Source organism: Bacteroides sp. AM44-19 (genome assembly GCF_003603395.1).
Lineage (GTDB): Bacteria > Bacteroidota > Bacteroidia > Bacteroidales > Bacteroidaceae > Bacteroides > Bacteroides uniformis.
The window spans coordinates 57,672-288,357 of record NZ_QTNB01000004.1; the positions used below are offsets into that span (position 1 = coordinate 57,672).

Genomic DNA, 230,686 nt, shown 5'->3' on the forward strand with positions numbered 1-230,686 from the left:
GCTTATTCCCCGTCACATCTGTTTCAATCATCGCCAGGTCTTCGGCTTGAGGCGTATATTCGTGGTAGAGCCTATTATTGTCGGTGTGCATCAGCGTACCGGTCACGCTCATCGTAAGCATCTGATTCTTCGGTAATGTACGCTGGTAATAAAGGTCGAGCGAAGGAGTGTAGCTGGACTGCTTGTTCTTCAGTCTGGAGAAGATATAGTTATCGGCATCCGCAGCATCATACAACTTGTTCGACTGGTTCAGGCAAGGGGCATCATAGACACTGTTGCGGAACACGACGTTGAATACGTACTTATCCTGCTCCGTCAGATTGTAAGAGAGGTCGATATTGTGGGTAAAGTGCTTGTTTTGGTCGTGAAGCCCCTCCTGCACACGATGTATCGTCTTATTTTCCAACACATATGTCTCGTCTATATCCGTATATGTTTTTTTGAAGTTACGGGCAGACAAGTTATAGAACAATCCCCATTGTGACTTGTTATGATTGAACTTTGCCACCACATTGTCCTCGCTAAACAACATGTGGGGAGCATTAGTGGCTTGTATATTGACCAGTCCACCCGTTTCGCGGCGGCGGACAATGATGTCCACCACAGCGCCCAGGCTGCTGTCGCCATAGCGCTCTCCCGGATTTTCGATGAATTCTATTCTTACAATCTCCTTGGGCAGGAGGGCTGCCACTTCGGTGGAGGTAGCCACAATACCGTTGATACGTGTCTGTACGCTGCCGCCATTGGCTTCCAGGCCTTTACCAAGAGCATCCACCTTCAAGTGCGGAATGGCAAGGTTCAGCATCAGGTCGTAGGGATTATAGGAATTCTTCATGGCAGTAGCGGTGGGTACTACAACCATGCGGTCTACCTTCTGCGTGATATTGCTGCCCGATATTACCACCTCGTCCAGTGCTACCGACTGTTCTTTCAAGATAATGTCTCCCATCTGCACAGTGCCTTGGGGAGTCCTGATGACAATCTGTTCGCCGACGTAACCGATATAAGAGAGTCTTAACAGGAAATCCGAACCGGCAGTGGCTCTCAAAGCAAATTTACCTTTGCCATCAGTGGTGCTTTCCGTAACGAATGAAGAGTCGGGCAAGGAAATCAGGGCTACATTGACAAATTCCACCGGACGGTTCTGTTCATCTACAATTGTACCGTTTACTTTCACTGTTTGTGCCGCTGCGGCAAAGCTACCCAACAGGCATACGATAGCTATAACAAGAATCTTTTTCATAAATGCCGGTGTTTAGAGTTTGTCTTTTAAAGCTGACTCGATGATTGCCTTTATCTCTTCTGACGAAAGAGTTTCTTTATTGGTCCACTCCTTGTCTCTCTCCTCCGAGATATCCAATACGGAATCGCAATGTTCCGACATCAGCAGAAAGAGCATTTTCTCTGAAGTTTCGCCCGACGCGCTTATTACCTCATAGTGCACTTCGGCATACTTGCAAAATTTGCCGTCTACGTTACGACCACATTTACGCTCCAGGTATCCGTAACGGAATTTCTCACCTTCGCCTAACTGCGACTTAACATATTCCTTAGTTGCCGACTTTATTTTATACTGGTCGCTTCCGGGGAAGTAACATGAAGTAAGAGATACAAGTGCGAAACACGCTGCGATTGCCATTGTTCTGAATGTACTTTTCATAAGACTTTCTGTTTTTTGATTTGATGCAAAGTTAAGGCAAGAAGTCTCTTAACTCCTACTAAATCGCACTATTAAAAGTCTTAATACTTAGCACATAAAGCACTGATTATCAACAATGACATATTATAAAAGTCTTAATCCGGCCTCTTCCGGTCTAAATGCCTCTTATGCACTCCACAATATCCTGTTTTTCGCCTGCATTTATCTTCTTTCGGATGGAAGTCTTACGCACGTAGATGGTTGCACTTGTCTGTTGGGTGACCACACCGATTTCTTTCGTGGAGAAACCGGCACAGAGCAGACAGCATATCTGCACTTCCTTATCAGACAATACCTGTCCGAACTTTTCCATCATGCGGGAATAAAAGCCATCGTATAGTTTATCAATTACCGGATAAAGGTCTGCCCAGGCAAGAAGTCCTTCCACCGGAATCTCCTTATTGCCGATGCCCGAAATAAGTTTCAGCAACGCCTGGTTCTGTGAGGTAGGCGTATTGGCAACAAGCCGTATGATACCCAGCTGCTGAAGAAGCAGCTTCTTGAAGAAAGCACCGCTATTCTCTTCCTGATTGTCCGATACCTTCTGGGCATCTTCCAGCAGGCGGGTCAGTGCATCAATACGTTCCTCGGCTTCGGCAAGGCGCTTCCGTCTGTTACGGATATAAAAGGTAAGGGAAACAAGTACCCCGACAAACACAACAACAACCAGCATCGAATACATCCGTGTCTTCTGCCGTTTGATTATCAACTCATAGTTCAACTGTTGAAGCTTGTTCCTGGTCACCAGCTGTTGCTCTATCACGCTATTCTGGTCCCTCATCTCATTCCTGACAGAATCAGCAAACCTACCGAAAGTGACAATGTCCAAAGGTGCCCCGGAAGTATAGTCCAGAATTGTTTTCAACTGTGCCAGCGCACTGCGTACAGAAAAGCCCTCGGCTCTCTTTTCTTCCTGCTTCAATTCATTGTTCCACGCCTGCTCCCAATAGTAACGGGCAGAATCCAACTGATGAAGGTTCAGGAAGTTTTCAGCAAAGATTACCTGCAGAATGGGATAGTTGTCGGTCATAGGCATCAGCCGTCTAACCCGGTGAAGCAGTTCATTGGACTTGGTATATTCATGGCTGTTGGCAAGAAAAGCGGCATAATTCCTCAGATAGTGACAGGCCGAAGCTGTATCGGCTGCCGCCAATGCCATGTCAATACTCTGTTCCAGGTAATCCGAAGAAGAAGGGTGGTTGGCAAGCGCCATATTGAGTCCCAGGTCATAGAGTATGGAGCAATGTTCCCGGACAGATAGCTTATCAGCATATTGCAATATCTTTTCCATCAACTCTATCGCCTGGGAGTGGTCATTTCTCAGATAAGCTATCTCTGCCTTTCCCCGATAAAAAAGAAGAAGCCAGAAGGTGTCTTTCCGGGCTATGGCATAGTCCAAGCCATTCTCAATCGCTTCATCCATGCGTTCCTCCTGCTTCATCCATTTATAATAGGAGGCTTCAAGCAGGTAGCCATCAAGCATACGGGAAGAGTCTTTCCGCTCACGATAGTAGTGTATCGCTTCAGGAAGCAGCGAATCTTCCGCCAATGACATACCCATACGGTAGCGGGCCTGCGCACAGTTCCAAACGAACTGCATCCACTCCGCTTCTGAAAACCCGACATCCTTTTCTATGGAATTAAGCAACTTCAGCGCACTGTCCGGACGGCTCTGCAACAAAGAGTCGGTCTGCGCCAAAAGTTTTTTGTTGCCATGACAGTCATTACAGCCTACAAAGCACATAATGCCTAAAAGCATAATACAGATGTATAGTATGTTTCTCATCTTCTCCATTGTATATATTTGCAGTGAGTAAAGTTGAGAAAAAAAACGGCAGACTCCAAACTATATATACTGTAAATAATAACTCCCTTAAATAAAAAGCCTTGTAACCCACAGGCAAGAACAACAAAGGGACGCTGCATCACGCGGCGTCCCTTCTATTTTAGTTAGTTTTTATAAGATTTTGAGAGAATTGAAACTTCACAGCCTCAAGTTGTTTTAATAAAGCACACTAACTATTATTATGTTTAAAGCAAATGAAAATGTTATTTTAAAAGCAAATGAAAATATCTATTCCTTGATTTCCAGCTCCTTGTTCACCCGGCGCAGGCTGTCCATCACCTGCTTCTCATGAGACACGGGCACATCTCCCGAAAGAGCTACCGACGGTGCGGAAATCTGTTTACCGATAGTATCGGTTGCGGCTACTTCCTCTACATCCGAAAAGAATGAATGCTGCATCACATTTCCCAGCGAAAGAACCACTGCCACTACTGCGGCGGCTTTGAACAGCGGCATGAAGCGTGCGGCCAGTGTCAGGCGCTTTGCCTTGACCACCGGAACTTCCACTTCGGCAAGCACCCGGGCATCAAAATCCTCACCCAGATGCACTTCCTGCTGAAGCTGCTGATATACGAACAAATCCTTGTAGCGAAGCAAGTGCTTGGGCACATCGCTTCCGCTAAAGAAAGCACGCAATTCAGCCTCATCTTCCAAAGAAGTTTCGCACTGCCAGTAGCGCTCCAAGAGTTGTTCTATATATTTAGAGTCCATAACCTTCTATATCAATAAACGTTTGTTTCACTTTTTGCCGCGCCCTGAAGAGGTTCACTTTTACCTGCTCCTCGGTCAAGTTCAGGACTGCTGCTATTTCTTTATAGCTTTTACCTTCCACATCCCTAAGCTGCATAATCAGCCGCTGCTTTTCGGGAAGTCTGTTCATCAGCCGGTGTATCAACGCCATCCGTTCCTTGTTCACCAGCTTTTCGTAAGGGCTCGATGCATCGGAGACCTGCTCCATTTCGGGGAGCAGCTCCACGGTACGGGAGTCTTTTCGCTCGCTACGGTCTATCGCCAGATTTCTTGCCACAGTCAAGCAATAGGCCTCAATAGAACCGAATTGCGACCACTCGTCACGCTTGTTCCAAACCCTTATCAGCGTTTCCTGCACAACATCCTCTGCCTCTGCCCTATCGAACGTAATTCTCAGGGCTAACCGAAAGAGCTTATCCTTCAGCGGGAGAATGTCATTACGAAAGCTGAGTTCTTGCATCTCTAATAAATTGACGGTTAAGTATTCAGAAAGTTACAGCCTATTGCCGTTTTTTTTTGAATTATTTTCGGATACGGGTTCCACTGTTCCCGTTGATGGCTGATGCTAAAGTGATTACGACTTCGGACACACCCGCATTCAACGCCTCGAAAGAGTTCTCCAATTTTGGAATCATGCCACCTTGAATCACTCCATCGGCTACATATTGCTTAAATTCCTCCGGCGTTATCTGTGGAATCACGCTGTCATCATCGTCTTCGCTGCGCAGCACACCCTTCTTTTCAAAGCAGAACACCAAAGTTACATCGAACAAACCTGCCAAAGCCTTGGCGGTCTCTCCGGCAATAGTGTCGGCATTCGTATTCAGCATGTGCCCGTCTCCATCGTGTGTCAACGGAGCCATCACGGGAACCACACCCTTATGAATGAGGTCTGCCAAGAAAGCATCATTCACCTGCTTCACATCGCCCACAAACCCATAATCCACCTCCTTCACGGGACGCTTTACCGAACGGATTACATCCATATCGGCTCCCGTCAAGCCCAGTGCATTGACACCACGCGCCTGCAAGCCGGCAACGATATTCTTATTCACCAGTCCGCCATACACCATGGTCACCACCTTCAGCGTTTCGGCATCAGTGATGCGGCGGCCATTCACCATTTTACTTTCAATACCCAGTTGGGCAGCGAGCTTCGTGGCCGAGCGTCCGCCTCCGTGTACCAAGACCTTGTAGCCTTCGATGGCTGCAAAGTCATCCAATAACTTATAGAGGGTGGCTTCCTCTTCTACAATCTTGCCACCCACCTTTATTACAGTCAGTTTCTCCATTTTATTCCAAATAAGTATATCCGTACAGTCCGGAACGGTAATTAGACAAGAATTCCTTCCCTTCTTCCACAGAGATACGCCCTTCCTTGACGGACTGCGTCACCCAAGTTTCCAGCGTACGTACCAGTTTTTTAGGATTATATTGCACGTAGTCCAACACCTCAGCCACCGTCTCGCCGTCAATCAGTTGGTCGATGGTGTAGCCTTTGGAATTGACAGACACATGCACGGCATTCGTATCACCAAACAGATTGTGCATATCTCCCAGAATCTCTTGATAAGCTCCGACCAGAAAAACCGCCAGATAGTAGTGTTCCTTGTCGCGCAACGAGTGCAGCGGCAGGGTGGTCGTATCGGCACGCGAGCTGACGAAATTGGCAATTTTGCCGTCCGAGTCGCAAGTCATATCCTGCAAGGTAGCCTCGCGGTCGGGTCTTTCATCCAGCCGTTGTATGGGCATGATGGGGAACATCTGGTCGATGGCCCAGGAATCGGGCAATGACTGGAACAGCGAGAAGTTACAGAAATACTTGTCGGCAAGCAGCTTGCTCAACTTGCGGAATTCCTCGGGGCAGTGCTTCATGCCGCTGGCAATGGAGTTGATTTCGCGGCAGATACTCCAGTAGAGTTTCTCTATTTGTGCACGCGTATTCAGGTCGACGATGCCATGGCTGAAAAGGTCGAGTGCCTCTTCGCGTATCTGCTGCGCATCGTGCCAAGGTTCCAGCATACTGCGCTGGCTCAGATTATCCCAGATGTCATACAGTTCCTTCACCAGTTCGTGAGCATCCTCTCCCGGTTCCCAGTCGTCCTCCATTTCGGGCAGGGAAGCCGTTTCCAGCACTTCGAAGATAAGCACGGAGTGATGGGCAGTCAGGCTGCGTCCCGTTTCGGTAATGATATTGGGATGAGGGAACCCGTGTTTGTCGGCAACATCGACGAAAGTCGACACCACATCGTTGACATATTCCTGGATGGAATAGTTGACGGAGCTTTCGCTACTTGAAGAGCGTGTACCGTCATAATCCACTCCCATACCGCCACCGGTATCCACGAATTCGATGTTGAAGCCCATCTTGTTCAGCTGCACAAAGAATTGCGAAGCTTCACGCAAAGCATTCTTGATGCGGCGTATCTTGGTTATCTGACTGCCGATATGGAAATGTATCAGCTTCAGACAGTCCTTCATATCTTTTTTCTCCAAGAAGTCCAGCGCTTCGAGCAGTTCACTGGATGTCAGTCCGAACTTGCTGGCATCTCCTCCGCTTTCTTCCCATTTGCCACTTCCACTGGAAGCCAATTTAATGCGAATGCCGATATTAGGTTTCACCTTCAATTGCTTCGCCATCTTGGCAATAAGATTCAACTCATTAAGTTTCTCTACAACAAGAAAAATGCGTTTGCCCATTTTCTGTGCCAACAGTGCCAGTTCAATGAAGCTCTCGTCCTTATATCCGTTACAAACCACGAGGGAACCCGGGTCTGTATTGACCCCTATCACAGCATGCAACTCCGGCTTTGAACCCGCTTCCAGCCCCAGATTGAACTTCTTCCCATGGTTAATCATCTCTTCTACCACGGGACGCATCTGATTCACTTTAATGGGATAGATAATAAAGTTCTCTCCTTTATACCCGTACTCGTCGGCTGCCTGTCTGAAGCAGCAGGACACCTTCTCGATGCGGTTGTCCAGAATATCGGGAAAACGCACCAATACCGGAGCCGCTACATCGCGCAACTGCAACTCGTCCACCAACTCTTTTAAATCGACGGCAACCCCATCCTTACGCGGTGTCACCACAACATGACCTTTGTCATTGATACCAAAGTACGAAGTGCCCCAACCAGTTACGTTGTACAGCTCTTCTGAATCTTCAATACGCCATTTTCTCATCAGTACATTTACTATTAGACTATTTACAATTTACTATTTTCCCACTATAGTGTGTCTTATAAAGGGGGCGACAAAAATACACATAAATCTAATATATCCAGCTCCTCGGACTGAAAAATACACATTTACAAGGGATTAAAGTCCTAAAAGTTGGCGTAACCGTTGCACGGATTCGCTAATCTGGCTGCGGCTTTCCAGATAACCGGCATCAAAGCGATAACGGGCCTGCGAGTAGAAAGGCTCACGCTTATCCAGCGCCTCCACAATGAAGGTGCGCAAATCTTCGTCCGTCTTGCCTTGCAGGATGGGGCGTTGCTGCTTCGCCACCCGGAGCCGGCGGAACAGAATATCGGGGTGTACATCCAGAAACACCGTCTGCCCGCAACCGTTCATATACTCCATATTGTCAAAAAAACAAGGAGTACCGCCACCGGTAGAGACCACGACATCCTCAAATTCCCCTACTTCATGCAGCATGTTTCGCTCCAATTCACGAAAAGAGGCTTCTCCCCGCTCGGTGAACAATTCACGGATTGATTTGTGAAAACGTTCTTCGATGTACCAGTCCAAATCAATGAACGGCACATTCATTTCGCGGGCAAAAGCCTTTCCTAAAGTAGTTTTACCGGCTCCCATGTAGCCGGTCAAGAAAATACGTATCATATCTGCTACGAGTTACAGGTTTCCTGCAAAGGTAGCAATTCCAAGCTGAAAACGCCTCTGTATCAGAGAAAAATTTTGATACGCTTGCTTAAATCTTCGAATTCCTTTTCTCCCGGTTCACCGGTGGGTGTACCGAAGGGCATCTGTGCAATCATCATCCAGTCGTCGGGCAGGTTCCAGGTGCGACGTACCTCGTCGTCAATCAAGGGGTTATAATGTTGCAGGGAGGCTCCCAACCCCATATCTTCCAGCATAGTCCAGATGGCAAACTGGTGCATAGCGGAGGTGTGCTGTGACCAAGTGGGGAAATTATCCTTATAGGAAGGGAATGCTTCCTGCAGCTTCTTGACTACAGAAGTATCTTCAAAATAGAGCACAGTACCGTGTCCGCTGGCAAAACAGCCGTCAATCTTGGCTTCCGTCTTGGCAAAAGCCTCGGCAGAGATGCGTGCTTTCAGGGTTTCCTTCACGATGTTCCACAATTTTTTATGTTCGTCGCCCAGCAACAATACAATTCTTGTAGACTGTGAATTGAAAGCTGACGGCACATTCTTTACGGCTTCACGAATAATGTGTACTATTTCTTCATCCAGTACTGGCGAATCGCTGCCGATAGAGTAATAACTACGGCGATGCGCCATGGCTTCTGCAAATGTTCTCTTCATTTTTTGTCCTTTCTTTTTTTATTGAGTCTTCTCTTCTTTATTTTATATCCGCCATACAAAGAAACAAATGAAAGAGTTAAGTTGTTCGGATTTTCTTTTTTACCTTTGTCCGCAGTTATGAAGAAAGAAAAATATTACGTCGTATGGGCGGGAGTCAGCCCGGGTATCTACACTTCCTGGACAGACTGCCAACTACAGACCAAAGGTTACGAAGGAGCGAAATACAAGTCGTTCGAATCACGCGAGGAAGCGGAAAAAGCCTTTGCCTCTTCGCCGTACGCGTACATCAAACGGTCGGCTCCCTCTCCTGCCAAGACTACTCCCGGCACCGACGCTCCCCTCCCCACCGCCGTCGCGGAAAACAGCCTTGCCGTAGACGCGGCTTGCAGCGGAAACCCCGGTGCCATGGAGTACCGGGGAGTACACGTCGCCAGCCGTCAGGAAATCTTCCACTTCGGGCCGATGTACGGAACCAACAATATCGGCGAGTTCCTTGCCATTGTCCACGGACTTGCCTTGTTGAAACAGAAAGGTTTCGACATGCCCATCTACAGTGACAGCGTGAACGCCATCAACTGGATAAAACAGAAAAAATGCAAGACCAAACTGCCGCGCGACGCCAAGACCGAAGAGCTTTTCCGCCTGATAGAACGTGCGGAGAAGTGGTTGCGCGAAAACACCTACACCACCCGCATCCTAAAATGGGAGACAAAGCAATGGGGGGAAATTCCGGCCGACTTCGGAAGGAAGTAAAAAAACGCGGGCACCCCGGATTCTTCATCCGGTTGTGCCCGCGTCAAGAAAATGATGCGGCCGAGCTTATGAATGAATAGCCGCCATCATGTTTTATTTGCTATACGATGCCTTCACGAAAGGAGCATCAAGCAAGTAGTCAAGACTCTGCTTCACACTCTCTTCTACGGGGCAGCTGTATTTCTCAATCTCAGCTACGATGTGGCGCACGCCAGCAGTATCCGTATTCTTGAAGATAGCATCATAACCTACCATACCACTCTGCCCAATCTCGCGGTGATCCTTGATATGGAGCATGGTGAAGCGTCCGGGATACTTGTTGAAGTAATCCACCGGGCTGTTCTGGCCGCGCACTACCCAGTAAACGTCCATCTGGAAGAATACATATTCGGGATTGGTGTGTTGCAGCATGTAGTCCAGCATCAGCTCCTTGTCTTCCACTTTCTGGAATTCATGGGCATGATTGTGGTAACCGTATTTCAAACCGGCAGCCTGGCAGCGCTTGCCCACTTCATTGTAATAGTCGCAGTAGGTCTGCAAGTCTTTCAATGTCTTGGGAACGGAGAGATACGGAGTCACGATATACTCCATACCGGCCTCCTTATGGGCAGCAATGCACTGATCCCACCATTTCAAGGCTTCCGTAAAGTCGCCCGAAGCCAGTTCCTCGTCCGACAACCCGTGGGTAGTGTGCGAAGAAAGCACGGTCATACCGCTCTTTTCCACCATCTGTTTGAACTCCTGGGGAGTCTTGCCGTAGAACTTACCGTCATTGTAGTTGGCGGCCTCCACACTGGTATAGCCCATATCAGCCAAATCCTTCAGAATCTGGTCGAGGTTACTGCCGTCCTTCACCAAGTCTCTTACAGAATAGAGCTGGATGGCTACTTCCTTTTTCGTCGTTTCCGGCGCCGTTTCCGTGCTGTGGCTGCTGCAGCTTGTGGCCATCATGGATAAGCACAGTGCCGACAAAATCATCATATGTTTGATTCTCATAGTACTATCTTTTTAGAAGGAATTAGTCGAGAACCTTTACACGGATGTTGCGGTACCAAACATCGTCGCCATGATCCTGCACACCGATAAAGCCTTCGTGGTTTTCGCCGCCACAGTTGTTCAACAGTTCGAAAGCCAAGGGCCACTTCTCTTCGCTGAACTTGCTTGCCTGCAACATTTCAGTCCATTGCTTAGTCCACAAGTGATATTCCAGTACGTTTTCATCGTTCTGTCCGTGAACTACAGTACCTTTGTATACCATAATCTTTGCCTTGTTCCATTCGCCGAAAGGTTTGGCGTTCTGCGGAACAGCCGGTATCATGTCGTACAAGGAAGCAGCCTGACGGTTGTTGTCCTTACCCAGTTTGGCATCCGGATGATTGGCGTTATCCAGCACCTGGAACTCGGGAGCAGAGATATAGATGGGTTCCAACACTTCGTTGCCGTCCTTGTCCTTTGAAGTAACTTCCTGAGCCAGATAGAAGATACCGGAGTTACCACCTTTGGAAATCTTCCATTCCAGTTCCAGCTCAAAGTTCTTGAACTTATGGGCGAAAATCAAGTCACCGCCCTCACCGGTCTGTCCTTCGCCGGTACCGGTTCCACAGAATTTGAGGCAACCATCCTCAATAATCCATCTGGAAGGCACTTTGTCCTTACCGTATCCACGCCATCCGTCCAGGCTCTTTCCATCAAAGATAGTGATATAACCGTCCGCATCAATCGGCAGGTTCAAGCTGTCCGTTTCAGGCGCTTTCAGAGACTTGGAATAAGACACCGCAGTAGTAGTAGGAGCTGCAGCTTCCTCCGTAGCGTTCGATTTCTTTGCACCGCCACCGCAAGAGGCGAGCATACCTCCGATAAGGCAACAAGCCAAAGAATAATATATTTTCTTCATAATCTGAAAAATTAAATGATTAGTATTCGTTTATGAGCATCGGAACCTGGTTCCGATACTCTTTTTAATGTTTATCTGGGCATATCGGGCAACTTCCAGCCTTCACGGTAGTTATGCTTGATGAGCTCTTCTGCAAAAGCTTTGGCATTTACCGGATCTGTCCATGTCTTGTCGAAGCTTGGATGGCCGTTGTGTATCTTGAAGCCGTCCTTGATGACTGTACGCAATGTCTCGTCGTCGCCAATATTGGTAAAGCGCATGTTGGCTCCGTCCCATTCCAGTGTCTTGTTCAGGCCCTGCAGACGGATAGCCAATACACCCATTGCCACCATTTCGTTCATCGGTCCTGCTTCGGAGAAGTCAGACTTAGGCATTACGCGGCTGGAAGGACTTTCCTTACAAGCACGTACCCAGTCCATCTCATGACCGCCATTCATAGCCTTCGGCACACGGCGGCAAACCTTCGGTGCATTGGGCACACGACCAGAAAGTAACCACGGGTTCTGTCCGTAGCAACCGCAAATCAGCGTATCCTTCGTTCCGTGGAAGATAGTCAGACCGCCACCGCTCTGCATCAGTTGCTTTCCTTCGGGGAAGCCTTTCGGACGGTCGGGCATCATGCCGCCATCATACCAGTGAACTTCCACTTCGGGCATAGCCACCTTCGGCATATTTTCACGTGCGGGGAAAGTCAGCTTCACGTGCTGTGCTTGCGGAGCGCAGGCATTGAGCAACAATGTAGACGAACCTTCTACCTTGGTAGGATACAACAACTTCAAAGCTCTGAACGGCTGGTGCAGGATGTGACAAGCCATATCGCCCAAAGCACCCGTACCATAATCCCACCATCCGCGCCAGTTCCAGGGATGATAGATTTCGTTATACGGATTCATCTTGGCAGGACCGGTGAACAAATCCCAGTTCAGAGTTTTGGGAATGCGGTCTTCCTTCTCGGGAACATTCAATCCTTGCGGCCAGATGGGACGGTCGGTAGCACATTCCACCTTTGTCACGTCACCGATTTCGCCGTTCCATATCCACTCGCACACCAAGTCGGTACCTTCGTCCGAAGAACCCTGGTTACCCATCTGAGTAACTACTCCCGTAGAAGCGGCCAGGCGAGTAAGCAGACGGGACTCGTATACGGAGTGCGTCAACGGTTTCTGGCAATATACATGTTTGCCCATCGTCATGGCATCAGCAGTGATGATGGCATGTGTATGGTCGGCCGTAGCGATGATAACGGCATCGATGTCCTTGCCCATCTCATCGTACATCTTACGATAATCCCAATACTTCTTCGCATTGGGAAGCTCATCGAACACACCTTTCGCGTAGCGCCAGTCTACGTCACACAGCGCCACGATATTTTCCGTAGCCTTCACATGATTAATGTTAGTGTGTCCCATACCACCGATACCTACGGCAGCAATGTTCAAACGGTCACTGGGAGGTACGTGTCCGTGACTCTTACCCAAAATGCTGCTTGGAGCAATGGTAAGACCCGCCAAAGCTAAACCTCCGGTCTTAAGAAACTCTCTTCTTGTAAATTTCGACATGGTTCTTTAGATTTTAAAATCGGTTAATATAATTAAGTTTTAAAACACTTCTTATTACAATAGGCATCAGACTACCGTCTTCTTCGGACGGAGCAGTCCGTAACCTTCCTTCATATGCCTCCGGCGCTCCCTGATTTCCGCCAGCGTCTGCAAGTCGCCTATGCCGGGCAGGTCGTGACGGCGCGCATCCTCCAGGAAGGTCCATCCGTATTGGGAAGCAATGGCCGAGTCTCGCATCTGCGGCAATCTCGGATCACGTTTCCCGCTCTCGATGGAGTCGGCCATAATATTGCATAGCTTATCCAGGTTCTTCCCGCCAAAGGGCTTCTCCAGGCGAAGCGTACGGTTCACGCCGTGAAGCTCCACCACGGCAGTCCGGAAATCATGCGTCATGCGCACGATACCTTTTGTACCGATAATGTCCGTATATGCATTATGAGTCTGGTTTCTGGAGAGTTGTCCGTAGACGAATCCTTGTGTGACATCGAAGGCGATGCCGTTCTCGAACGTACCGTGGCACTGTACCCACCAAGGGTCCTTATAGTCCCACATCCGCATGCCTTGCGCATGCCAGGTCTTGTATTCACTGTCGGCATACCAGCGGGCAATGTCTATGTAGTGCATGCCGCAGTCGTGGTAGGCGGGACCCTCATATTCGTGTCCCTCGCCCGGCGCCAATCCCGGAGTCATGTGGCAGATGCGCAAGATGGCCAGTTCGCCAATTTCGCCTTCATCGATAAACTGCTTCATAGCCTGGTGATACCAGGAGTTGCGCAGATAAAGGTTGACAGCAGCAATGCGGTCATACTTTTCAATCAGGTCCACAATTTCCCATTCCTTGTCAATGGTATCGGCAATGGGTTTCTCCGTCAGGATGTGCTTATGGCTTCGGACAGCTTTCTCTATTTGTTCTTTTCTGGAATTTGCCAATGCAAAAAGACCAACAGCTTCTACACTCTGGTCGTCAAAGATTTCTTGTTCATCAGATATGATTCTGGATGAAGGGGAAAGGTTTCTTGCCAATTCTCGGGAGTCCGGATCGGTATCGCAGATATATGCGATGTCCCATCGACCGCTTTTTTGCATTTCCTCCCAATACATTTGCCCCATTCTACCGAACCCTATCAAACCAACTTTTATTTTCATGGTAGGCGAATATTAAATATTTACAGTTATAGTATTATCGGGGTCAATTGAATTACATGATTAAGAGTACTTGGACTGATAGTCATAGTAGCTGTCGTCGTAGACGTTGGATATAATTTTTTCATGATATTTGCAATGTTTATGTATGTGTTCTTTGCAAAAATAGGATAATTAGTGATAGAATGGAAGCAAGCAGATATTAAAAAAGCGTAAAAGGTAAAAGAACACTCTTTATTCATCATCGCCTAACAGCCGTGAAACACTCTGCCGGCAGCCGTCAACACCCACCTGCATCATAGATTCTGCGTAAGAAATATAGAAGAGAAAGAAGAATTAATAGGCTGTTTGCAGGAAATTAACTTCCTATTTAGTCATAACAGCCTAGCACAAGCGGGTGGAAGCAAAGTACGCAGAATTTTATTGCTATGAGAGAGACTGCATATCATTCAGTCTCTTATAATAGCCGTTCTTCTCGAGAAGTTCCTCGTGCTTACCACGTTCCACGATTTCACCTTCATAGAGTACACAAATCTCATCCGCATTCTTGATGGTGGAAAGGCGGTGGGCGATGGCAATCGTGGTACGGGTCTTCATTAGCCGTTCCAGAGCCTCCTGCACCAGTCGTTCGCTTTCGGTATCGAGTGCTGAAGTGGCCTCATCGAGTATCAGGATAGGCGGATTCTTCAAGATGGCACGGGCAATACTGATACGCTGGCGCTGTCCGCCGGAAAGCTTGCCGCCACGGTCGCCAATGTTGGTCTGATAACCGAGTTCGGTCTCCATGATGAAGTCGTGGGCATTGGCAATCTTTGCCGCTTCGACCACCTGCTCCATAGTTGCATTTTCCACACCGAAGGCAATGTTGTTGAAGAAGGTGTCATTGAACAGAATGGCCTCTTGGTTCACGTTTCCTATCAACGCACGCAGGTCGTGGATGCGAAAATTCTTAATATTCACACCGTCAATTGTAATCTCACCCAACTGCACATCGTGATAGCGCGGCAGCAAATCCACCAATGTAGACTTGCCGGAGCCGGACTGACCGACAAGTGCAATGGTTTGTCCTTTGGGCACCATCAGATTGACGTGCTTCAACACTTCGCGCTTGCCGTCGTAACTGAAGGAGAGGTCCTTAAATTCAATCCGGTCATTCATCCCGTGCAGCGGCAACGGGTTTACCGGTTCCTTAATGGGATTCTCGGCTTTCAGTATTTTGTCCACACGTTCCATGGATGCCAGACCCTTTGGAATGTTGTATCCTGCCTTTGCAAAGTCTTTCAACGGATTGATGATACTGTACAGAATCACCATATAGAAGATGAACGTTGATGCTTCCATGGAAGTGCCGTCGCCCAGAATAAGCAGACCACCGAACCACAGTACCAATACAATGAGCAGCGTACCGAGGAATTCACTCATCGGATGTGCCAACGACTGACGGATGGCTACCTTGTTGGTTGCATCACGCAGCTCGTCGCTGCATTGCTTAAAACGGTCCACCATCTTGTCTTCTGCTATAAAAGCCTTGATTATACGCAGTCCGCCAAGCGTCTCTTCCAATTGCGACATGGTATCACTCCATTTTCCTTGGGCTTCCAACGACTTACGCTTCAGTTTCTTGCCGACTTTTCCCATCAGCCAGCCCATACCCGGCAATACCAGGACAGTAAACAGAGTCAGCTGCCAGCTGGTTACAATCAGAGTGGAAAAATAAAGCAGAATCAAGATCGGATTCTTGAGCAGCATATCCAGTGAACTGGTAATGGAGTTCTCAATTTCGCCTACGTCACCGCTCATACGTGCAATGATGTCCCCTTTCCTTTCTTCAGAGAAAAAGCCGAGCGGCAAGTGCATCACTTTGGAATAGACCATCACGCGGATATCGCGTACCACTCCCGTACGAAGGGGAATCATAATGGCAGAAGAGCCGAAATAGCAGGAGGTCTTCAGCATGGTCATGAAAGCAAGGAAGAGCCCCATGAACAGCAATGTCATCTGTGGCCCGTGTGTCTCAATCATCTGAGTGACGTAATAATAGAAATTGTTCACCGCCACTTCCTTCAAGCTACCGCTTCCCCACTCCATGAAGTGATACACTTGGGTGTTCTCCCCTGTCTTGAAAAGGATATTGAGAATAGGAATGAGCAGTGTGAATGAAAAGACATTGAATATAGCGGACAGCACATTGAGCACGATTGCCCAACCGATATATCTCTTGTAAGGCGACACAAAGCGCCGCATCAGTTGTAGGAATTCCTTCATTGCTTGTAGTTAAGTGAATTATGAGGTCGCAAAGATACAAGAAAACGAGGGAATGGAAAAGGGTTTCAGGTTATTTCTGCCTAAATGCCCACATTCTCTACTTTCTTTTGTGTCCTTGCATACTTCTCCAGCACCATGTACACTCATACATTGTCATCTTAATAATAGCCGGCTCATTTATTTTCCATCTTTACTCCTAACTTCCACACAATTTTCTTCAAACTTCAATATGCCCAAGCAATTATATGAGTAAATAATGAAAAAGATGTACCTTTGCACCCGACTTAACTGAGAACTTTGTTCACCACATGAGAAAAGCTATTATCACAACCCTATCTGTCCTAATCGTACTTCTGTCCATTGCTTGCAATACCCGAGTGAACTATAATAAGTACCTGATTGCAATTGACTCGCTCATCGTTCAGCAACCGGACACTGCCCTATCTATGCTCGAAGCATTCCCGACAAACAGCCTGCAGACCCAAGCTGACAGTGCTTATTATGGCCTATTAATGACAGAAGCAAGAGATAAGAACTACATTATCCAAACCAATGATTCCCTGATACAATCGGCCCTGACCTACTACAACGGCACAAACGACATAGAAAAGCGGGCAAGGGCCCATTACTATTCCGGCTGCGTCTACCGGGATTCACAGAGAAGAACAGAATCTATGACTCAATACCTCATAGCAGAGCCCTTGGCTGAAAAAGCAGGAGAAAGACGTCTATTAAGTCTTATCTACCTGAATATAGGTTATCTATACTATTCACAAAACCTAAATACACAAGCCGATTCCAGCTATCAATTGGCACAACAAATAGGTATTCAGCTAAAGGACTCTGTTCTTCAAGCAGAAGTTCTGTCACGACGAGGAGTCATCTGTATGGAAAAAGGAGAAGAATTCTATCCCGAAGCCGAAAAAATGATGTTGAAGGCACTCGCTATCGTCCAAAAACAGTCCAACATACAATTAAAAGAAAATGTGTTCTCCTCACTATGCCAACTATACAACTGGATGGAAAACGGAGAGAAAGCTATAGAATTCGCCAAACAGAATCTTGGCGTACAGAAAGACCGCACAACATGCTACAAAGCTTTCGAACTACTTGGAAGCGCATATTACCTAATATTGCAATATGATTCTGCCCGCCACTACCTACAAAAATCCCTTTTCACAACAGACTATGCCACCAAAGCCGGGGCTTACATGTATCTGGCAGACATAGCCAAAGAGCAAGGAGACTTAGCTACTTCCTTAGAGATGGAACGCAACTACTCTGCCTATTTGGACAGCATGCAGAAGTCCAGACAGCCCGATGCCATTGTCTGCGCAGAACAAGGGATGCCAAGCAACAAGCAAAACATAATCAGCAAACACACCCATTATCGTATCATAGGTATATCAATAATCATATTAACCCTCATTGTAGCTGTAATCATCCTATCCTATAAGAAAAGAAAACAAAAGCCCAATAACCAAACCGAAAAAGAAATGCTGCATAAGGCAGGACTTGTTCTATTCGAACAATCTGAGGTATACAACAAGATGACTCTAATCATCCGCTCTCATAAAGAAAAGGCAGAATCAGAAATAATGCATCAAGGTGACTGGCTACAACTAATTGCAGAAACCAACAAATGTTGGAATAATATTGCCCGGGAACTACAATCAAAATATCACCTGACAGAAGACGAAATCTACTTATGTTGTCTGTACCTGACAAACCTCCCGATAAGCCATTTTTGCCATATATTGAGCTGCGAACGGGATACTATTTACAAAAAGGCAGACCGCATATTAGAAAACAAAATGGGATTTGCACACAAAGAGATATCTCTTAAGGAAGCTTTAAAAAAGAATCTCCAATCATCTTGCCAATCATAACAATCATTAGCAAGTACAACAATTATACAATATTATACGCCATTATACACCGAAATTATACAATATTATACACTTATCCTGCCGTATTAAACCGACCTTTGCGGCATCAATAATCAAAAAAGTGTATAATGATGAAGAATCTATTGTCTATCTTAATTGCGACATTCTTTTTAAGCAATATTGTGACATACGCACAAAAAAAGAACAATCCTTTTACAGAAATCGCCCTAATCCAAGCAAAAAGAAAAAATCCGACTAGTAAAGGAGATACCCCTATATCTCGTAGTATCATTCAAACCGCCAACGCCTACCTATATAATAATACGGTATGTGTCGACTTCAACGAGGTATTACCCACCGTCACCATCCTCCTCATCAATGAATCAACCGGTGAAACTGTCTATTCAGAAACATACGATGCTCCAACAAATATCAGCATCAACCTAGATGAAGAATCATGCGGCAACTACTCCATTCAAATAGAGTCCGATGAAGCATTCCTATATGGCAGCTTCACGCTATAGAAACATCCAACTGACAAGGAAGTGATATATATCACCAATTTATAAAACGAACCGATTGAAAGGACTGAATACGCGTTAAACCAGTCCTTTCAAAAGGCAAACTAAATTAATTTCCAGAATTATGAAGAAAAAACATTTTCTTTTTATTCCCATCATTACAATGGGAATATTCGCCATTAGCTGCACCAACACTTTTGACGAGCAGTTTGTTCAAGAAGACCAACAAATGCCAACAACGAAGTCAATGGGAGATGGTCAATATCAAGTATTAGGCTACGGTTATGATATAACCGGAGAATATCTTGCCAGACAATCCATAAAAAACGAAGTATTAGATATTGCAGGTTTCTATGCGAAAAATCCCCAATTATACAAAGTGGAATATGTAGGTGAAATCAAAGACAACTTTTATGCTGGAGAAGACTACATGAACTATGTAAAAGACATCATCAATAAAACGAATTTTAGTGGTTCGGTTGCTGCAAAAATCAATCCTAAAAAAGATGGGGCAACCAGCACAGACACCTCCAATAAGGAAGTACCCTATAGCCTTTCAGCAAATGTCTCTTTTGACAAAGAATCAAGCAATAAGACTTCCATTACGACCAAAGAGACCTACATTCGGGTCGACCAAATCAAGCAATTAGAACGCTACCAACTTTATGCTGACCCCACAGTTTTGGCCGACTACCTCACTCCATACTTTAAGAGCAGACTTTCTACAGCCTCTCCTGATGCCATTATTGAAGAATTCGGAACACATATTCTTATCGACTTCAATGTAGGTGGACGCCTTTCTATATTCTATAAGTCAACTATCACCGACAATCTAAAAGTAGAGTCTAAAACCAAAATTGCCAAAGGAGGCATCACTGGTGCCATTAAAACGGTTAACCTCTCCTTCTCCGGAAGTTCTACTACAACCGAAGTAGAACAATACCAAAGGAGAAATAGTAACTGGTCATGCAACGTCAACATGTATGGCGGCCAGCACGATGGTCATACAATCACAATAACATCCGACGGAGCAACCAACCACACATTCAATCTTAGCGGATGGCAGCAGTCTGTTGACAAAACGCATTGTGTATTGACAGAAATTAATTTCAATAAGACATACCCCATATACGAATTCATCAAAGACCCTATAAAAAAACAGCAAATTAAAGACGCTGCAGAAAAATACATCAAAAGCAAAATTCGTCCGATTATAGAGGTAAAACCAATGTTTCAAATAAAAAGTCCACACACAAAAGACAACTGGTGGGTTTTTTCACAAGATGACGTAAACTATATAAATCAAGTAAGCGGTGATTATTTAACTGACTTTTTAGGATTTGTATTAGTAGAACCTGCACCCAATACAAAACCAATGCATCGCCTGAAAAGCATACATACCAAAGACACGTGGTATGCTTTCAGTTACGCTGATGTTGAATATGCTAAAAAGAAATGGAATGAACAGTATTATGGAATAGATGGATATGTATATGCTGACGAGCAACCCAATACTGTACCACTGCATCATCTCAAGAGCACACACACAAAAGACACTTGGTACACCAACAGCTATGCGACCGTAGAGTATGCCAAAGCTAAATGGGGTGAACAATATTTCGGAATTGACGGATATATAATCAAACCCTAACCATTCTCCAAGACATAACAGAAACACTATATTAACGTGAATTCGATATGAATCAAAAGAGGTTTTGAACGAAGCTGATGGCTGTGATGGCCGATAGTACAGCTATATCGAATTCACGTATAGTTAATAATACTACTTTATTCATACTGTTTTCAAACCAAGCACCAAACAAGGTCCAAGGAAAGAGCAAACCACACCGGAAGAAATCATGCGGTCATGCTCCTTAACCGAGCTTTATGAATTGAGACCAAAAAGGGAGCATCTCAGGATGCGTCCAATTATGGCAGCCGAAAGGGAGCTGGCATCCATTTGCCCTATATGACCATGCCGGAATTTGCTCAATTGCAAATTTCATAGCCAATTTGTAAGAAGGACGTTTCAAATGAACTTCTTTATCATGAGTATTCAAAAGCAAAAAGACATCTTCGGGGAAAAAAGAATTACTGTCTGCCATGCACTTATCAATTATAGCTTTGTAATGCTCTGTAACTGCTATCATCTTACTGATTTTCCTTAAAGAAAAGCCACCATTACCAACATGAAACCAACAATACTTCATTCTGCGCAGATTCTTAGGATAGAAAATACTCCAGAAGCAACGCTGGACAAACCAGACGAAACGAGTAGGAAACCTCCAATATTTTCTTTGGTGCGGCATCCACGGCGCACCAATATAATCATACCCCAGTGAAGCCCAAAAGAACAATTCGTCTTTAAACGCATAAGCATCCAATTGATAAACAAGCATATAAGTATAGCTCGAAAAAGTTTTATAAAAAGCCACGTCAAGCATTAAACGATTATAAGCTTCAATACCTTGGAAACATCTGTCTGGGAAAGATATTACCTTAGGGAGTAAAAATTGAGATTGTATATTGGAAATATCCAGATTTTCAGGCTTAATAATCACTATGGAGTAATCAGACAAAATATCCAAGCACTGTTTCAGCGACACCGCTTCCATCTCTGATAGAGCAGGTAAATAAATAGGCACTACTACTACAATATCTTTTTTATCCATACACTATAACTTTGAAGGGCACAAAAATACACAATATAAAAGATATAAAAATCATTTCAATCACAGAACTTCAAAACTTTCCTTTACCTTTGCATCGTATTACAATATATAGACAAGCATGGAGCAGCCCTTTATAGTATATGATTCACAAATTTTCGACCAGCAGAAATTCGGCGGCATTTCTCGCTATTTCTGTGAAATCATGTCCAATTTACAGTTTAATTATGATATTGCAGTACGCTATACAGAAAATCATTATCTATTGAATAGTAAAATCAAGAGGCACGGTATCTACATCCCCCATTTGTTCTTTAAGTATCATCAACAGAAACTGTATCAAAGCAACGCCAAACTAATCTTAAAGCTGATGCAGAAACACGCTCCATTTGTCTATCATCCGACATATTACAATCCCCTTTTTCTTAAGCAAATAGGCAATAATCCTTTTGTGATAACCGTACACGACATGACCTATGAAAAATATCCAGACTTGTTTCAAGACTCCATATCCATTATTCAACAGAAGAAAGAAATTATCACAAAAGCCAATCACATTATAGCCATTAGCGAACATACCAAGAAAGATATCATAGAAACATTAGGCATATCCCCTCAAAAAATAGACGTTATCTACCACGGTTGTAGTCTACAATCCACTATAAGCAAGCCTAATCTACATCTTCCCCAAAGATACATTTTGTTTGTTGGTGACCGGACATCCTACAAAAATTTCCAACGATTAGCAGAAGCTTTCAGTATAATTCATCAAACAGATGCACATCTACATCTAATATGTGCAGGCAAACCGTTTTCAAAGGCTGAATCAGAATTAATATCACGTATAGGCATCGCTTCGCATACACTGCGAATTTCGGTCAACGACCAGCATCTGAAAGAATTATACAACCGTGCTCTGCTATTTGTATATCCATCTTATTATGAAGGTTTCGGCATCCCTATTTTAGAAGCCTACACTTGCAACTGCCCCGTAGCCTTGAGCCAAGCCTCTTGCTTTCCTGAAATTGCCGAAAATGCAGCGGCATATTTCGACCCATTCTCTGTTTCTTCGATGGCAGAAGCTATCAAAAGTGTGATATACGACGAAGCTGAACGCACCAGACTTATACTTGCCGGCAAAGAAAGGATTAAACTTTACTCTTGGGAAAAGGCAACCCGCCAAACCGAACTTGTCTACCGGAAAGTAGCAAAAGCAGTCTTCTGACCATTCATTTCCGCATAGAGAAAGCGTTGTTCAATTTCAGCAAGAAGGTCAGGACAGGCTTTACCCTCTTCTGGAAACGGTGTGTCTTGCTCATCTCACGGAAAAGTTCAAACAAAGGCTGCTTTTTCAGGCAAGCAGCCAACTGCAAAGAGTCGAGTATCATGGGAGGAAATATTCCCTGCAGGATATATTTCTTTTCCTCCTCACAAAGACTTAAAGAGACAGAACTGATGCCTTGCATATTAAAGATACTTATCACCCTCTCGACATGTCTATAAGAACAGCTTTCAAGCACTATCTTCTTCACAAAGAATTCCCAATCAGAAACAATCTTAAGCGTCTCCGTATAAAGGCACCCCTCAAATAATGCTCTCTTTATAAAAGCAGCAGGATGTCCCAAAGAGCGTTCCAAAAAATATTCAAAGCTCAAGACATCCGGGTATACAAACAAATCCTCCTTTCCATCGCCGTGTACAAAAAGCAAATCCCCGTAAACAATGTCTTCGCCCGACAAAAAAGGATGAATGTCCTCCAATACAGCAAAGTCATGAAGAAAATCACCCGAATTCACAAAAAGTAAATACTCTCCAGATGCCTCCCGGATGCCTTTATTCATGGCATTATATATGCCCGAATCTTTTTCAGAGCACCAATAAGCAATTTTATCCTGATTGTTCACAATCAAGTCCTTACTGCCATCAGTGCTGCCACCATCTATGACAATATATTCAAAGTCAGAAAAGCGCTGTCTGAAAACACTGTCCATTGTCTTGGCCAGTCCTTCAGCATTGTTATAGTTGATAGTTATGACAGATAGTTTCATTTGTGAAAAAGTCCTTTTATATATTGACGGAAAAATCTTCTATACCATTTATTTCTATGCGCCTCGCGCTTCTTGCGCAGATAAAGCAGTTCGCGAATGATGTGCAATGCACTGCCTCCAAAAAAGGAAGCATAAAGGGTTCTGTGTTTTGAATAGATATAAAACTCCGTTTCATTAAATACATCGGCCTGCTTTGCCGCAGTTATCATAGATTGCTCCTTGACACGGTAATAAAAGAGTGGAGAGGGTATCTGATACACAAGACTATTTTCATCTAACAACCTGATAAAGAACTCCCAATCCTCGTGTCCTTTCCGCATATTCTCATCATAGCCGCCAATGGCCATGCAATCACTGCGCCTAAAAAAAGCAGAACAAAAAATATGATTTCTCTGAAGCAACTCCTCATACCCTTCATAACGCAAATTCCAAACCTTATTTTTTACTCCGAAAAAAACTCCTCGACAAAATACCAGTTTCAGGAATGGATTGTCCTCGAATGCCTCCATCGCCTTTTCCATATACTCCGGATGTATAATGTCATCTGCATCCAACGGCAATATAAATTCTCCCTGAGCCAATTCTATACCTTTATTTCTCGCAGAAGACAATCCTCCGTTTTCCTTGAATACATATTTAATTCTTGAGTCTTTCCGCGTATACTCCAATGCCACTTTTTCTGTTTCATCAGGCGAACCGTCATTCACAACTATCGCTTCCCAGCACTGATAAGTCTGAGCCAATAAAGAGTTCAAGGCTTCGGGCAAATAAATGGCTTGATTATAACAAGGTACAATAACAGACACCATACCCTTTTCATTTAATGCGTCCATACAATATGTTTATATTTTATCTAAATTATTTAGCAGATGACAATAATCAATTTACAAAGTTAAGAATCTTTCCCTACTAAATATCTATATACTCCCGAAATACAATGCAACAAATGTTCTAAAGAAAAAGGATAAGACAAAAAAGCCATCAAAACTTCTTTCTTCTCAGGGAAATCAACTTTAAAAGATTTTTGCAAGAAACGATTAAAGCTCTTTTCTCTATATCTTTCCATCTCCCTTTTAGTAAGACAAAGGTCATCTATCTTTATCGGCAAAATAACATTCCATTTCCGATTATACATCCTGACCGTATCTTGGCACCAGTTGCGATTATAATTACCTTCCGAGAGATGTTCCACTTGAACTTCCGGTGAGCAACAAACATAATTCCTATATCGTTTGCTTACAGCTATCTGTAAAGAGAAATCAACATCATAGCAATGAAATCCAGTCAGCATCTTTTCATCGAAAGGATATGCCTTCCATACCTCTTTTCGGACAAACATTCCGAAACCGTCCACTGCTACAACTTCCGCAAACCACTCTCCTTGTACCACATTGAACCCAGTGAATGCCGTCACATTTCCTTTTTTTTGTAAATAAGAAGTACAAGCAAAACGACGATGCTGCATCCATCCCGAATAGCAGTCGAACATTATTTTAGTTCCTGCAAAACCTATTACTCCACAACTCGGTTCCGCCAACTTCTCAGCAACAACCGTCCCCCAATCCTGCGAATGGAATTTCACATCTTCATGGACGAAAAACAAATAAGGATAGCGAGCCTGCCGAGCACCTTCATTATAAGCGCGAGCTATAGACCAGCACTTCTCCCGATTATCTATAGCGATAATCTCATGTTCCACTCCAATAGTAGCATGTATATTTTGGCTGATTTCTTGCAATCGTTCCGGTGAAATAGAGCAAATGATAATTGACAGCATTCTTATATCCTCTTTTATATAATGTACCTTTATTTGAATTTATCTTTTCTATGAGTAGGAAGAAAAGGAATCACAAATGCTAATATCCTATTTATACGTTCCAGATAGTAATGTACTGGCAGAACCCCCATTTTCCCTCTTGCCTCAACATACAGACGGGCACGGATGTCCGGTGAAACCGGTAGTTTCGCTATAAGTCTATAACACTCTCCCCTCACCAAGCATTTTCTATACCAGCCAACGTCTGTACAAGAAAACATATACGACATCACATCTATCGTATTGAACATTCCTTCCCCTGTATATTTAGACCTGCTGGTTACTTTATTGGTATGTTGCCGGAAGTAATTCAATTTCCGGCGTACCTCTACAACTTTCCCCTCCTGTGCCACTTCTACCCAGAACTGCCAATCACCCGCACAGCGAAGTTGCTGAAAGGACTTATCTAGTTTATCGTAAACCTCCCTCTTGAAAAGCACCATACTGGCATTATACACATAATTCCTATATAACAGATTATGTTTTACATATTCTTTGCCATCGAATGTTTTCACTTCTCCGGTTTCTTTCCAACGGTCACGGCTCTTACGTTTCATCCTTTGTCCCTGTCCATCTATCAGAATGGAACCAGTAAGGCACATTATTGCACTTGGATTCAACTCCAATGCGGCAACTGTTGCCTCCAAAAAATGAATATCGGCAGTGTCATCACTTTCTGCAATCCAAACATACTTTCCTTTAGCAAGGCGAATGCCCCTATCCCATTGAAGAAAAGTATTGCCTGTATTCTTTTCATTCAACACTAATGCCGAAACTTTTGGATGTTCTTTATAGGCATTCAAAATATCACAACTATTGTCCGCAGAACAATCATCCAGCAGAATCAATTCAAAGTTCTGATAGGTTTGATTGAGGATGCTTTCAATCCTCTCTTTCAAATAAACAACATGATTATAATTGGGAAGTATTACACTCACCATAGGAGAATTATCCATAAAATTTATGCAGATTTCATACTTTATAAAACAAAAAAATAGGCCGACAGATTATCTATCGCCTACCATAACCGCAAAGTGGCCATCAACGGATAGCCCACCCGCCATCGCAATTTAAACTTACGCACCAGATTCCAGGGCTTGGTTCTGGTCTTACCTTGAAAATACCAGATGTAGTTGTTTACGGCATCCAGTACCCGTGAAGAGGACTCACCGTCCAGATGGGCTTCATGCTTGTGCACATAAGCACGCATCCGCTCCATCAGTTCTGCCGGACGGGAAATGGCCTTTTCAATAGCTCCTTCTACAGCATCCGTCTCAGTGACATTCAGCAAATGAGCTCCTGGCATGGTGTTGCAATAAGTCACCACCGGTTTGTCCAACATCATCGCCTCAACAATCACAGACGAAGCATCGGACAACAGTACATCTGCACTGTTTAGCAGCTTGGCATCAACAAGTCCACTCTCGTGGAAAGTAATATTGGGGCAGGAAGCAGCCAGTTCCTTGTATTTCTTGAGGACTTCCATATCCGAGAATTTCGGATGGAACGAAATAATCCAATCCCAGTTCTTCTCGCGCACCAGTCTCTTGATGGTATCAAACAGATGAGGAGCAGAAGTTATATTTTTTGTAAACGTAGAAGAGTACAAAACTACCGGACGTGCATTATGAGGAGTATGTACACGTTCCTTCACGAAAGTATCCGCCTTGCACCAGCCAGTTTCGTATACCTTAAAGAAACCGTATTTCCTCTCAAGCTCCTTAAAAGGAAGAGTGCTCGTTTCTCCTTGTGTGCAATAGACATCGAACCATCCACGAACAGAAAAATGGTCATCCTTTTCATCGCCACGCTTATTGATGGGGTAGCCATGGAAAAGGGAAACTTTCACTCCCGGGAAGAAATCATAAATATAATTACCCGGTGCAAAAACAGCAATAGGCTGATAATCCATCACTTCCTGAACAGATTGAAGCCACCTTTCATCTTGATTCAACAGAACCGGACAGTCTGGCTCGATAAACCATGCAACATCGTCTCCTCTACGCCTGATTTCGTCCTGAAGCGGGCGAAGTATAGGATAGGAATAGGCTACCGAAACGAAAAATAAATAATGCTTCTTCATACACTCAAAATATCACGGCAACGACACAATCGTCACCTCAAATTACCAATAGAACAATAAAATCCAGCCCTTAGTTTGTAACAGTTTTGCTTTCTTTGCTTTAAACGTCTGCAAAGTAAATACAAGAATTCTTTATATACTGCATCAATCCGGAAAAAAAAATGACTTTTATCAATTTTCCTCCAAAAGTTGCTGTTTATGAAGCTTTTTCTTCTCTAAAATATCTATCTTTGCACCCCAATATTTTAAAAATACTATTTTATGAGAAGAAACCTTTTTCATTGCTCCGACAGTCAACAAGGGGCAACAGATAAAGTGACTCTTTTGTTCGGAATCACCATTTTTTTCAAATTCCTGCTATTCGATTTCATCTGGAGCATCCCCACCACATTCGCTTCATTCTCTACCATCGAGTTCTATGCAACCAAGATAATAGCCACCCTCGTACTTCTCGCCCCCTATAAGTTCTTCCGGCTCTGGAAAACAGAAATAGTCATCATGCTTTTACTGGATATACTGCTGATTGTCAACCTGATGTATTTCCGCACCTACTATACTGCCATCCCACTTAACAGCTATGGACTTTCTGGAAACCTCGCCGATTTCACCGGAAGCGTTTACGACTCTTTCCGCTGGTACGACATCTTCTTCCCTCTATCTACCATTGCCAGTATCCCCCTTTATTGGCATTACAAAAGAAATACCGCCGGAAGAACATCATACAAGTATTACGGAGGAGCTTTGGGAATCGGTATCCTGCTGTTTGCCATCACCACCCTGGCCAAAGGAGGATTCAAGGAAGCATACAACACCGTCCGCCAGAAAGCCTATCTGTGTGCAAGCACCACTTCCATGTATACTGTCTTCGGAAGCCTATACTATGACCTCATCAACCAGAAGCAGGAGGCCACCCCACAGATACAGCAAGAGATAAAGGAGTGGCTGAGCCAGAAACCCGGACATCACCCTTTGACCGGACGTATCGGAATCCGCAACAACTGCATCGTCATCCTGGCAGAATCTTTGGAAAGCTGGGTACTCGAAAGGGAAGTGGAAGGGCAAGAGATTACTCCATATCTCAACAAACTGCTGCAAGACTCCACCTCCTTATACGCTCCCCACGTACTGACGCAAGTGAAAGGAGGACGTTCCATTGATGCACAGCTGTTGCTTTGCGCCGGTATGCTGCCTATCAACAGCGGCACATACAGCAGCCAATATCCTGACCACACCTACGGAACCCTGCAAAAAGCCATGCATCAGCAGAAGAACTCGCGCAACTACCTCCTGACCATTGATAAAGTATCGACCTGGAACCAAGGCGTCATAGCCTACAGTTTCGGGACCGACACCATCATTGCTTATCATGACTTTGAACTGACAGAAGCCTTTGGCACGCACAAACGTACCGGAGACGGCTCCTTCCTGGCGCAATGCAGCCAAAAAATAGAGAAGGGGGAAATCTGGAAGAAGGGGGAGAATGTTTACATGCAGCTGGTGACCTACTCCGGCCATGCTCCCTTCAAATTGCCTGAAGAATTGAAAGAGATTCATTTCTCTCCGGCCATTCCACAGAAAATGAATGACTATATGACCACTGCACGCTATACGGACAAGGCGATAGGAAAATTCGTGGAGTACTTGAAAACACTCCCACAATACGACGAGACCCTTATCGTCATCACCGGTGACCACGAAGGACTGGCTACCTACCGTGAAGAATTGTGTAACGCCCCCGGTGGCAAGGGTATCGTATCCGACAAGACATTCACCCCTTTCATCATAGTAAACTCTCCGGTAGGCATGCGTTATGATAAAGTGATGGGACAAATCGATATGTACCCCACCTTACTGAACCTGCTCCAACTGGATGATTACTACTGGAGCGGATTGGGCCAAAGCATCCTCGACCCATGCAAGAAAGGATTCGCCATCAGCCCCCAAATGGAGGTGGTAGGTGAAGAGCCCACCCCGGCAGAAGCCGAGTTCGCTAAAAAAGCATACGATATTTCCGACCAAATGATACATTTTGATTATCTTTGCTCAAAAGCGAAGATAGGCGGCACCTCAAAATAAAAAATGAACAAGTTCATTTTGTTCTGCTTTCGGTTTGCACTATCTTTGCACCGTTCAAAAGAAGTAAAATGTAAATAAAAGCAATGAAGGTACATATTCATCCGCACTATGCCGCCTACGAGAGTTATATCCGAGCCATCCCATCGGAAGAATATGAACGGGAAGAGGTTTATTGTAACCGAAGGAACACAGTCGAAAGAGTGCGGTTCGGAGACAAGGACTTCGTAATCAAGAAATACAAAAGACCTGCCCTCATAAACTGCCTCATTTACACTTGGTTCCGCAAAAGCAAAGCGCAGCGCGCCTTTGAATATGCAGAACTTTTTCTGCAACGGGGAATAGAGACCGCCCCTCCGGTAGCTTATATAGAAATCAAAAAGAATGGTTTCTTCCACACCGGATACTTTATTTCCGAATACCTCCCCTACCCGCTTGTTACGGATATGTTCGGTACGGAAATGGAGGAAGAAGAGAAAAAACGGCTAAGACATGACCTCGTAGACTTCACTCTCCAATTACATCTGAACAAGGTCTTGCCACTGGACTATAATCCCAAGAATATATTTTACCGGAAGACAAACGGCAAATATCACTTCGCCCTCATTGACATCAACCGCCTGAAGCTCGGTAAAGTACCCGGTATCAGAATGTCCATGAATGCCTTCAGCCAACTGGGTATTCCCGCCGATGACTTCATGAAAATAATACCTCTATATGCCGAGCAAAGAGGATTCGATATTGAAGAATGCATATTCTTCACTCTCTTCAGCAGACTGAAATGGAGAAAGCAAAGACAATTTAAAAATTTCGTCAAAAGCAAGCTTCATTTCTGAAATGTCGTATCTTTGTACCAACGAGATTAGAAAATTATGCAAGATTATATCATCCAGTCCATCCAAGAAGGTATCAGGCTCAAAGAAAATATCCTGAACAACCGGCAAATGCTTACCGACATCGAAACCGTCGGCAATCTGATAGTACAAGCCCTTCGACAAGGGCACAAAGTCTTGCTTTGCGGTAACGGCGGCAGTGCAGCCGATGCCCAGCATATCGCTGCCGAACTCGTCGGACGTTTCGTGACCGAACGGGAAGGCCTGCCCGCCATCGCCATGACAACCGACACTTCCATCCTGACCGCAGTCAGCAATGATTATGGCTTCGACCGCGTCTTCGAACGGCAGACAGCAGCCTTGGGAACGAAAGGTGATATTCTGATAGGCCTTTCTACCAGCGGCAACTCTCCCAACGTAGAGCATGCCTTGCAGAAGGCACAATCTATGGGCATCACCACCATAGGGCTCCTGGGAAGGGATGGAGGAAGGTGCAAGGAACTTTGCAATTACCCGTTGATTATACAGCACGCCGAATCTGCCAGGATTCAAGAAGTGCACATTACCATCGGACATATCTTGTGCGGCATCGTCGACAATAAACTGTTCTCCCATGAATAAAGCGATTTTCCTTGATCGGGACGGTACCATCAATGTTGATTTCGGCTACGTTTACAAGACCCAAGAGCTTGAATTATTGCCCGGTGTAGCCGAAGCACTCCGCATTTTTCAGGAATTGGGTTATCTGCTGATTGTCATCACGAACCAATCCGGTATTGGACGTGGCTACTTTACACTGGAGGACGCCGAACAGTTCAACCAGGCACTCGCCCAAGAGTTGGAAAAACATGGAGTTATACTGAACGATTTCTATACTTGCCCTCACGTTCCGGAAGAACATTGCGAATGCCGTAAGCCTTCTCCTTTCATGGTGACGGAAGCGATGAAGAAATATGAAATCGACCCATCCCAATCCTATATGTTCGGAGATAAGAAATCGGATACGGAATGCGGCGAAAGAAGTGGTGTCAAGTCCTTCCGGGTCACCTCTGAGCATTCACTTCTATATTGGGCCAACCAATTAAAAAACAACCTATTATGAATACAGAATTAAACAGTATAAAGGGAAAGAAGGTACTCGTTATCGGAGACGTGATGCTGGATACTTACCATATAGGGAACGTGAAAAGGATTTCTCCCGAAGCACCCGTACCAGTGGTCCGTGTCACCCGTACCTACAATGTATTGGGAGGAGCGGCCAATGTTGCAAGAAATCTGTTGGGACTGGGTTGCTCGCCGTATGTCGTCAGCCTGCTTGGCAACGACCACAACGGAAACACAATGCAGGAGATGTTCGCTGATTTGGGTATCAGAAACGAACTGTTTCATACAGAACACCCAACCATCACCAAAACCCGCGTAATAGGCAACAGCCAGCAAGTAGTACGGCTGGACTTTGAAACAGAAAATGAATGCCTGAACGAAGAGACTGAGCAGAAATTGCTGGATGCCGTGAAGCGTGCACTCCCCGAAGTGGACATTGTCGTGATTTCGGATTATGGCAAGGGAGTATGCAATGATACAGTATGCCAGCAGGTTATATCCGCCTCTGCCGGGCAAGGGAAGAAGGTCATTATAGACCCCAAAGGGACAAATTGGGAGAAATACCGTTCCGCAACCATCATCACCCCCAATCTGAAAGAACTTTCAGCCGTTTCGGGAATGGATGTGAGAAATGAGGATAAAGAAATACATAACGCGGCAAACCGGATACTGAAGGAGTATAACCTTACTTCTCTATTAGTGACACGTTCCGAAAAAGGTATGTCATATATAGCTCCGGAAGCCTCACAAGACATTCCTACCGAAGCAAGGGAAGTATATGACGTTTCAGGTGCAGGCGATACTGTCGTGGCAACTTTAGCAGCTGCGCTGGCAGCCGGTATCCCTATTGCAGATGCCATTTATCTTGCCAATAAAGCGGCCGGCATTGTAGTCGGGAAAATAGGCACCAGCCCCATTCTGTTCAAAGAGTTGCAGGACGAGCTACAAATCGGGAAACCGGCCAGCAAACTTATTCCTATTCCCCAACTTGCAGATACTATAAAACAACTGCGTGCGCAGGAGCGCAAAATCGTATTCACAAACGGCTGCTTCGACATTCTGCACAAAGGACACGTGTGCTATCTGGAAAAGGCCAAAAGACTGGGGGACGTACTTATCGTAGGATTGAATTCGGACAGCTCAGTAAAACGTCTGAAAGGGGAATCGCGCCCCATCAATGATGAAAACGCCCGCTCCACAGTCCTGGCAGCCTTGGAAGCAGTGGACTACGTAGTGATTTTTACGGAAGACACCCCTCTGAATCTCATCAAGACAGTTGCACCGGACGTGTTGGTAAAAGGTGGCGACTATGCCATAGAAAACATTGTAGGCAGGGAGTACGCCCAAGAAACAGTAACTATCCCTTTCGTAGACGGTTATTCCACTACAAAGACGATAGGCGCCATCAACCAAGAGAAGCAATAATCTTTTCAGCGACTTGTTGGGGGGTAATATCCACCATACACTTCTGATAAACAGCCAGCTTGCATTTACCCCGTCCGTCTTTGGTGCACGGACGGCAAGGCAGGGCTGTTTCGAGTATTTCCACCGTAGGTCCCGTAGGGAAACCGAAGGCTGTAGGCCCCATCAAGGCAAAAGCAGGAACACGGAACAAATCAGCGGCATGCATAAAACCCGTATCAGCGCTGATTACCAGATTGGAACGCAACACTATGTAAGAAGACTCCATCAATGAGGTTTGTCCCGCAAGGTTAACTACCCGTTCCGGTGCAGCACTTCTGATTTCCTCACAGAAAGTATCCTTCGGACCAGCCAGAATAACAAATCTATACTCAGGAAGAAGGGCAACCAATTCTTTCCAATAGGAAACGGGCCAGCGTTTCATTTCCCAGTTGGCAGACGGCACCAGCGTAATCATATCTTTGGTTACAAAGTTCTCATACTTGCTACGTATTTCATCCGGGAAATGCCAGTCGTGATAGTTGTCCGGAAAATGCGTAATTCCCCATTTCTTCAATGGTTTCTGAAAAGACACCATCCCCCTGAAAGGCTTGTCGAAATGGTTGATTCCCAGTTTGAACAACAAAAAGCGTTTGCCTCTCTCTTTGCTCCGCAGAGCAACGTAAGGTTTCACAAAAGGCAATGGAGACACTATCAGCTTCAATATGTTGGAACGGATATTACTATGAGCGTCATAAATGTAGTCGAAATGCTCTTTTCTCAAATCAGCCGCCATTTTCAACAACCCGGCAAGTCCGGTCTCCTTGTCAAACGCCCAGATTTTATCAATCCTGCCATCCATCGACAAGGTCCCCACCATATCTTTCCGGGTAATCCAATGAATTTCCACATCTGCAAACCGTTCACGTATTCCACCGATAATTCCCATACACTGGATAATATCCCCTATCGAACTGAAACGGATAATTAAGAATTTGGTCATAACAAATTTATTAGAATTGCTGATTCGGCACAAAAGTAATAACTTAATTCAAGTTTCGCAAATAGCGATATAGGCTAATCATACAATATAGAACATCAGCCTACACAAAACACAAACATAAAAATTCAATCCAAGTCCAAACTATTGTCTACAAGAAATCTAGAGGTATTATATATCACTCATAAAACAGTATATTTCACACCAATATTGTTTTTGCATATTATAAAATATAAATGTTTTCAAGTAATTATAATCAAAAACTCCATTTATATAAATATCTTTGTACTTATTTTCTCAATTAGCAAAAGATGACAGCTATAAAATCTCAAAACAGATTATTTTCAATCGTTATACCTACATGGAATAACCTTGCTTTCCTAAAACTATGCATACAAAGTATCCAAAGAAACTCTTACTACAATCACCAAATCATTGTACACGTAAACGATGGAAGTGACGGAACCTTAGAGTGGATAAAAAAAGCAGGTATTGATTACACACATTCTGAGCAGAATATCGGAGTATGTTTTGCTATGAATATGATGCGCACTAAAGTCAAAACTGATTATATTCTATTTTTGAATGATGATATGTATGTACTCCCTTTTTGGGACAAGGTTCTCTATGACGAAATAGAAAAACTGTCTGACAATTATTTCTTTCTTTCAGCTACATCAATACAACCACATACACAAAGCGCATCAACCATCTTAGCCAATTATGGAGACAGTATCGAAACTTTTCAAGAAGATAAATTACTGAAAGAATACATGAACTACAAAATAAACGACTGGATGGGAGCTACCATTCCTCCCAATATCGTACACCGGGACATTTGGGATTTAGTAGGCGGTTATAGTATAGAATACTCACCCGGAATGTACAGCGACCCAGATTTCACCGCAAAATTATATATGTGTGGAGTCAGATTCATGAAAGGGCTACAAGCCAGTCGCATCTATCATTTTGAAACAAAATCAACTACCCGCATACGCAAGAATTGTGGTCAAATGCAATTTCTATTAAAATGGGGCATGACTTCATCCACATTCCGCAAAGTTTTCACTTACAAAGGAAAAGATTTCAAATCCCAAAAGATAGGAACTTTCAAAACAGGAAATAGATTCAAAATAAGCCTAATACGCGGCCGCCTAAAAGCCATATTTTATTTATTAACCAAAGATTTCGGTCCCTTATGGAAATTTTGGAAAAAAACATTTGTCTAACATTTCCCTAAAAGAGCAAAATTATAAAATAGAATTGGAACTTTCTTGTGAAGAATAGGGCTTATCCAAATCCAAATAGTGGAAATTATGCTGTCTCTGCCCGCTTTGTTTCGGTATAACCATGTAGTCTCCATATTTTCGGGTCAGATAGGCGTCATAATCTTGTACTCCCCACACTGTTTCGCCCTCAAACGAAACGGGAGTCGGAGCTCCCAGCTCTGCCTTGGGCATAATACCGCGCATACCGTCGTCATAATCACAGACTAAAGAAGACTTGTCAAAGTCATAGGTGGTCATCACATTTCTGATACTCCTCTGTACGCCGGCAGTAGTAAAAAGTCTCCGGCACAGCAGCGGCAACCATGAGCCGGGACCTTTTCCATGTTTATAAGGGTCGCGGTAGATAAAATAGAGCACCCGCTTGTAAAATTCATACCGAGCAAAATGAATCCTCTGTTTCAGGTTGCTTTGCGGTACACCGTCCAATGGAAACACGTCCAAGTAGATACCTCCCAAGTATTTCAAATGCATACGCTCGATAAGAGTCGTATCCGCATCTTGTATCTTGGCAAAAGGTAATGGATAATTCGGATCATTTTCTGCGCAGACAGCCTCATAAGGCTTGGGAAGCCATTCCTTGGAATGAGACATCAACAAATCATAATCAGCCCTCGGCATACCGATATCCAAATCATCGTCCCAAGGGATAAATCCCTTATGACGGACTGCACCAAGCATAGTACCGGCCATTATATAATAGCGCAAACCATGTTCTTTACAAACTTTATCCACAGCAAGCAATATCTTCAAAATACGAAGCTGCAAAGGACGTATATCATAATCTGCCATAAAAATCAGCCCATTAATTAATAAAGTTGTGAAGGAATCAACCGCTGTGCTTGTTCAAAGTCATTCACCGTATCAAGCTCCACAGAAAAATATTCGGTAGTGTCAAGCGCATAGAAAGAGTGTCCTTGTGGTATGAGACGCTCAAAAGCACGTTCATAGAAGATATTATCCAAACCTTCTTTGGTAATCATAACCTCCAATTCCCGGAAAAGCGCTTCTGTATAAGCGGCAGACATCTTCTCGATGCCAATAGACTCGCCAATAGCTCGGGATATGGAGCACGTCTTACTGATTTCCAACACCTTGCCATCATTGTCCGCTATTACCTTGATTTCCTCTTCCCCCAATGTATGATGGTTTAGAGCCAACGCATCCGCTTGACCATATCCAAGCAACTTGGCTACAATCTGCGGGTCAAAAAGGATATCGCTGTCCAGCAACAGAATGTCCTCTTTATCTACATAAGGCCGTGTAAGCCATAAAGAGTAGATATTATTGGTAGAAGCATATTTCTCATTATAGATAAACGTAACCTCCAATGCCGGATAATGAGCTTCCAGAAAGTTCACAATCTGCTGCTGTCTATAACCGGTGACAATGACAAACTCCCGAAAGCCATTCTGCAGCAATGCATCAAAGGCTCTTTGCAGCAAACAACGCTCTCCAACTTTCAACAGACATTTTGGAGTGGTATCAGTCAACGGACGCAAACGCGAAGCTATCCCTGCAGCCAATATAACCGCTTTCATTGTAATGCAATTTTTTTAATGGTGTCAATGACAATACGGTTCTGTTCAGGACGCCCCAAGGTAATACGCAAATGGGTATTGATGTCTGGTTCATTCATGAACTTCACCTTATAATCCTCGTCGGCAAAAGCTTTCTGTAAGCGTTCTTTCAAGACAATCGGATATTTTATAAGGACAAAGTTCGCCACCGACTCATATACCTTGAAACCAGGCAACGTCCCTATCTCCGCTTCAAAGCAGGCGCGACTCTCATTCATCAGCCGTGCTATATTCCGGTAATGCGCATCCGATTTCAGTGCGGCAATAGCAATATCCTCAGAGATACGGTTATAACCCAGATATTTGTTGCTGTATTTGCCAAAGTTGGCCAACTCCTTACTCATAAACCCAAAACCCATGCGCAATCCAGGCAATCCGTAGAACTTGGAAAGCGTGCGTGAAATAATCAGGTTGGGATATTTATCAACCAGCATCTTAATATAGTCCGTATCAGTAGATACGAAAGAGGCATAGGCTTCGTCCACCAAAACGATGGTTGTTACGGGCAACTCAGCCAACAAAGCGTCCAGTTCTACAGGGGTCAGACCGTTACCGGTGGGATTATTGGGCGAAGCGATTAATAAGACCTTGGGATTCTCACGCTGTACCATCTCTTTCATGGCAGCGAAATCATATTTAAAGGTATTGCCATCCTCATACAACGGATATTGCAGCGTACGCCCGTTCACCTCGTCGGCTATGGATTTATAGTACCACCACGAGAATTTAGGAATGAGCATCGTCTTGTTCCCATCCTCTTGGGTCAGGAAATAGTGGACTGCTTGTTTCAATATATCTTCTCCACCATAACCCAACAGTACCTGCGGTTCATCGATTCCGTAAGTCTCGGACAGATAAACGGACAGAATGCTCTTCTTGCCTTCGTCGTAGATACGGGTATAGAAACAGAGTTTGTTTATATCAAAATTCTTTAGAGCCTCCACCACCTCTTGCGAAGGTGCATAGTTAAACTCATTTCGGTCCAAATAATTCATATCTTAGATTTCTTTTGTTAGTACTTTCTGATAACACTCCATCGTCTCACGCGCCATCTGCTCCTGCGTGAAACGCTGTGCCCACTTCAGCCCCTCCTCAATCATGGTGGCACGCAAAGAAGGCTCTTGTGTACGGGCAATCGCCGCTGCCAATCCCTCCACATCGTGGGGACTCACATACAATGAATGCTCCCCCCCCGCTTCTTCAAGACAAGAGCCGGTTGCTGCTACCACCGGAATGCCGGAATGCAAAGCCTCAAGAATAGGGATGCCAAAACCTTCGTAAACGGATGGGTATACAAAAGTCTCGGCCGACTGATAAATGGCAGGTAAATCGTCCGAAGGGATACCATGCAGAAAATGTACTCTGTCTTGCAATCCGGCTTTTGTCATAAACTCTTTCAGCTGATGGATATAGGCTGTGGGTCTCCCTACCAGAACAAAATGCAGTTCATCGGGCAGATACTCCAAAGCCTTCACAATGGCCAGCGCATTTTTACGCTCCTCAATGGTGCCCACCGACAAGATATAGCGTTCGGGCAACCGATAACTCCGCATCACCTCCTTGCGCTTATCCTTACCGACACGGCAGGCATACAGAGAACTACACCCTTGGTAAATAACGGAAATTTTATCCGCAGGAATTCCATAATAATGTATGATGTCACGCTTGGTACACTCACTCACGGCAATGATGTGGTCTGCATACTTGCATGCATAGCGGCATTTGTAGTTATAAATCAAGCGGTCGACCAACGAAAAACAATGTGAAAGTCTCAGGAAAATAAGGTCGTGAACAGTCACCACACTCTTTACTTCCCGTACCCGATGGATGGTCAAGGGAAGTTCGTTACTCAGTCCGTGGAACAGCTGTATGTTGTCCCGTTTCAAAGTCCTGCGTATGCCTCCCACACGCCACAACGAAGTCATTCCTCTCCAGAGCCAATGAGACGGATAATGTACCGATACCGTTCCCCGGCTTTCGGCCACCATCGACGAGAGTTGCTGATTTTCACGGTGTACCGGAGCATACAGCCAATACTCGTTTTCCGGAGCAAAGGCTGACAATGACTGCACCACATACCGGCTGTAATTGCCCAATCCCGTAAAATTCTGCACAGCCCGTTTTCCGTCGTATCCTATTCTCATCTCTAAAAAGTTTCAGCTGCAAATGTACAAGATAATCCTCATATAGCAGTCTATTTCGCTTTCCTTTTTTGACAAAAACACAAATTCACCTATAAAACATAAGATAGAGATGAGCAATCACTTGCTGTCTGTTACAAAAACCAAGTACGGAGTCGGGCACATCCCCATTGCCCAATCCGTACTGGCCCATTGTTTTATCCTTCAAACACCTTATCTCCTTCCCGAAAACTACTTTATTCATCATCGGCCCACTGTTATGAACCAATTCAACCACACTAGTGAGCTGTTTAGTTCACTCAAGTGAACATCACGGCTCACTAACGTGGGCTGCTGAAGAATCCAAAAGTAAAACGAAAGAAGGAAAAGGATGCAACAGAAGAAAGAAGGATGCGGAACGGAAGAAAACACGGGTGAGAGCAAAATTTACCCTCACCCTTTTCGATTGCTCTCACCCACCCCTGCAATGCCGATGAATAGGGAAGTTGAAGAAAAGAGTGAGAGCGGTGAGGGCAGAAATGCAAACTTAAAACGGAAAAAGCCGAATTATTTTCCGGGCATTACTTAGCCACTTTGACGGATTAGTCGTATCTTCGCACGATGGAGAATCGTCGAAAAGAACAGCAGCATTATGAGAGTCATTGTTGACAACAAGATACCTTTTATTAAGGAAGCCATCGAAAAAATAGCCGACAGCGTGATTTATACTCCCGGCAGAGACTTCACTCCGGAGTTGGTAAAAGATGCCGATGCACTGATTATACGTACCCGCACCCGCTGCAACAAGGAATTGCTGGAAGGCAGTAAAGTCCGCTTCATTGCCACCGCCACCATAGGCTTCGACCATATAGATGCGGCGTACTGCCGTGAAGCAGGCATCACCTGGACCAATGCCCCCGGATGCAACTCGGCATCCGTAGCCCAATACGTGCAATCGGCGCTGCTATTATTGCAACAGCTCAAAGGAGTGCAACTGTCCGGATTGACATTAGGCATCATCGGCGTAGGCAATGTGGGCAGCAAGATAGCCCAAGTAGGCAGGGAACTGGGCATGCGCGTCCTGCAGAACGACCTGCCCCGCCAGGACAAGGAAGGAAAGGCGGACTTCAGCTCCCTGCAAACACTCGCAGCAGCATGTGACATCCTCACCTTCCACGTACCTTTATATAAGGAAGGGCCATACAAGACATTCCATCTGGCAGACGGCGGCTTCTTCCGGTCATTGAAGCGCCGCCCCGTCATCATCAACACCTCCCGCGGAGAGGTGATTGAAACCGATGCGCTGCTGAACGCCTTGGAGGACGGACTGGTTTCCGATGCCATCATCGACGTATGGGAGAACGAACCCGACATCAATCTCACCTTATTGAATAAGGTGTTTCTCGGCACTCCCCACATAGCAGGCTATTCGGCCGACGGAAAAGCCAATGCCACCCGCATGTCCCTGGATGCCCTTTGCCGCTTCTTCCACATCGAAGCAGACTACCGCATCGACCCTCCCCAACCGGAGAATCCCGTTATCACCGCCGACAGTCCGGCGGAAGCCTGCCTGCAAATGTATGACCCGAGAAGGGACAGCGAAGCGCTGAAGACACATCCCGAGCTTTTCGAGAAACTGCGCGGAGACTATCCGTTAAGAAGAGAAAAAGAAGCCTACGCCTATACTCCGAAGCAGGCATATACGGAATAGCATATAGCATCTTGTGAAAGCAAAAGACAAAAGAATTATTTTTCGACATAAGAACAAAAGAACATATTCGCAGAGTGATATAGCTTCTATTTTTCTTTTTGTTCTTTTGTTCTTATGTCGAAAAAAAGAATATTCTCTTTATAGTCCATGCCTATACCGCTATAAGCAAAGTCCTATATGCCTTCCACCAACCCCTCAATCACCTTCGGATAGTATTCGTACTCCAGCCGGTGGATGCGCTGCGCCAGCTCCTCCGGCGTATCTTCCGGCAGCACGAGGCACTTCTGCTGGCAGATGATGCCGCCCTCGTCGTAATGCTCGTTCGTGTAATGGATGGTGATGCCGCTCTCCTTTTCGCCGGCGGCAATCACCGCCTCGTGCACACGGTCGCCGTACATCCCCTTTCCGCCGAACTTGGGCAGCAACGAAGGATGTATATTTATCATTTTATCGGGATAAGCATGCAGAATATTGTCCGGCACACGTGCCAGGAATCCTGCCAATACCACAAAATCAATGTCATACTCTCGAAGCATGGACAAGACAGGCTCTCCACTCTCCCAATCGCTCTTGGCAAACCATGCACAAGGCACTCCCAGCCCCTTTGCACGCTCTAAAACGAACGCATTCTGCCGGTTAGTCAAAACCAGAGCCACACGTGCCGAACCTTTTTCCCGGAAATAACGGATGATATTCTCGGCATTCGTACCACTTCCCGACGCTAAAACTGCGATATTTTTTCCCATAATCCCTCCAATTACTGCACAAAACCGTGAAAAATGTGCAAAAAGGTGCATTTAATTCATCAAATATTTGCGAGGAATGATAAATATTCATTCCTTTGCACCGCAAATTTAAAGAAATAAAACTAATTATTAATTAAAAACTTAAAGTTATGTCTGAAATTGCATCAAGAGTGAAAGCGATTATCGTCGATAAATTAGGCGTAGAAGAATCAGAAGTTACTAACGAAGCTAGCTTCACTAACGACCTGGGAGCTGATTCTCTTGACACTGTAGAACTTATCATGGAATTCGAAAAGGAATTCGGTATCTCTATTCCCGATGACCAGGCTGAAAAGATTGGTACTGTAGGTGATGCTGTATCTTACATCGAAGAACACGCTAAGTAATCTTATCCATTCGTTTATAACATGGAATTAAAAAGAGTTGTAGTAACAGGTCTCGGCGCCATTACTCCCATTGGCAACAGTGTTCCCGAATTCTGGGAAAATCTTGTGAATGGGGTTAGTGGAGCAGGACCTATTACTCATTTCGATGCATCGCTTTTCAAGACTCAGTTTGCATGCGAAGTAAAAGGCTTCGATGCTACCAAATATATAGACCGCAAAGAGGCCCGCAAGATGGACTTGTACACACAATATGCCATTGCAGTAGCCAAAGAAGCGGTAGGTGACTCTGGGCTTGACGTCGAAAATGAGGATTTAAACAGAATCGGTGTCATCTTCGGCGCCGGTATCGGTGGCATCCGTACATTCGAAGAAGAGGCGGGCAACTATGCCCTGACCGGTAAGGAAAACGGCCCCAAATTCAATCCGTTCTTCATCCCCAAGATGATTTCGGACATTGCTGCCGGACAAATTTCCATCATGTATGGTTTCCATGGTCCCAACTACGCAACTTGTTCTGCATGTGCCACTTCCACAAATGCTATTGCCGATGCGTTTAACCTCATCCGTTTGGGTAAGGCAAATGTTATCGTGTCCGGTGGTTCGGAAGCTGCCATCGCCGCTTGCGGTGTAGGTGGTTTCAATGCCATGCATGCATTGTCAACCCGCAATGATTCTCCCGAAACTGCATCCCGTCCGTTCAGCGCAAGCCGTGACGGATTCATCATGGGTGAAGGTGGCGGTTGTCTCGTTCTCGAGGAACTGGAACACGCCAAGGCACGCGGTGCCAAAATCTATGCGGAAGTTGCCGGCGTAGGAATGTCTGCCGACGCTCATCACCTGACAGCCTCTCACCCCGAAGGTTTGGGAGCCAAGTTAGTGATGCTGAATGCGTTGGAAGATGCAGAAATGAAACCCGAAGAAGTAGATTATATCAATGTTCACGGTACATCTACTCCTGTAGGTGATATTTCGGAAGCAAAAGCAATCAAAGAGGTATTCGGACAGCATGCGTATGAGTTGAACATCAGTTCGACAAAATCCATGACCGGCCACTTGCTGGGCGCTGCCGGTGCGGTAGAATCCATTGCAAGCATCCTCGCCATCAAGAATGGCATTGTTCCTCCGACCATCAACCACGAAGAGGGTGATAACGACGAAAACATCGACTATGACCTGAACTTCACGTTCAACAAAGCACAAAAGCGCGAAGTGAACGTAGCTTTGTCCAATACTTTTGGATTCGGTGGTCATAATGCGTGTGTCATTTTCAAGAAATACGCAGAATAATAAGGTCGTGTTACGTAACCAAATAGATAAAATAAGGCTCTTGTTCCGCAAGGATAGAGAGTCTTATTTTTGTTTTTACAGAATTCTCGGCTTCTTTCCACGTGACATCAAGGTCTATCAGCAGGCTTTGCTGCATAAATCCATCTCCATGCGCTCCGAAAAAGGACGTCCCATCAACAACGAACGGCTGGAATTCTTGGGCGATGCTATCCTCGACGCCATTGTAGGAGATATTGTCTACCGCCATTTCGAAGGACGCCGCGAAGGTTTCCTTACCAATACCCGTTCCAAAATTGTACAGCGGGAAACACTCAACAAACTGGCCGTGGAAATCGGACTGGACAAACTGGTGAAATACTCCACCCGCTCCTCATCCCACAACAGCTACATGTACGGCAATGCATTCGAAGCCTTCATCGGCGCCATTTATCTGGACCAGGGCTACGACCGCTGCAAGCAGTTCATGGAAGAGAAGATTTTCAAAAACTATATCGACCTCGACAAGATGTCTCGCAAAGAGGTCAACTTCAAGTCAAAACTCATCGAATGGAGCCAGAAGAACAAAATGGAGGTGTCATTCGAGCTTATCGAGCAGTTTCTCGACGAAGAATACAATCCGATGTTCCACACCGAAGTCCGCATCGAAGGGATATCGGCAGGTACCGGCACCGGTTATTCCAAGAAGGAGTCGCAACAAAATGCGGCACAGATGGCATTGAAAGAAATTAAGGATGCCGCTTTCAAGGAGGAAGTCCAGGCAGCCAAGGAGCGAAACCATGCAACAGAAACCTCCACAGAAGAAAATCCCATGGCAGAAGCTGTTGAAGAATCCCCACAAGAAAAATTAGCCGAAACAGATTCCCATCCGACGTCCCTGGACAACTAAGTCATTGTCTTCCGTCACCAGCTTCAACTTGCCCGCAATCTCCTCCAGCGGTGCAGAAGCTATTTCATTCCCCTTCAAGGTAATCATCCGCCCGAACTGCCCGTTGGCAATCAGTTCCGTGGCATGTCCGCCCATACGTGTGGAAAGGTTACGGTCAAAAGGTGTGGGTGAGCCGCCCCGCTGAATATAACCCAACACAGTCTCACGGGTCTCGATACCCGTCTCATACTCTATCTCCTGAGCGATATACTCGGCGGCACGCTTCCGCCCGTCCGTCTGTATACCTTCGGCTACCACCACGATGGAGTAAGGCTTTCCTTTCTTCAGCCGATTCAGAATCGTTTCTCCGATACGGTGGATATTATAGGGAATCTCCGGAATCAGAATCACGTCACCACCGCCTGCCATACCGGAGTATAAGGCTATCCAACCTGCCTTGTGCCCCATCACCTCAATCACCATCACCCGTTTGTGCGAGCTGGCCGTGCTGTGCAACCGGTCGATGGCATCCGTAGCAATGCTGACGGCAGAATCGAATCCGAAGGAGAAATCAGTTCCCCAAATATCGTTGTCTATGGTTTTAGGTACAGACACAATGTTCAGCCCCATAGCAGAGAGTTTGGCGGCTGTCTTCTGCGTACCGTTCCCGCCGATACAGACTACACAATCAAGCCCCATCTCTTCGATATTCCGCGCTATCAGTGCTGGTTTGTCCACGCCGGACATCACGCCGTTCTTCTTAAAGGGCTTCTCGCGCGAAGTACCGAGCATCGTACCTCCCAAGTTCAGCAAACCGGATAAGGATTTTTCGGTAAACGACTCCACATCCTTGGTCAGCAGCCCCTGAAAACCGCTGTGAATGCCAATTACTTCCATTCCATAATGGTTGATAGCTGTTTTACATACACCGCGAATGGTAGCGTTGATGCCGGGACAGTCGCCTCCTGAAGTCAAAATACCTATTCTCATGATATTTTTGTTTGAATTATTGTTCTATAGGTCCGTAAAGATAGAAAAAAAAGAGAAAAAAGATAGAGATGCCGATAAATAAGATTATTTTTGCGGTTTAAAATAAGATTTCACAAAGAACGATGAATATTACAAAGTTTCTGAATAAGGTATATTTTGCTCCCCGTCTGAAAGAAATCGAACAATACACCAGCCATGCCGGTGAATTGCAACAGCTTGTACTGCAGCGCCTCGTCCGGACAGCGGCAAACACGGAATGGGGAAAGAAGCATGACTATGCCTCTATCCGTACTTATGAAGATTTCAAGAAGCGCCTTCCCATACAAACTTACGAAGAAGTAAAACCTTATGTAACCCGCCTGCGTGCCGGTGAGCAAAATCTGCTTTGGCCTTCGGAAATACGTTGGTTTGCCAAATCATCGGGTACCACCAACGACAAGAGTAAGTTCCTGCCCGTCAGCCGGGAGTCCTTGCACGACACGCATTACAAGGGAGGCCGGGATGCCGTTGCCATCTATCTGGGACAGAATCCCGAAAGTCGTTTCTTTTCCGGTAAAGGGCTTATCCTTGGAGGCAGCCACGCTCCCAACCTGAACACCAACCACAGTCTTGTAGGCGACCTCTCCGCCATCCTCATAGAAAATATCAACCCGCTGGTAAACTTTGTCCGCGTACCCAGCAAGCAGACGGCCCTGATGGAGCACTTCGAGCCCAAAATGGAGGCCATCGCCCGCGAAACCATCCATGCAAATGTCAGCAACCTTTCCGGCGTACCGTCCTGGATGCTTGTACTCATCAAACATATATTGGAAAAGACGGGAAAGCAGAGCCTTGAGGAGATATGGCCCAACCTGGAGGTGTTCTTCCACGGCGGCGTTGCCTTCACTCCCTACCGAGAGCAATACAAAGACGTGATCCGCAGCAGCAAGATGCATTATGTAGAGACTTATAACGCCTCCGAAGGCTACTTCGGCACGCAGAACGACCCTGCCGACCCTGCCATGTTGCTGATGATTGACTACGGTATCTTCTACGAGTTCATCCCGCTTGAAGATGTAGGCAAGGAGAATCCGCGTACCTTCTGCCTCGAGGAGGTGGAGCTGAACAAAAACTACGCCATGGTAATCTCCACTTCTGCCGGTTTGTGGCGATATATGATTGGAGATACGGTGAAGTTCACATCGAAGAACCCCTATAAGTTCGTCATCACCGGACGTACCAAGCACTTTATCAACGCGTTCGGCGAAGAACTGATTGTGGATAACGCGGAAAGAGGACTTGCCAGGGCATGTGCCGAGACCGGTGCACAAGTAGTAGATTACTCTGCTGCTCCCGTGTTTATGGACAAGCATGCCAAATGCCGCCACCAGTGGCTGATAGAGTTTGCACAAATGCCGGACAGCCTGGAGAAGTTCGCCAAAGTATTGGACGACACCCTGAAAGAGGTGAACTCCGACTATGAAGCTAAAAGGCAGAATAATCTGGCGCTGCAACCGCTGGAAATCATCGTTGCCCGCCCCAACCTCTTCCACGACTGGCTGGATAGCAAGGGGAAACTCGGCGGACAGCATAAAGTGCCTCGACTCAGTAATACAAGGGAGTATATAGAGGAGATGCTGGAACTGAACCGGTAAATTACTGTATCATATAAAATCAAGCGCGGATTACGCAAATTACGGGGATAAATTAATAAATCCATGTAATCTGCGTAATTCCGCGTTTTACAAATCAGTCCAGTATGTTTTGACTTTACTTTTTCATTTCAACAGTCAGCCTCAAGGATTAGAAATTATATGCCAGCCCAATTCCCAGCACTTCCTTAAACTGCACCTTGGCGCCCTTCTTCACTCCATTGTCATCAAACGTTTTCACATCATTGTCATACTTTAGAGTTGTATTGATGGTAGCCGACAATACTTTATTGATTTTCATGCTGATAAGCACATCCCAATTCACATCTATGTTTCCAAAATCTTTGCTGTAAGGAGTAAAGAAATCAGCCGTAGTAATCAGATTCACATTCTCCATCACGGGCAATTCAGCACGGGCTTTCACAAAAGCGCCACCCTCTATCTTGAAGTGGTCACCCGGGTCTACACCAAAAGCACCCAAATCGGAAAGATAGTCATCAGTCACGAAAGTCATCTTGGTGGAAACGGGTGAAAGCAGTAGAGAATAGTTACTCTTAGGCCTCCATTCCATACCCAGGGCGATATTCGAATAGGCAGGAGCAAAGAAATTGGAAATCTGGTGTTCTTTGTCAGGATAGTCATATCCTTTGGCAAACTGGGTATTCAAATCACCCATCAGTGTATAGAACCAGACGTTGTCTGTAGAATATCCCAACTGAGTGGAAAGCCCTATTTTATCACTACTTTTCCTCATCCCCTGAGATTTGGTTTTCGACAAGCCATAGTCCAGCACCATGTTGGTGACCCAGAGCCAGTTTCCTTTCTTGTGTGTCAGTGATGCATTCAAGTAGGCATTTCCAGCAATGGAATTCTCACCTCCTGCCGACCAGTTGGCCATGGCAGTCTGTGACATATTCAGACCAGTCACTCCTTTCAATACCCAAGCTCCCTCCTGATAACCCTTATCATCCGTCTGAGCATAAGTTATGGTTGCTAAAGCAGCAAACAACATTACAATATATATCCTTTTCATATTACAGTTCGTTTTAAAAGTTTCTCATAAAAAGACGTCTCATAAAATTAACAACATTTACTATCTTTTGTTCAAGAAGCTATAAAACGAATGTAAGGTTCAGAGAATAATTCCACCGCCCAACAAGTATCCGTCCTTATCATAGAAAGCCGCTGCCTGCCCGGGTGCAATGGATTCCAGCGGCTCTATCAGACGGACACGTAACAGACCTTCCACCGTAAGAGTCACCCTGCACCGGTTTGCCTGCTTACGGTAGCGTATCTTCACAATAACCTCGTTTGCACCCTGCACACGACTATTCTCCACCAGGTTCCACTCTCCCAGCCACATTTCCTGCTTGTAGAGGGAAGAGAGCGGAGCTAAAACGACTTCATTGCTTTCCACTCTTGTCTCTTTCACAAAAACAGCCTTGTTCAGATGGATACCCAAGCCCCTACGTTGCCCTACGGTATAAAACGGATAGCCCTCATGCCATCCCAAGAAATCCCCCTTTTCATCGACGAATCTACCTTTACCGGGTAATAGTGTTTCAGGAACCTCACGCTTCAAAAAGGAACGGTAATCCAAAGGGCAAAAGCACACACCTATACTGTCTTTCTTCGCAGCCACCTGCCCGAAACCACGCTCCGCCGCATACGAGCGCGCCTCATTTTTCGTAATATCTCCCATCGGAAGCAACATACGCTGCAGAATGTCCTGCTTCAATCCCCACAGAAAGAAAGTCTGGTCTTTGTCCTTATCTGCGGCAGGAGCTATGTAATACTTTCCTCCGGACAAGACTTTACGCACATAATGTCCGGTAGAAATCCAATAAATCCCCTTTTCATCGGCTATTTTAGCCAACAGCGCCCACTTCAGCTCATTATTGCAGACCGTGCAAGGAACGGGAGTACGCCCCCTTAGATACTCTTCCACAAAATAGCGGATAATACGCGAACGGAAAAGCTCGCGTGCATCATAGGTAATGTGTTTCATCCCCAGCTTCAGGGCCAGAGCCCGTGCATCTTCCAAATACCCGGTCTCATCTCCTGCCTCATAGAAACGGAAAGTCACGCCAGTCACCTCATAACCGGCTTCCTGCAACCTCATGGCGGCCACGGAACTATCCGTGCCGCCACTCATGCCAAGCAATACACGTTTATCTGACTTCATGGATACAAAAGTAATAAACGAAGGTGAAATCCGTTGCATTTACTCTTATAAAACAGAATATCATTATAGATTTTCACAGATTTATTATACCTTTGTACTCCTAAAAGAACTAATAATCAACTGTTATGGAACATCAACTGACCATTTACAACACTTTAAATAGAAAAAAAGAGCTGTTCGTACCGCTGCATGCACCGCATGTAGGCATGTATGTCTGCGGACCGACCGTGTACGGTGACCCGCACTTGGGACATGCACGCCCTGCCATCACTTTCGACCTGCTGTTCCGCTACCTGACGCACATCGGCTACAAGGTGCGCTATGTCCGCAACATTACCGACGTGGGCCATCTGGAGCACGATGCCGACGAAGGTGAAGACAAGATTGCGAAAAAAGCCCGTCTGGAACAACTGGAACCAATGGAAGTGGCACAGTACTACATCAACCGCTATCATAAGGCGATGGATGCATTGAATGTGCTGTCTCCCAGTATCGAGCCACATGCCAGCGGCCACATCATCGAACAGATAGAACTTGTAAAGGAGATATTGAAGAACGGATATGCCTACGAAAGTGAAGGTTCCGTTTATTTCGATGTAGAAAAATACAATAAGGACCATCACTACGGCAAGCTCTCCGGACGCAACCTGGATGATGTTCTCAACACCACCCGCGAACTGGACGGACAGAGCGAGAAGCACAACCCCGCAGACTTTGCCCTCTGGAAATGTGCGCAACCGGAACACATCATGCGTTGGCCTTCCCCGTGGAGCGACGGCTTCCCCGGCTGGCACGCCGAATGTACAGCCATGGGAAAGAAATACTTGGGCGAGCACTTCGACATTCATGGTGGCGGCATGGACCTTATCTTCCCGCATCACGAATGCGAGATTGCACAATCCGTAGCTTCCCAAGGGGAAGATATGGTACATTATTGGATGCACAACAACATGCTGACCGTGAACGGACAGAAAATGGGTAAGTCTTACGGTAACTTCATCACATTGGAAGAGCTCTTCAAAGGCACACACCCCATGCTGGAGCAAGCCTACAGCCCAATGACCATCCGCTTCTTCACCCTGCAAGCCCACTACCGCAGTACGGTAGACTTCAGCAACGAAGCTCTGCAAGCCGCCGAAAAGGGATTGGCAAGACTGATGGATGCTGTACATGGACTGGACAAGATTACCCCTGCTGCAACCTCCACCATAGACGTGAAATCCCTGCGTGCCAAGTGTTACGAAGCCATGAATGATGACTTGAACTCACCGATTGTCATCGCCCACCTCTTCGACGGCGCCAAGATGGTAAACAATATCCTAGCTGGAAACGATTCCATCACAGCCGAAGACCTGAAAGAATTGAAGGAAACCTTCCACCTCTTCTGCTTCGACATCTTAGGATTACAAGAAGACAACGCCTCCAACGAAGAGCGTGAAGCTGCCTTCGGCAAGGTAGTGGACATGCTATTGGAAGAGCGTTCAAAGGCAAAAGCCAACAAAGATTGGGCTACATCCGACAAAATCCGCAATGAACTCACCGCGCTCGGTTTCGAGATTAAGGACGGTAAGGACGGAAGCGAATGGAAGCTGAATAAATAACGAAGGTATCATAACTCACCGCAGAATCATACAGATTGGGGGTAAGTTTTAGGCAGAAGAACAAAAGAACATATTTTTCTCTTGTTCTTCTGTTCTTTTGTCTGAAAAATAAAATCCATGTAATATTTTGATATATCCTCGTTAGAATACGAATCCGAACCCAGCATACCACCCTACTTTCTTCGTCTGGTTGGACCAATTCAACTGTATCTCCACTGGTCCCAGAAAACTCTTGTACATATAGCCGATGCCTACCCCTGCCATATCAGCCGATTCGGAAGAGTCAAGAATCTGATGAAACTTCCCGGAGTTTCGCCCATAACTGCCCATCACTGATATATACTGGTTTTTCAAGATACGCTGTCTGAGGTTCAGCCCTGCAACCAGCAGTGCGGCTTGTGACAGTTCCGCACGGTTGATGCCCGTAAACGGTATCTGCTGTGGCATATAGCGCCCCGGTATGGTTCCCCCCACCATATTAATGATGGCAAAAGGATAATTACCGCTTCCGGACAATACGCGTCCATAAAACGAAGGAGTGACAGTGAACTTACTCGAGGGAGAGAAACATCCCTGCCAACGGGCATCGAAAACAGAAATAGGATTGTTGTCCTTATACTGGAAGAAGTTATCCGTATAGAGATGATAGGATACCGCCCACGACATACCTTTTGTAGGGGCGCTCCTCTCATTCAAGTTGTTGAACACAAGTCCGGCAAAGTAACTGAATAAGGACGAATTTTCAAACAGTGCCGAAGCTAACGGGTCGAGCGACAGCAAATCATGATAGTGGTAGTAATCAAAGTCAATGCCCAGACTGACCTGGATATTGTTCCAGTCCTTCGCCGCCCCCATACGGACCAGTTGATGTGTAAAAGTCAAATCCAGCGCCCGTTTGCCTTCATTGTAAATATTCATATCTTTATAGTCGAACTGATAGGCAAGTCCCGCCTGCCATCCACCGTCCCACTGGTAACTATATCCGAGTCGTGCCAGTGTACGCTTGCCCAGACGGGCAGTAAGGCTGACCAGCGACTCGCGCTGCCGGCCGAAATAGAAGTCCGTATTTGCCTGCAACGCCGCCAGTTCTTCTGTATCAAAGCGAAAACCGACATTCAGCTTGTTCTCCCGCACAGCAGGGGCGGCTATTTGGGAATCAACGGGAATCTCCCTATCAACAGCCACGCCGGGTAAGCGGAAAGGTCCCGGACGGCGAGGCTGATAATCGTCTGCAAGCCCCAGCTTCTGTTTTAGGGCAAGCAGTCCGTCCCAACTGTCCATGGCAGCACGTTCTCCCCGCACCATCAGAGTGTCGATGGCCTCTTTGGTGAAACTTGCAGCCGAATAGCCGGTGACATCCACCTTTATCAATACATCGGTATTACGCAGATTCTCACGGTATTTCTTCTCTCCTTGCAGATTGATGATTTGCCCGAAGATGTCTTTCACCGATTTCAGCTCGGAAGCCTTAAGCAGCGGACTCTGCACATCCACCCCGATAATGTAGTCGGCCCCCATGGCAAGCGCCACATCTACCGGATAGTTATTCACCATTCCACCGTCCACCAACACCATTCCATCCAGGTCTACCGGAGCAAACACACCGGGAATGGACATGCTGGAACGCATGGCAGTGGCCAGTATTCCCTCATGGAACACTACTTCGCTGCCATTCACCAGATTTTCCGACACGCAGGCAAACGGAATAGGAAGACGGCTAAAATCCACAGAATCCTGGTAACCTTCTGTCAATGTGGAGAACAAACGTGCCAGATTCTTCCCTTTTATGATACCCGCATCCGAAACAGCGGCAGATTTCAAAGAAAACGGAATGGAGAGTACATAGCGCTCCGACTTCAACCGGTCATCCAGCAACACATCCTTAGGATTGGGGGCATCCGAGAGCAAGAATTTCCAGTTCTGGGCATTCACCATACTGTCCAATTGCTGTGGGGTATATCCGATAGAATACAAACCGCCCACAATGGCCCCCATACTAGTGCCCACCACATAATCTATAGGGATACCCGCTTCTTCAATTACTTTCAGAGCACCGATATGCGCCGTCCCTTTGGCGCCACCCCCACTGAGTACGACAGCCACTTTCGGACGCCCGGACGCCCAAAGGACCATCGGCAAAAACAACAAACAAGCCCATAGTCTATACTTCATCTCCATCATTTACTTAATACGTATTGGTAATTTATTCCATTCTGAATCAAACAACCCGCTCCGACAAATAGTTCACTATCAGTCGAAGCGGGTCGCAAAAAACGTTCAAGCAATTTATGGAGGATTATCTATAACCCATTTCCAATCAATAAGGTATCATATCCTTCAAGATACCTTCCTTATACCAAGGATCATCAATCTCTTTCAACACTTTGCCCATCTCTGCGCAAAGGTCTTTTACGACTTCTTGGTTTTCTTCCAAAGAAAGGTTATTCATCTGATACGGATCCTTTTCATCGTCAAACAACAAACTTTTGACCAGCTTATGGTTTTCGCGGTCAATGTAGAGCGCCAGCGTGTAGCGCGCCGATTTAAAGCCGCGCGACGAAGGGAAGTAGGAACGGACCATGCCTTCCGCATCCTTCTCACCGTCCAGGTTCTGGATGTAGAGAGCGCCGGTGGGACGTACAATATCCGCCTTTTCATCGAAGAAAAGCGGTGCATAGTTGCGCCCCTGCACCTCGGCCGGAATGGAGTCGGCAAGACCGGCAAGCCCCAACAAAGTAGGCATGATGTCCGGCGAGGAAAGCATCAAGTCGTCCACGCGGGGCTTAATCTTATCGGGAAAACGCACCAGGAAAGGAACGTTCATGGACTCGGAGTATGGGGAATTCTTCGGGTCTTCCGTATGCTGGCTGCACATGGTCTCTCCATGGTCGGAGGCAAACACGACAATGGTATTTTTGTCCAGTCCGAGTTCCTTCAAGGCATCGAGTATCTGACCGAAAGCACGGTCGACACCCGTCACAGAAGCAAAGTAGTAGCGTGCACTCTCTGCCTTGAGCATCTTGGAGTCGGCATTCGGACGGACGAGCAAGCTGTCCAGAGGCTGGTTTTTATAGAGATTGAAATCTTCCTCCATACAGTCGTCCAAAGAACGGTACGGACTATGGGGAGGATTCATACCTACCATAATGAAGAAAGGTTTCTTCGGGTCGCGTACATTCCCCTCGTTCTTCAGATAAGACACCACCTTGCCCGATTCGTGTAACGGTGACCACTCGCGCGGGTCGTGGCGACGGCCTTCCGTATCCCAGTAATGCGGATTCTTGTGTTCGTCGAAGGTACCGTAAGAATACCAGTAATTGAACCCATGACGACGTTCTTTCGGCGTATAGGCATCCCATGCAGGTACACGGTCTTCCACATACTGTCCGGGACGTTCGGGGTCGTTGGGGGTAGGAAAGTCGGCATGCAGTTTGCCAAAGTAGGCACAGTCATATCCGGCATTGCAGAAAACATCACTCACACACACAGCATCCTCACGCAGGGAGCTGATGGGACGGCTCGAATTGCAATTCAATGGAATACCACTCTTATTAGGATACATTCCCGTCAACAGAGAACCACGGTGGGGACTGCTCAACGGGCAGTTGCTCATGGCAGATGTCAATACCACCGACTCCCGGGCAAAATCATTCAAGCGTGGGGTATGCACCGGGTCATTCCGAAAGTTCACTTTCTCGCGAAAACCTTCCTGGCCCCAGAACTCCATCGCCTGGTTACGGTATTGGTCGGGAAAAACGTAAATGACATTCGGCTGGACGGATTGTTCCGCCTGCGGGGCTTTACAGCCCTGCAAGGCGAACAAACCTAAACCACCTAACAAAATATTTAATTGAGTTTTCATTTTTCCAAGTCTCTTTTACGCATCAATCCTTCCAGGAAGTAATAGTCGGCATAATTCAGCGGTACATCAATCTCCGCACCGTGAGGAATACTGCCCACAGAGTGCATCAGGATGAAGTTGCCGTTGGTACCCACCTTGGCACGGTAGGAAGGAGAAGCGAGGCTTTCCATAATCCGGTCGGCGGTTTCCTTGTATCCCTTATCCGGCAGATAAGTACTCAGCTCGTAAAGGGCGGACGCCGTGCAGGCAGCTGCCGAAGCATCGCGAGGTTCATTCGGGATATTGGGAGCATCGAAATCCCAGTAGGGAACCAAGTCTTCCGGAAGATTCTTGTTGTTGAAGATAAAGTTGTAGACCTTTTCAGCCTGTTCCAGGTATTTGGCATCGTGTGTATAGCGATAGCACATGGTATAGCCGTACAAGGCCCACGCTTGTCCACGTGCCCAAGCAGACTCGTCGGCATAGCCTTGTGCAGTCTGTCTCTTACGGACTTCACCGGTTTCGGGGTCATAATCCACCACATGATAGCAGCTGTTGTCCTCACGGAAATGGTTAGCCATAGTCGTATCGGCATGCTTCCGGGCTATGTTGTAGAAAGTGGAGTCACCGGACAGCCTGGAAGCTTCGAACAGCAGTTCGAGGTTCATCATATTATCAATGATAACGGGACATTTCCAGCCACGTTCAGCCTGCCACCCCTTGTCTGCATCCCATGACTGAAGTACGCCTGCTGCAGGGCGGAAACGGGTAGACAATGATTTGGCTGTCTGTATGATGACCGGCTTGTACTCCTCCTTACCCGCAAAACGGTATCCGTTCAAGTAGCTGCTGCCAATCATAAAGCCCACATCATGGTGCCAGGTAAGGTATTGTACCGAATCCAAATCCTCGGTATACTTCTCTGCCAGCGGCAGCCACTTCTGGTCACCGGTCAACTCGTACATATGCCAGATATTACCGGGGAAGAAGCCGGAACACCAATCGTCGATAGGTACATAGACAATGTTCCCATCCTTATCAATGGTACGGGGATTAAGGATTTTACCGGATTTTTCGATAATGTCTGTCTGAATTGTCTCCTGAGCCACAGCATTATCAATGTTTTCTTGGATAAAGTTGCTTTCAGCCTGCTTTTGCCCTGCGCAACCTGCCAATACAAGGAGGGAGATTCCCAATGTAGTGAGGACTGTTTTCATAATAAGGGATTTATTTATTAAGAGTTTATGATTTTTCATGCTGCAAAAGTAGAGCAAGTGTACAGATTTGACCCGCCTAAATAATTCAATTAATGGCTAAAATCGTTACTTTTGCGTCCGGAAGCACATATTTTCCACCCATTAATCATTAATCACTAAACATTAATCATTACTCCCCATGACCGCACAAGAGTTTTTTAAGAACGACCGCTTCGCCACGAATGCAAGTGTAGAACTGATAGAAATAAAGGAAGGATACAGCAAGGCACGCCTGGTTATCACGGCAGAGCATCTCAATGCAGGAGGCCGTACGCAAGGAGGGGCCATCTTCACCCTTGCCGACCTGGCACTGGCAGCAGCAGCCAACTCCCACGGAACATTGGCCTTCTCTCTTTCGTCCAATATCACCTTCCTGCGCAGCAGCGGACCGGGCGATGTACTGTATGCCGAAGCACGCGAACGCTACATCGGCCGCACCACCGGATATTACCAGATCGACGTCACCAACCAGGAGGGAAAACTGATTGCCACTTTCGAATCCAGTGTATTTAGAAAAGGGGATAACATCACTTTTTCCTTACCACAGACGTCATCGGATAGCGGTTGCCCCGGACACTCTTGAAGAATGCCTTGGCCGAACCGAAATTCAAATACATGTCCAAGCGAATGGGAAGGTGGTTCTTATCATCGGATACGAAGAAGGTGATGACCTCCTTCTCCTTACCTTTCTTGTACTCTACGAAAGAGAATACCAAGCAGCGGTAAACGGTGTCGTTATTCGCCTTGACCTCCTCCTTGCCGCGGTAAATCAACGTCTGCTCTTCCACCCTGCGTCCCGTGGCCATGGGAAAGAGTATCTTCTGCCCTACCTTGTAGTCTTTAGGGTCATAAGAGCGCGCCTGCGCCAAAATGCTCAACATATCGAAGATACAGCGACTATCACTGTATTCCATCTCCTGAGCCTCACGCACGGGATTGTGCCAGGTGCGTCTCTGCTTTACATTCGCCAGTCCGTCCGAGTAGGAGAACCAAGCCTCGTCCACCGTATGGCGGCTTCCCTCCTCCGCCGCTTTACGGAAGTAGAGCGGCTCCAACCTATCGCTGACATAACAAGTCAACGTATCACGCATCTTGAAGAAAAAATCGGTCTTTTTACTGCCTACACAAAGCAAGTTAAAGCGAAATGCAGGCTCGGAATGGTAAGTCGTGGCATTGGTAGTGAGGCTTGCCAGACCCACCTTCTTCCAAATGAACTTCCAATTGAAATATAAATCGTACATGACATGCTCGCCCGACTGGAAAGCTTCATTCTTTGCAGTACATTGGGCCTGAACAGACTGGGAGGTTCCCAAACAGACCGCTCCCACCATTAATAGAATGAACAATTGCTTCCGCCTAATAGCTATGGCCTCTACCACTGTTGCGGCTGCTATTGCCACTGCGGTTATTTTTGTTCCTGTTTTGCTTTTTCTTGTCTTCATCTGGTTTTTGTTTTTTTAGTTCGTCCGGCTTCTGCCTATCCAGGGACTTGGCCTTAATATCCCATTCCTGGGTCAAATCAAAGTTCGCTTTAAGCTCCAGAACCATCGGATAATAGTAAACCATTTCAGGCTGGCGCTTCTCGGCATAGTTTCCCGTATCCCAGACGCCATTCCCATTCGTATCATTTATCAGCCGCGCTCCATATTTGCCCGGATTGAGGAAATAGAAATCGGCTTTCCCATCCACCACCGGCACCGTGCGCAGCACTTTGTCCTGACCGTCCAGTAGTTCCACAAAAGCCAGAGAGTCCGCTCCATGCACATTAAAGAATATCTGCCCGTACTCTTCCAGCTTCTTGGCCTTGAAGTCCTTCTTTATCTTGTCGGAGAACAACCCGTACAACCCGCGTATGGCAGCAGAATCCACTTCAAATGTATAGCTTTCGCCGGGTGCCCATTCGGCAAACAGATTATAACGCTTCAAGTCCAAAGAGTCGCGCATAAAGTCGAACGGGATATCCTGCCACAACGAGTCCACTTTCAGTTTCAGATGGAAAGCGGTGGTATCTATGCTTGCCACCGGCTCCGTAAACGACAGAGTAAGATAATCATATACATCGATTGCAGAAGGGGCATACACATCTACAGCCAGGAATTCCGTCGGCTCGGGCTCTTCCACCTCACCTTCCTTCAACTTCTTCTTTTTCTTCTCACGCTCTTTCTGTTCCTTTTCCTTCGCTTCCTGCTTCTGCTTCTGCTGCTTGTCGTATGTCAACTTCGCCAGCACATTCAAAGTATCGGTACGGGGTACCAATCGTTTCAGGCTATCCGTATACAAATAGGTGATACTCATTTTCAGGGAATCCTGCTTATAGAGCAGAGAATCCTTTATCCAATAATGAATCGTATCGTTCCGGCCGGTAGGCTGTTCTATAACAAACGCATCTTCCTCATTAAAGTTCAATCCTTTCAATAAAGGCAACGTGTCTGCCGGAGCAGTGAAATAGAGCGAAAACTTCTCCGGAGTCAACCGTTCGGCCTTCAAAAAACGTTGCGAGAAGGAAAGCTCCTTGAAAGCACGCAGCAGAACATCATCCGGAAGGTAGTGGGTATATTGACGTTCTACAATCGTATCTACTGTCAGCGAGTCTATCCAAGTCGTATCCTGGCGCATGCGCTCTTCCATGGAAGGAATGATGATAGAGTCATTAAAAGCTATCACTTCCGTCGGCTGGGAATAGGCAAAATTCTGGTCGGCATCCTGCAAGGCATAAATGCGATACTTGCCGGGAGCCACTCCACGGATAGAGAAGCGTCCGCGACTGTCCGTACGCCCCACCCGCTCAAAAGGAAGTTTGGTAAAAGCGGAGTCGGCCAGATTGGCATGCAGACCGACCAGCATTCCTTTCACCGGTTCAAGATTGGCCGCATTCAGTACTGTACCGGCCACAGCCATAGAGTCGAGACGGTCGCCCGTAGAGAAAGAATAGAAGAAATTCTCCAAGGGATTCCCCTCATTATTATCCTGGATGGCATCACCAAAATCGAATGTATAAGTAGTATTGGGTTTCAATGTATCCTGCAGAGTGATGACCACCTTCTTCCCATTAGACTTAATTTCGGGCTGCTGCACCTGCGGAGGGGATATTACAATCTTCTCATTCGGCTTGTCAAGCTTGATAAATTCATCGAACTCAATGGAAAGTTTATTTTTATTGTGATGGAGTGCGCCGGGCGTGGGAGTACCGGAAATAAAACGCGGAGGAGTCTCATCATAAGGTCCTCCTTCAATACGGCCCACACTGGCACAAGAATACAGTGCGGCAGCTATGGCAACACCCCCCAACAACCTGCGGAAAAGCGGCTTCATTTTAGTATGGCGTTTACGTTCTAACATGCTGCAAAAATAAAGGTTATCTGCCAATTAGCGGTATGCTTTACAGTATTTTAATCAAAAAATGTCCTTTCGTTCTCATCTATGTATGAAACATAGTTAAAAAAGGAAGTGTTTCACACCTTATATACTAAGAAAAGAATATTTTTGCAGACGAAAACTGAATAGGAGTATTCAGTTTTCTTTTTCCTGCCTTATTTCTAAATCATGAATTACACACAAAAACGCCTTTCAAGAATCGAAAAAAAGAAGAATATAAAATTATACAGAGAACAAAAAAGAGTATGAAGAGTAGATTAGTATTATTGGCATGTTGCCTGGCACTGCTCAGCAGTTGCGGACAAGGCGACAAAGGAACGGGTAAAGCTCCCGAATTTGCAGTGATTGAGGCAAAGACCACCACTGCCAACTTGACAAACAGCTACCCTGCTACTATCAAGGGTAAACAAGATGTAGAAATCCGCCCGATGGTGAGTGGGTTCATCACAAAATTGCACGTGGATGAAGGCGCAACAGTGCGCAAAGGACAAGTGTTGTTCAGCATCGACCCCGTACAGTATCAGGCAGCCGTAAATTCGGCCAAAGCTGCTGTTGAAACAGCCAAAGCTGCCGTAAACACACAAGAACTGACTGTAAACAACAAACGTGAACTGAACAAGAAAAACATCATCAGTGACTACGATTTGCAAATGGCCGAAAACCAGCTGGCACAGACAAAGGCACAACTAGCACAAGCCAATGCCCAATTGGTCAATGCCAAGAACAACTTGTCATACACCAGTGTAACCAGCCCCAGTGACGGTGTAGTAGGTAGCATTCCCTACCGCGTAGGTAGCTTGGTTAGTCCTTCCGTAGCCAGCCCGCTGACTACCGTTGCCGACATCTCCGAAATGTACGCCTACTTCTCCATGACCGAACGCCAACTCTTGTCACAGATTCGTGAAGGCGGTAGCACCAAGGAAATTCTGGAAAAGATGCCGAATGTACAGTTGCAGCTCATCGACGGAACCATGTATGCCGACAGTGGCCGCGTGGAGACAATCAGCGGAGTCATTGACCAGACTACCGGTTCGGTAACCATGCGTGCCCTCTTCCCCAACAAGCACAACGTGTTGCGTAGCGGAAGCACCGGCAATGTGGTATTCCCCAACCCGCTGCATGATGTCATCATGATTCCACAAACCGCCACTACCGAAATCCAGGACAAGCAGTTCGTATTCGTACTGCAACCGGACAATACGCTGAAAAATACCGAAGTCAAAGTGTTCAGCTTAGACGACGGCAAGTATTATTACGTGACGGAAGGTTTGAAAGCAGGCGAAAAAATCGTTATCGAAGGGGTACAGAACCTGAAGGACGGACAGTCCATCACGCCTATCACGCCTGCTGAAAAGGAAGCTGAATACCAGAAGGCCCTGAAAGACCAGAAAGAAGGCAATATTCAGACTGCGTTTCAATGAAAGAATGAAAAATAAAAAAATTCTTCAATTTTTAATTCCTTAATTGTTCATGAAATGAAATTAGATAGATTTATTAACCGTCCGGTACTATCAACGGTAATTTCCATCCTGATAGTAATCTTAGGAGTTATTGGTCTGGCTACCTTGCCTATCACCCAATACCCGGACATTGCACCTCCCACCGTATCGGTAAGTGCGACTTACCAAGGTGCCAATGCCCAAACGGTGCTTAACTCCGTTATCGCTCCGCTGGAGGACCAGATTAACGGTGTGGAAAATATGATGTATATGAGTTCGAGCGCCACCAACAGCGGTTCGGGCGACATCTCCATCTACTTCAAGCAAGGTACCGACCCCGATATGGCAGCGGTGAACGTACAGAACCGCGTTTCCATGGCGCAAGGCTTGCTGCCTGCCGAAGTTACCAAAATCGGTGTAACCACCCGTAAACGCCAGACTTCCATGTTGATGGTATTCTCCATCTATGATGAAAAAGACCAGTACAACATCGAGTTCCTGGAAAACTACGCCAACATCAACCTTATCCCTGAGGTGAAACGTGTCAACGGTGTGGGCGATGCCATGGTATTGGGACAAGACTACTCCATGCGTATCTGGCTGAAACCTGATGTAATGGCCCAATACAAACTTATCCCCAACGATGTGGTTGCCGCCTTGAGCGAACAGAACATCGAAGCGGCTCCCGGCCAGTTGGGTGAGCGCGGTAACCAAACCTACCAGTATACCCTGCGTTACAAAGGACGTCTGCAACAGACTACGGAGTTTGAGAACATTGTCATCAAGGCTTTGGAGAACGGTGAAATACTCCGTTTGAAGGACGTAGCAAGTGTAGAACTGGGTCGTCTGTCATACGGATTCAACAATATGGTAAACGGGCATAAAGCCGTGAGTTGTATCATTTTCCAGATGGCAGGCAGTAATGCCACGCAGACCATCTCGGATATCGAGGCCCTGCTGGACGACTATTCCAGCAAACTGCCCGCCGGCTTGAAGATAAACATTGCACAGAGTGCCAACGACTTCCTCTTCGCTTCCATACATGAGGTAATCAAGACATTGATCGAGGCCTTTATCCTGGTGTTCATCGTAGTGTATATCTTCCTGCAGGATATGCGCTCCACGTTGATTCCCGCCATCGCCATTCCCGTGGCGTTGATTGCCACCTTCTTTGTATTGAAACTGATTGGCTTCAGTATCAACTTGCTGACCCTTTCGGCCATGGTGCTTGCCATTGCGATTGTGGTCGATGATGCCATCGTCGTCGTCGAGGGCGTCCATGCCAAGCTGGACCAGGGCTACAAATCGGCCCGTACAGCTTCCATCGACGCCATGAGTGAACTGGGTGGTGCCATCGTCTCCATTACGTTGGTGATGATGTCCGTATTCGTTCCCGTGAGCTTCATGGGAGGTACGGCAGGTACTTTCTACCGTCAGTTCGGTTTGACCATGGCGATTGCCATCGGTTTCTCGGCTCTGAACGCCCTGACCCTGAGTCCTGCGCTGTGTGCCATCTTCCTGAAACCTCACAACGGCGGACACGAAAGTCTGAAAGAGCGTGTAGGCGTTGCCGCCAAGGAAGCGCGCAAGATTATGATTGCACGTTATGCCGACTCTATAGGCCGGTTGATGCGTCCCGGCATTACACTGCTCTTCGTGACGGTAGCTATCCTGGGCATGATTTTCGGTCTGTTCAGCTTCAGCGAACACCCCATTCTGTGTAGCTTGATGATTATCATCAGTGTGCTGGCGTTAGCAGGTATGACTACCGACAAGTTCAAACAGTCCTTCAATGACTCATACAACGGTATCCTGGGCAAGTATAAGAAACAAGTGCTGTTCTTCATCCAGAAACGCTGGATATCGGCAGGACTGGTTATCGGCTCTATTGTACTGTTGGGCGTATTCATGCAGATAACCCCGACCGGTATGGTGCCCAACGAAGACACCGGTACCATCATGGGCGCTGTGACACTGCCTCCGGGCACTTCACAAGAACGCGCACAAGAGATTTTGAACCGTGTGGACAGCTTGGTTGCTGCAGACCCTGCCGTACAGTCACGTACCGTTATCTCAGGTTATAGCTTCTTGGGCGGTCAAGGCCCCTCCTACGGTTCACTCATCATCAAGCTGAAGAACTGGGAAGAACGTTCCACGATGCAGAACTCCACGATTGTGTACGCCACTTTGTACATGCGCGCCCAAAAGATTATCAAGGAAGCGCAGGTATTGTTCTTCGCGCCGCCTATGATTCCGGGTTACTCGGCTTCAAGCGACATCGAGTTGAACATGCAGGACAAGACGGGTGGTGATTTGAACCACTTCTTCGACGTAGTGAACAACTATAACGCAGCCCTGGAAGCACGCCCTGAAATCAACTCTGCCAAGACATCCTTCAACCCTCACTTCCCGCAATACCAGCTGGACATTGACGCTGCCGCTTGTAAGAAAGCAGGCATCAGCCCCAATGACATCTTGACTACCTTGCAGGGATATTACGGTGGTTTGTATGCTTCCAACTTCAACAGCTTCGGTAAGATGTACCGCGTAATGGTACAAGCCGAACCTGATGCTACCAAGAATATGGAAACACTGCAAAGCATCAAGGTGCGCAACGGCAACGAGATGGCACCTATCACGCAGTTCATCTCCATCAAGAAAGTATATGGTCCTGACGTCATCAGCCGTTTTAACCTCTACACCTCCATGAAGGTGATGGTGGCTCCCGCATCAGGCTACACTTCCGGTCAGGCTCTGCAAGCCATTGCCGAAGTGGCGCAGGAAAACCTGCCTGCCGGTTTCGGTTATGAGTTGGGAGGTATGGCGCGTGAAGAGGCCGAAACGAGTGGCAGCACTACGGGACTCATCTTCATATTGTGCTTCGTATTCGTTTATCTGTTGCTGAGTGCCCAGTACGAAAGCTACATCCTGCCTTTATCCGTATTGCTGTCCGTGCCGTTCGGTCTGCTGGGTAGCTTCCTCTTTGTAGGCGGTATAGGCGCATTGGGCAGCATCCCGGCACTGAAAATGATTCTGGGTACGATGTCCAATGACATCTATATGCAGATTGCCCTCATCATGTTGATGGGTCTGTTGGCCAAGAATGCCATCTTGATTGTAGAGTTTGCCCTCGAACGCCGCAGAATGGGTATGAGTATCACCTGGGCAGCCGTATTGGGTGCCGCAGCCCGTCTGCGTCCTATCTTGATGACGTCGTTGGCAATGATTGTCGGCCTGCTTCCGCTGATGTTTGCTTCCGGTGCGGGTGCCAACGGTAACCGTACGCTGGGTACGTCTGCCATCGGCGGTATGTTAATCGGTATGATTCTGCAAATCTTCATAGTGCCCGCACTGTTCGTGGCATTCCAGTACCTGCAGGAGAAATTCAAGCCGATGGAATGGGAAGATGTGGACAACTCGGATGCAGAACCTGAGATTGAACAATATACAAAATAGTGATTAACGATTAGCGATTATGAAGAAAATAATATGCCTGATGTGCGCAACTGCTTTATTGAGCAGTTGCCACATCTACAAATCATACGACAGACCCGAAGACATAACAACTGCCGGACTGTATCGCGACACGGCGTCCGTGAACGATACATTAGCCGCAGATACAGCCAACTTCGGTAATCTGCCTTGGAGAGAAGTGTTCACAGACCCACAGCTGCAGGCACTTATCGAGCAAGCACTCACCAACAACGGTGACCTACGCAGTGCCGCTTTAAACGTGAAACAAGCACAAGCCGCACTGATGTCTGCCCGTCTTGCCTATGCTCCGACGCTTGCCTTGTCTCCGCAAGGAACCGTCAGCAGCTGGGACAAGGGAAAGGCTACACAAATCTACTCCCTGCCCGTCACCGCAAGCTGGCAAGTCGACCTCTTCGGTCAACTGCTGAACCCGAAGCGACAAGCAAAGGTTAGCTTGAAGCAGACGCAGTTCTACGAACAAGCCGTTCAGACGCAAGTCATCGCCGGCGTAGCCAACATGTACTACACCCTGCTGATGCTGGACCGCCAACTCCAAATCACCGAAGGCACCGTCGAGATTCTGAAAAAGAACCTGGAGACCGTGCAAGCCATGAAAGATGCAGGCATCTACGGAACCACTTCTGCTGCCGTAGAGCAGAGCCGCACTGCCTACGCTCAAGTTATGGCATCACTGCCCGACATACGCCAGAGCATACGCGAAACCGAAAACGCCCTCTGCCTGATGTTGCACCAACCGGCACAGAGCATCGCACGCGGTGTGCTGGAAGAGCAGCAGCTGCCTACGGAATTTTCAGTAGGTATCCCCTTGCAGTTGCTATCCAACCGTCCGGACGTGAAAGCTGCCGAGATGTCACTGGCTGCCAACTACTATAACACCAATAGCGCCCGTGCCGCTTTCTACCCGCAGATTACATTGAGCGGTTCGGGAGGCTGGACCAATAACTCCGGTGCAGGTATCGTCAACCCGGGCAAACTGCTGGCTTCCGCCATCGGTTCGCTGACGCAACCCTTGTTCTATCGCGGTGCCAACATTGCCCGTCTGAAACAAGCCAAGGCACAAGAGGAGCAGGCTAAGATTCAGTTCCAAACCGCCCTGCTGAATGCCGGAAATGAAGTGAGCAACGCCCTGCATCTGTATCAAATGGAGAAGGACAAAGCCGTTTCACGCACTATTCAAGTAAATTCTGCCCGCCAAGCTGCCTCAGATACAAAAGATTTGTTTAACTTAGGCACGTCGACTTATCTGGAAGTCTTGTCTGCCGAGCAGTCTTATCTCAGCGCACAGCTTGCAGAAGTATCCGACACCTTCAGCAGCATGCAGGCGGTTATCAGCCTGTATCAAGCGCTTGGAGGAGGAAGAGAATAAAATGAGCGATAAGTGATTAGTGGTTAGCGATTAATGAAATAGTAAATCCTAATCACTAACCATTTATCACTAATCATTAATCATTAATCGCTAATTACTATGATAAGTCCGTTAGCTTATGTAGATTCTGCCGCAAAAATCGGCAAGAATGTAACCATCCAGCCCTTTGCTTTTATCGAAGGGAACGTGGAAATCGGTGATGACTGTATTATTATGTCGGGGGCAAAAATTCTGCACGGTACCCGCATGGGAAAAGGGAACAAAGTGCATCACAATGCCGTTCTGGGTGCCGAACCGCAAGACTTCCATTATACGGGAGAGAACAGCATGCTGATTATCGGTGATAATAACGACATCCGCGAGAACGTGGTTGTCAGCCGTGCTACCCATGCAGGAAGCGCTACCCGCATCGGCAATGAAAACTACCTGATGGATGGTGTACACCTCTGCCACGACGTGCAGATAGGCAACCATTGTGTACTGGGCATCAAGACTACCGTAGCCGGAGAATGTCAGATAGACGACTGCACCATTCTGAGCAGCAACGTCATTCTGCACCAATACTGCCACATTGGAAGTTGGGTACTGATCCAAGCAGGCTGCCGCATATCAAAGGATGTACCGCCTTATATCATCATGAACGGTAATCCGGCGGAATACCACGGTATCAACGCTGCTGTGCTTCAACACAAACACCAGGTGACCGAACGTGTATTGCGCCATATCGTAAATGCCTACCGTCTGGTATACCAGGGAAACTTCAGCGTGCAGGATGCCTTGCAGAAGATTGAAGACCAAGTACCGATGAGTGACGAGATACACAATATCATCAACTTCATCAAGAATTCCAAAGGAATCGTGAAGTAAAAACCCTTCTTCGGGCACGAATCACGCAGACTATTACGGATGGATAAATTCTTTTCTGTAAGTTTGCGTAGTTCGTGCCTTTTTCTAAAGACCTTTACAGATATTTCTCCCACAAATATCTCAACGGACTAAGCAATCTTTCAGTCACACTTCGTTCGTCTGTCATGACCTCTGCCATACCGGTCAGTTCTCCTTTGAATTCCAGCTGTTTACCATAGGAAGTGCATAAGTCTTGCGGCAGGCTTATGGTGACGGTATAGGCGCTTTCATCGTCTGCCAACAACGAGACGGACATTACCTTCCCCGTCAGGAAACCGAACTCCATGTATGGATAACCGGTCACGCTGATGTTTACCCGCTGTCCGGGCATTACTTTACCCGAACCTCCGGCGGGAAGTTTTATCTTTCCGATGATGCTTCCCGGGGCTTTGGCTACGATGGAGAACACCTTGTCTCCGCTACTGACGTTCTGGTTCTTTTGCCAGATGTGGTTGTAGGAGAGTATGCCGTTTGCCGGGCTGACGAAGAGATAAGCCAGTTCCCAATCATTGATGCTGACTTGCAATTCGTTGTAGGCAGTTTTCAGGGCCACATTCAAGTTGTTGGACTCCCGGCTTTGCTCCATTTGTGTTTCGATGATGCTTTGCTGCAACTGCGCTTCCTGTATTCTGGCGGAAGACAGTGAGGTCATTAGCTGTTCCCGGCTCTGCTGCTTGTTCAAGAATGTTTGTTTGGCTTCCTCGTATTCCGATTGTGCAGTCAGCCCTTCATCAAAAAGTTGCTTCTCGCGGTTGTGTACGGTAGAAGCTATCCGCACTTGTTCCTTGTCCAGTTCTGCTTGTCTGTTCAGGTGGGCGATGTAGTTGCGGTATTCCTGCAACTCCCGGCGGGTGGCCTCCACCTTCTGTTCGTACAGATTCAGTGAGAGGAAGTTGCGGTAGTCCGTCAGGCTTTTCAGGAAAGAGGCGTAGGCGTTCTGTATGCTTCCCAGGGACAGCTTCTCCGGGAACTGCGCGGTGCAGACGCTGCTGTCTGCCGGATTGAAGGATGCCAGCTGCTCCTTCAGGCGCAGCACGTCTTCCGTCACGACAGGATTCTCCAGTACGGCGATGATGTTTCCCGTCCACACGGAATCCCGGTCCTTGTGGTACACCTCCTTTATTTTCCCGCTTCCCCGTGCCACCATCCATATCGGCGGATGCTCCGTAGTGATGGTAATGGAAGCACTTATCACGTCGGGATATTTAAAGAAACACCCGCCTATGAAGAAGAGTGCCAGCACCACGAAGAACACCGTGATGCCCCATCGTACCAGTGCATGCGGCGGACGGGTCAGTATCTCCTGCACCTCCTCACTCCGCAATTCTATGTCCTTCCTCCCGTTTTCCATTTTCAACTTTCCATTCTCAAAGCTCCAGCTGATTCTTCACCAGCTTATAATACCTTCCTTCCCTCGCTATCAGTTCCTCGTGCGTCCCCGTTTCCGCTATCCGTCCCTGCTCTATCACCACTATCCGGTCTGCATTCCGCACGGTACTCAGCCGGTGGGCCACCACTACCGATGTCCTTCCTTCGAAGAAGCGCTGCAGGTTCTCCATGATGATGCGCTCGTTGTTGGCATCCAGTGCGTTGGTGGCTTCGTCGAAGAAGATGAATTCCGGGTTCTTGTACACGGCGCGGGCGATGAGTATGCGCTGTTTCTGTCCCTGGCTCAATCCGTGCCCTTCCTGGCCTATCCGGGTGTTGTATCCCAATGGCAGTCCCTCGATGAATCCGTGTATGTTTGCCACTTCCGCCGCATGCCGCAGGCGTTCCTTGTCGATGTGCTCCACCCCGGGGGCGATGTTGCCGGCAATGCTGTCCGAGAAGATGAACCCGTCCTGCATCACCACGCCGCACCGTTTGCGCCACTCGCGGATGCTGAAGTTCTCCAGCGAGGTGTCGCCCAGCAGTATCTGTCCGCTTGCAGGCGGATAGAATCCTAATAGCAGCTTCACCAGCGTGGTCTTTCCGCTTCCGCTCATTCCTACGATGGCTGTCTGTCTGCCCGATGCGATTTCCAGACTGATGTTGTCTAAGGTGGGCGTTTCGCCGAGCGGGTCGTATTTGAAACTCAGGTTTTCTATCCGCAGGTCTTTCCCTGTGGGTATCTCCCTTATCAGGTCTTTTGTGGGGTCTTCTTCATCGGGGCTGTCCCGCACCTCGCCCAGGCGGTTTGTGCTGAGGCGCGCGTCCTGCATGTCGCGGGCAAAGGTGATGAGTTCGTTTATCGGACTGTTCAGTTGTCCGATGATGTACTGCACGGAGAGCATCATGCCCAGTGTCATTTCCCCTTGTACCACCAGCGAGGCCACCAGTCCCGTGATTACTATGTTCTTGGTCTGGTTTATCAGTACCGCTCCCGAGTCCTGGTACTGCCTCAGCGCAAGGCTCCGGATGTTCACTTTGAACAGCCGTGCCTGTATGCGTTCCCATTCCCACCGCTTCTGCTGCTCGCAGGCACTCAGCTTTATCTCCTGCATGCCGTTCACCAGCTGCACCACCGTGCTCTGGTTGGCGCTCTGCTGGGCAAACCGCTTGTGGTCCAGTTCCGCCCGTTTCTTCATGAAGAGCCAGACGTAGGAGATGTAGAGTGCGCTCCCTCCCATGAAGATAAGGAAAATCATGCCGCTGTACACCAGCAGCACGATGCCGAATATCAGGATGTTGAAGGTGGAGAACGCCACGCTGAGGCTGCTTCCGGTCAGGAAGTTCTGTATGCGCGTGTGGTCGTTGATGCGTTGCAGGATGTCGCCCGTCATCTTGGTGTCGAAGTAGCCCATAGGGAGCTTCATCATCTTGATGAGGAAGTCCGAAATCAGGGCGATGTTGATGCGTGTGCCCAGATGCAGCAATATCCATCCGCGTATGAACTCCACGGCGCTGCTGCTGAAGGACAGCATCAGTTGGGCAATGAGCACCAGGTAGATAAATCCGAGATTTTGGTTGTTGATGCCGAAGTCCACGATGCTCTGCGTGAGGAAGGGGAGCATCAGCTGTATCATGCTGCCCAGCAGCAACCCCAGCAGCAGTTGTCCCACCAGTTGCTTGTAGGGGCGCAAGTAAGAATAGAGGAAGCCGAAGCCTTTATAGTTTGTCTTTTCCCCCTCATCTTCTTGTGCATAGAATTCCGGTGTAGGTTCCAGCAACAGTGCCACTCCCGTATCTTCTCCGTCCGTTTTGGCGCTGAGCCAGCAACGGCAGAATTCTTCCCGGGTGTATTTCAGCTTGCCTGCTCCGGGGTCGGCCACCCATACATGCTTGTCGTTCATCCGGTAGACCACGACGAAATGTTGCTGGTTCCAGTGGACGATACAAGGTAAAGGGGCTTCTTGCAGCATTTCGTAGCTCACTTGCACACAGATGCTCCGAAATCCAATCTTCTCAGCCGCTTCGCTGATACCCAGCATAGAGACACCTTCGCGAGTGATGAATGACTTTTCCCTCAGACCTTCCAAAGAATAGCGCTTGCCATAGAAGGCGGACACCATGCGCAGGCAGGTGGGGCCGCAGTCCATCACGTCGTGCTGGGAGTAGTGAGGAAAGGATTTCATTTGATTAACTATATAAAAAGTCAATATCTTTGATGTTATAATAGCTTGGAAATTTCCTCCCATTAATAAATAGAATGGGTGTAGTGTAAAACTTATGTGTTATACACCATTTTTCTTGTGCATTGATGAAAGGCTCGTATTTAGGGATTTCATCCAAGAACTTAATGTTATGTAGGATTTTATTTTTACTGATAGGATAGTTATCAACATATTTTTTTAGTATCATGGCAAATAATTGGGGATTCTTTTGATAGCCAGAGAGAATATGGGAAGCTATTACTATCGATTCTGGATGTTTCTTTTGGTCTAACAAAAATATTAAATCCAATTTGGTATTGGCTTTTCTTTGAAGGATGGGCATTAGTTTTTGTAGCTCTTTTATGCATGAAACACAAATAGGACTGAAAATAAGAGTAAGGCATATTTCGGCATCTGGATTTCCTATTGATATTTTATTCACTTTGTCAACATCTGTAAGACAAAGTTCTTGTTGAAAAAGATATTGGGAAATGTTTTCGTCATATATTAATTCGTTGTATTTTCTTTTCAAGGTGGTGTGTTCTTTTTGAGTGGCAATTATCGGCTTGATGACTATATAGATAGATGTAACAGTAACGAAGATCGTCGTTATTTCTATTATTGATTTCAAATGTAGCAATTCGTATATATAATTCATCTTTAAAGTACATATACTTAGCATAAACAGAAAAACGAATACCACTTGTACAGAAAGGCAAAGGGTACACCATTTTCTTGCTATGAATTTCTGATAAAAAAGAGAATAGCATACATATCCGATACTGCAAACAGACAGGAAGTTTATAAGTGCCTGTGCTGTACCAAATGGTAGGAATAGTAATACAATTAAAAGAGATAAAAAATACACAAAACCTATATCGCTCCAAGAAACAAGTCCGAGGAAATATGCGTCTTTGAAATCCAAGATAGAAGAACAATCTATATTATTCTTATTTCCGGTGGCTGAACATAATTTTTTAATGTGTACATTGTACTTGTCTATTTGGTCTACAAACAAAAGTATGGATGCAGTCAGTCCTCCTAAAACGCCTGTAAGATATAGATAAAAAAGAATGCCTCCTTCGTGCTTTAAAATAAGTAAATATGCGAATAATATGGCTACACACAATATAAGCATAGGATATTTTATTTGCTTAATGATTGTGCTGAATTTCATTTTTAGTGGAATACTGATTTTACCTGGTCGGTTATCCATAATAAGGATGTTACCGTCCCACATATCTTCAAAATCCTTTCTCGATATACTTTCTATCTTTCCTTTCTCATCAATAGTCTGAATAGATTCGGCAGTAACTTTTGTTATAAACAGGAACAAATCCACATTTGTAATAACATGAGCAATGAAAGGAGAGGGTATATTTGTCAGTTCTTCATAACTGGTATGTATGGCAAAACTATCTTTGCCCATCCTATGTAATATATACTGGAAAGATAGGAAACTGGGAAAATCCGGATGTTCCTTCAATATTACATATAATGCAGCAGAATATTTGCAGCCATAATATTTTGTGATAATCTTCAAAATGGTTCTTGCATTGTCTTTTATTATTTTTTGATGTGCATTCATTCTGTTGCTTTACTGTTTTAAATATTTGTCTATCGTTGTTGCCGCTTGTTGGTCACTTGGTCTTGGAGCATTCACTTCAACAATATTGCCCTGTTTGTCGAAAATGATGTATCGGGGAATTAATTCCAGCTTTAGCTTTTCCAGTATTTTACTGTTCTTTGGGTTTGTGATGAGGAAATTGTCGGGTACTTCCGACAAGCCTTCCTGCTCTACTGCCTTTTTCCAGCTGCTTTCCTGGTCCTTGAAGGCGAGATAGACGAATACCACATCTTTTCCCTTGTACAGCTCTCTTAGCTTTGCCGATGGAGGCATTTCTTCCCGGCAGGGTACACACCAGCTTGCCCAAAAGTCCACATAAATGACCTTTCCCCTGTTTTTTTTCAACAATATGTTCAAGTTGGTAGGCTTTCCGTGGATGTCCTTCAGCAATAACTGGTTGGCATCGGCAGACAAGTTATATTGGTCTCTTATCTTGTTGGGCAGCAGTGTGTCTTGGGTGATATGGATATATTTGTCAAGATAGCTGTTTACGTCTTGTGCCGAAAAGTTTTCGCCGATTTCTTTGATGCAGCGTTCAAGCAGGATTTGTTTTGATTTTGGCTGAAATGTTTTCGGAGATAGCTCATCGAAGGTTTGACGCCAGTCGTTGCTTCCTCCCTGCGATTTGCGTATTGTCGGGATGTGCTGATTCAAAAACCAGAGGTAGTAGTCCAGAAATTCACGGTAGGAGGGATAACGGATATATTTGTCGGCTATTCCGGGCTCCATTTGGCGGTAGAAGGCGGTGTCTTCATTCAGCATTCTCCGGGATTCATAGTCTTTCAGCTTGAGCAGGTATTGATAACGGTCGTGTATCTCGCTTGAGATAAGTTGCTGTTCTTTAAAGGAATTGATAGTATCTGTGTAGTTCTTTTTGTAACTGTCGAACATGGATTGTAATGAATCCAAAGGACAATAATCTATTATTAATGAAGTCCAATTGTTGGCTCGTATCATGTTAATGCTTTGGGCAATCCGTACCCAATCGCTTCCCAAGCATGTTTTTGCTTCTAAGCCGGAGTGTGTCCTCCCTTTACGCAATTCATAGTTCATATTATAGATTCTGTTGCGTTCCGGGTGATGCTTGCTGCTTAAAATGGGGTAGTTCAGGCTATCCATTGAAATAGTAATGGTATCCCCTTGCATTAAAGGGTAGTAGTTGAACTCAAAATCCCCATAGTTGAGCCCCAGCTCCTTGAAATGTTCAGTGGAATAGAGGGTTATGGTATCGAAATCTTTGTCCGGCATGTATTCCATAAGAGTTCCTATACTGTCGGTATAGAGGACTTTAGGCATCGGCACGTGTCTCACTCCTCCCGGTGTCCTGTGGGGCTTAGGATGGTAATGATTGAAACATACTACAATATTCTTTCCACATTTCTCATTGATGGCTTGTTGCCGGCAAGATGAAATGCTTATTACCAGAAAAAAGATGATACATATATACTTCATAAGTATAGGCTTTTAATTTATGATGATATTAAATAATGAATAGGAAAATTATTAGTTTGAATAACAATTTTCCTATTCTGTAACCTGCGGATTATCCGCAGTAGCTACTTGAAGGGCAGCTATCACAGCACCAATTTCCCTTGGCGGTAGCCATGAATTGAGCTTGAACTTTGGTTACACCGCACTCTACTCTACCACTTGGAGATTTGTAGCCACAAGTACCAAAACCACCTTTGATAGCTCTCATTTGTTTTTTATTGAGGGCTTTCGCTTTTAAGTCATTAAAATTCATAGTGTTCAAGATTAATTTAGTTCTACTCTATTAAAGCTTTTCGATTCCGCTTATATTTAGTGCACAAAATATCATAAATTGAAGTAGCCTTCCAAGAATATGTCATCTGTTTCTATTTCAATGGAGTATTCTCCGCTCTTCTCACCGTTAAGGTCTATATTAAGAGTAACAGGATTACTACATGTCTCTGAATAGACCGTTTCACCGGTAGTTTCGTTGGTGATAGTGATAGTGGCAGACTCAATGTTTTCATTGAAGCTGACATTTACCACATTATTATATAGGTAAGCATCTACTATCGGCATATATATGCTACGGACTACAGGACCTCCTTCTTTATTAATAGGTGGTATATAGTCGCCAGGAACTGTTTGTTGGAGAACAATCTTTATACAATCATTCACTTTCTCCGCATGTACTGCTATATTGCCAAGAGAGAAAATTGTTAGCAGGATAAATAATAGTCTTCTCATATTTATACGTTTTATTTGTTTTCGTTGTCACAAATATAGGACTATTTTAGCTTATGGATATGTATAAAACATGTATAAAGTGATGTATAAAGTGATGTATAAAGTGATGTATAAAGTGATGTATAAAGTGATGTATAAAGTGCTGTATAACGGTGCTGTATAACGGTGCTTATATATGTATAAATAGTTAATTTGTCTTAACGCACAGTTCCTTCAACACCTTTTGCAGAGAAGTTGAACCGTGAGGAAAGCCCATCCGCTTCTCAACAATGCGATTCGCTTTTTTGTAGACGGTGTCTCGTTTGCAGCCCAACAGACATCCGAAATAGCTGACCGGCAAATCGGTCAGGTATAGACAGCAGAGGTGAATTTCTTCTTGCAGCAGTTTGCAATCCGCACATAGCCTTAAGGTGATTTGGTTCCAACGTCGGTCTGTTTCGGCAATCAGTTGCAACCAGTCCTCCTTTTCCATGTGCAGCTCCGAGCTGTCATGGTCTTTGTAGTCTTGGATGATTTGCTTCATCTTGGTTTTTACATCCGAATATTTTTGTGTGCTTGTCAAGAGCAGAACTCGTTCGTGGTTCAGGGCTTCCAGCTCATTACGCAATTGCTTTTTCTGCGCTGCATCATAATGCAGTTGTTCCAACTCTCTTTCTAAATATGCGATTCTGTTTTCTTTCTGCCGTTGCTCTTCTTCAAGTTTGGCATTTTGTTGCTGCATTGCGGTTTGTACCTCTTTCAGTCTGTCCTTTTCTTCCTCCAAAAGGAAGGTTCTTCTCCGGTATCTTTTCAGCATGTACAAGGCCAAGAACGCTGCCGCTACAACAGACAGCAGGAGACCGTTATATTTACTGATGACTGAATCGTGTTTCTTCTGTTGATGGGCTATCTGGGCACTCTTTTCGGCATCAATCACGGAATAGGCTTGTCTGTTACGGTTGTTCCGCAAACTATCCGTGTAGATGGAGCCGGTTCGTTCCAAGTCCAATGATGTTTTAAAATCTCCGGAAGCTTTTGCTATATCTGATAATAACTTGTAAACTCCTGCTTTTATGGCATGACTCTTATCAGGAAGGGCTTTGTTTAGATAGAAGGAGGCAGAGTCATATTGCCGGTTCTCGTAATAGGCATTTCCTAATATATAGAAAGCATTGTAGCAGAAAGTTGTATCTTCCTGCAGGGCAAAGTTTTGCTTGGCAAACTCCACTGCTTTCTTTCCATTCTCCATTCTGTAGTACAATGTGCTTAGTGCAGACAGTATGGTTCTGTTCAGAGTTTTGTTGTTTGTCATTTTAGCCATATACAGTGCTTGCAGCATCAGTTTTTCAGCTTTCGGATAGAATGACTTCCCTTTTTCCATCCGAATCATTCCCTGCTGTGACAAAGCTTCTGCCTGAAGCAGCGAATCTTTCAGCAGGACAGCCATTTGCTCCGCTTCCCGATATATGGAATCTGCTTGCTCATTTAAATCTTGTGCATAATACAAGTAACCTATATTATTGCAGATAAGGCTTTGCAAACGAATGTTTTTTGTTTTTTTTGCTAAGATGTTCGCTGTAAGAAAGCTGGTAACGGCTTCCTCTGCTTTCTTCATGTCTCTGTAAACGCATCCCCAATAGTAATATGCCCGTGCTTGCAGTAGGGCATCCTCATGCGTGTCATAGTAGCGCACGGCCACTTGTATCAGCGAATCATCCGTCTGCACCATGTAGTTCTTGTCCCGTGCCTGCGTCAGCAGCAGTGCATGGTAGGCACGGTCTGCTTTTGTGCTCAGGCTGTCGGTTGAGATACTTTCCAGCATGTGCAGTGCGCTGTCCGGATGCAAATTCATCAGCGAGTCTGCCCGTACCAATAGTGTATTGTAGTCCGTCTTTTCGGTGCAGGCTGCCAATAGTGCGGTCAGTATGGCTATGAGGGCTATGGTTCGTTTTCTCATGCAGTTTGCAGCTTGATATACTGCAAAAATAATGTTTTTTGTTTAGCTTATCCTTGTCCGGTCGTGTTTTTTTCAAAGGATGCATTCCCGTTTGAACCGTATTCATCGTGTGCTGTACAGGGTTTCTTTGTGTTCCGCATACGTGTTTCTCCCGAGAAACCTTTTGATTTGCCAATGTTCTACTATAGTGAACAAGTCAGACCACTAAGGTGAACAAATCAGCTCACTTAGGTGAACAAATCAGACCACTTAGGTGAGCCGTTGTCAATACGCTGCGTTTGGCACAAGAAATATATATGCTTTTCTCAATAAAGGACGGGGAGAGACGGACGAAAGCCCGTGCGTCTTGAGGGGAGTGATAGTAAGCAACAGGATAAAGCCGAAAGGGTGAGGGCAAATTTTGCCCTCACCCTTTTTATTTGCTCTCACTCACCACCGCAATGCCGATGAACAGGGCGTTTCAGGAAAGCAGTGAGGGTAGTGAGGGCAGGTTTGCAAACTTTCTCTTTTGAACTTGCTGAAGATCTGATTCCGAATACCGGGTTCACACGGAAAATACCGCCTCCTTACTCGAAATGCAGTGCACCGAAGAACTCCGGACAATGGAAGTTCGGCTTCTCCAGTTCAATCGGATTCCAGGAAAGGAAGTGGGGGGTCTGAAGCTTGTCACCACACTTATAGAAGTTGGCACGAATGGTCTGGCCATCCAATGAAGTGATGCGGTGCAGGAAGAAAGCGGAATAGGGAACGACCAGAGCCACTTCCCAACTGCACTCTCCTACTCTTTCTTCAAACGCCTCACGTCCCAAAGAAGCCCAACGCTGTACTTTATCGAGCACCTCTTGCGGGGCATGCTGGCGGTTTCCACGTCCGGCACCTGCCCCAATAAGCAGAGTTCCGGCACAATTACACTCCATATTGTAGTACACTCCGTCACCGGCAGGCACAGAGAAGAACTCTACACACGCATCTTCCCAAACCGGACCGTTATCGTGGCCTGCAACTGCGCGTACACTCGCTTCCCTTACCTTGAAATGCAGCAGAATGGCATCTTCCGTATGCGCTATGCGGAACGCCACATCGGGAGTATAAGGAAAAGCAGCCCAATTCACAGTGTTTACAGGCTGAAACGCCACCTTCTCTTCATCCATAAGAGCCGGAACCGACTCTACCGGTATATTGGCCACACTTACTTTCTTTACATTCAATTCTTTCATTTTACTATTTTGGGGATTAATTGCAGACAGCGGCAGCATGCAAAGAGCGGCAGCTATCGTCATTAAAAACTTTTTCAGATACATGAGTCAATGAATTTTTTCATCTCCGGTGTATGCTCCTCCACGCTCTGCAACAGTTTGAACTGAGCCTTGGTACGCACAAGATTGTGCTCCGGATACTGGATTTTATAATAAGTATCACCGTTGATATAATCTGCCAGGAAGCGTACGCACTGCATGTATGGGAACAAGGCAGCCGCATAAGGCAGATTCTCAATCTCTATCGGCAACAAGAAGGATTTGCCCGATTCCAGATAACCCTTGGTAAATGCCTGGAATATTTCCATATTGAAGTTCACATTATCCAGATTCTTGTCATCTTCCAACCCCGTGTTGGCACCTGAGCGAAGGAAATCGCCATAATCGGAGAAGATGAAGCTGGGCATCACCGTATCCAGGTCGATGACACAAAGCACCGTACCGTCTTCGTCGAACATCATATTGTTCACTTTCGTATCACAGTGGCATACCCGTTTGGGCAGTTTGCCTTCACGGTACAGACGTTCTGCCTTACACATTTCATCAGCGCGTTTTTCTATCTCATCCAGAAAATACCGCACCTCCTGCACACGTCCCGCAGCATCGGCAGCCACAGCGTCACGGAGTTGCTTCAGGCGGAACTCCATGTTGTGGAAATCGGGAATTGTCTCGCCCAATGTATCTGGAATATCGGCAAGCATAGCCTGGAAGTTACCGAAGGCAGCTCCCGCATAATAGGAATATTCGGGGTTCACCGTCTCGTAAGTCTTGGCACGGGGAATAAAAGTCATGATACGCCAGTAGTTCTCACCGTCATACCAATAGGTTTTCCCTTCGGCCGTGGGGATGAAATGAAGCACTTTACGCTCGACATCGGCTTCTCCTTTCTCTTCCAGTTTCTTACGGATATGCCCGGTCACAGCCTCGATATTAGACTGTAACATCTCTACATTCTGGAAAATGGCATGATTGATACGTTGCAGAACATAGTCCGGCGCATCGGCCTCAACGGTGGTCACTTTGTACGTATCGTTAATCAGGCCTGAGCCTAAAGGCTTGATTTCACGAACCGTACCCTGCATTTGAAAATGAGATACAATAGATAAAAGGTCTTTCATGATAATTAATGAATTAATTTGTTTACAAAGATACGCTGATTGCCTTATACCAAAAGGCAAGTATCGTTCGGCGCGCTTCCAAAATTATACATTTATCCAAACATAACCGCAAAAACTGCCTAATAAATAAGAAGTCTTGTACAAAATATACCTATATTTGTAACTGAAACCTTAAAAACTACCCGAAAAGTGCGAACGTTTATCATCCGGCTGCTTCTTGTTTCAGTAAGCATGATTGCTGCAACCCTGCAGGCGCAGAACATCACCTTCAACCATCTGACAACCGACGACGGTCTGTCACAATTCTCCGTGAACAGCCTTTACATCGATGAAAACGGTGTCTTATGGATTGGAACCCGAGAAGGCTTGAACCGTTATGACGGAGAAGACATACAAACTTACAAGCTGCAGAAGAACGACCCTTACAGCCTTTTCTGCAACACCGTGCTGCGCATGGCCGGCAACCGTAACGGAAAAATCTACCTGCTCTGTACGGAAGGAGTAGCCGAGTTCAATCTCGCCACCCAAAGATTCACCACCCTGCTGCAAGGAAATGTGCACAGCATATATTACAAAGAGGCCCTTTTCATCGGAAAACAGAATGAAATCTACCGCTATAACGAGCAGACCGGGAACTTTGACCTCTATTACCAGCTTCCCGGAAAAAGTCTGGAAATCTGCTGTATGCATCTGGACAAAGGACAAATGTGGATTGGAACGACCACCGACGGAGCATACCGCCTGCAACTGGACAAGAACGAGCTGACCCACCCCATCCTGAAAGGCAACATCACCAGCATATACCAAGACAGCGAAGGCGAGTTATGGATTGGCAGCTGGGAAGAAGGGCTGCACCATGTAAAGACCGACGGAACCATCGAAATCTTTGAATACGACGCAAAGAACCCTTACAGCATCTCTTCCAACTTCGTGCGAGCCTGCTGTGAAGACAATCTGGGAAACATCTGGATTGGGACATTCAACGGATTGAACCGGTATGACAAAAGTACGGGACTCTTCCAGAACCACACTGCCAGTGATGCCCAGAGCGACGGACTGACACACTCTTCCATCTGGTGCATCGTAAAGGACAACCAAGGAACGCTGTGGCTGGGGACCTACTTTGGCGGCGTCAACTACTTCAACCCCGAGTACGAGATATACAGCCGCTATATGTATTCGCCCATCGAAAAGAAGGGGCTGAGCAATCCGGTTGTAGGCCGCACCATCGAAGACAAGGACGGCAATCTGTGGATTGGCACCGAAGGGGGCGGACTGAACTATTACAACCGCCGTACCCGTGAGTTCAAATGGTTCCGCCCGGAAATCGGTCCCAACAGTATTTCCCATAACAACATCAAGGCTCTCTATTATGATGCCTCCAAAGACATCATCTGGATAGGAACCCATCTGGGCGGACTGAACAGACTGGACATACGCTCGGGGCGATTCACACACTACCGCATGGAAGCAGGTAATCCGGAGACCTTGCCTTCCGACATCATCCGCGATATCGCGCCTTACCAAGACCACCTGGTGATAGCCACCCAAAACGGAATCTGCCTCTTCGACCCTGCCAACGGGAAATGCCAACAACTGTTCCAGGACAGCAAAGAAGGCAAAAAAATCAAGATGGTGGCAGATGTCACTTTCGACAGCAACGGTACGCTCTGGATTGCAGCCACGGGCGAAGGTGTGTTCAGCTACCGTTTCGATACCGGCAAACTGACCAACTACCGCCATGATACTGCCGACCCACACAGCATCAGCAACAACAATGTAAACAACATTACCCAAGACAGCAAAGGCAATCTGTGGTTCGCCACTTCGGGCAGCGGACTGGACTTATACCGCCCTGCCAGCAACGACTTCGAGAACTTTGACCAAGCGAAGAACGGCCTTTCCAGCGACTGTATCTATGAGACGGAGGAATCCCCCACCAGCGGCAAACTGCTGCTCATCACCAACGAGGGCTTCTCCATCTTCGACTACCGGCAAAAGGCATTCCTGAACTACAGTGCCGAAAACGGTTTCCCAATGACTGCCGTCAATGAGAATGCCCTTTGCGTGACCCGTGACGGAGAAATATTCCTGGGAGGCACGCAGGGAATGATTTCTTTCCATGAAATGGAGTTGAACTTCACGCCGAAACCCTACAAAATCATCCTCTCCCGCCTCATTGTGAACGGAACGGAAATACAAGTGGGAGATGAGACCGGTATCCTGCAGCAAGCCTTGTACTGCACCCCCGAGATTACGCTCAACGCTGACCAGTCCATGTTCAGCATAGAGTTTGCCACTTCAAACTATGTAGCCGCCAACAAAGACGACATCATCTATAAGCTGGAAGGCTTCTCCAACGACTGGAACAGTGCCCGTGGACTGCACAACATCACCTATACCAACCTGAATGCCGGAACCTATAACTTGATTATAAAGCCCAACGGAAAAGACGAGAGCCTTTGTCCGCAAGTCCACCTGACCATACACGTGTTGCCTCCCTACTACAAGACTCCCCTTGCCTATCTTATCTACCTGATAGTGACGGGAATCCTGCTCTGGTATCTGGTGCGTACCTACAAGTCGAGAATCAAGCTGCGTGAATCGCTGAAATACGAGCAGAAGCACATCCGCGACGTAGAAGCCCTGAACCAGTCCAAATTGCGCTTCTTCACCAACATTTCCCATGAATTCCGTACCCCGCTGACGCTCATCGTGGCACAAGTGGAAACGCTGATGCAACTCCAGAATTTCACGCCTGCCATATATAACAAGGTATTGGGCATTTACAAAAACAGCATCCAGCTACGGGAACTCATCACCGAACTGCTCGACTTCCGCAAGCAAGAACAAGGACACATGAAGATAAAGGTAAGCCCACACAACATCGTGAACTTCCTATACGAAAACTATCTGCTTTTCCTGGAATATGCCAGCGCCAAACAAATCAGCCTCTACTTCGAGAAGGAAACAGACAGCCTCGAAGTGTGGTATGACCAAAAACAGATGCAGAAAGTGATAAACAACCTGCTGTCCAACGCCATCAAGCATACCAAGGCAGAAGACAGCATCACCCTCAGCATCAAGACCGAAGGCAGCAATGCCGTCATCCGCGTGACCGATACCGGCAGCGGCATAGATGCCCGGGAAGTGGACAAAATATTCGACCGCTTCTACCAGATAGACCAGATGGACTCTACGGATGCAAGCAAGACGGGTACGGGCATCGGTCTGGCATTGACCAAAGGTATCGTGGAACTCCACCACGGTAGCATCCGAGTGGAAAGCGAACTGGGCAAAGGCACCAGCTTTATCGTAAACCTGCAATTGGGGAACGCGCTGTTTGACGAAGAGCAAATAAATAAGAATGCAGACAGCGTGCAACAGATAGAGATTCCCAAACCGGAAAACGATGCCTTGCTCAAAGCCGAGCTGGAAGAGAATGCTCCCATCAAACGCCTGCCGGATGCCAAAATCCTGATAGTGGAAGACAACGACTCCATCCGTGACATGCTGGCAGGTATCTTCAAGCCCTTCTACGAAGTGCTGACTGCGGCCGACGGAGCGGAAGGACTTGCACTGGTACGCAGCGAAATGCCCAATATCGTAGTCAGCGATGTAGTAATGCCCAACATGTCGGGAACGGAACTGTGCAAACAGATAAAAAGTGACTTCAACACCTGCCATATCCCCGTGGTGCTGCTCACTGCACGGACTGCCATCGAACAGAACATCGAGGGACTGCGCATCGGTGCGGACGATTACATCACCAAACCGTTCAACACCAATCTGCTGATTTCGCGCTGCAACAATCTGGTAAACTCGCGTATTCTTCTGCAGGAGAAGTTCAGCAAGCAACCACAGGCTTTCGCACAGATGCTTGCCACCAATCCCATAGACAAGGAGATTCTGGACCGCGCCATGACAGTCATTGAGAAACATCTGGACGATACGGAATTCAACGTCAACGTCTTTGCCCGTGAAATGGCAATGGCACGCACCAATCTGTTCACCAAGCTGAAGGCTATCACCGGGCAAACTCCGAACGACTTTATCCTGACTATCCGCCTGAAGAAGGGTGCCCTGATGCTGCGCAACAATCCGGAACTGAATATCACCGAAATTTCGGACCGGATAGGTTTCAGTTCTTCACGCTATTTCTCCAAATGCTTCAAGGACATTTACCACGTCAGCCCGCTGGCCTACCGCAAAGGAGAGAATGGAGGAGAAGAAAGTACGGAAGACAGTGAAGAGACATCTTAATATTGTACATCAAGCCATCGCATGACACGGTTTGTACTTTTTCTCCCTTCCCTTGTACTTCCTTATACACCCGATTCCACAAAACCTCTTACCTTTGACCTCAGAATTACAATCTAAAGTCAAAGAACTATGAAGCATTTTTCCCCCTTGTGGTCTCTGCTTCCCGGTGCAGCCCTGATAGCGGGATGCGGAAGCCAATCAAAAGGCAAGGCTCCGGAGCACTCTCCGCAGAAGCCCAATGTAGTATATCTGATTGCTGATGACCTGGGTATCGGCGACCTGAGCTGTTACGGTGCCACCAAAGTAAGCACTCCCAACATTGACCGCCTTGCCGGACAAGGCATGCAGTTTACCAACGCTTATGCCACTTCTTCCACCAGCACTCCTTCCCGTTTCGGCCTGCTGACGGGCATGTATCCCTGGCGACAGAAGAATACCGGCATCGCTCCGGGCAATTCCGAACTCATCATCGATACCGCCTGCGTCACTATGGCCGATATGTTCAAGGAAGAAGGCTACGCCACTGCAGCAGTGGGCAAGTGGCACCTCGGCCTGGGCCCTAAAGGCGGTACAGACTTCAACCACTCCATCAAACCGAACACCCAAGACATCGGCTTTGACTATGAATACATCATCCCCGCTACCGTCGACCGCGTTCCCTGCGTCTTTGTAGAGAACGGACATGTAGTGGGCCTCGACCCCAACGACCCTATCACTGTGAGCTACGACCACAAGGTCGGTGACTGGCCCACCGGTCTCGAAAACCCCGAACTCGTCAAGATGAAACCCAGCCAGGGGCACAATAACACCATCATCAACGGCATCCCCCGCATCGGCTGGATGACCGGCGGCAAATCCGCCCTTTGGACAGACGAAGACATTGCCGACGTGATTACAGACAAAGCTAAGAACTTCATCACAGCCCATAAAGACGAACCTTTCTTCCTTTATATGGGTACGCAAGATGTACATGTTCCCCGCGTACCGCACCCGCGGTTTGCCGGCAAGAGCGGTCTGGGTGCGCGCGGCGATGTCATCCTCCAGTTGGACTGGACCGTGGGCGAAATCATGCATACCCTGGACAGCCTCGGCATTGCCGACAACACCATTTTCGTATTCTGTAGTGACAACGGTCCCGTCATAGACGACGGTTATCAGGACCGGGCACGCGAACTGCTGAACGGCCATACTCCCATGAAGCACTACCGCGGTGGGAAGTACAGCGCTTTCGATGCCGGTACCCGCATTCCCTTCATTGTACGCTGGCCCAATGGCATCAAGCCCGGCAAACAACAAGCCCCCTTCTCCATGATTGATGTATACGCTTCACTCGCCGCCCTGCTGGACCATCCGCTGGAAGCAAGCATCGCTCCCGACAGCCGCGACCAGCTCAACAACTTCCTGGGAACCGATACTGCCGGATGTGACTATATTGTACAACAGAATCTGGACAATACACTCTCCATTATCCAAGGAGACTGGAAATACATAGAGCCCAGCGACAAGCCGGCACTGGAGTATTGGACAAAAATAGAAATGGGCAACGCCCCGCAGCCTCAACTGTACAATCTTTCCATTGATCCGTCCGAAAAAGACAATGTGGCAGAAGCCCATCCGGACAAGGTAAAAACGCTCTCTGCCCTACTGGAAGAGGTGAAGGAAGCAAAGAACCAAAGTGAAAGGGAATAAAAGTACAAGAGTGATATAGTTCGCAAGTTTTGTACGAATTCGTACTTTTTGCGAACTATTAACTAATGCATTTGTATATTCCATCCCCTACATTTGCGATGTGATTCAACTCTGAAGTGAGTACAAAACAAAGAAACAACCTTTATTAATAACTAATTAAATTAATATTTATGAAACAGAAATCCAGCTTCTTTAAAGCATTAGGTATTATGTTGCTTTCTGTCCTATTTGCCACGCAGGCCAATGCACAGAATCTCACAGTAACAGGTACAGTGACTGACAACTTAGGTCCGGTGATTGGTGCTTCTATCCAGGTGGAAGGAACAAGTAACGGATGTATCACAGACATTGACGGAAACTACACCCTTCCCAATGTTCCGGCAAACGCAACTCTCGTATTCTCCTATATCGGATATCAGACACAAAAGATTGCCGTAGGCGGAAAGACCAAAATCGACGTAAAACTGGCAGAAGACAGCCAATTGCTGCAGGAAGTTGTCGTAGTGGGTTACGGCGTTCAACGTAAGAGTGACCTGACCGGTGCAGTTGCTTCTGTAAAAGCAGCAGATGCATTGAAGAATACCCCGACCGGTAATGTATCCGATGCATTGCAGGGACGTATGGCCGGTGTATCAGTTCTCTCTGGTTCCGGTAATCCTACTGAAGACAATACCATCCGTGTACGTGGTATCAACTCTATCACAGCAGAAACCGGTCCTTTGGTTGTTATCGACGGTTTCATCGGTGGTTCCCTTCAGTCGTTGAATCCTTCCGATATTCAATCTATCGAAGTATTGAAAGACGCATCTGCAACAGCTGTTTACGGTTCTCGCGGTGCAAACGGTGTAATCTTGGTTACTACCAAAAACCCATCCCAAGACAAATTGACTGTATCTTTTAATGCATTTGCCAACATCAAGACTGTAGCCAAGTATGCTGATAATCTTTCTCCGTATGAATATGCCAACCTGGTTAATGACTATGGTAAGGAATACTTCGGTTATGAAGATAATCACTTTTACAACGCAGAACAATTGGCTGCTTTCAAGAATGGTACGGCAGGTTATGATTATTCAAGAGAAATCTTCCGTACTGCTGTTACTCAGAACTATGAACTTTCCATCGCAGGTGGTGGCGAAAAAACTACCTTCCTGGCATCTTTGCGTTATCAAAACGATGAAGGTATCATTAAGGAATCAGACAGTAGCATCTACAGTTGGCGTTTAAAAGTAGATACTAAAATTAAGAAATGGTTGAAAGCCGGTTTGAATATCTACGGACACTACAGAAACAATTCAGCTCCCCGTATCAGCCAATACGACGGTTTAATTCAACAAGCGATGTACTTCCCAAATACCATTTCACCTAAAAACGAAGAAGGCAGTTATAACAACGCATTCTTTGAGGGAAGCCCGTCATACAACCCGATGGGATATATCTGGGAATCTAACAACTCCAACAAGACCGTCAACAACCGCCTGCAAGGTTATGTTCAATTTGATATTATGGATGGTTTGAGCTTCCGTTCACAATTGGGTGTTGTATTTGACAACCGTCTTAATACTTCCATCGAAAATGAAGAAAGCTATAGCTTCTACAAGAACAACAAGACTCAAGGTCAGTCTCGCAGCTATTGGAACACCTCTTGGTTGAATACCAATACATTGAGTTATGTTAAAGAATTCAATGCCAACCACCGTGTCAACGCAACTGCTGTATTCGAGCAATCTTACGATAATAACTACAATCATACAAGCACTGCTTCTAATCTGGATTACATCGACCGCATCGGAGTAGATAACCTTGCATGGTCTGACGCTAACCTTGCAACTATCGCTTCAGACCGCGTCATTAACACATTAATGTCAGGTATGTTGCGCGTCAACTATGTATTCATGAACCGTTATATGGTTACCGCTTCTATACGTGCCGACGGTTCTTCACGTCTGAAAGACAAATGGAGCTACTTCCCCTCTGCAGCCTTGGCTTGGGACCTGAAACAAGAAAACTTCCTGAAGGACAACAGCTTTATCAATCAACTGAAACTTCGTTTAGGTTACGGTTCTGTTGGTAATCAATCAGTAGAGGCTTATCGTATTTTCTCTAAGATGTCTCCTGTAAGAAACAGTGACGGCTCCACCTCTTACAAAGTAGACCGCCCTGCTGCTCCCTACCTGAAATGGGAACGTAATGACCAGTTCAACGTCGGTATTGACTTCGGCATTCTCGATGGTCGTGTCCGTTTAACGGCAGACTGGTACAACAAACTCTCTAAGGATATCTTGCTTGAATTGGCACAGCCCGCCCACATGGGTTACTCAGCATTACTGATGAACTCCGGTGAAATCAAAAATACCGGTGTTGAATTCACCATCAGCGCAGATCCGTTCAATAGCAAAGATTTCAGCTGGCACACAGATCTTACCTTATCACACAATAAGGGTACATTTAATAAGATACCGACTGCCAATCACCGTCAACAACAAGCCGGTAACTACCAGAACCAATTGTTCCAAATGATTGAAGGTGAGAAACTGGGAACTTTCTGGGGATATACTTTCGACGGAATCTGGCAGGAAGCAGATGTTAATGCTCCGTTTATTGATGCCAACGGCAATGCAACTGGCAAAACGAACGGTGAGGTATACAACGTATTACCCGGTAACTCAAAATATGTAGACGTTAACAAAGATGGCGTTATCAATAATGAAGACCAAGGTATAATCGGTTGTGGACAGCCGACCTTCAACTGGGGTTGGAACAATACTTTCAACTATAAGAACTTTGATTTCTCATTCTTCATTGTAGGATTCCATGGATTCGATATTTACAACGCTACTCATCAGATGGGCTTCAACCATATCAAGAGCCAACAAGTGGCTGGTGTAACTCCTATGCGTGACTTCCTTAACCGTTGGACACCGACCAACACCGATACGGATGTACCGGGCTTCATAAATGGCGGTACTGAGAATAAAGACTTCTTCTCTACACGTTTTGTAGAAAACGGAAGCTTCATCAAAATGAAAAGTATCACATTAGGTTACACATTACCGGAATTAGCCTGCAAGGCACTCGGTATCACAAACCTGCGTGTTTATGCTTCTATTCAAAACCCATTCCACATCACCAGTTACTCAGGCTTGGATCCTGAAGCAACTATGGGTAGCCCGTTGGTACAAGGTGTTGACTGGGGTGCATATCCCAACAGCCGTAATTATCTGATTGGTTTGAACTTTGCATTCTAATGATTAATCTTATTAAACAAGAGAACAATATGAAAAAATTAGCATATATAGCAACAATTGCCGGTAGTATGTTTCTAACAACTTCTTGTGTAGACCTGACACAAGAACCGCAATCCTTCATCACAGAAGAGGAATACATTGCCAGTATGGACCTGACCGGTCTTCAACAAGCTGCAACAGCACTATACAATGATTTATGGAACGGAAACTATGGTTTCAACTGCCGCCTACAACGTATCAATGTATGTTCGGATGATATTATCTACCGTGCAGCAAAAGCCAACAACGAATTGGCGAATTATTACAGACTGACTCCTAATATTACAGCCAATAACGCCGACTTCGACACTACTTGGAAGCTATTTTATACAGTAATCAACAACTCGAATAAACTTATCAATAAGGTTGTTCTTCCTGGAGATGCGACCAAAGCCAAACAATTCGAAGAAGTATTGGGAGAAGCTTACTTCCTCCGCGGACTCTCTTATTTCTATTTGGCACGTATGTACGGTGATGTGCCACTAATCCTAAAAGAAGAAGATGCCTCGACTTACATGCCGAGAACTGCCGTTGCCGAAATCTACGACCAGGCAGTTATTCCAAGCCTGACAAGAGCCGTAGAACTGTTGCCTACAAAAAGCCGCACAGGCTTTAGCTCCGCCCCATCAAAATGGGCAGCTAAAGCTTGTCTTGCCGATGCTTATATGACTATGGCAGGCTGGCCTTTAAAGAGAGGACAAGAATATTACTCTCTGGCAGCTGCAGCCGCTAAAGACATTATAGACAACTCAGGCTTATATCTGACTCAAGAATATGCAGAATTGTGGAAAGAGGCCAATAAGGCACAAGCCAACGAAGTAATGTTTGCCATTCATCATAATGCTAAACTGAAAACTGCAAGTAACTATGGCAAGTCTTATTATCCGGTTGACTTTGGTCTGAATGCCGGTTGGGCCGACTATTATGCAAACGAAGCTTTCTTCCTGAACTATCCGGATGATGAGCGTAAGGCATGGAACTACATGACAGAATGGGATACCAAGACAGGTCATGTCACTTATAAAGAAAGTCAAGACAAGCTTCCCGCTATCTCCAAATATTATGACTATAATGAAGGAGCAGCAGGCAAAAGCGCCCAAGCCAATGGTATCACTTGCATTTACCGTTATGCAGATGTTCTGTTGATGTATGCCGAAGCCTCCACTCGTGCAACAAACAGTGTAAATGCACAAGCCTTGGATGCCATTCAGAAAGTACAAAAGCGAGCCGGTTATGCAGATAACCAATTAACAACCACTACTGATCCTACAGCCTTTACAACAGCCGTATTCAACGAACGTGGTTGGGAATTCTTTGCAGAAATGAAACGCTGGTTTGACTTGGTTCGACTGGAAAAAGTCAGTGAAGTTAGAGCTGAGACATGGAATGGTTCTCTTTTCCAAAGAAACAACCATTACTACTTCCCAATACCTTACCAGCAGATTGAATTGGCACAATGGACCAATAATGCCGGTTATTAATAGAAACAGAATAACACAAAACTTCTAACCTTATTTATCAAGAAATCAAATAGACCTTAATCAATTTGATATGTACGAAAGGGAGGGGCCGTGAGGTTCCTCCCTTTTATTTATCAATACAATGATAATACTGCCCCAAAGACATCCAACCAAATAAGGAATGGTCTTGAACGTCAAAAGCAACTATATCACACTATTCCCAATATACCATTAGAGCCTGACATCGCGACAGATATTATTCATTTTGAAACTTTTGTGTAGAAACAAAAGTAGTGAGTAGACCGATATAAGCCCAGAAAGTAATCAATAAAAGAATCTATATCATTGATTTGTCATTCTATCCACACGTATTACCGCCGGTTTTCCACAAAGCATCCCCTGCGGCATAGGTACCTTGATTTCCCTTCCATTGAAAACAATCCGAATCTCTTTCAGAGCCGCATTCATGCAAGCATCGGTGACAGAAACCACAATCTCCCCTGCTTCTTCCCTTATCAGCACCGCACACGGGGCAGAAGCAGAAAGAGACAAACCTTCTGCCTGCAAACCTTTATTGCCGGGATACAAGACAGCTTCCACCACCTTTCCATCCATAGAGCAGACCGCCTGCACCAAGGTATCGTTCTGCAATACCCGGAACGGCAGTTCATCCGATGGTATCTGCCGGCCTGCATAAACCACATAGCCATAGGTATCATCAACCGGACGCTGTCCATGATTTGCCCACAGACGGAGGATTCTGGCTTCTGAGGGCAAGCCTTGTTTCTTTTCATTCACCTTGTTCCGCTTCACCCAATCTGTGGGACGAGTCTCGCAAGTAACAAATGCTTCACGGGTATACTCAGGAAGTATCCGATAGGCAAACTTACCTTTCTGCACCAGCCAGAGGGGAGTACCATCTGCCGACAAAAGCGAGTGAGTACCGGAAGCGACAAGCTCCATTTTTCCCCTTTTCATCGAGAAAACTTCATCCGTCCAAGCCGTCTGGTCGATGGTGGTACGAATCTCCCCATCCAGTTCAGGACGCTTATTGGTTACGCCCGTACCCAAAGCTACCATGTAATCTCCCAGAATGAAATAAGACTTATATGCCTTGAAGCCATAAAGAACCTCGTTCAAGCCCTCACTGTTCCCCTTGTCGTTCACACCCTCTTTCGCAGAAGCGTTCATCTTTTCGAAGATATATCCTGCAACGGCATTACTCCCGCCATCCGTAGCACCGGCAGCAAAATTACTCCTGCTGCAATAACCACGCCAATTCTCTACGGGAACCAGCTTGTCCATGCCTTCGCGTGCAGTCACACCCGGGGAAGCGGTGACATCCCAACCGCCCATAATCCGGAAATACTCATCGCCGCTGCGCTGGAACAACGTCATTCCATCCGTCGGATAGAAATTGTAGGCATCAGCAAAACTGGCGGCACTCTCCAGTCCGTCACAACGGACAGAGGCCATATTAATCGTGATATGATAGTCGGGGGTCTTCTTTATCAAGTCGTCGTTGTTGAAGAACCAACGGGTACCGGAATAGATGCCCGGAGCATACTCCTCCATCATGATGCGATTCTTCTTCACCTCTTGCTGCAATTGCAACAGTTCCCGCTGCTCTTCGGGGGTGAAAGAGTCCATCCAGTTGCCGATAAGGTTATCCAGCATTCCGGCATAAGGGATGGAAAGCTCTGTGGGATTATATACATACGAGCCACGGTCCAGGCAAGGAAGGCGATATCCCTTATAATAATACCAGGCACCACCACGCAGGAAATTAAGAAGTGCCTGCACATTATCCCGGCCCAGATTCTTGGCCCAGGGAGAGCCTTTCAGCATATTCAGCATTTTAAGTGCATTGGAAGTCCCGTCAATGGGATAGCCCCAAATCAGGCATTGCTTTCCATGTCCCCAACCTGCTCCGTCGGCAGTGAATCCCTCAGTCCAGAAAGCATCGGAATACGTAGTTTGGGAGGTCATACTGATACCGCGCTGGCAAACTTCCGCCAGCAAGTCTATCATAGGAATGGAACGGTACATGGCGGCCACGGGCAATAGGGAACGATAGGCCAATGCATTGCCGCCCACCCACCACACATGGTTGCGGAAACGGGAAATGGAAACTACATTCCCATCGGTTTCGTCGTGGCGGAGAGGTTGGGTCCAGGCTTGTAAGGCAATGGTTTTCAACATATCACATGCCTCTTGCAGCAATGTGCCGCCTTTCCCGCCTTCCGCATCATCCATCTGTTTCAGATAGCAGAAATAAGTATTGACCGCTGCCGTAGGTATGGCAAAGCAAGATGCATGGAAACGGGGACCGTCATTGGGGCGTCCTGCCTCGATACCGCCGTAATGCAAGATTGCCTTCAGCACTTTACCGGACAAGGCCTGCTCTTCTGTCAGTTCACCTTTACGATAGGCATCCGCTACTTTCCAGATACGGTTGAAGGCATCCGCCACGAACAAGCCTATTTCGGCCTGCGGGTTGGAGTAAGGCTTCTGAAAGGCATTCTCTTTGCGGAATTGCTCTTCCTGCTCCCTTAAACCAGAAAAGATACCGTCGGCAGTGAGTTGTGCCAGGCACTCCTGCGCACTCAACCGGGTGTCCAGGGAATGATAACGGTAAGGATGCTGCGCAAAGGAAGCGCGGAAAGCCTCGATGGACTTCTCCTTCTCTGCATCTCCCCGCTGCCGGGCTTCGTTGTAGTAACGGTGATAATTATTGAAAGCAAACTGTGTTTCCTTCTCCTGCGGAAAAGCAGGTGCAACCAAGCAAAGGCCGAGAATGGTCAGAATAAGGTTTCTCTGCATATTAGAATCGTATTGGTTATTGTATAATGTCCGATTATATTTTCAGCAAATATAATGAAAGGCAGAGGGAAGAAATGACGGCAATCATACAAAACAGATGCAGTTTTCGTACGGAACTGGCTGAGTGCGGCAGCAGGCATAAAAAGATTGGCTATCTTTGTTTCATCATAATAACCTTATTAACAACATTCCCCATGAAAAGACATCATCTGCTTTTTCTCTTTGCCGCTTTCATAGCTATAACGTCTTCTGCCCAGAAGCTGGACAATCTGGTAGAACTGAAACAGAAGTCGGAAAACCCACTGTTTCATCACTTGGACAAAGCTCCACGTACACCAGCTTTCGAGTGCGAAGGCTATTGGGCCTGGGGAAGTTCGGTAGTGAAAGGAGATGACGGCAAGTACCATATGTTCGTTTCCCGCTTTCCCAAGAGCTTGCCGTTCCATCCGGGATGGATGGTAGCCTCGGAGATTGTACATGCCGTATCCGAGGTACCGCAAGGACCTTACCGGTTCAGCGAAGTGGCCCTCCCTGCCCGTGGCGCGCAATACTGGGACGGACGCTCCACACACAATCCACGCATTTTGAGGCAGAACGGAAAATACGACCTTATCTATATGGGTTCCACCCACCCCTTTGCCGACCCTACTTACGAACAACTCACCCTGGAAAGCCCCTGGTGTACCGTTGCCCGTGCCAACAAACGTGTGGGACTGGCCGTTGCCGACTCGCCCTACGGTCCGTGGAAACGCCTGGACGAGCCCATCTTGAAGACCAAGCCCAATACTTTCTACAGTTTTCTGACCTCAAACCCCTCTCCTATCATTCAAGAAGACGGTTCGGTGATGATGATATTCAAGGGACGACATTACACGAACGGTTACCTGCACTCGGCCATGAGCCTCGGAATGGCTTATGCCCCTACCATAGAAGGTCCTTATCGGGTGCTGAACAATGACTATCCCATCTTTGAAGTAGACGGTCAGGGCGAAGCGGAAGACCCTTTCCTCTGGAAAGATGCAGACGGCTATCATGCCATCTTCAAAGACCATGTAGCCAAGTTTACCGGCGAACGGGGCGGAGGCGTCATGGCACATTCCAAAGACGGCATCCAATGGACTGTAGATAAAGACCCGAAAGCCTACTCGCTCACCGTGGAATGGGAAGACGGCAGCGTGGAGAAGCAAGGGCAACTGGAACGCCCCTTCATCCTCTTCGAGGACGGAAAGCCTGCCTACATCTTCTTTGCCACGATGGACGGGCCCGGAGGGTTCGAAAATGCATCCCGTTCTTGGAATATGGTGATTCCCATCAAAGACCGGAAGTAAAAATGTGTATCTTTGCAGCCATGAACGAGAACATATTACCCATCCACTTCGCCCCGCTGCAAGGCTATACCGATGCCGTCTACCGGCGGGCGCATGCACGCATTTTCGGCGGCATAGAGACCTATTACTCTCCTTTCGTACGCATGGAGCACGGAGAAATCCGGCGGAAAGATGCCCGTGACATTGAGCCGGACCACAACCCGGACCTGCACCTCATCCCCCAGCTCATTGCTCCGGATACGGACAAGCTGGAGCACATAATGTCCCTTTTCATCGAAAAAGGATACCGGGAAACGGACATCAATTTGGGTTGTCCTTTTCCGATGCTGGCCCGGCGCCACAATGGCTCCGGCATGCTGCCCTATCCCGAAGAAGTGAAGGCGCTGCTCTCCGAAGCCATCGACCGGCATCCCGACATCCGTTTCTCCGTGAAGCTGCGTCTGGGTTGGGAGCAGGCGGAGGAGTGTCTTGCCCTGCTACCGCTGTTCAACGAACTCCCCCTCGCACACATCATCCTGCACCCGCGTCTGGGCAAGCAACAATACAAAGGAGAGGTAGACCTGGAGGGATTTGAAGCTTTCTACAAAGAGTGCACCCACCCTCTGTTCTACAACGGAGACCTGCATACCGCGAACGATATCCGTTCTATCACCACACGATTCCCCCGATTGGCAGGTATCGTCATCGGCCGCGGGCTACTCGCCAATCCTGCCCTGGCGCTGGAATACAAGCAAGGAACCCCGATTTCTTCCGATGAAATGGCGAAAAAAGTGGGACAACTACACACCGAGGTCTTCAACGCCTATCAAGAGCTACTGCAAGGCGGTGAGGCACAGCTATTAATGAAAATGAAAAGTTTCTGGGAGTACCTATTGCCGGACGGAGACCGCAAAGCGAGAAAGACCATTCATAAGACCAGCAAACTGGCAAACTATCAGTCAGCAGTAAGCAATCTGCTCGGAACATATTAAACAACCGTTTCCAGTATCTTTCTCTATAGGAGAGAAAGGTTAAGACTCCTATACCGAATACCCACAACACCCGGATGTATTCACCCAAAACATGGGGATGTATTACCCCAAAACATCCCCATGTTTTATAGCACAACACCCGGATGTTATGGGGTAAAACATCCGGGTGTTGTGGGTATTCAGTATCAATGTCTAACCTATACTCTCCCTACCTCTTTAGCTCTATCTCTAAGCTTGCAGCATCCCGGCAAGTAAAGCGCAGCACAGTCTGATTCTTGTCTGCCGACAACACCTTGCAATAGGGCGTCTCGGCAACCTTCCACTGTCCCTTCAAAGTAACGGTTACGGGAATCTCCTGACTCTCATTGTCAGTCCACGGGCGTGAATAGATACTGCGCTCAATACGTTTTCCGTCTTTATCGAAAGCCTCATCACTCGGACCACGATACAAGGCCAGGTCGGGTTGGGAAACAGTCAGCAGAAGCTTGTCCTTATATTCGCGTATCATGACAAGGCACGATGTATCGGCTTTCTGCAACAATCCGTCGTCGGGCAGAGCCTGCGGAGTCTCAAACAAGACGTAAGAAGTAAGACCGTCTGCCGGAGAGCGCACAATGTGGGCGTTACGGTCTTGCTGGAGAATCTTGTAAGTGGGTTTCTTGGCGAATGCCTTCAAAGCGACGGCATCCGTATGGGGCAGCACTGCATATTCGTAGGAAGCGCCTTTCGGAGCTTTGCCATGCTGCAATGTCAAGGACACCCAGTCGCCGGAAGTAGGTTTGGTGCTACGTTCGCCTACGGTCACTTGCGGGAAGTTCTTCTCATATCGGGCAGCAGGACGGGAAGCTTTGGAAATGTAATAACCTACGCCATTGGGGTCTATATAAGTCTGTCCATCACTCTGATAGGACTCCCAGTACCGGCGGGTTTCGGGAGTAATGGCGGCAAGCTGGAACACGGTGGTTTCCGTGGGATATTCGGTATTCAGGTTTTCGATGTCCGTACCGAGGCATACAATGGTGCCGTCGAAGAAGTGGAACGACTTGCGGGCACGGTGAGAACCGTTATACTTATCATGTTCATGCAGCACCATACCGAAGTTACCGTTCAGATGTGCTTGGGACAAACCGCCGGCAAAAGCCTCGTCGGAATAGAGCATCTCCTCCATGCCGGAGAAGGTATCGACATTCAATACCCGGGCACGCAGCCGGTCGAAAGGCAAATGAATGCTCGTGACACCCGGAATACGATTCCAGTCGAAACCGGCTTCCTGCCAGCCACTGGTGGCAAAAGTAACCATTTCATCGGGTTTTCCGGTAAGAATCTGCATGCTGCCATGTGCCAGATAACGGCCATAGAAGTTGGCGGGGAGATAGTGCTCGGCAGCCCAAAGATAACGGGAATGTCCGCGTACTACGGCAGCCCAGTTGTCACGACGCTGTACGGACACGCAGCCGTAACCCAAAGCCAGATTGCCTTGCGGGTCGGGTTCCGGACGGAAGCCCTGGGCTTCGAGCAACTTCTTCATCTCCAATTCGTGGCGGGTGGAAGCCTTCGGCAGATAGTCGGGCGCATTCTTGTCCGGAGCTTCTGTATAGGCAACCAGGCGCAGATAGGCAGCCGCCATTTCGGGGTCATATTTCAGCTTGCCATCCGGCGTACCGGCAATGGCCATCGTGGCATATTGGATAGGTATCAGGCTTCCTCCCCCGTTGGGATGGCGTCCGGACATGGAAAGCGACCATTGCTTCAGATTGCAATAGAAACGCATGGTGAGAAGCACTTTCTTCACCGTCTCGTGTGCCTGCTCGGACAGACGGAACTCGGTACCACTCAGCAAGTAAATCATATTAGTGGCACCGTCCAGACCGCCCACTGCATAGGCAGGATAATTGTTGCAATGATGGAAGCAAGCACCGTCCGGCTTGAAAGAACCGGCCAGTCCCGGCGCAGGAAGGCAGCCTTTGTCCAGCCAACGGGAGAAGGAACGCAGGTATTGCAGTTTCTCCGGGGTATCCTCCATAATCAGAATGCTGGCTATGCGGCCTTGCAACTTGGTGTTGAACGTATCTATATCAATACCGTTGACGGCAGGTTCGGGATATACCTCATTGGTGATGGCATACCAGTTGAGCGTACGTACCGCCTCTTCCAGCTTACCTGCCTCACGCAACACGTCCTTCATCAAGAAATAAGCCACAAACAGACCGCGCATACTATATCCGTAATGGTGGATATTCCCCCAGCAACTGCCATAGGCAATACCCTGGTCGGTGGCGTTATCGTACATGGCGATGAATTTCTGCTTCAACTCGTGTTTCAGCGCCGCATCCTCCGCATTGTTGTAGGCGATGGCGACGCGTTTCATCAGGTTGAAATAGTCGCTTATCTCTATCCCCAGTCTGGAGAACATATCTTTGTCCCAATCGGGTACCATACGTTCGTATGCCTCGGAGTGACGTACGAAATAGATAGGACGTCCTGCTACCTTGCCGTTCTTGTAGGTAATCCGATAAAAATCATACTTCTCACGGATGGACTGCATCTCCTTGTCCGAAAGCGCGGAAGGTGTGTAGAGCATGCCGCGGAAACGCTTCTCCATAATCCGTATATCCTGCTTCTGCGCCTCGGTCACGTCTGTCAGAGGGATGTCCGGTTTCCACAAGGAGTGTTCGTAGATAACCAGCCAGTGGTTGGTGGTTCCCTTATTTACAAACGGTACCTGCAAGTCGGCAGTCTGCTGGCGGGCATCTACCTTGCTGGCAGTAATCAGATGGTCGAAAAAGAGTTTCCCTTTCACGTCGGGGGCTACAATGCGGATTTCGTCCATCCCTTCTTCCGGGGTGCCTTGCATATCGCGTTCATAACATACCCATGCTCCGCGCCAACCGGTGAAGTTGATGCCAAAAGGAAAAGAGGTGCATACCTTGCCATCCTTCAGGAACTCGAACCGAATCTGCTTGTCCTGGGCCTGCTCATTGTACACCCATACGATGAAAGCCGAAAGATAGGTGTCTTTCCCCGTCGGGTCTTTCTTCTCAAACTTCAAGTCTTTTTTGATAGACAGTGCGGCACCCGGCTCGAAAGTCCAGCTCAAACTGTGGTCGCCATCCCTATAATGTTCGTCGCTAATGCCCAACTGCGAACCAGCTGCCGTAGTGACAAACGCCGGAACCTGCTTCTCCTCAAAAGAAAGCAAGCGCTCATTCTTCACGATTTGTGCATGTACACTGCCCGGCAGCAACATGCAAACGAGCGCTACCGCTCCTATTTTCCATTTACTGAATTGCATCATGTCTGTTTATTTAAGGTTATCGATATTTGCTACTTGGAAATCTGCAAAACGTACGTGGTTCTGCCACAACCGTAAGGCGAAATAGCCGTCTCCTTTGCCATCGGCAACCGGTAAGCTGAAAAGCTCTTCACCATCCATGGCATAAGTGGTGGCTCCATTCTCCACACGGATTTTAACTTCATACCAATGGTTGGGCTTCAAAAGGTGGGCGGCATCGGTATACTCTTTCAAGATGGGTTTAATCTTTGCATCGTCCACTCCATAATACTCTCCATGGTATTCACGGAAACGCGTAGTTCCATTATCATTACCGCCGTAGCCCACATAGTAAAGGTCCAGCGTATTGTAATTCTTGAACTCGCCGTTGCGCCATGCACTGCGGGCAAAGAAGTCATCCGGATGCCGGGGGTCATCGGCCCCCCAAAAACAATTCAAGTCGCTGAGACGGTCGTAGCTACCATTCTCAACCACCACTTGTACCCGGTAGGTAATCTCATAGTTTCCCGTCAACCGTTCCTTATACCAAAGGGACAGCCCGTCCGGAGATACAATATCCATCGTATCGCCGATACATGTAATTTCCACTTTTCCGGAAGAATCCTCCACGACCCAGGCGGTAAGCCGGCAGGAAGCGCCCATCTCCATACCGGGGAGGACACATAAGAGAAGTTGCATCAAAAGAAGTTGTAACCGCATATTTCAATGTATTAGTACGGTACAAAGAAACCCCTCTTTTTGGAAAAAGAGGGGCATAAATCGTACAGAAGAAGGATAAAATAATGATTGAGGCGGATTTCTGCCCCCACTTCATCAAGGATGAAGTTCTTCGAAAGCCTTGTTTTCCTCTTGTACCGCCTGAATAGTTTCTTCCAGTTCATTGATAGGGAGATCGAAGTTGTACCAGTCGTTATAGCAGTCGGTGACATACCACTTGCCATCCGTCAGTTCAAAGACCACACGAAGGGAAGGTTCTGATTCATCATAGCCTGCTTCGAACTCTTTATGGGCAGGCTCATTGACAGTGAAGTGAGAAATATAGGTACCTCCCTCCTCTTCGGTAGTACGTCCTTCCTTCAGCGTTTCTTCGTCTAGCAATGCCCACTTCTCGCGGGTGAAGGGAAAAGTCTGTTCCGTCTCACCGTCATCCTTCAAGAGGGCGATGGGAGACTTCAAAGGAAACTTGATTCGGGAATACTGGAATGAAGCACTGGACGTGAATTTCTGGAGAAATGTCTTGAAATCCTCCTCTTCGGCAGCCAGACCATTGAGAGTCGTCAGCATGAGTGCCGCAAACAGACAAAAAACAAAGCGGATAGCCTTCATATACTCGGATTATTTTTCAATGCGCAAAGATAATATAAAAGTAATAAAATGCTAAGGCTATGGGGCGATAATTATTATCATCTATGTTTCAGATACTCGTAACCAAACCGGCAACGCAAGCAGTCTTTCTTGTCACAATATTCCTTTTGAAGTTGAAGCAGAGCCTGCGAATCGGCAGCGGTAGATACCGGCAAACCGGCACCATCCCAAAGTCGGGTTACGTGATTGTTTTCGGCCTTCAAGGATTCAAGGAAACGGGTGGCACGGTCACACAAAACGTCATCGGCCTTGTGCAGGCCATAAGCATAAAGAAACGGGATGACCGTATTGATGGCAATCAGATTCAAGGCACCGTCCCCTACCCGCTTTTCCCTTCGGGGTGAAACCTTTCTGAAATTGAAGTGCTCCTCCCAATACGCGGAAGTCTTGGCAGCCAGTATCTTCTTCACCGCCTCCAGCGTTTCAGCCTCCATAACACGCGAGAAGAGCGACTGCTCCTTGTGATACAGACAGGCAAGCTGGGCGAGGCGTACATGTGGAAAGTTATCGGGACGAAGACGCAGAAACCGCCACTGCTCAACAGACATGGGAGCTGGCAGCTCGAACTTGTGTTGCAGGTAGCGGAACTCTTTCTGAAGTATCAAATAATAATCATCTGCCTCTGCCGAGACCTCCTCCAGCAGGCCTGCCTGCCCCAGGAAGAAAGCCTCCACTTGAAACAGACTGTCCCGATGCTTGTCTACGGCGCGGAATGGAAGGCGGTTTGCCCATGCCTCGAAAGCATCCCCATTCAGCCCGAAGCCGAAGTTACGAGCAAGAGTAATGAAGAAAACATCCTCCCAATGATGATTGCAGCGTTCGAGCCGCTGGGATATAACGCATGCTTTCTGCTCAAAACGCTCTACCTGCAAAGCGGACAGCCAGGAGTGGACGGTCAGCTTTGGGAGGGAGGCAAGGATGGAATAGCAGGGAGGATAAATCTCTGTCTGCCGAAGCTCTTCATAGCGCAAGCGGACAGTGTCGGGGCAAGTGAGCACCATCTGGGGAACCAGCTCACCGTTCGTGCGGTACACATCACAATTCGATTCGCCCACCACGTGCAGGATGACGGTATCATACGCCTTGTCACGGTCGTGCCTATGGAGCAGCCAGTCTGATGCCTGCGTATGCACTTCGACGTTGCCCACCCAGAGCGTACCGTCTATTTTCAGTTTGGCATTAAAAAAATCGGGGCCTGCATTCATGTTCGGCAAACCGGGATCTATCACTTCTACCGGCCGGCCGGAGGTTGTTTGGAGTGCTGACAAAGGAAATATTTTGTGCTTCCAAACATAATGCAGTAGTTGTTCCATGTTAACAAGACGTTAATGTTGAGCACAAATGTAAGAAAAAGATTATCTTTGCGACCTATAGTTTGTTGATAAACTAAATAAAAACAGATAGAAACAATGAAAATCGCATTAATCGGCTACGGAAAAATGGGCAAGGAAATCGAGAAAATAGCCCTTGGCCGCGGACACGAAATTGTAAGCATCATCGATGTCGACAATCAGGAAGACTTTGAATCGGCAGCCTTCAAGAGCGCCGACGTTGCCATAGAGTTCACCAACCCCATAGTTGCATACAATAACTATATGAAGGCATTCCAGGCCGGAGTCAAATTGGTATCCGGCAGTACGGGATGGATGGCGGAACATGGAGACGAAGTGAAGAGACTTTGTACCGAAGGCGGCAAGACACTGTTCTGGTCGTCCAACTTCAGTCTGGGAGTAAGCATATTCTCTGCCGTCAACAAGTACCTCGCAAAGATAATGAACCAATTCCCTGCCTATGATGTGACAATGAGCGAAACGCACCACATCCACAAGATGGACGCTCCGAGCGGAACGGCCATCACGCTTGCCGAAGGTATTCTGGAGAATCTCGACCGTAAGGACAAATGGATAGAAGGAACTTTCCAGGCTCCCGACGGAACCGTTTCGGGCTCTACGGAATGTGCAGCCAATGAGCTGTCCATAAGTTCTATCCGCGAAGGAGAAGTACCGGGCATCCACAGCATCCGCTACGACTCCGAAGCCGACAGCATCACTATCACCCACGATGCCAAGAATCGCAGGGGATTTGCCTTGGGAGCTGTCCTTGCTGCCGAATATACCGCCAAGCACGAAGGTGCTTTGGGAATGAGTGACTTGTTTCCATTTTTAAAAGACTAAAACATCATGAGAAAAGCAACACGCACCCAATGGATTAAATTCAGTATAGTCACCCTGCTCTACCTTGCCTTTCTGATTTGGGTAAAAAGCTGGCTGGGACTGATTGTACTACCCTTCATTTTTGACATCTACATCAGTAAGAAGATACCCTGGGGGTTCTGGAAGAAATCGGAGAATCCTGCCGTACGCAGCATCATGAGTTGGGTGGATGCCATCGTGTTTGCGCTGGTAGCCGTCTACTTCGTAAATATCTACGTGTTCCAGAATTACCAGATACCGTCTTCCTCACTGGAGAAATCCTTGTTGGTAGGCGATTTCCTTTACGTCAGCAAGATGAGCTATGGCCCGCGCGTACCGAATACGCCGCTTTCCATGCCGCTGGCACAACATACACTACCGGTATTCAACACCAAGTCGTACATCGAATGGCCTCAATGGGAATACAAACGTGTGCCGGGCTTCGGCAAAGTGAAACTGAACGATATTGTGGTGTTCAACTTCCCGGCAGGCGACACGGTAGCCACCAACTTCCAGCAGACAGACTTCTATACCCTTGCTTACGAAGAAGGAAAACGCGTGTATCCCAACAAGGTGAATATGGACAGCCTGACACGCAAGCAGCAACGTACCGTCTATGATTTGTACTACAATGCCGGACGTAACCTCATCCGTTCCAATCCGAGAATGTACGGTGACATTGTCATACGCCCCGTTGACCGTCGTGAAAACTATGTAAAACGTTGCGTAGGCCTGCCCGGCGATACGTTGCAAATCAAGAAAGGACAAGTATACATCGACGGCAAAGCCATTGAGAACCCTACAGAAATGCAATTCAACTACTTTGTACAGACAACGGGACCTTATATCACCGATGATATGTTCCGTGAACTGGGCATCAGCAAAGAGGACCAGACACTGATGACCGACGGTCTGGGCTGGGAAGAGAATCTGATTGAAATGGGATTGGACCGCCGGGATGCCCAAGGAAGACTGGCACCGGTCTATCATCTTCCGCTTACCAAAAAGATGTACGAGACCCTTTCGGGCAACAAGAAACTCATCAGTAATATTATCATCGAACCGGGAGAGTTCTCGGGACAGATGTATCCGCTGAACCTTTACACCAAATGGGACCGCAATAACTACGGTCCAATCTGGATTCCCGCCAAAGGTGCCACCATCAAGCTAACCGAGGATAACCTGCCCATCTACGAACGCTGCATCGTTGCCTATGAAGGCAACAAACTGGAAGTCAAGGAAGACGGCATCTACATCAATGGTGAAAAGACCGACTCCTATACCTTCAATATGGACTACTACTGGATGATGGGCGACAACCGCGACAAGTCCGCCGACTCCCGTTACTGGGGCTTTGTGCCGGAAGACCATGTCGTAGGAAAACCGATTGTAGTATGGCTGTCACTGGACAAAGACCGCAACTGGTTTGACGGCAAGATACGCTGGAACCGGATATTCAAGTGGGTGGACGGCATTAAATGAATTAAAGAGTTAAAGAATTAAGAATTAAGAGTTAAAGAATTAAAGAGGGAGGTGGGGAAACGACCTCAAGCCTTTCCTTCTTTCACTCTTTAATTCTTTAATTTCGAACGACAGGATGAAAGGATGGAAGATGGCAATTGCAATGGTTGGAGTAGTGCTCGTCGTAGTACTGCTCCGGGGTTGTGTGACAACTTCCTATCTTATCCCTTCTTCCGGTATGGAGAACTCACTGTACCGGGGTGAATGTATTCTTGTAAACAAGTGGAGCTACGGTCTACGGCTTCCTTTTATGAAGTTATGGGGATATCATCGCTGGGCGGACAGTCCGGTGCAGAAAGAGGATATTCTTGTATTCAACAATCCTGCCAATCTTTCAGAACCCGTGATTGACCGACGGGAAGTCTTTATCAGCCGTTGCATCGGTACTCCCGGAGATACCTTGCTGATAGATTCGCTTTTTTCAGTGATTCCTTCCGAAAAGAATGCACCCGACCAGAAGTTCCTTTATTCTTACCCCAGGCAACGGGAACGACAGTTGGATTCATTGCTTTCCATCCTTTCCATCGCTCCCAACAAACTATTGGGGCAGGACTCAATAAAGAATATACGCAGTTTCAGCCGTTATGAACACTACTTGTTGGAACAAGCCATGAATGGGAATTGCTGGATAGAACCGATTGTCAAGGAAGACTCCATGGAGATGCTGAAACCTCTGATAATCCCCAGCAAAGGCAAAGCCATACGCGTATATCCGTGGAACAAGACTTTGTTGCGAAATACCCTGGTACTTCACGAAAAGAAACAGGCCGAAATCAAGAACGACACCCTTTATGTGGAAGGCAAGCCCGTGCAACACTGCTATTTTACCAAAGACTACTACTGGGTAGGTGCCAACAATGCCATCAATCTTTCGGACTCCCGCCTTTTCGGTTTCGTCCCCGAAGACCACATCATAGGCAAGGCATCTATCATCTGGTTCTCCAAAGAAAAGGGAACAGGATTCTTCAACGGCTACCGTTGGGACAGAATGTGGAAAAAGGTGGAATGACAAACAAGCGAAAAAATAAACGTACAAACAACGAACAGTAATTTCAATCGTAAATCGTCTAATCATAAATACACCGATGAAAACCGTATTTCTTTCTTCTGCCTACCTAGCCCCCGTAGAGTATTACACCAAATTGCTGGCATACGACAAAGTGTTTATCGAACAGCACGACCACTATATGAAGCAGACCTACCGCAACCGCTGTACCATTGCCGCACCGGACGGTGAATTGGCTCTTTCTATCCCCACCGTCAAACCGAATACCCTGAAATGCCCCATGCGGGATATACGTATTTCCGACCACGGTAACTGGCGGCACCTGCATTGGAATGCCATAGAGTCGGCCTATAACCATACTCCTTTCTTTGAGTATTATAAAGACGATTTCCGTCCTTTCTACGAAAAGAAGTATGAATTCCTGGCCGACTTCAATGAAGAACTTTGCCGTCTCATCTGTTCCTTGATAGATATACAGCCCGATATGGAACGTACCTCTGAATACCGGACCGAATTCACTCTGGATGAAACAGACTTCCGCGAAAGCATCCATCCGAAAAAGGACTTCACGCTGGAAGACACAGCGTTCTCACCACAGCCCTATTATCAGGTATTTCAGGAGAGACTTGGTTTTCTGCCCAACCTAAGCATCATAGACCTGCTGTTCAATATGGGGCCGGAAAGTCTGTTGGTGTTACAAAAGTCTATTACTTGCTGAATTTCTGCAGAAATTCCGGCAAGTTCTCCCCCTCTCCAAGACCCAGCTTCTTCCGCAGACGATACCGGCTGATTTCAACCCCACGCAAAGAGATATTCATCAATGGAGCTATCTCTTTAGAAAGCAGATTCATCTTTATATATGCACACAACAGCTTATCTTTGTTATTCAATCCAGGATATGCCTCTTCCAGCTTCCGGAAGAAGTCGTGATGTACCGAGTCAAATGTACTTTGGAATGCCTGCAAATCATCATCATGCTCTATATTCGTTTCAATCTGTCCTAACAGGCGGAGTGTTTTACGACGAAGAGAAACCAAATTCGCTTCATTGATGGAATGGGAAATGCCCAAAACTTCCTTCTTAATTCCCAATAGCATCTCATTTTTACGTACTATGTTCAATGTCGTACGAATCAACTCTTCCGATTTATGATGCAATTCGGAACGCAGATTCTCCTCCTTCAATAAATCAATCTTTCTGTCCTTCAAATCACTCTCCTCCTTGAACTGCTGTTTCTGTCTGTAAAGTTCCAGTTCTTTCTGCATCAACAAGTGCTTACGACTAGCGGCAATGCGATAATACATATAATACAGTAATAGAACGATAGCCATACTATACGCCAGGTAGCTCCACCAAGTGCGATACCATGGAGGTAATACCTCAAAAGCAAAAGATGTCACTATAGGAACCGTGTCCTTATCCGTAAACAACTTTACACTGAATATATACTTGCCTTCATGCAAACCAGTAAACTCTTTCTTGTTATTCTCGCTATACTCACTCCACTCACCTTCCTCACTGCCATTACTTAACCTATAAGAATAAAGGGCTGTCTGCATTTTACTATAGTTATTGGCACTATACTCTATACGGAGAGAATTATGGGTATAGGGAATTATCACCGGACTATCATCATATGAATAACTCCGGCCATAAACAAGCGAATCACGCTGTCCCGTCATATATACTTTCCTGATTTGCAAAGTAAACGGAGAACGATACGGTGACTGACTATCCAGCCTAATGAGTGAAAAACCTTCTTCGGTACCGACCACAATCTGTCCCTGATTACAAAAATAGACATCTTCGAAATTCTCAATTAGTGATTCACGCAGGAACGTTTCATGTTCTACCCGATAATATTTCTTTTCAGCGGCATCATAACGTAAAACCTTCAACCGGCCATCCGCTACGTACCATATATTCTTCAAAGAGTCTGCCTTCAGATAAGTGTAAACTTTTCCATCCAGCAGATTCTCCAGACGTGTAAATCTCTCCAAACAATCACGTGTCTGGTCATAACTCCACAAACCGTGATGAGAAGTTACAACGACATCACCATCCACCTCCGACAAACAAGCATCATAACCAAGCGGGAAAGTTTTGTTGTTATAATCTTTAAACTTCCTTACCTGCCTCAAATCCTCGGATAAAGTGACCCTGGATACTCCGTTTTCCTTATTGGCTATCCACAAAGTATTCGCCGTTAACTTTTCCGGCAACATATCTTTGCATGAACGGGGAAATCCTTGAATCCTGCATTCTACCCTCCAATGTGTACCTTTTTTCACAAGAAGATACAGCCCACTATATGTACCTGCCAACAATACATCTTCATGCCCGGCCAGCTTTACAATATCCCATACTCCCTTAAGACCGTCAAGATGTTCTATCCGTTTATCATCTGCAATGAATATACCGTTGTCCGAACAGCAAAACATCTTGTCGTCATATTCACGAAGTGACCATATCTGCCCACCTGTACCGGGTACAAAGTCCACCGGATATTCCTTATTCAACCGCCTGGGAAAAGTTGTACAATACAGTCCCTGATTGGTTCCCAAATAAAAACGTCCCTGATAATGACACGACGCATAACCTGAACCTATAACAGACCTGCCCCCATACAATGAAGCAACACGTGCATTCAGATGAATACAGTCAATCCCATTGTCCAAACCCAGCCATAGATGTCCGGCCTCATCAAACATCATACTTAGTACAGTCTTGTTTTGCAATCCATTACCTGTAGATATGACTTCCGCTTCATCTGTCTTCAAATTCAGCAAACAAATTCCATTCTGAACACTCCCTAATGCCAACAAGGAGTCTTTCAAAGCAGCACAAAAAAGCTGGTTCCGACTACAAAAGTCATCAGCCGCCGTTGCATACTTCCGCAAAACGGAACCATCATAAACAAACAATCCTTTATCCCTACTTACAACAATCAATTTATCCTGATAGGACAGTAAACCACCTGTTTTCACCGTACTTCCTATGTCAGAAGTGTTATCTACCGGTATAAACTCCGTACCGTTCAATATCATCAATCCTTTGGAAGAAGTCATATAGAATTTATTCCTGACTACCAATGAAGAATAAATATCCGAAAAAACATCTATCTGGCTAATCTTGCCATTTTCCAAACAAAAGAAACGACGATCTGACTGAAAACAAATTCGATTTTTATCCGACAGAATATTCCAGATTATCCCTACAGATACCGTCGACGGCAAACTGTCTGACAAGCATGTGTAATCCAAACCACCTAAAGGACTTGGACAAAAATAGCCAAACTGCCCCATTCCACCGATATAAATCCGATTATCACTTCCAATTTCCAGAGCACGTGTTTTAGCGTTCCTAATGGGATACGTGTTCCAGGCTACACCATCAAACTCCAACAAGCCTTTATTATTGGCTATATATATCCAACCATTGTCATGTTGCCGAATATTCCAATTCTGATTACCAGCTTTATAAGTATGCCTCGTATAATTCATGATAGGCCGTTGCCAATCGGCCCTCAAGGAAATCGAAAACAACAGCAGAAAAATACAAGTCAGAATAAACACTCGATTCATAGCGGTTAATATTTGTTCTTTACAAACACAAAGATAATACCTTTTTGCAGTAAAGACATTTATATATATAAAAATAAGAGCATATAGCAAAATCGCAAGATGTACCATTTTTACATTTTATTCAACTGATTATAAAAATTTTATATCATGGAAGAGAAAGCTTTGATGTAGTCATAACACATGATTGAGAAAGTTTTGATGTAGCCCTTTTGCCTTAGTGAATATAAGAGAAGACTACTTTTGCCCCTGACAAAATACATAACTTACAATTAATTAAATCTACGTATTATGAGAAAAAAGATCTTTTTCCGAAAGCTGGTACAGCTACTTTTCTTCTGTTGTATGCTTCTTACCAGTTTGGGAACTTTTGCCCAAAGTAGTATTACTATTAAAGGACAAGTGGTAGATGAAACTACCAGTGAGCCCCTTATCGGGGTTTCAATCCTTGAAAAAGGGACAAATAATGGAATCATTACCGACATTGACGGTAATTTCAGTCTCCAGGCTTCCCTCAATTCAACTATTGTAATTTCTTACATCGGGTATGTTACTCAAGAAATTCCAGTCAACCATGTAAAAGGAACCATCAGACTGAAAGAGGACACACAAACACTGGATGAGGTGGTTGTTGTAGGATTCGGTACACAAAAGAAAGTAAACCTCACCGGTTCTGTGGCTACTGCTTCAGCCAAAGATCTCGAAGCCCGCCCCGTGAGCAGTGCCGTACAAGCACTGCAAGGTGTTATCCCTGGCTTGAATATCTCAAACAGTGGGCATGGTGGTGAACTGAATGCCAGCAAATCCATCAACATTCGTGGCAATGGTACCGTAGGCAAAGACGCTAATAATAATGACTATGCCAGCGGTTCACCGCTCATCTTGATTGATGGTATGGAAGGAGACCTCAATACCATTAATCCACAAGATATTGAGAGTATCTCCGTATTGAAAGACGCAGCAGCCTCGTCCATCTACGGTTCACGCGCGCCTTTCGGAGTCGTATTGGTAACCACCAAATCCGGTAAATCCGGTCGCCCGGTAATTAACTACAACAACAGTTTCCGTTTCAACACCCCCATCAAGATGCCCAAAATGATGAATGCATGGGAATACGTTAACTATTACGATGAAGCCATGTTCAACAAAAACAGCACACACTACTATACAGAAGAGTACAAGCAGAAAGTGAAAGACTATGTTGACGGTAAACTTGCCCCTAATGACGTCGCCGAAGCACAAGGCAACGGTAAATGGAATTATGACTATACCTGGGGCAATGTAGACTGGCTACAAGAATACTACCGTAACTGGTCTACTGCACAAGAACATAATGCCAGTATCAGTGGAGGTACAGAAAAGTTTACTTACTACATGTCAGCCAATTATTTGGGACAAAGCGGCTTCATGCGCTACGGCACAGACCACAACAAGCGCTATAACTTGACAGGAAAAATTTCTGCCCAAATTACAGATTATGTAAAGGTAGACTATTCCACCCGTTATTCACGCACCGATTATGACCGCCCAAGTATACTATGGAATGATTTCTATAACAATGTACTCCGTCGCTGCCGTCCGGTACGTCCCCTGAAAGACCCCAACGGCTACTACATGTCCGACATCAACTACATCGAGGCCTTGCAAAACGGCGGTCGTCAGAACGAAATCAACGATGGGCTTTCCCAACAAGTACGTATTACCATTACCCCACTGAAAAACTGGAATATCATCGGTGAACTCAACATCAAGACCGACAATAATTGGACACATTATGAACACAAGCGTGTATACTCACACATGGCCAACGATCCAGAGAAAACATATGTAGCTACCATGACCGGGCCAAGTGAAGACAAGGTGTACGAATACGCCTACAAATCGCTCTTCCTGAATCCCAATGTTTATACCAACTACGACATCACCCTGGGGCAGCACACCATTGCAGCCACAGCCGGTATGCAGATTGAACGGCAAAAATATCGTGATGTAAGCGCACAACGCGCTGACATGATTTCTACCGACCTTCCAGTTCTCAACTTGACTACCAGTTCACAATCTTACGGCATTTCAGGTGTTGTGCAAGAGTGGGCCAGTGCAGGTTTTTTTGGCCGCATCAACTATGATTATGCCGGGCGTTATTTGGTAGAAGGTAACCTCCGCTACGACGGTTCCTCCCGCTTCCGCCGTGGTAACCGCTGGATTCTAACTCCTTCCTTCTCACTCGGCTGGAATATTGCCCGCGAAGCATTCTTCGAATCTCTGGCAGAAAAAATTTCTACCTTAAAGTTAAGAGTATCTTACGGCACACTGGCCAATGCCAACATCTATAACTGGTATCCCACTTATCAGACAATGGATGTAAAAGCATCCAATGGTAACTGGCTCATCAACAATGCCAAGCCCAATACTGCCGAAGCTCCGAAACTGGTTTCTTCTTCACTGACTTGGGAAAAGATCAAAAGTACCAATATCGGTCTGGATGTAGCTGCTCTCAACAATCGTCTGACCGGTTCTTTCGACTATTTCATACGCAAAACAGAAGACATGATGGGACCCGGCATTGAATTACCCGCCGCACTTGGTACCAATGTTCCCCCTACCAATAATACCGATATGAAGACCTATGGCTGGGAACTTCAAATCGGGTGGCGTGACCAAATCGGTGACTTCAAATATGGAGCCAAACTAAGTCTTTCCGACTCGCAAAGCAAGATTCTACGCTATGGTAACCCTACCGGTTCCCTTTCCAAATATGTGGAAGGCGAACTCATCGGTAATATTTACGGTTACACAACCATCGGCATTGCCAAGACCGATGAAGAAATGCAGCAGCATCTCGCTTCACTACCCAACGGTGGACAAAGTGCGTTAGGCAGCCAATGGGCGGCCGGAGACATCATGTACGCCGACCTCAACGGGGATGGTAAAATCAATAACGGAAGTTATACCATCAATGATATGGGTGACATGAAAAAAATCGGTAACAGTACCCCCCGTTTCATGACGGGCATCAACCTGGATGCTGCCTACAAAGGATGGGACTTACAAATGTTCTGGCAAGGCGTACTGAAGCGCGACTGGTGGCCGGGCGATAAAAACATGACTTTCTGGGGTGTAACGGACGGTGAATGGTGGTCTACCTCGTTCAAAGAGCATCTCGACTACTTCCGTACATCCGAAAATCCACTGGGAGAGAATCTGAATTCCTATTACCCACGACCGATTTTTAATACAAAAAACAACAAAAGCCAGACCCGCTATCTGCAGAATGCAGCCTACATGCGTCTGAAAAACATACAGGTTGGCTATACTTTCCCCAAAGTATGGATAAACAAACTTATGCTACAGAATCTGCGCATCTTTGTTTCCGGCGAAAACCTATTGACCATTACCAGCCTCAGCGATACCATGGACCCGGAAACATGTGGTGCCGGATACCAAAGCACCGAACAAGCAAACGGTACGGTATATCCACTGGCAAAGACAATATCATTCGGATTAAGTGTTAACTTCTAAAACAAAAACAAGAATATGAAAACATTAAAGTATAAACATATCGTAAAAGGAATCGTTTTGGGATGCATGCTCATGACCGGAACCGGTTGTGATGATTTCTTGGATATCACCCCTCCCTCTGACGTTGCTCCCGAAAACTATCTGGTGGAAGAGAGTCAATTAGCTGCCTATACTATCCGTTATTACACGGATAACTTCCCTTCACTGAACAGCTTATATGGAGATGACGAAATGGCTACGGACAACGCCACCACCCGCAACTCCAGCAACCGTTACCTAATTGGCGAATGGAAAACTCCGGCAAGTGGCGGCGAATGGAACTTCAACAACATTTATACGTTGAATTATTTCATCCAATCTACCGAGAAGAATCTGGAAACCGGAAGTATCAAAGGAAACTCAACCAACATCAAGCACTACATTGGTGAAGGCTATTTCCTACGGGCCTACCAATATTTCTACCGTTTACGCAAATTGGGCGATTTCCCCATCATCAAAGAAGTATTGCCCGATAACAAAGAAGCACTTGTCGAAGCTTCCAAGCGACAGCCACGCAATGAAGTAGCTCGCTTCATTCTGCAAGACCTGGACAAGGCAATCGAATATTTGACCAACAATCCTGACGGAGGCAAAGCGCGCATTACAAAAAATGCCGCACTTGTGCTAAAAGCCCGTGTAGCCTTGTTCGAAGCAACCTGGGAAAAATACCATGCCGGGACTGCACTAGTTCCAAACGGTAAGGGATGGCCAGGAGCTGAAAAAGATTATAATAAAGGATATCAATTCCCCAGTGGAAGCCCCGAAGCGGAAGTGAACTTCTTCCTCGACCAGGCTATCAACGCCTCCCAGACCGTAGCAGATGCCGTGGCACTGACCGCCAACAACGGTAGTATACAGCAATCTGCTGCCGATGCCGCCAACGACTACTATGACATGTTCGCTACCCAGAACCCGAACGGATATCCCGAGGTCCTGATGTACCGTCCCTACAACCGTGACTTGAGCATAGGTACCGACTACAACCATCACATTTACTACGGGTATGCCCGTGGCTATACACACCAGATGGAACATTCCTTTCTCATGAAGAACGGTCTGCCCGTCTATGCAGAAGGTAGCGGTTACAAAGGCGACGACTACATCGGTGATACCAAGATAGACCGCGATGACCGTTGGCGCCTCTTCATGAAGGCTCCGGGTGAAGTAAAAACATTCATCAACACTACTAGTCCCGAATACTTCTCCACTACCCCGATGGTCTATTCCGATGACGTGAAGTACTCTACTGCCACAGGATACCTGCTGGGTAAAGGTTACTCCCACGACTTGAAGGACCAGGATCTGAACAAAGACCAGACTGCCGCCATCATGTTCCGGGCAGCAGAAGCCTACATTACTTACATTGAAGCCTACTACGAAAAGAACCATAAACTGGATGACAAAGCCGACAAATACTGGCGTGCCTTGCGTACTCGTGCCGGTATTGAACCCGATTACAACAAGACCATTGCCGCTACCGACATGGGGCAAGAAAAACTATATGATTGGGGAGCCTATTCCACCGGACAATTAATAGACAAAACACTGTTCAATATCCGCCGCGAACGCCGCAATGAATTTATAGGAGAAGGCTACCGTTACAACGATTTGATCCGTTGGCGTGCCATGGACCAGCTGAATGGTTTCCAGATAGAAGGAATCAAGCTGTGGGGTCCCATGATTAAAGACTATGAAACAGCAGGACTGACCGACAAACTAATTTACGGTAAAAGCGATAAAGAAAACACCATCTCATCACCGGAATTAAGCGAATATGTACGCCCCTACCAAGTAGCGTCTACCGGACTGTACTACAATGGATTGAACTTCTGCCAGGCACACTACCTCAGCCCGATAGCCGAAAGTCATTTCCTGATTACAGCTTCAGACGGTGAAACCACCAGCACCTCCCCCATTTACCAGAATTCGGGATGGCCAATCAAAGCTAACGAATCCGCTGACAGATAATCACATGCATCCGGAATAAAAAGGTTGTTTTCTAAACCGGGAGGCGAAAATATCACATTTATCTTTATTTTCGCCTCCCCTTTCATTATCTTTGTCAGCATCACAGTTCTATAATACTTTATCTTTTATCATGAGAATCTTCAAGCATATACACAAACCGGTCTGTTGGACAATTGCTACAATAATTATTTTTTCTATCCTGGCCCCGTCCAGTCTTTATGCACAACGGGAAATCCAAACCATCAACGACAGTTGGAAGTTCCGAAAAGGCGAATGTACCGCTGCCTTAGACAGCACTTTCAAGGATGACGAATGGGAGGATATTCACCTGCCCCATACTTGGAATACCGACGCATATACCGAGAAGGATTATTATCGGGGTACGGGATGGTACCGTAGACAAATAATCCTGCCACAAGACTGGATAGGGAAACAAGTTTTTCTGAAACTGGATGCTGCCAGCAAAGCAACTTGTATCTATATCAATGGAAAGAAAGTCGGTGAACATACTGGAGGTTACACTGCAAGCACACTCAACATTACTCCATTTCTCTCCTTCAACTCACCCAACATGCTGGTTATCCGCGTGGATAATGCCAGAATGGACATTCCGCCTATTTCGGGTGACTTTACCTTCTTCGGCGGTATTTATAGAGATGCATGGCTCATCGCCGTACCCAGCCAACATTTCAATCTGACAAATCATGGTTCCGACGGTATCTTCATCACCACTCCCCGGGTATCCGAGCAACAAGCCACCTTGTCCATCCATGGCGAAATAAAGAATGATGCCCGGGAAAAAGCAGCACTCGAACTGGTACACTCCATCTACCACCCTGATGGAACCCTCCTCCAAACGCAAAAGCAGTTTATACAGCTCAAAGCCGGAGAGACACGAAACTTTGACAGCAATATATCTCCTATCCTCCAACCACTGCTATGGACTCCGGAAACGCCCTACCTCTACAGAGTAGAAACCACCTTGTTCAACTGCAAAACAAAGTCCATCGTAGACCAAAGCAACCACCATACCGGTTTCCGCTGGTTCCATTTCGAATCCAACAAAGGCTTCTACCTTAACGGAAAGCCCTATAAACTGCGCGGTATCTGCCGCCACCAGGACCAGAAACCTATCGGTGTAGCCCTGACGGACGAAATGCACCGCCGTGACATGAAACTAATGAAAGAGATGGGAGCCAACTTCATCCGAATTTCCCATTATCCACAAGACGACGCTATCATAGAGATGTGTGACAAGCTGGGAATGCTGGCATGGGAAGAAATTCCCGTCATAGACATTGTGCCCGACACACCGGGTTACGGAGACAACTGCGAACGCAGCTTACGGGAAATGATACGCCAACATTACAATCATCCGTCCATCATCATTTGGGGATACATGAATGAAATATTACTTGTCACCCAACGAAAATATAAAACCGAAAACGAGCTGAAACCCGTTATAGAACGTACCCTTGCACTGGCCAACAGACTGGAACAAGTTCTGAAAGAAGAAGACTCCACCCGTATCAGTGCCATGGCATTCCACGGCAGCAACAGCTACAATGAAACCGGCTTAAGCGAAATAACAGACATTATAGGCTGGAATCTATATCAAGGATGGTATGGAGGCGATGTCACCGGATTCGAGAAGTTTCTGGCAGAACAACACCGCAATTACCCCACCCATCCGATGATTGTCAGCGAATATGGTGCCGGTTCGGACAAACGGCTGCACTCCCTGAATCCCCGTGCCTTTGACTTCAGCATCGAATACCAACAAAAGTTCCTTGAGCACTATCTGCCCATACTAGAAAATACGCCCTATGTCTGTGGCGGTACCCACTGGAACTTCATAGACTTCTCTTCCGCACTCAGAGATGAATCCATGCCGCGCATCAACAACAAGGGACTAGCATACTCTGACCGGACTCCCAAAGATGTTTTCTACTACTATAAAGCAGCCTGGCGCAAAGATATTCCGGTGCTGCACATCGCCAGCCGTGACTGGATATACCGTACCGGAATACAACAAGGTGACTCCTCCGTGCTGCTGCCGGTCAAGATATATACCAATCTTCCCGAAGTGGAACTTTCCATCGACGGGAAATCACTGGGTAGACAACAGGTAGACAACTATACTGCCATTTTTAAAGCACCGTTCAGCAGCAAAGAACCACTGTTACTGGTTCAAGGGAACTACCAGGGAACCACTGTTCAAGATGGAATAAAGGTACATTTTACTCCCATCCCGACAAACCTGAACTCTACAGGACTGAAAGACCTGGAACTGGCCGTCAATGTAGGAAGCCAGTGTTTCTATACATCCGATGAAAGTCGATTAACCTGGCTTCCAGACCAGCCCTACACAAAAGGCAGCTGGGGATACATCGGAGGCAAAGAGTTGAGCACACAGACCGAAATCCGGAGAACGGCAGACGGCCCTCTTTTCCAGACCTTGAGAAACGGAATAGAAGGATACCGTTTCGATGTTCCCCGAGGAGTATACGAAGTGGAGCTCCTCTTTACGGATATTTTTCTCCAGAACGAAGGAATAGCCTACCAATTGGGAAGAGAGGGAGAACAAAAAAGCCGTGAGAACACCTTTGGCATTTCCGTAAACGGAAAGATGCTGGAAGAAAAACTTTCTCCCTGCAAAGAAAGCGGATACTGCCAGGCCATGAGAAAGAAATACATAATCACCAACGATACAGACCACATAGACATACGCTTCCATCCGGCAAGCGGAACATGCTTCTTGAACGGTATCAAACTACGAAATATTCACTAACTCTAAAATAAAAAGACATGAAACTGAAAGCAGCAGCCCAATGGATGCTTGCCATCTTGCTTATGGCACCCTGCATGCAAGCGCAATCCGTATGGAACACAACACACCTTGCCAATGTGAAACGCTCCATCCGGGAACCGTTCTACGCCACAGCCTACGAGACACTGAAGAAGGAAGCGGACAGACTATCGGATGCACAGCCTCTTTCCGTCATGATGAAGGAAAAGACACCCGCCAGCGGTGACAAGCACGACTATATGAGCCAGGCCCGCTACTTTTGGCCCGACCCTGCAAAACCTGACGGCCTACCCTACATCAACCGCGACGGCATATCGAATCCCGAACTGAACAAACTGGACCGCAACCGTCTGGGAACAACCGCCAACCGCATCACCACCCTGGCATTGGCCTGGTACTTCAGCGAAGAAGAAAAATATGCCCGGAAAGCTACTGAGCTTATCCGTGTATGGTTTCTGGACAAAGCCACCCGGATGAATCCTAATCTGGAATACGCGCAGATGATACCGGGGCACAATAACGATAAGGGGCGCTGCTACGGACTGATAGACACCTACTCCTTCATAGAGATGCTGGATGCCGTAGCACTACTGGAACAATCAAAAGCATTTACTGCCAAGGACAGCAAACAACTGAAGAAATGGTTTGCCGAACTGACCGACTGGATGCTCACCAGTCCGCAAGGCAAAGAAGAAGCAGCCGGAGCCAACAACCACAGTGTGGCCTACGACGCCCAAATCATAGCTTTCGCCCTCTATACCGGCAACAAGAAGCTGGCACAAGAAGTGGTCGATACTTTCGCCGAAAAACGTATCTTCCCACAGATAGCCCCCGACGGACGGCAACCGTACGAACTACAGCGTACCCTTGCCTTCCACTATTCACAGTACAACCTGACTCATTTCATCGACATTATGCTGATGGCAAGGACACTCGGAACCCATATAGACAATGCCACTTCCGCCGACGGACGAAACTTCTACAAAGCTATGGATTTCCTGGCATCCTACGTCGGGAAAAGCCTCAGCGAATGGCCCTACCAACAAATAAGCGGCTGGGAAGGCTCCGTGCAGAATTTCTGCAAAGACCTTTACCGAACGGCTGTCTACCTGAATCCTGCACGCAAGGATTATCTGCGCCTCTATCGTGCCCACCGCATCCTGAATCCTCATGACAACTTCAACCTGCTGTATATGCAGGCCACCGAAACAGACCATGCCTATGCCTTTGCTGCCGGACAGCTGGAACTTGCCATGAAATGCGCCGACAAGGCGAAGAAGGAAGAGAAGAATGCCGCCCGGCGCCGCGTCATCCCCCGTAGCATCAACAAGGACGGTTCGCTGGCCATGGTACATCCCCACGACTGGTGTTCGGGCTTCTTTGCCGGCTCATTGTGGCAGGTGTATGCCTATACGCATGATGATTACTGGCGTCAGGCTGCCATCTCCTGGACGTGGCCCATTGAAGAGGCCAAGTGGCACCGGGGCACGCACGACCTCGGCTTTATGATGTACGACAGCTTCGGAAAAGCCTACAAGCTGACCGGTGAACGTTCTTACCTGGACATAGTGCTGCAAAGTGCCAAGACTCTGATGACCCGCTACAGCCCGAAGGTGAAAAGCATCCGTTCCTGGGACCACAACCGTGAGGTATGGAGCTATCCCGTCATCATAGACAACATGATGAACCTGGAGATGCTGTTCCGTGCCACCCAACTTACCGGAGACTCCATTTATTGGAATATAGCCGTGAACCATGCCAATACCACCCTGAAAAATCATTTCCGCACGGACTACTCTTCCTACCATGTGGTAGACTATCATCCGGAGAACGGTGAAGTCCGCATGAAGTGTACCCACCAGGGTTACTCTGACGATTCTTTCTGGAGCCGCGGACAAGCTTGGGGACTGTACGGTTTCGCCATGTGCTACCGCTTCACCAAAGACCCGGCCTATCTGAAGCAAAGTGAAGGCATTGCCGATTTCTTCCTCAACCTGCCCAACATGCCCGAAGACTTCGTCCCCTACTGGGACATGAAAGCTCCCGGAGTAGACGGTCTGCAAAGTCACGTCGCAGTTGACAGTGTGCCCCGTGACGCATCGGCTGCCGCCCTTATCGCTTCCGGCCTTTATGAGCTCTGCACATATATCACTCCGGAGAAAGGGAAACGCTACAAATCCATTGCCGACAAGATTGTCGGCAACCTCGGCAGGCATTACCAAGCAGAACCGGGCACACACTACGGTTTCCTGCTGCTGCACTCCACCGGGCATTATCCCGGAGGGAGCGAAATCGACGTGCCGCTGAACTATGCCGATTATTTCTATCTGGAAGCATTGGCACGCAAGGAAGCATTGGATAACCAGTAGTAGACAAACAAGACGTGAATGGCTTCAAATTTAAAGGAATTGAAGGGAGTTAGATATACATCAACAGAAGTATTGGACGTTAACTCCTAAGCCGACTTGTCGGCTGATAACTCCCTTAAATGAAATAACCATGATAAATACATCTTTTTTGTACGATTGCAAGTGCAGCACAACGGATTATTCCGTATTTTTGCAACGCTAATCAAATAAAACACAACGTAATTTTTAAATGAACGAATCATGAAAAACTTATTTGACATTAAAGACAAAGTAGTGGTCATAACCGGCGGAACAGGAGTATTGGGGAAAGCCATCGCCTTTCATCTGGCAGAAGAAGGTGCAAAGGTCGTCATTTTGGGACGCAAGGCAGAAATAGGGGACGCCATTGCCGGAGAAATCAAGGCAAACGGTGGAGAAGCCATGTTCCTGACAACCGACGTGATGAACCGTGAACTGCTGGAACAGAACCTGGCAGATATACTGAAAGCCTATGGCCGCATAGATGCCCTGCTGAATGCAGCCGGCGGAAATATGCCGGGTGCCACCATCGCGCCCACGGGCACTTTCTTCGATTTGAAGATAGAAGAGTTCCAACGGGTGCTTGAATTAAACCTGACGGGTACCGTACTGCCTACACAAGTCTTCCTCAAACCGATGGTGGAACAGAAGACAGGCGCTATTGTCAACTTCTCCAGCATGGCTGCTTTCCGCCCCATGACGCGTGTAGCCGGATATGCTGCCGCAAAAGCCGGTATCTCCAATTTCACAGCCTTCATGGCTACGGAAGTTGCCAAGAAGTTTGGTGAAGGTATTCGTGTAAATGCCATCGCACCCGGATTTTTCCTCACAGAGCAGAACCGTGCCCTGCTGACGAACCCGGATGGAAGCTACACGGAACGTGGGCAAGATGTGATTCGCCAAACTCCCTTCGGACGTATGGGCCGTGCAGAAGAGCTTTGCGGAACCATCCAATACCTCATCAGCGATGCTTCCAGCTTTGTCACCGGTACGGTGGCTGTAGTGGACGGAGGGTTCAACGCATTCGCCATGTAAATAGTAAATTGCAAATCATCAAACAATAAATAACATGATTCTTTGTGAACAAACCTGGCGCTGGTACGGTCCCAACGACCCGGTAAGCCTTTGGGACATCAAACAAGCCGGGGCTACCGGCATTGTAAACGCCTTGCATCATATTCCAAACGGGGAAATATGGACAGTAGAGGAAATCAAGAAACGGAAAGAAATGATTGAAGCCGTCGGTCTGCGCTGGTCTGTAGTAGAAAGTGTACCCGTACACGAACATATCAAGACCCAAACCGGAGACTTCCAGAAGTATATCGACAACTATAAAGAGAGCTTGCGTAACCTGGGCAAATGCGGCATTCACATTGTCACCTACAACTTTATGCCCGTACTGGACTGGACACGTACCGACCTCTCCTACGAACTACCCGACGGCAGTCGTGCCCTCCGCTTTGAACGTGCCGCTTTCATCGCCTTCGACCTCTTCCTGCTACGTCGTCCCGGTGCAGAAGGCGAATACACCGATGAAGAAAAGGCCAAAGCCCGTGCCCGCTTCGAACAGATGACAGAGGCAGACAAACAACTGCTTGTACGCAACATGATTGCCGGACTTCCCGGCTCAGAAGAAAGCTTCACCCTGGAACAGTTCCAACAGGAACTGGACCGCTACAAGGGCATCACTCCGGAACGCCTGCGTGCCAACCTGATCTATTTCCTGCAAGAAATCACTCCGGTAGCCGACGAAGCAGGTGTCATGCTCGTTATCCATCCGGACGACCCACCTTGCTCCATCCTTGGCCTGCCACGTATCATGAGTTGCGCTGCCGACTTTCAGACACTGATTGACGCTGTCCCCAACAAGAGCAATGGCCTTTGCCTCTGCACCGGTTCGCTCGGTGTAAGCAGCGCCAACGATTGTGCAGCCATCATGCAGCAATTTGCCGACCGCATCAACTTTGTCCATCTGCGCAGTACACAACGCGACGCCGAAGGCAATTTCTACGAAGCCAACCACCTGGAAGGAGACGTGGACATGTATCACGTGATGAAAGCCTTCCTTGAACTGCAACAACGCCGTGGTGTCTCTATCCCGATGCGACCCGACCACGGACACCAGATGGTAGACGACTTGAAGAAGAAAACCAATCCCGGCTATTCCTGTATCGGCCGTCTGCGCGGACTGGCAGAGCTTCGTGGACTGGAAATGGGTATAGCCAAATCGCTGTACGAATAAGGCACAAGATATAGCAAGCATAAGGAAAGAACAGGAAGCCCTCCGTCCGAAACTTCAAAGTTTCGGACGGAGGGCTTCCCTTTATAAGTTTTCTGCCATCAGCCGCCTCTTCTTAAGGCACTGTCTGCCGACATTTATTTACCTTCTTTTGCAGCAAGCACTTTCCATACAACGGCACTCAGCGCAGCACCCACAAACGGAGCTACAATGAACAGCCACAACTGAGAGAGAGCCTCGCCACCCTGGAACAGTGCCGGACCGATGCTACGGGCAGGATTGACAGAAGTTCCCGTAACAGGAATACAAACAATGTGCACTAATACCAACGTAAGACCAATGGCCAATCCTGCAAGATTACCCGCCCCCTTCTCGGAATCAGTAGAACCTAACACAACCAGCACAAAGATAAACGTGAACACAGCCTCTGCAATGAATGCCTGCAACATCATTCCGTCAGCAAACCCATTGGAACCGGTAGCCGTAGGACCACCATGAGCGCCCGTAGACACCAATGCATAAAGAATGGCAGAACCGATAACCTGAAACACCATATACATGGCTGCATCTTTCCCGCTCATCCTGCCGGACAACAGAACGCCCAGGGTAATGGCAGGATTAATATGACAGCCCGAGATTCCTCCGATAGCGTATGCCATCGCCACAACGGACAAGCCGAAAGCAAAAGCCACTCCCAGCGTTCCGACACCTGCACTAACCGCCCCCGCCGCACTTCCGGCAAAGACAGCACTACCACATCCCATCAGGACAAGAACCATTGTCCCGATCATTTCTGCTAAATACTTCTTCATGATAGTTTTTATTAAACATTGATTTCTGCAAAAATAAATATAAAAGATGAAGATCTGCCCAAACACGGCGGTAAAAACTCACCCATTACTACAAAACATCACTGCTTTCACTCTAACATCCAGCATATCTGCATCTTCCTTAGCCAACCCGAAGAAACTCAGAAATATAAGAAAACATATTGGCTTGTAAAGAGTACAAAGAAAGGGTGCAACCTCACGGCCACACCCTCCATCTACACTATCTTTGATAATAACCTAAAAGGAAACTTTATTTTCCTACATCATTTCAATTCAAAAGGAACCGTTCCCTTCACATCGGCTGCCGAAGCTGCTATGACAGCCTCGAACTTGCCCGGCTCGGCCACCCAAGCGTGCTGGGTGTCATCGAAGAAGCTAAGAGCCTCCTTATCAATGGTAAATGTGACTTCCTTTGTTTCGCCCGGAGCCAGTTTCACCTTTTGGAAACCTTTCAGTTCCTTGACGGGACGAGGCAGAGAGGACTTCTTGTCACTGATGTACAGTTGGACAACTTCCTGCCCTTCGCGCGCTCCGGTATTCTTTACAGAAACCTTCACGGTCAGCGTACCGTCGGCCTGCATGGTCTTGCTGTCGGCCGTCGGCTTGCCATATTCGAAAGTGGTATAGCTCAAACCGTGGCCGAAGGGGAACAACGGTTTCACCTTCTTCTGCTTATCGGCCCAACGGTAGCCCACGAAGATGCTTTCATTATACTTGATGTCGATGATGTCCTTGCTCCGTTTGCCGGTATATTCGCCCAAGCTGTGGGCCGGGCAGTCCTCCAGCTTCACGGGGAAGGTGAACGGAAGCTTGCCGCTGGGATTGACATCACCCATGAGGATGGCGGCAAGGGAACTGCCGGCTTCGGAACCCAGATACCAGTCCTGCACGATGGCAGGCACCTCGTTCACCCACGGCATGGCAATGGCGTTGCCGGAGATGTTGACGACAATCAGATTCTTGTTCGCCTCGGCCAGTGCGGAGATAACGGCATCCTGACCGTAGGACAAGCCCAGACCCTTACGGTCGGAGTCCTCGCAGTCCTGGCCGTTGCTCTTGTTCAGGCCGCCGATGAAGATGACATAATCGGCATCCCGGGCCTCTTTCACGGCTTCAGCTATCAGCTCTTCGGGAGTACGGTCATCCTTCAGATTCTGTCCGGTCACCACCCCGTTGTATTCACCGCTTGCATCGCCCACGTAGCCACGGGCATAGACCACCTCGGCCTTGCCGGCCACACGCTGCTTGATGCCGTCCAACGGAGAGAGTTCGCGCTGTACCTTCAGGGAAGAACTACCACCGCCTACGGTCATCATCTTGATGGCATTCTCGCCCACTACAAGAATCTTTTTAGCCCGGTTCAGGTCTATCGGGAGCACATTGCCCTTGTTCTGCAACAGTACGATGCCCTCCTCACCGATGCGGCGGGCAGCCTCGTAATGTTCCGGAGAGAGCATGCTTCCCCACGGACGGTCGGGGTTCATCACCGTACGGAAGATAAGGCGCAGAATGCGGCGTACCTTGTCGTCCAGTTCCGTGGTACCTACCTTACCTTCGCGGATGAGGTTCAGATAGGGATTTGCCAGATAATAGTTATCGTATGCGTTGCTGGCACCGTTCGAGAGCCCGTTGGTCCAACTGCCGAATTCCATATCCAGCCCGTTGGTGATGGCTTGCCGGGTATCGTGCGTGCCGCCCCAGTCGGAAATGACTACGCCGTCGAATCCCCATTCGCCCTTCAATATATCGTTCAATGTGTATTGGTTGTGACAAAGATGTTGGCCTTTGTATAGGTTGTAGGCACCCATGATGCTCCACGCTCCGCCTTCCTGCACGGCCATCTTGAAAGCAGGCAGATAGATTTCATAAAGGGCACGGTCGTCCACGATGACGTTGGTGGTGTGGCGGTTCACTTCGTGGTTGTTCAAGGCGAAGTGTTTCACGCAGGCGGCCACGCCGTTCTGCTGCACGCCCCGGATATAGGGCGACACCATCTTTCCGGCCAGATAAGGGTCCTCACCCATATACTCGAAGTTGCGTCCGTTGAGCGGTGTGCGGTAGATATTGACACCGGGGCCCAGCAGGACGGACTTGTTGCGGTAGCGCGCCTCTTCACCGATGCTCTGTCCGTAAAGGAGAGACATTTCGGGGTTCCAGGTTGCCGCCAGACAGGTCAGGGCAGGGAAAGCCACGCAGGAGTCGTTGGTGCATCCGGCTTGTTCCCACTCGTCCCACAACACATCGGGACGTATGCCGTGGGGGCCGTCGTCCGTCCATACATCGGGAATGCCCAGACGGGGCACACCCGCACTGCTGAACTTGCTTTGCGCATGGGTCAACTTCACTTTCTCTTCCAGGGTCAGACGGCTTAAGGCGTCTTCCACTCTTTCTTCAATAGGTTTGCTTGCGTCCAGATAGACGGGCTTCTGCTGGGCCGAAAGAGGCAGCGCGACAGCGGCCAGAACCAAACCGAATAATACTTTTTTCATTGTTGTATAATTAAGTTGTTATATAAGTAAGCAATCATAATCAGTCCGTACCATTGATAATCCCCGACATACAAGGGAATATGACTTAGCCCTACCTACATAGGAACTGAAGTCCTTACACCCGTATAGTGAGTACCCATAACATCCGGATGTTGTTGTCCAAAACATCCCCATGTTTTACCCCAAAACACCCGGATGTTTTATCCCAATACATCCCCATGTTTTGCCCTAAAACATCCGGATGTTTTGGGTGCTCAGTCCTATGGTGTGTACAGCTCAGTCCCTACCTCTTTCATGCTAAGTCCCGGCATCTCATCCTCTGGGACTTGATACGTACTGTTTGTAGCGAGGCAGCACCCGCTACTTCATTCCCAATGACCGGATATAACCCTCCTGAACCACACAATTCTTCAGTTTGCATGCCTCGATAAAGTCCATCATCGCCTTGCGGGACATGGCCTGCGCGGGACGTGCCTCACGGATTTCCTTGTACGTGGCACGCGGTGCTTCGGAGAAATACACGATGTTTGCCCAGTTCTCCGGCGGAGTGATGCCGACGAAAGAAGAACCGTCCATCTTCTTGTAGGGCCAGAAGGTATAGCCGATGTTGTTCTCGCGCATCGTCTGGCAGAAAGCGGCCTGCCATTCGTCCGTATTGTGGCCTATCTCACCCATGTACATGGGCAGGTTCACACTGTCGCGGAAGTTGATAATCGTCTGGATGGCAGCTTGGGTAGGTTCGCCTCCGTAACGGTGGCAAGTGTACATTATCTTGTCGTCGAACTTGGAGTCCTTGAAAGGCTTGAAATTACCGTTCCATTGCGCACCGCCCAGCAGAATGATGTGGTTGCTGTCCACCTCGCGGATGGCGGCTACACCTTTCTTATATACATCTTCCAGCTTGCCGTTGAGTTCCTCCATGTTCTCGAAGTAAGGGGCAATGGGCTCGTTGAAGAGTTCGTAACCGAGGATGACCGGTTCGTTCTTGTAGCGGTCGGCTATCCGGCGCCAGATGTCACAGTAGAGTTGCTGGCTGACTTCGCTGTCGAACAACCAGGGATAGCCGTAGCTGTCGTCGATGTTGTCGCCCGTCTGTCCGCCGGGGGCGTCGTGCATGTCGAGGATGAGGTACAAGTCCGATTCGCGGCACCACTCTACCAGGCTGTCCACGCGGGCAAAGCCGTCTTGGTCGGCAGTCAGCCCCATATAGTCCTCGTCCGTAAACAGTTTGTAATGGAAAGGCAGGCGGATGGTGTTGGCACCCTGCTCCTTGATGAAGCGGATGTCCTCGCGCGTTACATAATTGTCCTTGAATGCTTTCCAGAAGTCGGCCGTAAAGTCCGGTCCCACCAACTGGCAGAACATCTCGTTGATGAAACGGCCGGAATTGGTCTTGTTGAACTTGAACATGTATCCTTCCGGATTCAGCCAGTTGCCCAGGTTGGTACCCATGATGAAGAGTTTGGTACCGTCGGGCTTTATCAAGTCCTGACCCTGAATGGTTACGAATGCATCCGAAGTTACTTCTTTTGTCGCTTGTTTCTCACCGCATCCCGCAAGGCCCAAAGACAGCAAGGCGATGGAAATGCTTGTCGCTAATAAATGTTTCATGGCAATAATTTTGGTTATAGTATTAGTTGCGATATTCGCTTTTGCTTCCCCAAAGTTAGGAAAGATAAGAACACCTCGTACCGGCGAATCGGGAATAGGTGGAAGGAGTGAAGAAGCATGAACAAACAAACAACTAATAATCAGAAATATAATCAGAAGAAGAGAAAGGCAGAAAGTGGATTCAAAAAGCCAGTTTGACGTATTGTCAGCGTATCTGCATCAGCCGCATCTCGAAGTCCTCGCGCGAAATGCGGGCCTTGTTCTTCACCTTGGCACGGTAATTATAGATGGTGTTTACGGAATAACGGAGGAATTCTGCAATCTGCGAACTGTCGTCGATGCCCAGACGAATCAGGGCGAAAATGCGGAGTTCCGTATTCAGCAACTCGCCTTTACGGAGCACGATGCGTTCTTCGGGCTGCAGCAAGTCATTGAATTCATCGACAAAATCGGGGAAAAGGTGCAGGAAGGCAGTATCAAAGTTATCATAGAGTTCCTTCAGTCCGGCGTCCAGCACCTCGCGGGAACGCACCATCTTCAGCAGCTCTTCCATCTGCCCGGCAGAGATTTTCTTGTTGACCATCCGCCGGTAGGTATCCAGCCGGTTGATATAAACGGAGCAGAGATTCATGAAACGGCCCACATACTCCTCCTTGATGTTGTTTGAGAGTTGCAGTTGCTCGTTGGCATGCTCCAGCTTGTTCCGTGCGGCAGAGAGTCGCTGCATCTGCCGGTAGATAAAGCCCACTGCCACCACCAACAGCACAATCAAAGCGCTGATGAGCCAGAGGTACAGCCGGAGCCGGTCATTCTGCTTCTCACGCATGGCCTGATAAGTGAGGTCTATCAGTGAAAGGATGCCGGCAGTCTGGAGGCTGCGGCTACGGGCGTTGTATCGGTTGGTTTCGTCCCACGAGAAACGGATGTAACGGTAGGCATGCTCCATATCCCCTTCCTCATAAAGAAGTTCCGCCAGGTTCCAGAGTGAGGCATGGTCTGTGATGCTCAGGCGAATATCGGTCAGTGCAGACAAAGCCAGATAGCGCTTCTCCTCCTCCCGGTTCCCGAGCCGGCGGTAGAGCAATGAGCGCTGATAGGTCACCAGCGCATATTCGGGAGTATTGGGCTTGGCATGTGCCAGACGCGTATCATTGATGCTCAAGGCTTCGTCCGGATGGCCTGCAGCGGCCTCCCGCGTCTCTCTTCGTTCCAGATAGAGGGGGGATGAAGGCAGAAGTACCTGCATCAAAGAATCGTCATAATGGGTAGCCAAAGCCTGATAATGCTTCTTGAAAGAATCGTCCAGCGTATAGAAACTCAGTTCTGTGTAAAGTTTATGACAGGCATTGTAATAGTCCGGCAGCAGATGGGAGGGAAGGGAGGCTTTGTCCGTCTGCCTCAAGAGTTCGGCGGCTTCCTCGTACATGCCTGCCGAAGCCATCAAGTGGGCAAGCTCCAGCCTTGTTTCGAGTGCTGCATCCTGCCGGCCATAGCGCTCTGCCCAATCCAGATTGACACGAAGATAATGGATGGCCGAATCGCAGATATATGCCTTATACTCCTTATAAATTTCCCCATTCCATCGAAAAAAAGAGATATTGGCGGTATCGGTATCCAACACTTGGCGCTTCAGCCGGGCAATGCGTCCTTCACGCACGGCGACATAGTGCCGGTGCGCCTCGATAGCCTCATCCAAAGAGGACGTCAGCGCAGTAAAAGAGGGCGTGCCGGCAGCCAAAGCCACACTTTGCCATACCACGACGGCAAGAAAACAAAAAATGAACAATCTCCTTTCCATGACCATAAAGTTCATGCAAATATAGCAAGAAATCCTGCAAAGCAGTAGCATCGGAAAGAATAGTTTCCTATATTTGCGTTCAAAACCCCCAAACAAATTATCTATCATGAAAAGCTTAACACTCCAACGGATTGCCGCGGTAGACGTATTCCGCGCACTCACCATGTTCCTCATGCTCTTTGTCAACGACATTCCCGGACTGAAAAACGTGCCCCACTGGCTGATGCATGCCAGGATGGACGAAGACATGATGGGATTCTCCGACACCATCTTCCCTGCTTTCCTTTTCTGCATGGGCATGTCCGTATCCTTTGCCATACAAAACCGGTACAAAAAGGGAGACAACACCCTGCAAGTCGTGGCCCATATCTTCTGGCGGACAGTGGCACTGATTGCCATGGGACTGTTTTCACTGAACAGCGGAGGCATCGAAGGCGGCCTCTCACATCAATGGTTTTCCATCTTGATGGTCATCGGCTTCTTCCTCACCTGGGGGGTATATCCCAAAGCGGAAGGAACGAAAAAGACCCTTTTCACCGCAATGAAAACAGCAGGCGTGCTGCTGCTCGCCTTCCTCGTCATCTACAAGGACATGAACGGGAAACCGTTCCAGATAAGCTGGTGGGGCATCCTCGGACTTATCGGCTGGACGTATGCGGTATGTGCAGGCATCTATCTATTCACTCGGGAGAACCTGCGGAAGAATGCCATTGCCTGGTTCGTGGTCGTATTGCTTGCCGTAATCAGCCATTCAGACCTGATACCGGGAGAGTACGGCAGCCGGATTATCCTGCTTCCCTTTATCCCGAGTGACTGGACACTGCATGCCTTCGGTATGTCCGGCGTATTGACCTCCCTGCTCATGCAGCGCTATGCCGACCGGGAACGGCCGGGACGGTTCATCGGCATGCTCTGTGCCCTCGGCATAGGAATGCTTGTCCTTGCCCTCGTCTCACACCCGTTCTGGATTATATCCAAAATACAAGCCACACCGACATGGCTGTTCTACTGCCTCGCCATGTTCTTCCCCTTGTTCGGCTTCTTCTACTGGCTGACGGACGTGAAAGGCAAGACCAACTGGTTCGATATTATCAAACCCGCAGGCACGGCAACGCTGACCTGCTATATTATCCCTTACATCTGGTATGCTGTCCAGCAACTGCTGCATCTGCACTATCCCGAAGCATTGGGAAGCGGTGTACCGGGGCTGCTCAAGTCCCTCGTCTTCTCGCTTGTCATTGTGGGGCTGACCGGCCTGCTGGTGAAAGGCAAGATTAAACTGAAAGTATAATGTTGAAAGTCCAAACACCCAACGGTGACCGCAAGGTGCTGCTGCATTCGTGCTGCGCACCTTGCTCCTCTGCCATCATCGAGTGCATGCTGGAGAACGGCATACGCCCCACCGTATTCTACTGCAATCCCAACATCTATCCGCAGGCGGAATATGAGATAAGGAAAAACGAGGCTATCCGTTTCGTAACCTCCAAAAACATCGATTTCATCGATGCAGACTACGATTATGCACACTGGCTGCACACCATGCAAGGCCTGGAGCACGAACCGGAACGCGGCAGCCGTTGCCTGAAGTGCTTCACCCTGCGCCTGACAGAGACAGCCCGCTACGCCTCCGAACACGGTTTCTCCGTATTCACCACTACCCTCGCCTCTTCGCGCTGGAAAAGCCTGGAACAAATCAATGAAGCCGGACGCCGTGCCGCCGCGCTCTATCCGGGCACCCTCTTCTGGGAACAGAATTGGCGGAAAGGCGGACTTCAAGACCGGCGCAACCAACTGCTGAAAGAGTACGATTTCTATAACCAGCAGTATTGCGGATGCCAATTCAGCATGCAACGGCTGGATGCAAAGCAAGAATCAATCACCGATAAATGAGCGTCGAAAGATAGTCCTCGGCAAACATCTCGTTCGCCACCTCTAACAGCACTTCCGAAGTGAGCTGTTCAATGCGATGGAACACGGCTTCGGAAGTTTCGCATTTATCATAATGCAGGAAAGTCTTGCCCATGCCCAGCGCATTGTTCTCATTGTTGTCCGAAGCTACACCGATTTGCCCGATAAGCTGCTTCTTGGCGGCCGCAAGCTGCGAGGAAGTCATCCGGGCATCACGCAGGCGTTTCAATTCCTTATATACCAGGCGGGTGCAGTAGTCCAAATCTGCAGGGTCGCAACCGAAGTAGATGCAGAAGGTGCCCGTATCGGTATAGGAGGTCAGGTTGGATTCCACGTTATAGACCAGTCCGCGACGCTCGCGGAGAGAAACGTTCAGGCGGCTGTTCATGCCCGGGCCACCCAGGATATTGTTCAGCAGGTAAAGTGCGGTGCGCTTGTCATCGTACGCATTATATCCCCGGCTGCCAATCATGACGTGTGCCTGATGGGTATCCTTATGCACTACAAGATGCTCGGGCACATAGAGGGGCGGCGGAGTACGGCGGTTGTCCACTGCCACGGCAGGTAAATCCGCGAGGAGCTTTTCCGCCCAGCGCACCACCTGCCTGAAGTCCAGATTGCCCAGAACAAAAAAGACCATATTGCCGGGATGGTAGAAACGGGAAGTGAATGCAGCGGCATCCTCACTGCGGAACAGCTTCAGCTGCCCGGGATTGCCCAGAATGTTGCGTCCCAGGGGATGCCCTCTGAATATCAAGTCCTCGAAATCATCGAAGATGAGCTCGGAAGGGTTGTCTTCGTAGGATTGTATCTCGTCGATAATCACCTCTGTCTCCTTCTCTATCTCGCGTTGCGGAAAGGTGGAGTGGAATACAATATCCGTCAGAAGTTCGAAGGCACGGCCGAAATGCTCGGTCAAGAAAGCAGAGTAAATCATCGTCTCTTCCTTGTTGGTGTAGGCGTTGAGGTCACCGCCCACATTCTCCATGCGGTTCAGGATGTGCCATGCCTTGCGCTTGGCGGTACCTTTGAATATGAGGTGCTCCACAAAATGCGCCATACCCTGCTCGTTTTCAAGCTCGTCGCGCGTACCCGCATCTACGGCAAAACCACAATAAGCCACTTTGGAGGCCGAGGGTTCATGAATGATGCGCAAGCCGTTGGGCAGGATATATCGGTTGAAAGCCGACGGTAAATTCTCTTTTAACTTCTTCATTCTGACGTTTCAAACTATTTGAGGCGACAAAAATACAATAAAACTTATTGCCGTTTATAGAAAATTGCAGATATTTGCAATGTACAAATGTGCTAATGTGCCAATGTGCCAATGACCATGCGGCATCACAGCGCAGCCAATTAGCACATTAGCACATTAATCACATTAACACATTATAGGTATATGATTGCATCCATTCAAGAGCTTTTGCAGAAAGAGGCACAGGCCGTACTGAACATTCCAGTGACGGACGCTTATGAAAGAGCTGTAGAACTCATCGTAGAACAAGTGCACCGCAAAAAAGGGAAACTGGTAACTTCGGGTATGGGCAAGGCCGGACAGATAGCCATGAACATCGCCACTACCTTCTGCTCCACCGGCATTCCTTCCGTTTTCCTGCACCCCAGCGAAGCACAGCATGGTGACCTCGGCATCCTTCAGGAGAACGACTTGTTGCTACTTATCTCCAATTCGGGCAAAACTCGCGAAATCGTGGAGCTGACACAGCTGGCACATAACCTGAACCCGGGACTGAAGTTCATCGTCATCACCGGAAACCCCGACAGCCCCCTGGCACACGAATCCAATGTATGCCTCAGCACCGGGAAACCGCAAGAAGTATGTGTACTGGGCATGACGCCTACGACTTCGACCACCGCCATGACCGTCATCGGCGACATCCTGGTGGTACAGACCATGAAAGAAACAGGATTCACCATTGAAGACTACTCCAAGCGCCATCACGGTGGTTACCTCGGAGAAAAATCAAGATCGCTATGCGTAAAGTAATAGGCATCGGAGAAACCATACTGGACATCATATTCCGTGGCGGACAGCCCACAGCAGCCGTTCCGGGCGGTTCGGTATTCAACGGCATCGTTTCACTGGGACGTATCGGTGTTCCCATCTGCTTTATCAGTGAAACGGGCAACGACCACGTGGGCAATATCATCCTCAACTTCATGCGCGAGAACAATATTCCCACAGACCATGTCAATGTGTTCCCCGACGGGAAGTCCCCCGTATCACTCGCTTTCCTGAACAACCGGAGCGATGCGGAATACATCTTCTACAAAGATTATCCCAAGCAGCGCCTGGACGTGGAATATCCGCAGATTCAGGAAGACGACATCGTAATCATAGGGTCGTACTATGCCCTGAATCCGGTACTGCGCGACAAAGTGGTGGAGCTACTGGAACGCGCACACGACATGCATGCCATCATCTACTACGATCCCAATTTCCGTTCGTCCCATAAAGAGGAGGCCATCAAGCTGGCTCCCACCATCATCGAGAATCTGGAATACGCCAACATTGTACGCGGCTCGCAAGAGGATTTCTTCTATATGTGGGGCCTGCAGGAGGCCGACAAGATATACAAAGACAAAGTAAAGTTCTACTGCCGCAACTTCCTCTGCACAGCCGGCGCGGAGCAGGTTTCATTGCGCACCGGCACGATTTCCAAGGAATATTCCATCCCCCCACTGGAGGCGGTCAGCACCATCGGTGCAGGAGACAACTTCAACGCAGGCATCATCTTCGGGCTGCTGAAATATAATGTACGCTACGAGGACCTCGATACCATGGACGAGGCTACTTGGGACCAAGTTATCCAATACGGCATTGAGTTTGCCGCCGAGGTATGCAAGAGTTTCAACAACTCCGTTTCAAAGGAATTTGCAGAAGCACGAAAATACCAGCCATAGACACCCTTACAAAAGGGTGTTCACCACAGATTACATGGCCTGAAAATCCATGCAATCTGTGGTAGAACAGCTTCCGGATTAACAAAATTCTCCCGCTTTTCCTTTCATTTCTGCTTTTTTTTTGCTTTATTTGTCTATCCTTTATACCTTAAGCATTCGCGCTATGAATACAAAAGGAAGCAGACAGCACTCTCCAACCCCTCCTAAGCAGAAATGGCAAAACATCTGCCTTGCCTTGTGCATTCTTTTAGGAATACTCGCCTCTTGCGAAACAGAAGAATCCTTCTATCAACCCCGATTCCCGGCAAACGATGTCCCGTTGACCCGGCAAGCGTTATTCAAGCCGGAAAACTTCTTTGCCTACACCGACTCTACCCTAAAAGCCGTGATTTCCGCACTACGCAGAGTGGAAGAAGAAAAGCATTTCACCGCTTCTTTCCTGTTGAAATACGGCATTCCTCTCTGGAACTTCACCTATAAATTGACTGGAGAAGAGACCTGTATCTTCGTTCCCCTCTACCGCCTTGACAAGCCACACTGCATCGATGCCATCTGGCTGTTGCACATCAAAGACGGATGGATGAAGTTTTTTCCATTGAAGCGTGATGACGAACTCATAAGAGAAAGCGACCAAGTGTTCATATTCGACTTGTTAAGCTATCTAGTATTTGGCGAAGAGAATGCGCAAGGACTCACATTCAAGCCTCATGCCCAGACCCGTTCGGTAATAACCGTCACCCAATGCTGGGATGTATATACCGGACCTAAAGACCAGCTGGAATACAGCTATACCAACTGCGTTAGTCATTCCTATTGGGTGGATGATGCCTTTATAAATAATAGCAACTGGAACAGTGGTGGAGGAGGAAGTGGCGATGTGTGGATTGGAGGAGGAAGTTCTGGAGGTTCCGGCTCTTCACCGGGTACTCCGGCAGGAAATATATTCAAGAAAGAAGCCGACCAAGACTCGCTTTTATGGGTAATCACCGAAAACATGACAGCCCGAATCATGGAAGACTGTTTGGGAGGAGACCTATACAGCCAACTGAAAGAGAAAGTCAAAAACAACAAAATCAATCTGGAATTCGATTTCGGCAAAGGGTATTCCTACAATTGGGAAGAGCATACCTTGCACATCGGATTGGAAGAATTGGAAGCAAACAACCTTCTGCATGAAATGTTCCATGTTTTCCAAACCACACAAGAGCCTATATCATCGTTCAAAAGTTCTATGATGAACAGAGAGATAGAAGCGCACTATGCGCAATACCTGTTCTTGAGGAGGAGCGTGGAGTGGACGGACAAAAAACAAGATAAATATGCAAAAAGCCAACGCCTAAGAGCAACAACTTCATTGACTAAATATGTAAATCAGCAAGGTCATGTTACAACTTCATTCTTGGATATCTTTGAAACCTATATATCTAATAATGTCGTTAATGCTTTCCGTCAGGAAGGATACGACAATTATCCATTTAAAGAGTATTCGGATATCACCAATATTTTTCCCAACATAAAATTAACAACTAAAAATTGTGACGAATGAAAAGACTATTGCTTATTACACTGCTTATAGGATACATCTACCCTTGTGTAGCACAGGACAAACCTATCAGAACAGAAGAATCACTTGAAGGAACAGTCATTTATAAAAAGACCACCACTTTCGAGGTAGATGGTTATACGTACCAATGCGACGTAGATGACGGTAGCCAGTTTGTGACTCTTTATAACAAAGAAAACAAACTGACATACGAAAAGATTGTGTATAAAGACACGGGGAAGACATATATTGGCAGCTGGAGTAGCAATGTAATTGAATATGACAGATTCATGAGTCAGCAAGCAGATTTCATAGTAGACCAAGCATTCACCAAAGCCATGGCAGATGAAATTGGGAAAACGGAACTTATGATAACCATGTTGCTCAGTCCAAATACGGGAGAAGTAATGGAAGTGAATTTCAATTTTTTCACCTTTGAGCCATACGCCAAAGTGCCACTACATGTATATAGGGAAATCGAAGTAAAACTGAAAGAACAAATTCATTTTAAACCCATAGAGGAAGGAAAACAACTCAACTACATTATGCTGGCATGGATGCAAAAGCCCCAAGGGAAACTCCCCCCATTACCTCCTCCCGGTTCGCTAATGTAAGCAACATACAAAATTAACAACTAAAAATTGTGACGAATGAAAAGACTATTGCTTATTACACTGCTTATAGGATACATCTACCCTTGTGTAGCACAGGATAAACCTATCAGAACAGAAGAATCGCTTGAAGGAACAGTCATTTATAAAAAAACCACCACTTTCGAGGTAGATGGTTATACGTATCAATGTGACGTAGATGACGGTAGCCAGTTTGTGACTCTTTATAACAAAGAGAACAAGTTGACATACAAAGATATTGTATATAAAGCCACAGGAAAAATATACATCGGTAGCTGGAATGAAAAAAAAGTAATTGAATACAATAGCTCCATGAGTAAACAAGCAGACTTCATTGTGGACGAAGCTTTTACCAAAGCCATGGCAGATGAACTCGGAAAGCGTGAGTTCACAATAACCATGCTACTCAGTCCGGATACGGGGAAAGTAATGGAAGTGAATTTCAATTTCACGACCTTTAGCCCATACGCCAGAGTACCACTGCATGTATATAGGGAAATCGAAGTAAAACTGAAAGAACAAATACACTTTAAACCCGGAGAAGTGGGAAAACAACTCAATTACATCATGCTGTCATGGAGACAAAAGCCCCAAGGGAAACTCCCCCCATTACCACCTCCCGGTTCGCTGATGTAACATTGTAAACCAACCTGCCTATGCACGAAAGAATCTATAGCAGTTTTTTTAAAGTTCAAAAAAGAAATATAAAAGCTTGGCATTGCTGTTACCTTCTGTGGGTAAATTACATATATTTGTGATTAACGACATCAGAGAGGTTACGAATTATGTATAAGAACTTATTGAACTTGCTTGTTTTGGCAGTGCTGCTCCCTTCCTGCAATGGCACTGCCCCTCACATTTCCGTTGTATGCGAAGAAAACAACGTGGGCAACTGCATTGTAAAATGGGAAATGGCCCCTCTCATCAAAGGAAATGTGAAGGTATATGCTTCGACCAATCCCAACCATATCCCCGAAGATGTTCCCGTTGCCGTCGCCAACATCTCCGACCTGAAGATGACTGTCATCACTACCGACCCTACACAACGATACTACTACACACTTGTATTCGCTGACAAATACCGGGTAAAGATTGCCACCCGCAACATCAACATCCCCGGCATACAGAACTTCCGAGACCTGGGAGGCTATTCCTCCTATCCCACCCAAAAGAAAGTGCATTGGGGCATGCTGTACCGCTCTGCCGAAATAGATAAACTGAAACCGTGTTCGCGCAAAGAGCTCAAGAACATAGGCATAAGGACTATCATCGACCTGCGTTCATCTGTCGAAGCGAATAGACAAAGCCCTTTGCAACAGGCATTCAAAGTGATCCATATCCCCATTCCTACCGGCGACATGGAGTATATCCTGAAAGGTGTACAGGAACAGAAAATCAAGAGCGATACTGTCTACCGAATCGTGGAGCAGATGAACCGCGAACTCATCAACAACTACACCAAAGAATATCGCCGGATTTTCGATATCCTGCTGGACAAGAACAATTATCCCGTCGTAATCCATTGCTCTTCGGGCAAAGGGCGCACGGGCATCGTATCGGCACTTGTGCTTGCCTCCCTTGGAGTGGACGAAGACATCATCATGGAAGATTATCGCCTCAGCAACGACTACTTCAACATCCCGGCGGCCTCCCGATATGCTTACCAGCTTCCGGCACGCTCGCAAGAGGCCATCACTACCGTATTCTCGGCACGCGAAGATTTCCTGAATGCCGCCATTGAAGAAATGAAACGAAGGTATGGAGATACCGACACCTACCTGCAAAGAGGCATCGGTCTGACAAAAGAAGAAAGAAAGAGACTGCAAGACATTCTTTTAACGGATAATTGACAATGGATAATGGATAATGAGTAGCCAATAAAAAACGATTTTATCATGTAATTGCATAATTATCAACCATCAATTATCAATTATCCATTGAAAAGCACTATCTTTGCGCCCGAAATATAAAGATAAAGATATACAGAAGATTTAATGAAGACATTTGAAGAGCTCGGTGTGTCGCCGGAGATACGCCGCGCCATCGAAGAAATGGGTTACGAGCAGCCCATGCCGGTACAAGAGGAAGTAATTCCCTACCTTTTAGGAGAAAACAATGATGTAGTAGCACTGGCACAAACAGGAACAGGAAAGACCGCAGCGTTCGGCCTGCCGCTCATACAGAAGATTAACGTCAACAACCGAATTCCCCAATCACTTATTCTCTGCCCCACCCGCGAACTTTGTTTGCAGATAGCAGGCGACTTGAACGATTATTCTAAATATACCGATGGCTTGCGAGTGTTGCCCGTATATGGAGGCTCGTCCATCGAAAGCCAGATACGCGCCCTGAAACGGGGTGTACACATCATCGTAGCCACACCGGGACGACTGCTGGACCTGATGGAACGCAAAACCGTGTCCCTCGCCACCATACAGAACGTGGTTATGGACGAAGCGGACGAAATGCTGAACATGGGATTCACAGACAGCATCAACGCCATTCTCGCCGATGTGCCGCAGGAGCGCAACACCTTGCTGTTCTCCGCTACCATGAGCCCGGAAATCGCACGCATCTCCAAGAAGTACCTGCGCGATGCCAAGGAAATCACCATCGGACGCAAAAATGAAAGCACCAGCAACGTGAAACACGTAGCCTTCTGTGTACATGCCAAAGACAAGTATGCTGCCCTGAAACGTATTGTGGACTACTATCCGCAGATATACGGCATCATCTTCTGCCGTACCCGCAAAGAAACGCAGGAAATAGCTGACAAGTTGATGCAGGAAGGCTATAATGCCGACTCGCTGCACGGCGAACTGAGTCAAGCGCAGCGTGACACCGTGATGCAAAAGTTCCGCATCCGCAACCTACAACTGCTGGTTGCCACGGACGTTGCCGCACGCGGCCTCGATGTGGACGACCTGACACACGTCATCAACTACGGATTGCCCGATGACACCGAGAGTTATACCCACCGCAGCGGCCGTACGGGACGTGCCGGCAAAACCGGGACTTCCATCGCCATCATCAACCTGCGAGAGAAAGGCAAAATGCGCGAGATTGAGCGCATCATCGGCAAGAAATTCATTGCAGGCGAAATGCCCACCGGCAAACAGATATGCGAAAAGCAACTGCTCAAAGTGATAGACGATCTTGAAAAGGTGAAAGTGAACGAGGAGGAAATCGCCGACTTTATGACCGACATCTACCGCAAGCTGGATTGGCTGAGCAAAGAGGACCTGATTAAACGCATGGTTTCGCATGAATTCAACCGTTTCCTGGATTACTATCGCGGCCGTGACGAGATAGAGACAGCAACCGGTAGTGAGCGTGGTGCAAGAAGTGGCGAGAGGGGCGACCGCAACGACCGTAGAAGCAGCCGCAAAGCAGAACCCGGCTTTACCCGCTTGTTCATCAACCTGGGTAAAATGGACAACTTCTTCCCCAACGAATTAATCAGCCTGCTGAACAACAATACACGTGGACGTGTAGAGCTGGGACGAATTGACCTGATGCAGAAGTTCTCCTTCTTCGAAGTGGAGGAAAAGGAAGCCACCAATGTAGTGAAGGCCCTGAACCGCGCCAGCTGGAACGGCCGTAAAGTATCCGTAGAGGTTGCTGGAGACGAGGGTAAGGAGGCTCCGAGGGGCAAACGTCCGGGTACAGCCGGAAGCCATGGGAAAAAAGAGTTTGACAGCAAGAAGCGCAGTTACAAGGAAGACGGCAAACGGAACGATGCCACCGGCAAACGCAGCGAAAAGGCCGAAAGTCCTGCAAACGACAAGAAGAAAGGCAAGCCCAGCCGCGAAGAGCGGGGTTACACCAAAGCCCGTGGCAAAAAGGATGACTGGAAACAGTTCTTCCAGGGCAACAATGACTTTAAGGATGCAGAGCCCGACTTCAGTGAAGAAGGGTGGGCAAGACGGACACCGAAGAAGAAGTGATATAAACTATAGAAAGATAATAGGGTGATAAAACCGGCAGCATCCGCTACCGTTTTATCACCCTATCCTTTTTCACGACTCTTTATCCTTTATTTCGTGCAGCTTTTCGTACTGAATGCAACGAGCATCCAAACCATTTTCTCCTGCTCTTTCAGGTAGCCGGTCATCAAATCTGCCGTCACGTCATCGCCAGCTTCATTTGCCAGTTCAATTACCTTTCTCTCTTCACCAATCAGGTAGCCGTAAGTCTCGAGGATATGGTCCACAGCCTCACTGCCGCAAGAGATGTCGGACACTTCCTTCACGTTGGCAACCTTCAGGTATTCACTGAACTTATTCTCGGGCACGCCACCCAGCATCAAGATGCGCTCTGCAATCTCGTCAATCTTCTCGGCGGTATCGTCATACATACTCTCGAACTTCTCGTGCAGCACAAAGAAGCCGTGTCCCTTGATGTTCCAGTGCATACCGCGCAGATTGGTGTAATGTACCTGGAAGTCGGCCAATAATTGGTGCAATGCTGATGCTACGCCAGCCACTTTCTTTTCATTCAAATGCAAGTAATCTAAAGTTTTCATAATTCTATTGTTTTAAATATTTATACTATTTTTCTTTTGGGTATTGCAAAGATAAGGGGTAAATCAAGGCTTGTCAAACAGATAATTTCTATCTTTGCATAGACGAACTCTATACATAACCTTCAAATGCCTTGTTCATCATGACTTTACAACAATTGGAATACATCCTTGCCGTCAACCAGTTCCGCCACTTTGCCAAAGCAGCCGAATATTGCCGCGTGACACAGCCCACCCTCAGTGCCATGATTCAGAAACTGGAAGAGGAACTGGACACCCGGATTTTTGACCGCAGCCAGCAGCCGGTATGCCCCACTCCCGTCGGTATCCACATCATAGAACAAGCACAGAATATATTGGTTCAAGCCAACCGTATAAAGAATATTATAGAAGAAGAAAAACACTCACTGACCGGCATCTTCAAGCTGGGCATACTTCCCACCGTAGCTCCTTACCTCCTGCCCCGTTTCTTTCCGCAGCTGATGAAGAAATACCCCGACCTCGACATCCGGGTAGTCGAAATGAAAACAAACGACATCAAGAAAGCCCTGCAGACGGGAGAAATAGATGCAGGTATCGTAGCGAGTCTGACAGGTATGGAAGAGTTGCAGCAGACGCCGTTGTTCTATGAACAGTTCTTTGCCTACGTGTCGCGCGAAGACGCCCTCTTCAACAACGAGGTAATCCGTACTTCCGACCTGAACGGCGAACAGCTTTGGCTGCTCGACGAGGGCCATTGCTTCCGCGACCAGCTGGTGCGCTTCTGCCAGATGAAGTCGGCACGTGCCAGCCAGCTTGCCTATCACTTGGGCAGCATGGAGACCTTTATGCGCATGGTAGAAAGCGGCAAAGGCGTGACCTTCATCCCCGAACTGGCCGTTCTGCAACTGGGCGATGCCCAGAAAGAGCTGGTACGTTCCTTCGCCATCCCCTGCCCCACCCGCCAGGTCGTGCTGCTGACCAATAAGAACTTTATCCGCCACACGCTGCTCGAAGTGCTGGTTAAGGAGATAAAACTTTCCGTACCCAAGGAAATGCTCTCACTGAAAGCAACCCAAGCAGTCGTATAGATTTCATCTATCGCTCCATAAAATCTTTCAATCGGATTTTTTGTTCTATCGGGGAAAAATGCTATATTTTTGCAAACAGAAAAAGCGAAGGTCGGTTGCACCTCAGCATCATCAAGCAAACTGGCTTCTACATTCTGTCTGCACAATCTTCGCATTGGTAAAACAAAAAACTAAACCTATTAAAAGAGAAAAATTATGGAACCGATCATCAACTCACAACTCCCTGAATTCAAGGTTCAGGCTTTCCAAAACGGAAGTTTCAAAACAGTATCCCACGAAGACGTAAAAGGTAAATGGGCCATTTTCTTCTTCTATCCGGCAGACTTTACCTTCGTATGCCCTACCGAGCTGGTAGACATCGCAGAGAAATATGACCAATTCCAAGCAATGGGCGTAGAAGTATATTCTGTAAGCACAGACTCGCACTTTGTGCACAAGGCATGGCACGATGCTTCCGAAAGCATCCGCAAGATTAAGTACCCCATGCTTGCCGACCCCACAGGCGTACTGAGCCGCGCATTCGGCGTGATGATTGAAGAGGAAGGCATGGCATATCGCGGCACATTCCTCGTAAATCCCGAGGGTAAAATCAAGATTGCCGAGATACAGGACAACAACATCGGACGCAATGCCGACGAGCTGCTGCGCAAGGTAGAAGCTGCACAGTTTGTTGCCACACACGATGGAGAAGTATGCCCTGCCAAGTGGAAGAAAGGAGCGGAAACTTTGAAGCCGAGCATCGACCTTGTAGGAAAGATTTGATAAGTAATAGGAGGAGCGGGCGCTTTCACCATAGAAAGACGTCCGCTTTCCTTTAAGACGTCCGCAGTACTTGTACAGAAGTACTGTAGTACTTTCAAAGGAGTACCGCAGTACTTTCGAAGGAGTATTGGAGTACTTCCTCACAAGTTCTGCAACTACTCTATATCAAACATATTAAAAGACTATTTTCTCACCCCAAACACCCTATTAATCATGTTAGAAACAACTATATTAGACCAGGTGCGGAGCGTATTCCAGCATTTGGAAGCCCGCTACGTCTTTCACATCACCTATCATCCGGGTCACGAGCAGGCACAAGAGCTTATCGGATTCTTGAAGGATGTGGCAAGCTGTTCCGACAAGCTCTCCTGCCGGATGAGTGAGATAGAGAACCCCGTGTTGGAGTTCACATTGCTGAAAGACGATGTGGAAACCGGCATCAAGTTCCGCGGCATCCCCGGCGGACACGAGTTCACTTCCCTCCTGCTTGCCGTGCTGAATGCCGATGGAAAGGGGAAAAATCTGCCGGACGAAGCAATTCGTCGCCGCATCCGGGCGTTGCAAGGCGACATCAGCCTGCAAACGTATGTATCGCTTACTTGCACCAACTGTCCGGATGTGGTGCAGGCACTGAACATCATCGCATTGCTGAATCCGCACGTCACCCACGAGATGGTGGACGGGGCGCTTAATCAAGAGGAAGTGGATGCGCTGAAGATACAAGCCGTGCCGTCAGTCTACGCTAATGGCAAGCTGCTTCACGTAGGTCGCGGTTCTTTAGGAGAGCTTTTGCAGAAGCTGGAAGAAGCCTTCGGCAGTGCTCCGCAAGAGGACGAAGCACCGATAGAGAGAGATTTCGACGTGCTGGTATTGGGCGGTGGACCAGCCGGAGCTTCCGCAGCCATCTACTCTGCACGCAAGGGCCTACGGGTGGCGATTGTTGCCGAGCGCATAGGCGGACAGGTAAAAGAGACGGTAGGCATAGAAAACCTTATCTCCGTGCCGCAGACTACTGGTGCAGAACTTGCCAACGCACTCCGCACACATATAGAGCACTATCCGATAGAGATTTTCGAGGAGCGTAAGATAGAGAAAGTAAAGTTGCAGGGAACGGAAAAAAGTGTCTCCACCGTAGGCGGCGAGGTGTTCCATGCACCGGCAGTAATCATTGTCACAGGGGCAAGCTGGCGCAAACTGAATGTGGAGGGCGAAGCGGAATACATAGGACGCGGCGTGGCATTCTGTCCGCATTGCGACGGTCCGTTCTATCAAGGCAAGCATGTGGCGGTTATCGGTGGAGGTAACTCGGGGATTGAAGCTGCCATCGACCTGGCAGGCATCTGCCGGAAGGTAACGGTATTCGAATTTGCCGATACACTGAAAGCCGACCAAGTGCTGCAAGAGAAAGCCCGGAGCCTGCCGAATGTGGAAATCTTCACCTCGTCACAGACCGTAAAAGTCGATGGAAACGGGGAAAAAGTAACTTCTATCCGCATCAAGGACCGCCTTACCGGCGAGGAACGCGACTTCCCGTTAGACGGCATCTTCGTGCAAATCGGTTTGGCAGCCAACAGCGCTCCTTTCCGCGACAAGCTGGAAACGACTCCGACCGGGGAGATTAAGATTGACGCTTTCTGCCGTACCACACTTCCGGGGGTATATGCGGCAGGGGATGTATCGAATGTTCCCTACAAGCAGATAGTCATTGCCATGGGCGAAGGGGCAAAGGCAGCACTCTCGGCATTCGATGACCGTATCCGTGGAGTGATTTAGAAAATATCACCCATAAAAGTATAGGCAGGGGGCACACGTTAAGGATTGGCAAGCTTCAGTTCCTGAATCAGATTTCCTGCCTTCCCATACTTCTCAATCATAAACAGTATGTAGCGTACATCTACCCCGATGGTGCGCTGCATCTTCGGCTCATAAAGGATGTCGCTGCTCATGGCTTCCCAGTTCCCATCGAAGGCAAGCCCCAGAAGTTCTCCTTTGGCATTGAACATGGCACTGCCGGAATTGCCTCCCGTAATGTCATTATTGGAGATAAAGCAGACATTCATTTCTCCCTTCTCATCGGCATATCTACCGAAATCACCGGAGGAAAGAAGGGATAGCAACTCAGGCTGCATTTCAAAATCCACATCGCCTGCATGGGCTCTGACTTTCTCCAGAATACCTTTCGCGGTGGTATAATAATCATATTCCGCTCCGTCGAAGGGGGCATAACCGCAGACAGTGCCAAAACTCAAACGCATGGTGGAGTTGGCGTCGGGATAGAAGTTACGGGATGCGTACATACGTCGCACGGCAGAGTTGAACAAACGTTCATTCCGCTCGATTTCACCGGAAGCCTGCTGTACCTGCATATTCATCTCGAATAGCTTCGTGATGAGGTCGATGCCCAAGTTGATGGCAGGGTCATTATATATCTGATAGGTGGTGTCCTGCTCCAGAAAACGCTTCAATCCACGGGGGGTGGTCAGCTCCGAGCGGGCATAAAGACTATCCACATAGGTACGCTCGTTACCTCCGTATTCTGTCGCAATCGTCTGGTAGAGCTCGGGCAGATAGGTGGAATCCACTTGGGAGCGGTATTCTTTCAACAGTGCTGTAAACACTTCCTTGTCAATGCCCAAGTCCAGATTGGCATATTTCTCAACGATAGCTTTCAGATTGGCAACCACCGTTTTCTCTTCCCCCTCAAAGTCGAAGTTGAGGATGGACAAAGCAAGCTGCACCAGTTCCGGACCGTTCAGGAAAGATTCGGCAAAGTAAGCTCTGGCACGATAAGCATCACGGCGGCTCTTGTAGTTCAGCTCCAGGTCGGAAAAAAGATGCAGCAGATGTTCCCGCTCCTCCGGTGTCTGCTGTATCCAGCGACGGAGTTCGGTCTCCATGGCACGCTTCTTGTCCAGCACATGCAGTTTCTTGATGGTGCGGTTCACTCCTATGCTGTTCTTCCAATAATTGGAACTTTCGTCGTATTTGGAAGCGTACTTGATGCGGATGCTGTCACGGCTATCCATTTCACGCTTCCAGATGGCCTGCTTCACACCACGGACATCTATCTGAGCCTGGTTGGTGGTGGTCATCATCTCTTCGATGCCAAAAGAGGAAAGATAGCGTTCCGTACTGCCCGGATAGCCCATCGTCATACAGAAGGAACCCTCACGATAGCCGTCCAGGGATATCGGAGCCACGTATTCGGGATGGTAGGGAACATTGTCGGGAGAGTAGTCGGCAGGACGGTTGTCTTTGCCGGCATAGATACGGAATACGGCGAAGTCGCCCGTATGGCGTGGCCATACCCAGTTGTCAGTGTCCCAGCCGAACTTGCCCACTGAAGAAGGGGGTGCAAATACCAGACGCACATCATTGTAGTCGCGATAAACGGAAAGCCAGAATTCATTGCCTCCATAGTAAGCATCCACAATGCCTATCAGCGTGGAGTCTTTACGAGAAACCTCTTCGCCAATGACCAGCATCACCGAATCTACTACACTTGTACGCTCAGATTCGTTCATATCCGGTTTTACTGCTCCAAGTACCCGACGGGTCACGTCTTGCTGGTGCAAGAGGAAGCGGACGTAAAGTTCCGGATTAGGCAGTTCTTCACTAAGATTACGTGCCACAAAGCCGTCTTTCAGATAGTCGTGCTCCACAGACGAGTGTTGCTGTATGCTGCTGAAGCCGCAGTGATGATTGGTAAACACCAGCCCGTCCCCGGACACCACCACTCCGGAACAAAAGCCTCCGAAGCTGACTACCGCATCCTTCAGAGACGGGCGTTTCGTATTGTATAGCTTGTTGACAGACATCTGCAAGCCCAACTCTTTCATGGTCTGGCGTGTCTGCTTGTTCAGATTTCCCAGCATCCACATCCCTTCATCCGCTTGTCCCGGCAGAGAAAAAAGGAAGCAGACAGCTATCAGTATAAATCTTATTTTCATTCCGTCAATTCTTGTATTATTCAGTAATCAGCCTCAATTGCTTGGCACCCGTACGCGCCTTGAGCCACTCCGCAATCTTTTCCTTCTCGTGCGCACCCGGATGCTTGCCGAATTTCAAGACGGCAAGGGTCACAGTATCCACCCGTACAGAATCTACCGCCAGTTCAATCGCATGAGATATTGATACGGTCTTTACCGACGGGTAGAGCACTTTCAGTTCTGGGATAATCTTCTTGCCCAATTCATCGAAGGTTTTGTATCTTTCCAAATTCTGCTCCAGTGTGGCAATCTTCTGTTTCTGTTCCACCAGACGCTGCTCACTGTTCTTGTAGAAGTCTTCCATCACCATGGCACGGATGGAAGAAATATCCACCGCTTCATTGTTCATACCTTGGAGGACTATCAGCTTGGTATTGTCCAGCTTATAGTCTTTCATCTTGCTGCGGGCAATGGCGATGGAAGCTTCGGGCACCTCCTGCCCAATCAGCACGACACGTATTTCGTGGCCCTTGCCCTCGTGATGGATTTTCTTGTCCAGCACCTGCGTATTCTCAAAGGAGAGCTGCTCGTTGACAAAACGGTTGGCAGCACTCTCAAAGAAGGTATCCTGGACGATACCTACCGTCAGATAGACAGCGGGACACATGGTCAGGATAGCAATCAGGACAATATATTTACGTACTTTCTTCTCCCGGTTCTTATCCACAAACTCCTTGCGCTGGAAGTGCATCACGCGCACGCCCAGGAAAGTGGCAAGACTGATAAACACGGAATTGATGAAATAAAGATAGAATGCACCGAGGAAATAAATCAAGTTACCCGTTGCCAGCCCGTAGCCTGCCGTACAGAGAGGCGGCATCAAAGCCGTGGCAATGGCAACACCCGGAATCACATTTCCTTTCTCTTTGGTAGAGAGCGCCGTCACACCTGCCAAGCCACCCATCAAGGCGATGAATACGTCATAAATGGTGGGTGACGTACGTGCCAGCAATTCCGACTGCCCCTCGGCAACGGGACTCACCAGAAAGAAAATGGTAGCAGTGGTCACACTGAACAAGGTAGTTATCAAGAAGCTCTTCAAAGACCGCTTCATCAATTCAAAATCATTCAACCCCACAGAAAGCCCCACGCCCATGATAGGCCCCATCAGCGGCGAGATGAGCATGGCACCGATAATCACGGCTGTGGAGTTTACATTCAATCCCAACGAGGCCATGAATATGGCGAATATCAGAATCCAAAGATTGGCTCCTTTGAATTCCACTCCCTTACGGATGGAATCTACAGTTTCCAGTTCATTGTCCTTGTCTTTACGCAAATCAAGATAGTCTTTCAGAAAAGTCTTGATAGCGAAGGTATTTCTGTTGTCAGAATCCATGATATTTACAATTTGACGATTTACTATTCAGTAGTTTATTTCTTTATCAACCAGCTGATGACGGGTATGCTGCCGAGAGGCATATCACGCCGCACGATATAGGCCACAAAGACCAGCAACAAAACGGTACGGTACACCATACGCAGGTAGATATTTTCTATCGGGACATATTCGGCAGCCAGATAGAGTACTGCCGCAAGCAGCACATAACTACCGATAGCCTTCAGGTCATACTGAATGGGATACTTCTTCTGCCCTACGAAATAGGACAGAAGCATGGCGATACCATAGCCACAGAATCCTGCCCAGGCACAAGCCATATAACTGTATCGGGGAATCAGAAGTATGTTCATCACTACCAGCACCGCGCAACCTATCAGGGAGAAGTAGGCTCCCCAACGCGTTTCGTCAATCAGCTTGTACCAGAAGGAAAGATTGAAATAGATACCCATAAAGATTTCGGCAGCCATCACGATAGGCACTACCCGCAATCCCGGCCAGTAATCAGGGCCGATGATATAGCGCAAAATATCCAGATAGAACATGACAGCCAGGAATGCCAGCAGTGTAAAGATGATGAAAAACTTCATGGCCTGCGCATATACCTGCTTATTGTCTTTGTCCCGGCTCTTTCCGAAGACAAAAGGCTCGTATGCATAGCGGAAAGCTTGTGTAAGCATCGCCATCACCATAGCAATTTTGCTGGCAGCTCCATAAATGCCCAACTGCACAGTAGCTTCCGCCTCATCCGGATAGACAAAAGGAAAAATAATCTTATCGGCCACCTGATTCAAGATACCCGCCAAGCCAAGTACCAGTAACGGCAGACTGTAAGCAAGCATCCGCTTCAACAGTTTTTTATCCAGCACATAAGCAAACCCGCGTAACTCCGGAATCATGCAAAGCATAATGGTAGAGGTGCATATCAGATTGAAAAGGAAGGCATAGCCCACGTCATCCCCTTTCATCCCTACATAATAGACCAGATTCAGTGCTATATTCAGGAAGATGAACAGCAGTTTGAGTGCCGCAAACTTAATGGGACGCTTCTTGTAGCGCAAATAAGCGAAAGGAATGCTTTGAATAGCATCCATCGCCACCACAATCATCATCATGCCCACGTACCAGGGATGCTCACTGTACTCCATCCATCCGGCAATAGGGTCGAGAAACAGCAGCCCCAATGCAAGGAAAGTAAGCGCCCCCATACTCACACTGAGTAATGTCGTGGAGTACACACGCATCGGGTCATCCTCCCCTTTATTGGCAAAGCGGAAGAAACCGGTTTCCATGCCGCACGTCAATAATACCAGCATGAGGGCCACCCACGCATATACATTCGTCACTACGCCATAGCCGCCACTCTGTGCGGACATCGCCATGGTATATACGGGCACCAGCAGGTAATTGAGGAAACGCCCCACAATACTGCTCAGCCCATAAATGGCAGTTTCTTTTGCCAATGATTTTAATCCGGCCACTTCTTTTTAATGATTAATGGTTAGTGATTAATGATTAATGAATCACTCGTCGCCAAACAAGGTACGCTGGCTACTATAGAAACTCCGCCCCAAATGCTTGTAGGCAAGCTCCGTCACTTCACGCCCACGGGGGGTACGTTTCAGGAAACCCTCTTTTATCAAGAACGGTTCATAGACTTCCTCTATCGTGCCGGCATCTTCGCCCAAAGCGGTGGCAATGGTGGTCAGTCCCACCGGGCCGCCTTTGAACTTGTCAATGATGGTGCAGAGTATCTTATTATCTATCTCATCCAGACCGTATTTGTCGATATTCAGGGCTTCGAGGGCAAACTGTGCGATTTCCGTATCGATACTCCCCGAACCTTTCACCTGGGCAAAATCGCGTACACGGCGCAGCAATGCATTGGCAATACGCGGTGTGCCACGGCTGCGGCTCGCAATCTCGGCGGCAGCCCTTACGGAGCAAGGCACATCGAGGATGCCGGACGAACGACGGATAATGCCGCTCAACACATCATCATCGTAATATTCCAGATGCAGGTTGATACCGAAACGGGCACGCAACGGAGCTGTCAACAGACCGCTACGCGTGGTAGCTCCCACCAGCGTGAAAGGATTCAAATCAATCTGTATGCTTCGGGCAGAAGGGCCTTTGTCTATCATGATGTCTATGCGGTAGTCCTCCATGGCTGAGTACAGATATTCCTCCACTACGGGGCTCAACCGGTGTATTTCGTCGATGAAAAGTACATCATTGGGCTCCAGGCTGGTAAGCACTCCCGCCAAATCCCCCGGCTTGTCGAGTACCGGACCGGAAGTTATCTTGAAACCTACGCCCAGTTCGTTGGCTATGATATTGCTGAGTGTTGTTTTTCCCAATCCGGGAGGGCCGTGAAGCAGCACATGGTCTAGCGCCTCGCCACGCAGGCGGGCAGCTTTCACAAATATGCGCAGATTGTCCACCACCTTGTCCTGCCCGCTGAAATCCTCAAAATTCAACGGACGGAGAGCATTCTCGAAATCACGTTCTCGGCTGGTGACGGGCTGCTGGTTGCGTATATCAAAATCTTCTTGTTCCATACTATCTATCATGTTCCAAACACTGCTTTATTTCCTATTGATTTTTCCACATTACCGTAACAATCCCAACTGTCTGTAGGCTTCTCTGACCTCATCCACAAATTGCCTATATGAAGGAAGCAGATGCAACTTTTCCAATTCCAACCTCGCACCAATGGAAGCATATAGTTCACTAATATCCAAATCCTTCCTATGCCTACGTGTCGTAGTCCGATTAGATTTACCTATGGCTTGTATAATGGTAGCCTTAGGATCAAGATAAAGTTCCGGCATACGATTTATACCCAATTCTTCATCCGACATCCTTGTACCCATTTCCTCTTTTAATAGTTCTTTGTCAGCAAGCATCCATGCTTCTACCATCCTCACTGGAACAATAGGAATCAGACTCTTGCAAATCTCCCCTTTCTTATCAGACAAGAACTCTTTGGCCGGATTTATCTTTTCAGCATAGGCTCTTTTAGTATCCTTACTATCAGCATCTGTATGGACACAAAGTATATCCATACCCATCTCTTCCATTCCTCGACGTGAAGCTTTCTCTACATATTCATTAAAACTAAGTCGCACTTTTTCCACAGTCAAGCATTTCACGTATGGTTCTAAATCATTCTCGCATTCAAAAGCCACATCAATAAAAGTCCTTTCCACCACACTCTGCAAGAAACGTACATCCGTAGGGCCTTCCGTGATTAATCCAATAAATAATTGTCTAGCCATATTACCACTCCTTTAGGGTATTTTCTAAGTACTCCTTAATCATTTGCAAAGAAAGCTTTCGTTCTTGCTCAGAGAAATTGATAGTCAATTGCCCTTCTTTAGGAACTTGTATAATTTTCGAAACATCGAGTTTCACCTTATTGCCCGATGGCAAAGAAAGCACTCTTGATTTCATCTCCGCAAAATGGATGGAAACATTCAAATCATCTTCCCATTTCTGAATTTCACCGACAAAAACGGTAGAATGCGTATTCACAATCACTTGTCTTAAAGGTAGATCATGGTCTTCAAAGTTAGTGGTCAAATCCTTCAATAATTTCGCCATTGATTTTATCCTAAATGGGTGAATGCCATTCTCCGGTTCTTCAAAACAAAGCAAACCGGAGTATTTCATATCGTGTTGCAGGATGCAAAGCGTAAGCAATCGCAACGTACCCTCGGACAACACGCGGGAAGAGTATTTCTTTCCGTCCACATTCTTCAGATAAATGATATACTGCTTGTTTTCTGTATCATCTTCTACAAAGACCTGGGTATAGTTGGGAATAAAACTATTTAATTCACGAGATATCTCTACCAATGAATATTTATCTTCCTGCTGAATCCTAAATAATGCTGCAGCCAGGTTTTTCCCAGAAACACCAATGACATCTTCTCCCGTCCTCTTACTTGTGGGTTGACGTAAATCCTCCGGGTTCAACTGTAAGAAACGCCAACTGATCATTTCCTGCTTCACGGCCAGAATATGGCGGAAATCAACAGAATCAATGCTGCTCAATACCGTACGCGTAGCATTTCTCAGGGGAAAACTTCGCTTGTTACCTCCACCACCATCTTGAGGAACAAATACCGTAGGCAATTCATTTTGCTCTTGTGTATAGATATAAGGTTGACCACGTTTCCCTGTAATTACTTTAGGTCTCCAAAATTCTATTTGTTCTTTAGGCAAAAGTTTTATCCATTTGTCTTCTTGATGTTTCAATGTAGCCAAATGTTCATAAACAACTTCTAAATCATCAATACCACTGGAGTTTACAAAGCGATGTATTTTTAGTTCATAACGCAACCTCGTATATTTCAATCTTGCAGTAGCTCCCCAAGCATCAGTCACTTCACGATTTACCAGCACTTCCACACAAAACTCCATTTCATCGGCATAAGCATGTTCATCATACTGAGTGAATAGTTCAAACAAATCACCTCTTTGCCCTTCTCTGAATGCTGTATGTATTTTGTCCACTTCAGCCAAGCGTGACAACAGATTCAATGCATCAAACAAGTTACTCTTCCCAGCAGCATTTGTTCCTGCAACAATGGTCAAAGGGGTAAACTCCATTTCAAAATTATGAAATGACTTAAAACCATTTATTTTAAGATAAGTAATCATAGGGATATTCCTTTTGTTTCCTGCAAAATAACGAATTTATTTTGAGATAGCACTCATCCCCTTTCTTTTTTCACATAAGTAAAAGGCGTATGACATACCTGGTACGCTCCATACAACGGAATATTATGCTGCCCGGAGGCAAATTACAGAAAAAACGATAGAAGTAGCAAGATATATACTTGAAATATATTTGCAGGCTCACACTTTCTTCCTACATTTGTGCAGAATAACCAGCCATTTACTGACAGCAAGCCGAATCTCCCCCCTGCTGAAAGCACAATGCATAGAACACGCTACTTATGAAAGAAGAAATATCCTTTACCCAAGTCCCCTTCGACTACCCCTTATGCCTCAACGGGCAATGCCCCAAGGCTGCCACCTGCCTCCGCCAGCTCGCCATGCAGAGCATGCCTACCGAAAAGGATTACTGGAAAATCATCAGCCCCAAACGCCTTGCCACCGTCAAAGGGGAATGCCCCTTCTACCGCTCCAGTCAGAAGGCGCGTTACGCCAAAGGCTTCATGAACATGCTGAACAGCCTACCCTACAACAAGCGGGGAATCGCCATCGCCAACCTGATAGCCGGCTTCGGCCAACGCACCTACTACCGCGCCCGCAAAGGCGAACGCCTGCTGCTCCCCGAAGAGCAACAATCCGTACTGAACGTCTTCAGACATCTGGATGCCGGCATGGCTACAGAATTTGATAGTTACGCAGAAGGCTACCTTTGGTAACGCACTGACCATCAGAGACTAATTTTGCCAACTCTTTGCCTCACCTTTGGCAAAACTTTGCCATGCCTATGGCAAAAGTTTGCCAACGCGGTGGCAAAGTCTTGCCAATAAGGTGGCAAAAACTTGTCAACTTGTTGGCAAGAAGAGCAAAATACAGTTTAACGATTTTCATTCCCCATCAGCGCTTCATAAACTCCTTGCGCTCCTCCTCCGGAAACTTCTCTATGGCATAGCGCAACATCGTTCGCGGCATCGTCCTGCAATACTTCTCCAAGAATTGTACCAGCAAGTCCTTGTCCCGCTTACCCATCTCCCGGAGCATCCATCCTACCGCCTTTTGCATCAAGTCATGCTTATGATGGAGCAGCCGTTCCGAAAGGGCTAATATATCGATGAAATCACTATTTTTGATAAGAGTATAGGTAGATACCACAGCAATGCGCTGGTCCCAAAGCAGCGGACTATCCGCCAGCCGGTAGAGGTCTTTACGAAGTTTGTCTTTCAAATATTCGCCCACAATGCCGGGGGCAGACAAATCGACCAAATCCCAATTATTGATACGGCCCGTTTGCGAAAGGTAAAAGTCATAAATCTCCTTTTTCCCCTTTTCATCGCTCTTTTTGAATCGCTCCACCAACATCAGCAAGGCACAAAGGCGACACTCGTGCCATTCACTCTGAAGCAAGGTTGCCATTACCCCAAAAGGTTCGTGCTTGTGCTGCTTTGCCACCTGCCGGGTGTTGGGTACCACCACTCCCAGAAACTTATCCCCCTCGCCATACTGCCCCTTTCCGGTCTTGAAGAAACGGGGAAGATACTCCCTTTTCACCGGGTCGATATACGCCTCCAATTCCTGCTGAATCTGTACCGAGATGCACGCCACTTCTTCTGCCGAAAGCACACGTTCGCACAAGACGGTTTCCACTGCTTCATTCTTCTTTTTCATCCTTCTCTCATTTGATTTACACGGATTTGAATTCATCCACCAACGGACAAAAATACGACATTTATATCGGAACTATGGAAAGTTATCTTTAATTTTGCAACCGGTATGTCCAATCCTTAAAACCGTACGACATGTATAAAGCTGTTTTGGGAGCAATCTGCTGCCTTTCTTTCGCACTATCCTTACATGCACAATCTCCACAAGAAAAGGGATTGCAAAGCATCAGCCGCACTTCGGCCGAGGCTATTGTCGGTTTTCTTGCCGACGATGAGCTGCAAGGACGCGAAGCAGGCATGCACGGTTCACGACTGGCTGCCCGCTATCTGGCATCCTGCCTGAAAGAAGCCGGCATTGCCCCGCTGGAAAAGGACAATTATTATCAACCCTTCGAGGCATACAACAAGGAGCGCCAGCAACGGGGACGGTGGCAAGTGCATCCCGACTCCATCGCCATCCTCGAACAAGGCGTCCACCGCATCCTGCAGATGAGTAATGTATTGGGAACCATCCCGGGAGAACGACCGGATGAATATGTCATCGTAGGTGCCCACTTCGACCATCTGGGTGTGGACGAGACGCTGGCAAACGACCGGATATACAACGGTGCAGACGACAATGCCTCCGGTGTCTCTGCCGTCCTGCAGATAGCCCGTGCATTTCTTGCCACCGGACAGAAGCCTCTGCGCACGGTCATCTTTGCCTTTTGGGATGGGGAAGAAAAGGGATTGCTCGGCTCAAAATACTTTGTACAAAGCTGTCCTTTCATCAGCCAGGTGAAAGGTTATCTCAATTTCGACATGATAGGCCGTAACAATAAGCCCGAGCAGCCTCAACACGTTGTCTACTTCTACACCGCCGCCCACCCCGTATTCGGCGACTGGCTGAAGCAGGACATTGCACGCTACAGCTTGCGCCTGCAACCGGACTACCGCGCCTGGGACCGCCCCACGGGAGGAAGTGACAATGCTTCTTTTGCCCTGTGCAACATCCCCATCATCTGGTACCACACAGACGGACATCCCGATTATCACCAGCCTTCGGACCACACCGATCGGCTGAACTGGGAGAAAATGATAGAAATAACCAAAGCAGCTTTCCTCAACGCCTGGAATCTTGCCAACGAAAACAAATATTAATCCATTAGAACAAAGTAACGATACATGGTTTTAAATTACATCTGGGTAGCATTCTTCGTCATCGCATTCATCGTGGCCCTCTGCAAACTCATCTTTATGGGTGATGTGGAGATATTCACAGAACTCGTCAACTCCACCTTCTCCTCTTCCAAAACAGCTTTTGAAATATCCCTGGGACTGACAGGAATACTCGCCCTCTGGCTCGGCGTGATGAAAATAGGCGAAAACAGCGGCATGATCAATGCCCTCTCCCGTTGGCTGAGTCCGGTATTCTGCCGTCTCTTTCCCGAAATACCGAAAGGACATCCTGCCATGGGCTCCATTTTCATGAATCTCTCTGCCAACATGCTGGGGCTGGACAATGCCGCTACTCCAATGGGGCTGAAAGCCATGAAGGAACTTCAGGAACTAAACCCGAAAAAGGACACCGCCACCAATCCGATGGTCATGTTCCTTGTCCTCAACACCTCGGGACTGATACTTATCCCCGTCAGCATCATGATGTATCGCTCGCAGATGGGTGCCGCCCAACCCACGGACATCTTTATCCCCACACTGATAACGACTGCCATCTCGACCATTGTCGGTGTCATTGCCGTCAGCATTGCACAACGCATCAACCTGCTGAACAAGCCCATACTTATCCTGATTGGCTGCATCAGTCTTTTCTTTGCCGCACTCATTTATCTGTTCACACAGATTAGCCGTGATGAAATGGGTGTATATTCCACTTTAATTGCCAACATACTGCTGTTCTCCATCATCCTGCTGTTCATCCTCTGGGGGCTATGGAAGAAAATCAATGTATACGATGCCTTTATAGAAGGAGCCAAAGAAGGCTTTACCACTGCCATACGCATTATCCCTTATCTGGTTGCTTTTCTCGTTGGAATCGCCGTTTTCCGCACTTCCGGCGCCATGGATATACTGGTGAACGGTATCGGTTATGTAGTAGGACTATTCGGTGTAGATACCAGCTTTGTAGGTGCCCTACCCACTGCCCTGATGAAGTCACTGAGCGGCAGCGGTGCCAACGGACTGATGATTGACACCATGAAACAGTATGGCGCCGATTCATTTGTAGGACGCATGAGTTGCGTGGCACGTGGCGCTTCGGACACCACATTCTATATTCTTGCTGTGTATTTCGGCAGCGTAGGTATCACCAAAACGAGGAATGCCGTGACGTGTGGGCTGATTGCCGATTTTTCCGGCATCATTGCAGCCATCATCATCAGTTACTTATTCTTCTTTTAAAAGAACTAGCTTAATCGCAAGAACGTAATTTCAATCGTACATCGTAAATCATTAAATCGTAAATAAAATGATTAGTTATCAGACAGACGGCGTGGAAATGCCTTCCATCAAGAAGCGTGAAACCACGGAATGGATAAAATCCGTAGCCGCCACTTACGGAAAAAGAGTCGGTGAAATCGCCTACATCTTCTGCTCGGACGAGAAGATACTCGAAGTGAACCGCCAATATCTGCAACACGATTATTACACAGATATCATCACTTTCGACTACTGTGAAGGCAACCGCCTTAGCGGTGACCTCTTCATCAGCCTCGATACCGTACGCACCAATGCGGAACAGTTCGCCGATAACAACTACGAACGTGAACTGTACCGGGTCATCATCCACGGCATCCTCCACCTTTGCGGCATCAATGACAAAGGGCCGGGAGAACGGGAGATTATGGAGGAGGCGGAGAATAAGGCGCTGGCGATGCGGTAATTCCAAAGAATAAAAACTCTGTCTTGATAAAGTGCAGATTTTACCAAGACAGAGTATTTAAGAAAAACAAGTTACTTTGCCAACACAGCGACAACTAACGGGTGATATTTGTCTGCTCCTAATTCGATGCGGGCATCCACACCATCTATAGTTACTCTAATAAGTTCAACACTGCCATAACCATCATTATACTTCCAATGGGAAATAATAGAATGTTCCTCTCCGTCACCAAAGATATAGGGACAAACAAACGTACGCCTCAATACTTCAGGCTTCTTGTCATATTTATATCCATCCCATAAAGGCAGGCTATGCCTGCCTTATATTTATTTCTTCACCGAGAAGCGATAAATGCAATGACTGTCATACTTCTCTCCCGGCTTCAGCAATGCAGAAGGCCATTCCGGCTTGTTGGGCGTATCGGGATACTTTTGAGTCTCCAGACAGACAGAAGCACGATGACCGTACACAATACCTTTCTTTCCGGTCAGTGTGCCATCCAGGAAGTTACCGGCATAAATCTGAATGCCCGGTTCGTTGGTATAGACATCAAGCACAATACCCGTTGAGGGAGATTCGAGGGTGGCACACGGGCGGGTGACATCGCCCTTCGTATTGAGTACCCAGTTGTGGTCATAGCCCTTGCCGTTCTTCAACTGCTCAAAGTCATTGTCGATACGGGCGCCAACAGCAGTAGGAGTGCGGAAATCCATATCCGTACCTTCTACGGAAACAATCTCACCGGTAGTCATGAAGGTACTGTCCACGGGGGTATAAGCATCTGCATCGATAGTGAGCAGATAATCCGAATTGGACTTGGAGGGGTCACCGTCCAGGTTAAAGTAAGAATGGTTCGTCATATTGACAACAGTGGTACGGTCTGTTTCGGCACTGTAACGAATGTCGATGGCATCGTCATCTGTCAGCGAGAAAGTGACCTTGCAGGTCAGGTTACCCGGGAAGCCCTCCTCTCCGTCTTTCGACAGATAAGTCAGTTCCAAAACCTGATTACTCAACTGGCGGGCATCGAACACTTGATATTGGTATCCCTTGGGACCTCCATGCAGGCAATGACCGTAATTGTTGCGCGGCAGCTGATACTCTACCCCATCCACTGTAATCTTACCCTGGTTGATGCGGTTGGCATAACGTCCGATGGTAGCGCCGAAATCCGAAGGGAACTTGATGTAGTCCTGAATGGAATCGAAGCCCAGCACCACATCACGCATAACGCCATCCTTGTCCGGCACCATCACTGATACAATACGTCCACCGAAATTCGTAATACAAACTTCCATACCATTCTTATTCTCCAAAACAAACAAGTCTGTCTGCTTGCCATCCACTTCCGTACGGAAGTTCGCAGGTTCCAGTCCAGAAGCAGTCTTTTCACTCGCCTGTTTGCCCGTGCAAGCCGATGCCAATAGCATCACGCTTGCCAACAAAGTCATCATCTTATTCATAAATACAATATTGGTTACTGTTTAGACTATCATTTTTTCAACAAGAACTGCTCCGCACGTCCCGGAGTGAACAACTCCCACAAAGAAGCGACCGTCCAGCCCGGAGCGAAGATATTGTTGTAATATCCCTTTCCGTTACGTCCGTAATCCCAATTGGTATGCTGCACCACTTCCGGGTAATAGCCTACTTTGGCAATGCCGCACATGTGTCCTTCATACGGCAGTAACTGGCGCATGGAAGTGGAAATCACCTCGGCAAAGTCAGAGAAGCGCGGCTCGTTGTACTCCTTGGAGAGCCAATGCAGCACATCGGCAAATTCGAAGATAAATACATCGATATGGTTATTCTCTACCGACACATTTCCCCAACCACGGGTTTTCAAGCCGATATCTCCCAGCATCTGACCTTCGGCAAAAGGAACATCCCAAGTATAATACCATGACAAGGCAAAATAAGCGGCTTTCTTTGCCAGACCGGCATAGTGTGCACGCTCTTCTCCTTTGGTAACCAAAGCCAGGTAATAAGCAGCCGTAGCAGCATACAAGGAGGCTTCCTTGTCCTCGCAGTTGGCATCCAGCGTAGAAGAGAAATAATCGGCTTTGGATATCAGTTCCTTCTCCAGATAGTCTACCGTACGCTTGGCGCTTGCCAGATAACGCTTGTCTTTGAAATACTTGGACGCCATCACCAAAGGCAATGTTGCCGAAGGCGTGCTACCACCGCTGGCATCCACGACAGAGAAATCATCCTTGAACTTGCGCGGGAAGCTGCCGTCCTCGTTCTGCAACTTGAGGAAGCTGTCCAGCATGCCCTTGATGCGTTTCTCCCATTCGGGGTGTTTACGCTTCTGCTGTTTCTCGTAGTTCAAATAGTTCAAGATGGCATACACTCCCTCGGACTGACGGCGGATGCTATGTCTGGTTTCCTTGAAGCCGCGGTTGTAGTGTACCACTTCGTTGAAGAAACCGGCAGGCGAAAAACCGTTCTGGAGATAAGTGTCAAAGATATGATTGGCATTGTCCACCAGGTCTTGGCGGTTCTGCTGTTTGCCATACTCCAAAGCATTGAAAGCGTTCAGCAATGTACGTCCCACAAAGCCCACTTCGGCAACATCGGTATTGGCACAAGTAGCAGTCTCCAACTCTACACCGGAATAATAATGAGTGGGGGTATTGCCAACATAGCTTTCCACGAAGAAGTTGCTCATCACCTCCTTCATGCGGTCTACCGTGTAAGGTGTGTCAACCGGTTTCGGACGGTTAGTGTCATAACAATACTCCCAGGTGCGCTGTACGCATTCCGAAAAATCGGCAGCATTCCTTTCGGACACCTCCCAAGTCATGGAGATGCTGTCACCCTTACGAAGCAACTGGAAAGCCTCAACGGCAGGAGCCAGCGTCAATTTGCGGATATATGTCTTCGGTGCTTCCTTATAGGGGAAACCGTATGCCAAGACAGTCATACCATCCACATTGCAGAAACCGGTATATCCGATGGAAGTCTCACCGGACAAGATTACCTCTCCCTCCTTATGAGTGGTCAAAGCTTCCTTGTCGAACTTGTCAATACGGATAACCGACATGGACGTACCACTTGCCGGATTGAAAGCTGCCGTCAGCGGAGTGCTCAAACGGTCCTCACGCACCAGCCAACTGTCCGATGTGTGGAAAGAAGGGGCTTCCTTCGGCGAACGCAGGTTGCGGCGATACCAGAAGCCCGGCATGTAGAACTGGCAGTCTGAATGCTTGTAACCGGTCTTTATCTGTTCCCCGTAGTTGAAATACACATTTTCCAGCGCCTTGAGTGTGACGGTAATGCGCTGTTTGCCATCCTTGTCCACCACCTGGCGGATGATGTCCAACGGTAACTTTTCCGAAGCCCGGCAGCTGTACATACCATCCTGCATCTTCTGCAAGGCCAGCGGATATTGCTTGGCATCATTCCCCGGCACTTTCAAGGAAATAGAAGCAGAGATGTCTTCCGGAGCAGCATTTGTCGCTCCGGCACCCGTAATGCCCACCAAAAGCATTACCCCCAAAAACAATCTTTTTAGTCTCATAGTTACATCTGTTTTATTGTTGTTAGAAAAATATCATTCAGACATGAATACATACTTGCCGGAGCCCAATTCGACTACCAGCTTACCGTCAGCCTCCTCCACGGAATGAATTCCCGCCTGACCGGCATCTACCTGTACATGGAAGTCAAGCGGCAGCTTGACCGTAGCGGTTGTATTGGCAGGAATCTCAACGTTCCACTCCAGCTTATTGCCATCACGTTTCCAGGAACTTCCTATTCTGCCATAAGGCGATACATGCGAAGCATTCACATAATTCAGTTTTTCCGGGAATACCGGTTCCATCAGAATCTGCTTGAACCCGACGGAAGCGGGAGTATTCTTTATGCCGGCAAGATCCTCATAGAACCATATCAGCAGATCTCCCAAAAGCATCACATGGTTTCTTGAATTCATCGCCGGATTTGCCGTGTCACCATTCCATAATTCCCAAATGGTGGTTGCACCCTTCTTAATCATGTAACCCCATGAGGGATAAGTGTCATTGGTCACTATCTTATAGGCAAGTTCCAGTCCGCCGTACTCGGTAAGTCCGCGCATCAGATGCTGGATGCCAAGCACACCGGCACTGACATGTCCCTTACAGTCTTTTTCCGTCTTCTCCACGACATTGGCAAATACTTTATCTTCATATCCGTCGGGAACCAGACCCAGTCTGAGGGAAAGCAGGTTTGCCGTCACCGTATTGTTGTCATACTGTGCAGTCTCAGTATTGAAGAATTTCTTGTTATAAGCGTCCTTGACCTTAATGGCAAGTGCTGCATACTCTTCAGCATCTGCCGGAAGTCCGTTCATTTGCGCGAACTTCTCCATCAGTTGCAGAATACTGTAAAACACCGTTGTACTCAACACTTCACCGTTCGTCTTACGGGCAGGGTCCTCCGAATGAATCAGCTCCGGCGACTCGGGAGGCATGCACCAATCCCCGTATTCATCCTTCACCAGAATATAGTCCTTCATTTTGGTCTCCGTCATGTGGTTTACCCAGCGCTTCATGGACGGATAGCGCTCTTTGATGGAGCTATCATCGCCAAACTGGCGGTAAAGCATGTCGGCTACGTAAAAATAGGCAGCCGGCCAAGTCACGTCATCATGGAAGATGGTCCAGTAACGGGGAGATACCACAGAGATACTTCCATTTTCATTCATGGACTCTTCTATATCCACCAGCCACTTCTTATACATCAAGGCATTGCCGAAAATGAAACTTTCACCATAGGCACCGGTAGTGCGGTCGCCCAGCCATCCAAGACGTTCATCACGCTGGGGGCAGTCGGTAGGCATACCGCGATAGTTTCCACGGATTCCCCAATAGGCATTCTTGTGAATTCTGTTAATCAACTCCTCGGAAGTCTCGAACGTACCGTTCGTTGCCATTTCATCATACACCACCTTACCGATGAAATCATCCGCTGCCGGTTCATAGTCCAAACCGGATATTTCCATAAAACGGAAACCATGGTAAACAAACAACGGTTCCCAAACAAACTCACCGTCAGCGGCAGGAGTATAAATATCCGTGACAAGGGCACTGCGCAGGTTGTCAAGATACAGTTCCGTACCATTGTCCTTCAGCACTTCGGCAAAACGCATGGTAATGGGCTTGTCCTTCTTGCCACGCAGTTTCACCTGCTGTATTCCTACCATATTCTGCCCCATATCCACGATATATCTTCCATCACCTACCGATTTAACGGATATTGGCTTTATTTCCTCCATCACCTTCAGACTCGGAGAGAGCTGTGCCACAAGTTTTCCTTTGGGAGCCTCCATCCGTTCGGCCGGTTTCCATCCGGAATCATCATAGCCGCTTTCCGCCCATTTGCCCAATTCCAAGCGGGCATCATACCACTCACCGTCAAACTCGTTGTTTGCGGTTATAGGACCGCAGTTCGTCACTTTCCAGGAGTCATCGCTGGCTACCGACACCGTCTCACCATTGTCGTACTCTATATTCAACTGCGCCATGAGACGGGGTAAACCAAAACCTACCATCCCATTGGCACGCATGGAAAGATACCGGCCGTTGCCCAGAGCCACGCCTATCGTATTGGTACCGGACTTCAACAAGGGGGTGACATCATAGGTCAGATAAGATACAGAAGCATCGTACCAGGTAGGCAAAGGACCGAATACATCGTTTCCAATCCTCTCGCCATTCATATAGCATACGGAAGAGCCTACTCCCGAAACATAAAGGACTGCACGCTTCGGCTGTGACGGCAAATCAAACTCCTTCCGCAGATAACGTGCCGGAAGGATGGTCCGCTCACCGTCCAGTTTCAAGTTTGTACTGTCGTTCAGTCCAATCCAGCCGGCTTTCCAGTCCGAACTGTCCAGCAAAGCCATTGACCAATATTGGATACTACTTTGCGCCTTGTCACCGGTATTTGTCCATACAGTGACACGCCACCAATATTTCTGTCCCGACTCCAAAGACGCCCCTGCGTACTTCACTAGCACCGATTGGCCAGACTCCACACGACCGCTGTTCCATACCAGCCCGGAGCCGGCCTGCAAGCCCTTTTCCGAGTCCGCCACTTCAATCTGATAAGCAGTCTGCATCACATCCTGCTTGTCGGTTACCAGTTGCCATGAGAAACGGGGAGCCGATACAGCTACTCCTTCGGGATTCTTCCGCATTTCAACAGTGGTTTCCTCCACTTTCAAGGAACTGCCACCCGATACTTGACAGCCCATCATCAATAGGGCCAACAAGGAGATTAAAATAGATTTCTTCATACTTGTCAGAATTTCGGTTTCTCCGCTTCCGTGGATGCAACGGAGCCTTCTACCGTCGGCCATCCGTCTTCCCAGCTAATCTTATCCAACATCAATACACGGCCTTCAGGCTTCTTTGTGCTCACCGCATGATAGAAGAACCAGTCATTGCCGGCATTGTCCGTCACAATCTCCGAATTATGACCGGTACCCACAAAGGAATTGCTTTTCTGAATCAGCACTTCGTGCTTGTTATCCATCATGCTACCGCCATTCTTGTCGACATAGGGGCCGAAAAGATTATCTGAACGGCCTACAACAGTAGTGTAAGTACTCTTCAATCCCTCACAACAACTTCCTATGGAAGCGAAGAAGTAGTAATGCCCGTCCTTCTTGTGAATATAGGTACCTTCGTAAGCGGTTCCTGCCACTTGCTGCGGTGTGGCGCCGTCCTTCAGAGAGAGTCCGTCATCAGACAGTTCAATCGCATAGATTCCTCGAAAACTGCCCCAGAAAAGATATTTCTTCCCTCCATCCTCTATATAGAAAGGGTCGATGGAGTTCTGTACATTGATTTCATTGCTGCGGAACATCTTTCCGTGGTCCGTAAAAGGTCCCTCAGGCTTATCGGCAGTAGCACAACCGATGCCGCAAGTTAACTCGCCTCCCCAAACAGACATAGAATAATAGAGCACGTATTTATCACCTATCTTGTTGATGTCCGGCGCCCACAAACCGCCGTTCGGCTCAAAATCAGGCCGCGTACGGTCCGTAAAGGCAGTACCTACATACTCCCAATCCACCAGGTTCTTGGAACGGTGAATCGGCAGATTGCGTATGTCCTCGGTGGCATACAAATAATAGTAACCATCATCCCCCTCAATGACAGAAGGGTCTGGCAAACTATAATCTATCACCGGATTGCGATAGACATTCTTCGGCTGTTGTTCTTCCGGTTTATCCTCTTTTGTAGCCGATGACGAGGAACAGGCTATCAGACTGCATAACACTGATAATACAAGAAACTTCTTCATACAATGTATTCTTTTCATTCTTTCATTTTACTTTTCGGGTGATGTACTGCCCAATACCTGCGGACGGATAAGAGAGCCACCGATAGAAACCGTTCCCTGGTCGGAAATGGCAAAATCCTTGATATACGAAGTGCGCGGCTGTACTTTCGTGGAATCCCAATGTGCATGGAAAATGTATTTCCAGCTACCGTCCTTACAGCAGAAGGGTGCTCCATGACCGGTACCCATCAAGCCGTCGGCATGTTGCAGAATCGGATTTCCCTCGTATTTCTTCCACGGTCCCATCGGGCTGTTCGAAGTCGCGTAACCCACTCCGTAGTTCTTGCTTTCAAAGTGATTGGCTGAATAAACCAGGTAGTAGACACCCTCTTTCTTCAAAATTGAAGGACCTTCGGCCACCTTAGCAGGCTTGTCCTGCGAAAGTTCCCAAGGCTCTCCCACCTTAATGCACTCTGTCAGCGTCTCCTGCTTGATGCCGGTTAGGTCATCGTTCATCTCTGCCACCCAGATGACGTTGCCATCTGTAAAACGCACGAAATAAAGGTAAGGCGTACCGTCATCATCAATGAATAGAGAGGTATCGATACTCTTCTCATCCCATATCGGCTGCTTCACTTCCTGACGGAACGGGCCTTGGGGAACATCTGCCGTTGCCACACAGATATGCTCCTCGGTGGAGTAGAACAGATAAAACTTCTTTTTCGATTCGATGTAGTAGACCTCCGGCGCCCAGAATCCCCACGTACCGTAGGAATCTGCGGCCGACAACGCCTGGCCTTCACGCGTCCAGTTTTTCAAGTCATCGGAAGAGAAGCAGGCAAAGCCTTCTCCTTCTACCGTACCTCCAGTGCCGTAAGCATAATACTTGCCTTCGTAAAGCATTACGTAAGGGTCGGCAATCGGCAGATAGTCTGATTCTACAACCGTCTTCTCCTTGCATCCTGCAAAGCAAAGACAAAGCAACAGTAGCAATATATAATTCTTTTTCATATCCATCTCTTATTTTACTATTTTGGGCGTCATATAGTCCTTGCTGATTCTCATGCGGTCCACACCGTCCACTTTCTCGAAAGAAACGTCACTGATGTACATGGCACGTGGGTGGATACTACTCTTGTCCTTATGGGCATGGAAAACAATACGAAGCTTGCCTGCCTTGTCTGTGAAGGTGGCACTGTGCCCCACTCCAACCAGTTCTCCGGGTTTCTGCAGCAAAGGATTCTCCTCGTATTTGGTCCAAGTACCCATCAAATCGGTAGCTGTGGCGCAACCTATGCCGTAGAAAGGACTTTCATAGCTATTGGCAGAATAGGTCATATAGTAGAGCCCATTACGCTTAATGACAAACGGGCCTTCATTCACACGGGGCCATACCTCCTCCCATGCCTGAGAGACGTGGATACAAGGGTGCATGGTCTCCTTCTTGATAGTCATGAGGTCTTTCTCCAATTCGGCCACCCAGATGTTGAGCCCGTCGTTGAAACGGTCAAAGAAGAGATAAGGCGTGCCGTCATCATCAATAAACAGAGAGTTGTCAATGCATTTCTCATCGGCAATCATCGGTTCCTTCTTACTTTGGGTAAATGGTCCTGCAGGTGAGTCTGCTGTTGCCACACAGATATGCTCGTCTGCCGAGTAATACATATAGAACTTCCCGTTCACTTCGTAGACCTCCGGTGCCCAGAACCAGCGGTCGGCCCAGACATCCTTCTTCTGGAGCGCCATGCCCTTATACTTCCAAGTCTTCAAATCATCGGAGGTATAGACTTCGATGCCTTCATCCGCATGGGTGCCATAGGCATAGTAAGTGCCATCGTGCAACATGATGAACGGGTCGCCCAAAAGCACCGGCGTTTCAACTCCTTCGACAACAATATCGTCCACATCCTTATAGTCTGAAGAGCAGGACTGGCAGGAAGCCAGCGTGGCCAACAGAAACAGATACATACATATAAAATTCTTTTTCATGATTCTTTCTTAAACAATTGTTATGATGATAAATATTTACTTTCAAGAAGATGTTCCGTTACACCCGTATATTGAACCCTATTCAATCGTATACTGAATCCTATTCAATCGTATACTGAAATACATTCAGTCGTATACTGAATCACCCCAGTCCATCACACTGATTCACAAGGAAATACAAACACCGGCTTCTATATACATTTTTCATTACATATATACGGAACGGCACATCCCACGATTGCGTCTAATCGCGCCTCTGCCCTACATGATAATACAACGTACCACTATAAACCGGAGAGCCGCCCTCCGAACAGAATCCGATGCGGGATGCAGGGTAGCGTATATCCAAAGCTCCCAGCTCCCTGCCGTCGACAAACAGATACAGCTTGTCTGCACGACGCACGGCACGGAAATTATAGGATTCCTTCCACAATTCATGTATACCTATCTTATAGATATGGCGTTCCAAATCCTCCGCCTCCTTGTTGATGAAGCGGATGCCTTCTGCCTTCACCGGAGTAAAAGTACAATAATTATAAGCAGGGTGTTCAGCTACCCCCCTATCTTTACTTGCTATCTGATGCCATTCGCCACCATTCAGGTATTCTATATCGAATTTACCGAACATATCATCTGCAAATTCGGATTTATTACCTGCTTCGTGACGATTCAGATAGAGTGTATCCAACCATGTAGGTGCAGCAAAACGATAACCTTTCTCAATGAAGTCGGTATACTTCACATCCGGATAGAGCGTTTGCAGGCATCCCAGTGAAAACTCCTTCTTCCAAGCTGTTTTTCCTTTCTTCACAGCTGTCACCTCGAGCATACGGGTAGCACCATTAAACTGAGCCTTCACATAGTTATCCTTATCCACATAAACCGGATAACTGCCCGCCATATCTTGTTCGGACAAGCCGGACAACTGGAAGCTGAATTCATAATCGTTCAAGAAATCGCCTTTCAACAACTCCTCATTCCCCGAAAGCAGGAAATGCGCATCATCGAAACCGATGGTATAGGTGGCCCCTTCGAACAAGGCAGACTTTGTCTCATCAAATACTCCGGGAACACCCGCTTCTTCTGCCGGAAGAGCCTCTGCAAAGACATGTTTTCCCGGTGCAGGAATCTCATCCAGCCAAATCTTCAGACAGCCACCATTACGCTCAATGCGCAGATGATGGTACACACCCCAACGGAAATCTTCCGGCAGGGCATAGGATTCCTTATTTTCTTTACCGCCGACAAGTGTACGCAGGTACCAACTCCGGTTCTCGGCATCCAAACCTACATAGGCACAGTTATCCGCATCCTTCCACCAGGCAATGACGCCGGCTCCACCCTCGGTCTTGACTCCCGTCTCGAACAAGTAAGCCACGGACGGCTGTACTTGTTGCAACACACCGAACGAAGCTGTCTCGCCTTTACCCGCAAAGGTAGGCATCGAAGGTTCGGGATGATAACCTGCCGTGCGGGGACCGGTGATACCATCCACAAACAACGTCTTGTCGAAGAACTGGACACGGTTGATATATTGTCCCCGATGCTCGTTGTTCTTGTTTGCCATATAAATCAGCCACCATTCAAATCCGTTGGGGCCCCTCAGAATATTGGGCTGGCCGGGAGTCATCAGAATATCGTCGGCAATGCCGTCTTTCATATCGAACAGAGAAACGTCGAAGAATTGCGAACGTCCCTTGTTTGTTTCTACGGCAAGCAGATTCGTGCCTTCCTTCAAAGCAGCACGCAGCTTCTTGTCCAGGTTCACGATACAATAATTACGCCCCTGCTTCTCGTAGACAAGTGTTCCGTTCAGATAAATTCGGGTATCTCCGTCGTGAGCGACACGCAATGCCAGATTGCCGGTTTCGCTACCGGCAGAGAAAGTCTTTCGCAACCATAAGGAGGGCGTATTCCACAAGGTACCCAGATGCCGGGTGGTGGAACCTTTCACTTCACGGGACGAAAAGCCGGTCTCCCCCCTCGCCCAGCCGGAGTCATCGTAGGTCACTTTTGTCCAGTCGCCCTCCGGCTTGCTCTCCGTATAAGCAAACAACGGCTCATATGTGCGGCCATACCGCAATAAATCCACTTGCTTCTCCTCCAGTTGCGTCTGATTGCAGCCTACAACCGGATAGCTATATTTATTACCATTTTGAAAACCTAAAGGAGAGTCTGCCTCAGCAACTCCCAACTGATAATTGCCCCACTCTGTAGAGGTGTGGTTGGCATTATACATCATATAGTAGCGGCCTCTATACTTCATGACCCACGGTCCCTCCGCTACTCTGTTATCCATCGTTTCCCATGTATCCGGCAATGAGGCGAACTGGCACACCGGTTCGCCGGCAAACTCTGCCGGGTTCTTCATTTTACGTCCCCATATGGTATTTCCATCAGTAAAACGTACCATATACATGTATAGTTGTCCATCATCATCTCTGAATATTTTGGGGTCGATACGGTTATCCATCCATGTCTTCTTGTCCGGTTCTGTATAAGCGCCCAAGACATCTTTGCTCTGCGCATGTACAATGTGAACGGCATGCTTGTCCTTCCCCCAATAATTGACTGACCAGTACAAATGAAAATCTCCATTCAGATAGAACATGTCATTGGCATGAATCTGGTCATCTCCGGCTCCGCTGCCTCTGGTCCAGTCATTGTTCATGGATACGACATGGATAGGTTTCCCCCAATGAACCAGGTCATCGGATACATAGAAATCCCCGTTTGTACGGACCCCGCCAATATAATATTTGCCATTATATTTCATTACACCGGCATCCGCCACTCCCGGAAGTACCGGATTCTGGATGCTCTGCGCAAACAAGCTGCCGCAGCAAGCAAAAACGAATGGTAATAGTAGTTTTTTACAGACAAGCATATAGTATAAGATTTAAGAAAGAAAAGGCTATGCCGGAAGCATCCTGAATGAGAACAGGCTTCCAGGCATAGCCTTCTTTGGTTATCAATAGCCTGGATTCTGGTTGAGATGAATCTCGCCATTTACAGTACTTACATCCACTTCATCTCTAGGAATAGGCAACCGTCTATGCTTACCCACAACGAAGTTTTTGAAGTCTCTATCGCGTTTTTCCAGTTCCTCTATACCCGCTTCGGTATCAAGTAATCCCCAACGCTTCAAGTCGGCCCAACGCCAACCTTCAAAGCAGAGTTCCAAAGTACGTTCCATCTGCAGACGCTTGATAAAGGCATCTTTAGAGCTCAAGCAATCTTTCCATTGGCTGTCTTTCAACTTGGCCAGACCGGCGCGTTCTCTTACCTTGTCCACATAAACAGCAGCATCGGCAGGATTGGCACCCGTTTCAACAAGACACTCTGCATAGTTCATTAGGATGTCAGCATAACGCATGATGCGGTAGTTGTTACGTGCAAAGTAATCTTCAGCATCACGAAAGTAGGATGTGTTGTATTTACGGATGTAGCAATCCTCGGGATCCGTTCCCCAACCATCGTTCCAGTCGGCGTTCTCAAACCTATAATATTTCTTCGATTGGTCAGGGAAGTCCTGCGAAAATCCACGGTAAAGGATGCTGTTGTACAAGCGCAGGTCATTCTTTCCATCCACGCGCTTCTCTTTCAAGAACTCATCCACCAGCCAGCGGCGTGCCTTACCGTCTCCCCAACCTATACCACTCGGGGCATAGAACTGAGTACGCTGGAAACCGAATGCCATGCTGGCATCATTACCCGTACCACCCTTGTTCTGGTCATCGAACTGAATTTCAAAGATACCTTCCTTGTTGTTCTCGTCCAAATCGGTAAAGTTGTCTTCACGGTTTTCAATAAGGCCATATAAAGAACCTTCCTTGTCAATCAGCCATTGAAGCTCTGCTTTGGCCAAGTCATATTTGTGTTGCTGCATATAAGCCTTGCCCAGCAATGCCTTGGCTGCACCTTTGGTAGCACGGCCCAAGTTGGCAGCATCCCAAGATTCGGGCAGATATTGCATGGCAAATTTCAAGTCTTTCTCTACTTGGTCCCAGATTTCCTGTTCAGAAGCATCTTTCGGAATATAGTTGGCATCAGTAGGTTCCAACGGCATGGTACCCTTATCCCACAACAGATTTACTTGGAAATACCACAAGGCACGCAAGAAAGATGCCTGCGCCAATACGCGGTTCTTCGTGGTTTCATCCATCTCTATGTTGGGCACATTGGCCAACACTTGGTTGCAACGGAAGATGCCTACATAAAAATGTTCCCAGTGAACTGTATTCCCTTCATAAAAGTTGTAGTTGTTGTAAAGGAAACGTGTCCAGTCACCCAATTCAATCCAAGGAGAAGAACTCCAGCCCTCGTCCGATGTCAAGTCGTAGCGGAAAGAGAGCCAACGCATCCAAGTACCTTCCTTATAGAGAAAACTATAGCAAGCATTCACCCCGGCTGTAGCGTCCTCCGGCTTGTTCCAATAAGTAGTGTTAGTCACTTCGTTGGGATTGTCTATATCCAGCAAGTCGGCACTACATCCTGAAAGCAACCCCATGGCACCGACAAGCATCATTTTATATATCTTGTTCATAATTTCTGATTATTAGTTATAAGTTAAAAGGTCAAATCCAGTCCGAACATCACAGAACGCATATTAGGATAGGCAAAGCTGTCCGTACCGCTGTTCCACACAGAGTTCACTCCCTTAAAGTCAGGGTCCAGACCGGAATAGCCGGTAAGGGTAATCAAATTGCTTCCGGTAGCATACAAGCGAAGTTTCTCAATACCCAGATTAGCCAACCATTTCTGACGGAAATTATAACCGACTGAAATGTTCTTCATACGGAAGTAAGAGCCATTTTCCAAGAAACGGTCTGATTGAACAGAGTTGCGGTCATCACCATAAATGATACGCGGAGTATTGGAATTAGGATTTATTTGATAAGGCTCCTCGCCACTCTTGAAGCGAATATAGTTGGAGTTGTCCGAGAACAGGCGACCTTGCCAACGTGCTACATTGAACACCTTGTTGCCAAACTGGCCGTTCCACATCATGCTGAAATCAAAATCCTTCCATTCCGCATTGAACACCAATGACATTTGCATCTTAGCCCAAGGACTACCGCAATAATCACGGTCTTTGTCCGTAATCTGTCCGTCATCATTCAAGTCAAGGTATTTCACATCACCCAATTGAGGACGCTTTCCGTTAATCAAAATAGGAGTACCTGCCTCCACTTTATTCTCAGTTCCTTCGGGTACATGCGTTCCTTTCGTCACATACTCATCTATTTCCTGCTGTGTTCTGAAAAGACCGTCAGTTTGTCTCAAGTAGAATTCTGCCAACGAATGACCTGGTCTCGTTCTTGCCTGCCCCGAATCAATATAATCTCTACGGCTACCGTCACGCCCCAAACTTAACACTTCATTGTCGATAGTAGTGACATTCAGCAAAGCGCTATACTTAAAATCGGATACTTGGTCTTTCCAACCCAGTGTGAACTCAAAACCCTTGTTGCGAAGGCTGGCTGCATTCTTCCACGGAGAGCCACCTTGATTACCGGTAGAGATGGCAATCGGAGTTTCAGCAAGCACATCATTTGTCTTGGAATTGTAATATTCGGCACTAAACGTCAATCGCTGGTCAAGGAAAGCTGCATCAAAGCCTACATTCACTGTTTCCTTTGTCTCCCATAGAAGACCTGCATTTACCAGTTTCACCTGAGCGGCACCTGAATTGATGGCACCACCAAACACGGTTACAATACTTTGGTTGATGGTTCCGATATAATCCCAATCACCGATGGAAGAGTTGCCGAGACGCCCCCAGTTACCTCTAATCTTCAAATCATTAATCCAAGGCACATCGAAGAAGTTCTCCTTTGAAATTCTCCAGGCGCCAGAAATAGAAGGGAAGTTGCCCCAACGGTTTTCCTTGGCCAGACGGGAAGTACCGTCACGACGGAAGGTAGCAGTCAGATAATATTTATCATCATAGATGTAGTTCGCACGTCCCAGGTAAGAAATCATCGCATTCTCACTAATGCTGTTCGAGTTCTGCTGGTTGCTCTGCCCGGCATTCAATACGGTCAGATAGTCACCGTTGCCCAGCATCGGGAAGTTGAGACGAGAAGCCCATAGACCTTCCCATTCGTGGTGCTGGTAAGTTGTACCCACCACGGCATCCACATGATGCTTGCCAAAATCCTTATTAAAGTTCAAGGTGTGTTCAATCAACATGTTGTAGGTATTGTCACGAGCCTTCTGCCCTTCCGGGTCGCGGTGCTCCTGGTTCTGAGTCCAATTACCTTCGCCACGGAACCATGAGTTCTCGTAGAAGTAAAGGTCAATACCCCCGTTGAATTTATAAGAGAGGAAATCGAACGGTTTGAATTCCAACCATAAAGAACCATTCAAACGATTCTGGCGGAAATGGCGGTATTCCAAATCTTCGCGGGCAATCGGGTTCACTCCGAAAGTATTGTACTTGGCAGCATCACCATAGCCATATCCACCCGGATTGTTTTCATCGTAGATGGGAATGGTAGGCATCATGCGCAAAAAGTCATTGTAAGTATTTGTCTGGTTCGGGTCTGTGTTTGTAAGCGAATAAGCCAAGTTTTCACCAAAAGAGAACCACCCTTTCTTGCCTTGTGTATTGACACGGAAACTGTAGCGGTCGAATGTATTGCCATAAGAGACACCGTCATTATTATAGTAACCTGCCGATACGAAATAGTTACCGGAATCTCCACCACCGGAAAGGGACACATTATAATCTTGTACCAAAGCAGTCTTCAATACCTCGTCCTGCCAATTGGTGTCAAACTCGGAATGCTTTTGGGTAGAGTTCACGGTAGCGACGCCATTTTTGATGGCTTCATTATAAGCGATGTCGTTGTACTTGATGTACTCTTTGGCATTCATCAGGTCGTACTTGGGACTCCATTCCAGCGTTTCCTTCACGCTTACATTCACCTTCATGGGACCTTTGGCACCTTTCTTGGTGGTGACGATAATCACACCGTTTGCCGCACGAGAACCGTAGATGGCAGCAGCAGAAGCATCCTTCAAAATTTGAATAGATTCCGCATCGGCCGGATTGAAGTCAACGCCCGGATTGGTAATCATTCCATCGATGACCCACAACGGAGAGTTGTTGCTCAACGAGCCTACACCACGAATCTGAATATCGGCATCCTCGCCTGCACGCCCACTGCTGCGAACATTGACACCGGTTGCCAAACCCTGCATCTGGCTCGCCAGTGTTCCTGCAGCGCTTTTCTTCATTTCCTTGGTATCAACAACGGCAACCGCTCCAGTCAAGTCGGACTTCTTCACAGTCTGATAACCGATGACAACCACCTCTTCCAGTGCTTTCGAATCATCTTTCATCACCACACGCAAGGCAGTTCCCTTATAGACAACTTCCTGCGTAAGCATACCGATATAAGAAAAAACGAGTGTACTTCCTTTCTTTCCACTCACTGAGAAATTACCGTCAATATCGGTAATGGCACCCGTGGTAGTACCCTTCACCAATACATTCACGCCCACCAAAGGCTCACTATTTGCATCCGTCACCGTTCCCGTTATGGTCACATCTTGTGAATAAGCGGTAGCTGCAAACACAACAAAGAATAAGAATAAGATTTTCTTGATCATTTTTTATAGAATTAGATTTTAAAACTATGCGGAAACTAACGTCCGCTTTTAAATACACTGCAGAAAGTGATTAGTCACTTCTGCCAATCATAGAACATTGATTAGGATTTGTTACGTCATAGGCATAGGGGTCATAGTATTATAAATTGTTGGTTTTCGGATGCAAATATATCCGCATAAAGCTAAAATTAATGCAAATATTGCTTCAATCTATGCAATTATAAATCCAATCAAATGCCCCTGAGGTGTCTCTCAGGGGCATTTGATTGGATTGTTATATTTAGCAAGCATTCCATGCTATCATTTCACGAAGTCTTTGGGCAGAATACCGAATTGTTTTTGGAAGCACTTGGTGAAATAGGAAGGAGTATTGAAGCCGGTCATGTAGCAAACCTCATTGATTTTGCACTCCCCTTCCTTTAAAAGCTGCGCCGCTTTCTTCAACCGCTCCAGGCGGATGTAGTCATTGGGAGTCATATCCAATATGCCCTTTATCTTCCGGTTCAGGCTCGACCGGCTCATGTTCAGCAGGCTTGCCATATCATCCAGGCAGAAATCCGGATTCTGCATATTGGCAACCACCACTTCCTTCAATGTTTTAAGGAAAGATTCATCTGCCTTTGTCATTGCCATACTGCCCGTCTGCACAAAAGGAGAATTGACAAAAGAAGCCCGTAGCTTCTCACGGTTGTTCAGCAGATTGGCCACACAAACTTTCAGATATTCCACGGAGAAAGGTTTCTCTATATATACGTCAGCCCCCAGCTTCATTCCCTCTATTTTGGCTTGAAGGGTCGTCTTCGCCGTAAGCAGGATAATCGGTATATGGCTATAGTCAAGCTCGGACTTCAGATGCTCGCACAGCTCCAATCCATCCATCTCGGGCATCATAATGTCTGAAATGACAAGATTTACAGTATGTTCCTTCAACACCTTCAAAGCTTCCACCCCATTCACGGCAGTCAGCACACGATATTCCGAAGAGAGCTGTTTCACAACAAATGCCTGCATTTCCAGACTGTCTTCCACCACCAAAAGAGTATACCGGTGCTGTTCCAAGGCAGTACCTGCACCACTTTCCTCAGAGGATTCCCCGCCCGTTACCGGTTCTTTATGCTCCATAGCCACCGTCTGCTCGTGCTTCAGCGGAAGTGACAGCAGGAAACAGTTGTTCTCCATCGAATCTTCCATGCACAACGTACCCTCATGGAGTTCGGCCAATGAACGGGCAAGTGCAAGCCCGATACCGGTGCCGGGCACAGAGCGCAAGGTACCGGTTTTATACTGGATGAACGGCTTGAAAATCTCCTCGCGCATCTCTACCGGAATGACAAGGCCGTCATTGCATACAGAAAGCAGCAGTCTTTCACCTTCCGAATATAGCCTGATGCGTATATAGGTCTCCGAATACTTTATCGCATTGGTCAGCAGATTGCTGATAATCTTGGTAAGCCCTTCCCTATCAACCGAAGCATACAAGCTTTCGGGAGTCTCTATACTCAATACCAGCCCCCTTTCACGTGCCAAAGGCTTGAAACGCTTATACGTCTTTTGTAAGAGCTCAGACACGTCACATTCCACAAAATTCAATTGGAAGCCTTGCGTCTCCGTCTTCCGGAAGTCCAGCAACTGGTTCACCAAGTCGAGCAGCCGGTTGGTATTCAGTTCCATGGTCTCCAAATCATCCCTGATGTCATCCGAAACAGAACGGGAAGCCAATACATTCTCGAGCGGACTCTTTATCAGTGTAAGCGGTGTACGTATCTCATGCGCCACATTCGTGAAGAAGTCTATCTTCGCAGTATACAACTCCCGTTCCTTTTCCCGCTCAAACTTGTCCATAGCCTGCTGATGCTTCTGCCGAGTCCGTTTTCTGAAATAGATGATTATGGCAGCCAGTGAGCATAACGCCAATACCGTATAAACAGCATACGCCCAAGTGGAGAGATAGAAAGGAGGACGGATATGGATGTCGAGCACACGTTCCGTCGCGTTCCACTTGCCATCGCTATTGGAACCTTTTATACGCAATGTGTAGCTTCCATAAGGAAGGTTTGAATAGTTGATGATGGAATTCCGTCCTACCGTATACCAGTCGCGGTCAAAGCCTTCCAGCTTACATTCAAGACCATTCATTTCGGGTGCCTGGTAACTCAAGGCTGCAACCTGAAAAGAGAAAGAATTCTGGTCGGCATCCAGCTCTATCTCATCCGCATAGGTGATGCTCTTCTCCAAAGGAGAATCCGGACTATCCACCGAAAGCCGTTTGTTGAACAGATAAAAATCTGTAATCACTACGGGAGGGAGAAAAGTGTTCTCCACAAAAGTTTCCGGGTCAAAGGCTATGAATCCGTTGATACTTCCCAAATAGATGCGTCCCTTCTTGTCAATGTAACCGGACTGGAAATTAAATTGGTTGCTCAGCAGCCCGTTTGCCGTGGTATAGACATGTTTGCTCTCCGTATCGGGATTGAAGCAGACCAGACCATAATTGGAAGTAATCCATAAGTTACCCCGCTTATCCTCGACCATCTTGTAGATAGTGTTGCTCGGAAATCCTTTCGACATGTCATAACGGGTAAAATTGTCCGTTTCCGGATTGTAGCGGCAGAAGCCCTCACCCAGCGTCATGAACCACAGACGCTTCCTGCTGTCTTCGTAGATACTGATTACCTTATTGTAGGGAAGAGAGGTCGAATCATTCTCATTAGACAGATAATTCCTCCACTGCTGGCTTCTTACATTGTAGCAGAACACTCCATTGGAAAAAGTAGCAAACCACAGATTTCCGTTGAAGTCCTCCAGAATGTTATAAGTAAACATATTCTTCAGCTGAGGAATCCGGGTAAAGTCATCTGTAGAGCGATTGTACTTCAACAGACCGGACGTGGTGCCTATCCACACGTCTCCCGTAGTGGTCCTGCAAATGGTAAAGGCGTCATTGGCGACCATGGAATTCTCACTCTCACCCTTGGCATAATGTTTCACCTGTCTGGTCCGAAGATTCACCCGATTCAGACCACCGGAGAACGTACCTACCCACAAATCATCCCCGTCCAGGCAAAGACCGTGGACATTCTGATAAATGGCCGGATGCTCAAAAGGCTCTATCTTTCCGTTTTCCGGATTGTAATTGAACAAGCCTTTGTCTTCGGTGCCTATCCACAAGGTGCCGTCATTGCTTTCACAGATTTCCCGTACACGACGGCCGAAATGCCTGAGATTGTCTCTCGGATAGAACTTCTCGAAATAAGTCCACTGATAAGGGCAATAGTTCACCCCACCGAAATAAGACCCTATCCACATGCCGTTCTCCTTGTCGCAGCAGAGCGAATAAATGGCATTGTCCGACAATGCATACGAATCATCCTGGTCGGGAACGGTCAAATGGGTAATCTTGTCATTCGTCAGATTGTAAATATACAAACCGGACTCTGCGCCCACCCACAGCTCGTTGTCAGATTTGAACTGCAAAGCCCTCACATAGGTGTTCAGCAGCTTCCGCGTCTTGCCGGTAGTCTGGTTTATCTCGGTCAACCCGTTCAGCGAAGCGATATACACACAATTATGGGGTCCGCTGACCTGCCAGTTGATAATATCATTCTTGAAAATCTCATTTCCTTCCGCATCCTTGAAAGGCTGCAGAGGAGTTTCAAAGTCAGCTTTCGTATAGTAAAGATTATCCGCATACAAGGCCAGCCAACACGTATTCCCATTCAGCCAAAAGCGGGTTACATTGGGCAGTCCCGAATCGTGCAGATGGTTCAGCAACCTCCCTTCATCCGGTTTATAGCAGAACAACCCCTGGTTTTCTACCGATATCCAGATATTATCGTCCTCGTCACTTCCAATCATGGTGACAAAATCCCTGATAACACTGCCATTATCACTGGCCTCATCGAAAGCGGTAAAGGAATCCAGTACCGGGTCGTAAATAAAGACTCCCCCATCGGTACCAATCCAGATATTTCCCCGGCGGTCCTCGTAGAGCGCAGTTATGAAATTCTTGCCTAAACCGGAGTTCTCTTTCTTGTAAATACGGAAAGACAATCCGTCATAACGGTTCAGACCGTCCTTGGTTCCGAACCACATAAAGCCTTTCCTATCCTGCAAAATCTGATACACGGTGTTCTGCGAAAGACCGTTCCGGATATCCATCGTTCTGAAATAGTAATGAACAGCATCCTGCGCACAGACCGGCAATACCGCCCATAGGCACAGACTAAGGAAAAGCTTTATAATCAATCGTTTCATAACAACATTTTTAATGTACAATTTACCATTTACAAAGTACAATTTAACTATGCAGATGACAGCGCAGCCAAATTGTACTTTGTAAATGGTAAATTGTAAATGCCCCTATTTCTTAAGTGAATTGCAGATACGCGTATTTATCTCCTTCACGCGTTTCTCATCCAGCTTTATCACCTTGCGGTCGTAAGTCATCAGACCGTTCACTTCCACTTCCACATCCGTGGTCTGTGTATAGACGGCTGCCGAGAAACCTCTTTTTATCATCTGATACAGCATATCGGCATATTTCACGTACTCATCAGTCACTTCTTTGGAAGAGTTGAACTGAACATATCCCCAGTTGCGATTCGGTTCCCAAAGATGGTCTTTCAAGACAAGACCAATGCCGCCATACTCACCCAAAACCGTGGCGCGCTGTGCATCATACAAATACATTTCCGGTTGGGGATAGTTGTGGAGGTCGAGCATGTCACCGCAAGTATAATGGTTACCGCCACTTGCCGGATTCACCAGACGGGTCGGGTCATACTGTTTCGTCCATTCGGCTATCTCTACCGTCTTGAACTGCCCCCAGGCTTCGTTGAACGGTACCCATGTACCGATACACGGATAAGAGTAGAGACAATCCATTATTTCCTTCCATTCCTTGTGATAATAGGCTTCGGATTCGGTGGAGCGTTTCAGTTCTGTTCCGTCGAAATAGCGGCGGTTCTGCCATTCCGGATTACGGTCACCGCTCGGCATATCCTGCCATACGATGATACCCAAACGGTCACAATGTGTGTACCAACGTGCCGGTTCCACCTTGATATGCTTGCGAATCATATTGAAACCGAAATCTTTCGTCTTCTGTACATCATACAGCAAAGCCTCGTCTGTGGGAGCTGTATACAGTCCGTCGGGCCACCAACCCTGGTCCAGCGGTCCAAACTGGAACAAAGCCTCGTTATTTAGTTCCAGGCGTACGATGCCATCCGCGTCACGACGGGTGGAGTACTTACGCATGGCAGCATAGCTGTCCACCTTATCCACTACCTTGCCTCCGCTTTTCAGCGTCACTTTCAGCGTATAGAGGAAGGGGGAATCCGGACTCCACAACTTGGCATTCCGGGGCATGGACACCTCCACCGGCTCTGCATTGATACTTTTGCCGGTGGCTACCAGTTGATTGCCGTCATACACATTCACTTCCACAAAGTCGGAAGGGCATGCACTATTCAATTCAGCCCTCACTGTCAACAGATTACGGTCAATATCGGGAGTGATACGGAGATTCTCGATATGTTTTCCGGCAACCGGCTCCATCCATACCGTCTGCCAGATACCGCTTACGGGAGTATACCAGATACCTTCCGGATTGCTGACCTGCTTTCCACGGGGTTGAGGTCCTTTATCCGTCGGGTCCCAAACCTTTACGACCAACTGATTATTGCCTTTGCCAGAAAGGGCGGCAGTAATATCGAAGGAGAACGGAGTAAATCCACCCGTATGGCTGCCTACTTTCACATCATTCACCCATACATCCGTTTTCCAGTCGACAGCACCAAAGTGCAACAGCACTTGTTTTCCCTTCCAGGCGGAAGGAATATCAAAACTGCGCTGGTAGACCAGTTCCTGGTTTTCATTGATTCTTTTTCCAACTCCAGACAAGGAGGATTCGATGGCAAAGGGAACAAGTATCTGCCCTTCGAACTCTGCCGGAAGATGCTCACCTTTATTTATAACGGCATAATTCCACAGTCCGTTCAAGTTCTTCCAGTCACTCCGTTCCATGATGGGACGAGGATATTCGGGCAACACATTCGCGGGATTGATCTGGGATGCCCAGTCCGTTTTGATTTTATCACCTGCCGGCTTCCATTGCGCCGAGCTTCCGATTGCAAACAACGTCAAGAATGACGATATGAGGAAAAATCTTCTCATAGTATTATAACTTTTTATTGGTTTCTACGAAAGCAAAGATAAGCCGATTCAGAAAAAAAGAATAGAAATTTCGAACCAATAAATAGTATTTTTGTGGAATATCAAGGTATTACCATCTCATTTTATCAAAGAAATTCATCAAAGGCACCTTTTTCCGCTTTTCTTGCCACGCCTATGACAAGGTTTTGCCTTCCCATTGGCAAGACTTTGCCACCGCGTTGGCAAAACTTTGCCATAGGCGTGGCAAAAGTTTGCCAAGGCAGTGACAACTTGTTGGCAAAATACCTCCCTGATATACAAGGAGTAGCAAACAATAGACAGCAGGGAACGACTAATATCCCGGATTCTGCTGGTTCTCCAATGCCGGATTGGCATTTATCTCATCCTGCGAAATAGGAAGCACAATCTTCTCGAAAGTACGGTCGATTGTTTTTCCACGGTGACTCACCGGAATATCTTGAAAATCGTCGTTGAATTCGATGGTTCTGCCCATACGCATCATGTCGAAGAAGCGTTGTCCTTCACCAAAAAGCTCCTTGCTGCGCTCGTCCAGAATCATATCATCGGTAATGGTAGCGGCAGTGGCCGGTGCCAGTCCGGGAGAACGCCTGCGGATTTCATTCAGGTAACCGGCGGCGGCATCTGCGCCTGCTTCCTGCTTCGTGGAGTGCAAGGCTGCTTCGGCGGCAATCAGATATATCTCGGAAAGACGGATTATCTTGATATTGACGGCTGTATTGGTTGCCTTGCCGTCACCTGCCAGGGTGGTACTGCCCATATACTTGTAGCAGGCTCCCTTGCGTTCAATCTCATTGTCCACCCAGTATTCATCGTTGTCCATGATTCCCCAACGCACATCCGTCTCGTCTTCACCCAGACGGTTCAGGAAATAATCGCTGGCAAGATACCAGCCCATGGCATTCTTCAACTGTCCGTAGCGCATCAGGTAAAAGCCCAAAGAAGAAGTTCCCAGGTCTGATTCCTCAGTGGTGATGCCCAGCTCAAAGATGGACTCGGAACCAAACTGCTTGCTCCAGGAAGCCGTCCAATCGGCAGGCTCATACAGTTTGTACACACCGCTTTCTATAATCTCCCGGGCAGCGTTCAAAGCACCGTCATAATCTTCCATATAGAGTTTCACACGCGCTTGCAGGGCTATGTTGGTGTAATAGTCCGCATATCCGCTCTGCTTTGTCTTCTTCTTGGCAAGAAGGGCCGCCCCGTCCGACAAGTCCTGCAGAATCTGGCGATAGTTCTCCTCCACAGTAGCACGGGTGGGCTGGGCGTTCACCGTAAGCGGCTCGGTTACATTGGGAACTCCATAAGAGGTCTTGTTGTAATTGTAAGGAAGCCCGTAGAGACGGACCAAATCGAAATAGAACAGCGCCCTCAGAGTCAACGCCTGCCCTTTGGCTTCGGAAAAGTCTTCCATACTGCCCGATTCTTCCAGCTTCTCAATGTTGCTCAACAAGGTGTTGACCTGCAGAATGCAGTAATATCCACGGCTCCAGAAACCGGAATAAGTATTGCTGTTGGAAGTGTGGTTGAACGTATAGAATGCATCCAGTCCGCGTCCGGCAGCAAAAATCGTGAGGTCACCGCCCTTAGCATCACCGTACATAAAAAGGTTTCTGCCGTAATAGGACGATGAGGTCATCGCACTCATCACACCGTTGATAACCACCTGCGCATCGGCTACCGTACCGACAGCACCTTCTGCATTTCCGGAGTTGGTGGGCTGCATATCCAGAAAATCGTCACACGAAGTGAATGTAAAGGCACCAAGTATCACAAGTGCCAATAAATGATATATCTTTTTCATTGTTAGTTCCTCCAGTTCATTAAAATTTCAATTCAACGCCAACGACAAATGTTTTTCCGATAGGGGTTTCCCAACCACGTGTGCCGTATTCGCTCACTTCGGGGTCTGCCTCCTTGTATTTGGCTATTGTCCAAAGGTTGCTGGCAGTGAAGAAAAGGCGGGCATTCTCGATGAAAGCCTTGCGGGTCATGGCTTTGGGCAGCGTATAGGCCAATGAGAGATTCTTCAAGCGCAGATAACTGGCATTGAACAAGTGGCGGCTGCTGTATTGTTGCGGGTCATCGAGGTCTACACCTTCGATACGGGGCTCTGTACCGTTCGTATGGTCTGGCGTCCAAAGGTTGTTGTAGTAGCTTTTAGCACGGATACGCTCCCAATAATAACCGTCGTCGGCCACATCCATGTAGGCTCCATCGTACAAGTCTCCTCCTATCTTATAGGTAAAGCCCAACGAAAGGGCTATGCCTTTGTAGGAGACCGAGGTATTGATGCCCCCATACACTTTGGGAACGGCATTGCCGATGATGGTGTAGTTGGCATTGTTATAGTCATAAGTAGCTCCGCGTCCGTTATACTCAAAATCTCCGGCCTTGCCATTCTTGGGGTCATTTACATAGTAGACGTTCTTGCCGTTGGTCTTGTCCACACCTGCCCATTCGTATCCATAGAAAGCCAGCGTGGACTGACCTTCCCGGTATACATATTGCGCACGGCTGTCGCTACTGGTGGGGTCGTACCAGATAATGTCCGCACCGCCATACAACTCTTTCACCTCAGAACGGAGGAAGGTTGCGTTGACACCGGCACTCCATAACCATCCTTTACTATCAATGATGTCACCACTCAACTCCACCTCTACCCCATGGTTGTTGATGCATCCTACGTTCCGCAACGTAGAGGAAAATCCCGTAACCATCGAAATGGGAACATCCTGGAGCAGGTTCTTCGAATCACGGTTGAAGTATTCCACCGTACCGCGCAGACGTTGGCCGAAGAAGCCGAAGTCGATACCCACATTCGTGTTGTAGCTCGTCTCCCAAGACAGCTTGTCATTGGTGACGGTAGTGATTGTACCGCCCGGGTTACCCATGTACTTACTGGTATAGCTCATCAAGCTCATATAGCCGTAATTGTCCGAAGGCAGCGTACCGTTAATACCATAAGAGGCACGTATACGCAGGTTGCTCAGGAAAGAATATTTGCTCATAAAACCCTCGCGCATGATGTTCCACGCTCCTGCCACTGACCAGAAGTTTCCCCAACGTTCCTGCTTGCTGAGCCGGGAAGAACCGTCGCGGCGGTAAGAACCGGAAATGAAGTAGCGTTCATCGTAATTATAATCCAACTTGGAGAGCACGGACACCATCGAGTTTCCCCAGGAATATCCGGCAGAAGTCTGCGTTCCGGCAGTAGAAACTGTATGAATGGTGCTGACCGCAAGATTGCTTCCTGTGGCACGCACATAGTCTGTCTTGTTCTTCTCCGCTTCGAAACCCACCATGGTGCCAACTGTGTGTTTGTCGAAGGTGCCGGTATAATTGGCGGTAGTGGAGGTAACCATCTTCTCGTATGTAGTACGGTATTCGTTGACATTCCCATTGTCTGCCGAGCCTTTATAGTGATTGGCACTGTAATAGATATGGTCTTTTACAGTAGTATTGTCGTAAGAGTAGATAGAACGAAGGTCCAGGCCCGGCATCAGATGCAGGGTGAGCGTCTCCGCAGCCATGATTTTGGTACTGGTAGAACCGTTCTCCCACTCTTTGTCATAATAAAGCCCATTGTAGGCGTAGCTACCGTAACGTTCGGTCCAGAGCTCGCCGGTCTTGTAATCAGTGGGCCAGTAGAGTCCCCACAGCAAGTTACGGGTCTGCATGAAGTAATTACTGCCCGTGTTGCGTGTATCATTATAACCGCTTTTCTTGGTACGCGCCAGGCTGGCATTGGTGGTCAGTTCAAGGAATTTCCCCACCTTCTGGGTGAGGTTCAGGCGACCGGAAACACGGTCGAAGCTGTTCATCTTCAAACGTCCCTCGTCCTGGGTATAGGAAAGGGAAGTGTAATAGTTGGTATTCTGCGTAGCACCACTGACGGACATATCGTAGGTCTGGTAAATGGCGGTACGGAAATATGCCTTGTCCCAATCGTAGTATTTGCCTCCACGCCCGGAGTTGTCGTACTCAAGGATATTGACGTTCTCGTAAGCTCCCGTACCATTTGTGGTAAATTGGTAGCCATGTTTGTTGAAACGGCTGTTCAACTGGCCTATGGCATAGGCTGCCGCCTTTTCGTCCGTTTCGCCCTTACCGCTTGTACGGGCATCGTGAAATACGGTGTAGAGCATATTCACATTCTCCTGTACGCTGGCCGTTTCATAGTTGTCCGTTGCCCAGCAGGGCGTGAAGCCCACTTCGGCTTTCAGCGTCACCACCGGCTTGCCAATCTGTCCTTTTTTGGTAGTAATCAGAATGACGCCGTTTGCCGCACGCGACCCATAAAGCGAGCTGGCCGCCGCATCTTTCAATACAGAAATAGATTCGATGTCTTCCGGGTTCAACGTATTCATGATGTTGTTGGTAGAATAGAGCTCACCGCTCATCTGCCCCGTATTGCCCGAAGAGACCGGAACACCGTCCACTACATACAACGGTTCATTCCCGGCATTCATAGAACCTATGCCACGGATGCGGATGGCCGGTGCGGAACCCGCCTGGCCGGAATTATTCGTCAGTTGCAAGCCCGCCACTTTACCGTTCAACGCGTTTTCAAAGCTGGTCGTCGGAATGTCTTTCAGCGCATCCGCTTTCACTAAAGAAGCCGAACCTGCATAGCTGCTCTTTTTGGCCGTGCCGTAAGCCACCACCATCACTTCATCCAGTAGTTCCGAATCCGATTTCAGCACCACCTTCATAGCAGGCTTTATGGCAGCTTCTACTTTCTGCATACCTACAAAAGAGACAATCACTGTCTTTGCCGTGCCCGGCACATTCAAGATTGTAAATTTACCTTCGATATCGGTCACGGCCCCCAGCGTTGTGCCCTTCACCAATACCGATGCCCCAATAATCGGCTCATTGTTGTCCTCGGCAAATACTGTTCCCGAGACCGTAGACGTCTGAGCCATCACTCCCGCCCCCATAACCAGGCAGACAATGATTAACAAGAAGAATTTCTTTCTCATGCTTCTCTTCCTTAAAATTAGTCAATCAAAACACTTTTTAATATCCAAACGCTGCAAAGGTATGTATCTTTTTCAAAAAGAAAAGCAATAGTATTCAAAAAGCTTCATTTTGATTGTATTTTAAGCCAAACACAAGCAATATGTCTACAACCTAAGCATTCCAAGCAATAAGTATGATGCTGGATACGGAAATATAAGCAATGCCAAAGAAGATATATCCGGATTTTAAGATATGACACGTCCCGGCATACAACTTTTTTCGTAACTTTGCACAGTTTTAAAATACACTGAACGAATGGAGTTTAAGTATGACGTTATTGTAATCGGCGCCGGACACGCAGGATGCGAAGCCGCTGCCGCTGCTGCAAACCTGGGTTCGAAGACTTGTCTTATCACAATGGATATGAACAAAATCGGACAGATGAGTTGTAACCCGGCAGTGGGAGGCATCGCCAAAGGACAGATAGTACGCGAAATAGACGCCTTGGGAGGATATATGGGATTGGTGACAGACCAGACAGCCATACAGTTCCGTATACTGAACCGTTCCAAAGGTCCCGCTATGTGGAGTCCGCGCGCGCAGTGCGACCGCAACAAATTCATCTGGGCATGGAGAGAGATACTGGAAAATATCCCCAACCTGCATATCTGGCAGGATACCGTGCAGGAAATCCTCGTTGAAAACGGTGAGATTACGGGAGTAGTCACATTATGGGGAGTAACGTTCCATGCCAAATGTGTAGTACTCACCGCAGGAACTTTCCTCAATGGACTGATGCACGTGGGACGTACCATGCTTCCAGGCGGACGTATGGCAGAACCTGCATCCTACCAATTAACCGAATCCATCGCAAAGCATGGCATCACCTTTGGACGCATGAAGACGGGAACCCCCGTACGCATAGATGGACGCAGCGTGCATTATGAGGATATGGAAATCCAAGACGGAGAATGTGACTTCCACAAGTTCTCGTTCATGGACACTCATGTACGCCATTTGAAACAGCTCCCTTGCTGGACCTGCTTCACCAACGAAGAAGCACACCGCATCCTGCAGGAAGGTCTGCCGGATTCTCCCCTTTTCAACGGACAAATCCAAAGTATCGGCCCACGTTATTGCCCCAGTATAGAAACCAAGATTGTGACTTTCCCCGACAAACCGCAGCACCAGCTTTTCCTGGAGCCCGAAGGGGAAACAACCCAAGAGCTCTACTTGAATGGATTCTCTTCTTCATTGCCCATGAACATCCAGATTGCAGCATTGAAACAGATACCGGCGTTCAGAGACCTCGTCATCTACCGCCCGGGCTATGCCATCGAATACGACTTCTTTGACCCCACCCAACTGAAACATACGCTGGAAACGAAGAATATAAAGAATCTGTTCTTTGCCGGACAAGTAAACGGAACAACCGGTTACGAGGAAGCAGCTGGACAAGGAATCATGGCAGGTATCAACGCCCACATCAATTGCCACGGCGGAGAACCGTTCACCCTTGCAAGGGATGAAGCATATATCGGCGTTTTAATCGATGACTTGGTAACAAAAGGTGTGGACGAGCCTTACCGTATGTTTACTTCCCGTGCCGAATATCGCATCCTGCTCCGTATGGATGATGCGGACATGCGACTCACGGAAAAAGCCTGGAAGCTGGGACTCGCCAAGGAAGAGCGGTACAAGCTGCTGACAGAAAAACGTGAAGCCGTGAACCGGATTATAGACTTCGCGCGGAATTACTCGATGAAACCGGCATTAATCAATCCGGTATTGGAGCAGCTCGGCACAACTCCACTGCGCCAGGGATGCAAATTGATAGATTTGATAAACCGTCCGCAGATAACGATTGAGAACATTGCCGAACACGTCAGTGCCTTTAAACGAGAACTGGATAAAATATCCGATAGAAAGGAAGAAATTGTAGAAGCTGCAGAAATACTCATCAAGTACGAGGGATACATCGGACGCGAACGGATTATTGCGGATAAATTGGCAAGATTGGAAAGTATCAAGATAAAAGGTAAGTTTGACTATAATTCCATTCAATCCCTTTCTACCGAAGCTAGACAGAAGCTGATGAAGATAGATCCGGAAACAATAGCCCAAGCGGGTCGGATTCCGGGAGTATCTCCAAGCGACATCAACGTGCTACTGGTACTTTGCGGACGATAGAGCGCAAAGTTCCACGTGAAACAAAGAATTCAATAAACGTATTAAACAAACTGATTATGAGTAAAGAAACTCTTACCAAAAGCATCCGAGAAATACCCGACTTCCCCATTCCGGGAATTCTATTCTACGATGTAACTACCTTGTTCAAGGAGCCTACCGCCTTGCAGGAACTCTCGGACACACTATACGAGATGTATAAAGACAAAGGCATCACCAAAGTAGTGGGTATAGAATCAAGAGGATTCATTATGGGCCCCATTCTCGCCACCAGACTGGGGGCAGGCTTCGTACCTATCCGCAAGCCGGGAAAGCTTCCTGCAGAAACCATTGAAGAAAGCTATGATAAAGAATATGGCAAAGACACCGTGCAGATGCACAAGGATGCCATCAATGAAGACGATGTAGTATTGCTACACGACGACTTGCTGGCAACCGGTGGAACAATGGAAGCCGCCTGCAAACTGGTGAAACAGATGAACCCCAAGAAAGTGTATGTAAACTTCATCATCGAGCTGAAAGAGCTTCATGGCAAGGATGTGTTTGGAGATGATGTGGAAGTGGAGGCTGTGCTGTCGCTTTAGCCATTTCATATTTCACCACAGATTACACAGATTAACACAGATTATTTATCCACCACAAAACACAGTTTTATCAAAGAGAAATCTGCGCTAATCTGTGTAATCTGTGGTGAAACGTCGGTATTATGGAAGAACTCAGAACTAACGACTACCTCAAAGGGATTGTATCCAACCTTCCCGAAAGTCCCGGTATTTACCAATATCTGAATACCGAAGGGACTATTATATATGTAGGAAAGGCAAAGAATCTGAAGCGAAGAGTGTCTTCCTACTTCAACCGGGAGCACGAACCGGGAAAGACGAGGGTGCTGGTCAGCAAGATTGCAGATATCCGATATATCGTGGTGAATACGGAAGAAGACGCGCTATTGTTGGAAAACAATCTTATCAAGAAATACAAGCCTCGCTACAACGTACTGTTGAAAGACGACAAGACGTATCCCAGCATCTGCGTGCAGAACGAATACTTTCCACGTGTATTCAGAACCCGGAAGATAATCCGTAACGGTTCCTCCTATTATGGCCCTTACAGCCATATACCTTCCATGTACGCATTACTCGACCTCATCAAGCATCTGTACCCTTTGCGTACATGCCACCTGAACCTCTCTCCGGAAAACATACGTGCCGGAAAGTTCAATGTTTGCCTGGAATACCACATCAAGAACTGTGCAGGACCTTGCATCGGGAAGCAAAGTCAAGAAGAGTATCTGAAAAACATCGCTGAAATCAAGGAAATACTCAAAGGGAATACCCAGGAGATAGAACGGATGCTTTTCCAGCAAATGCAGGAACTGGCAGCCGAAATGAAGTTTGAAGAAGCACAGAAGATAAAGAAGAAATACCTGCTGCTGGAAAACTACCGGGCGAAATCGGAAGTGGTAAGCAACGTGCTGCACAATATCGACGTGTTCTCCATCGAGGAAGACAGCGATGAAAAGTCCGCTTTCGTCAACTACCTGCACATTACGAACGGTGCCATCAACCAGGCTTTCACCTTTGAATACAAGAAACGATTGAATGAGAGCAAAGAAGAACTGCTCTCTCTCGGCATCATCGAAATGCGGGAAAGATACAAGAGCCTTTCTCGCGAAATCATCGTGCCTTTTGAGCTGGATATGGAGCTGAAAGATGTCGTCTTTACCATCCCGCAACGGGGAGACAAAAAGAAGCTGCTGGAACTCTCCATCCTCAACGTGAAGCAGTACAAAGCCGACCGCCTGAAGCAAGCCGAAAAGCTGAATCCGGAGCAACGGACCGTGCGCCTGCTGAAAGAGATACAGCAAGAGCTGCACCTGGACCGCCTGCCCATGCAGATAGAATGTTTCGACAACTCCAACATCCAGGGTTCCGACCCCGTGGCCGGGTGCGTGGTCTTCGTCAAGGGGAAACCTTCCAAGAAGGATTACCGCAAGTACAATATCAAGACCGTAGAGGGACCGGATGACTATGCCTCCATGAAAGAGGTCGTAAAACGGCGCTATCAGCGCGCTATAGAAGAGAAAGCACCCCTGCCCGACCTTCTTATCACCGACGGTGGAAAAGGGCAAATGAGCGCCGTAAAAGAGGTGATAGACGAGCTTGGCCTGAACATCCCCATTGCCGGACTTGCCAAAGATGGCAAACATCGCACTTCCGAGCTATTGTATGGCTACCCTCCCCAGACCATCGGATTGAAACAGAACACCCCCCTCTTCCGACTGCTGACGCAGATTCAAGATGAAGTGCACCGCTTCGCCATTACCTTCCACCGCGACAAGCGCAGCAAACGGCAGATTGCCTCCGCACTGGACGAGATAAAAGGTATCGGTGAAAAGACGAAAAGCACGTTGCTCAAGGAGTTCAAAAGCGTGAAGCGTATCCGCGAAGCATCTGCCGAGGAGCTTGCCGCCGTGGTGGGAGAAGCGAAAGCCAAAATCATCCAGACCTATTTCTCAGAGAAATAATGACTGATAAATCAGCCTGCAGAGCCATGCACACAACGAATTAATTCGTAACTTTGTCCCCTCAAAAAGACAAGAACAACATGAGAGTAGTGATACAACGTGCCGGACACGCTTCCGTCACCATCAACGGAACCTGCAAAGCCTCCATTGGAAAGGGCCTCATGATACTCGTAGGCATCGAAGAATCCGATGGAAAAGAAGATATTGACTGGCTTTGCAAGAAGATAGTCAACCTGCGCATTTTCGATGACGAAAACGGCGTAATGAACAAATCCATTCTTGAAGCAGACGGCGAGATACTGGTTATCAGCCAGTTCACCCTCCACGCCTCCACCAAGAAAGGCAACCGTCCCTCCTACATACGGGCAGCACGGCCGGAAATATCCGTCCCACTGTACGAACAATTCTGCCGGGAACTGAGTTTAGCATTAGGTAAAGAAATAGGTACCGGCGAATTTGGTGCCGATATGAAAGTAGAACTGATGAACGATGGTCCCGTGACCATCTGTATAGATACAAAAAACAAGGAATAATGACGTTAGAAGAAGCACAGAAACAAGTGGATTCCTGGATAAAGGAATACGGAGTGCGCTATTTCAGCGAACTCACCAATATGGCGATACTGACCGAAGAAGTGGGCGAACTCGCCCGCGTCATGGCACGCAAGTATGGCGACCAATCCTTCAAGAAAGGAGAAAAAGACAATCTCGACGATGAGATGGCAGATGTTCTTTGGGTACTTCTCTGCCTTGCGAACCAGACCGGAGTGAACCTGACAGACGCCTTCTGCCGCAACTTCGAGAAGAAAACCAGACGTGACCAGACAAGACATATCAATAACCCTAAATTGAAAGACCATGGAGAAGAATGAGCCTACCCAGAGTAAGTATGACGCCGCCCTGGCAAAGTACAACACCCAACTGGATGATGCAGAAATAGCTGCACAAGCTGCCAGAATCATTGCAGAGAAGGTACCGGCAAACAATACACCGGAGGTAAAGAAATTCCTGTTCAACTGCATCGACCTTACCACCCTGAAGAGTGAAGACAGCGATGAAAGCGTCATGAAATTCACCCAGAAAGTGAATAAATTCGACGAAGAGTTCCCCGACCTGAAGAATGTGGCAGCCATCTGTGTATACCCCAATTTTGCAGAAGTCGTAAAAGACACGCTGGAAGTGGAGGATGTAAAAATAGCTTGTGTATCAGCAGGTTTCCCCTCCTCCCAGACTTTCATTGAAGTGAAAGTGGCAGAAACTGCCATGGCACTGATGGAAGGCGCCGATGAAATAGACATCGTTATTTCGGTGGGCAAGTTCCTGGCTGGAGACTATGAAGGCATGTGCGAGGAGATACAAGAACTCAAAGCAACCTGCAAAGAGCACCACATGAAGGTAATCCTCGAAACCGGAGCTTTGAAGACGGCTTCGAACATCAAAAAAGCATCCATCCTTTCCATGTATTCGGGTGCCGATTTCATCAAGACTTCCACCGGCAAGCAGCAGCCTGCCGCCACGCCGGAGGCCGCCCTGGTTATGTGCCAGGCCATCAAGGAATATCACGAGCTGACGGGTATCAAGGTAGGCTTTAAGCCCGCAGGAGGAATCAACTGCGTGAACGATGCACTGATTTATTACACCATCGTCAAGGAAGTGCTCGGCGAAGAATGGCTGAACAACGAACTGTTCCGCTTGGGAACCAGTCGTCTTGCCAACCTGCTGCTTTCGGAAATCAAGGGCGAGGAAATGAAATTCTTTTAAGAGGAAGCTGCATTTACCTATAAATAAAGCCTGATGGAGTGGGTTCCATCAGGCTTTTTCATATTATCAACCGGAAACAGTTCCGTCATTTTTCCCGTTCCACCACATAGTCCAGATACCCGGCTAGCGCTGCTTTTACCTCCGTGTCGGGCAAAGAAGCCAGCAAAGAAAGAGCCTTTTCCTTATAGTCATACATCACTTGCGAAGCATACTCTATACCACCATTCTGCTTGGTAAATTCGATTAAATGGGCTATTTCGCCAGGCGTTGCCTCCCCATTCTTTATCTTTACGGCAATTTCTTCCGCTGTTTTATCCTTCACGGTATTGAGCACATGAAGCGCAGGTAGAGTCAACTTCCCCTCCACCATATCATTTCCGGTAGGTTTGCCTATTTCCTTGCTCTCGGAGTAATCGAAAATATCATCCTTTATCTGAAAACAAAGCCCGATATATTCACCGAACAGACGCGCAGATTCCGCCTTTTCATCGCTGGCTCCCACCGAGAGAGCGCCCGCCTTCGTACAAGCTGCAAAGAGCACGGCCGTCTTCTTGCGGATAACGTCGAAATAGACTTCCTCGGAGAAATGGAGATTGCTGACGTTGGAAAGCTGCAGAAGTTCACCATCTGCCAAATCCTGCCCCAGGCAGGAGACGATGTCGATAATGTCATGGTTACGGGTCATGCCCACTTGCACCAACGCTGTTGCAAGCAGATAATCGCCTGCCAGTACGGCTACTTTATTATTGAAAATGGCATTAACGGAGAGTTGTCCACGACGTTCAGTACTTTCGTCCACTACATCATCGTGCACAAGGCTGGCATTATGAAGAAGTTCCAACGCAACCGCAGCATGCAGGGTTGCAGGACATACCTTGCCAAAAAGCTTCGCAGCCAGAAGCACCAGAATGGGGCGCATCATCTTCCCGTTCTTCTGCCGGATATGCGCAATTACGCTGTTCAGCAAAAGGTTGGAACTGGAGAGGGTACTTTCAAAAAGCTTCTTGAAGTCCTCCAATTCCTCAGAAATCGGAGATTTTATCAATGATGAGTTGTCCATGCATCGCTATTTGCCTACAAAAATAGTAATAAAACGGTTAATACGGTATTTTTTTGTACTTTTACCATGAAAAAAAGGATTAAATGTATGAATTCAATCGATAAACTGTTTTTGCTCGATGCCTATGCACTGATATATCGAGCCTATTACGCGTTCATCAAGAACCCGAGAATCAATTCAAAAGGATTCAACACTTCGGCCATTCTGGGCTTTGTAAACACCCTGGAAGAAGTGCTCAAAAAAGAGAATCCCACACACATAGGAGTAGCCTTCGACCCGTCGGGCCCCACCTTCCGCCACGAGGCCTACGAACAATACAAGGCACAGCGCGAGGAGACGCCCGAGGCCATCCGCCTCTCCGTTCCTATTATAAAGGATATCATCCGTGCCTACCGCATCCCCATCCTCGAGGTAGCCGGTTATGAGGCAGACGACGTGATAGGCACGCTTGCCACCGAAGCCGGACGACAGGGCATCACCACCTATATGATGACTCCCGACAAGGACTACGGGCAACTGGTATCGGACAATGTTTTCATGTACCGTCCCAAGCACACCGGCGGATTCGAAATCATGGGTACGGAAGAGGTAAAGACGAAGTTCAGCATACAATCCACCGCACAAGTCATCGACATGCTCGGACTGATGGGCGATGCTTCCGACAACATCCCCGGCTGTCCGGGTGTGGGCGAGAAAACCGCACAGAAACTGATTGCCGAATTCGGCAGTATCGAAAACCTGCTGGAACATACCGACCAGCTGAAAGGCGCACTGAAAACGAAAGTGGAAACCAACCGCGAGATGATAACCTTCTCCAAATTCCTTGCCACCATCAAAACAGATGTTCCCATTCAGCTCGACATGGATTCGCTCGTCCGCGAAGAACCGAACGAAGAGGAACTCCGCAAGATTTTCGAGGAGTTGGAATTCCGCACACTCATCGATCGGGTACTCAAAAAGGGAAGCAGCAATTCGTCCTCCCCTACTCCAACCTCTCCGGTACCCGACCTCTTTGCCGGGACTCTGTTTGCCCAGCCGCAAACCTCCACTCCCGAAAACAGCGCCCCGATTCAAGGCGATTTGTTTGCAAATTTTGCGGGCGAGGGGACGGGCGTTTCTGAAAATTCAAACCTGACGCGGTTAGAAATGCTCGATGTAGACTACCAACTCATTGATACAGAAGACAAAAGAGCAGAAATTATTCAAAAGTTACTTACAAGCGAAATTCTCTCAATAGATACCGAGACTACCGGAACCGAGCCAATGGACGCCGAACTTGTAGGAATGAGCTTCAGCGATGCCGAAAACTGTGCATACTACGTACCCGTTCCCGCCGAACGAGAGGAAGTCTTAAAAATTGTAAACGAGTTCCGTCCCCTCTTCGAAAACGAGAAATCCATGAAGGTGGGACAAAATATCAAGTACGATATGATTATCCTCCAAAATTACGGCGTCCAGGTGAAAGGCAAACTTTTCGACACCATGCTTGCCCACTACGTGCTTCAACCCGAACTGCGACACAACATGGACTATCTGGCGGAAATCTACCTGCACTACCAGACCATCCACATCGATGAGCTAATTGGAGCGCGAGGCAAAAACCAAAAGAACATGCGCGACCTTCCACCCGAAGATGTCTACCGTTATGCCTGCGAGGATGCGGACGTCACCCTCAAACTGAAAAACGTGCTGGAAAAGGAACTGAAGGAGCAAGGTGCCGAACATCTGTTCTACGAAATAGAGATGCCGCTCGTCCCCGTACTTGTCAATATAGAGAGCAACGGAGTGCTGCTCGATACGGAAGCATTGAAGCAGTCGTCCCAGCACTTCACTGTCCGCCTGCAGGAGATTGAAAAGGAAATCTACGAGATGGCTGGCGAGACATTCAATATCAGCTCCGCCAAGCAGGTAGGCGAAGTGCTGTTCGACAAGCTGAAAATCGTGGAGAAAGCGAAAAAGACCAAGACCGGACAATACGTCACCTCCGAAGAGGTGCTGCAAAGCTACCGCAGCAAGCACGACATCATCGGGAAGATACTGGAATACCGCGGACTGAAGAAACTGCTGAGCACCTATATAGATGCCCTGCCCCAGCTCATCAACCCACGTACGGGCCGCATACACACCTCCTTCAACCAGGCGGTAACCGCTACCGGACGCCTCAGCTCCAGCAATCCCAACCTGCAGAACATCCCCATCCGCGACGAAGACGGAAAGGAAATCCGCAAGGCGTTCATCCCCGACACCGACTGCGAGTTCTTCTCTGCCGACTACTCGCAGATAGAGCTGCGCATCATGGCACACCTCAGCGAAGATAAGAACATGATAGACGCCTTCCTCAGCGGACACGACATCCACGCCGCTACCGCTGCCAAGATATATAAGATAGATATAAACGACGTAACCGCCGACATGCGCCGCAAGGCAAAAACGGCAAACTTCGGCATCATCTACGGCATCTCCGTCTTCGGGCTTGCCGAACGCATGGGCGTTTCTCGCCAGGAAGCCAAAGAGCTGATAGACGGCTACTTTGAAACCTACCCACAAGTGAAGGAGTATATGGACAAAAGCATCCAGGTGGCACGCGAGCAGGGCTACGTGGAAACCATCTTCCACCGCAAGCGCTTCCTGCCGGACATCAACTCAAGAAACGGGGTGGTACGGGGCTATGCCGAACGGAATGCCATCAACGCCCCCATCCAGGGAAGTGCCGCCGACATCATAAAAGTAGCGATGGCACACATCTATCAGCGCTTCCAAGCTTACAATCTGAAAGCAAAGATGATTTTACAGGTCCATGACGAACTAAATTTCAGCGTTCCAGAGGCAGAAAAAGAGCTTGTACAGAAAATCGTAATCGAAGAGATGGAGCAGGCATATCGCATGCACGTACCTCTGAAAGCCGATTGTGGGTGGGGAAACAACTGGTTACAGGCACACTAAACAGCCCAATAACTTTATTTAACTTACAATCAGAAAGCAACAGAAGCAATCCTTTCCAAATACAGTTTGCTCATCAGAATATCCGGCAACCTCGCTGCCGGATATTTTTTATTCACCAATCTTGCCAAAAGGAAAGCATACCGAAACCCTCACTACTGACATATTGATAAAATTTAATCCGATATTTATATTTATGTCAATTTAATACGTACCTTTGCAGCGAAATCAATGACATATTGATAGAAAATAGAAAGTTAAACTAAAAAAGACATAAAACCATGAAAGCAAAAGTATCTTTAAAAACAGTGATTGTTTCAGCACTTCTCTTAGTTTGCGGATTAAATGCCTCAGCCGACAATAAGAGCAACCTCATTTACAATTCGGAAGAAGTAAATGGCATGAAGGTGGCAGAGACCGTATACAAGATGGACGGAAACACGCTTGCCAACTATATGAAGTACAATTATAAGTACGACGACCAGAACCGCATGACGGAAAGCGAAGCCCTGAAATGGAACAGCACCAAGAATACATGGGGCAAGGACATGTGCATCCGCTATGCATACCAAGGCAAGACGATGACTACCACATACTACAAATGGAACAACAAGAAAGGCGAATACATACTGGTTCCCGAGATGACAGTAATCATGGACAACCCTAACATGTAATTGACAAACTCTCTCTTAAAGTAAGAAATCTTATTCCTAACAACAATAACCGAAACCTTTCATAAAAGAGCCGGAATGATTCGCACATTCCGGCTCTTTTATTATATCTTCGCCTCCTAAAAAGGAATGCCACATGATACCCGAGACCCTCATTACCTATATCGAGACAGCAATCATTCCCCGGTACAAGGAGTTTGACAAGGCACACAACCTCTCACACGTCCGCACCGTCATCGAAGAAAGCCTTGCCCTCGCCCGGCAATATCCCGAAGCGGACGAACGCCTGGCATACGTCATTGCCGCCTACCATGACACGGGACTGTGCCGCGACCGCGCCACCCACCACCTTGTCTCCGGCGAGATACTGATGGCGGACTCCACCCTGCGGCAATGGTTCTCCGACACGGAAATCCTCCTCATGAAAGAAGCCGTAGAGGACCACCGGGCCTCTACAGACCACGAGCCGCGCAGCATCTACGGCAAGATTGTTGCCGAAGCAGACCGCATCATCGACCCGGACATCACCCTACGCCGCACCGTACAGTACGGATTGAAACAGAATCCTGCCGCCGACAAGGAGTGGCACTACCAGCGGTTCCATCAGCATCTCATGGCAAAATATGCACCCGGCGGTTATCTGAAGCTCTGGTTTCCCGAGGGGAAGAATGCGGAACAGCTGAAGAAGCTCCAAGCCATTATCGCAGACGAAGGACGGCTGCGGCAAGTTTTCAACCGAATATTCGAAGAGGAAAAGCAATAGCGGTATCAATGAAGCATATGCCCCATTTCATTTTCGACTATGGAAACGGTTTGTTTCCCATAATGGAACAGAGTGTTCTCTATAAGGAAACAAAGTGTTTCCTATAACGGAACAAATCGTTTTATCCCGTCGAAACAAGTCGTTTCATACAAGAGAAACAATCTGTTCCGACGGGGTGTAACAAAGTGTTCAGTACTGTGAACTAATACAATAGCTCTATTTAGAAGGTCTCACAAGATAAGTATCCGCCTCCATAAGTATAAAGACTTATGGGCGTGCCAACATGAGGAAATCATAAAACTCACAGATGGACTGGCCTTCGGTCTCTGATTCGAAGACAAAGAAGAGCGGCTGCTTTCCCTTATGCAGCTTTGCCGGAATAGAGAGCGAAGCATAGAACTCCCTGCAAGTGCTGCCAGCCTTCACATTCACAAGTCCTATCTCTACACCGCCTTTTGTTGTCCAAGGGCTACCCAGCATGATGCGGATGCGTCCGTCGGTATCTTCAGCCTTCAACCTTAACTGCATCTGCAAAGACTTATCTCGCGGAACGGCATTCATATTCAGGTATTTATATCCTACAATCGACCCACTTGTGTTATTCACCACCGGAGCGAACGGGATTTTGTGGTTGTTATCGCCGGCATAGGGATTATTATCCCGGTACACAGGCCGGATATAAGACCCCGTATACACATAATGGGGATAGACCTCTTTGATTCCTCCGGGATTGGTGTGCCAACAAGCCAGCCCGGCCGAGATGCGCTGCATAGGATTGAGCCCTTCAAGAAGGAAACCTTCAGAGTTGAACTCTCCGCGTGAAATCACGACTTTCCCGCCTTTTCCTTTTTCCACCTTTACATCAATGGCCGACACCATAGCTTGGCGTGCATAGCAATCGGTACCTATCTGGCGATGATAGAACACGTACCATTGCTCACCTATCTTGCAGATACTGCCATGCGTATTTCCACCGGGCATGGCCGAAGCTATCACATTGCCTTTTTCATCATATTCGCGCGCCCGCGCATCGATGATTGTCCCACCATAGGTCCACGGGCCCAAGGGATGCTCGCTGTAGGCATAGGCCAACGTATAGTTGCTGGCGTTTGGCAGGCCATCTTCACCCTCAGCGGTAGTACGGCTATAGATAAACACATACTTATCCTCAATCTTGCGGATAGAAGATGCCTCAAAGAAGCGGAATATACCTTCCTGCCGATAGCCCGAAATCATGTTCTCCACCACTTCGGTACCGGGCTTTACCGTGCACATGGTAGCAGGGTCCAACTCCGCGCCATGCGAAATGCCAAATCCCCAATAACCATACACGCGTCCATCATCGTCAACAAACACTGCGGGGTCGAATCCCAAGCAACCGAAAGTCTCACGAGGACGTTCCTTGTTCCAATTGCATACTGTAAACGGACCATCGGGACGGTCGCTTTTGGCAATCATGGAATTGCGCCCGCCACCTTGATTATTCGGAAAGAGGTAATAAGTTTTCTTACCATCGGCATCGGTAGTTACTGTCACGTCAGGAGCAAAAAGCACGTCGTCGGTTCCATCAGCATTCAGTTTATACAGCTCGGGCGACTCATTGACTTTAAATATCACGCCGTCATATCTCCAACGGGTCAGGTCCTCTATGGGTGCCGACCACACCACTTGGTCACGTCCGCAATACATCCACTTGAGATTGTCGTGCGAACCATAAATATAGACACGGTACTTGCCGGGACAGTCAGGATCCTCAAACACATAGGGCTCACCATCAGGAATAAATTCCCAAAGCGGCAGATAAGGATTCTGTGCAGATAATGTAAAAGACAAGCTGATGAGACATGATAAAATCATCAGAATTTTTCTTACTTTGTTTTTCATAATCGCATTGATTTATAGAATGATACTTAAATTATAATTGCGACAAAACTATCAATTTATCGTTTCATCGTCATGCTTTTAATGCAAATTAACACGTTCAATACGAATTTCTAAATACCGTTCCGGCGGCTCTCCCATCTCCTCCTTTCTTCGTTGGTGTATGCAAAAATCAGCTATTTTTCAGTAAGTTTGTCCGGTTTGCACTATCTTTGCTTAAAAAAGCGAAGATAGGCTGCACCTCAGCATAAAAAATGAACGAGTTCATTTTATTCTGCATTCGGTTTGCACTATCTTTGCATCCAATTAACTGAACAATAACTAAAAAAACAAGATAACACTATGGCATTAAAAGCTGGTATCGTGGGCCTTCCCAACGTAGGAAAATCCACTCTTTTCAACTGCTTGAGCAGCGCAAAGGCACAAGCGGCAAACTTCCCGTTCTGTACAATCGACGCCCAAATGGGACAAGTGTCCGTACCCGACGAACGACTGACGAAGCTCGCCGAGCTGGTTCACCCGGGGCGTATCGTACCCGCCGTGTGCGACATCGTCGACATTGCCGGACTGGTGAAGGGCGCCAGCAAAGGTGAAGGACTCGGCAACCAGTTCTTGGGCAACATCCGCGAGTGCGACGCCATCATCCACGTGCTGCGCTGCTTCGACAACGGCAACATCGTCCACGTGGACGGTTCGGTGAACCCCGTGCGCGACAAGGAAATCATCGACACAGAGCTACAACTGAAGGACCTCGACACGGTGGAAAACCGCATCAAGCGTGTAGAGAAGATAGCCAAAGTGGGTGGCGACAAGGCGGCAAAGATAGAGTACGAACTCCTGCTCCGCTACAAGGATGCCCTGGAACAAGGACAAAGCGCCCGCACCGCCATTCCGCAGAACGACGACGAGGAACAATGCGCCAAGCAGATGTTCCTGCTTACTACCAAGCCTGTGCTCTACGTCTGCAACGTGGATGACGTCAGTGCCGCCAGCGGCAACCAGTACGTAGAGCAGGTGCGTGAAGCCATCAAGGGCGAGGATGCGGAACTCATCATCATCTCCGCCCAGACCGAGGCCGACATCGCCGAACTGGAGACATACGAAGAAAAGCAGATGTTCCTCGAAGACCTGGGACTGAAAGAAAGCGGCTGCAACCGTTTGATTAAAGCTATCTACAGCCTGCTGAACCTCGAAACCTTCATCACTGCCGGAGAGATGGAAGTAAAAGCATGGACCTATCGCAAGGGCTGGAAAGCGCCGCAATGCGCCGGCGTTATCCATACGGATTTCGAGAAAGGGTTTATCCGGGCAGAGGTCATCAAGTATGAGGATTATATCAAGTATGGCAGCGAAGCAGCCGTGCGCGAAGCCGGAAAGTTGGGTGTGGAAGGTAAGGAATACGTGGTGCAGGATGGGGACATCATGCACTTCAGGTTCAATGTGTAATGATATTCATTCCAGATGGCAATGTACAAAGAAAGTACATTGCCATTTTCTAATAAACTCCATACAATAACAATACTGTGAAACAGATTATCTTCCTTTTATTCTTATTGTCCTGTACTGCCGTTTATGCACAACAGCAAGACTCGGTAACCATTCACGGACGGGTGACTGATTACAACGGACAGCCGATAGACAGTGCCAGCGTCTGGTGGCAAAACCCGCAGTTCAATGACATCATAGAAGCCATAACCGACAAAGACGGGCATTACACGGCCCGTATACCCAAAGGGAAATATCAAAGTGCAGCCTCTATTTATCTGCCCTCCTATGCGCACATTGCCATGAAAAGCGGGCTGCCCGAGACTGAACACCGCCTGGAGTTCTGGGCCTGGGATTTCATCGCCGACCGCGACACTACACTCGACATACGTTATCATCGTATGGAAGCTTATGGCCTGCGTGCTTTCTGCATCCCCGGAGCCATGCCTACTTATCAGATATACGTCCGTCCCATGAGCTTGACACGTACCTACCAATGGATGAAAGAAACAAAGCCCGAGTCATTGGTACACGGTGAAAACCTAAGTGACATTGAGCAACAAGAACAAAACAAAGAAGCCAGAGAATGCCAGATGGCTCCCCGCCCCGGGCAACTGAAAGTCACCGTCTGGATAGACGGCGAGAAAATCCCCGTGCTGATGAAGCAGGAAATAAAAGAATATTTCGACAGCAACGAATATGGCAACGCCTATCTATTGACAGTAGACATGCCCAAGCATCCCAAAAAAGACCTTCCCTACCGTATCTTCAAAGTAGAGCTGGAAGACATGGAAAACGGTGACCGGGGCGAAGGGCTTTACTATATGGAAAAGGAAAACTACGTTCAATAAACCATACACAACAAATGGCAAACAGTAATCTGAAATACCTCATAGCAGGTACCGGCGGCGTAGGCGGAAGCATCGCCGCCTTTCTTTCATTATCCGGCAAAGACGTCACTTGCATTGCACGTGGCGAACACCTTGCCGCCATACGCGGGAACGGTCTGCAACTGCACTCCGATTTGAAAGGTGAACATTGTCTGAAAGTGGCGGCATTTACCGCAGAAGAATTCCAAGGCAAAGCGGATGTTATCTTCGTCTGCGTCAAAGGTTATTCCGTAGACTCCATTACGGAACTCATCAAACGTGCCTCACACGAGCGTACAGTGGTAATCCCCATCCTGAATGTTTACGGAACCGGTCCCCGTATCCAGCGGTTGGTCCCCGGCGTCACGGTGCTCGACGGCTGCATCTACATCGTAGGATTCGTATCCGGACGGGGAGAAATCACGCAGATGGGAAAGATTTTCCGGCTCGTCTACGGAGCACACCGCAGCACGATTGTTTCCCGTGAAACATTGGAAGCCGTGCAACGCGATTTGCAGGAAAGCGGCATCAAAGCCGAAATCTCCGACGACATCAACCGGGACACATTCGTCAAGTGGTCCTTCATTTCTGCTATGGCCGTCACCGGAGCCTATTACGACGTACCTATGGGCGAAGTCCAGAAACCGGGCAAAGTGCGCGACACCTTTATCGGACTGTCACAAGAGAGTGCAGCTTTGGGCAGGAAGTTGGGTATAGAATTCAAGGAAGACATCGTGCAGTATAACCTCAAAGTAATAGACAAACTCGCCCCTGAAAGTACCGCCTCCATGCAGAAAGATATGGCCAAAGGACATCAGAGCGAAGTACAAGGCTTGTTGTTCGACATGATTACGGCTGCAGAGGAACAAGGGATTGAGGTGCCGACGTATAGGATGGTGGCGGAGAAATTCAAATAAACTGCCACGATGAACTGCCAAACGAGATAATTTCATACCTTTGTCCCGAACAACCCCGTAATTCAGTAATTTAATTCTTCATAAATATGTTATCACTACTCACCATCAACTGGAACCCCGACCCCGAACTATTCAACTTCTTCGGCATATCCATCCGCTACTACGGTTTGTTATGGATTATCGGCCTCGCTTTTGCCTACCTTATCGTGCAACACCAGTACCGCGACCGCAAAATAGACGAAAAGAAATTCGAACCTCTTTTCTTCTATTGCTTCTTCGGCATACTGATAGGCGCACGACTGGGCCACTGCATATTTTACGACTGGGCCTACTACCAAGACCACTTCGTTGAAATGATTCTCCCCATCAAGCAGACCGCCGCAGGATGGAAAATGACGGGTTACACCGGCCTTGCCAGCCACGGCGGCACGCTGGGCCTGATTATCGCCCTCTGGATGTACTGCCGCAAGACGAAGATGCACTACATGGACGTGCTCGACATGATAGCCGTTGCCACTCCCATCACCGCCTGCTGCATCCGCCTTGCCAACCTGATGAACTCCGAAATCATCGGCAAACCGACCGACGTGCCCTGGGCATTCATCTTCGAGCGCGAAGACATGCTGCCCCGCCATCCGGCACAGCTCTACGAAGCCATCGCCTACTTCATCTTCTTCCTGGGGATGGTCTGGCTATACAAACGCGGACAGAAGAAACAAGAGACCAAGCTCGAAACAGATTTCAGCACCACCAAGCGGAAATCAACCACCGTGCAGGCCGAAGCCTCCCTGCCCTATCACCGCGGTTTCTTCTTCGGACTCTGCCTGACGGAGATTTTCACCTTCCGTTTCTTCATCGAGTTCCTGAAAGAAAACCAGGTGAACTTTGAGGACAGCATGACGCTGAACATGGGCCAGTGGCTCAGTATCCCGTTTGTGATTATCGGGGTATATTTCATGTGTTTCTACGGGAAGAAAGCTTCCAAATAAACATTTCAGCCCTACATAAGCAACATACCCACCCCTTTCATCTGTGTGGATTTCTCTACTTTTACGGCATCGAAACAGTAACCGTAAATCATATATTTATCATGAAAGAGAAACAACTGATGAAAGGGGCAGCTTTTATGCTGCTGGCAGCAACTGCCACCCTGCCTGCGCATGCCCAACTGAAAACAAATGCCGGCGTGCAATACCTGCTTTCCCAGTCGAAAGACATGAGCCAGGATTTTCTGGACCTCAGCAACACCTATTTCTTTGCCGACAGCCTGGTATCGTTCGACACCTCCACCGGCAAGGGGACTGTCCAGTGGAAACGCCAGCAACTGATGCCCCGCCAGGCATTCAATGCAAACACCTACCTGCACCAGCCCCTCCAGTCGCTGGACTTCCCGGAGACGGCCTACGACAACAATCCACAACTGACGTTCACCGTCGAACCGGTCAGCGAACGTACCCTCCGCATCCGTATGCTTACCTCGCCCATCGTACCGAAAGAAGATGCCGACGACCCCATGCTCATAGGAAAGCCTGCCGACGGACGCTCCTTCTGGAAAGCCGAGAAGACAGATAAAGGTACCCTGTACACCTCCCGATACGGCAGCCTGCTCATCGAGAATTACCCCTGGCGCCTGGTGCTGAAAGATGCCGACGGACGCCTGCTGACACAGACTCGTTGCTGGAGCGACAACGACTCCACACAGGTCAAGATACCTCCATTCAGCTTCATCAAGCGCGGCTCGGACAACTCACGCAGCATCAATCCCGTATTCAGCCTCGCGCCAAACGAGAAAATCTACGGTTGCGGCGAGTCCGCCACCGCACTGAACAAGGCCGGGCAGAAGGTCAACCTCTTTGTCACCGACCCGCAGGGCCCCGAAACTCCGGATATGTACAAGCCTATCCCCTTCTTTTTCAGTAACCGTGGCTACGGCATGTTCATGCACACTTCCGCCCCCGTGACCTGCGACTTCGGCTGTTCCTACATCGGAGCCACCAAACTCTTCATGGCAGACGAAGCGATGGACATCTTCCTCTTCCTGGGTTCGCCGAAGGAGATGCTGAGCGAATACACCGCACTGGTAGGACGGCCCGAAATGCCCCCCTTGTGGAGCTTCGGCACCTGGATGAGCCGCATCACCTACTTCAGCGAAGCAGAAGGCCGCGATGTAGCCCGGAAACTGCGTGAGAACAAGATACCGAGTGATGTCATCCACTTCGATACCGGCTGGTTCGGCGTGGACTGGCAATGCGACTACGCCTTTGCCGCCGACCGCTTCGACAATCCCCGGCAGATGCTCACCGACCTAAGGTCACAAGGCTTCCGCACCTGCCTCTGGCAACTCCCCTACTTCACTCCGAAAAACAAGTTCTTCCCCGAGCTGGTGGAACGCGGTCTGTACGTACGCAACGGTAAGGGGCAGCTCCCCTACGAGGACGTGGTGCTGGACTTCACCAACCCCGAAACCGTACAGTGGTATCAAGAGAAGCTCGGCAATCTGATTGAAATGGGTGTAGGCGCCATCAAAGTAGACTTCGGCGAAGGTGCCCCACTGGATGCCATCTATGCCAACGGCCGCAGCGGACTATACGAACACAACCTCTATCCCCTGCGCTACAACAAAACTGTGGCCGAGGTAATCAAGAAGATACACGGTGAAAACATTATCTGGGCACGTTCCGCATGGGCAGGTTCACAACGCTATCCATTGCACTGGGGCGGTGACGCCGCAACCACCGAAACCGGTTTCGAGGGAACCATCCGCAGCGGCCTCTCCATCGGACTAAGCGGATTCTGCTTCTGGAGCAATGACATAGGCGGCTTCGTGACCCAAAGCCCCGAAAGCCTCTACCGCCGCTGGCTGCCCTTCGGCTTCCTCACCAGCCACAGCCGCGTGCACGGAGCACCTCCCACCGAACCGTGGTACTACGGGAAAGAGTTCACAGACTATTTCCGCCGTTGTGCCGAACTGAAGTACAAGCTGATGCCCTACGTATATGCACAATCCAAAGAGTGCACCGAAAACGGCTGGCCGATGCTCCGCGCCCTGTTGCTGGAGTATCCCGACGACCCGGGTGCATGGCTGGTAGAGGACGAGTACATGTTCGGCTCCAATCTCCTCGTGGCCCCCATGCTCGAAGAGGGTAACGGACGGGATGTCTACCTCCCCGGACGACAGAAGTGGATAGATTACCAGAACGGAAAGGTGTATGCTCCGGGATGGAACCATATCGAGTGCGGCGTCCTGCCCATCGTCATTCTTGTAAAGGACGGTTCGGCCATCCCCCATATACCCGTGGCACAATGTACAGACCAGATGAAATGGGACAAGATTACGTGGAAGAAATATCTGGCAGACGAAAAGAAAGCCGAAGGGTTGCTCTGCCTGCCGCAGGACGGACGGTTGCAACGAATATCAATCCCATAACCGATATATCAAACACATTAAAACCCTAATACCCCATGCGAAACAAATTATTACTCCTCGCCTTGCCCCTGCTGTTCGGCTTGCAGGCAAGCGCGCAACACACACAAGCCTTTCAAGATACCACGCTCAGTGACGAACAGCGCGTGGAACATCTTCTCTCCATCCTGACATTGGATGAAAAGATAAACCTTCTTTCCACCGACCTCGGTGTCCCCCGCTTCAACATTCCCCGTTGCGGACACTACGAAGGACTGCACGGGCTGACCCTCGGCGGTCCTGCCATGTGGGGCGGACGCCAAAGAACGGAAGACGGGAAAGTAGTCCCCACAGACTGCCCCACCACCATATTCCCCCAATCCTACGGTCTGGGCTCCACATGGGACACCGATTTAGTGCGGAAAGTAGCGGAACAAGCCGCTGAAGAAGCCCGCTACTACATGCAGACCACCGGCAACAAGCGTCATGCCCTCGTAATGCGCGCTCCGAATGCCGACCTTGCCCGCGACCCGCGCTGGGGACGTACCGAGGAGAGTTTCGGCGAAGATGCCTTCCTCACCGCCCAACTCACCATTGCCAGCGTACGCGGCCTGCAAGGCAATCACCCCCGCTACTGGAAAACCGCCTCTCTGATGAAGCATTTCCTTGCCAACAGCAACGAGGACGGACGGGACAGCACTTCCTCCGACTTCGACACGCGGCTGTTCCACGAATACTATGCTTATCCTTTCTATAAAGGTATCACCGAGGGAGGCAGCCGCGCTTTCATGGCTGCCTACAACAGTTGGAACGGCATCCCCATGTCCATCCATCCCTGCCTCGAAGAGATTACCCGCAAGCAGTGGGGCAACAACGGTATCATCTGTACGGACGGTGGCGCCCTGAAACTGCTGATTGAAGCGCACAAGAGTTTTCCGAGCTTTGCGGAGGGTGCCGCTGCCGTAGTAAAAGCCACCACAGGACAGTTTCTCGACGCATACGTTCCCTACGTCAAGGAAGCACTGAAAAAGGGATTACTGACCGAAGCCGACATTGACAAAGCCATCCGCGGAAACATCTTCGTCGCCCTCAAGCTCGGCTTGCTCGACGGGGACAACTCCCGTAACCCTTATCTCTCCATTGGAAAGGACAGTACGGAAACACCGCCTTTCATGACAGCAGAAGCCCGCAGGCTGGCACGGGAAGTCACCGCCAAGTCTGTGGTGTTATTGAAAAACAAGAATCTCCTGCCTCTTGATGCCGGAAAGCTGCGCAAAATAGCCGTTATAGGCCCATATTCGGACAAAATCGTGCAAGACTGGTATAGTGGTACCCCGCCTTACGAAACAACGATTCTGAGCGGCATACGCAATGCTGTAAAGGAAGATACCGAAGTCATCCACGCCGAAGACAACCGCATGGGCCAGGCGGAAAAGGCTGCCGCAGCCGCCGACATCGCCATCGTGTGTGTAGGAAACCATCCTTACGGTACACGTGCGGACTGGAAGTTCTCTCCCGTTCCCAGTGACGGCCGCGAAGCTGTCGACCGCAAATCACTGATGCTGCCCGATGAGGATTTGGTGAAGCTAGTGCTCAAGGCCAATCCCAATACCATACTGGTGCTCGTCAGCAGCTTCCCCTACACCATCAACTGGAGCCAGGAGCACGTGCCTGCCATCGTCCACATCACCCACTGCAGCCAGGAGCAGGGAAACGGACTGGCCGACGTACTCTTCGGCAAGGTGAATCCAGCCGGACGTACCGTACAGACGTGGGTGAAAGACATCACTGACCTACCCGACATAATGGACTACGACATCCGCAACGGACGTACGTATATGTACCACCAAGGCCCTGTGCTCTATCCTTTCGGCTATGGTCTGAGCTATTCCGACTTTACGTACGAGAAGATTGAATCCTTCAAGCAAGACAAGAAGAACATCCGCGTGACGGTATCAGTGAAGAATACCAGCGGACGCGACGGGGAAGAAGTCGTGCAGCTCTATGCCAGCTATCCGGAATCCAAAGTGGAACGTCCTTCCAAGCAGTTGCGCGCCTTCAGGCGTATCCCCATCAAGGCCGGCGAAACCCGGAAAGTGACGCTTACCGTGCCCAAAGAAGAGCTCGGCTATTGGAACGAAGGAAAGCAGATGTTCGTTGTAGAACCCGGAACGGTGAAGCTGCTGATAGGGGCTTCATCGGAAGATATACGGTTGGAGGGAAAGATCAGGCTATAAGAATGAAAAAGCCATCCCTTAACATACCGACTATAAAAATTAGCGAGTTATGCCACAACAACGTGGCAAACCCGCTAATTACATATTTGCAAGCATAAATGAAAAGTACAGGGTCACTTTACAATAAACTCATATCTTCCTGCCGCCAGTTCCACCACCCGTACATTCTCGGCCTTGTCAGGTAAAGTGAGTGTAGCTGTACTGTTAGCGGGCACTGTAACTTCATAATGCACACATTTCCCTTTCCATTCCCAGCGAGAAACAATTTCACCGTAAGGCGACCGATGACGAGCTTCAAACCGTTTCAATCCCTTTATGAAATGGGGACGGAGCAGAATGTTTTGAAAACCAGGTTGCACGGGATCAGGGAAAATACCTCCCAGCCCCTTGTAGAACCAAGCACCTATTTCACCGAACATCATATGATTGTCCGAGATGTCACGAGTAGCCTGCAAATCCCAGTTCTCGAGCAGCGTAGTGGCACCGTTCACCATCCACCAACCCCATGAAGGATAAGTGTCCTGTACAGCCACCTTATAAGCTGTTTCAGCATAACCATTTTCGCTGAGTGCATTCAGAATAGCTTTAGCTCCTAATACACCCACATCCAAGTGAAAACCGTCCTCCTCTACCTTATGTGCCAAGTTAGCTGCCACTTTTCCTATCAACTCTTCGGGCACAATCTTCCATTGCAAGGGAACACTCAATTCGGTTTGTGAACCTTCGGCATAGATGCCTGTTTCTCGATTCAGGAACTTATCATTGACAGCTTGCTTTATCTCCTCCGACAAGGCATTATAATATTCGTAATCGGCCTGTTTGCCGAAGAGTTTGGCAGCAGCGGCCAAAATCTTGGTATCTACATAAAAGTAGACCGAGGAAGTCAGCTCTTTATTGGATTTTGACTTCACCGGCACCCAGTCTCCGCGCCCCCACGTAGTGAGATGATTGTTAGAGATACGCTCCACATAATCCACATAACGTTTGATGCTCTCGTAACAATCGCTCAAGGGCTTGCTATCACCGTAGAAGAGGTAGATATTCCAAGGGATGATGGCAATAGTACTAGTCCAGTCCAGCCCGTTGTCTGTACCATATCCCCATCCACCAGTTGGAATAATATCGGGCAGCACTCCGTTGGGCTGCTGTTCGTCACGATGGTCGGCCAACCATTTTTCGTAAACGGTAATTCCATCAAAGTTATAAAATGCTGCCTCAATGGCAAAATGACCGTCACCAGTCCAACCGTTCTTCTCGCGCTGAGGGCAATCGGTGGGGTAGCCCATCAGATTGGAAAGGTAAGAGTGATTGGCAGCATGGAGCAGCTTGCCTATCAGTGGGCTCGAAGATTCCAAGCTACCTACTGCCGGCACATCACTGTGCATGAAGTAAGCAATCAAGCTGTTTTGGTCAAGCTCAATAGGCTTATCTGCCACTACCTCCACATAACGAAATCCCTTGTAATTAAATCGGGGCATGAACTCATCCTCTTCTCCACTCAGAATGAGAATGTCCGTCTGAAAAGGGTCTTTCTCCTTATCGCCTCGAAAGTAGACATCAATGTTCGAGAGATCGAGGCGGCCATTTGGATGTAAGCGTTCGCCATGTTTGATTCTGACCTCCGTTCCCCGTTCACCCGAAACATGAATACAAGTCACACCGGACATATTTTGCCCGAAATCATAGATGTATGTTTTCTCGTCCACTTTGCGGAAAGAGACGGCGGGGAAAATCTTTACATTACGGATGGGATGTACTTGCTGGGCAGTGACATTGGAAGAAGGTACACTCCGATAGGCTACTCCGCGCCACTTGGAATCATCGAATTCCGGAGTGCTCCATCCTTTCTGCTCCAGACGTGCATCGTAGTGCTCGCCAGTATAGATACTATTAAAAGTGATTGCACCCGACGCTGTCCGCCAACTGAGATCGGTGGGAATAGTCTCCACGCTTCCATCGGTGTAGGTAATGCGCAAGTCCAGACAGAAAGTGGGACGGTTGCGCCAAGGGGCACGGTCGAAGTCCCACACTGCTTTGGATTGATGGTTATACCAGCCGTTACCCAAAAGTACGCCAATAGCGTTGTCACCATTCTGTAATTGTGAAGTCACATCATAAGCCACATACAAGTTGCGGCGATCAAAGCGGGTATAGAGAGGGGCAAGGCAGTGGTCTCCTATCTTCTCGCCATTGATGTAAAGCTCATATAGTCCAGCAGCGGCAATATAAGCACGCGCTGACTTTACCTTTTTGCCGGTCTTGAACTCTTTTCGGAAGTAAGGGGCAGGCCCATAATGAATATCCTTGCCATCGCCAATCCAAGCACCTTGCCAATGTTGCATCCCCATCATGCCCGTTTCAAAGTAAGAGACAGGAGAAGCAGTCTCCTTATATTCCATGTCGCTGCAGATTACTTTCCAATAATATCTAGTGAAAGGCTGCAGTTTTTTGCCCGCATAGGCCACAAGCTGATTACGGGAATCGTTCTTTCCACTATCCCACATCCTGCCACAGCCATTGACCACATTCAACGAGTCTTCGTCTACCACAATCCGCCAGGAAGTCTGCACAGCTCCCTGCCTACCATCTTCCATCCGCCAAGAAAGGCGTGGAACGGGATTATCCAAACCTATAGGTCTGTCAAGATGTTCGCTCCTCAGATCAACCAAACGAACCGGAGTCTGCCCTTGTACAGTAATGCAAGCAAAGAATGTGAATAGAAGCAGTATATTTCTTTTCATAACTCCATTGTTTATCTATTCCGTAGTAATCACCAGTTCCTTGCCCTCCCTCAGTTGGTCATGGGTGATAAAGTAACCGTCAATCTTTTTACCGTCATAAGTAATGTCAATAATCTTCTTGCCGCTTCCTTTCTTCACAATCGTAAAGGGACGACCATTCAGATTGAACGTCACTTTATCGAACAAGGGAACAGTAACAATATATTCAGGATCGGCAGGCGAATAAGTGTAAAGTCCAATAGCATTGAGCACATACCACGAAGACATCTCGCCGGCATCATCCATCCCTGCATAAGCCAGCTTGTCGGCACCCATGTCATAGTAGTGGTTCATCAGGCTGTCGAGAATGCATTGGGCTTTCTCTTGTTTGTCTATGAAATAATAGGTGTAAGGAATGCTGTGTCCCGGCTGGTTTCCGTGACAATAGTTTCCGATGAATCCGGTCAGGTTGTGGGCCTCGTAACCTCTCCACGGTTCGCTGAATAAGGAATCCAGTTTAGCCTCCACCGCCTCTTTACTGGGATAGAGCTTAATCATGCCTTCGGGGTCGTGGGGGGCGAAGAAGAGGGCGTTCCATGCATTGGCCTCACGGTACATGTACTGGTAATAGGGATAATACGGATCGAAATCCTGAATCCAGCTACCATCGTCAATCTTACCTCTCCAAAAGCCGGTAGAGGGGTCGAATAGCGTCTTGTAGTTGTTGGAGCGTTCCATCATCAGCTTGTAGTTGGCTTCATCTCCCAGCTCCTTGGCTACCAAGGCTACGGCATAGTCATCGTAAGCATATTCCTGGGTCTTGGTCACAGCCCCTTTGTATTCGTCCCATGTGGGTACATTCACTGTGTCTTTTTCAGCAATCCAACCTCGCTCCATATACTCATCCAAATAGCGACGTCCTCCTTTACCGGGCACCGTAGCATTTTTCAGAATCAACTTATAAGCACGCTCCAGATCGAAATCATGCAAACCACGCAACCAAGAACCAGAAATAAAAGTGGAAGCGTGATCACCATGGAAGAAGGTGGGCATGTAGCCGTCACGCTTCTCGCCTTTGTCAATAATAGACCTAATGATGTCAGTAGTCACATCGGGAGAAATCATACCTATGAGTACCAGTTTGTTGCGATAATCGTCCCAAAAAGAAGGGTCAGTGTAATAGTGGAAGCCGTTATTCACTACTTCGCCACGGACATCAGTATATTCATGATTCACATCGCTACGCAAAGCCGGCCATTTAAAAGCATGGAAGAAAGTAGAATAAAACAATCTCTTTTCACGTTCCGTGCCACCTGCAACTTGAATCTTGGAGAGGAGTGCTTCCCAAGCCGCATCGGCTTCTTCTGCCACTTGTGCAAAACTTTTGTTCAACATTTCGGCCTTCAAATTCATTTGAGCATTCTCTATACTCACAAACGAGAAACCAGCCTTCACTTCCAAAGGTTCAACACCTTTGCTGTCGATAAAACGCAGCACAGCCACCTCATGTTTGTCGTCTTTTACCATTTCCACTTGGCCTATTTTATAGTTGGTCTTAGCGTAAAAGTAGATTTTACCATCGCCATCTTGATAACCCGTGAACGTATTATCGTCAACCTTCTCAATCTTCCAATCACGGACATCATTATTAGAACGGCGGATGTCTACCAATAATGACTTATCGTCGCCCTTGCCGAAAGTATATTTATGGTAGGCACAACGCAAGGTACTGGTCAACTCGGCGTTCACTTTATAGCGTTCCAGATAAACTTGGTAATACCCCGGATGCGCAGATTCCTTCTCGTGACTAAACCCGGAGCAATAATTACCCGGAGCGATAGTTCCCACCACTGGCAACATGGGGACATGCAACAAGTTCCAATGCCCTTTAGCAGTATGTGAAAAACCATAAATCACAGTGTCCTCATATTGATAGCCCGCACCGCTACGAAACTGTGTAACGGGGCTGAGCTGCACCATTGCGTTGGGCAAGGTAGCACCCGGATAAGTTTCCGCACCCCATGTACGTGACTTTATTTTGCGCGTATACCCTAAGTCCTCAGGCTCCCACAAAGTAGCCGTACCCAAGAAAGGATTGACATATTCGGTTAATTTCTTCTGCGTACCGCCACAGCCCGTCAGAACAATCAGGGCGAACAGTAGAAATAAATATTGATTCTGTTTCATCTTTTGTGTTTATTTTATATAAAAAACTGTTGTCTCTAAAAACATTATTTCCAAAATAACTGCCAATTAAAACTGGCTCTAAAAAAAAATGTGCCGAAACCCAATAACCAGATTGAGTTTCGACACACTTTTAATTGCTAACTTATTTCAGGCTCTTTTCAAAGAGAGCTTTGGCTTCAATCAAAGTACAACCACTTGTCTGCGTAGTCAAATGGTTGTTACCGCTATTGTTCATTGCCCAGTTAGTATTATACAGCAAATCAAGTTTATTGATTCCCTTTCGCCACAAGATTTCAGCATTATTGTTAAAGAAAGTGATGAATTTCTTCTTATATATGGGGTCCAAATTCGGTTCCATAATCAACTGCACATAATAACGCATGAAAATACCCTTAAACAAACCTCCGTCACCATCGCCTTCATCACGAAGTAAATTGTTTCCAGTATCTATCATGCTGCTATTACTGATACCGAAATTGGCAGCCTTACGAGCATCTTTCAAATAGGACTCTTCTCCTGTGATCTTATACAGTTCGTAAGCAGCACCCAAGAATGTACCTTGGTTATAAGAAAGAGAAAGTGTACTCAACTCACCCGTTTCACCGTTCACATTATCATAGATGGCGCCGGTAGCAGGGTTAAATAAATTTTCACGCTCCCATTTATAAATATTGACAGCCCAATCCAAATCCTCCTGATTCCCGTTAATACGGTAAAGACGAGCAGCAATCAAAGCAGCAGGACCGTTGGAACAAGCATTTTTGCTCCATAGCCGGTCGTGAGTCCAAGCAATGCCACCACCTGCGTAATCGTTCCAACCGGTCTTGATTTCATTCCACATCTCTTGAGAAGTTTCCAGATACTTGTTTTCATCAGTAACTTCGTACAAGCGAATCATGGTGAGAGCAATCCACTCCATATCATCATAAAAGTTGTTCCAATAACTGCCACCGTTCTTTGCCTTGATACCGACATACCATTTGTCGAACAAGTCGCTGTACTTGCTATCTCCGGTACGATTGTAAGCATCTATCATCACATCCATAGCATGAGCCTGCGGCCAATAATGGAAATCCTTGATTGAACCGTCATTCCCGTAGTTGAAATAATTCTCTTCCGTATTCCAGAAACGATCTATCAGGGTCACAGAACTGCTGTCGGCAGCCGCATCCCAATCTATGGTGTAAAGCCCCTTATCATACATATACTCATCTTCTATCTCGCACGATTGAAGTGCCAAAAGAAGCAGGGGCAGACAAAATAATATTTTTTTCATAATCTCTCCTTAAATTAGTTGGCCAATTCCACTTTATGAGTATAGTTCTCCACATTGAATATCACACTAATCTTGGTGATGGCACCCGGATTGTGGCCATCGGCCGCACCATCGAATTCATTGTTCAGTTTCCACTTCTGATCCCATTGGTTATCAGGAGTCTCCATAATGTAGAAATAAGGATCTTCGGGAGTAGCCGCACCAGGATTAGAGTCTGTAGTATTCTTGGTTCCCCAATACTGTATACTACCATCAGCATAAGTCATCAAGAACTTATAGCGTTGGTCGCGCCCCCATCCTTCTTGCTTGAACTCAATTTTATCCTGACCGCAGAACACACCGTTTCCAACATAAGGCAATTCAAAAGTTGCGGCACCACTCGGACAGAAGTAGAATTCCATCTTACTTACTTCCCTGACGGTTACAGATGCAATGGAGAAATCCATCTCAATGCGGTAAACTCCCGTCTTTTCTACGGTTGTCTCGCCTTCGCCTTCCATAATCTTATTGCCATTGATATAAAACACCTTGGCACCTTCGGCTGCTCTATCTACCAGTTTGTAAGTCTTTCCGCCTTCCAACTTCGTAAAGACTTCGAACTTATCCTTTTCGGGTGAAGCACACGCCACAGCCTTAGAAGCATCCATACCACCTTCAGTAGCACTTCCGGTCAAGTAAAGCTGTGCCGGAATCTCTTCAAATCCCACCAAGCGAGTGATGGTGAGCTTCTTGCTTTCCTTTGCCATTACAGAATTCAAACCTCTGGAAGCCATTACTGTCCAAACAAGTGTACCCGTCTCACCACTGTTCAATCCGGCAGCCGCACCAACCTTGTTCAATGTCTTGTGGCTGATGGTAGCATAGCTCAAAGAACCGCCATTGTCAGAAAGCACTTTGTAAATAGGCTTAGAAAAATCTCCACCTTCTTTATCGAATACCACTTCATAAAGAGGGGCACCGCTATCTTCAGCCTTGGCCGACTCCCATTCAAAGAACAGGCTGGCGCTGGCCGACGATTGCAAGACTACTTCCTTGCCGTCAGTGGGTTCATACAACTGATTTACTGAGGAAACTTTGGAATCCTTGTATTCCATGTCTTCCGTACAAGACGTAGCAAAGAGGACTGCCGAAAAAAGAGCTATTGTTGAGAATATTGTTTTCATTGTTCTATTGTTTTTAATGAGTTTAGATACACGTTAATTTCCATATCCCGGATTGTTAGGCGCCAGATTGGGATTCAAATTGATTTCACTGATAGGAACTGCCCAAAGATAATCTCTTGCCTCTTCGAACTTGCGAGTGTCAAGCTTGTTCTCGTCCACGAAGCTTGCACCGCGCACCTTGCCCGACAAGTATTCGTTACCAGCCTTCCAACGCTTAATATCATACCAGCGCAAACCTTCCATCGCCATTTCTACACGACGTTCGTCGCGAATAATCTGCCTCATCTCTTCCTTGCTCTTTCCGGCAGGAAAGTTCAAGGCTGCATCGGCAGTAAATCCGGCACGTTCGCGGATGGGACGGATGGTCTTGTTCCATACCTCTTCAGTCATACCGCTTGTTTCGTGAACAGCCTCAGCATACATCAGCAAGATGTCAGCATAGCGCATAGTGATGATATTCATACCGGAATTCTGGTCACCGGGAGCCTGCGGATTATAATACTTACGGGTGAAATAACCGGTAGAAGTGCCGTTTCCACCACCATCGTAGGCATCGGTTCCCGAACCCGGACGAATGTTGATGACTACGTCTTTACTGCCATCGTCCACATTGCCACTCCAGTCATAGCCATCATAAATGATAGTAGCGGTGAGACGTGGGTCACGGTTGTCGTAAGGATAAGCAGGGTTATAATCTGTCCCGGCTTCACTGATAGTCTTTCCACTAAGCATCAGATAAGTGTCTACCAACGATTGCTGCGGCACACGGTTCACGGCACGTCCGCCTCTTGACAAAGGAATCATGTCTACCATCTCACCCCAAGTAATCAAATTGGGTACATAAGAACGGTCCATGATAATCTCTTCATTATACTCATTGGCTTCATCAAAAAGCCCGGCATAATCAGGAAATAAGGCATAAGTACCATATTCGCCCTGTTTGTTCATCAGATTGTCGCAATAAAGCATCACATTGTTCCAGTCGCTATCCATCAAGTAGACACGAGCCTGCAAAGCACAAACGGCACCTTTAGTAATTTTGCCCTTGTCTTCTTCGGGCAATTGGTCGCGAGTGGGAAGCGCATCCTTGATGTCTTCCAATTCTTGGTGAATGAAGCTGATAATGGTTTCGCGGTCTGTACGACTTACACTCCGCGATTCTTCCAGCGTGATGTCCTCCGTAAAGAAAGGTACTGCACCATAAAGGTTAGTCAGACGGAAGTAGAGGCTTGCACGGATATAGCGTATCTCGGCAATCATACGTGCTTTAACAGATGCGTCCATGTTGGGTACCAGATCCACCTTTTCAAGGAACACGTGGCAGGTCTTTATGCCTCCGTAAAGGTCTTTCCATTCATTCTTGAAGATGTCGAGCGAGGGAGTAGCCATACCTTTGCGAATGGCACGTTGGTCGTCCACACTGCGACCGTCGTAAGCATTGTCACTCAAACTTTCATCGCTCCACATACGGCCTGCATTGTACATCTGGCTGTAAGCCATGTTCACCACATACTGGGCTTTGGTGGTGGAAGTCCAATAAGAGTTATCCGTAAATTTGTTTGTCGGTGCGTTCTCCATCTCGTTGCAACTGCAAAGCATCAGAACAGCCATTCCGGCAAAAGCTATATATTTTCTTAGTCTCATAGTTATCTGTTGTTTTTAGAATTCAATGTCTATACCGAAACCATAGTAACGGAGCGTCGGGTAGTTTCTACCAGAATTGGCGCCACTATTACCCATCTTAGAGTCGAACTCAGAAGATTCAGGGTCAACAAACGAGTTATTACTGAAAGTCAGCAAGTTTTGTCCGTTGACATAGATACGTGCCTTTTCCATACCCACCTTGCGGCTCCATGTTTTAGGGAATGTGTAACCAATCTGCAAGTTCTTCAGACGCAGGTATTTTCCATCCATCAAGAATAGGTCGGAACCTTGTCCGTTTCCGTAGTTGTTTCTGTTGGAAGTAGAACCCGGAGCAGTAAGTCTCGGCCAACGTGCATCGGTGTTGGTAGGAGTCCAGAAATCCAGTTGATGCTTATAGATATTATAAGAGTAATTGGCGTGGAACGGTTCAATCAATTCACCACGAAGCATCATGTCACGCTTGCCCACACCCTGCCAGAACATACCGAAATCGAATCCTTTCCATTCTACATTGTAGTTGAAACCGAAAGTAAGACGAGGGAAGGCATTACCCAAGATAAACTTATCCTTCGAGTCGATGACACCATCTTCGTTACGGTCTACAAACTTCACGTCACCCGGCTGTACCTTTCCACCTACAGGAATAGCCGATGCCTCAATCTCCTCGTAGCTTTGGAAAAAGCCGTCCATCTTGTAACCGTAGTAAGACTCCAACGGACATCCTTCACGGGTGATACGGCTCAACTCCTCTATTTGTGAGATTCTTTCGTGACCAGGGTACTTCAGCACTTCATTCCAAGAGTCACCAAGATTGAAGTTGAAGTTATGATTTGCGGCTCCCGTTTTCAAACGATAGTTGATAGAGAGGTCCCAACCTTGATTCTGCATCTCACCAATGTTGTCCATCGCCATATCCGTACCGAATACCGAAGGCACAAGGGGCTTCATTAAAATGTCGCTCGTACGCTTGTAGAAATAGTCGAACGTCACATTCAAAGCGTTATTGAAGAACGAAGCGTCTACACCCACGTTGAAGGTTTTGGTCTTTTCCCAAGTCAAATTATCCTTACCTAACTTAAAACCTGCGCCTGATACTGTCTGGTTATTATATGCGTAAGAGTTGTTGTACAGTTCGTAAACAGTAAAACGGTCATAAGTACCAATAGACTGGTTACCCAAGATACCAAAAGAAGTACGCAGTTTCAAGTCACCCACACGTTCCTTGTAAGCCTGCATAAAGTTCTCCTCGCTCAAACGCCAGCCTAATGAAACAGAGGGGAAGAAACCCCATCGGTAGTCTTTATGAAACTTGGAAGAAGCGTCATAACGGAAGCTGAATTCTGTATAATATCTGTCAGCGTAAGAATACCCCACACGTCCCAACAGAGAAGTCAGACTGGTACGGTTGGATTCATCTACAAATGTTTTTCCTGTGATGTTTCCCACAGTACTATTGGTAATGTCTGTACCGATACCCAAGTCGGGATCTACCCCCTTCTTCTCAATCTCATTGCTAGACGAAGTAAACGATTCATTGGTTACTCCAAAAAGCCCGCTGACATTGTGTTTACCGAATGTCTTGTTGTAATCCAACAAAAGTTGGCTATTAATAAGGTAAGCCGTATGATTCCAGTTACTGGTCCGATAGTCAGTATCTTTCACTGGACGTGGTTCGGTAGCCTCTTCATTCAAGTAATAGGATACGCCCAAATTGCGGGTAGAACGCATGTCGTTTATCACATCCGCACCCAACACTCCACGCAACTTCAATCCGTCAATAAGCCGGAATTCAGCATTGACATTAGCGTTCAGATAATTGTTACGATACTTGTTACGGCCACCAGCTTCCAATGCTCCCAATGGGTTAAATTCAGTCAATACATCATTTAACAAATATCTTCCATCTTCCGATTTCATTTTGTAATAATAATAAGTAGGTACACGGGCGGCATCCACTTCCAAACTCCCACCGGTGGTACTTACACTATTATTACGTGTATAAGCCAAAATAGCATTCAGTTTCAAACGTCCCACTTCCGTGCTAACATTGGTACGAAAATTATAACGCTGCACGCCAAAATCACTGTTGCCCACATAATTACTTTCCTGGTCATAATAACCCATGGACACCATGTAAGTAGTTTTATCACTACCTCCAGATACGCTTAGATTGTAATTCTGCTGTAAGGCTGTGCGGACTATCTGATCAAAAAACCAGCTTTCTTCATTTTGATGGGCAGCCAGGTCACGGATTTGATCGGGTGTATACAAAGGAGCCTCTCCAGCATTGGTGGCAGCTAAATTGCGCAAAGTAGCGTTCTGATAGCCTTTCACCGGAGAAAACAAGATATCCGGATTCTGCCATCCCATCATACCACTTAACCGAACTGTCGCACGCTGGTTCTTCTTACCTTTCTTAGTAGTAACCAAAACTACACCATTGGAAGAACGTGAACCATAAATAGCAGCTGTACCGGCATCTTTCAAGATGGAAATGTTCTCAATATCATTGGGATTCAATTTATCGAAACTACCGCCATCAGCTACCAATCCGTCTATGACAAAAAGCGGACTATTGTCATTCACAGTGCTGATACCACGGATATTAAAGTTAGTCTTACGATCATTAGGATTGCTACTGCGCTGCTGGATAACCACGTTGGGCGCAGCCCCTTGCAAAGCATCTGTCATGTTAGCCACGGGACGGTCTTCGATCATGGAAGCCTTTACCTGGTCTACAGCACCTACGGCACTCTTGCGGGTAGTAGTACCATAACCGATGACAATAACTTCATCCAGCACCTTGGTATCCTCCTTTAAGACAACATTCAATTGTTTTTGATTTTTCACAGCAATTTCCTGAGTGGCATATCCCACATAGGAAAAGACGAGAACATCTTGGGCACTACAAACAATGGAATAGTTTCCATCCACATCTGTAATGGTACCCACACCTTCTTTACCCTTAACAGTAACACTCACTCCAATCAGGCTTTCACCTGTGGCATCCTTAACGGAACCTCTCACCGTGGCATTGTTTTGCTGCACCACAGTAATAGTCTCCGCATGTGCATAAACCGCAGGAGCCTGCGCCAGCATAGTCACAGCAGGCAAGGCAATAAGCCAGAACTTATAGTTCCCACTTATCCGAGCCAGCAATGAATTTACTGTGTACACTCGATTCTTTTTCATATTCTTTAAGATTAAACATTATAATAAATCACGATAAAAAAAGGAAAAGAACACAAATAATACCAACGAACAACCAATTCATGCAATTTGTATCCTAATCCTCCTTCCAGCGCACTTTATTGATTTTAAATAATTCCTATTTTTACAAGCTGTTCAGCAAATCCACTTTACCCTCGTTCACTAATTTCAGAATCAATTCTCCAAACAGCGTGTTCTGCCAAGCAAACCATGCACGGGTAAAGTTAGTGGGGTCATCCTTGTGGAAAGACTCGTGCATGAATCCCGTACCGGCATCCGTATCCATCAGCATTTTGATACAAATCTTTATCTCCTCATCATTCTGGCTGGTGAATGCCTTCATCATGATACTCATAGGCCATACCATATCATAACCAATGTGCGGACCTCCGATACCTTCACCGGCTTTACCTTTAAAAAAGTAAGGGTTGCTGCCACTCCACACAAAGCGGCGTGTATTCTGATAGATAGGATCGTTTACGTCCACATCACCCAAATAAGGCATAGCAAGAAGGCTGGGTACATTGGCATCGTCCATTAACAGATGATTGCCGAATCCATCTACTTCAAATGCATAGATTGTCCCAAACTCAGGATGATTGTAAGTGGCATATTTCTTCAGGGCTGCCTCCACTTCGGCTGCCAAATCGGTGCATTCTTTGGCCAAGGATGTTTCCTTGTTTACTTCCGTCAGAATTTCAGCAGCCTTTCTCAAAGAAGAGACAGCGAAAAAGTTGGAAGGGACCAGGTACTGAAGCGTAGTGGCATCGTCCGATGGGCGGAAAGCGGAAACAATCAGTCCCACCGGTTTGACCGGAGCACCCAAGCCGTCGTTATTCAGCGTATCAAGAGCACGTTCCGTCTTACGTTGGAAACGGTAAGGGCCTACACCGTCCTTACGCTGCTGTTCCTTGAAAGTCTTCAGGATAGCAGTAATTGCCTTCATCCATTCACCGTCGAAGATACTGCTGTCACCAGTTACTTTCCAATACTGGTAAGCCAGACGAAGCGGGTAACAAAGAGAGTCTATCTCCCATTTGCGCTCGTGCAGTTCGGGCTTCATATCTGTCAAGTCAGTCATCCAGTTGCCACCCGTAGGTCCGTCGTTGAAAGCATTGGCGTACGGATCAATGTTGATGCAAAGGAACTGACGGCGAATGACACCTTCGAGCATCTCTTTCAATTGCGCATCATTGTTAGCTAACTGCACATATGGCCACACCTGCGCACCGGAGTCACGCAGCCACATAGCATGGATGTCACCGGTATAAACAAAAGTATCGGGTTTACCGTCCAGCATGCGAAAGTGTACAGTAGTGTCAAGCGTATTAGGAAAGCAATTCTCAAACATCCACGCCAACTTAGGATTGGTAAGCAGTTTCTTCACGCGAAGAATCTCAGCTTCCACCGCTTTTGAGGTGAAAAGGCGTTTCTTCATTTTTGGACGATTGCTCTTGTAAGCAGCAGTCATCTGAGCATAGTTCTCCACACAAGTGTTGTCACCTTTCAGGGTAAAAGTGTCTGCCTTAGCATAGCCTTGCATACAGAGCATGGCAACAGCGCACAAGGTAATGTTTCTCTTTTTCATTTGGTCTGATTCGTTTTAATTATAAAGACTGATTAGCGAACACGGCCAAACGCGCGTACATCTCTACCATGGCGGCTTGTGTCAGCAGCCATTTACGATTGTCGCAGCTCTTGCCGGTGAAATCAGTATTGAAAAGGCCGTTATCTTCACGGGCATGCGTCCAAGCATAGTCCAGACTGCGGGCAAAGGAATCAAGATAAACCTTGTTACCGTCCACCTGATAGAGCTCTATAAAACCACGCAACATAACGGCGGTGAACCACACATCGCCCTTCTTCAGCATACGGAACGGTTCTCCCTGTCCGGGGGTGAATTCCATGAAGAAATAATTATGGCAAGCGGCAGCAATCGCTTGCGCATCCTTCAGATACTGCCCATTACCGGTAAGCTGATAGAGCAAAGCAGCCGACTGCATCATCTGACCGCTGTTATAGGCAAATTTGGCACGTCCTATCTCACCGTCCAAACGCATGTTGTCGAAGTAAAGGCAGTCTGTTGTGTCCTGCAATGTTGCTTTAGTCCACTCGTACAAACTCTTCCCTTTCTCAAAATAGGAGCTGTCTTGCGTAGCCTTGAAAAGTTTCAGGGCAAAGACGGAACCAGGGGCGTTGGAACAAGTGTTCTTTGATTCCTTCTTCTGTTCGCACCAATAGATACCTCCTCCCAAACAATCGTCCATACCGCTTTCTATAAACTTCCAGATAAGCTTGGCGCTCTGCAGATAGTTCTCTTGGCTAGTCATCAGATAGACGTCTGTGAAGTCAATGCCGAGCCACACGTTGTCATCGTAAAAGCGGTCGGACAACGGAGCGTCCTTGATGTAAGAAGCATACGCTTCGGGCATACGACGAGTATCGAAATATTCAGCAAGTCCCGGAAGCACCTTCTCATCAAGCAACTTCTGATAGTTCCCGAAATCTTTCTTGTTATCTTTAGTGGCCTCCATCAACGCATTCACTGCGGAGAAGGTACCGGAATAAGGCCACAAATAAGAGTAGAGATTGGGACGGTTCTTCTGTTCCTCGGAAGCCAGATAAGTAGCGGTATAGCCTTCCACGTCCGAAGGATAATTCTCACGCAACAGACAAGTGCCCGGTGCGGAATAGTGAGCATATAAGGAATCAAGTGTTTGTGTAGATCTGACCAGCATTTCGTTGTCTGCTACAGCCGGTTCTTTCTGTGTCTTGCATCCGGTTACTGCCAAGGCGCATGACAATAGGCAGAGGAGTGCTTTCTTGGAATTTTTCATCTTTTTTCTACGGCATTAAATTGTTCGACTTGTTTTTCACTCCGTCGCAGGAGTCTTCTTTATAATATATAAACCCTATTAAAAACGATTGCAAAAATAGACAGTAAGGTTAAAAGCCAACTATAAATCCGTGACATAACCGTCCACATTCCGGACATGGCAGAATTCTGAAACAAGTTTGTCACAAAACAAACACACCGTTCCCCCCATACCTCGGAAACATCATTTCCCAACAACTGGAAATTCTGAAATACGCAGGGTTGTACAACCGTAGGGTATCAGCGTGATTTCTTGTTCTCCTCCTTCGGCACTGCCACAGAAAGAGAAAGGCTGGGGCCCTGCCATTTCATTATATACTGTCCAAGTAGGGATAAGACGAGCCTTCATCTTTATTTCAACCGGTGCATTTTCCTGATTCCAAGGAAAGTCCAATTGCTGTTTTTGGCTATTGATACTTACTTGGGCCACCTCGTTCATTCTGTTACGGTCAAAATCCACCAATCCGTAGTTCCATGGATCCGAAGAAGTCACCTGATAATAATAAGAACCATACCAACTATCCTTAAACTCTTTCTTTTCCCAATTTTCTTCCATTTTCAGGGCATATACCAACGGACCTCTTTCAATAGATACTGCGTTTTCATACCAAGTGCTAGTAAAGACCTCCATGGGCAGATACAGTTCAATCTTATCATTCCGCTTCCATATACGGTCTACGATAGCTATTTTCCCACCTTTGACAGTTTGCTCCATCTTTCCATTTACCCGTATTTCAGCTTGTTTGCACCACTTCGGAACACGCAGGTGAAATGGAAATTTCACTTGTTTCACCTTATTTCTCACCTCTTTAATGGTAAAAGTTATCTGATGATCCATCGGATAGTAAGTATCTTCACTGATAACCACCGGTACATTATCACCCACATTGGCTGTTACTTCCGACGGAGAATAGACAATGGCTGCAATGCCGTTATCAGGTGTGGCATACCATAGGTGCTGTGTAAATTTTGGCCAACCTTGGTGCATATTCGAAAAACAACATGGGTATCCAGTCAGAGTGCCAAAAGCAAGGTCTGTCCCTTCATGATCCTGGTCGAAGTTGCGACGATGGCGTGTTACCATCACCTGATTCGGTTGCTGGAAATATTGCTTAGTCATAAAGTCATCGGATATTTGGGCTGGTAAAGCATTAAAAGCAATGCGTTCCAAATGGTCGGCAAAGTCTATGTCTCCTGTAATCTCCACCATTTTTTCCAGCGAGTACATCAACTCTACGGCCGAACACAACTCCGAGCCTTGTGTAGGATTGTTTCCATGCAAAGCCTCATCGCCTCCATACATGCCTTGCGGCTGTCCATGGAACCGGCGAATATCTCGAAAGCCTTCCTTGACAGCATCAATATATTTCCGGTCGGTATCTTGCTGATAATAAATAATCGGTTCTTTGATGCCTTGTGCCAAATTAACACAGTGTATAGTGCAGGTTCTGCGCAAGTCTCCCCTATCTACCATATCTATGAAACTGAAACTCTGCCGGTGCAGCAAATGCCCCAATTCAAGCAAAAAATCCTCCCCCGTAAGATTATAAAGCCAATATACAGCTTGCAAATTGTCACAAGCACGGAATTCTGCCCAACTGCTCCAGTGTCCTAAAGGTTTTTGCGGCAAGGTATTCAGTTGATAACGGAAATATTTTGTCATAAAAGCGACGACTCTCTTATCGTTCGTTGCCGAATAATACTGCTGTAGGATTTTCAGCACGACCATACGCGGCCACCAGTCTTGCGAGTTATCACGTTGCAGTCCAGGCTCTCCCGGATAATCTTTTTCAGGACCGAAGAATCCGTCCTCACGCTGGCTCTGCAAAGCCCATTCTATCCAAGGTTGCACTTTGGCTTTCAAGACATCATCATCCAGTATATACGCCAAAGGAAGTAGACCGTCTATCCAGTATGGACCGCGTTCCCACTGGTCTCCATCACCACCTAACCAACCATTGCGTTTGCCCATAACCGAAGGGTAAAGAACATCCATCTGACCACTGGCGCCATTTTTCTGACGAACCAGCATTTCGTGCAACCAGCCTTTAGGTTTGATACTGCCTAAAGGAAGTTCCATTAAGGGCTTACGGAGTAGAGGATAGCGATTATTCTTGTAGTTTCCTTCTACTACCTGGCTCAAAAGAGCATCCACTTGTTTCTCCGCCTCAGGCGTAAACCACTTTTGAGCAGATATTGTAAAGAGATTAGCAGCTAATAAACATACAACAGCAAATATTCTAATTTTCATTTTTCAAGGTATTTGTTATTTCCAATAAATTTACTTCAATAGAGTTGTTAACTTACTCACATTAAGCACTTACACCTGAGAATCATCAGATCCTTGTGTCTGTGGTGACAGACACAAGGATCTGAAAAATGGGAATATAATAACTGTTTATTCGTATACTTCCATTTCATAAATGCGCACATCTTTACCAGAAGCCGATTGCATGGGCTGTGTCACTAAAAGACGCAGGTAGCGAACACTTTCAGACTTATTTAGCGTGCGATTCAGTACATTCTTACCATTACCCGAAACATAGTCCAGTGTGCGCCATTCACCATTCTTGTCGCTCTTACCTTGCAGAAAGCAGGAGGAAGTGACGTAGGAATGGTTTTCGCCGGCAGCGTTCAGTAACTTCCAGCCATTAATGCTTCTTTCACCGCCCAAATCAAAGTCTACGTAGTGGGGCATTTCAGCAATAGCACACCACTTTGTGTTTTCGTCGCCATCTACCATGAAAGCCGGCTTCTCTTTCTCGTTCACATAGCTTGAATAGCCCATTACCATGTCCTGCTTCAGAATGTTCACTCTCTCTGTGGAGCTTTCCGTCTGATAGCGATTGCACTTGTTTGCCGTACGGAACAGTTCGGAAGCGGGACAAACAGAAGTAGCAGCAACATCAGTCAAAGTGGCGGCAAAAATAACAATATCCTTATTATCGGGCAATACCACCTCAGTAGCCCTTTCTGGCAGGTCTATTGCGAACTTAAACATGTAAGTGAACTCATACGGCTGATCGCCTTCACCGGAATGGCGGTGCGTACCCACATAGGCAACTTCAGCATCTTTCAGATAACCTTCCGTATGTCCGGTGTGCCCCCACTGACCGATGAAGCCAGTATAAGAAGGAACAATGACTTCCTGCACATACTTGCCTACGCGGAATATCCCCTTCACATCTTTATCAGAAGCGGCAGCAGCAAGGATATAGAGTCTGTTATAAGTACAGTCGGCGGGCAGTTTCAGTACATTGCCCTTGCAAGCCATACCATTCAGCTCTTCACGTGTCTCCAATTTGAAAGGCACTCCATGCACATTCATCTCGGCAGGTATCAATTCAGCAGCATAAGAATAACCAGACTCAAAGTTGGCAGCAGCCTTGAACTCGTTCCAACTGAAGCACTTCTTATCATAAACAAGGGGCAATGGTTCGGCCACCGTCTGCACCTTTTTATTGGAAGCGAAACGTACCTTGTAGGTCTTAATGCTGTTTGGATTGACTGACACTTCCAAGCGATTTCCACTGAATGTAGCCTTACCGATGGTCTTTTCCGTACCATCTGCTTCTACAGCAGCCACAAGGTTGTCGGCAAAGACAATCGAGGCTTTCTGCGCCTGCTTGCCTGCAGCTTCATACACGCGTACCACATATTCATCTGAACTTTCGGCTTTCTTTAAGGCTTTAATAAGTACATTCCGGTTATCGGAAAAAGCCAATGAATAGCTCTTACCTAATTCGCCGCGATGCTTTCCAACAACGAACGCCTTGATGCGCTGGTTCAGCAGTTCAGCATTCTCGCGGGTTTGAACTACATCCAAAGCGCCCACATGACCTACCAAGCTGTAAGTAAAGGTATGGTGACCGAAGTCCTGACGATCTTGATAAGCATAGTTCTTTTTTGTCTTCGGAGTGTGCAGCAAAGTGAGACGCAGGGTGTTGTTATCAGGCTTGTCCCAGCCATATTTGCTGTCGTTCATGATGGAAACGCCATAAGAACCGTTAGCGTCCGTTAAATCTGCCCAATATTGAGCATATACTTCGTAAGCGGTCAAGATGTTGTTTCCTCTCTGCACGCTGCCTACGCCCAAGTCGTAAGTGGCCACCTCATTATTCAAATTGAGGGGAAACTCAGCCTTCAACAGAGCGTTGGTAGACTGCCAGTCCACTTCGTTAGTAAAGTCAATGCGGTGGGCCAATACACCTTCATACAAATGGATGTACTGGCGGAAAAAAGAATCATCGTGACGTTTCTCCACGCAGAGAGTCTTACGTAATGCGCCGTTTTCGCAAAGAGTCACTTTCACATCCTCGGTGATGGAGATAGGAGTAGCGTCCACAGTCTCTTTCAATATCTCCCATGCCGGCCATTCGAATGACTTGTTTTCAGTGAAGAGGGCTAAACGAATAGCCTTACCAGCCTTTACCAATTCCTTGTTGTTTCTCTTGTCAAACAGTGAAGTAATGTCACCGTTCTCATTCAATGTCAGTTTGTAGAACGAATTTTCAACACTTGCAGCTTCAACAGCAGGCATCTCTTTTCCTTCGCCGGAGAGGCGGACATCGTAAACTGCGTATCCATTGGCGGGTACAGTGGCTTCTACTAACAAGCGGACCTTTCCATCAGTATATGAAACCAACTGAGAAACCACCAACTTGCCTTGTTCGTTATATACAGCCACACTTTTGGGAAAACGGGAAGCCTCCACTTCGATGATCACCACATCTGCAGCCTTGAAGCCCGAAGCGTTATAGAGCACTACGGGAATCCCCTTGACACGAGTATCAAGCTTGCCTGCCACACTTCCCACAGAATGAGTCAGGATACCGGAGAACTGTTTCAGAGAGAGAAGTTCATCGTTCCAAGAAAATTCATAGGCACGGGGAATGCTGGTACCAGTCAAATCATCGTGGAATTGGTGGAATATGAAGCGCTGCCAAGACTCCGTCAGGCTCTTGCCAGGATATTCGGCAACCCCCAAAAGGGCAGCAGCCACAGAAGCACGTTCAGCGGCATCACCCAAAAGTTCATTTTGACGATTATAGAGTTTCATAGCAGCCTGTGAAGTGTAGCAGCCGGTTCCATGAACGTCCATCAGCAATTCACCGTCAAATACGGGGAGCTCGGGATGGCTGCCATAGGGCTGGTAATCCTTGAACAACTGGTCACTGGCTGCACTGATAATCTTCAACGGACCGTCTCCCTTGATACCTTTCTCCACGGAAGCCACAGAAGCGATGGTAGGTGAACCGCCCACATCACCTGTTCCATAGTAGCGGTAAACGGTATTCAGGGGAGTGCATTTGGAGAGTTCCATCAAATATTTATTTTCTGAAAGGTCTTCATTATCCCAACGACGACCGTAATCATATCCGTGAGCCAGCATGACGGACGCTCCATCCACTCCTTTCCACAGTCCGATGGTAAAGGGATGCTTGCTCTTACCGTAGAAAGGATTGTTACGCCAATCCAGCTTCTGTGAAGAGAAACCTATCAGTCCACAATGGGCAGCAACAGTAGGCAATGTCCAACCGAATCCGAAGCAATCGGGAAGGAAGATGTCGGTACTTTCTACCCCCAGCTCCTTACGATAGAACTCCTGCCCCAGCATAATGTTGCGAATAAACGATTCAACAGACGGCACCAAAGTGTCGGTAGCATCCCAACTGGCCCCACTCACATGCCATCGACCTGCCTTTACAAAAGCCTTCATCAGTTCATATTCACGAGGATAATATTCCTTCATCCAAGCATATTTCACTCCACCTTCAAAATTAAAGATATAGTCGGGGTACTGGTTCAAAAGGAAAAGGTTCTGATTCAAGGTATTCCAAACATAATCCTTAATAGTAGTCTGAATGTCCCAGTTCCACTGCGTGTCCAAGTGGGCATCTGCCACCATGTACGCTTTTGCTTTCTTCGGTGCAACGGTCTGAGCCGATAATTGTCCTCCTGCAACGGCCAACATCACGGCTCCCGCTATCAGATGGGTCTTCCCCATCAGTATTCGTCTCTTTTTCATGGTTTTGTTATTATTGTTTTTTCGTAAAAGATAATGTCAATTCGATATAAACCACCGCATTCTTTGTTATAAATGTGCTGCCTCCTCTAGCCGCAAACCGCTCTTTCACCTTCTCTCTTTAGCCTCCATCCGGCAACAATAGTTTTCTGACATGTGGAATGTTGGTAACAAAAATAGCCCATCCTTCACTCTCATACTGTACAGATTCGCGACATAGATATGTAAAAAGTCGTCTGTGGCATGATTTTATATATTTATGTCATAAATAGCATACATTTCCTACAGAATACAAACTACTTTTGTATATTGTAAAAATCCAAAAGCTAAGAACATGAAAAAACAATTCCTACTCTCGGCAGTTCTCTGCCTCTCACTGACCGCTTTCGGACAGAAAGTACATCAACTGGCCTCACCCAGCGGAAACATCCGCATCTCAGTGGAGCTGACCGATCAAATCCAATATGATGTAACCCAAGGAAATCAAACACTGATGGACAACTGTGTCATTGGTCTGGAAACTGCCAACCACCAGCTGGGCATCCATCCTAAACTAAACAAAGTAGTACGCCAAAATGTAAACGAGGAACTGACTCCCATCGTACCCCTGAAATTCTCTACTATAACCAACCGCTACAACCAATTGCTACTGAAGTTTAAAGGAGGCTATTCAGTAGAGTTCCGTGCCTTTGATGACGGATTCGCCTACCGCTTCCTTACTGACCTGAAAGGCGAGCAAGAAATAATGAATGAAATCCTCCGCCTGAACTTTGTGGATGATTGCCTGCTACATCTTCAGCAACCTGACGGCTTTAAGACTTCCTATGAAGAAGAATATCGCCACCAAACAAGCAGCGAGTGGAAAAACTCCAATCGCATGGCTCTGCTTCCCCTTTTAGCCAGCACACCCAAAGGTGACAAAATCCTCATGAGTGAAACCAATCTGACAGACTATCCCGCCATGTTTCTGAAAAACGATGGACAAGGCGGCATTACCGCCGTCTTCCCCCGTCTGCCTCTTGAATTCGGAGAAGACGGTGACCGCAGTCTCAAGATTCTGAAAGAAGCCAACTGCATAGCCCGTACCGCAGGCAAGCGCAGTTATCCATGGCGTTACTTCGTCATTACCAACGATGACCGCAAACTTATAGAAAACACTCTATCCTATCGCCTCGCTGAAAAGAATGTCATAGAAAACACCTCTTGGATTAAACCAGGACTAGCCAGCTGGGAATGGTGGAACGGAGCCACACCCTACGGCCCCGACGTGGACTTCAAAGCAGGTTGCAACCTTGACACCTACAAGTACTTCATCGACTTCGCATCCCACTACGGCGTAGAATATATAGTAATGGACGAAGGCTGGGCCATGAACACCCGCGACCCCTATAACCCCAATCCCTCGGTAGACATACACGAACTCATCCGCTACGGCAAAGAAAAAAACGTAGGCATTGTGCTATGGCTCACTTGGCTTACGGTAGAAAATCACTTTGACCTATTCGAAACTTTCGAAAAGTGGGGTGTGAAAGGCGTAAAGATAGATTTCATGGATCGTAGCGACCAATGGATGGTAAATTTCTATGAACGCGTAGCACATGAAGCCGCCAAACACCATCTCTTCGTTGACTTTCACGGTGCTTTCAAACCTGCCGGATTAGAATACAAATACCCCAACGTACTCTCCTACGAAGGCGTAAGAGGTATGGAGCAAATGGGCGGATGCCGTCCCGACAACAGTGTCTATTTCCCCTTCATACGCAACGCAGTAGGAGCCATGGACTATACTCCCGGCGCCATGCTTAGCATGCAGCCTGAAGTCTACCATTCCGAACGTCCCAATTCTGCCAGCATCGGCACACGTGCCTATCAGATGGCACTCTTTGTTCTTTTTGAAACCGGCCTGCAGATGATGGCAGACAATCCTACCCTCTATTATCGCAACGACGAGTGTACACGTTTCATCACCCAAGTACCCCAAACATGGGACGAAACCATCGCTCTCGAAGCCAAAGCAGGAGAATATGCCATCGTGGCCAAACGCAAAGGAGAACAATGGTATATAGGAGGCATGACCAACAACCGCGAACGTGAACGGGTCTTTAACATCTCCCTTGATTTCCTGCAAGAAGGAAAAAATTATCTCATGACCTCTTTTGAAGACGGCATCAACGCTGACCACCAAGCCATGGACTACCGCAAGCAAGAACAATCCTTGAAGAAAGGCGACCATATCACAGTCCGTTTGGCACGCAACGGTGGATTCGCTGCGGTCATTCGCTAATCATATCCATACCTATCTGCTCCGTACAAATACATTTCTAAGGATACGGAGCAGATACAAAGCAAACTGTAAGCCTACAACTAAAGAAATATATTGCAAATATTGACTGTTTCCACCTTAAAATATATCTTTGCAACTCAAAATCAATACAACAAGCCACATGAAAGACATATACTGGAAAGGCCATACGATTTTATTGCTTATCAGCCTCTTATGCTGTTTTCCGGATTTTGTGTACGCTTACAGCCTACGGCAATTCTCCAATAAAAACGGTCTTTCCAATAGTGCCATCCAATCCCTTTACCAAGATAGCCAAGGTGTACTATGGATAGGAACATGCGACGGACTGAACGTGTTTGACGGCAACAATATCCACCTATATACGCCCGTTGATGTGTCACGCAACCTATTGTCAGGCAACATTATCAGCCAGATCGTAGAATCAGAGCCAGGCATACTGTGGTTACAAACCAACTACGGGTTAGACAGATTGGATACATACCGACAGACCTGCCGGACCTTTACCGAATTCAAGGACAACATCTTCTTGGCACGAAGCAACAACAAGTGCATGTTAGTGCTGAAAGATGACGGAAATCTGTATCACTACCAACAAGAGAACCAGAAATTTCTCCAGTTAAACATCTCTTCCATGGATTTTAATAAAGTACTGTCCATGACCATTGATTCCAACAACCTGCTTTGGATATTCGCAACTGGAAACAACACTCGTTGCTATCGTCTGAACCACACGGGAAAAAGCGTGACACTGATTCCGGAAAAGCCATTTGGACATCACGGCTTGAAGCATGCCTTCATCGGAGAAGATTCAGCCTACTTCATTGATGAAACCTATGCCCTCTACGAATATAGTTTCAGCAACCGACAGTGTTACTACATTGCCGACCTGAAAGACGAAATAGAAAAACGAGGTGAAGTATCTTCCATCATCAAACGAGAAAATGACTTCTGTATCGGTTTCAAAAGCAGCGGCTTGATAGTACTGAAATATGAAGCAAACCAAAAGATTAAATACCGTATAGAATACACTGAAATACAGTCGGGCATCTTCTGTCTGATGAAAGACAAATTTCAAGATATCGTATGGGTAGCTACCGACGGAGAAGGGTTATACATGCTTTACAATGACACATTCACCATGACCAACACCCTGCTCAACACTCCCGCATATCAGGTGAACAACCCGGTACGCAGCCTTTACCTCGACCCACAGCAAACCTTATGGATAGGAACCAAAGGCAGTGGCATATTGCGTATACCGAATTATCTTGTCAACAATACACCCGAAAAACATGATCGTCTCATCACCGGTAACAGCACATTGACCGACAACTCCGTCTACTGTTTTGCACCCGGTGGAAAAGACCGACTTTGGATAGGTACGGAAAACGGAATCAATTATTATTCCTACTCTACCCACCAATTGAAAGAACTGGCGGTACAAGCCAATGGAACCAAAGTGAAATATGTGCACTCCATTGATCAAACCAATGACAGTACACTTTGGATTTCCACCGTGGGCGAAGGAATCGTAAAGGTGACATTAGAAAATCAGAGAAAAGATCCTATTGTGAAGCATGCTACACGGACTTTGGTGAGTAACGGACATATGGCATCAAACTATTTTTTCACCTCCTACCGTGAAAGCAGCTCTACGCTGTGGTTCGGGAACAGAGGGCTCGGAGCCTACCGCATTGATGTACGTACTGGAGAAATGGCACAGTTCCGCTTCAACAACTTGGTAAACAGCCAAACCGCCAACGATGTGTTCGCCATACACAAAAACGAGCAAGGCTACTGGCTGGGCACTGGATCAGGGCTTCTCCGCTTCTACTCAAACGAAGACGGAAACCCAGACAGCATCAGTGCAAAGCTCTACACCAACAGCACCGTACATGGTATCTTGGAGGACAACCGAGGCAATCTCTGGGTGAGTACCAATCAAGGATTGATGAGACTCAATCCCCAAGAACAGACCAAGCAGACCTACAACAACGGAAACGGACTGGCCGTGACCGAATTTAGTGATGGAGCCTTCTACAAAGACAATGCTACGGGAATCCTTTTCTTTGGAGGTGTAAACGGCTTCGTCACCGTGAAGCCCGATTCTTACATCACCACGGACTATATGCCCGAAATCAGCCTGAAAGGACTTTCCATCTTCGGTAAGGAATACAACCTGCATGATTTTCTACATTACAAAGACGGGAAGCCCGTGCTACAACTGGACTACAAACACAACTTCTTCCAGCTCAACTTCCGGATAACAGACTACATTAACGGAAACGACTATTTCTACTCCTATAAACTAAAGGAAGCAAGCGACCAATGGATAGAAAACGGAGTTTCACCCAATGCCATCTTCTCCAACCTTTCCCCCGGAGAATATACGCTGTTTGTGAAATACCGCAACAACATCAACGGTAAAGAAAGCCATCCGCAAGCCTTCACCATTTACATCGCTCCTCCCTGGTATCTCAGTACCTGGGCCTATGTGGGCTACTTTTTG

160 protein-coding genes (2 of these 160 only partly in view) are annotated in these 230,686 nt (G+C 47.4%); 72 read left to right on the forward strand and 88 right to left on the reverse strand.

The genetic code is table 11. The features are described from left to right. From DW947_RS08345 to DW947_RS08385, 9 genes are all read right to left on the reverse strand, one after another. On the reverse strand, nucleotides 1–1,243 hold the 5' portion of the coding sequence (locus DW947_RS08345) for a carboxypeptidase-like regulatory domain-containing protein (protein ID WP_009037382.1). The gene continues 1,094 nt to the left of window position 1, outside the view; the window shows 1,243 of its 2,337 coding nt (coding positions 1–1,243); its start codon is at nucleotides 1,241–1,243; the stop codon falls past the left edge of the window. Between the two features lie 12 nt (nucleotides 1,244–1,255). After that, the gene (locus DW947_RS08350) at nucleotides 1,256–1,660 is read right to left on the reverse strand and encodes a hypothetical protein (RefSeq protein WP_005825870.1); all 405 of its coding nucleotides are present in this window, start codon (nucleotides 1,658–1,660) and stop codon (nucleotides 1,256–1,258) included. 154 nt (nucleotides 1,661–1,814) lie between these two features. Then, nucleotides 1,815–3,485 (reverse strand): LuxR C-terminal-related transcriptional regulator, encoded by a 1,671-nt coding sequence (locus DW947_RS08355; protein ID WP_009037383.1) that lies wholly within the window; start codon nucleotides 3,483–3,485, stop codon nucleotides 1,815–1,817. A gap of 288 nt (nucleotides 3,486–3,773) precedes the next feature. After that, the gene (locus tag DW947_RS08360; RefSeq protein WP_009037384.1) at nucleotides 3,774–4,256 is read right to left on the reverse strand and encodes a hypothetical protein; all 483 of its coding nucleotides are present in this window, start codon (nucleotides 4,254–4,256) and stop codon (nucleotides 3,774–3,776) included. Next, entirely contained in the window at nucleotides 4,246–4,755 is a 510-nt protein-coding gene (locus DW947_RS08365) for an RNA polymerase sigma factor (protein WP_117713663.1), read from the reverse strand. Before DW947_RS08365 ends, DW947_RS08360 begins: the two co-directional genes overlap by 11 nt. A 61-nt stretch (nucleotides 4,756–4,816) precedes the next feature. Continuing rightward, nucleotides 4,817–5,587: an acetylglutamate kinase gene (argB, locus tag DW947_RS08370; RefSeq protein ID WP_022401843.1), complete on the reverse strand. Its 771-nt coding sequence runs from the start codon at nucleotides 5,585–5,587 to the stop codon at nucleotides 4,817–4,819. 1 nt (nucleotide 5,588) lies between these two features. After that, complete coding sequence (gene speA / locus DW947_RS08375) at nucleotides 5,589–7,481, reverse strand: biosynthetic arginine decarboxylase (protein ID WP_117963011.1); 1,893 nt, start codon at nucleotides 7,479–7,481, stop codon at nucleotides 5,589–5,591. A gap of 135 nt (nucleotides 7,482–7,616) precedes the next feature. Continuing rightward, complete coding sequence (locus tag DW947_RS08380) at nucleotides 7,617–8,144, reverse strand: shikimate kinase (protein ID WP_005825881.1); 528 nt, start codon at nucleotides 8,142–8,144, stop codon at nucleotides 7,617–7,619. A gap of 62 nt (nucleotides 8,145–8,206) precedes the next feature. Then, the gene (locus DW947_RS08385; protein ID WP_057087425.1) at nucleotides 8,207–8,809 is read right to left on the reverse strand and encodes a nitroreductase family protein; all 603 of its coding nucleotides are present in this window, start codon (nucleotides 8,807–8,809) and stop codon (nucleotides 8,207–8,209) included. 117 nt (nucleotides 8,810–8,926) lie between these two features. Between DW947_RS08385 and DW947_RS08390 the strand changes: the two genes are divergently transcribed. Further along, the gene (locus DW947_RS08390; protein ID WP_117588598.1) at nucleotides 8,927–9,562 is read left to right on the forward strand and encodes a viroplasmin family protein; all 636 of its coding nucleotides are present in this window, start codon (nucleotides 8,927–8,929) and stop codon (nucleotides 9,560–9,562) included. Between the two features lie 93 nt (nucleotides 9,563–9,655). On the opposite strand, the gene DW947_RS08395 is transcribed toward DW947_RS08390, so the two are convergent. The 5 genes from DW947_RS08395 to DW947_RS08415 form a co-directional block, all read right to left on the reverse strand. Continuing rightward, nucleotides 9,656–10,558 carry a sugar phosphate isomerase/epimerase family protein gene (locus DW947_RS08395; protein ID WP_005825894.1) on the reverse strand — a complete coding sequence of 301 codons (903 nt, stop codon included), beginning with the start codon at nucleotides 10,556–10,558 and terminating at the stop codon, nucleotides 9,656–9,658. A 22-nt stretch (nucleotides 10,559–10,580) separates the two neighbouring features. After that, the gene (locus DW947_RS08400) at nucleotides 10,581–11,456 is read right to left on the reverse strand and encodes a DUF1080 domain-containing protein (protein ID WP_005825897.1); all 876 of its coding nucleotides are present in this window, start codon (nucleotides 11,454–11,456) and stop codon (nucleotides 10,581–10,583) included. A 71-nt stretch (nucleotides 11,457–11,527) separates the two neighbouring features. Then, nucleotides 11,528–13,015, reverse strand: coding sequence for a Gfo/Idh/MocA family protein (locus tag DW947_RS08405; protein WP_005825899.1), 1,488 nt, complete (start codon nucleotides 13,013–13,015; stop codon nucleotides 11,528–11,530). Between the two features lie 66 nt (nucleotides 13,016–13,081). After that, the gene (locus tag DW947_RS08410; RefSeq protein WP_061411042.1) at nucleotides 13,082–14,161 is read right to left on the reverse strand and encodes a Gfo/Idh/MocA family protein; all 1,080 of its coding nucleotides are present in this window, start codon (nucleotides 14,159–14,161) and stop codon (nucleotides 13,082–13,084) included. 423 nt (nucleotides 14,162–14,584) lie between these two features. Beyond that, the gene (locus tag DW947_RS08415) at nucleotides 14,585–16,423 is read right to left on the reverse strand and encodes an ABC transporter ATP-binding protein (RefSeq protein WP_005825904.1); all 1,839 of its coding nucleotides are present in this window, start codon (nucleotides 16,421–16,423) and stop codon (nucleotides 14,585–14,587) included. 308 nt (nucleotides 16,424–16,731) lie between these two features. On the opposite strand from DW947_RS08415, the gene DW947_RS08420 reads away from it, so the two are divergent. From DW947_RS08420 to DW947_RS08430, 3 genes are all read left to right on the forward strand, one after another. Further along, complete coding sequence (locus DW947_RS08420) at nucleotides 16,732–18,312, forward strand: tetratricopeptide repeat protein (RefSeq protein ID WP_117963010.1); 1,581 nt, start codon at nucleotides 16,732–16,734, stop codon at nucleotides 18,310–18,312. Between the two features lie 128 nt (nucleotides 18,313–18,440). Then, nucleotides 18,441–18,836: a DUF3244 domain-containing protein gene (locus tag DW947_RS08425; RefSeq protein WP_034522885.1), complete on the forward strand. Its 396-nt coding sequence runs from the start codon at nucleotides 18,441–18,443 to the stop codon at nucleotides 18,834–18,836. A gap of 121 nt (nucleotides 18,837–18,957) precedes the next feature. Further along, nucleotides 18,958–20,484, forward strand: a complete 1,527-nt coding sequence (locus DW947_RS08430) for an MAC/perforin domain-containing protein (RefSeq protein ID WP_005833767.1) — start codon at nucleotides 18,958–18,960, stop codon at nucleotides 20,482–20,484. 223 nt (nucleotides 20,485–20,707) lie between these two features. On the opposite strand, the gene DW947_RS08435 is transcribed toward DW947_RS08430, so the two are convergent. Continuing rightward, nucleotides 20,708–21,505, reverse strand: a complete 798-nt coding sequence (locus DW947_RS08435) for a DUF5672 family protein (RefSeq protein WP_117963008.1) — start codon at nucleotides 21,503–21,505, stop codon at nucleotides 20,708–20,710. A gap of 118 nt (nucleotides 21,506–21,623) precedes the next feature. Here DW947_RS08435 and DW947_RS08440 point away from each other — a divergent pair, with 118 nt between their 5' ends. Beyond that, entirely contained in the window at nucleotides 21,624–22,727 is a 1,104-nt protein-coding gene (locus DW947_RS08440; protein ID WP_117963006.1) for a glycosyltransferase family 4 protein, read from the forward strand. Between the two features lie 4 nt (nucleotides 22,728–22,731). On the opposite strand, the gene DW947_RS08445 is transcribed toward DW947_RS08440, so the two are convergent. The 5 genes from DW947_RS08445 to DW947_RS08465 all read right to left on the reverse strand — a co-directional run bounded on the left by DW947_RS08445 (nucleotide 22,732) and on the right by DW947_RS08465 (nucleotide 27,449). Then, nucleotides 22,732–23,550 carry a glycosyltransferase family 2 protein gene (locus DW947_RS08445; protein WP_117963004.1) on the reverse strand — a complete coding sequence of 273 codons (819 nt, stop codon included), beginning with the start codon at nucleotides 23,548–23,550 and terminating at the stop codon, nucleotides 22,732–22,734. Further along, a complete protein-coding gene (locus DW947_RS08450) occupies nucleotides 23,547–24,383 on the reverse strand; it encodes a glycosyltransferase family 2 protein (RefSeq protein WP_005833775.1) in 837 nt (278 codons plus the stop codon). The genes DW947_RS08445 and DW947_RS08450 overlap by 4 nt, the downstream gene beginning before the upstream one ends. Before the next feature lie 59 nt (nucleotides 24,384–24,442). Beyond that, a complete protein-coding gene (locus tag DW947_RS08455; RefSeq protein ID WP_005833777.1) occupies nucleotides 24,443–25,327 on the reverse strand; it encodes a glycosyltransferase in 885 nt (294 codons plus the stop codon). A 29-nt stretch (nucleotides 25,328–25,356) separates the two neighbouring features. After that, nucleotides 25,357–26,322 (reverse strand): glycosyltransferase family 2 protein, encoded by a 966-nt coding sequence (locus DW947_RS08460; protein ID WP_005833780.1) that lies wholly within the window; start codon nucleotides 26,320–26,322, stop codon nucleotides 25,357–25,359. 62 nt (nucleotides 26,323–26,384) lie between these two features. Continuing rightward, nucleotides 26,385–27,449 carry a CDP-glycerol glycerophosphotransferase family protein gene (locus tag DW947_RS08465; RefSeq protein ID WP_005833782.1) on the reverse strand — a complete coding sequence of 355 codons (1,065 nt, stop codon included), beginning with the start codon at nucleotides 27,447–27,449 and terminating at the stop codon, nucleotides 26,385–26,387. A gap of 261 nt (nucleotides 27,450–27,710) precedes the next feature. Here DW947_RS08465 and DW947_RS08470 point away from each other — a divergent pair, with 261 nt between their 5' ends. The 5 genes from DW947_RS08470 (at nucleotide 27,711) to hldE (ending at nucleotide 32,884) form a co-directional block, all read left to right on the forward strand. Next, the gene (locus tag DW947_RS08470; protein ID WP_117963002.1) at nucleotides 27,711–29,525 is read left to right on the forward strand and encodes an LTA synthase family protein; all 1,815 of its coding nucleotides are present in this window, start codon (nucleotides 27,711–27,713) and stop codon (nucleotides 29,523–29,525) included. Nucleotides 29,526–29,608: 83 nt separating this feature from the next. Then, nucleotides 29,609–30,358, forward strand: coding sequence for a lipopolysaccharide kinase InaA family protein (locus tag DW947_RS08475; RefSeq protein ID WP_005825949.1), 750 nt, complete (start codon nucleotides 29,609–29,611; stop codon nucleotides 30,356–30,358). A gap of 36 nt (nucleotides 30,359–30,394) precedes the next feature. Continuing rightward, nucleotides 30,395–30,976, forward strand: coding sequence for a D-sedoheptulose 7-phosphate isomerase (gene gmhA / locus DW947_RS08480; protein ID WP_022401853.1), 582 nt, complete (start codon nucleotides 30,395–30,397; stop codon nucleotides 30,974–30,976). Further along, nucleotides 30,969–31,457: a D-glycero-alpha-D-manno-heptose-1,7-bisphosphate 7-phosphatase gene (locus tag DW947_RS08485; RefSeq protein ID WP_061411034.1), complete on the forward strand. Its 489-nt coding sequence runs from the start codon at nucleotides 30,969–30,971 to the stop codon at nucleotides 31,455–31,457. Before gmhA ends, DW947_RS08485 begins: the two co-directional genes overlap by 8 nt. Then, nucleotides 31,454–32,884: a bifunctional D-glycero-beta-D-manno-heptose-7-phosphate kinase/D-glycero-beta-D-manno-heptose 1-phosphate adenylyltransferase HldE gene (gene hldE, locus DW947_RS08490; protein ID WP_022401855.1), complete on the forward strand. Its 1,431-nt coding sequence runs from the start codon at nucleotides 31,454–31,456 to the stop codon at nucleotides 32,882–32,884. Before DW947_RS08485 ends, hldE begins: the two co-directional genes overlap by 4 nt. Here the strand turns inward: hldE and DW947_RS08495 are convergent. Then, a complete protein-coding gene (locus DW947_RS08495; protein WP_035447675.1) occupies nucleotides 32,865–33,863 on the reverse strand; it encodes a glycosyltransferase family 9 protein in 999 nt (332 codons plus the stop codon). The genes hldE and DW947_RS08495 overlap by 20 nt on opposite strands. A 308-nt stretch (nucleotides 33,864–34,171) precedes the next feature. On the opposite strand from DW947_RS08495, the gene DW947_RS08500 reads away from it, so the two are divergent. Continuing rightward, a complete protein-coding gene (locus DW947_RS08500; RefSeq protein ID WP_005825959.1) occupies nucleotides 34,172–35,089 on the forward strand; it encodes a glycosyltransferase family 2 protein in 918 nt (305 codons plus the stop codon). Nucleotides 35,090–35,110: 21 nt separating this feature from the next. Here the strand turns inward: DW947_RS08500 and DW947_RS08505 are convergent, their stop codons facing one another. From DW947_RS08505 to DW947_RS08520, 4 genes are read right to left on the reverse strand one after another with little or no spacing between them, the layout of a single operon-like run. Further along, on the reverse strand, nucleotides 35,111–35,938 hold the full coding sequence (locus DW947_RS08505; protein WP_005833794.1) for a phosphorylcholine transferase LicD: 828 nt from the start codon (nucleotides 35,936–35,938) through the stop codon (nucleotides 35,111–35,113). A 17-nt stretch (nucleotides 35,939–35,955) separates the two neighbouring features. Then, complete coding sequence (locus DW947_RS08510) at nucleotides 35,956–36,687, reverse strand: NTP transferase domain-containing protein (protein WP_005825963.1); 732 nt, start codon at nucleotides 36,685–36,687, stop codon at nucleotides 35,956–35,958. Further along, nucleotides 36,684–37,721, reverse strand: a complete 1,038-nt coding sequence (locus DW947_RS08515) for a pyridoxal phosphate-dependent aminotransferase (RefSeq protein WP_005833797.1) — start codon at nucleotides 37,719–37,721, stop codon at nucleotides 36,684–36,686. The genes DW947_RS08510 and DW947_RS08515 overlap by 4 nt, the downstream gene beginning before the upstream one ends. A 3-nt stretch (nucleotides 37,722–37,724) precedes the next feature. Beyond that, nucleotides 37,725–38,870 (reverse strand): glycosyltransferase family 4 protein, encoded by a 1,146-nt coding sequence (locus tag DW947_RS08520; RefSeq protein ID WP_117963000.1) that lies wholly within the window; start codon nucleotides 38,868–38,870, stop codon nucleotides 37,725–37,727. 367 nt (nucleotides 38,871–39,237) lie between these two features. Here DW947_RS08520 and DW947_RS08530 point away from each other — a divergent pair, with 367 nt between their 5' ends. Continuing rightward, nucleotides 39,238–39,435: a hypothetical protein gene (locus DW947_RS08530; protein ID WP_227212774.1), complete on the forward strand. Its 198-nt coding sequence runs from the start codon at nucleotides 39,238–39,240 to the stop codon at nucleotides 39,433–39,435. A 63-nt stretch (nucleotides 39,436–39,498) separates the two neighbouring features. Then, nucleotides 39,499–40,557: a 4-phosphoerythronate dehydrogenase PdxB gene (gene pdxB / locus DW947_RS08535; protein WP_117962998.1), complete on the forward strand. Its 1,059-nt coding sequence runs from the start codon at nucleotides 39,499–39,501 to the stop codon at nucleotides 40,555–40,557. 173 nt (nucleotides 40,558–40,730) lie between these two features. Here pdxB and purN read toward each other — a convergent pair whose 3' ends face one another. After that, entirely contained in the window at nucleotides 40,731–41,303 is a 573-nt protein-coding gene (purN, locus tag DW947_RS08540; protein WP_117962996.1) for a phosphoribosylglycinamide formyltransferase, read from the reverse strand. A 149-nt stretch (nucleotides 41,304–41,452) separates the two neighbouring features. Between purN and DW947_RS08545 the strand changes: the two genes are divergently transcribed. From DW947_RS08545 to rnc, 3 genes are read left to right on the forward strand one after another with little or no spacing between them, the layout of a single operon-like run. After that, nucleotides 41,453–41,689 (forward strand): acyl carrier protein, encoded by a 237-nt coding sequence (locus tag DW947_RS08545; RefSeq protein ID WP_004291965.1) that lies wholly within the window; start codon nucleotides 41,453–41,455, stop codon nucleotides 41,687–41,689. A gap of 21 nt (nucleotides 41,690–41,710) precedes the next feature. Continuing rightward, nucleotides 41,711–42,976 carry a beta-ketoacyl-ACP synthase II gene (gene fabF, locus DW947_RS08550; protein ID WP_005825984.1) on the forward strand — a complete coding sequence of 422 codons (1,266 nt, stop codon included), beginning with the start codon at nucleotides 41,711–41,713 and terminating at the stop codon, nucleotides 42,974–42,976. 7 nt (nucleotides 42,977–42,983) lie between these two features. Next, entirely contained in the window at nucleotides 42,984–43,862 is an 879-nt protein-coding gene (gene rnc / locus DW947_RS08555; RefSeq protein WP_243635078.1) for a ribonuclease III, read from the forward strand. On the opposite strand, the gene DW947_RS08560 is transcribed toward rnc, so the two are convergent. Continuing rightward, nucleotides 43,821–44,831: an ATP-dependent 6-phosphofructokinase gene (locus DW947_RS08560; RefSeq protein ID WP_005833813.1), complete on the reverse strand. Its 1,011-nt coding sequence runs from the start codon at nucleotides 44,829–44,831 to the stop codon at nucleotides 43,821–43,823. The two genes, rnc and DW947_RS08560, sit on opposite strands and share 42 nt — an antisense overlap. A gap of 122 nt (nucleotides 44,832–44,953) precedes the next feature. Here DW947_RS08560 and DW947_RS08565 point away from each other — a divergent pair, with 122 nt between their 5' ends. Next, nucleotides 44,954–46,465: a GH3 auxin-responsive promoter family protein gene (locus DW947_RS08565; protein ID WP_005833815.1), complete on the forward strand. Its 1,512-nt coding sequence runs from the start codon at nucleotides 44,954–44,956 to the stop codon at nucleotides 46,463–46,465. A gap of 148 nt (nucleotides 46,466–46,613) precedes the next feature. Here the strand turns inward: DW947_RS08565 and DW947_RS08570 are convergent, their stop codons facing one another. Together DW947_RS08570 and mnmA are read right to left on the reverse strand one after the other, a co-directional pair. Next, complete coding sequence (locus DW947_RS08570; RefSeq protein ID WP_005825995.1) at nucleotides 46,614–47,495, reverse strand: DUF3078 domain-containing protein; 882 nt, start codon at nucleotides 47,493–47,495, stop codon at nucleotides 46,614–46,616. A gap of 99 nt (nucleotides 47,496–47,594) precedes the next feature. Continuing rightward, nucleotides 47,595–48,647: a tRNA 2-thiouridine(34) synthase MnmA gene (gene mnmA / locus DW947_RS08575; protein ID WP_117963049.1), complete on the reverse strand. Its 1,053-nt coding sequence runs from the start codon at nucleotides 48,645–48,647 to the stop codon at nucleotides 47,595–47,597. 125 nt (nucleotides 48,648–48,772) lie between these two features. On the opposite strand from mnmA, the gene cysS reads away from it, so the two are divergent. After that, complete coding sequence (gene cysS, locus DW947_RS08580; RefSeq protein WP_008662079.1) at nucleotides 48,773–50,248, forward strand: cysteine--tRNA ligase; 1,476 nt, start codon at nucleotides 48,773–48,775, stop codon at nucleotides 50,246–50,248. A gap of 141 nt (nucleotides 50,249–50,389) precedes the next feature. On the opposite strand, the gene DW947_RS08585 is transcribed toward cysS, so the two are convergent. The 3 genes from DW947_RS08585 to DW947_RS08595 form a co-directional block, all read right to left on the reverse strand. After that, complete coding sequence (locus tag DW947_RS08585; RefSeq protein ID WP_044468448.1) at nucleotides 50,390–52,420, reverse strand: patatin-like phospholipase family protein; 2,031 nt, start codon at nucleotides 52,418–52,420, stop codon at nucleotides 50,390–50,392. A 145-nt stretch (nucleotides 52,421–52,565) separates the two neighbouring features. Continuing rightward, nucleotides 52,566–54,110, reverse strand: a complete 1,545-nt coding sequence (locus DW947_RS08590; RefSeq protein WP_016272089.1) for a sulfatase — start codon at nucleotides 54,108–54,110, stop codon at nucleotides 52,566–52,568. Beyond that, nucleotides 54,107–55,306, reverse strand: a complete 1,200-nt coding sequence (locus tag DW947_RS08595; RefSeq protein ID WP_005833826.1) for a glycoside hydrolase family 88 protein — start codon at nucleotides 55,304–55,306, stop codon at nucleotides 54,107–54,109. Before DW947_RS08595 ends, DW947_RS08590 begins: the two co-directional genes overlap by 4 nt. Nucleotides 55,307–55,484: 178 nt before the next feature. Between DW947_RS08595 and DW947_RS08600 the strand changes: the two genes are divergently transcribed. Continuing rightward, a complete protein-coding gene (locus tag DW947_RS08600; protein ID WP_057256581.1) occupies nucleotides 55,485–55,928 on the forward strand; it encodes a PaaI family thioesterase in 444 nt (147 codons plus the stop codon). Here DW947_RS08600 and DW947_RS08605 read toward each other — a convergent pair. Together DW947_RS08605 and DW947_RS08610 are read right to left on the reverse strand one after the other, a co-directional pair. Continuing rightward, nucleotides 55,873–56,787 carry a DUF3108 domain-containing protein gene (locus tag DW947_RS08605; protein WP_080545834.1) on the reverse strand — a complete coding sequence of 305 codons (915 nt, stop codon included), beginning with the start codon at nucleotides 56,785–56,787 and terminating at the stop codon, nucleotides 55,873–55,875. The two genes, DW947_RS08600 and DW947_RS08605, sit on opposite strands and share 56 nt — an antisense overlap. Beyond that, nucleotides 56,702–58,684, reverse strand: coding sequence for an Ig-like domain-containing domain (locus tag DW947_RS08610; protein WP_005826015.1), 1,983 nt, complete (start codon nucleotides 58,682–58,684; stop codon nucleotides 56,702–56,704). The genes DW947_RS08605 and DW947_RS08610 overlap by 86 nt, the downstream gene beginning before the upstream one ends. 281 nt (nucleotides 58,685–58,965) lie before the next feature. On the opposite strand from DW947_RS08610, the gene DW947_RS08615 reads away from it, so the two are divergent. The 4 genes from DW947_RS08615 (at nucleotide 58,966) to lpxA (ending at nucleotide 65,887) form a co-directional block, all read left to right on the forward strand. Continuing rightward, entirely contained in the window at nucleotides 58,966–60,141 is a 1,176-nt protein-coding gene (locus DW947_RS08615; RefSeq protein WP_117749522.1) for an efflux RND transporter periplasmic adaptor subunit, read from the forward strand. 54 nt (nucleotides 60,142–60,195) lie between these two features. After that, entirely contained in the window at nucleotides 60,196–63,615 is a 3,420-nt protein-coding gene (locus DW947_RS08620; RefSeq protein ID WP_117962993.1) for an efflux RND transporter permease subunit, read from the forward strand. A 19-nt stretch (nucleotides 63,616–63,634) separates the two neighbouring features. Then, nucleotides 63,635–65,020, forward strand: coding sequence for a TolC family protein (locus DW947_RS08625; RefSeq protein ID WP_117962991.1), 1,386 nt, complete (start codon nucleotides 63,635–63,637; stop codon nucleotides 65,018–65,020). 99 nt (nucleotides 65,021–65,119) lie between these two features. Then, nucleotides 65,120–65,887, forward strand: coding sequence for an acyl-ACP--UDP-N-acetylglucosamine O-acyltransferase (gene lpxA / locus DW947_RS08630; protein ID WP_005833833.1), 768 nt, complete (start codon nucleotides 65,120–65,122; stop codon nucleotides 65,885–65,887). A 94-nt stretch (nucleotides 65,888–65,981) separates the two neighbouring features. On the opposite strand, the gene DW947_RS08635 is transcribed toward lpxA, so the two are convergent. The 9 genes from DW947_RS08635 to DW947_RS08675 all read right to left on the reverse strand — a co-directional run bounded on the left by DW947_RS08635 (nucleotide 65,982) and on the right by DW947_RS08675 (nucleotide 77,652). Then, complete coding sequence (locus DW947_RS08635) at nucleotides 65,982–67,277, reverse strand: HlyD family secretion protein (RefSeq protein ID WP_087332857.1); 1,296 nt, start codon at nucleotides 67,275–67,277, stop codon at nucleotides 65,982–65,984. Nucleotides 67,278–67,293: 16 nt separating this feature from the next. Next, nucleotides 67,294–69,480 carry a peptidase domain-containing ABC transporter gene (locus DW947_RS08640; RefSeq protein WP_016272093.1) on the reverse strand — a complete coding sequence of 729 codons (2,187 nt, stop codon included), beginning with the start codon at nucleotides 69,478–69,480 and terminating at the stop codon, nucleotides 67,294–67,296. A gap of 4 nt (nucleotides 69,481–69,484) precedes the next feature. Beyond that, nucleotides 69,485–71,086 (reverse strand): vitamin K epoxide reductase family protein, encoded by a 1,602-nt coding sequence (locus DW947_RS08645; protein WP_016272094.1) that lies wholly within the window; start codon nucleotides 71,084–71,086, stop codon nucleotides 69,485–69,487. Between the two features lie 9 nt (nucleotides 71,087–71,095). Continuing rightward, the gene (locus tag DW947_RS08650) at nucleotides 71,096–72,577 is read right to left on the reverse strand and encodes a TlpA family protein disulfide reductase (RefSeq protein ID WP_117962989.1); all 1,482 of its coding nucleotides are present in this window, start codon (nucleotides 72,575–72,577) and stop codon (nucleotides 71,096–71,098) included. A gap of 91 nt (nucleotides 72,578–72,668) precedes the next feature. Continuing rightward, entirely contained in the window at nucleotides 72,669–72,869 is a 201-nt protein-coding gene (locus tag DW947_RS08655; protein WP_016272096.1) for a TIGR04149 family rSAM-modified RiPP, read from the reverse strand. A gap of 71 nt (nucleotides 72,870–72,940) precedes the next feature. Then, a complete protein-coding gene (locus tag DW947_RS08660) occupies nucleotides 72,941–73,342 on the reverse strand; it encodes a DUF3244 domain-containing protein (protein WP_016272097.1) in 402 nt (133 codons plus the stop codon). A gap of 187 nt (nucleotides 73,343–73,529) precedes the next feature. Next, complete coding sequence (locus DW947_RS08665; protein ID WP_016272099.1) at nucleotides 73,530–75,278, reverse strand: hypothetical protein; 1,749 nt, start codon at nucleotides 75,276–75,278, stop codon at nucleotides 73,530–73,532. A 566-nt stretch (nucleotides 75,279–75,844) separates the two neighbouring features. Further along, on the reverse strand, nucleotides 75,845–76,579 hold the full coding sequence (locus DW947_RS08670; RefSeq protein WP_117963699.1) for a carbohydrate-binding family 9-like protein: 735 nt from the start codon (nucleotides 76,577–76,579) through the stop codon (nucleotides 75,845–75,847). Next, nucleotides 76,570–77,652: a phosphotransferase enzyme family protein gene (locus tag DW947_RS08675; protein ID WP_087332855.1), complete on the reverse strand. Its 1,083-nt coding sequence runs from the start codon at nucleotides 77,650–77,652 to the stop codon at nucleotides 76,570–76,572. The genes DW947_RS08670 and DW947_RS08675 overlap by 10 nt, the downstream gene beginning before the upstream one ends. A gap of 189 nt (nucleotides 77,653–77,841) precedes the next feature. Between DW947_RS08675 and DW947_RS08680 the strand changes: the two genes are divergently transcribed. From DW947_RS08680 to DW947_RS08695, 4 genes are all read left to right on the forward strand, one after another. After that, on the forward strand, nucleotides 77,842–81,915 hold the full coding sequence (locus tag DW947_RS08680) for a hybrid sensor histidine kinase/response regulator transcription factor (protein ID WP_087332854.1): 4,074 nt from the start codon (nucleotides 77,842–77,844) through the stop codon (nucleotides 81,913–81,915). Between the two features lie 129 nt (nucleotides 81,916–82,044). Further along, nucleotides 82,045–83,604: a sulfatase family protein gene (locus DW947_RS08685; RefSeq protein WP_119958480.1), complete on the forward strand. Its 1,560-nt coding sequence runs from the start codon at nucleotides 82,045–82,047 to the stop codon at nucleotides 83,602–83,604. A 170-nt stretch (nucleotides 83,605–83,774) separates the two neighbouring features. Further along, a complete protein-coding gene (locus DW947_RS08690; RefSeq protein WP_016272103.1) occupies nucleotides 83,775–86,852 on the forward strand; it encodes a SusC/RagA family TonB-linked outer membrane protein in 3,078 nt (1,025 codons plus the stop codon). Nucleotides 86,853–86,881: 29 nt separating this feature from the next. Beyond that, nucleotides 86,882–88,372: a RagB/SusD family nutrient uptake outer membrane protein gene (locus DW947_RS08695; RefSeq protein ID WP_178499483.1), complete on the forward strand. Its 1,491-nt coding sequence runs from the start codon at nucleotides 86,882–86,884 to the stop codon at nucleotides 88,370–88,372. Between the two features lie 321 nt (nucleotides 88,373–88,693). Here DW947_RS08695 and DW947_RS08700 read toward each other — a convergent pair whose 3' ends face one another. Next, a complete protein-coding gene (locus tag DW947_RS08700; protein WP_016272105.1) occupies nucleotides 88,694–91,174 on the reverse strand; it encodes a polysaccharide lyase family 8 super-sandwich domain-containing protein in 2,481 nt (826 codons plus the stop codon). A 194-nt stretch (nucleotides 91,175–91,368) separates the two neighbouring features. Between DW947_RS08700 and DW947_RS08705 the strand changes: the two genes are divergently transcribed. After that, nucleotides 91,369–92,502: a glycoside hydrolase family protein gene (locus DW947_RS08705; RefSeq protein WP_119958481.1), complete on the forward strand. Its 1,134-nt coding sequence runs from the start codon at nucleotides 91,369–91,371 to the stop codon at nucleotides 92,500–92,502. 2 nt (nucleotides 92,503–92,504) lie between these two features. Beyond that, nucleotides 92,505–93,473 carry a tRNA-dihydrouridine synthase family protein gene (locus DW947_RS08710; protein ID WP_016272106.1) on the forward strand — a complete coding sequence of 323 codons (969 nt, stop codon included), beginning with the start codon at nucleotides 92,505–92,507 and terminating at the stop codon, nucleotides 93,471–93,473. A gap of 208 nt (nucleotides 93,474–93,681) precedes the next feature. Here DW947_RS08710 and DW947_RS08715 read toward each other — a convergent pair whose 3' ends face one another. From DW947_RS08715 to DW947_RS08730, 4 genes are all read right to left on the reverse strand, one after another. Continuing rightward, on the reverse strand, nucleotides 93,682–96,768 hold the full coding sequence (locus DW947_RS08715) for a chondroitinase family polysaccharide lyase (protein WP_035457499.1): 3,087 nt from the start codon (nucleotides 96,766–96,768) through the stop codon (nucleotides 93,682–93,684). 6 nt (nucleotides 96,769–96,774) lie between these two features. Further along, a complete protein-coding gene (locus tag DW947_RS08720) occupies nucleotides 96,775–97,464 on the reverse strand; it encodes a DUF6250 domain-containing protein (RefSeq protein ID WP_005826049.1) in 690 nt (229 codons plus the stop codon). A gap of 114 nt (nucleotides 97,465–97,578) precedes the next feature. Next, nucleotides 97,579–98,091 carry a hypothetical protein gene (locus DW947_RS08725; protein ID WP_005826053.1) on the reverse strand — a complete coding sequence of 171 codons (513 nt, stop codon included), beginning with the start codon at nucleotides 98,089–98,091 and terminating at the stop codon, nucleotides 97,579–97,581. 77 nt (nucleotides 98,092–98,168) lie between these two features. Next, nucleotides 98,169–99,443: a DUF2851 family protein gene (locus DW947_RS08730; RefSeq protein WP_016272108.1), complete on the reverse strand. Its 1,275-nt coding sequence runs from the start codon at nucleotides 99,441–99,443 to the stop codon at nucleotides 98,169–98,171. Between the two features lie 96 nt (nucleotides 99,444–99,539). Here DW947_RS08730 and dapB point away from each other — a divergent pair, with 96 nt between their 5' ends. The 4 genes from dapB (at nucleotide 99,540) to DW947_RS08750 (ending at nucleotide 103,567) form a co-directional block, all read left to right on the forward strand. After that, nucleotides 99,540–100,304: a 4-hydroxy-tetrahydrodipicolinate reductase gene (gene dapB / locus DW947_RS08735; RefSeq protein WP_119958482.1), complete on the forward strand. Its 765-nt coding sequence runs from the start codon at nucleotides 99,540–99,542 to the stop codon at nucleotides 100,302–100,304. A 6-nt stretch (nucleotides 100,305–100,310) separates the two neighbouring features. Next, on the forward strand, nucleotides 100,311–101,804 hold the full coding sequence (gene lepB / locus DW947_RS08740) for a signal peptidase I (RefSeq protein WP_119958483.1): 1,494 nt from the start codon (nucleotides 100,311–100,313) through the stop codon (nucleotides 101,802–101,804). A 115-nt stretch (nucleotides 101,805–101,919) separates the two neighbouring features. Next, on the forward strand, nucleotides 101,920–102,852 hold the full coding sequence (lepB, locus tag DW947_RS08745; protein ID WP_057097407.1) for a signal peptidase I: 933 nt from the start codon (nucleotides 101,920–101,922) through the stop codon (nucleotides 102,850–102,852). Nucleotides 102,853–102,928: 76 nt separating this feature from the next. Then, entirely contained in the window at nucleotides 102,929–103,567 is a 639-nt protein-coding gene (locus DW947_RS08750) for a WbqC family protein (protein WP_022401881.1), read from the forward strand. Here the strand turns inward: DW947_RS08750 and DW947_RS08755 are convergent. Further along, nucleotides 103,557–106,433 carry a hypothetical protein gene (locus DW947_RS08755; RefSeq protein ID WP_057097405.1) on the reverse strand — a complete coding sequence of 959 codons (2,877 nt, stop codon included), beginning with the start codon at nucleotides 106,431–106,433 and terminating at the stop codon, nucleotides 103,557–103,559. The genes DW947_RS08750 and DW947_RS08755 overlap by 11 nt on opposite strands. Before the next feature lie 288 nt (nucleotides 106,434–106,721). Between DW947_RS08755 and DW947_RS08760 the strand changes: the two genes are divergently transcribed. From DW947_RS08760 to uxuA, 6 genes are all read left to right on the forward strand, one after another. Further along, nucleotides 106,722–109,949, forward strand: a complete 3,228-nt coding sequence (locus DW947_RS08760; protein WP_022401884.1) for a SusC/RagA family TonB-linked outer membrane protein — start codon at nucleotides 106,722–106,724, stop codon at nucleotides 109,947–109,949. 15 nt (nucleotides 109,950–109,964) lie between these two features. Next, nucleotides 109,965–111,956: a RagB/SusD family nutrient uptake outer membrane protein gene (locus DW947_RS08765; RefSeq protein ID WP_119958484.1), complete on the forward strand. Its 1,992-nt coding sequence runs from the start codon at nucleotides 109,965–109,967 to the stop codon at nucleotides 111,954–111,956. A gap of 130 nt (nucleotides 111,957–112,086) precedes the next feature. Next, nucleotides 112,087–114,747 carry a glycoside hydrolase family 2 TIM barrel-domain containing protein gene (locus DW947_RS08770; protein ID WP_057097400.1) on the forward strand — a complete coding sequence of 887 codons (2,661 nt, stop codon included), beginning with the start codon at nucleotides 112,087–112,089 and terminating at the stop codon, nucleotides 114,745–114,747. A gap of 17 nt (nucleotides 114,748–114,764) precedes the next feature. Continuing rightward, nucleotides 114,765–117,134 (forward strand): alginate lyase family protein, encoded by a 2,370-nt coding sequence (locus tag DW947_RS08775; RefSeq protein ID WP_119958485.1) that lies wholly within the window; start codon nucleotides 114,765–114,767, stop codon nucleotides 117,132–117,134. Nucleotides 117,135–117,374: 240 nt separating this feature from the next. Continuing rightward, complete coding sequence (locus tag DW947_RS08780) at nucleotides 117,375–118,187, forward strand: SDR family oxidoreductase (RefSeq protein ID WP_119958486.1); 813 nt, start codon at nucleotides 117,375–117,377, stop codon at nucleotides 118,185–118,187. Between the two features lie 34 nt (nucleotides 118,188–118,221). After that, nucleotides 118,222–119,394 carry a mannonate dehydratase gene (gene uxuA, locus DW947_RS08785; RefSeq protein WP_117963395.1) on the forward strand — a complete coding sequence of 391 codons (1,173 nt, stop codon included), beginning with the start codon at nucleotides 118,222–118,224 and terminating at the stop codon, nucleotides 119,392–119,394. 134 nt (nucleotides 119,395–119,528) lie between these two features. Here uxuA and DW947_RS08790 read toward each other — a convergent pair whose 3' ends face one another. The 4 genes from DW947_RS08790 to DW947_RS08805 all read right to left on the reverse strand — a co-directional run bounded on the left by DW947_RS08790 (nucleotide 119,529) and on the right by DW947_RS08805 (nucleotide 126,119). Then, nucleotides 119,529–120,203: an MIP family channel protein gene (locus tag DW947_RS08790; RefSeq protein ID WP_119958487.1), complete on the reverse strand. Its 675-nt coding sequence runs from the start codon at nucleotides 120,201–120,203 to the stop codon at nucleotides 119,529–119,531. Nucleotides 120,204–120,484: 281 nt separating this feature from the next. After that, entirely contained in the window at nucleotides 120,485–122,710 is a 2,226-nt protein-coding gene (locus DW947_RS08795; RefSeq protein WP_009037433.1) for a glycoside hydrolase family 3 C-terminal domain-containing protein, read from the reverse strand. Nucleotides 122,711–123,070: 360 nt separating this feature from the next. After that, nucleotides 123,071–124,321, reverse strand: a complete 1,251-nt coding sequence (locus tag DW947_RS08800) for a glycoside hydrolase family 5 protein (protein WP_009037434.1) — start codon at nucleotides 124,319–124,321, stop codon at nucleotides 123,071–123,073. 205 nt (nucleotides 124,322–124,526) lie between these two features. After that, on the reverse strand, nucleotides 124,527–126,119 hold the full coding sequence (locus DW947_RS08805; protein WP_227224156.1) for a DUF6377 domain-containing protein: 1,593 nt from the start codon (nucleotides 126,117–126,119) through the stop codon (nucleotides 124,527–124,529). A 106-nt stretch (nucleotides 126,120–126,225) separates the two neighbouring features. On the opposite strand from DW947_RS08805, the gene DW947_RS08810 reads away from it, so the two are divergent. Then, on the forward strand, nucleotides 126,226–127,410 hold the full coding sequence (locus DW947_RS08810) for a DUF5009 domain-containing protein (protein WP_119958488.1): 1,185 nt from the start codon (nucleotides 126,226–126,228) through the stop codon (nucleotides 127,408–127,410). Continuing rightward, nucleotides 127,410–128,009, forward strand: coding sequence for an epoxyqueuosine reductase QueH (locus tag DW947_RS08815; protein WP_005826077.1), 600 nt, complete (start codon nucleotides 127,410–127,412; stop codon nucleotides 128,007–128,009). The genes DW947_RS08810 and DW947_RS08815 overlap by 1 nt, the downstream gene beginning before the upstream one ends. On the opposite strand, the gene DW947_RS08820 is transcribed toward DW947_RS08815, so the two are convergent. Then, entirely contained in the window at nucleotides 127,996–129,243 is a 1,248-nt protein-coding gene (locus DW947_RS08820) for a M16 family metallopeptidase (protein WP_005826079.1), read from the reverse strand. The genes DW947_RS08815 and DW947_RS08820 overlap by 14 nt on opposite strands. 183 nt (nucleotides 129,244–129,426) lie before the next feature. Here DW947_RS08820 and DW947_RS08825 point away from each other — a divergent pair, with 183 nt between their 5' ends. The 7 genes from DW947_RS08825 (at nucleotide 129,427) to DW947_RS08855 (ending at nucleotide 137,071) form a co-directional block, all read left to right on the forward strand. Beyond that, the gene (locus DW947_RS08825; protein WP_005826081.1) at nucleotides 129,427–130,032 is read left to right on the forward strand and encodes an SIS domain-containing protein; all 606 of its coding nucleotides are present in this window, start codon (nucleotides 129,427–129,429) and stop codon (nucleotides 130,030–130,032) included. Then, nucleotides 130,020–130,949 carry a carbohydrate kinase family protein gene (locus tag DW947_RS08830; RefSeq protein WP_034525479.1) on the forward strand — a complete coding sequence of 310 codons (930 nt, stop codon included), beginning with the start codon at nucleotides 130,020–130,022 and terminating at the stop codon, nucleotides 130,947–130,949. Before DW947_RS08825 ends, DW947_RS08830 begins: the two co-directional genes overlap by 13 nt. A gap of 163 nt (nucleotides 130,950–131,112) precedes the next feature. Beyond that, nucleotides 131,113–132,495 carry a hypothetical protein gene (locus DW947_RS08835; RefSeq protein ID WP_005826092.1) on the forward strand — a complete coding sequence of 461 codons (1,383 nt, stop codon included), beginning with the start codon at nucleotides 131,113–131,115 and terminating at the stop codon, nucleotides 132,493–132,495. Continuing rightward, nucleotides 132,492–133,106: a DUF5043 domain-containing protein gene (locus tag DW947_RS08840; RefSeq protein WP_005826095.1), complete on the forward strand. Its 615-nt coding sequence runs from the start codon at nucleotides 132,492–132,494 to the stop codon at nucleotides 133,104–133,106. The genes DW947_RS08835 and DW947_RS08840 overlap by 4 nt, the downstream gene beginning before the upstream one ends. A gap of 36 nt (nucleotides 133,107–133,142) precedes the next feature. After that, a complete protein-coding gene (locus DW947_RS08845) occupies nucleotides 133,143–133,760 on the forward strand; it encodes a DUF5043 domain-containing protein (protein ID WP_005826097.1) in 618 nt (205 codons plus the stop codon). A gap of 149 nt (nucleotides 133,761–133,909) precedes the next feature. Further along, the gene (locus tag DW947_RS08850) at nucleotides 133,910–134,974 is read left to right on the forward strand and encodes a tyrosine-protein phosphatase (RefSeq protein WP_005826099.1); all 1,065 of its coding nucleotides are present in this window, start codon (nucleotides 133,910–133,912) and stop codon (nucleotides 134,972–134,974) included. Nucleotides 134,975–135,118: 144 nt separating this feature from the next. Then, nucleotides 135,119–137,071, forward strand: a complete 1,953-nt coding sequence (locus DW947_RS08855; RefSeq protein ID WP_009037442.1) for a DEAD/DEAH box helicase — start codon at nucleotides 135,119–135,121, stop codon at nucleotides 137,069–137,071. An 89-nt stretch (nucleotides 137,072–137,160) separates the two neighbouring features. On the opposite strand, the gene DW947_RS08860 is transcribed toward DW947_RS08855, so the two are convergent. Continuing rightward, the gene (locus DW947_RS08860; protein WP_005826103.1) at nucleotides 137,161–137,649 is read right to left on the reverse strand and encodes a Dps family protein; all 489 of its coding nucleotides are present in this window, start codon (nucleotides 137,647–137,649) and stop codon (nucleotides 137,161–137,163) included. A 140-nt stretch (nucleotides 137,650–137,789) separates the two neighbouring features. Between DW947_RS08860 and DW947_RS08865 the strand changes: the two genes are divergently transcribed. From DW947_RS08865 to ahpF, 3 genes are all read left to right on the forward strand, one after another. Continuing rightward, the gene (locus tag DW947_RS08865; RefSeq protein WP_117963397.1) at nucleotides 137,790–138,716 is read left to right on the forward strand and encodes a hydrogen peroxide-inducible genes activator; all 927 of its coding nucleotides are present in this window, start codon (nucleotides 137,790–137,792) and stop codon (nucleotides 138,714–138,716) included. A 195-nt stretch (nucleotides 138,717–138,911) separates the two neighbouring features. Beyond that, on the forward strand, nucleotides 138,912–139,478 hold the full coding sequence (gene ahpC / locus DW947_RS08870; RefSeq protein WP_005826106.1) for an alkyl hydroperoxide reductase subunit C: 567 nt from the start codon (nucleotides 138,912–138,914) through the stop codon (nucleotides 139,476–139,478). A 213-nt stretch (nucleotides 139,479–139,691) separates the two neighbouring features. Beyond that, complete coding sequence (ahpF, locus tag DW947_RS08875) at nucleotides 139,692–141,251, forward strand: alkyl hydroperoxide reductase subunit F (RefSeq protein WP_005826109.1); 1,560 nt, start codon at nucleotides 139,692–139,694, stop codon at nucleotides 141,249–141,251. A 38-nt stretch (nucleotides 141,252–141,289) separates the two neighbouring features. On the opposite strand, the gene DW947_RS08880 is transcribed toward ahpF, so the two are convergent. Genes DW947_RS08880 through DW947_RS08905 form a run of 6 tightly spaced genes read right to left on the reverse strand, consistent with a single transcriptional unit; the run spans nucleotide 141,290 to nucleotide 149,474 of the window. Further along, nucleotides 141,290–143,428, reverse strand: a complete 2,139-nt coding sequence (locus DW947_RS08880; RefSeq protein ID WP_117963399.1) for a S46 family peptidase — start codon at nucleotides 143,426–143,428, stop codon at nucleotides 141,290–141,292. A gap of 16 nt (nucleotides 143,429–143,444) precedes the next feature. After that, on the reverse strand, nucleotides 143,445–144,806 hold the full coding sequence (locus DW947_RS08885) for a TIGR00341 family protein (protein WP_005833899.1): 1,362 nt from the start codon (nucleotides 144,804–144,806) through the stop codon (nucleotides 143,445–143,447). Between the two features lie 35 nt (nucleotides 144,807–144,841). Beyond that, a complete protein-coding gene (locus tag DW947_RS08890) occupies nucleotides 144,842–146,287 on the reverse strand; it encodes a lipopolysaccharide biosynthesis protein (RefSeq protein ID WP_005833900.1) in 1,446 nt (481 codons plus the stop codon). 42 nt (nucleotides 146,288–146,329) lie between these two features. Beyond that, nucleotides 146,330–147,367 (reverse strand): Holliday junction branch migration DNA helicase RuvB, encoded by a 1,038-nt coding sequence (gene ruvB, locus DW947_RS08895; RefSeq protein ID WP_087332910.1) that lies wholly within the window; start codon nucleotides 147,365–147,367, stop codon nucleotides 146,330–146,332. 51 nt (nucleotides 147,368–147,418) lie between these two features. After that, the gene (locus DW947_RS08900) at nucleotides 147,419–148,087 is read right to left on the reverse strand and encodes a DUF4276 family protein (RefSeq protein WP_016272130.1); all 669 of its coding nucleotides are present in this window, start codon (nucleotides 148,085–148,087) and stop codon (nucleotides 147,419–147,421) included. A 1-nt stretch (nucleotide 148,088) separates the two neighbouring features. Next, nucleotides 148,089–149,474: an AAA family ATPase gene (locus DW947_RS08905; protein WP_016272131.1), complete on the reverse strand. Its 1,386-nt coding sequence runs from the start codon at nucleotides 149,472–149,474 to the stop codon at nucleotides 148,089–148,091. Nucleotides 149,475–149,773: 299 nt separating this feature from the next. Between DW947_RS08905 and DW947_RS08910 the strand changes: the two genes are divergently transcribed. Continuing rightward, entirely contained in the window at nucleotides 149,774–150,208 is a 435-nt protein-coding gene (locus DW947_RS08910; RefSeq protein ID WP_005833904.1) for a DUF6078 family protein, read from the forward strand. 178 nt (nucleotides 150,209–150,386) lie between these two features. Here DW947_RS08910 and DW947_RS08915 read toward each other — a convergent pair whose 3' ends face one another. After that, nucleotides 150,387–151,154 carry a DNA alkylation repair protein gene (locus DW947_RS08915; protein ID WP_117963401.1) on the reverse strand — a complete coding sequence of 256 codons (768 nt, stop codon included), beginning with the start codon at nucleotides 151,152–151,154 and terminating at the stop codon, nucleotides 150,387–150,389. Between the two features lie 131 nt (nucleotides 151,155–151,285). Here DW947_RS08915 and DW947_RS08920 point away from each other — a divergent pair, with 131 nt between their 5' ends. The 3 genes from DW947_RS08920 to ybeY all read left to right on the forward strand — a co-directional run bounded on the left by DW947_RS08920 (nucleotide 151,286) and on the right by ybeY (nucleotide 154,028). Beyond that, nucleotides 151,286–152,290, forward strand: coding sequence for a M28 family metallopeptidase (locus tag DW947_RS08920; RefSeq protein WP_057087335.1), 1,005 nt, complete (start codon nucleotides 151,286–151,288; stop codon nucleotides 152,288–152,290). Nucleotides 152,291–152,314: 24 nt separating this feature from the next. Next, entirely contained in the window at nucleotides 152,315–153,547 is a 1,233-nt protein-coding gene (locus DW947_RS08925; protein WP_008662144.1) for a nucleoside recognition domain-containing protein, read from the forward strand. A gap of 67 nt (nucleotides 153,548–153,614) precedes the next feature. Next, nucleotides 153,615–154,028: an rRNA maturation RNase YbeY gene (gene ybeY / locus DW947_RS08930; RefSeq protein ID WP_005826129.1), complete on the forward strand. Its 414-nt coding sequence runs from the start codon at nucleotides 153,615–153,617 to the stop codon at nucleotides 154,026–154,028. A 71-nt stretch (nucleotides 154,029–154,099) separates the two neighbouring features. Here the strand turns inward: ybeY and DW947_RS08935 are convergent, their stop codons facing one another. From DW947_RS08935 to DW947_RS09000, 14 genes are all read right to left on the reverse strand, one after another. Further along, nucleotides 154,100–154,291 carry a hypothetical protein gene (locus DW947_RS08935; protein WP_229095646.1) on the reverse strand — a complete coding sequence of 64 codons (192 nt, stop codon included), beginning with the start codon at nucleotides 154,289–154,291 and terminating at the stop codon, nucleotides 154,100–154,102. 63 nt (nucleotides 154,292–154,354) lie between these two features. Further along, entirely contained in the window at nucleotides 154,355–155,491 is a 1,137-nt protein-coding gene (locus tag DW947_RS08940) for an aldose epimerase family protein (protein WP_117720922.1), read from the reverse strand. Between the two features lie 29 nt (nucleotides 155,492–155,520). Continuing rightward, nucleotides 155,521–157,551: a hypothetical protein gene (locus DW947_RS08945; protein ID WP_117963403.1), complete on the reverse strand. Its 2,031-nt coding sequence runs from the start codon at nucleotides 157,549–157,551 to the stop codon at nucleotides 155,521–155,523. A gap of 33 nt (nucleotides 157,552–157,584) precedes the next feature. After that, nucleotides 157,585–160,311 carry a glycoside hydrolase family 78 protein gene (locus DW947_RS08950; RefSeq protein WP_117963405.1) on the reverse strand — a complete coding sequence of 909 codons (2,727 nt, stop codon included), beginning with the start codon at nucleotides 160,309–160,311 and terminating at the stop codon, nucleotides 157,585–157,587. A gap of 5 nt (nucleotides 160,312–160,316) precedes the next feature. Then, entirely contained in the window at nucleotides 160,317–161,324 is a 1,008-nt protein-coding gene (locus DW947_RS08955; protein WP_005826142.1) for a family 43 glycosylhydrolase, read from the reverse strand. 27 nt (nucleotides 161,325–161,351) lie between these two features. Next, a complete protein-coding gene (locus DW947_RS08960) occupies nucleotides 161,352–162,320 on the reverse strand; it encodes a glycoside hydrolase family 43 protein (RefSeq protein WP_057259006.1) in 969 nt (322 codons plus the stop codon). Nucleotides 162,321–162,323: 3 nt separating this feature from the next. Beyond that, nucleotides 162,324–163,292, reverse strand: a complete 969-nt coding sequence (locus tag DW947_RS08965; protein WP_057256598.1) for a glycoside hydrolase family 43 protein — start codon at nucleotides 163,290–163,292, stop codon at nucleotides 162,324–162,326. A 244-nt stretch (nucleotides 163,293–163,536) separates the two neighbouring features. Further along, complete coding sequence (locus tag DW947_RS08970) at nucleotides 163,537–166,179, reverse strand: family 43 glycosylhydrolase (RefSeq protein ID WP_117963407.1); 2,643 nt, start codon at nucleotides 166,177–166,179, stop codon at nucleotides 163,537–163,539. Nucleotides 166,180–166,263: 84 nt separating this feature from the next. Further along, nucleotides 166,264–167,838 carry a RagB/SusD family nutrient uptake outer membrane protein gene (locus DW947_RS08975; protein WP_117866487.1) on the reverse strand — a complete coding sequence of 525 codons (1,575 nt, stop codon included), beginning with the start codon at nucleotides 167,836–167,838 and terminating at the stop codon, nucleotides 166,264–166,266. A 23-nt stretch (nucleotides 167,839–167,861) separates the two neighbouring features. Continuing rightward, the gene (locus tag DW947_RS08980) at nucleotides 167,862–170,912 is read right to left on the reverse strand and encodes a SusC/RagA family TonB-linked outer membrane protein (RefSeq protein ID WP_117866488.1); all 3,051 of its coding nucleotides are present in this window, start codon (nucleotides 170,910–170,912) and stop codon (nucleotides 167,862–167,864) included. Nucleotides 170,913–171,212: 300 nt separating this feature from the next. Further along, nucleotides 171,213–175,166, reverse strand: a complete 3,954-nt coding sequence (locus DW947_RS08985; protein ID WP_117963409.1) for a hybrid sensor histidine kinase/response regulator transcription factor — start codon at nucleotides 175,164–175,166, stop codon at nucleotides 171,213–171,215. A gap of 105 nt (nucleotides 175,167–175,271) precedes the next feature. Next, nucleotides 175,272–177,089 carry a glycoside hydrolase family 2 protein gene (locus tag DW947_RS08990; protein WP_117963411.1) on the reverse strand — a complete coding sequence of 606 codons (1,818 nt, stop codon included), beginning with the start codon at nucleotides 177,087–177,089 and terminating at the stop codon, nucleotides 175,272–175,274. A gap of 331 nt (nucleotides 177,090–177,420) precedes the next feature. Continuing rightward, a complete protein-coding gene (locus tag DW947_RS08995) occupies nucleotides 177,421–178,911 on the reverse strand; it encodes a RagB/SusD family nutrient uptake outer membrane protein (protein WP_005833916.1) in 1,491 nt (496 codons plus the stop codon). Between the two features lie 19 nt (nucleotides 178,912–178,930). Then, nucleotides 178,931–182,092 (reverse strand): SusC/RagA family TonB-linked outer membrane protein, encoded by a 3,162-nt coding sequence (locus tag DW947_RS09000; RefSeq protein ID WP_005826161.1) that lies wholly within the window; start codon nucleotides 182,090–182,092, stop codon nucleotides 178,931–178,933. A 295-nt stretch (nucleotides 182,093–182,387) separates the two neighbouring features. Here DW947_RS09000 and mnmG point away from each other — a divergent pair, with 295 nt between their 5' ends. From mnmG to deoC, 6 genes are all read left to right on the forward strand, one after another. Continuing rightward, nucleotides 182,388–184,262 (forward strand): tRNA uridine-5-carboxymethylaminomethyl(34) synthesis enzyme MnmG, encoded by a 1,875-nt coding sequence (gene mnmG, locus DW947_RS09005; protein WP_117963413.1) that lies wholly within the window; start codon nucleotides 182,388–182,390, stop codon nucleotides 184,260–184,262. A 56-nt stretch (nucleotides 184,263–184,318) separates the two neighbouring features. Then, the gene (locus DW947_RS09010; protein WP_005826167.1) at nucleotides 184,319–184,843 is read left to right on the forward strand and encodes an adenine phosphoribosyltransferase; all 525 of its coding nucleotides are present in this window, start codon (nucleotides 184,319–184,321) and stop codon (nucleotides 184,841–184,843) included. A 122-nt stretch (nucleotides 184,844–184,965) separates the two neighbouring features. Beyond that, nucleotides 184,966–186,786: an excinuclease ABC subunit UvrC gene (gene uvrC, locus DW947_RS09015; protein ID WP_005833920.1), complete on the forward strand. Its 1,821-nt coding sequence runs from the start codon at nucleotides 184,966–184,968 to the stop codon at nucleotides 186,784–186,786. Nucleotides 186,787–186,866: 80 nt separating this feature from the next. Continuing rightward, on the forward strand, nucleotides 186,867–187,319 hold the full coding sequence (dtd, locus tag DW947_RS09020; protein ID WP_005826171.1) for a D-aminoacyl-tRNA deacylase: 453 nt from the start codon (nucleotides 186,867–186,869) through the stop codon (nucleotides 187,317–187,319). Next, nucleotides 187,319–187,657 (forward strand): nucleotide pyrophosphohydrolase, encoded by a 339-nt coding sequence (locus tag DW947_RS09025; protein ID WP_005826173.1) that lies wholly within the window; start codon nucleotides 187,319–187,321, stop codon nucleotides 187,655–187,657. Before dtd ends, DW947_RS09025 begins: the two co-directional genes overlap by 1 nt. Further along, entirely contained in the window at nucleotides 187,644–188,546 is a 903-nt protein-coding gene (gene deoC, locus DW947_RS09030; protein WP_009037467.1) for a deoxyribose-phosphate aldolase, read from the forward strand. Before DW947_RS09025 ends, deoC begins: the two co-directional genes overlap by 14 nt. Before the next feature lie 85 nt (nucleotides 188,547–188,631). On the opposite strand, the gene DW947_RS09035 is transcribed toward deoC, so the two are convergent. Then, on the reverse strand, nucleotides 188,632–189,606 hold the full coding sequence (locus DW947_RS09035; protein ID WP_005826176.1) for a polyprenyl synthetase family protein: 975 nt from the start codon (nucleotides 189,604–189,606) through the stop codon (nucleotides 188,632–188,634). A gap of 87 nt (nucleotides 189,607–189,693) precedes the next feature. Here DW947_RS09035 and polA point away from each other — a divergent pair, with 87 nt between their 5' ends. From polA to DW947_RS09050, 3 genes are all read left to right on the forward strand, one after another. After that, a complete protein-coding gene (gene polA / locus DW947_RS09040; protein ID WP_117963414.1) occupies nucleotides 189,694–192,549 on the forward strand; it encodes a DNA polymerase I in 2,856 nt (951 codons plus the stop codon). Nucleotides 192,550–192,827: 278 nt separating this feature from the next. Next, nucleotides 192,828–193,220, forward strand: a complete 393-nt coding sequence (locus tag DW947_RS09045; RefSeq protein WP_005826180.1) for a DUF3836 domain-containing protein — start codon at nucleotides 192,828–192,830, stop codon at nucleotides 193,218–193,220. A 133-nt stretch (nucleotides 193,221–193,353) separates the two neighbouring features. Then, nucleotides 193,354–193,980, forward strand: a complete 627-nt coding sequence (locus DW947_RS09050) for an HD domain-containing protein (RefSeq protein WP_117599892.1) — start codon at nucleotides 193,354–193,356, stop codon at nucleotides 193,978–193,980. Between the two features lie 267 nt (nucleotides 193,981–194,247). Here the strand turns inward: DW947_RS09050 and DW947_RS09055 are convergent, their stop codons facing one another. Further along, the gene (locus tag DW947_RS09055) at nucleotides 194,248–195,864 is read right to left on the reverse strand and encodes a family 43 glycosylhydrolase (RefSeq protein ID WP_117963415.1); all 1,617 of its coding nucleotides are present in this window, start codon (nucleotides 195,862–195,864) and stop codon (nucleotides 194,248–194,250) included. Between the two features lie 339 nt (nucleotides 195,865–196,203). Between DW947_RS09055 and ychF the strand changes: the two genes are divergently transcribed. From ychF to DW947_RS09085, 6 genes are all read left to right on the forward strand, one after another. Next, entirely contained in the window at nucleotides 196,204–197,307 is a 1,104-nt protein-coding gene (gene ychF, locus DW947_RS09060) for a redox-regulated ATPase YchF (RefSeq protein WP_117963416.1), read from the forward strand. A 77-nt stretch (nucleotides 197,308–197,384) separates the two neighbouring features. After that, complete coding sequence (locus tag DW947_RS09065) at nucleotides 197,385–198,197, forward strand: carboxypeptidase-like regulatory domain-containing protein (protein WP_117963417.1); 813 nt, start codon at nucleotides 197,385–197,387, stop codon at nucleotides 198,195–198,197. A gap of 14 nt (nucleotides 198,198–198,211) precedes the next feature. Further along, complete coding sequence (locus DW947_RS09070) at nucleotides 198,212–199,132, forward strand: ketopantoate reductase family protein (protein WP_005833928.1); 921 nt, start codon at nucleotides 198,212–198,214, stop codon at nucleotides 199,130–199,132. 86 nt (nucleotides 199,133–199,218) lie between these two features. Further along, nucleotides 199,219–200,121 (forward strand): prolipoprotein diacylglyceryl transferase, encoded by a 903-nt coding sequence (gene lgt, locus DW947_RS09075; RefSeq protein ID WP_022401919.1) that lies wholly within the window; start codon nucleotides 199,219–199,221, stop codon nucleotides 200,119–200,121. A gap of 101 nt (nucleotides 200,122–200,222) precedes the next feature. Further along, nucleotides 200,223–202,559, forward strand: coding sequence for an alpha-xylosidase (locus DW947_RS09080; RefSeq protein ID WP_117963418.1), 2,337 nt, complete (start codon nucleotides 200,223–200,225; stop codon nucleotides 202,557–202,559). Nucleotides 202,560–202,594: 35 nt separating this feature from the next. Continuing rightward, complete coding sequence (locus DW947_RS09085; RefSeq protein ID WP_117963419.1) at nucleotides 202,595–204,772, forward strand: glycoside hydrolase family 3 C-terminal domain-containing protein; 2,178 nt, start codon at nucleotides 202,595–202,597, stop codon at nucleotides 204,770–204,772. A 113-nt stretch (nucleotides 204,773–204,885) separates the two neighbouring features. On the opposite strand, the gene DW947_RS09090 is transcribed toward DW947_RS09085, so the two are convergent. The 10 genes from DW947_RS09090 to DW947_RS09135 form a co-directional block, all read right to left on the reverse strand. Further along, nucleotides 204,886–207,513 carry a glycoside hydrolase family 78 protein gene (locus DW947_RS09090; RefSeq protein WP_057087315.1) on the reverse strand — a complete coding sequence of 876 codons (2,628 nt, stop codon included), beginning with the start codon at nucleotides 207,511–207,513 and terminating at the stop codon, nucleotides 204,886–204,888. 15 nt (nucleotides 207,514–207,528) lie between these two features. Beyond that, complete coding sequence (locus DW947_RS09095; RefSeq protein ID WP_005833933.1) at nucleotides 207,529–209,679, reverse strand: GH92 family glycosyl hydrolase; 2,151 nt, start codon at nucleotides 209,677–209,679, stop codon at nucleotides 207,529–207,531. A 142-nt stretch (nucleotides 209,680–209,821) separates the two neighbouring features. Then, the gene (locus DW947_RS09100; protein WP_005833934.1) at nucleotides 209,822–210,955 is read right to left on the reverse strand and encodes a glycoside hydrolase family 76 protein; all 1,134 of its coding nucleotides are present in this window, start codon (nucleotides 210,953–210,955) and stop codon (nucleotides 209,822–209,824) included. 14 nt (nucleotides 210,956–210,969) lie between these two features. Further along, nucleotides 210,970–212,118, reverse strand: a complete 1,149-nt coding sequence (locus tag DW947_RS09105) for a SusE domain-containing protein (protein ID WP_005833935.1) — start codon at nucleotides 212,116–212,118, stop codon at nucleotides 210,970–210,972. A gap of 33 nt (nucleotides 212,119–212,151) precedes the next feature. Next, nucleotides 212,152–213,762: a RagB/SusD family nutrient uptake outer membrane protein gene (locus tag DW947_RS09110; protein ID WP_005833936.1), complete on the reverse strand. Its 1,611-nt coding sequence runs from the start codon at nucleotides 213,760–213,762 to the stop codon at nucleotides 212,152–212,154. A 15-nt stretch (nucleotides 213,763–213,777) separates the two neighbouring features. Beyond that, nucleotides 213,778–216,954 carry a SusC/RagA family TonB-linked outer membrane protein gene (locus DW947_RS09115; RefSeq protein WP_117963420.1) on the reverse strand — a complete coding sequence of 1,059 codons (3,177 nt, stop codon included), beginning with the start codon at nucleotides 216,952–216,954 and terminating at the stop codon, nucleotides 213,778–213,780. A 142-nt stretch (nucleotides 216,955–217,096) separates the two neighbouring features. Further along, entirely contained in the window at nucleotides 217,097–218,560 is a 1,464-nt protein-coding gene (locus DW947_RS09120) for a glycoside hydrolase family 125 protein (RefSeq protein WP_005833938.1), read from the reverse strand. A 19-nt stretch (nucleotides 218,561–218,579) separates the two neighbouring features. Then, a complete protein-coding gene (locus DW947_RS09125) occupies nucleotides 218,580–219,809 on the reverse strand; it encodes a glycoside hydrolase family 76 protein (protein WP_016272160.1) in 1,230 nt (409 codons plus the stop codon). A gap of 222 nt (nucleotides 219,810–220,031) precedes the next feature. After that, nucleotides 220,032–222,098, reverse strand: coding sequence for a beta-L-arabinofuranosidase domain-containing protein (locus tag DW947_RS09130; RefSeq protein ID WP_016272161.1), 2,067 nt, complete (start codon nucleotides 222,096–222,098; stop codon nucleotides 220,032–220,034). Nucleotides 222,099–222,245: 147 nt separating this feature from the next. Continuing rightward, nucleotides 222,246–225,875, reverse strand: a complete 3,630-nt coding sequence (locus DW947_RS09135; protein ID WP_016272162.1) for a glycoside hydrolase family 38 C-terminal domain-containing protein — start codon at nucleotides 225,873–225,875, stop codon at nucleotides 222,246–222,248. A 331-nt stretch (nucleotides 225,876–226,206) separates the two neighbouring features. Between DW947_RS09135 and DW947_RS09140 the strand changes: the two genes are divergently transcribed. After that, on the forward strand, nucleotides 226,207–228,156 hold the full coding sequence (locus DW947_RS09140; RefSeq protein WP_117963421.1) for a glycoside hydrolase family 97 protein: 1,950 nt from the start codon (nucleotides 226,207–226,209) through the stop codon (nucleotides 228,154–228,156). A 160-nt stretch (nucleotides 228,157–228,316) separates the two neighbouring features. Then, on the forward strand, nucleotides 228,317–230,686 hold the 5' portion of the coding sequence (locus DW947_RS09145) for a hybrid sensor histidine kinase/response regulator transcription factor (RefSeq protein WP_022401927.1). Its footprint extends 1,698 nt past the window's final position; only the first 2,370 of its 4,068 coding nucleotides appear in the window; the start codon lies at nucleotides 228,317–228,319; its stop codon lies off the right edge, out of view.

Coding starts and splice junctions, on each gene's coding strand:
- DW947_RS09090 (WP_057087315.1), bottom strand. CDS start 207,513: ATGAAAAGAAATATACTGCTTCTATTCACATTCTTTGCTTGCATTACT.
- DW947_RS08395 (WP_005825894.1), bottom strand. CDS start 10,558: ATGAGAATCAAACATATGATGATTTTGTCGGCACTGTGCTTATCCATG.
- DW947_RS08415 (WP_005825904.1), bottom strand. CDS start 16,423: ATGAAGGAATTCCTACAACTGATGCGGCGCTTTGTGTCGCCTTACAAG.
- dtd (WP_005826171.1), top strand. CDS start 186,867: ATGAGAGTAGTGATACAACGTGCCGGACACGCTTCCGTCACCATCAAC.
- DW947_RS08695 (WP_178499483.1), top strand. CDS start 86,882: ATGAAAAAATTAGCATATATAGCAACAATTGCCGGTAGTATGTTTCTA.
- DW947_RS08570 (WP_005825995.1), bottom strand. CDS start 47,495: ATGAAAAGGATATATATTGTAATGTTGTTTGCTGCTTTAGCAACCATA.
- purN (WP_117962996.1), bottom strand. CDS start 41,303: ATGGGAAAAAATATCGCAGTTTTAGCGTCGGGAAGTGGTACGAATGCC.
- DW947_RS08665 (WP_016272099.1), bottom strand. CDS start 75,278: ATGAGAAAACGAACCATAGCCCTCATAGCCATACTGACCGCACTATTG.
- mnmG (WP_117963413.1), top strand. CDS start 182,388: ATGGAGTTTAAGTATGACGTTATTGTAATCGGCGCCGGACACGCAGGA.
- DW947_RS08635 (WP_087332857.1), bottom strand. CDS start 67,277: ATGGAAAACGGGAGGAAGGACATAGAATTGCGGAGTGAGGAGGTGCAG.
- lpxA (WP_005833833.1), top strand. CDS start 65,120: ATGATAAGTCCGTTAGCTTATGTAGATTCTGCCGCAAAAATCGGCAAG.
- DW947_RS08725 (WP_005826053.1), bottom strand. CDS start 98,091: ATGAAGGCTATCCGCTTTGTTTTTTGTCTGTTTGCGGCACTCATGCTG.
- DW947_RS08950 (WP_117963405.1), bottom strand. CDS start 160,311: ATGAAGAAATCTATTTTAATCTCCTTGTTGGCCCTATTGATGATGGGC.
- DW947_RS08450 (WP_005833775.1), bottom strand. CDS start 24,383: ATGGACGCATTAAATGAAAAGGGTATGGTGTCTGTTATTGTACCTTGT.
- DW947_RS08790 (WP_119958487.1), bottom strand. CDS start 120,203: ATGAAGAAGTATTTAGCAGAAATGATCGGGACAATGGTTCTTGTCCTG.
- DW947_RS09130 (WP_016272161.1), bottom strand. CDS start 222,098: ATGAAAATTAGAATATTTGCTGTTGTATGTTTATTAGCTGCTAATCTC.
- DW947_RS09035 (WP_005826176.1), bottom strand. CDS start 189,606: ATGGACAACTCATCATTGATAAAATCTCCGATTTCTGAGGAATTGGAG.
- DW947_RS08805 (WP_227224156.1), bottom strand. CDS start 126,119: ATGGAAAGGAGATTGTTCATTTTTTGTTTTCTTGCCGTCGTGGTATGG.
- DW947_RS09010 (WP_005826167.1), top strand. CDS start 184,319: ATGAGTAAAGAAACTCTTACCAAAAGCATCCGAGAAATACCCGACTTC.
- DW947_RS08625 (WP_117962991.1), top strand. CDS start 63,635: ATGAAGAAAATAATATGCCTGATGTGCGCAACTGCTTTATTGAGCAGT.
- DW947_RS08990 (WP_117963411.1), bottom strand. CDS start 177,089: ATGAGAAGATTTTTCCTCATATCGTCATTCTTGACGTTGTTTGCAATC.
- DW947_RS08380 (WP_005825881.1), bottom strand. CDS start 8,144: ATGATACGTATTTTCTTGACCGGCTACATGGGAGCCGGTAAAACTACT.
- DW947_RS08385 (WP_057087425.1), bottom strand. CDS start 8,809: ATGAAGAGAACATTTGCAGAAGCCATGGCGCATCGCCGTAGTTATTAC.
- DW947_RS08530 (WP_227212774.1), top strand. CDS start 39,238: ATGCAACAGAAGAAAGAAGGATGCGGAACGGAAGAAAACACGGGTGAG.
- DW947_RS09050 (WP_117599892.1), top strand. CDS start 193,354: ATGATACCCGAGACCCTCATTACCTATATCGAGACAGCAATCATTCCC.
- DW947_RS08585 (WP_044468448.1), bottom strand. CDS start 52,420: ATGAAGTATAGACTATGGGCTTGTTTGTTGTTTTTGCCGATGGTCCTT.
- ychF (WP_117963416.1), top strand. CDS start 196,204: ATGGCATTAAAAGCTGGTATCGTGGGCCTTCCCAACGTAGGAAAATCC.
- DW947_RS08945 (WP_117963403.1), bottom strand. CDS start 157,551: ATGAGACTAAAAAGATTGTTTTTGGGGGTAATGCTTTTGGTGGGCATT.
- DW947_RS08430 (WP_005833767.1), top strand. CDS start 18,958: ATGAAGAAAAAACATTTTCTTTTTATTCCCATCATTACAATGGGAATA.
- DW947_RS08460 (WP_005833780.1), bottom strand. CDS start 26,322: ATGGATAATTCTCCTATGGTGAGTGTAATACTTCCCAATTATAATCAT.
- DW947_RS08640 (WP_016272093.1), bottom strand. CDS start 69,480: ATGAAATCCTTTCCTCACTACTCCCAGCACGACGTGATGGACTGCGGC.
- DW947_RS08850 (WP_005826099.1), top strand. CDS start 133,910: ATGTATAAGAACTTATTGAACTTGCTTGTTTTGGCAGTGCTGCTCCCT.
- ybeY (WP_005826129.1), top strand. CDS start 153,615: ATGATTAGTTATCAGACAGACGGCGTGGAAATGCCTTCCATCAAGAAG.
- DW947_RS09100 (WP_005833934.1), bottom strand. CDS start 210,955: ATGAAAAAAATATTATTTTGTCTGCCCCTGCTTCTTTTGGCACTTCAA.
- DW947_RS09070 (WP_005833928.1), top strand. CDS start 198,212: ATGGCAAACAGTAATCTGAAATACCTCATAGCAGGTACCGGCGGCGTA.
- DW947_RS08800 (WP_009037434.1), bottom strand. CDS start 124,321: ATGAAACATTTATTAGCGACAAGCATTTCCATCGCCTTGCTGTCTTTG.
- DW947_RS08845 (WP_005826097.1), top strand. CDS start 133,143: ATGAAAAGACTATTGCTTATTACACTGCTTATAGGATACATCTACCCT.
- DW947_RS09105 (WP_005833935.1), bottom strand. CDS start 212,118: ATGAAAACAATATTCTCAACAATAGCTCTTTTTTCGGCAGTCCTCTTT.
- uvrC (WP_005833920.1), top strand. CDS start 184,966: ATGGAAGAACTCAGAACTAACGACTACCTCAAAGGGATTGTATCCAAC.
- ahpC (WP_005826106.1), top strand. CDS start 138,912: ATGGAACCGATCATCAACTCACAACTCCCTGAATTCAAGGTTCAGGCT.
- DW947_RS08435 (WP_117963008.1), bottom strand. CDS start 21,505: ATGGATAAAAAAGATATTGTAGTAGTAGTGCCTATTTATTTACCTGCT.
- DW947_RS08505 (WP_005833794.1), bottom strand. CDS start 35,938: ATGGCAGATTATGATATACGTCCTTTGCAGCTTCGTATTTTGAAGATA.
- DW947_RS08765 (WP_119958484.1), top strand. CDS start 109,965: ATGAAAACATTAAAGTATAAACATATCGTAAAAGGAATCGTTTTGGGA.
- DW947_RS08780 (WP_119958486.1), top strand. CDS start 117,375: ATGAAAAACTTATTTGACATTAAAGACAAAGTAGTGGTCATAACCGGC.
- DW947_RS08770 (WP_057097400.1), top strand. CDS start 112,087: ATGAGAATCTTCAAGCATATACACAAACCGGTCTGTTGGACAATTGCT.
- DW947_RS08360 (WP_009037384.1), bottom strand. CDS start 4,256: ATGGACTCTAAATATATAGAACAACTCTTGGAGCGCTACTGGCAGTGC.
- DW947_RS08400 (WP_005825897.1), bottom strand. CDS start 11,456: ATGAAGAAAATATATTATTCTTTGGCTTGTTGCCTTATCGGAGGTATG.
- ahpF (WP_005826109.1), top strand. CDS start 139,692: ATGTTAGAAACAACTATATTAGACCAGGTGCGGAGCGTATTCCAGCAT.
- DW947_RS08975 (WP_117866487.1), bottom strand. CDS start 167,838: ATGAACAAGATATATAAAATGATGCTTGTCGGTGCCATGGGGTTGCTT.
- DW947_RS08755 (WP_057097405.1), bottom strand. CDS start 106,433: ATGAATCGAGTGTTTATTCTGACTTGTATTTTTCTGCTGTTGTTTTCG.
- DW947_RS08650 (WP_117962989.1), bottom strand. CDS start 72,577: ATGAAGTATATATGTATCATCTTTTTTCTGGTAATAAGCATTTCATCT.
- DW947_RS08855 (WP_009037442.1), top strand. CDS start 135,119: ATGAAGACATTTGAAGAGCTCGGTGTGTCGCCGGAGATACGCCGCGCC.
- DW947_RS08355 (WP_009037383.1), bottom strand. CDS start 3,485: ATGAGAAACATACTATACATCTGTATTATGCTTTTAGGCATTATGTGC.
- DW947_RS08515 (WP_005833797.1), bottom strand. CDS start 37,721: ATGAATTATTTGGACCGAAATGAGTTTAACTATGCACCTTCGCAAGAG.
- DW947_RS08600 (WP_057256581.1), top strand. CDS start 55,485: ATGACCGCACAAGAGTTTTTTAAGAACGACCGCTTCGCCACGAATGCA.
- deoC (WP_009037467.1), top strand. CDS start 187,644: ATGGAGAAGAATGAGCCTACCCAGAGTAAGTATGACGCCGCCCTGGCA.
- DW947_RS08820 (WP_005826079.1), bottom strand. CDS start 129,243: ATGAAGAAGTTAAAAGAGAATTTACCGTCGGCTTTCAACCGATATATC.
- DW947_RS08655 (WP_016272096.1), bottom strand. CDS start 72,869: ATGAATTTTAATGACTTAAAAGCGAAAGCCCTCAATAAAAAACAAATG.
- DW947_RS08775 (WP_119958485.1), top strand. CDS start 114,765: ATGAAACTGAAAGCAGCAGCCCAATGGATGCTTGCCATCTTGCTTATG.
- DW947_RS08690 (WP_016272103.1), top strand. CDS start 83,775: ATGAAACAGAAATCCAGCTTCTTTAAAGCATTAGGTATTATGTTGCTT.
- DW947_RS08520 (WP_117963000.1), bottom strand. CDS start 38,870: ATGAGAATAGGATACGACGGAAAACGGGCTGTGCAGAATTTTACGGGA.
- DW947_RS08840 (WP_005826095.1), top strand. CDS start 132,492: ATGAAAAGACTATTGCTTATTACACTGCTTATAGGATACATCTACCCT.
- DW947_RS08830 (WP_034525479.1), top strand. CDS start 130,020: ATGCGTAAAGTAATAGGCATCGGAGAAACCATACTGGACATCATATTC.
- DW947_RS08720 (WP_005826049.1), bottom strand. CDS start 97,464: ATGCGGTTACAACTTCTTTTGATGCAACTTCTCTTATGTGTCCTCCCC.
- DW947_RS08710 (WP_016272106.1), top strand. CDS start 92,505: ATGTGTATCTTTGCAGCCATGAACGAGAACATATTACCCATCCACTTC.
- DW947_RS08595 (WP_005833826.1), bottom strand. CDS start 55,306: ATGAAAACAGTCCTCACTACATTGGGAATCTCCCTCCTTGTATTGGCA.
- lgt (WP_022401919.1), top strand. CDS start 199,219: ATGTTATCACTACTCACCATCAACTGGAACCCCGACCCCGAACTATTC.
- DW947_RS08455 (WP_005833777.1), bottom strand. CDS start 25,327: ATGCTGTCAATTATCATTTGCTCTATTTCACCGGAACGATTGCAAGAA.
- DW947_RS09095 (WP_005833933.1), bottom strand. CDS start 209,679: ATGAAACAGAATCAATATTTATTTCTACTGTTCGCCCTGATTGTTCTG.
- DW947_RS08545 (WP_004291965.1), top strand. CDS start 41,453: ATGTCTGAAATTGCATCAAGAGTGAAAGCGATTATCGTCGATAAATTA.
- DW947_RS08880 (WP_117963399.1), bottom strand. CDS start 143,428: ATGAAAATAAGATTTATACTGATAGCTGTCTGCTTCCTTTTTTCTCTG.
- DW947_RS08420 (WP_117963010.1), top strand. CDS start 16,732: ATGAGAAAAGCTATTATCACAACCCTATCTGTCCTAATCGTACTTCTG.
- DW947_RS08495 (WP_035447675.1), bottom strand. CDS start 33,863: ATGACCAAATTCTTAATTATCCGTTTCAGTTCGATAGGGGATATTATC.
- DW947_RS08985 (WP_117963409.1), bottom strand. CDS start 175,166: ATGAAACGATTGATTATAAAGCTTTTCCTTAGTCTGTGCCTATGGGCG.
- DW947_RS08795 (WP_009037433.1), bottom strand. CDS start 122,710: ATGAAAAAAGTATTATTCGGTTTGGTTCTGGCCGCTGTCGCGCTGCCT.
- DW947_RS08410 (WP_061411042.1), bottom strand. CDS start 14,161: ATGAAAATAAAAGTTGGTTTGATAGGGTTCGGTAGAATGGGGCAAATG.
- DW947_RS08815 (WP_005826077.1), top strand. CDS start 127,410: ATGTTGAAAGTCCAAACACCCAACGGTGACCGCAAGGTGCTGCTGCAT.
- DW947_RS08920 (WP_057087335.1), top strand. CDS start 151,286: ATGTATAAAGCTGTTTTGGGAGCAATCTGCTGCCTTTCTTTCGCACTA.
- speA (WP_117963011.1), bottom strand. CDS start 7,481: ATGAGAAAATGGCGTATTGAAGATTCAGAAGAGCTGTACAACGTAACT.
- uxuA (WP_117963395.1), top strand. CDS start 118,222: ATGATTCTTTGTGAACAAACCTGGCGCTGGTACGGTCCCAACGACCCG.
- DW947_RS08955 (WP_005826142.1), bottom strand. CDS start 161,324: ATGAAGAAGTTTCTTGTATTATCAGTGTTATGCAGTCTGATAGCCTGT.
- gmhA (WP_022401853.1), top strand. CDS start 30,395: ATGCAAGATTATATCATCCAGTCCATCCAAGAAGGTATCAGGCTCAAA.
- DW947_RS09000 (WP_005826161.1), bottom strand. CDS start 182,092: ATGAGAAAGAAATTCTTCTTGTTAATCATTGTCTGCCTGGTTATGGGG.
- DW947_RS08645 (WP_016272094.1), bottom strand. CDS start 71,086: ATGAATGCACATCAAAAAATAATAAAAGACAATGCAAGAACCATTTTG.
- lepB (WP_057097407.1), top strand. CDS start 101,920: ATGAAAGGATGGAAGATGGCAATTGCAATGGTTGGAGTAGTGCTCGTC.
- polA (WP_117963414.1), top strand. CDS start 189,694: ATGAATTCAATCGATAAACTGTTTTTGCTCGATGCCTATGCACTGATA.
- DW947_RS08620 (WP_117962993.1), top strand. CDS start 60,196: ATGAAATTAGATAGATTTATTAACCGTCCGGTACTATCAACGGTAATT.
- DW947_RS08470 (WP_117963002.1), top strand. CDS start 27,711: ATGAGAAGAAACCTTTTTCATTGCTCCGACAGTCAACAAGGGGCAACA.
- DW947_RS08405 (WP_005825899.1), bottom strand. CDS start 13,015: ATGTCGAAATTTACAAGAAGAGAGTTTCTTAAGACCGGAGGTTTAGCT.
- DW947_RS09080 (WP_117963418.1), top strand. CDS start 200,223: ATGAAAGAGAAACAACTGATGAAAGGGGCAGCTTTTATGCTGCTGGCA.
- DW947_RS09140 (WP_117963421.1), top strand. CDS start 226,207: ATGAAAAAACAATTCCTACTCTCGGCAGTTCTCTGCCTCTCACTGACC.
- DW947_RS09115 (WP_117963420.1), bottom strand. CDS start 216,954: ATGAAAAAGAATCGAGTGTACACAGTAAATTCATTGCTGGCTCGGATA.
- DW947_RS08865 (WP_117963397.1), top strand. CDS start 137,790: ATGACTTTACAACAATTGGAATACATCCTTGCCGTCAACCAGTTCCGC.
- DW947_RS08500 (WP_005825959.1), top strand. CDS start 34,172: ATGACAGCTATAAAATCTCAAAACAGATTATTTTCAATCGTTATACCT.
- DW947_RS08705 (WP_119958481.1), top strand. CDS start 91,369: ATGAAAAGACATCATCTGCTTTTTCTCTTTGCCGCTTTCATAGCTATA.
- DW947_RS08730 (WP_016272108.1), bottom strand. CDS start 99,443: ATGGAACAACTACTGCATTATGTTTGGAAGCACAAAATATTTCCTTTG.
- DW947_RS08970 (WP_117963407.1), bottom strand. CDS start 166,179: ATGCTTGTCTGTAAAAAACTACTATTACCATTCGTTTTTGCTTGCTGC.
- DW947_RS08760 (WP_022401884.1), top strand. CDS start 106,722: ATGAGAAAAAAGATCTTTTTCCGAAAGCTGGTACAGCTACTTTTCTTC.
- DW947_RS08810 (WP_119958488.1), top strand. CDS start 126,226: ATGAAAAGCTTAACACTCCAACGGATTGCCGCGGTAGACGTATTCCGC.
- DW947_RS08510 (WP_005825963.1), bottom strand. CDS start 36,687: ATGAAAGCGGTTATATTGGCTGCAGGGATAGCTTCGCGTTTGCGTCCG.
- DW947_RS08960 (WP_057259006.1), bottom strand. CDS start 162,320: ATGGATATGAAAAAGAATTATATATTGCTACTGTTGCTTTGTCTTTGC.
- DW947_RS08560 (WP_005833813.1), bottom strand. CDS start 44,831: ATGAGAATAGGTATTTTGACTTCAGGAGGCGACTGTCCCGGCATCAAC.
- DW947_RS08750 (WP_022401881.1), top strand. CDS start 102,929: ATGAAAACCGTATTTCTTTCTTCTGCCTACCTAGCCCCCGTAGAGTAT.
- DW947_RS08980 (WP_117866488.1), bottom strand. CDS start 170,912: ATGATCAAGAAAATCTTATTCTTATTCTTTGTTGTGTTTGCAGCTACC.
- DW947_RS08660 (WP_016272097.1), bottom strand. CDS start 73,342: ATGAGAAGACTATTATTTATCCTGCTAACAATTTTCTCTCTTGGCAAT.
- DW947_RS08485 (WP_061411034.1), top strand. CDS start 30,969: ATGAATAAAGCGATTTTCCTTGATCGGGACGGTACCATCAATGTTGAT.
- DW947_RS08915 (WP_117963401.1), bottom strand. CDS start 151,154: ATGAAAAAGAAGAATGAAGCAGTGGAAACCGTCTTGTGCGAACGTGTG.
- DW947_RS08910 (WP_005833904.1), top strand. CDS start 149,774: ATGAAAGAAGAAATATCCTTTACCCAAGTCCCCTTCGACTACCCCTTA.
- DW947_RS08675 (WP_087332855.1), bottom strand. CDS start 77,652: ATGAAAGACCTTTTATCTATTGTATCTCATTTTCAAATGCAGGGTACG.
- DW947_RS08390 (WP_117588598.1), top strand. CDS start 8,927: ATGAAGAAAGAAAAATATTACGTCGTATGGGCGGGAGTCAGCCCGGGT.
- pdxB (WP_117962998.1), top strand. CDS start 39,499: ATGAGAGTCATTGTTGACAACAAGATACCTTTTATTAAGGAAGCCATC.
- dapB (WP_119958482.1), top strand. CDS start 99,540: ATGAAAATCGCATTAATCGGCTACGGAAAAATGGGCAAGGAAATCGAG.
- DW947_RS08465 (WP_005833782.1), bottom strand. CDS start 27,449: ATGAAGAAGCATTATTTATTTTTCGTTTCGGTAGCCTATTCCTATCCT.
- DW947_RS09120 (WP_005833938.1), bottom strand. CDS start 218,560: ATGAAAAAGAGAAACATTACCTTGTGCGCTGTTGCCATGCTCTGTATG.
- DW947_RS08610 (WP_005826015.1), bottom strand. CDS start 58,684: ATGTTAGAACGTAAACGCCATACTAAAATGAAGCCGCTTTTCCGCAGG.
- DW947_RS09085 (WP_117963419.1), top strand. CDS start 202,595: ATGCGAAACAAATTATTACTCCTCGCCTTGCCCCTGCTGTTCGGCTTG.
- DW947_RS09110 (WP_005833936.1), bottom strand. CDS start 213,762: ATGAGACTAAGAAAATATATAGCTTTTGCCGGAATGGCTGTTCTGATG.
- DW947_RS08425 (WP_034522885.1), top strand. CDS start 18,441: ATGATGAAGAATCTATTGTCTATCTTAATTGCGACATTCTTTTTAAGC.
- DW947_RS08965 (WP_057256598.1), bottom strand. CDS start 163,292: ATGAAAAAGAATTTTATATGTATGTATCTGTTTCTGTTGGCCACGCTG.
- DW947_RS08825 (WP_005826081.1), top strand. CDS start 129,427: ATGATTGCATCCATTCAAGAGCTTTTGCAGAAAGAGGCACAGGCCGTA.
- mnmA (WP_117963049.1), bottom strand. CDS start 48,647: ATGAAGTCAGATAAACGTGTATTGCTTGGCATGAGTGGCGGCACGGAT.
- DW947_RS09025 (WP_005826173.1), top strand. CDS start 187,319: ATGACGTTAGAAGAAGCACAGAAACAAGTGGATTCCTGGATAAAGGAA.
- DW947_RS08615 (WP_117749522.1), top strand. CDS start 58,966: ATGAAGAGTAGATTAGTATTATTGGCATGTTGCCTGGCACTGCTCAGC.
- argB (WP_022401843.1), bottom strand. CDS start 5,587: ATGGAGAAACTGACTGTAATAAAGGTGGGTGGCAAGATTGTAGAAGAG.
- DW947_RS09125 (WP_016272160.1), bottom strand. CDS start 219,809: ATGAAAAATTCCAAGAAAGCACTCCTCTGCCTATTGTCATGCGCCTTG.
- lepB (WP_119958483.1), top strand. CDS start 100,311: ATGAGAAAAGCAACACGCACCCAATGGATTAAATTCAGTATAGTCACC.
- ruvB (WP_087332910.1), bottom strand. CDS start 147,367: ATGGAACAAGAAGATTTTGATATACGCAACCAGCAGCCCGTCACCAGC.
- DW947_RS08925 (WP_008662144.1), top strand. CDS start 152,315: ATGGTTTTAAATTACATCTGGGTAGCATTCTTCGTCATCGCATTCATC.
- DW947_RS08445 (WP_117963004.1), bottom strand. CDS start 23,550: ATGAAACTATCTGTCATAACTATCAACTATAACAATGCTGAAGGACTG.
- DW947_RS08995 (WP_005833916.1), bottom strand. CDS start 178,911: ATGAAAAAGATATATCATTTATTGGCACTTGTGATACTTGGTGCCTTT.
- DW947_RS08350 (WP_005825870.1), bottom strand. CDS start 1,660: ATGAAAAGTACATTCAGAACAATGGCAATCGCAGCGTGTTTCGCACTT.
- DW947_RS08940 (WP_117720922.1), bottom strand. CDS start 155,491: ATGAATAAGATGATGACTTTGTTGGCAAGCGTGATGCTATTGGCATCG.
- DW947_RS08365 (WP_117713663.1), bottom strand. CDS start 4,755: ATGCAAGAACTCAGCTTTCGTAATGACATTCTCCCGCTGAAGGATAAG.
- DW947_RS08685 (WP_119958480.1), top strand. CDS start 82,045: ATGAAGCATTTTTCCCCCTTGTGGTCTCTGCTTCCCGGTGCAGCCCTG.
- DW947_RS08565 (WP_005833815.1), top strand. CDS start 44,954: ATGAATATTACAAAGTTTCTGAATAAGGTATATTTTGCTCCCCGTCTG.
- DW947_RS08715 (WP_035457499.1), bottom strand. CDS start 96,768: ATGATGCAATTCAGTAAATGGAAAATAGGAGCGGTAGCGCTCGTTTGC.
- fabF (WP_005825984.1), top strand. CDS start 41,711: ATGGAATTAAAAAGAGTTGTAGTAACAGGTCTCGGCGCCATTACTCCC.
- DW947_RS09045 (WP_005826180.1), top strand. CDS start 192,828: ATGAAAGCAAAAGTATCTTTAAAAACAGTGATTGTTTCAGCACTTCTC.
- DW947_RS09055 (WP_117963415.1), bottom strand. CDS start 195,864: ATGAAAAACAAAGTAAGAAAAATTCTGATGATTTTATCATGTCTCATC.
- DW947_RS08835 (WP_005826092.1), top strand. CDS start 131,113: ATGAATACAAAAGGAAGCAGACAGCACTCTCCAACCCCTCCTAAGCAG.
- DW947_RS08605 (WP_080545834.1), bottom strand. CDS start 56,787: ATGAAGACAAGAAAAAGCAAAACAGGAACAAAAATAACCGCAGTGGCA.
- DW947_RS08885 (WP_005833899.1), bottom strand. CDS start 144,806: ATGGATTCTGACAACAGAAATACCTTCGCTATCAAGACTTTTCTGAAA.
- DW947_RS08860 (WP_005826103.1), bottom strand. CDS start 137,649: ATGAAAACTTTAGATTACTTGCATTTGAATGAAAAGAAAGTGGCTGGC.
- DW947_RS08905 (WP_016272131.1), bottom strand. CDS start 149,474: ATGATTACTTATCTTAAAATAAATGGTTTTAAGTCATTTCATAATTTT.
- hldE (WP_022401855.1), top strand. CDS start 31,454: ATGAATACAGAATTAAACAGTATAAAGGGAAAGAAGGTACTCGTTATC.
- DW947_RS08700 (WP_016272105.1), bottom strand. CDS start 91,174: ATGCAGAGAAACCTTATTCTGACCATTCTCGGCCTTTGCTTGGTTGCA.
- DW947_RS08670 (WP_117963699.1), bottom strand. CDS start 76,579: ATGTATCTGAAAAAGTTTTTAATGACGATAGCTGCCGCTCTTTGCATG.
- cysS (WP_008662079.1), top strand. CDS start 48,773: ATGGAACATCAACTGACCATTTACAACACTTTAAATAGAAAAAAAGAG.
- DW947_RS08440 (WP_117963006.1), top strand. CDS start 21,624: ATGGAGCAGCCCTTTATAGTATATGATTCACAAATTTTCGACCAGCAG.
- DW947_RS09135 (WP_016272162.1), bottom strand. CDS start 225,875: ATGAAAAAGAGACGAATACTGATGGGGAAGACCCATCTGATAGCGGGA.
- DW947_RS08900 (WP_016272130.1), bottom strand. CDS start 148,087: ATGGCTAGACAATTATTTATTGGATTAATCACGGAAGGCCCTACGGAT.
- DW947_RS08475 (WP_005825949.1), top strand. CDS start 29,609: ATGAAGGTACATATTCATCCGCACTATGCCGCCTACGAGAGTTATATC.
- DW947_RS08590 (WP_016272089.1), bottom strand. CDS start 54,110: ATGAAAACTCAATTAAATATTTTGTTAGGTGGTTTAGGTTTGTTCGCC.